Annotated in this window: 200 protein-coding genes, 1 tRNA gene, 2 pseudogenes and 1 riboswitch (2 of these 204 cut by a window edge); of the genes and pseudogenes, 109 read left to right on the forward strand and 94 right to left on the reverse strand. The window is 60.0% G+C overall.

Going from position 1 to position 230686, the window contains the following annotated elements; all coding sequences use genetic code 11:
• On the forward strand, positions 1–853 hold the 3' portion of the coding sequence (lpxI, locus tag PW792_16390) for a UDP-2,3-diacylglucosamine diphosphatase LpxI (GenBank protein MDE1163504.1). It extends 35 nt beyond the left edge of the window; the window shows 853 of its 888 coding nt (coding positions 36–888); its start codon lies beyond the left edge, outside the window; the stop codon is at positions 851–853.
• A 43-nt stretch (positions 854–896) separates the two neighbouring features.
• The gene (locus PW792_16395; GenBank protein MDE1163505.1) at positions 897–1421 is read left to right on the forward strand and encodes a peroxiredoxin; all 525 of its coding nucleotides are present in this window, start codon (positions 897–899) and stop codon (positions 1419–1421) included.
• Positions 1422–1505: 84 nt separating this feature from the next.
• On the opposite strand, the gene PW792_16400 is transcribed toward PW792_16395, so the two are convergent.
• Together PW792_16400 and PW792_16405 are read right to left on the reverse strand one after the other, a co-directional pair.
• Positions 1506–2429, reverse strand: coding sequence for a hypothetical protein (locus PW792_16400; protein MDE1163506.1), 924 nt, complete (start codon positions 2427–2429; stop codon positions 1506–1508).
• Positions 2430–2668: 239 nt separating this feature from the next.
• Positions 2669–4498 (reverse strand): LysM peptidoglycan-binding domain-containing protein, encoded by a 1830-nt coding sequence (locus tag PW792_16405; protein MDE1163507.1) that lies wholly within the window; start codon positions 4496–4498, stop codon positions 2669–2671.
• A 151-nt stretch (positions 4499–4649) separates the two neighbouring features.
• Here PW792_16405 and lepA point away from each other — a divergent pair, with 151 nt between their 5' ends.
• Positions 4650–6452, forward strand: coding sequence for a translation elongation factor 4 (lepA, locus tag PW792_16410; GenBank protein ID MDE1163508.1), 1803 nt, complete (start codon positions 4650–4652; stop codon positions 6450–6452).
• Between the two features lie 163 nt (positions 6453–6615).
• Here lepA and PW792_16415 read toward each other — a convergent pair whose 3' ends face one another.
• The 4 genes and pseudogenes from PW792_16415 to tyrS all read right to left on the reverse strand — a co-directional run bounded on the left by PW792_16415 (position 6616) and on the right by tyrS (position 9428).
• Positions 6616–6981: a cell division protein ZapA gene (locus PW792_16415; GenBank protein ID MDE1163509.1), complete on the reverse strand. Its 366-nt coding sequence runs from the start codon at positions 6979–6981 to the stop codon at positions 6616–6618.
• A 30-nt stretch (positions 6982–7011) separates the two neighbouring features.
• A complete protein-coding gene (locus PW792_16420; protein MDE1163510.1) occupies positions 7012–7425 on the reverse strand; it encodes a hypothetical protein in 414 nt (137 codons plus the stop codon).
• Positions 7426–7653: 228 nt separating this feature from the next.
• Positions 7654–7875, reverse strand: a pseudogene (locus PW792_16425) (serine hydrolase).
• 263 nt (positions 7876–8138) lie between these two features.
• On the reverse strand, positions 8139–9428 hold the full coding sequence (gene tyrS / locus PW792_16430) for a tyrosine--tRNA ligase (protein MDE1163511.1): 1290 nt from the start codon (positions 9426–9428) through the stop codon (positions 8139–8141).
• A gap of 107 nt (positions 9429–9535) precedes the next feature.
• Here tyrS and PW792_16435 point away from each other — a divergent pair, with 107 nt between their 5' ends.
• From PW792_16435 to PW792_16445, 3 genes are all read left to right on the forward strand, one after another.
• Positions 9536–9829 (forward strand): hypothetical protein, encoded by a 294-nt coding sequence (locus PW792_16435; GenBank protein MDE1163512.1) that lies wholly within the window; start codon positions 9536–9538, stop codon positions 9827–9829.
• A 323-nt stretch (positions 9830–10152) separates the two neighbouring features.
• Positions 10153–11868 (forward strand): RNA polymerase sigma factor RpoD, encoded by a 1716-nt coding sequence (gene rpoD / locus PW792_16440; GenBank protein ID MDE1163513.1) that lies wholly within the window; start codon positions 10153–10155, stop codon positions 11866–11868.
• Positions 11869–12054: 186 nt separating this feature from the next.
• Complete coding sequence (locus PW792_16445) at positions 12055–14184, forward strand: pyrroloquinoline quinone-dependent dehydrogenase (GenBank protein MDE1163514.1); 2130 nt, start codon at positions 12055–12057, stop codon at positions 14182–14184.
• 66 nt (positions 14185–14250) lie between these two features.
• On the opposite strand, the gene PW792_16450 is transcribed toward PW792_16445, so the two are convergent.
• Positions 14251–15270, reverse strand: coding sequence for a hypothetical protein (locus tag PW792_16450; protein ID MDE1163515.1), 1020 nt, complete (start codon positions 15268–15270; stop codon positions 14251–14253).
• A 317-nt stretch (positions 15271–15587) separates the two neighbouring features.
• Between PW792_16450 and PW792_16455 the strand changes: the two genes are divergently transcribed.
• The 4 genes from PW792_16455 to PW792_16470 all read left to right on the forward strand — a co-directional run bounded on the left by PW792_16455 (position 15588) and on the right by PW792_16470 (position 21179).
• On the forward strand, positions 15588–16085 hold the full coding sequence (locus PW792_16455) for a hypothetical protein (protein ID MDE1163516.1): 498 nt from the start codon (positions 15588–15590) through the stop codon (positions 16083–16085).
• Positions 16086–16563: 478 nt separating this feature from the next.
• Positions 16564–17529, forward strand: a complete 966-nt coding sequence (locus PW792_16460; protein ID MDE1163517.1) for a glycosyltransferase — start codon at positions 16564–16566, stop codon at positions 17527–17529.
• A 39-nt stretch (positions 17530–17568) separates the two neighbouring features.
• Positions 17569–19320 (forward strand): hypothetical protein, encoded by a 1752-nt coding sequence (locus PW792_16465; protein ID MDE1163518.1) that lies wholly within the window; start codon positions 17569–17571, stop codon positions 19318–19320.
• Between the two features lie 89 nt (positions 19321–19409).
• Positions 19410–21179 (forward strand): hypothetical protein, encoded by a 1770-nt coding sequence (locus tag PW792_16470; protein ID MDE1163519.1) that lies wholly within the window; start codon positions 19410–19412, stop codon positions 21177–21179.
• A 327-nt stretch (positions 21180–21506) separates the two neighbouring features.
• Here the strand turns inward: PW792_16470 and PW792_16475 are convergent, their stop codons facing one another.
• The 9 genes from PW792_16475 to PW792_16515 form a co-directional block, all read right to left on the reverse strand.
• Entirely contained in the window at positions 21507–21737 is a 231-nt protein-coding gene (locus PW792_16475) for a DUF3606 domain-containing protein (protein MDE1163520.1), read from the reverse strand.
• Between the two features lie 96 nt (positions 21738–21833).
• Positions 21834–24260: a hypothetical protein gene (locus PW792_16480; GenBank protein ID MDE1163521.1), complete on the reverse strand. Its 2427-nt coding sequence runs from the start codon at positions 24258–24260 to the stop codon at positions 21834–21836.
• Between the two features lie 147 nt (positions 24261–24407).
• Positions 24408–24632 (reverse strand): hypothetical protein, encoded by a 225-nt coding sequence (locus PW792_16485; GenBank protein MDE1163522.1) that lies wholly within the window; start codon positions 24630–24632, stop codon positions 24408–24410.
• The gene (locus tag PW792_16490) at positions 24614–25072 is read right to left on the reverse strand and encodes a PIN domain-containing protein (protein MDE1163523.1); all 459 of its coding nucleotides are present in this window, start codon (positions 25070–25072) and stop codon (positions 24614–24616) included. The genes PW792_16485 and PW792_16490 overlap by 19 nt, the downstream gene beginning before the upstream one ends.
• 30 nt (positions 25073–25102) lie before the next feature.
• Positions 25103–28063: a DNA gyrase subunit A gene (gyrA, locus tag PW792_16495; GenBank protein ID MDE1163524.1), complete on the reverse strand. Its 2961-nt coding sequence runs from the start codon at positions 28061–28063 to the stop codon at positions 25103–25105.
• An 83-nt stretch (positions 28064–28146) separates the two neighbouring features.
• Complete coding sequence (locus PW792_16500; protein ID MDE1163525.1) at positions 28147–29265, reverse strand: hypothetical protein; 1119 nt, start codon at positions 29263–29265, stop codon at positions 28147–28149.
• The gene (locus PW792_16505) at positions 29217–32669 is read right to left on the reverse strand and encodes a chitobiase/beta-hexosaminidase C-terminal domain-containing protein (protein ID MDE1163526.1); all 3453 of its coding nucleotides are present in this window, start codon (positions 32667–32669) and stop codon (positions 29217–29219) included. The genes PW792_16500 and PW792_16505 overlap by 49 nt, the downstream gene beginning before the upstream one ends.
• 13 nt (positions 32670–32682) lie before the next feature.
• Positions 32683–36003: a TonB-dependent receptor gene (locus PW792_16510; protein ID MDE1163527.1), complete on the reverse strand. Its 3321-nt coding sequence runs from the start codon at positions 36001–36003 to the stop codon at positions 32683–32685.
• A gap of 322 nt (positions 36004–36325) precedes the next feature.
• Complete coding sequence (locus PW792_16515; protein MDE1163528.1) at positions 36326–39703, reverse strand: Ig-like domain repeat protein; 3378 nt, start codon at positions 39701–39703, stop codon at positions 36326–36328.
• A gap of 293 nt (positions 39704–39996) precedes the next feature.
• On the opposite strand from PW792_16515, the gene PW792_16520 reads away from it, so the two are divergent.
• The 5 genes from PW792_16520 (at position 39997) to PW792_16540 (ending at position 42341) form a co-directional block, all read left to right on the forward strand.
• Positions 39997–40206: a hypothetical protein gene (locus PW792_16520; GenBank protein MDE1163529.1), complete on the forward strand. Its 210-nt coding sequence runs from the start codon at positions 39997–39999 to the stop codon at positions 40204–40206.
• 226 nt (positions 40207–40432) lie between these two features.
• Positions 40433–40615, forward strand: a complete 183-nt coding sequence (locus PW792_16525; GenBank protein MDE1163530.1) for a hypothetical protein — start codon at positions 40433–40435, stop codon at positions 40613–40615.
• Between the two features lie 79 nt (positions 40616–40694).
• Positions 40695–41324 carry a nicotinate (nicotinamide) nucleotide adenylyltransferase gene (nadD, locus tag PW792_16530; protein MDE1163531.1) on the forward strand — a complete coding sequence of 210 codons (630 nt, stop codon included), beginning with the start codon at positions 40695–40697 and terminating at the stop codon, positions 41322–41324.
• Between the two features lie 66 nt (positions 41325–41390).
• Positions 41391–41891, forward strand: a complete 501-nt coding sequence (gene rsfS, locus PW792_16535; GenBank protein MDE1163532.1) for a ribosome silencing factor — start codon at positions 41391–41393, stop codon at positions 41889–41891.
• Between the two features lie 3 nt (positions 41892–41894).
• A complete protein-coding gene (locus PW792_16540) occupies positions 41895–42341 on the forward strand; it encodes a 23S rRNA (pseudouridine(1915)-N(3))-methyltransferase RlmH (protein MDE1163533.1) in 447 nt (148 codons plus the stop codon).
• An 82-nt stretch (positions 42342–42423) separates the two neighbouring features.
• Here the strand turns inward: PW792_16540 and PW792_16545 are convergent, their stop codons facing one another.
• Positions 42424–45972 carry a TonB-dependent receptor gene (locus tag PW792_16545; protein ID MDE1163534.1) on the reverse strand — a complete coding sequence of 1183 codons (3549 nt, stop codon included), beginning with the start codon at positions 45970–45972 and terminating at the stop codon, positions 42424–42426.
• Positions 45973–46261: 289 nt separating this feature from the next.
• Between PW792_16545 and cobO the strand changes: the two genes are divergently transcribed.
• The 9 genes from cobO to PW792_16590 all read left to right on the forward strand — a co-directional run bounded on the left by cobO (position 46262) and on the right by PW792_16590 (position 54473).
• Positions 46262–46819, forward strand: coding sequence for a cob(I)yrinic acid a,c-diamide adenosyltransferase (cobO, locus tag PW792_16550; GenBank protein ID MDE1163535.1), 558 nt, complete (start codon positions 46262–46264; stop codon positions 46817–46819).
• A gap of 222 nt (positions 46820–47041) precedes the next feature.
• A complete protein-coding gene (mnmE, locus tag PW792_16555; GenBank protein ID MDE1163536.1) occupies positions 47042–48439 on the forward strand; it encodes a tRNA uridine-5-carboxymethylaminomethyl(34) synthesis GTPase MnmE in 1398 nt (465 codons plus the stop codon).
• Positions 48440–48526: 87 nt separating this feature from the next.
• Positions 48527–49291 (forward strand): gamma-glutamyl-gamma-aminobutyrate hydrolase family protein, encoded by a 765-nt coding sequence (locus PW792_16560; protein MDE1163537.1) that lies wholly within the window; start codon positions 48527–48529, stop codon positions 49289–49291.
• Between the two features lie 45 nt (positions 49292–49336).
• Positions 49337–49903: a 16S rRNA (guanine(527)-N(7))-methyltransferase RsmG gene (gene rsmG / locus PW792_16565; protein ID MDE1163538.1), complete on the forward strand. Its 567-nt coding sequence runs from the start codon at positions 49337–49339 to the stop codon at positions 49901–49903.
• Positions 49904–50582: 679 nt separating this feature from the next.
• Complete coding sequence (locus tag PW792_16570) at positions 50583–51536, forward strand: ParA family protein (protein ID MDE1163539.1); 954 nt, start codon at positions 50583–50585, stop codon at positions 51534–51536.
• 131 nt (positions 51537–51667) lie between these two features.
• Complete coding sequence (locus PW792_16575) at positions 51668–52618, forward strand: ParB/RepB/Spo0J family partition protein (protein ID MDE1163540.1); 951 nt, start codon at positions 51668–51670, stop codon at positions 52616–52618.
• Between the two features lie 9 nt (positions 52619–52627).
• Positions 52628–53362, forward strand: coding sequence for an isoprenylcysteine carboxylmethyltransferase family protein (locus PW792_16580; GenBank protein MDE1163541.1), 735 nt, complete (start codon positions 52628–52630; stop codon positions 53360–53362).
• A gap of 151 nt (positions 53363–53513) precedes the next feature.
• The gene (locus PW792_16585; protein ID MDE1163542.1) at positions 53514–53987 is read left to right on the forward strand and encodes a carboxymuconolactone decarboxylase family protein; all 474 of its coding nucleotides are present in this window, start codon (positions 53514–53516) and stop codon (positions 53985–53987) included.
• Positions 53988–54473, forward strand: a complete 486-nt coding sequence (locus PW792_16590) for an Rrf2 family transcriptional regulator (GenBank protein ID MDE1163543.1) — start codon at positions 53988–53990, stop codon at positions 54471–54473.
• A 364-nt stretch (positions 54474–54837) separates the two neighbouring features.
• Here PW792_16590 and PW792_16595 read toward each other — a convergent pair whose 3' ends face one another.
• The 3 genes from PW792_16595 to PW792_16605 all read right to left on the reverse strand — a co-directional run bounded on the left by PW792_16595 (position 54838) and on the right by PW792_16605 (position 56498).
• Positions 54838–55068, reverse strand: a complete 231-nt coding sequence (locus tag PW792_16595) for a DUF433 domain-containing protein (GenBank protein ID MDE1163544.1) — start codon at positions 55066–55068, stop codon at positions 54838–54840.
• 152 nt (positions 55069–55220) lie between these two features.
• Positions 55221–55517, reverse strand: coding sequence for an HU family DNA-binding protein (locus PW792_16600; protein ID MDE1163545.1), 297 nt, complete (start codon positions 55515–55517; stop codon positions 55221–55223).
• 255 nt (positions 55518–55772) lie between these two features.
• A complete protein-coding gene (locus PW792_16605) occupies positions 55773–56498 on the reverse strand; it encodes a DUF2461 domain-containing protein (protein ID MDE1163546.1) in 726 nt (241 codons plus the stop codon).
• Positions 56499–56656: 158 nt separating this feature from the next.
• Here PW792_16605 and PW792_16610 point away from each other — a divergent pair, with 158 nt between their 5' ends.
• Both PW792_16610 and PW792_16615 read left to right on the forward strand, forming a co-directional pair.
• A complete protein-coding gene (locus PW792_16610; protein MDE1163547.1) occupies positions 56657–57565 on the forward strand; it encodes an NADP-dependent oxidoreductase in 909 nt (302 codons plus the stop codon).
• 62 nt (positions 57566–57627) lie between these two features.
• Positions 57628–59403 (forward strand): M20/M25/M40 family metallo-hydrolase, encoded by a 1776-nt coding sequence (locus PW792_16615; GenBank protein MDE1163548.1) that lies wholly within the window; start codon positions 57628–57630, stop codon positions 59401–59403.
• 89 nt (positions 59404–59492) lie between these two features.
• On the opposite strand, the gene PW792_16620 is transcribed toward PW792_16615, so the two are convergent.
• The 3 genes from PW792_16620 to PW792_16630 form a co-directional block, all read right to left on the reverse strand.
• Positions 59493–60002 (reverse strand): hypothetical protein, encoded by a 510-nt coding sequence (locus PW792_16620; GenBank protein MDE1163549.1) that lies wholly within the window; start codon positions 60000–60002, stop codon positions 59493–59495.
• A gap of 182 nt (positions 60003–60184) precedes the next feature.
• Entirely contained in the window at positions 60185–60928 is a 744-nt protein-coding gene (locus PW792_16625; protein ID MDE1163550.1) for a lysophospholipid acyltransferase family protein, read from the reverse strand.
• Positions 60929–60947: 19 nt separating this feature from the next.
• Entirely contained in the window at positions 60948–62384 is a 1437-nt protein-coding gene (locus tag PW792_16630; protein MDE1163551.1) for a Mur ligase family protein, read from the reverse strand.
• Positions 62385–62520: 136 nt separating this feature from the next.
• Between PW792_16630 and PW792_16635 the strand changes: the two genes are divergently transcribed.
• Positions 62521–62871 (forward strand): hypothetical protein, encoded by a 351-nt coding sequence (locus tag PW792_16635; GenBank protein ID MDE1163552.1) that lies wholly within the window; start codon positions 62521–62523, stop codon positions 62869–62871.
• On the opposite strand, the gene PW792_16640 is transcribed toward PW792_16635, so the two are convergent.
• The 3 genes from PW792_16640 to PW792_16650 form a co-directional block, all read right to left on the reverse strand.
• Positions 62770–63657: an SAM-dependent methyltransferase gene (locus PW792_16640; protein MDE1163553.1), complete on the reverse strand. Its 888-nt coding sequence runs from the start codon at positions 63655–63657 to the stop codon at positions 62770–62772. The genes PW792_16635 and PW792_16640 overlap by 102 nt on opposite strands.
• A 7-nt stretch (positions 63658–63664) precedes the next feature.
• Positions 63665–64516 carry an acetyl-CoA carboxylase, carboxyltransferase subunit beta gene (gene accD, locus PW792_16645; protein ID MDE1163554.1) on the reverse strand — a complete coding sequence of 284 codons (852 nt, stop codon included), beginning with the start codon at positions 64514–64516 and terminating at the stop codon, positions 63665–63667.
• Between the two features lie 216 nt (positions 64517–64732).
• On the reverse strand, positions 64733–65002 hold the full coding sequence (locus PW792_16650) for a hypothetical protein (GenBank protein ID MDE1163555.1): 270 nt from the start codon (positions 65000–65002) through the stop codon (positions 64733–64735).
• A gap of 141 nt (positions 65003–65143) precedes the next feature.
• On the opposite strand from PW792_16650, the gene thrS reads away from it, so the two are divergent.
• The 4 genes from thrS to PW792_16670 all read left to right on the forward strand — a co-directional run bounded on the left by thrS (position 65144) and on the right by PW792_16670 (position 68633).
• Positions 65144–67180 carry a threonine--tRNA ligase gene (gene thrS / locus PW792_16655; protein ID MDE1163556.1) on the forward strand — a complete coding sequence of 679 codons (2037 nt, stop codon included), beginning with the start codon at positions 65144–65146 and terminating at the stop codon, positions 67178–67180.
• A gap of 67 nt (positions 67181–67247) precedes the next feature.
• Positions 67248–67865: a phytanoyl-CoA dioxygenase family protein gene (locus PW792_16660; GenBank protein MDE1163557.1), complete on the forward strand. Its 618-nt coding sequence runs from the start codon at positions 67248–67250 to the stop codon at positions 67863–67865.
• Between the two features lie 65 nt (positions 67866–67930).
• Positions 67931–68308 (forward strand): hypothetical protein, encoded by a 378-nt coding sequence (locus PW792_16665; protein MDE1163558.1) that lies wholly within the window; start codon positions 67931–67933, stop codon positions 68306–68308.
• Positions 68280–68633 carry a type II toxin-antitoxin system VapC family toxin gene (locus PW792_16670; protein ID MDE1163559.1) on the forward strand — a complete coding sequence of 118 codons (354 nt, stop codon included), beginning with the start codon at positions 68280–68282 and terminating at the stop codon, positions 68631–68633. The genes PW792_16665 and PW792_16670 overlap by 29 nt, the downstream gene beginning before the upstream one ends.
• A gap of 4 nt (positions 68634–68637) precedes the next feature.
• Here the strand turns inward: PW792_16670 and PW792_16675 are convergent, their stop codons facing one another.
• Positions 68638–69846: a polysaccharide lyase family 7 protein gene (locus PW792_16675; protein MDE1163560.1), complete on the reverse strand. Its 1209-nt coding sequence runs from the start codon at positions 69844–69846 to the stop codon at positions 68638–68640.
• 142 nt (positions 69847–69988) lie between these two features.
• On the opposite strand from PW792_16675, the gene ruvA reads away from it, so the two are divergent.
• Positions 69989–70585 carry a Holliday junction branch migration protein RuvA gene (ruvA, locus tag PW792_16680; protein ID MDE1163561.1) on the forward strand — a complete coding sequence of 199 codons (597 nt, stop codon included), beginning with the start codon at positions 69989–69991 and terminating at the stop codon, positions 70583–70585.
• A 32-nt stretch (positions 70586–70617) separates the two neighbouring features.
• Here ruvA and PW792_16685 read toward each other — a convergent pair whose 3' ends face one another.
• On the reverse strand, positions 70618–71514 hold the full coding sequence (locus PW792_16685; GenBank protein ID MDE1163562.1) for a hypothetical protein: 897 nt from the start codon (positions 71512–71514) through the stop codon (positions 70618–70620).
• A gap of 20 nt (positions 71515–71534) precedes the next feature.
• Between PW792_16685 and PW792_16690 the strand changes: the two genes are divergently transcribed.
• From PW792_16690 to PW792_16700, 3 genes are all read left to right on the forward strand, one after another.
• Positions 71535–71849 (forward strand): hypothetical protein, encoded by a 315-nt coding sequence (locus tag PW792_16690; protein ID MDE1163563.1) that lies wholly within the window; start codon positions 71535–71537, stop codon positions 71847–71849.
• A 123-nt stretch (positions 71850–71972) separates the two neighbouring features.
• Positions 71973–72530 carry an outer membrane beta-barrel protein gene (locus PW792_16695; protein MDE1163564.1) on the forward strand — a complete coding sequence of 186 codons (558 nt, stop codon included), beginning with the start codon at positions 71973–71975 and terminating at the stop codon, positions 72528–72530.
• 9 nt (positions 72531–72539) lie between these two features.
• Positions 72540–73079 carry a hypothetical protein gene (locus PW792_16700; protein MDE1163565.1) on the forward strand — a complete coding sequence of 180 codons (540 nt, stop codon included), beginning with the start codon at positions 72540–72542 and terminating at the stop codon, positions 73077–73079.
• Here PW792_16700 and PW792_16705 read toward each other — a convergent pair whose 3' ends face one another.
• The 3 genes from PW792_16705 to dnaN all read right to left on the reverse strand — a co-directional run bounded on the left by PW792_16705 (position 73080) and on the right by dnaN (position 75646).
• A complete protein-coding gene (locus PW792_16705) occupies positions 73080–73604 on the reverse strand; it encodes a hypothetical protein (GenBank protein MDE1163566.1) in 525 nt (174 codons plus the stop codon).
• A 67-nt stretch (positions 73605–73671) separates the two neighbouring features.
• Positions 73672–74352 (reverse strand): NYN domain-containing protein, encoded by a 681-nt coding sequence (locus PW792_16710; protein ID MDE1163567.1) that lies wholly within the window; start codon positions 74350–74352, stop codon positions 73672–73674.
• Positions 74353–74476: 124 nt separating this feature from the next.
• Positions 74477–75646 carry a DNA polymerase III subunit beta gene (gene dnaN, locus PW792_16715; GenBank protein ID MDE1163568.1) on the reverse strand — a complete coding sequence of 390 codons (1170 nt, stop codon included), beginning with the start codon at positions 75644–75646 and terminating at the stop codon, positions 74477–74479.
• Positions 75647–76398: 752 nt separating this feature from the next.
• Between dnaN and PW792_16720 the strand changes: the two genes are divergently transcribed.
• Positions 76399–77550 (forward strand): acyltransferase, encoded by a 1152-nt coding sequence (locus PW792_16720; protein ID MDE1163569.1) that lies wholly within the window; start codon positions 76399–76401, stop codon positions 77548–77550.
• A 73-nt stretch (positions 77551–77623) separates the two neighbouring features.
• On the opposite strand, the gene PW792_16725 is transcribed toward PW792_16720, so the two are convergent.
• The 5 genes from PW792_16725 to rpmH all read right to left on the reverse strand — a co-directional run bounded on the left by PW792_16725 (position 77624) and on the right by rpmH (position 81431).
• Entirely contained in the window at positions 77624–78226 is a 603-nt protein-coding gene (locus tag PW792_16725; protein ID MDE1163570.1) for a single-stranded DNA-binding protein, read from the reverse strand.
• Positions 78227–78373: 147 nt separating this feature from the next.
• A complete protein-coding gene (gene yidC / locus PW792_16730; protein ID MDE1163571.1) occupies positions 78374–80206 on the reverse strand; it encodes a membrane protein insertase YidC in 1833 nt (610 codons plus the stop codon).
• Positions 80207–80407: 201 nt separating this feature from the next.
• Positions 80408–80689: a membrane protein insertion efficiency factor YidD gene (gene yidD / locus PW792_16735; GenBank protein MDE1163572.1), complete on the reverse strand. Its 282-nt coding sequence runs from the start codon at positions 80687–80689 to the stop codon at positions 80408–80410.
• Between the two features lie 5 nt (positions 80690–80694).
• A complete protein-coding gene (rnpA, locus tag PW792_16740; GenBank protein MDE1163573.1) occupies positions 80695–81096 on the reverse strand; it encodes a ribonuclease P protein component in 402 nt (133 codons plus the stop codon).
• A gap of 179 nt (positions 81097–81275) precedes the next feature.
• Positions 81276–81431, reverse strand: coding sequence for a 50S ribosomal protein L34 (rpmH, locus tag PW792_16745; protein MDE1163574.1), 156 nt, complete (start codon positions 81429–81431; stop codon positions 81276–81278).
• Positions 81432–82002: 571 nt separating this feature from the next.
• Here rpmH and dnaA point away from each other — a divergent pair.
• Positions 82003–83418, forward strand: a complete 1416-nt coding sequence (gene dnaA, locus PW792_16750) for a chromosomal replication initiator protein DnaA (protein ID MDE1163575.1) — start codon at positions 82003–82005, stop codon at positions 83416–83418.
• A 181-nt stretch (positions 83419–83599) separates the two neighbouring features.
• Positions 83600–85165, forward strand: a complete 1566-nt coding sequence (locus PW792_16755) for a sialate O-acetylesterase (protein ID MDE1163576.1) — start codon at positions 83600–83602, stop codon at positions 85163–85165.
• A gap of 94 nt (positions 85166–85259) precedes the next feature.
• Here the strand turns inward: PW792_16755 and ilvA are convergent, their stop codons facing one another.
• Positions 85260–86501 (reverse strand): threonine ammonia-lyase, encoded by a 1242-nt coding sequence (gene ilvA / locus PW792_16760; GenBank protein ID MDE1163577.1) that lies wholly within the window; start codon positions 86499–86501, stop codon positions 85260–85262.
• Positions 86502–86587: 86 nt separating this feature from the next.
• Between ilvA and asnS the strand changes: the two genes are divergently transcribed.
• Positions 86588–87937 carry an asparagine--tRNA ligase gene (gene asnS / locus PW792_16765; GenBank protein ID MDE1163578.1) on the forward strand — a complete coding sequence of 450 codons (1350 nt, stop codon included), beginning with the start codon at positions 86588–86590 and terminating at the stop codon, positions 87935–87937.
• Between the two features lie 83 nt (positions 87938–88020).
• Positions 88021–89682: a mechanosensitive ion channel gene (locus tag PW792_16770; GenBank protein MDE1163579.1), complete on the forward strand. Its 1662-nt coding sequence runs from the start codon at positions 88021–88023 to the stop codon at positions 89680–89682.
• A gap of 89 nt (positions 89683–89771) precedes the next feature.
• Here the strand turns inward: PW792_16770 and PW792_16775 are convergent, their stop codons facing one another.
• Complete coding sequence (locus PW792_16775; GenBank protein ID MDE1163580.1) at positions 89772–90956, reverse strand: hypothetical protein; 1185 nt, start codon at positions 90954–90956, stop codon at positions 89772–89774.
• A gap of 206 nt (positions 90957–91162) precedes the next feature.
• Here PW792_16775 and PW792_16780 point away from each other — a divergent pair, with 206 nt between their 5' ends.
• Entirely contained in the window at positions 91163–91918 is a 756-nt protein-coding gene (locus PW792_16780; GenBank protein ID MDE1163581.1) for a glycosyltransferase family A protein, read from the forward strand.
• Positions 91919–91986: 68 nt separating this feature from the next.
• On the opposite strand, the gene PW792_16785 is transcribed toward PW792_16780, so the two are convergent.
• Positions 91987–93666 (reverse strand): peptidase S10, encoded by a 1680-nt coding sequence (locus PW792_16785; GenBank protein ID MDE1163582.1) that lies wholly within the window; start codon positions 93664–93666, stop codon positions 91987–91989.
• A gap of 206 nt (positions 93667–93872) precedes the next feature.
• Between PW792_16785 and PW792_16790 the strand changes: the two genes are divergently transcribed.
• Together PW792_16790 and PW792_16795 are read left to right on the forward strand one after the other, a co-directional pair.
• A complete protein-coding gene (locus PW792_16790; protein MDE1163583.1) occupies positions 93873–95246 on the forward strand; it encodes an OFA family MFS transporter in 1374 nt (457 codons plus the stop codon).
• A 9-nt stretch (positions 95247–95255) separates the two neighbouring features.
• On the forward strand, positions 95256–95417 hold the full coding sequence (locus tag PW792_16795) for a hypothetical protein (GenBank protein MDE1163584.1): 162 nt from the start codon (positions 95256–95258) through the stop codon (positions 95415–95417).
• Between the two features lie 127 nt (positions 95418–95544).
• Here PW792_16795 and PW792_16800 read toward each other — a convergent pair whose 3' ends face one another.
• Entirely contained in the window at positions 95545–96549 is a 1005-nt protein-coding gene (locus tag PW792_16800; protein ID MDE1163585.1) for an LLM class flavin-dependent oxidoreductase, read from the reverse strand.
• 79 nt (positions 96550–96628) lie between these two features.
• Between PW792_16800 and PW792_16805 the strand changes: the two genes are divergently transcribed.
• The 4 genes from PW792_16805 (at position 96629) to PW792_16820 (ending at position 100699) form a co-directional block, all read left to right on the forward strand.
• Entirely contained in the window at positions 96629–97102 is a 474-nt protein-coding gene (locus PW792_16805) for a MarR family transcriptional regulator (GenBank protein MDE1163586.1), read from the forward strand.
• A gap of 76 nt (positions 97103–97178) precedes the next feature.
• Positions 97179–98279: a redox-regulated ATPase YchF gene (gene ychF, locus PW792_16810; protein MDE1163587.1), complete on the forward strand. Its 1101-nt coding sequence runs from the start codon at positions 97179–97181 to the stop codon at positions 98277–98279.
• Between the two features lie 167 nt (positions 98280–98446).
• Positions 98447–99448, forward strand: a complete 1002-nt coding sequence (locus tag PW792_16815) for a hypothetical protein (GenBank protein ID MDE1163588.1) — start codon at positions 98447–98449, stop codon at positions 99446–99448.
• Positions 99449–99586: 138 nt separating this feature from the next.
• Positions 99587–100699 carry a D-alanine--D-alanine ligase gene (locus PW792_16820; GenBank protein ID MDE1163589.1) on the forward strand — a complete coding sequence of 371 codons (1113 nt, stop codon included), beginning with the start codon at positions 99587–99589 and terminating at the stop codon, positions 100697–100699.
• A gap of 67 nt (positions 100700–100766) precedes the next feature.
• Here the strand turns inward: PW792_16820 and PW792_16825 are convergent, their stop codons facing one another.
• Together PW792_16825 and PW792_16830 are read right to left on the reverse strand one after the other, a co-directional pair.
• The gene (locus tag PW792_16825) at positions 100767–102575 is read right to left on the reverse strand and encodes a phospholipase D-like domain-containing protein (protein MDE1163590.1); all 1809 of its coding nucleotides are present in this window, start codon (positions 102573–102575) and stop codon (positions 100767–100769) included.
• An 84-nt stretch (positions 102576–102659) separates the two neighbouring features.
• Positions 102660–103529, reverse strand: a complete 870-nt coding sequence (locus PW792_16830; GenBank protein ID MDE1163591.1) for a sugar phosphate isomerase/epimerase — start codon at positions 103527–103529, stop codon at positions 102660–102662.
• Positions 103530–103814: 285 nt separating this feature from the next.
• Here PW792_16830 and PW792_16835 point away from each other — a divergent pair, with 285 nt between their 5' ends.
• Entirely contained in the window at positions 103815–104018 is a 204-nt protein-coding gene (locus PW792_16835; GenBank protein MDE1163592.1) for a cold shock domain-containing protein, read from the forward strand.
• A 70-nt stretch (positions 104019–104088) separates the two neighbouring features.
• Here PW792_16835 and ggt read toward each other — a convergent pair whose 3' ends face one another.
• On the reverse strand, positions 104089–105909 hold the full coding sequence (gene ggt, locus PW792_16840; GenBank protein MDE1163593.1) for a gamma-glutamyltransferase: 1821 nt from the start codon (positions 105907–105909) through the stop codon (positions 104089–104091).
• A gap of 87 nt (positions 105910–105996) precedes the next feature.
• Between ggt and PW792_16845 the strand changes: the two genes are divergently transcribed.
• Positions 105997–107094: a hypothetical protein gene (locus PW792_16845; GenBank protein ID MDE1163594.1), complete on the forward strand. Its 1098-nt coding sequence runs from the start codon at positions 105997–105999 to the stop codon at positions 107092–107094.
• Between the two features lie 24 nt (positions 107095–107118).
• Here PW792_16845 and PW792_16850 read toward each other — a convergent pair whose 3' ends face one another.
• Both PW792_16850 and PW792_16855 read right to left on the reverse strand, forming a co-directional pair.
• A complete protein-coding gene (locus tag PW792_16850; GenBank protein MDE1163595.1) occupies positions 107119–108294 on the reverse strand; it encodes an MFS transporter in 1176 nt (391 codons plus the stop codon).
• 188 nt (positions 108295–108482) lie between these two features.
• On the reverse strand, positions 108483–110354 hold the full coding sequence (locus tag PW792_16855) for a hypothetical protein (protein ID MDE1163596.1): 1872 nt from the start codon (positions 110352–110354) through the stop codon (positions 108483–108485).
• Positions 110355–110526: 172 nt separating this feature from the next.
• Here PW792_16855 and clpB point away from each other — a divergent pair, with 172 nt between their 5' ends.
• Positions 110527–113163 (forward strand): ATP-dependent chaperone ClpB, encoded by a 2637-nt coding sequence (gene clpB / locus PW792_16860; protein MDE1163597.1) that lies wholly within the window; start codon positions 110527–110529, stop codon positions 113161–113163.
• A 66-nt stretch (positions 113164–113229) separates the two neighbouring features.
• On the opposite strand, the gene PW792_16865 is transcribed toward clpB, so the two are convergent.
• The 4 genes from PW792_16865 to PW792_16880 all read right to left on the reverse strand — a co-directional run bounded on the left by PW792_16865 (position 113230) and on the right by PW792_16880 (position 118963).
• Positions 113230–114930: a hypothetical protein gene (locus PW792_16865; GenBank protein ID MDE1163598.1), complete on the reverse strand. Its 1701-nt coding sequence runs from the start codon at positions 114928–114930 to the stop codon at positions 113230–113232.
• Entirely contained in the window at positions 114927–116552 is a 1626-nt protein-coding gene (locus PW792_16870) for a glycosyltransferase family 39 protein (GenBank protein ID MDE1163599.1), read from the reverse strand. Before PW792_16870 ends, PW792_16865 begins: the two co-directional genes overlap by 4 nt.
• Positions 116553–116675: 123 nt before the next feature.
• The gene (locus tag PW792_16875; protein ID MDE1163600.1) at positions 116676–117689 is read right to left on the reverse strand and encodes a UbiA family prenyltransferase; all 1014 of its coding nucleotides are present in this window, start codon (positions 117687–117689) and stop codon (positions 116676–116678) included.
• A 74-nt stretch (positions 117690–117763) separates the two neighbouring features.
• Entirely contained in the window at positions 117764–118963 is a 1200-nt protein-coding gene (locus tag PW792_16880) for an acyltransferase (GenBank protein MDE1163601.1), read from the reverse strand.
• 295 nt (positions 118964–119258) lie between these two features.
• Here PW792_16880 and PW792_16885 point away from each other — a divergent pair, with 295 nt between their 5' ends.
• From PW792_16885 to PW792_16895, 3 genes are read left to right on the forward strand one after another with little or no spacing between them, the layout of a single operon-like run.
• Entirely contained in the window at positions 119259–120716 is a 1458-nt protein-coding gene (locus PW792_16885) for a DUF2142 domain-containing protein (GenBank protein MDE1163602.1), read from the forward strand.
• Between the two features lie 48 nt (positions 120717–120764).
• Positions 120765–122525 carry an NAD(P)/FAD-dependent oxidoreductase gene (locus PW792_16890; GenBank protein MDE1163603.1) on the forward strand — a complete coding sequence of 587 codons (1761 nt, stop codon included), beginning with the start codon at positions 120765–120767 and terminating at the stop codon, positions 122523–122525.
• Positions 122522–122902, forward strand: a complete 381-nt coding sequence (locus PW792_16895) for a hypothetical protein (protein MDE1163604.1) — start codon at positions 122522–122524, stop codon at positions 122900–122902. The genes PW792_16890 and PW792_16895 overlap by 4 nt, the downstream gene beginning before the upstream one ends.
• A gap of 50 nt (positions 122903–122952) precedes the next feature.
• On the opposite strand, the gene folK is transcribed toward PW792_16895, so the two are convergent.
• Complete coding sequence (folK, locus tag PW792_16900) at positions 122953–123423, reverse strand: 2-amino-4-hydroxy-6-hydroxymethyldihydropteridine diphosphokinase (protein ID MDE1163605.1); 471 nt, start codon at positions 123421–123423, stop codon at positions 122953–122955.
• A gap of 220 nt (positions 123424–123643) precedes the next feature.
• Between folK and gatB the strand changes: the two genes are divergently transcribed.
• A complete protein-coding gene (gene gatB, locus PW792_16905; GenBank protein MDE1163606.1) occupies positions 123644–125143 on the forward strand; it encodes an Asp-tRNA(Asn)/Glu-tRNA(Gln) amidotransferase subunit GatB in 1500 nt (499 codons plus the stop codon).
• 65 nt (positions 125144–125208) lie between these two features.
• Here the strand turns inward: gatB and PW792_16910 are convergent, their stop codons facing one another.
• Positions 125209–125544 (reverse strand): RcnB family protein, encoded by a 336-nt coding sequence (locus PW792_16910; protein MDE1163607.1) that lies wholly within the window; start codon positions 125542–125544, stop codon positions 125209–125211.
• 258 nt (positions 125545–125802) lie between these two features.
• Between PW792_16910 and PW792_16915 the strand changes: the two genes are divergently transcribed.
• Positions 125803–127227, forward strand: a complete 1425-nt coding sequence (locus PW792_16915; protein MDE1163608.1) for an MFS transporter — start codon at positions 125803–125805, stop codon at positions 127225–127227.
• 5 nt (positions 127228–127232) lie between these two features.
• Here PW792_16915 and PW792_16920 read toward each other — a convergent pair whose 3' ends face one another.
• Complete coding sequence (locus PW792_16920; protein MDE1163609.1) at positions 127233–128225, reverse strand: VTT domain-containing protein; 993 nt, start codon at positions 128223–128225, stop codon at positions 127233–127235.
• Between the two features lie 244 nt (positions 128226–128469).
• On the opposite strand from PW792_16920, the gene PW792_16925 reads away from it, so the two are divergent.
• Entirely contained in the window at positions 128470–129903 is a 1434-nt protein-coding gene (locus PW792_16925; GenBank protein ID MDE1163610.1) for a hypothetical protein, read from the forward strand.
• Positions 129904–130152: 249 nt separating this feature from the next.
• Positions 130153–130485: a DUF6496 domain-containing protein gene (locus PW792_16930; GenBank protein ID MDE1163611.1), complete on the forward strand. Its 333-nt coding sequence runs from the start codon at positions 130153–130155 to the stop codon at positions 130483–130485.
• 62 nt (positions 130486–130547) lie between these two features.
• On the opposite strand, the gene PW792_16935 is transcribed toward PW792_16930, so the two are convergent.
• The 3 genes from PW792_16935 to ruvB all read right to left on the reverse strand — a co-directional run bounded on the left by PW792_16935 (position 130548) and on the right by ruvB (position 134152).
• Positions 130548–132236 carry a DUF5715 family protein gene (locus PW792_16935; GenBank protein MDE1163612.1) on the reverse strand — a complete coding sequence of 563 codons (1689 nt, stop codon included), beginning with the start codon at positions 132234–132236 and terminating at the stop codon, positions 130548–130550.
• Between the two features lie 265 nt (positions 132237–132501).
• Positions 132502–132909, reverse strand: coding sequence for a cytochrome C (locus tag PW792_16940; protein MDE1163613.1), 408 nt, complete (start codon positions 132907–132909; stop codon positions 132502–132504).
• Between the two features lie 142 nt (positions 132910–133051).
• The gene (gene ruvB / locus PW792_16945; protein ID MDE1163614.1) at positions 133052–134152 is read right to left on the reverse strand and encodes a Holliday junction branch migration DNA helicase RuvB; all 1101 of its coding nucleotides are present in this window, start codon (positions 134150–134152) and stop codon (positions 133052–133054) included.
• A 102-nt stretch (positions 134153–134254) separates the two neighbouring features.
• Between ruvB and PW792_16950 the strand changes: the two genes are divergently transcribed.
• A complete protein-coding gene (locus PW792_16950) occupies positions 134255–134920 on the forward strand; it encodes a hypothetical protein (protein ID MDE1163615.1) in 666 nt (221 codons plus the stop codon).
• A gap of 98 nt (positions 134921–135018) precedes the next feature.
• Here PW792_16950 and PW792_16955 read toward each other — a convergent pair whose 3' ends face one another.
• Complete coding sequence (locus tag PW792_16955; protein ID MDE1163616.1) at positions 135019–135186, reverse strand: hypothetical protein; 168 nt, start codon at positions 135184–135186, stop codon at positions 135019–135021.
• Positions 135187–135252: 66 nt separating this feature from the next.
• On the opposite strand from PW792_16955, the gene PW792_16960 reads away from it, so the two are divergent.
• On the forward strand, positions 135253–135543 hold the full coding sequence (locus PW792_16960; protein MDE1163617.1) for a zinc ribbon domain-containing protein: 291 nt from the start codon (positions 135253–135255) through the stop codon (positions 135541–135543).
• 103 nt (positions 135544–135646) lie between these two features.
• On the opposite strand, the gene PW792_16965 is transcribed toward PW792_16960, so the two are convergent.
• Both PW792_16965 and PW792_16970 read right to left on the reverse strand, forming a co-directional pair.
• Positions 135647–135892: a hypothetical protein gene (locus tag PW792_16965; GenBank protein MDE1163618.1), complete on the reverse strand. Its 246-nt coding sequence runs from the start codon at positions 135890–135892 to the stop codon at positions 135647–135649.
• A 90-nt stretch (positions 135893–135982) separates the two neighbouring features.
• Complete coding sequence (locus PW792_16970) at positions 135983–136438, reverse strand: hypothetical protein (protein MDE1163619.1); 456 nt, start codon at positions 136436–136438, stop codon at positions 135983–135985.
• A 219-nt stretch (positions 136439–136657) separates the two neighbouring features.
• On the opposite strand from PW792_16970, the gene moaA reads away from it, so the two are divergent.
• Both moaA and PW792_16980 read left to right on the forward strand, forming a co-directional pair.
• Positions 136658–137731, forward strand: a complete 1074-nt coding sequence (moaA, locus tag PW792_16975; protein ID MDE1163620.1) for a GTP 3',8-cyclase MoaA — start codon at positions 136658–136660, stop codon at positions 137729–137731.
• A gap of 146 nt (positions 137732–137877) precedes the next feature.
• Positions 137878–139038: a sensor domain-containing diguanylate cyclase gene (locus tag PW792_16980; GenBank protein MDE1163621.1), complete on the forward strand. Its 1161-nt coding sequence runs from the start codon at positions 137878–137880 to the stop codon at positions 139036–139038.
• 178 nt (positions 139039–139216) lie between these two features.
• Here the strand turns inward: PW792_16980 and PW792_16985 are convergent, their stop codons facing one another.
• The 9 genes from PW792_16985 to lptD all read right to left on the reverse strand — a co-directional run bounded on the left by PW792_16985 (position 139217) and on the right by lptD (position 153939).
• Entirely contained in the window at positions 139217–140200 is a 984-nt protein-coding gene (locus PW792_16985; GenBank protein MDE1163622.1) for a hypothetical protein, read from the reverse strand.
• A gap of 121 nt (positions 140201–140321) precedes the next feature.
• Positions 140322–141197 (reverse strand): UTP--glucose-1-phosphate uridylyltransferase GalU, encoded by an 876-nt coding sequence (galU, locus tag PW792_16990; GenBank protein ID MDE1163623.1) that lies wholly within the window; start codon positions 141195–141197, stop codon positions 140322–140324.
• 136 nt (positions 141198–141333) lie between these two features.
• Entirely contained in the window at positions 141334–143100 is a 1767-nt protein-coding gene (locus PW792_16995) for a DUF885 domain-containing protein (GenBank protein MDE1163624.1), read from the reverse strand.
• A gap of 53 nt (positions 143101–143153) precedes the next feature.
• Positions 143154–143492: an energy transducer TonB gene (locus PW792_17000; protein MDE1163625.1), complete on the reverse strand. Its 339-nt coding sequence runs from the start codon at positions 143490–143492 to the stop codon at positions 143154–143156.
• A gap of 248 nt (positions 143493–143740) precedes the next feature.
• Positions 143741–147634: a transcription-repair coupling factor gene (gene mfd, locus PW792_17005; GenBank protein MDE1163626.1), complete on the reverse strand. Its 3894-nt coding sequence runs from the start codon at positions 147632–147634 to the stop codon at positions 143741–143743.
• Between the two features lie 12 nt (positions 147635–147646).
• Positions 147647–148798, reverse strand: a complete 1152-nt coding sequence (locus tag PW792_17010) for a hypothetical protein (protein ID MDE1163627.1) — start codon at positions 148796–148798, stop codon at positions 147647–147649.
• Positions 148799–149294: 496 nt separating this feature from the next.
• Positions 149295–150209 (reverse strand): formate/nitrite transporter family protein, encoded by a 915-nt coding sequence (locus PW792_17015; GenBank protein ID MDE1163628.1) that lies wholly within the window; start codon positions 150207–150209, stop codon positions 149295–149297.
• Between the two features lie 68 nt (positions 150210–150277).
• Complete coding sequence (gene lpxC / locus PW792_17020) at positions 150278–151240, reverse strand: UDP-3-O-acyl-N-acetylglucosamine deacetylase (GenBank protein ID MDE1163629.1); 963 nt, start codon at positions 151238–151240, stop codon at positions 150278–150280.
• A gap of 125 nt (positions 151241–151365) precedes the next feature.
• The gene (gene lptD / locus PW792_17025; GenBank protein MDE1163630.1) at positions 151366–153939 is read right to left on the reverse strand and encodes an LPS assembly protein LptD; all 2574 of its coding nucleotides are present in this window, start codon (positions 153937–153939) and stop codon (positions 151366–151368) included.
• A 201-nt stretch (positions 153940–154140) separates the two neighbouring features.
• On the opposite strand from lptD, the gene PW792_17030 reads away from it, so the two are divergent.
• Both PW792_17030 and PW792_17035 read left to right on the forward strand, forming a co-directional pair.
• Entirely contained in the window at positions 154141–155604 is a 1464-nt protein-coding gene (locus tag PW792_17030) for an RDD family protein (GenBank protein ID MDE1163631.1), read from the forward strand.
• Positions 155605–155806: 202 nt separating this feature from the next.
• On the forward strand, positions 155807–157039 hold the full coding sequence (locus tag PW792_17035) for a GGDEF domain-containing protein (protein ID MDE1163632.1): 1233 nt from the start codon (positions 155807–155809) through the stop codon (positions 157037–157039).
• Between the two features lie 15 nt (positions 157040–157054).
• On the opposite strand, the gene murQ is transcribed toward PW792_17035, so the two are convergent.
• Positions 157055–157963 (reverse strand): N-acetylmuramic acid 6-phosphate etherase, encoded by a 909-nt coding sequence (gene murQ, locus PW792_17040; protein ID MDE1163633.1) that lies wholly within the window; start codon positions 157961–157963, stop codon positions 157055–157057.
• 114 nt (positions 157964–158077) lie between these two features.
• Here murQ and PW792_17045 point away from each other — a divergent pair, with 114 nt between their 5' ends.
• A complete protein-coding gene (locus PW792_17045) occupies positions 158078–159412 on the forward strand; it encodes an MFS transporter (GenBank protein MDE1163634.1) in 1335 nt (444 codons plus the stop codon).
• A 40-nt stretch (positions 159413–159452) separates the two neighbouring features.
• The gene (locus PW792_17050) at positions 159453–160214 is read left to right on the forward strand and encodes a hypothetical protein (protein MDE1163635.1); all 762 of its coding nucleotides are present in this window, start codon (positions 159453–159455) and stop codon (positions 160212–160214) included.
• Between the two features lie 138 nt (positions 160215–160352).
• Here the strand turns inward: PW792_17050 and PW792_17055 are convergent, their stop codons facing one another.
• The 3 genes from PW792_17055 to PW792_17065 all read right to left on the reverse strand — a co-directional run bounded on the left by PW792_17055 (position 160353) and on the right by PW792_17065 (position 165454).
• Positions 160353–161507 (reverse strand): alpha/beta hydrolase-fold protein, encoded by a 1155-nt coding sequence (locus PW792_17055; protein ID MDE1163636.1) that lies wholly within the window; start codon positions 161505–161507, stop codon positions 160353–160355.
• 131 nt (positions 161508–161638) lie between these two features.
• Positions 161639–164479 carry a phosphoenolpyruvate carboxylase gene (locus tag PW792_17060; protein MDE1163637.1) on the reverse strand — a complete coding sequence of 947 codons (2841 nt, stop codon included), beginning with the start codon at positions 164477–164479 and terminating at the stop codon, positions 161639–161641.
• 27 nt (positions 164480–164506) lie between these two features.
• Complete coding sequence (locus tag PW792_17065) at positions 164507–165454, reverse strand: ketopantoate reductase family protein (protein ID MDE1163638.1); 948 nt, start codon at positions 165452–165454, stop codon at positions 164507–164509.
• 62 nt (positions 165455–165516) lie between these two features.
• Between PW792_17065 and hscB the strand changes: the two genes are divergently transcribed.
• The 5 genes from hscB to PW792_17090 all read left to right on the forward strand — a co-directional run bounded on the left by hscB (position 165517) and on the right by PW792_17090 (position 170255).
• Positions 165517–166152: a Fe-S protein assembly co-chaperone HscB gene (gene hscB, locus PW792_17070; GenBank protein MDE1163639.1), complete on the forward strand. Its 636-nt coding sequence runs from the start codon at positions 165517–165519 to the stop codon at positions 166150–166152.
• 74 nt (positions 166153–166226) lie between these two features.
• Entirely contained in the window at positions 166227–167111 is an 885-nt protein-coding gene (gene bla / locus PW792_17075) for a subclass B3 metallo-beta-lactamase (GenBank protein MDE1163640.1), read from the forward strand.
• A gap of 149 nt (positions 167112–167260) precedes the next feature.
• Positions 167261–169294: a Fe-S protein assembly chaperone HscA gene (gene hscA / locus PW792_17080; GenBank protein ID MDE1163641.1), complete on the forward strand. Its 2034-nt coding sequence runs from the start codon at positions 167261–167263 to the stop codon at positions 169292–169294.
• A 57-nt stretch (positions 169295–169351) separates the two neighbouring features.
• Positions 169352–169789 carry a 2Fe-2S iron-sulfur cluster-binding protein gene (locus PW792_17085; protein ID MDE1163642.1) on the forward strand — a complete coding sequence of 146 codons (438 nt, stop codon included), beginning with the start codon at positions 169352–169354 and terminating at the stop codon, positions 169787–169789.
• 7 nt (positions 169790–169796) lie between these two features.
• Positions 169797–170255 carry a GNAT family N-acetyltransferase gene (locus PW792_17090; GenBank protein ID MDE1163643.1) on the forward strand — a complete coding sequence of 153 codons (459 nt, stop codon included), beginning with the start codon at positions 169797–169799 and terminating at the stop codon, positions 170253–170255.
• Between the two features lie 21 nt (positions 170256–170276).
• On the opposite strand, the gene PW792_17095 is transcribed toward PW792_17090, so the two are convergent.
• From PW792_17095 to PW792_17105, 3 genes are all read right to left on the reverse strand, one after another.
• Complete coding sequence (locus PW792_17095; protein MDE1163644.1) at positions 170277–171608, reverse strand: nucleotide sugar dehydrogenase; 1332 nt, start codon at positions 171606–171608, stop codon at positions 170277–170279.
• Positions 171605–172561 carry an NAD-dependent epimerase/dehydratase family protein gene (locus PW792_17100; protein ID MDE1163645.1) on the reverse strand — a complete coding sequence of 319 codons (957 nt, stop codon included), beginning with the start codon at positions 172559–172561 and terminating at the stop codon, positions 171605–171607. The genes PW792_17095 and PW792_17100 overlap by 4 nt, the downstream gene beginning before the upstream one ends.
• 90 nt (positions 172562–172651) lie before the next feature.
• Complete coding sequence (locus PW792_17105; protein ID MDE1163646.1) at positions 172652–173671, reverse strand: aldo/keto reductase; 1020 nt, start codon at positions 173669–173671, stop codon at positions 172652–172654.
• 192 nt (positions 173672–173863) lie between these two features.
• Here PW792_17105 and PW792_17110 point away from each other — a divergent pair, with 192 nt between their 5' ends.
• Positions 173864–174226 carry a hypothetical protein gene (locus PW792_17110; protein MDE1163647.1) on the forward strand — a complete coding sequence of 121 codons (363 nt, stop codon included), beginning with the start codon at positions 173864–173866 and terminating at the stop codon, positions 174224–174226.
• Between the two features lie 38 nt (positions 174227–174264).
• Complete coding sequence (locus tag PW792_17115; protein ID MDE1163648.1) at positions 174265–174654, forward strand: hypothetical protein; 390 nt, start codon at positions 174265–174267, stop codon at positions 174652–174654.
• 19 nt (positions 174655–174673) lie between these two features.
• Here PW792_17115 and PW792_17120 read toward each other — a convergent pair whose 3' ends face one another.
• Positions 174674–175129, reverse strand: a complete 456-nt coding sequence (locus tag PW792_17120) for a DUF3592 domain-containing protein (GenBank protein ID MDE1163649.1) — start codon at positions 175127–175129, stop codon at positions 174674–174676.
• Between the two features lie 89 nt (positions 175130–175218).
• Here PW792_17120 and hslV point away from each other — a divergent pair, with 89 nt between their 5' ends.
• From hslV to PW792_17150, 6 genes are all read left to right on the forward strand, one after another.
• The gene (hslV, locus tag PW792_17125) at positions 175219–175839 is read left to right on the forward strand and encodes an ATP-dependent protease subunit HslV (GenBank protein MDE1163650.1); all 621 of its coding nucleotides are present in this window, start codon (positions 175219–175221) and stop codon (positions 175837–175839) included.
• 21 nt (positions 175840–175860) lie between these two features.
• On the forward strand, positions 175861–176085 hold the full coding sequence (locus tag PW792_17130; protein MDE1163651.1) for a hypothetical protein: 225 nt from the start codon (positions 175861–175863) through the stop codon (positions 176083–176085).
• On the forward strand, positions 176057–176485 hold the full coding sequence (locus PW792_17135; protein MDE1163652.1) for a hypothetical protein: 429 nt from the start codon (positions 176057–176059) through the stop codon (positions 176483–176485). The genes PW792_17130 and PW792_17135 overlap by 29 nt, the downstream gene beginning before the upstream one ends.
• Positions 176486–176490: 5 nt before the next feature.
• Positions 176491–178008, forward strand: coding sequence for an ATP-dependent protease ATPase subunit HslU (gene hslU, locus PW792_17140; protein ID MDE1163653.1), 1518 nt, complete (start codon positions 176491–176493; stop codon positions 178006–178008).
• Between the two features lie 62 nt (positions 178009–178070).
• Positions 178071–179252, forward strand: a complete 1182-nt coding sequence (locus PW792_17145) for a glycosyltransferase family 2 protein (GenBank protein ID MDE1163654.1) — start codon at positions 178071–178073, stop codon at positions 179250–179252.
• A 48-nt stretch (positions 179253–179300) separates the two neighbouring features.
• Positions 179301–181139, forward strand: coding sequence for a hypothetical protein (locus PW792_17150; GenBank protein MDE1163655.1), 1839 nt, complete (start codon positions 179301–179303; stop codon positions 181137–181139).
• Between the two features lie 67 nt (positions 181140–181206).
• Here PW792_17150 and PW792_17155 read toward each other — a convergent pair whose 3' ends face one another.
• Both PW792_17155 and glgA read right to left on the reverse strand, forming a co-directional pair.
• The gene (locus tag PW792_17155) at positions 181207–182190 is read right to left on the reverse strand and encodes a transaldolase (protein MDE1163656.1); all 984 of its coding nucleotides are present in this window, start codon (positions 182188–182190) and stop codon (positions 181207–181209) included.
• Between the two features lie 183 nt (positions 182191–182373).
• Entirely contained in the window at positions 182374–183627 is a 1254-nt protein-coding gene (gene glgA, locus PW792_17160; protein MDE1163657.1) for a glycogen synthase, read from the reverse strand.
• Positions 183628–183834: 207 nt separating this feature from the next.
• Here glgA and PW792_17165 point away from each other — a divergent pair, with 207 nt between their 5' ends.
• The 8 genes from PW792_17165 (at position 183835) to PW792_17200 (ending at position 191504) form a co-directional block, all read left to right on the forward strand.
• Positions 183835–184395 carry a sigma-70 family RNA polymerase sigma factor gene (locus PW792_17165; GenBank protein ID MDE1163658.1) on the forward strand — a complete coding sequence of 187 codons (561 nt, stop codon included), beginning with the start codon at positions 183835–183837 and terminating at the stop codon, positions 184393–184395.
• Positions 184392–185318 carry a TonB family protein gene (locus PW792_17170; GenBank protein MDE1163659.1) on the forward strand — a complete coding sequence of 309 codons (927 nt, stop codon included), beginning with the start codon at positions 184392–184394 and terminating at the stop codon, positions 185316–185318. Before PW792_17165 ends, PW792_17170 begins: the two co-directional genes overlap by 4 nt.
• Before the next feature lie 24 nt (positions 185319–185342).
• Positions 185343–186392 carry a hypothetical protein gene (locus PW792_17175; GenBank protein ID MDE1163660.1) on the forward strand — a complete coding sequence of 350 codons (1050 nt, stop codon included), beginning with the start codon at positions 185343–185345 and terminating at the stop codon, positions 186390–186392.
• Positions 186393–186431: 39 nt separating this feature from the next.
• Complete coding sequence (locus tag PW792_17180) at positions 186432–188312, forward strand: HAD-IIIC family phosphatase (GenBank protein ID MDE1163661.1); 1881 nt, start codon at positions 186432–186434, stop codon at positions 188310–188312.
• A 115-nt stretch (positions 188313–188427) separates the two neighbouring features.
• Positions 188428–188964, forward strand: coding sequence for a sigma-70 family RNA polymerase sigma factor (locus PW792_17185; protein MDE1163662.1), 537 nt, complete (start codon positions 188428–188430; stop codon positions 188962–188964).
• Positions 188951–189352: a hypothetical protein gene (locus PW792_17190; GenBank protein ID MDE1163663.1), complete on the forward strand. Its 402-nt coding sequence runs from the start codon at positions 188951–188953 to the stop codon at positions 189350–189352. The genes PW792_17185 and PW792_17190 overlap by 14 nt, the downstream gene beginning before the upstream one ends.
• A 46-nt stretch (positions 189353–189398) precedes the next feature.
• Entirely contained in the window at positions 189399–190295 is an 897-nt protein-coding gene (locus tag PW792_17195) for a hypothetical protein (GenBank protein MDE1163664.1), read from the forward strand.
• A 6-nt stretch (positions 190296–190301) separates the two neighbouring features.
• Positions 190302–191504: a tRNA guanosine(34) transglycosylase Tgt gene (locus PW792_17200; GenBank protein ID MDE1163665.1), complete on the forward strand. Its 1203-nt coding sequence runs from the start codon at positions 190302–190304 to the stop codon at positions 191502–191504.
• 224 nt (positions 191505–191728) lie between these two features.
• Here PW792_17200 and PW792_17205 read toward each other — a convergent pair whose 3' ends face one another.
• Together PW792_17205 and PW792_17210 are read right to left on the reverse strand one after the other, a co-directional pair.
• On the reverse strand, positions 191729–193132 hold the full coding sequence (locus PW792_17205) for an MATE family efflux transporter (protein MDE1163666.1): 1404 nt from the start codon (positions 193130–193132) through the stop codon (positions 191729–191731).
• 64 nt (positions 193133–193196) lie between these two features.
• The gene (locus tag PW792_17210) at positions 193197–194681 is read right to left on the reverse strand and encodes an FAD-dependent monooxygenase (protein ID MDE1163667.1); all 1485 of its coding nucleotides are present in this window, start codon (positions 194679–194681) and stop codon (positions 193197–193199) included.
• A 333-nt stretch (positions 194682–195014) separates the two neighbouring features.
• On the opposite strand from PW792_17210, the gene yajC reads away from it, so the two are divergent.
• The 10 genes from yajC (at position 195015) to PW792_17260 (ending at position 203680) form a co-directional block, all read left to right on the forward strand.
• Complete coding sequence (yajC, locus tag PW792_17215; GenBank protein MDE1163668.1) at positions 195015–195353, forward strand: preprotein translocase subunit YajC; 339 nt, start codon at positions 195015–195017, stop codon at positions 195351–195353.
• 77 nt (positions 195354–195430) lie between these two features.
• The gene (gene secD / locus PW792_17220; GenBank protein ID MDE1163669.1) at positions 195431–197020 is read left to right on the forward strand and encodes a protein translocase subunit SecD; all 1590 of its coding nucleotides are present in this window, start codon (positions 195431–195433) and stop codon (positions 197018–197020) included.
• 104 nt (positions 197021–197124) lie between these two features.
• Entirely contained in the window at positions 197125–198102 is a 978-nt protein-coding gene (gene secF / locus PW792_17225) for a protein translocase subunit SecF (GenBank protein ID MDE1163670.1), read from the forward strand.
• A gap of 208 nt (positions 198103–198310) precedes the next feature.
• Positions 198311–199060: a TonB family protein gene (locus PW792_17230; GenBank protein MDE1163671.1), complete on the forward strand. Its 750-nt coding sequence runs from the start codon at positions 198311–198313 to the stop codon at positions 199058–199060.
• A 206-nt stretch (positions 199061–199266) separates the two neighbouring features.
• Complete coding sequence (locus tag PW792_17235) at positions 199267–200019, forward strand: MotA/TolQ/ExbB proton channel family protein (protein ID MDE1163672.1); 753 nt, start codon at positions 199267–199269, stop codon at positions 200017–200019.
• A gap of 176 nt (positions 200020–200195) precedes the next feature.
• On the forward strand, positions 200196–200630 hold the full coding sequence (locus tag PW792_17240) for a biopolymer transporter ExbD (GenBank protein MDE1163673.1): 435 nt from the start codon (positions 200196–200198) through the stop codon (positions 200628–200630).
• Positions 200631–200695: 65 nt separating this feature from the next.
• Positions 200696–201124, forward strand: coding sequence for a biopolymer transporter ExbD (locus tag PW792_17245; protein MDE1163674.1), 429 nt, complete (start codon positions 200696–200698; stop codon positions 201122–201124).
• Between the two features lie 251 nt (positions 201125–201375).
• Positions 201376–201801: a biopolymer transporter ExbD gene (locus tag PW792_17250; protein MDE1163675.1), complete on the forward strand. Its 426-nt coding sequence runs from the start codon at positions 201376–201378 to the stop codon at positions 201799–201801.
• 14 nt (positions 201802–201815) lie between these two features.
• Positions 201816–202349, forward strand: coding sequence for an RNA 2',3'-cyclic phosphodiesterase (gene thpR, locus PW792_17255; GenBank protein MDE1163676.1), 534 nt, complete (start codon positions 201816–201818; stop codon positions 202347–202349).
• A 320-nt stretch (positions 202350–202669) separates the two neighbouring features.
• A complete protein-coding gene (locus PW792_17260; GenBank protein ID MDE1163677.1) occupies positions 202670–203680 on the forward strand; it encodes a hypothetical protein in 1011 nt (336 codons plus the stop codon).
• A gap of 698 nt (positions 203681–204378) precedes the next feature.
• Here the strand turns inward: PW792_17260 and PW792_17265 are convergent.
• Entirely contained in the window at positions 204379–205197 is an 819-nt protein-coding gene (locus PW792_17265) for a hypothetical protein (GenBank protein MDE1163678.1), read from the reverse strand.
• A gap of 267 nt (positions 205198–205464) precedes the next feature.
• Here PW792_17265 and PW792_17270 point away from each other — a divergent pair, with 267 nt between their 5' ends.
• The 9 genes from PW792_17270 to rplI all read left to right on the forward strand — a co-directional run bounded on the left by PW792_17270 (position 205465) and on the right by rplI (position 212203).
• Positions 205465–206394 carry an oxidoreductase gene (locus tag PW792_17270; GenBank protein ID MDE1163679.1) on the forward strand — a complete coding sequence of 310 codons (930 nt, stop codon included), beginning with the start codon at positions 205465–205467 and terminating at the stop codon, positions 206392–206394.
• Positions 206395–206538: 144 nt separating this feature from the next.
• On the forward strand, positions 206539–207609 hold the full coding sequence (locus PW792_17275) for a 4-(cytidine 5'-diphospho)-2-C-methyl-D-erythritol kinase (protein ID MDE1163680.1): 1071 nt from the start codon (positions 206539–206541) through the stop codon (positions 207607–207609).
• Positions 207610–207644: 35 nt separating this feature from the next.
• Positions 207645–207718: transfer RNA gene (locus PW792_17280), tRNA-Gln, on the forward strand.
• A gap of 280 nt (positions 207719–207998) precedes the next feature.
• Positions 207999–209108 (forward strand): ribose-phosphate pyrophosphokinase, encoded by a 1110-nt coding sequence (locus PW792_17285; protein MDE1163681.1) that lies wholly within the window; start codon positions 207999–208001, stop codon positions 209106–209108.
• Positions 209109–209264: 156 nt separating this feature from the next.
• Positions 209265–209921, forward strand: coding sequence for a 50S ribosomal protein L25 (locus PW792_17290; GenBank protein MDE1163682.1), 657 nt, complete (start codon positions 209265–209267; stop codon positions 209919–209921).
• Between the two features lie 74 nt (positions 209922–209995).
• A complete protein-coding gene (gene pth, locus PW792_17295) occupies positions 209996–210604 on the forward strand; it encodes an aminoacyl-tRNA hydrolase (protein MDE1163683.1) in 609 nt (202 codons plus the stop codon).
• 124 nt (positions 210605–210728) lie between these two features.
• Positions 210729–211196 carry a 30S ribosomal protein S6 gene (rpsF, locus tag PW792_17300; GenBank protein ID MDE1163684.1) on the forward strand — a complete coding sequence of 156 codons (468 nt, stop codon included), beginning with the start codon at positions 210729–210731 and terminating at the stop codon, positions 211194–211196.
• Between the two features lie 66 nt (positions 211197–211262).
• Entirely contained in the window at positions 211263–211625 is a 363-nt protein-coding gene (gene rpsR, locus PW792_17305; protein MDE1163685.1) for a 30S ribosomal protein S18, read from the forward strand.
• A 44-nt stretch (positions 211626–211669) separates the two neighbouring features.
• The gene (gene rplI, locus PW792_17310; GenBank protein ID MDE1163686.1) at positions 211670–212203 is read left to right on the forward strand and encodes a 50S ribosomal protein L9; all 534 of its coding nucleotides are present in this window, start codon (positions 211670–211672) and stop codon (positions 212201–212203) included.
• Between the two features lie 72 nt (positions 212204–212275).
• Here the strand turns inward: rplI and PW792_17315 are convergent, their stop codons facing one another.
• The 4 genes from PW792_17315 to PW792_17330 all read right to left on the reverse strand — a co-directional run bounded on the left by PW792_17315 (position 212276) and on the right by PW792_17330 (position 216396).
• Positions 212276–212605: a hypothetical protein gene (locus tag PW792_17315; protein MDE1163687.1), complete on the reverse strand. Its 330-nt coding sequence runs from the start codon at positions 212603–212605 to the stop codon at positions 212276–212278.
• A 67-nt stretch (positions 212606–212672) separates the two neighbouring features.
• Entirely contained in the window at positions 212673–213116 is a 444-nt protein-coding gene (locus PW792_17320; protein ID MDE1163688.1) for a MarR family transcriptional regulator, read from the reverse strand.
• Positions 213117–213460: 344 nt separating this feature from the next.
• On the reverse strand, positions 213461–215722 hold the full coding sequence (gene metE, locus PW792_17325) for a 5-methyltetrahydropteroyltriglutamate--homocysteine S-methyltransferase (protein MDE1163689.1): 2262 nt from the start codon (positions 215720–215722) through the stop codon (positions 213461–213463).
• Between the two features lie 143 nt (positions 215723–215865).
• Positions 215866–216006, reverse strand: a riboswitch (cobalamin riboswitch).
• Between the two features lie 108 nt (positions 216007–216114).
• A complete protein-coding gene (locus PW792_17330) occupies positions 216115–216396 on the reverse strand; it encodes a hypothetical protein (GenBank protein MDE1163690.1) in 282 nt (93 codons plus the stop codon).
• Between the two features lie 284 nt (positions 216397–216680).
• Between PW792_17330 and PW792_17335 the strand changes: the two are divergent.
• Positions 216681–216920, forward strand: a pseudogene (locus tag PW792_17335) (AraC family transcriptional regulator).
• 3 nt (positions 216921–216923) lie between these two features.
• Here the strand turns inward: PW792_17335 and PW792_17340 are convergent.
• The 3 genes from PW792_17340 to PW792_17350 all read right to left on the reverse strand — a co-directional run bounded on the left by PW792_17340 (position 216924) and on the right by PW792_17350 (position 220018).
• Complete coding sequence (locus PW792_17340; GenBank protein ID MDE1163691.1) at positions 216924–217316, reverse strand: nuclear transport factor 2 family protein; 393 nt, start codon at positions 217314–217316, stop codon at positions 216924–216926.
• Positions 217317–217400: 84 nt separating this feature from the next.
• The gene (locus PW792_17345) at positions 217401–217961 is read right to left on the reverse strand and encodes a dihydrofolate reductase family protein (GenBank protein MDE1163692.1); all 561 of its coding nucleotides are present in this window, start codon (positions 217959–217961) and stop codon (positions 217401–217403) included.
• A gap of 170 nt (positions 217962–218131) precedes the next feature.
• Entirely contained in the window at positions 218132–220018 is a 1887-nt protein-coding gene (locus tag PW792_17350) for a hypothetical protein (protein ID MDE1163693.1), read from the reverse strand.
• 468 nt (positions 220019–220486) lie between these two features.
• On the opposite strand from PW792_17350, the gene PW792_17355 reads away from it, so the two are divergent.
• Together PW792_17355 and PW792_17360 are read left to right on the forward strand one after the other, a co-directional pair.
• Positions 220487–221008 carry a lipocalin family protein gene (locus PW792_17355; GenBank protein MDE1163694.1) on the forward strand — a complete coding sequence of 174 codons (522 nt, stop codon included), beginning with the start codon at positions 220487–220489 and terminating at the stop codon, positions 221006–221008.
• 276 nt (positions 221009–221284) lie between these two features.
• Complete coding sequence (locus PW792_17360) at positions 221285–223258, forward strand: NHL repeat-containing protein (protein ID MDE1163695.1); 1974 nt, start codon at positions 221285–221287, stop codon at positions 223256–223258.
• Between the two features lie 321 nt (positions 223259–223579).
• Here PW792_17360 and serA read toward each other — a convergent pair whose 3' ends face one another.
• A complete protein-coding gene (serA, locus tag PW792_17365; protein MDE1163696.1) occupies positions 223580–225256 on the reverse strand; it encodes a phosphoglycerate dehydrogenase in 1677 nt (558 codons plus the stop codon).
• A gap of 165 nt (positions 225257–225421) precedes the next feature.
• Positions 225422–226405 carry a thioredoxin domain-containing protein gene (locus tag PW792_17370; GenBank protein MDE1163697.1) on the reverse strand — a complete coding sequence of 328 codons (984 nt, stop codon included), beginning with the start codon at positions 226403–226405 and terminating at the stop codon, positions 225422–225424.
• Between the two features lie 63 nt (positions 226406–226468).
• Here PW792_17370 and PW792_17375 point away from each other — a divergent pair, with 63 nt between their 5' ends.
• A complete protein-coding gene (locus PW792_17375) occupies positions 226469–227614 on the forward strand; it encodes a M20 family metallopeptidase (protein MDE1163698.1) in 1146 nt (381 codons plus the stop codon).
• Positions 227615–227758: 144 nt separating this feature from the next.
• Here PW792_17375 and PW792_17380 read toward each other — a convergent pair whose 3' ends face one another.
• The 5 genes from PW792_17380 to PW792_17400 form a co-directional block, all read right to left on the reverse strand.
• The gene (locus tag PW792_17380; protein ID MDE1163699.1) at positions 227759–228316 is read right to left on the reverse strand and encodes a Maf family protein; all 558 of its coding nucleotides are present in this window, start codon (positions 228314–228316) and stop codon (positions 227759–227761) included.
• Between the two features lie 2 nt (positions 228317–228318).
• Complete coding sequence (locus PW792_17385) at positions 228319–229245, reverse strand: D-hexose-6-phosphate mutarotase (GenBank protein MDE1163700.1); 927 nt, start codon at positions 229243–229245, stop codon at positions 228319–228321.
• 53 nt (positions 229246–229298) lie between these two features.
• Positions 229299–230066, reverse strand: coding sequence for an iron-sulfur cluster loop (locus PW792_17390; protein MDE1163701.1), 768 nt, complete (start codon positions 230064–230066; stop codon positions 229299–229301).
• Between the two features lie 14 nt (positions 230067–230080).
• Positions 230081–230230: a hypothetical protein gene (locus tag PW792_17395; GenBank protein ID MDE1163702.1), complete on the reverse strand. Its 150-nt coding sequence runs from the start codon at positions 230228–230230 to the stop codon at positions 230081–230083.
• Between the two features lie 79 nt (positions 230231–230309).
• Positions 230310–230686 carry the 3' portion of a hypothetical protein gene (locus PW792_17400; GenBank protein ID MDE1163703.1) on the reverse strand. It continues 331 nt past the right edge of the window, so 377 of the gene's 708 nt are visible here — the last part of the coding sequence; its start codon lies beyond the right edge, outside the window; its stop codon occupies positions 230310–230312.

Consider the following 230686-nt stretch of genomic DNA (forward strand, 5'->3'; position numbering starts at 1 on the left):
CGGTCTCATCGCCGGTAACGGACGCTTCCCCTTCCTGCTGCTCGACGCAGCGCGTGCTTACGGCCTGCGCGTCGTGGTGGCTGCCATCAAGGAAGAGACCGATCTTGAGATCGACGCGCGTGCTACAGCTGATCCTGAAAACATCCGCGTTCACTGGCTCTCGCTTGGCGAACTCTCCAAACTCATCGAGACCTTCCAGCGCGAAGGCGTCGCGAACGCCGTGATGGCCGGGCAGGTGAAACACAAGCAGATCTTCTCCTCCATCCGCCCCGACTGGCGACTCGCCAAGCTGCTGCTGAACCTGCGCACGCGCTCCACGGACATGCTGCTCGGCGCGGTTGCCAAGGTGCTCGAAGACGAAGGCATCCATCTCGTCTCCTCCACCGCCTACCTCGAGCCCATGCTCGCGCCCGCAGGGGTGCTCACACGGCGCGCGCCCGACGAAACCGAACTCGGCGACATCGCCTACGGCCTGAACGTCGCGCGCGGAATCGCTGGCTTCGACCTCGGGCAGACCGTCGTCATCGCCGCGGGAGCCTGCGTCGCCGTCGAGGCCATGGAAGGCACAGACGCCACCATTCTGCGCGCAGGCGAGCTCTTCCGCACACTCGACGCCGAAGCCAGCACGCTCGAGCGCAAACTCACCGTCGTGAAGGTCGCCAAACCGAAGCAGGACATGCGATTCGACGTCCCCGTGTGCGGCGTGCCGACGATCGAGACCATGAAGGCCGCAAGAGCCACCTGCCTCTGCATCGAAGCTGGCCGCACCCTGCTCTTCGACCGCGAAGCCATGGTCGCAGCCGCCGACGCGGCCGGGATCAGCATCGTGGCAGAACCAGCGCCTGCCCTTTAGTCGCTCCAGCACAGTAGAATCTCCAGCAAGGAGATCTCCCACCATGCACCTCCGCAAAATTCTCGCTGCCACGCTGCTGTCGCTGACGCCGCTAGCCGCCGTTGCCGCCACGCTGCCCATTGGGGCCGTCGCACCGAACTTCACGCTGCCCAACCAGGAGAACAAGCCCGTCTCGCTCGCCGACTACAAGGGCAAGTGGGTCGTGCTCTACTTCTACCCCAAGGACCAGACCTCCGGCTGCTCGAAGGAAGCGCATAACTTCCAGGGCGATCTGCCCAAGTACGAAGCCGCCAACGCGGTCGTCCTCGGCGTCTCGCTCGACACCGTCGAGAGCCACAAGACCTGGTGCACCAAGGACGGCTTCTCCTTCAAGATGCTCGCCGACCCCGACCACAAGGTGGTGGACGCGTACGGCGTGCCGGTGAAGAGCTTCAACGGAGCAAGCTACGCGCAGCGTGACACCTTCCTCATCTCGCCCCAGGGTAAGGTCGTCAAGAGCTGGGAGGTTCACGACATCGCGAACCACTCCACCGAAGTGCTGGCAACGATCGCCGCAGAAAAGAAGTAGCTCAAAGCGCCTCACAGATAGCAGCAGACGCAAAAGCGCCCGGCCGAAGCCGGGCGCTTTTGCTTGCCTGTTGTGGTTGTAAGACTACTTCTTAGCAGCAGTCTTCTTGGCAGCCTTCTTCGGAGCGGCCTTCTTCGCGACAACCTTCTTCGCGACAGCCTTCTTGACGGCCTTCTTCGGAGCGACCTTCTTCGCGACAACCTTCTTCGCGACGGCCTTCTTCACTGCCTTCTTCGCGACAACCTTCTTCGCGACCGCCTTCTTCGGTGCAGCCTTCTTCACAGCCTTCTTCGTTGCCAAGGTCTTACCTCTCATAGTTGAGTTTTTGGTGCTGGTGCTCTTGTTGCCAACTGCCTTCTTAGGGGCAGCCTTACCGCCGCGCAGAGCACCGGACTTCTTCGCGGCAGAACTTGTAATCTTCTTCGCAGCCTTCTTCGGCGCAATCTTCTTGGCAGCTTTCTTAGGAGCTACCTTCTTTGCGACCTTCTTCGGAGCGGCTTTCTTCACAGCCTTTTTCGGAGCGACCTTCTTGGGTGCTACCTTCTTCGGGGCGATTTTCTTGGCAGCCTTCTTGGGTGCCGCTTTTTTAGCAGTCGCTTTCTTCGGAGCCGCCTTTTTCGGTGCTGCTTTCTTGGGCGCTACCTTCTTCGGGGTTGCCTTCTTGGCAGCCTTCTTCGCCACCGGCTTTACGGCAGCAGCCGAAGCCTTCAATGCTTCACCCACAGTGCTCTCTGTTTCGCTCGGCACCGGCTCAGCCGACATCGTCTCTGCAGGCTCGTAGCTGTCCACCGGATTCGAAGGCGCAGCACTCAGCTCCGCTTCTTCCGCGTGATTGCTTGAAGCCGCCGGCTCATCGTCTTCGACGATCGAGCTCACCGCACGCGTCGTGCTGAACTCTTCCTCTTCGTCCTCGTCATCGAGTTCCGGCTCAAGGTCGTCGTTGTCTTCTTCCGGTTCCTGATCGTCGTATGCGGCAGCGTACAGCTTGATGGTTTCGTCTTCGTGCATCGTTTCCCCGTCTCCGTGCGTTTGTTGCAATCGCTCTAGCGTTTCGACGCTTGCCGTCTCTATCCGACTTCGTTCGCCGTGTGTACTTCTTGCAAAGCAACACACACTGCACGGAAGCTTAGCAACAGGATTACGCGCGGTGCAATGAAATAGCAAGAGCCTTTTTTGATGCGCGCAGTTTTTCCTTCACACATCCACACGCTCTCATGAGATGAACCGCATCATCCACCTGTTGCTCGTTAGCGATGATGCTTCTTCGAGCTGCCTTTTGAGCTGCTCCGGGAAGACGCTTTCGAGGAACTCTTTCCTGCACGGTGCGAAGAAGACTTCGACGCATGACCATGCGACGAACGGCCATGCGAAGAGTGAGAGCTGCGCGTAGAAGAACGGCGGGCGCGGGCGCTGCGACCGCTCGGCCCCAGGCGAACAGGCTCGGCCACATAGATCGTATGGCCGCTCCGTACGCTGCTCGACGACAGATGGTTCCATCGACGCAGGTCCTCCACCGTCACATCGAAGCGATCGGCAATCGAGACCAGCGTGTCCGAACGGCGCACGGTGTACTTCTGCGTTCCGCGCGGCGCAGTCGCTACCGCCATCGGAATAATCAGCTCGTCGCCTTCCTGAATGGGCTTCGCGGCCGTCACGTCGTTCAACTCAGCGATCTCCGAGGAGTGAGCGTGCATCGCATCGGCAATGCCATCCAGCGTTTCGCCAGGGCGAACAACATGGAAGCGCCAGCTCGCGCGCTTGTCCTCGGGAATATCCTTCAGACGATCCAGGAAGACATCACGCGTTCCGACCGGGATGTGCAGGTCGTACGGCGTATCCGGCGGTGTAATCAGGCGCAGCATCGCAGGGTTCAGCGCGACGATGTCCTGCACGGTCGTGCCAGTAAGGTCAGCAACCAGGCGCAGGTCGATCGAGTAATCCGTCGACACCGTCTCGTAGATCACAGGAGGGCTCGGCGGCAGCTTGTTCAGGCCGTACTTCTCCGGATTCTTCGCCATGATGATCGCGGCGAGAATCTGCGGCACATACGCACGCGTCTCCGCAGGCATCGACGCATGACGGTAGAGGTCCCAGAAGTCCGAGTAGCCCGTGCGGCTGACGATGCGCTGCACGTTGCCTGGGCCCCAGTCATACGCAATCATCGCCAGGTACCAGTCGTTGAACAACGCATGGTAGTTCTTGATCAGCTTGGCGTAGGCCCGCGTGCTCTTTTCCGGGTCGAACCGGTAGTCGAAGTAGCCATTCCGGGTCAGGTTGTACTCCGACCCCGTGTACGTCATGAACTGCCACATGCCACCCGCGCCGGAGTGCGAATTCACGACCTGCGGCTGGAATCCGCTCTCCGCCACGGCGAGATAAATCAGATCCTGCGGCACGCCTTCTTCCTTCAGCGTGTTCTGGATCAGTGTGCGGTACTTGCCAAGGCGCTGCATGGACGCCGACATGTGCGCGCGGAACGAGTTCGACTGCGAGAACACGTTGATGTAACCGGCGACCTGATCGTTAATGATCAGCGGAAGATCCGAAGTCGTATTCAACTCGCTCTTCAACTGAGCGACCAACTGCGGGTTGGCGGGGAACGTCGTCTCCGTCTGCCCCTGCAGAGGAGCGTCGTCCAGCCGCTGGCTGAAGCCGTTGCCCTCGCGAAGCGCCACCATCTCCAGCGAGTTGATCGCGCTGAGCAGGTGCTCAAACTCATCGTTCAGCGTCGGGTCGCTCTTGATGTCGATGCCGCTCGACATCATCGTGTCGACGGCGTAATCAAAGTCCTGACGAGCTGCATCCAGCCGGTTTGCGTTGTAGTTCCGAACGCCCGAGGCGTAGCTCGTCTCCGCGCGCGAGATAATTGCGGCCACCTTAGCATCATGCTGGCTGTCCGCGCTCTGCGCCGTGGCCGCTGCACTCTGCTGCTGTTGCTGAGCCACCGTCGTCGGCGCTTTGCCGTACGCGGGAATGCTGTTTGGTGCGCCCGCCTGCGCGGTGTCGCTCGGACATCCTGTCAACACAGCAAGCAACGGAGCTACCGCCAACGCTGTCAGAAATTTTCGATTACCCATGATGGCGCGGCGGTTCCCCTGCATCCTGCCATTGTATGACGCAGCCCGGCTACTTCCGTGAGGTGGTTCACCATCTGGAAACAGGCACCGCCCTGACCGCCCTACACTGCTATCCTAGAGATTCGCAGGCTATTCGCCGCGCCTTCTATTCATGGACCCGAAATTCATACGTAACTTCGCGATCATCGCGCACATCGACCACGGCAAATCGACGCTCTCTGATCGCCTGCTGGAAATCACCGGCTCGCTCACACAGCGCGAAATGCAGGCCCAGGTGCTCGACGCCATGGACCTCGAGCGCGAGCGCGGCATCACCATCAAGGCGCACACCGTGCGCATGATGTACAAGGCATCCGACGGCCACAACTATCAGCTCAACCTGATCGACACCCCCGGCCACGTCGACTTCTCCTACGAAGTCTCGCGTTCGCTCGCTTCCTGCGAAGGCGCGCTGCTGGTCGTCGACGCCTCGCAGGGCGTAGAAGCGCAAACGCTCGCGAACGCCTACCTCGCCATCTCGAACGGCCTCGAAATCATTCCGGTCATCAACAAGATCGATCTGCCCAGCGCCGATATTCCGCGCACCAAAGAGATGATCGAGAAGTCCGTGGGTCTGCCCGCGGACGACGCCGTTGCCGTCTCCGCAAAAACAGGCCTCAATGTGGCTGACATTCTCGAAGCGGTCGTGCATCTCGTGCCGCAACCGAAGGGTGACCCCAGCGCGCCGTTGCAGGCGCTGATCTTCGATTCATGGTTCGACCCCTACAAGGGCGTCATCATTCTCGCGCGCATCATCAACGGCACGATGAAGAAAGGCGACAAGATCAAGCTGATGTCCAACGGCCGCGAGTTCCTGATCGACTCGATGGGCGTGATGACACCAAAGCCGTTGGAGCTCAGCGAGCTTTCCGCTGGAGAAGTCGGCTTCCTCGTCGCCACGATCAAGAACGTTGCAGACACCAAGGTCGGCGACACCATCACGCACAGCGACCGGCCCTGCGCCGATGCGCTGCCGGGCTTCGAAGACATCAAGTCGATGGTCTTCGCGGGCCTCTACACGGTGGACTCGCACGAGCACGGCATGTTGCGCGATGCGCTTGAGAAGCTGCGCCTCAACGACGCGTCCTTCAACTTCGAGCCCGAAGCCTCCGTGGCTCTCGGCTTCGGCTTCCGCTGCGGCTTCCTCGGCCTGCTGCACCTCGAAATCATCCAGGAGCGGTTGGAGCGCGAGTACAACCTCGACCTCATCACCACTGCGCCCGGCGTGCAGTACCAGATCAAGCTCACCGACGGCCGCGAACTGATCGTCGACAACCCCTCACGCTGGCCCGACCCCAGCGAAATTGCCGAGATCCAGGAACCGATCATCGAGGCCAAGATCCTCACCAACGAGGAGTACGTCGGCAACATCCTGAAGCTGGTGGAAGGCAAGCGCGGCCTGCAGAAGAACATCGAGTACGTCTCCGAGACGCGCGTGATGCTCACCTATGAACTTCCCCTGAACGAGATCGTGCTGGACTTCTACGACCGCCTGAAGTCTGTCTCGCGCGGCTACGCTTCCCTCGACTACCACCTCGCCGGCACGTGGATATCGCCGATGGTGAAGATGGACATCCTGATCGGCGGCGACCCCGTCGACGCACTCTCACTGATCGTCCATCGCGACTCCGCGTACGACCGCGGCAAGGTGCTGGTAGAGAAGATGCGCGAGCTGATCCCGCGCCAGATGTTTGAAGTCGCCATTCAGGCAGCGATCGGTTCAAAGATCATCGCGCGTTCGACGGTAACAGCGATCCGCAAGAACGTCATCGCCAAGTGCTACGGCGGCGACATCTCGCGTAAGCGCAAGCTGCTGGACAAGCAAAAAGAAGGCAAGAAGCGCATGAAGCGCATCGGCAAGGTCGACATCCCGCAGGAGGCCTTCCTCGCTGTGCTCAAGGTCGGCGAAGAGTAAGTCCTGCTCCGTTACAGTGAAAGACTCGCTTCCTTTGCGCGCAGATCGTCGTAACAAAGTACGTTCGTAGATTTTGGGGCGCTAGAGGCATAACCAAGCTTACAAAGCGCAAGGCCTTCCGACTCAACGGAAGGCCTTGCGCGTTTCAAACTTGTCAGAGAGACTAGCCGACCTTGCGCTCGTCGAAGATCGCGTCCAGCATCCCGTTCAACGAGCCGGTCTTCGTCCGCACCGTCGACTGCGACTGCTCAAAGCGCGAGGTCAGCGTCTCATAGCGTGTACGCAGCGTCACCAGCTCGTCCGCAATGTTCAGCGAAGCCAGCACCGCGACGCGCAGCGAGTCCACCGTAGCGCCGTGCGCTGAGACAGCGCGCATCTTCGCGTCCACCAACTGGGCCAGCTTTTCGATGTACTCAGGGTCCGTACCGCGCAACTGGTAGACCTGGTCGTAGATGTCCACGACGACAGCTCCGCTCTCGCGGGCTTCAAGCTCTGCCCGGCTCTTCTCTGCAGCGGTTTGTGGTGTCATCTCGTTCAACGTCAATCTCCCAACTTCCAGTTACAGCAGTTCATCCATTTGCGACAACATCTTTTCTACCCGCAGCCGAACCGTTTCACGCTCGCGGTGCAGGTTCTCGACCTCCGACTGCGAGGCAGAAGCTACGGCGAGCTTTTCGTGCAATCCAGCCGCTTCCGCATGGGCTCCGGCGAGCTGGTTCTGCGTTTCCGCCAGTTTGGCTTCCAGCGTTTCTACCTGCACACGAAGCGCTTCCGACTCATGCTGCGCGTGGCCCTTCGCCTCGGTGACGTCGGCCAGTTCCTTGCGGAGACCATCGACTTCGCCACGAGCCCAGTCACGAGCTTCTTCTGCCGTGGCGCGAGCTTCGCGTTCCTTGCGGATCAGCTCGACAGCTTGAAGCACACGCGCTTCAAGCGCCTGAAACTCGTCCACACTGATCGTCGCTGAACCCATTCGCCCGTTCCTTTACCGCAAAAACCACGGTTTTCTCTTTGAAGTATAGCGATATCGAATGAGAATTCCGATTCCCGATTTACGGGTGTTTTGAGCCAGTGCCGATGTGGGTACCCCTCCCCCAGAGACTGCCTGACTGTCTGCCTTGATCTTATTGATTCTGCTTTACTTAACTTAGAGACTGATTGCCCGGCAGGCAACACTTTTTCCAAGATTTGCATAAGCTTTTCAGAGAAAAAAGAGAGAGATACGCATTTCTAGGCAGTCAGCCGCGGCTTGAGAATTCCACCCGGATCTTTCTTGATAGCTGAAGACCATCTTGGTCAGCGAAGCTCCGTACATCACCGTGTCCGTGGTGAGCGGATCGCCCTGTTCATTGCGGAGACCATAGGCATGCACATAACGAACCCTGCCATGATCGATCAAAGCAATCGCCAGGCCCATCGCATGCTCTGAGCCATCACCTGCTTCACCTTTGCGTCAATGGCGCTTCCGGTAGGGAGAGTATGGGTGGTCGTTTGCGCCAATGATTGCGCGGAGAAAGAAAACACCAACGCTGCGAGCAGAGCAAGCTTCGAAAGTGGCTTTTTCATGGTGAACGGAATTTTAGCGCATGGCAATGAATCACACGCTGTGCGCTGAGTCTTACTATTTCCTGCCGTGACGCCACACGTTGCAGTTACCGGAGGAAGCCGGGTAACTGCAAAGGCCGCTTAGGCGGTGAAAACGACGCGGACAGCCTTCTTGCCCAGCCGCAGCACAGGCGCTTCGCCCAGCGCTTCGCGCGTGATCGAGCGCTCGGCAAACTTCTCGCCGTTCACGCTGACCGCGTTCTCGCCGAGCTTGCGCGTGGCTTCGCCGCCGGAGGCTGCGAGCTTTGCCAGGACCAACAACTTGGGCAGACGCACGGTGCCGTCTTCGCCGAGAAGACCCTCGCTCGCGAGCGAAATCTCCACCTCGGCTACATCCTCGCTCACCTTGCGCTGCTGGAACATCTCGGCCCAGCCGCGAGCCGCGTCTGCTGCGGCGTCCTTCGTGTGGAAGTCGGCGGTGATCATCTCCGCGAGGTTCTTCTTTGCCTGCATCGGGTGCAACGCGCCGCTGGCGACCTCGGCCTTCATCTGCTCAATATCGCTCGCGGGCATATCGGTAAGGAACGTCCAGTAGCGCCACATCAGTTCGTCGGAGACGCTCATCAACTTGCCGTACATCTCTGCCGGAGCCTCCGTTACGCCGATGAAGTTGCCCAGCGACTTCGACATCTTCTGTACGCCATCGAGGCCTTCGAGAATCGGCGTCATCAGCACAATCTGCGGCTTCTGCTCGGCGTCTCGCTGCAGATCGCGGCCACGCATCAGGTTGAACTTCTGGTCCGTGCCGCCCAGCTCGACATCGCAACGCAGCGCGACCGAGTCATAGCCCTGCACCATCGGGTAAAGCAGTTCGTGGACGCTTATAGGCTGCTCATCCGTAAAGCGCTTATGAAAGTCCTCGCGCTCGAGCATCTGCGAAACCGTAAACTTGGCCGCGAGCTTCACCATGCCCTCAAAGCCAAGCTCGCCGAGCCACTCCGAGTTGTAGCGCACCTCGGTCTTCTCGCGATCCAGGATCTTGAAGACCTGCTCCTGATACGTAGCGGCGTTCACCGCAATCTGCTCGCGCGTCAGCGGCTTGCGCGTAACGTTCTTGCCGGTCGGATCGCCGATCAGCGCAGTCGCATCGCCGATAAGAAAGATAACCGTGTGGCCGAGCTGCTGAAAGTGGCGCAGCTTGCGCATCAGCACCGTGTGGCCAAGGTGGAGGTCAGGCGCGGTGGGGTCAAACCCGGCCTTGATGCGCAGTGGCACACCGTTCTGGCGAGAGAGTTCGAGGCGCGCGCGTAGCGCTTCCTTGGAGTCGGACGTGGCGGCCGGAATCATCTCGGCGACGCCCTTCGTAATCAGATCGAGCTGCTCGTCGATGGGCGCAAAGGCGATAGACGGTGTGGTGTTGGCATCAGACATAGTGGCGTCTTCAAGTATAAGAGCCGCCGCGCTCCGGCAGGCGCACCAAGAGTCGCAACGGCCCGTGGCACATATCCACGCCCAGTGTCGTTAGCCTTGGGAGCAGGATGAGACTGACGTCAAAACCGCGAGCCGGTTCCGGAGTGCGCGAAGGCGCACGCGCCGTCACCACCGAGCCGGGCTTTCGCAACCCGAACGCCCAGGTCGTAGTCGCACGCACCGGCGCAGCCTCCACCCTGCGGGCCAACCAGGTGATCTACCGGATGAAGTGCCAGGGCTGCAGCCGGGAGTACGGCTGTAACGGCATGGACATCAAGGCACGGCTTTGCCCGTTCTGCCAGGGCGGAGCGGCCGCCGAACCGCTGCGCGACGACAGCGCACAGCCCACGCTCTTCGGCTAAGCGTCGAAAACCGCCTTCCGGACCACAAACGCTACCGCAACCCTGCATCTTTTTCCACAACTTCCCGTCTAATTTGTTAGACTGGTTCTCGCTGGAGACGTGCGCCTTGAGTGCCTGAAAGCCTTCCCTGCGCGGATTTTTGATCCGCCAAATGTGCTTAGGCCTGCGCCCGCGGCCCTGACCGCAACCCAATGTCCCGCGATCCGATCTAACCCAGGGAGAGCTGTCTGTGTACCAGCCGGTGCACACGCGTCCCGCAGATATTGATTTTCCGCCCGCGTTGGTCGCAGCTCACGCACCGGGCTAATCAGGAGTGCCGCCTCATGGCTGAAGAAATCGACAAGTACGAAGAAGACGTAGACCGGATCATCGAGACCGGCAAAGACAAGGGATTCCTCACGTTTGGCGACGTGAATGACATGATCTCGGGCGACGTGACGAACTCCGATCAGCTCGACGATCTGTTGATGACGATCAACACGCAGGGCATCGACGTGTTGAACTCCGAGTCACGCCGCTCGCGCCAGGAAATTGAACGCGATACCGAAGAAGTTGACGAAGACTCCGACGACGTCGAACTCGATCTGACGCCCGGCCAGCTGGAAAAGACCAACGACCCGGTCCGCATGTACCTGCGCGAAATGGGTACCGTGCCGCTGCTGACGCGTGAAGGCGAAGTCGAAATCGCCAAGCGTATCGAGCGCGGACAACTCCGCGTCATGAAGGCGATCTCCCGTTCGGCGATCGTGATTCGCGAGATCGTGGGCCTCGGCGAAGATCTGAAGCGCGGCGTCCGCAACATCAAGGAAGTCGTCACCTTCGACGAAGAAGAGCTGACCGAAGACATCCTTGCGGCACGCGTAAAGGCAACAGCCACGCGCATCGACGCGCTGGTGAAGCACCAGAAGAAGGCCGCCGACTACGAAGCCAAGGCTGCAGAGCCGACCGGCAAGGACGCCAAGGCCAAGGAAAAGGAACGCCGCAAGTATCGCTGGCTGATGGGCCGCGAGCTGGTGCAGATTTCACGCGTCGTTCGCGACCTGAAGTACACCAACGCAGAAAAGAAGCGTCTGCTCGACCGCGTGAACAAGACGGTCGACTCGATGCGTACGCTCGAGCGCCAGATCAAGACGCTGGACGCCAAGTTTGACGCGTCTAAGAGCGAAGAGCTGAAGAAGGAGTATCGCCGCCAGCAGAAGAACTGCCGCGTCGACCTCGAACGCCTGGAGCAGGACTCCGACATATCACTCGACGATCTGAAGCGCACACAGCGCGAGATGATCCAGGGTGACATGGACGCGGAGCGCGCCAAGCGCGAGCTCATCGAAGCGAACCTTCGTCTCGTCGTTTCGATCGCGAAGAAGTACACGAACCGTGGCCTGCAGTTCCTCGACCTGATCCAGGAAGGCAACATCGGCCTGATGAAGGCCGTCGACAAGTTCGAGTATCGCCGTGGCTACAAGTTCTCGACGTACGCCACATGGTGGATCCGTCAGGCCATCACCCGCGCGATCGCCGATCAGGCCCGCACCATTCGTATCCCGGTGCACATGATTGAAACGATTAACAAGCTCATCCGCACCTCCCGTCAGCTGGTGCAGGAGCTCGGCCGCGAGGCTTCGTCGGAAGAGATCGCCAAGCGCATGGATATCCCTGTTGCGAAGGTCCGCAAGGTCCTGAAGATCGCGCAGGAGCCCATCTCGCTCGAGACTCCGATCGGTGAAGAAGAAGATTCGCATCTTGGTGACTTCATCGAAGATCGCATGGCGGTTTCGCCGTCGGATGCGGTTATCTCGGTGAATCTCAAGGAGTACACCTCGCAGGTGCTGCGCACGTTGACTCCGCGTGAAGAGCGCGTGATCAAGATGCGCTTCGGCCTCGAAGACGGCTCAGAGCACACGCTGGAAGAAGTAGGCCAGAGCTTCCAGGTTACCCGCGAACGTATCCGCCAGATCGAAGCGAAGGCTCTCCGCAAGCTGCGTCACCCGAGCCGCTCGCGCAAGCTGAAGGCGTTCGTCGACGGTGTGAAGGAAATCTAAGCTATCCCATCTGCAACACAAAGGCCCCGCAAAAGCGGGGCCTTTGTATTGCCCCCCGAGAATCCGGCTTCACGCATGTACCGCACATTCGATCAAACTCGTCGGATGCATGTGACAGCCGCCACCAAACCTTTCCGCGCAGCCTCGATATACTTTCGGCAACTCGTGAGAGTTGAAGGAGCCTTCGTGCGCTTGCTTTCCCCGCGTCTTCTTGGTTGTCTGTTTTCGCTTTCCTGCTTTGCGATGAACGCAGCCGCACAAGCGCATCCCTCCCCCCACGCCGACTGGCCTACTTACGGCGGCGATGCAGGCGGACAGCGCTATACCGCCGCGACACAGATCACGCCAGCCAATCTTCAGAAGCTCAAACCCGCATGGACGTTCCACACCGGCGTGCTGACACAGAACCGGCCGGGCCTCGCAGGCTCTTCGTTTGAAGCCACGCCGATTCTCTTTCATGGCTCGCTTCTGCTCACTTCGCCGTTCGATGAAGTCTTCTCACTCGATCCTGCTACCGGCAAAGCACTATGGAACTTCGATCCGAAGCTGGGCGACGTCTCCAGCGCGGGCATTCTCACCTCGCGAGGCGTAGCGGCGTGGCCCCTCGCAACGGATGATGCCCCTCTGCCCGCTAACGCTGCGGCCTGCTCGGCACGCGTCTTCGTCGCCACCATGGACGCGCGGCTGATGGCGCTCGATGCCGCAACCGGCAAGCCTTGCCTCGACTTCGGCAAACAAGGCACCGTCAGTCTGCTGGGTGACGTTGGCTACAAGCCGCACGATCCGTACTTCATGACCTCCCCGCCGACCGTCGTTAGCGATGCCGTGATCGTTGGCTCCGGCATCGGCGACAATCGCCGCGTGGATATTGAGTCCGGGCTGGTTCGTGCCTTCGATGCCCGCACAGGCAAGCTGCTTTGGAAGTGGGAGCCGCTGCCGTGGGCCGATCGCCAGAAGCTGCGCACCGGTGCAGGCAACGCGTGGAGCGTGATCGCCGCAGACCCCGAGCACAACCTCGTCTTCGTCCCCACCGGCGCACCCAGTCCTGACTTCTACGGCGGTCTGCGGCCTGGCGACAACCGCGATGCCAACTCCGTCGTTGCGCTCGACGCGTCTACGGGGCGTCGCGTATGGGGCTTCCAGGTGACGCACCACGATCTGTGGGATTACGACGTGGCTGCCGAGCCGTTGCTCTTCACGTGGCATGGGCCCGACGGCAAGCAGAACGTGCCGGCCATTGCGATCAACACCAAGCAGGGTATGGTCTTTGAGTTGAACCGGCTAACGGGTGAGCCGCTCTTCCCTGTCGACGAAAAGCCAGTGCCGAAGACAGATGTCCCGGGCGAAACTTCGTCGCCGACGCAGCCGTTTCAGCGCGTGGACTCGCTGGCTCCGTTGACGATTCCCGGCGAGGACATGCTGGGAATGAATGCGGCTGACAACACAGAATGTCGGCAGATTCTCTCAGGGCTGCGGTATGAGGGGATATACACGCCGCCAACGCTCGGCGGGTCGCTGCAGTTTCCCGGCAACCTCGGCGGCGTGAACTGGGGATCAGCCTCGGTCGATCCCCAGACCGATGTGCTCTACGCCAACACCAATCGCTACGCCTTTATCGTGCAGCTTCAGCCACGGCAAACCGCGCTCGATGAGTATTTTTCGCATTGGGAAAACCCGCTCTACACCTTTGGCGGATTGGCCCTGGTGCTGATTCTCGGCGTGGGTATGGTCAGGCGGCGGTCGATCTACCCCGGGACGACTGCCATGGTGCTTTGCGTTGTCGTCTTCGGCGGAGCAGCTATCGCCTTTCTCGTCCTGAACCACCAGGACCAGGTCGCACTGCATCAGCGGTCGCACTCCAACACCGAGCACTTCGGCTACGAGCACAGCGCTCAGGATGAAACGCCGTACTCGATCATCCGCAAGCCGTTCCGCACAGCGGCCGGACACCCGTGCGCGGTGATGCCGTTCGGCACACTCTCCGCGCTGAACCTGAACACGGGCAAGCTGGTCTTCTCGTCCACCCTCGGAACGCTGAACCACATTCAGCCTAAGACCGGCACCATCACCCTTGGCGGATCGCTGATCACAGCCAGCGGGCTGGCCTTCGCCGCAGCGACGCGAGAGCCGTTGCTGCGTGCGTTCGACTCTCACACCGGAAGCGAACTGTGGAGCGCTCCCCTGCCTGTGCCCGCACAGGCAACGCCGATGTCGTACACCTGGCACGGCAAGCAGTACGTCGTGATCGCTGCCGGTGGACACGGCGGCTTCGGGACGCCGATCGGCGACAGCCTGATGGCTTTTGCCCTGGAGTAAACCGCAATAAGACAAAGAAAAAGGGGCTGCGTTCGCGAAGAACGCAGCCCCTTTGATGTATCAGCCTTAGCGATGACCGCCGCCACCACCGTGGAAGCCACCGCCACCACCGCCGTGGAAACCACCACCACCGCCGCCATGGAAACCACCACCACCGCCGCCATGGAAGCCGCCAAAACCGCCGCCTCCACGATAGCCACCATATCCGCCACGGTAACCACCGTATCCACCGCGATAGCCGTAACCACCGCCGTAGTAGCCACCATAGTAGCCAAGGCCTAGCCCCCAACCGTAGCCGGGATAACCAAAGCCCCAGCCCCAACCGGGATAGCCGTAGCCGTATCCATAACCGTAGTACGGATAACCGGCATAGAAGCCGTCACCGTAATAGCCGTAATCGCTCGCGCAGCCATCGCAACCGCTGTCGGTGTATCCCTGCGGATAGCCCTGCTGCTGCTGACCGTTCTTCATCGCGACATCCGACGGACCAGCACCACCGCTCCACGGCAGAATGTCGGCCTGCGCCTGCGAGTCATAGAGGTCGTCCGGATGCGGGTGGCCGTTGAGTACAACACCCTGCCCTTCCTTCACCGTCTTGCCCTCGGCGTTCGCAGGAGCATCCGGAGCGAAGACCTTCGCCTCGCCATGCAGTACGGAGACACGGTTGGTCTGCGCATTCAGCGTATAAAAGCCGTCGCGGATAAGGTCGACCTGGCCGCCGGGAAGATCGATGAGAATCAGAGCGCCGTCTGCCGGGTTGTCAACAATCACGTTCGCCTTACCACTGCTGAGGCGAAGCTCTGTGCGACCGTTGCCGGTGGCGATGGTTTCCAGTTGCGTGTTCGTCAGCACGCGAACGCCCTGCGCCGGGTTCAGAACATGCGTTGCAATCTGGCCGCGAAGGTGATGGGGACGATCCTGTTGCACCTGTGGCATGGGCTGATCGGCAGCATAGCTGGTCGAGGCAGAAGCGGACGGCGCCGGGCGCTCAATCGGGGCAGCGTCCTGTACGGGCGACATCTGGGCAAAAGCCACACTGCTCGAGAGAGCCAGCACCGCGAAAACAAGCTTGTAATTCGGGGTCATGGCAAAACTCCTCTAATTTGTTAGACGCTATTTTGCGCAAGGAGTCGCGGTGAGTAGCTCTTCCGTGTGCGTTTTCCGGCAAGCACATGAAGACAGGGGAGATTGAGGCGCACAAAGCGAAGAACAAGGCTCCGGAATTTCATTGCTATCAAGTCAACAGACAGATAGGCTTATCCGACCAATCATTTTTGTGTTTCTTTGAGGGCCTGATGAGAGCTTTATCCCTTTTCTGCGCCTGCGCACTTTGCGCAGGTAGTGCTTTTGCGCAACAGACAGCTGCTGCGACAAACGCGCCTGCAGCGACTCCTGTTGCAGCCGTGGCTTCCCCTGCAACTCCTACTCCTGTCGCCGCTGTTCCTGTCTCCCTGGGACCGGATGCAAGTGGCAAATACCTGCTCCGCGAAGGTGAGGATGTGAACCTGGCGTTCATGGACGCACTTAGCTCAAAGACCTCGTCCGAGGGTGACGCGGTGAATCTTCGCCTGGTGGACGACCTGAAAGTAAACGGTGTCGTTGTCGCAAAGGCTGGCTCGCCTGCTGTAGGTGAAGTAACCAAAGCCGAGAAGAACGGCATGATGGGCAAGGCCGGACAACTGAACATCCGTCTGGACTATGTGAAAACAGACTCGGGCAAGATCCGCCTGCGCGGCACGAAGGGTAAGGAAGGCGCGAACGGCACAACCGGTACCGTCGTTTTGACCGTGCTGTTTGGGCCGCTCGGTTTGATCCACCACGGGTCGAACGTGGAGATCAAAAAGGGACAGCCGATCCATGCGTTTGTCTCGGACGATATCGCTCTGCTGCCTGCCGCGTAAGAGCTTGCAAGCGTAAACAAGCCCTGCCAGATTGGCAGGGCTTGTTCGTTACATTTCTTGCATGCTTCGTAAGGGCCATAGCCGGCTCGTCAGTCATTCCGCCTATGGCAGTTTCCTATCTATCCGAAAAGCACGCATAAAGAGAGCACCCGAAGAGTAATAGCTTCCAGCAAACCTGCGGATTTCACCAGTCCGCGATGCAGAGTCTTCTCTTGCGAGGCCATGCCCTCTTGATCCCCCGCAGATCCATGCTGTCCGTCGAGAAGTTGGAGTTCTACGTCATAACGCTAAACCCAACAAGATCTATAGCTACCAGCTCCGGTTTGCAGCGCAGATGCGGAGCAGAAGTTTCACTGCCCCACAGAGACGAAACAGGTATCCTTGACCCTACGAACTCTTACCGAAGCTTCGCTTCTCTTTCCTGCATGCCCGACATGCCCGAGATGGAAACGTTGCTTATCCTACGCTGCGGTGGTTCATGAAGAGTCTTTGCGTCGTCACACCGGTCTTCAATGATTGGATTTCCTTTGCAATTCTGCTGAAGAATCTGGATAAACTTGCCAGCGAAACCGGGCTTTCGATCAAGGTGTGCGCGGTCGATGATGGCAGCAGTGAGCCTGTAGAGGTCCTGCTGGACCGGCTTCCCCGGTTCCAGTCCCTGAAAGCTGTCGATATCGTTCATCTCGGCGTGAATATTGGCCACCAACGCGCCATCGCAGTAGGGCTCTGCACGGTCGTGGAGCAAAACGCATGTGAAGCCGTTGTAGTGATGGATGCCGACGGCGAAGACATGCCAGAGGCTATTCCCCGGTTGCTGAATGCGGCTAAAGACTCTGAGAGTTTCTGCGTAGTGGCGCAGCGACGACGGCGCACAGAGGCGCTCGTCTTCCGCACCTCATACATCCTCTACAAGATGCTGTTTCTCGTTGTGACGGGAAGAAAGATTAGCTTCGGAAATTTTTCGGTGATGTCGATCAGTCAGGCACGCCGTCTCACGCTCGTTTCGGAACTCTGGAACCATCTACCTTCCGCGATCCTGCGCTCGCGCATCCCCATCACGCAGGTTCCTGTAGACCGGGGCTATCGCTATGATGGCAAATCAAAGATGAACTTTGTCTCACTGATCGTGCATGGACTAAGCGGTATCTCCGTCTATGCTGATGCGATCTTTGTTCGCTTGCTGCTGTTGTCGGTGATCTTCGCCGGTGGCACTGTGCTTGCCATCTTTGCAGTAACAGCACTTCGTTTCTTTATGCCGCAACATGCCACACCAGGCTGGGCAACAGAAGTGAGCTTTGGCATGATCATTCTGCTCTCCCAGATCGGTCTCACCGCACTGTCGTCCATCCTGATGCTGCTCAATAGTCGCGTGCAGCGGCAGGTATTGCCGCGCCTGGACTACAAACCTTACGTTTTGAGCATTCGAAACCTCTTCACGAACTAACACTCTCCACACCCGTTGAGAATTAGGAGGGATTCCCTTTTGAAGCACCGTGCGCAACAACTCTTGCCCTTGCTGCTATGCGTAGCATTTCTGCCGCTCTGCGCCCTCTTCCTCCATCCGTGGGTCGAAATAGGCATCGTCGACGATTTCTCTTATGTGCGCACCGCGCAGGTGCTGGCGAACACAGGGCATATCGTCTACAACGGCTGGGCTACCGCGATGCTCGGCTGGCAACTCTACGTTGGCGCGTTGATGATCAAGCTCTTCGGCTTTTCTTTCGCCGCTGCACGCGTGGGAACGCTGCTGATGTCGATGGTGACGGCGGCACTTATGCACCGCCTACTGGTACGTCTCCGTATCACTCCCTGGAACGCTGCAGCGATCACGCTCGCCTTCCTCGCCTCAGCCACATGGCTGGCCGTGACCTTCAGCTTCATGAGCGATGTCTATGGAATGGTCGCGATGCTGCCTTGCATTTACGGCTGCGTTCGCGCGCTTCAGACCACGGAAGAATCGCATGCAGCCTATTGGCTCTGCTTTGCCGCAGTGTTCAACACCGTCATGGGTACAGCAAGACAGATTTCCTGGCTAGGCGTACTCGTGATGGTGCCGTGCACGCTTTGGCTGCTGCGTCGAAATCGTAAAGCGATGCTCGCCGGGGTTCCCTGCACACTTCTCTGCATCGCCGGAGTATTCGCTTGCCTGCACTGGTTTAACCGTCAGCCCTACGCCATCGTTGAGCACCTCCTTCCGCCGCAACGGCCTGGCATCAAGCTGCTTGTGATGCGCCTGATCCAGTTCGGCGTACAAGCAGGTTTTGAGCTTTTGCTGCTGAGCCTGCCACTGTTGATCGCGCTGCTTCCGCTTGCCTTCCGCAACCGACGTGCCATGAAAGCCGCGGCACTCTGGCTGCTGTTTGTTATCGTTCGTCTGGCATATCTCCATCACGTGCACAAACTTTTCGTCTGGGAGATCCCTTACGGGTACAACAACTTCTGGAACGAAGGATTTGAATATACGCGTGCCTATCTCGGCCACGCCCCATTGATGATCACGCCGCTAATGCGACACAGCTTCCTGGGGCTGCTGATCGCTGCGGAGTTGGGGCTGATCGCTCTATTCTTTCTCCCGACACATACGCCTGTGCCGCAACACACAACATCAGACAGTTCGCGCAAACTCAGCAACTTTGAGCTCCTGGTTTTGTTCGGACCTTGCACCGTGGCCTATATCGCGCTGCTGATTCCCCGCTACATCCCTGTACCTCGAGTCCTCGATCGCTACATGCTCTTTCCCGAGTTCGTCCTGCTGTTCGTGGCCGTACGGCTCTATCAGGAGCGTGTGGCTGATCATCTACCCCGTACAGTCTGGCTCTCGATTGCGCTGCTAAGTATCTTTTACGTTATAGGCATGCGCGACGCCTTCTCGCTCTTCAATGCGGAGGCTGGACTGCTGCACCAGGTGGAAGCCAGCGGTGTTCCACGTCAGCAGATCGATGGTGGCATTCAGTTCAATGGATGGACTCAGATCATGACTGCCGGCTCCCTGAACGATCCACGTATCGTGAAGCCGATTGGAACCTACACCCCAATCGAGCCGATAGAGAACAACTCCTGCATCACCAATGGAAGCGACGAGACGCCGGTAGTCCACGGAAAATATGTCATCTCTTATGATCCGAACGCCTGCGGAGGAAGAGCTCCTGAATTCGCGCCGTATCGATTCCATACCTTCTTCAAACCACAAGAGCGCTCGCTCTACATGGTGAAGGGGCCGGAATACTTGCATTAGTCAGTTGCGCCTGAGAATGAGTTTGCTGACAACCTAATCGCTGCTCCAGCGCAACACCCGAACAACTCACGCTTTCTCCAGGAGTGCTCGTGTCCCAACGTATTCGCTCGTTGCTACCCACACTGCTATGCATGCTGTTTCTGCCGTTCTGCGCCATCTTCATCCATCCTTGGGCAGAGATGGCGCAGGTTGATGACTTCTCCTACACGCGGTCAGCACAGCTCCTCGCGCATACGGGGCATATCGTCTACAACGGGTGGGCAACTGCAATGCTGGGCTGGCAGCTCTATCTGGGTGCGTTGATGATCAAGCTCTTCGGCTTCTCGATGAGCACGCTCAGAGTCGGTACGCTACTGGTTGCAATCCTCGTCGCGGCGCTGCTGCAACGCCTGCTCGTACGCATGGGCACGACGCCATGGAACGCTGCAGCCATCACGCTGACAATGATGCTCTCTTCCACCTGGTTAGGTGTGACCTTCAGCTTTATGAGCGATATCTACGGCATGTTGGTGCTCTTCGGTTGCTGCTATGCCTGTGTGCGTGCGCTGCAGGCCTCCACTCCAGGACGCGCGGCCATGTGGGTATGCGCGGCAGCCCTTAGCAACGGAGTAGGTGGAACCGCACGCCAGATCGCATGGCTTGGAGTCCTGGTGATGGTTCCCTGCACCTTGTGGCTACTGCGAAAGAATCGTCTCGCTGCGGTCACGGGCCTGCTCTGCACCATGATAGGCATCACCACGATGATCGGCTTTCTGCATTGGTTTAACCAGCAACCGTATGCGCTGGCAGAACACCTGCTGCCACCCCGAATTCCTGGGATAAAGTCGCTGGTGATCATCACCATCAAGTTCGTTGTCATGACCCTGCTTGAAACGCTACTGCTAGCTATGCCGGTGCTGATCGTACTAAGCCCCACAGCGTTTCGGAGTCGCAAAACCAGAAGAGTCGCAACCTCATGGATACTGCTTGCCCTGCTCTTTGTAGCAGGTGCCGCGTTGGTTCACAAAGAACGCGCGTGGGAGATTCCTTATGGCTACTCCAACTTCACCTACTATGGTTTCGAGTACTACCAGACCTTCCTGGGAACACCTTCGCTCTTCCTGACACCTCTGCTGCGTCACACCTTCCTTGTGCTTTTGCTCGCTGCGCAGGTGGGCTTCATTGCAGTCCTCTTCACCTCTCGTGAGCCAAGTACCCCGCGTACAGATCGCCCGGTCACGGAACCAAGAACAACACTGACAACCTACGAACTGGTCGTATTACTGGGCCCTTGCACGCTGGCTTACCTGCTTCTGCTGCTACCTCGCTTTTCCGTTGTTCTGCTGAACATTGACCGCTACATTCTCATCCCACAATTCATCCTGCTGCTGGCTGCGGTACTGCTCTATCAGCGACATGTCAGCCTTCGCCTTCCTCGCACCGTCTGGCTTTCCATTGCGCTCTTTGCAGCGTTCTACGTTGCAGGCCTGCGCGATACGTTCACGCTCTATCAAGCTCAAGTTGATACGCTGCAGGAGGTCGAGCATACAGGCGTTCCCCGCGAAGCGATCGACGGCGGCTTCGCCTACAACGCGTGGACACAGATTATGACAGCGGGATATATGAATGACTCACGCCTGCTACACCCGGCAAACAAGTATCACTACGAGACGCCGGTGATAGATGATGCCTGCCGCACCTATGCAGGAGACCTTGTACCTGTCGTTCACGGCCGCTATGCGATCTCGATGAATCCGAACTCCTGCGGCGGCGCAACCTCCTTCGCCCCTCGACACTTCTCCATGCTTTTCGCACCGCATGACCGCGTGTTCTACATCGTGAAGGGGCCCGCGTGGACGAAGCAGACCCTGCTGCGGTAATGCTGAAGGCAAGGATTCCTCTACCAGTGACAGCCTCCGGCCGGGGGTAGCTCCAGCACCCCAAACCAGGAGAACCAGAGATCGAGACTGGGGTAATTTCTTGCGGCAAGAGGGGCAAGTAAGCAAACCTCCGCGAGAAGCATCAGTACGCAAAAGGGTTCTGCCGATGTTGGCAGAAACCTTTTGCATGGCTTGCTCAGCCGTAAAGCGGGTGTTTTTTGATTCAAACCGAGGGGACCTTCGGTAGGGTTTTGGCGAAACCGAGGGTTCCTCGGTTTCTGCGTGTTTTGCTTGCCCGGATGTGCCGCTGCGGACCCTTTGACGGGCTTACTTCTGGAGCGCGTGGCGGAGTTTGTCGACGTGCGTGCCGTGGACGCGAATCAACTCATGCAGCTTGTCACCCGAAACGCCGAGTTCGTGGGACCAGTAGGCGATATCGGAAGCGAGCTTGGGGTTGATCTCTTTGGGATCGTGCGGCCCCTTGTGCTGGTCTTCGTGGACGGCGTGCGGCTGGTGCGCCTTCGATTTCTGCTCGTGCTCGTGGTTGTCCTGGGACATCGTTCACCTCTGGAGGCTTTGATGCAATCTCTCAACGATTATGTAAGTCGGGGAGACCGAGCGTGTTCGGTACACGGAATGTGTCCTATCACTTCATCAGTCTTGAATCTCAAGATAGCAACGAAATGGTTTGTTAACTTCAAACCTCTCCTGCTGGCCAGACTTCTCGTAAAAGCGCTCACTTAGAACTTGATTCTTCCTCAACTCTCTCGATTCTTCAGCAAATGCGAAGGAGTCTTCGGACACCTCTAGTCCAAGGAAAGATAGTCTAACGAGTTGTTCTATGACATCTCGATGCTTTTCGGGGGCTATGTGCGCCCTCGTCAAGTTGCGTTCTACTTCTGCGATGGAAACGACGGCTGGCGATCCAACAAACTCAAAAAGCACCTGCTCGAGCTGAGGAATCGTAGAAACATTCTCGACAAGGATTGAATCCATCGCATACTGCGAGTATTCCTTCTCACCGTCGAGGACATCTTTCTCTTCGACACGATCTCGTTTTCGGTTTACCGCAAACGAGACTGCGGCCTTTACGAGGTAAATAATATCGCGCGGACGTTGGAGAATCCTCGTTGTTAAATATTCTCGAGTCGGAATGCCGCGAACCTCCGCACAGAAATACTTACGCCATAACGCAGTTGGATTACTCTGAGGCCCATGGGAGGCGATATACCGTTCCTCAATGACGCGAATCAACATTTCAGGATCATCCCATTTCATTCGCGTGTACGCCAGTTTATCTGGTTCAAGGGTCACATCTAGCACGCGGTCGAAAATGTCGGAACGAAGAAAAACGGCACTATTAAAGCTGACAAATTGCTTATCTTTGTCAGACCTGTTTATCTGTTCACCGAGGCGAGAAGTCGCAATCAACAATCCCGAAATAAATTCAGCCAACTCGCCTAAATCAGCTTTTTTAGTCCAAGGCTTGTCCAAGTTATCAATCAGCATCAAGACGGTCCGCTTTTTTGCGAGGACCTTGTTTAAGCTATTACGAAGCTTCGCGATGGCACCACTGTGAAGGGCTTCGGATATTCCTTTACGAAACGTCTCTTCTGAGCTGGAAGATATTACGGCCTCCATGCTATTCACAATTCTTTCTAGGCGAATCGTGAAGTCGCCCGAAAAAGATAGCTCTGACTCCATAATTGCTACGAATGCCGCGACGTCAGGATCGGCCATTTCCCACAAGGTTGTTTGGCTGACCTGCTTGTACGCGGCAGAGGCAATTTCTGTATAGAGCATAAATTTCCAAAGGCTTTCGATCACATATCCTTTGACATCATGTTCTTTGTAACGAGCAAACAACCTTACAAGCCCCTCTATCTCATAACCAACGGGCTTCATTAAGCAAACAAGGTTTCTGCTGTCTGCTCCAATCACTGATTCTGCATGTATGAGGTTGGCGCTCTTCCCTGTACCCTTCCGGCCAACAAAGACGTTTTGCGTGCCGTTTAGGATGTCCAGGCTCACGGTTGTTTCGACGAAGTAGCTATTGAGAGAAGCCTTTTCGTTCTCGGCAATCCAGTCTCCGAGTTTGACGTGAAAATCCTTAAGCTGCGTAGCCAGCTTAAGAGCACTCGCATGCTTGTTGACGCTCTGTTTCTCAACAGCAGTTCGTATAGCGATCGGATCAAGCCATGCGCTGGAGAGTTCAGCAGCTTCACTTGGAGTTGTGTAGCTCTGCATCATATCTCTGTAGTCTAGTGGAGCCAACATTTCGGAATGCTCACTAAGCATGAGCAACTTCAAATCAAGACCTACAGCAAGACCACTGATTAGAGCATACCTAGCGTTATGGCGTCGAAAACCATCTCGTGCGGGGCTTACGAAGTGTGTGATGCACCCCACACAATTCCAAAGGCTCTGCGCATACCAACTAAGCGGCTGGAGATTGCTATCTCTTGGATCGTTGAGAATTGTCGGAACACTTGAGTCCTCGATCGTCCGAGTGATATACACGCTAGCTTCTGTGTCATGCAAACTCTTCAAATAAAGAATTGAAGGGATTTCTGACTGCGGGCCGAGTATCGAAGCAATAGAGTTTTCATAGATTGTGTCCGTTAGGTTCTCATAAGGCTTGTCATTGAAAAACGCGTCAATGATGTTTGCCGAGTTTGTATAAGACGCATATCCAGTGGTGGTCAAGATCTTCAGCTGCTCAAATTCCTTTTTAGTGTCAATAAGGGAACCATCGCGTACGAGCCAAATTTTCTTGTTCCGAGCAATCGCATACCCGATTTCAAAAAGCACGTTCGGGTTGATGCCAGTTACATCCGCACATACGAAATCGCAGTCGTCGATTGCCTTCGTTATTTCACGGATGATGAAACGACCGTTAACGCAAAGGTCTTCCCATCCAACGATCAGAGCGTTGCCCGTCGCATTTATGCCTTCAATCGCGGCCCGGATCGTTGGGGGCAACATAGGTGGGGTCGATGGATATGCAAAAAAGCCGAACGGAGTTTTCCCGTTCGGCTCCTCAGCCCATTCTTGATCGGCAAGCTCTAGCTGATGGCTCATCGCTGCTTTCTCTGCATATGGTGGTTACTGGATGGGGAGTTCGCCTTCGGTGGTGCCGTTGGGGCCTTGGTAGGGGGGATGACCATGGCGGCGGCTACCTTGTCGGCGTCGATGGAGGTCGAGGAGCTTGAGGACCATCGAGATTACCTATTCTCGGGTAAGGTCTTTTGATTTGAGTTCTTGCCAAGCGCTCTCAATGGACACGTCTGCGAGGAGGGTGTCGCGGTCGACGGTGTAGTCACCCTTACCGGAGTAGTTGAGGCTGAGGAACCGGGCGAGCCCGCCCAAACCGTACTCGCGACGGATGAGTTCGAACGTGCTCTTTTGGAACTGTTCGTCCGTCATGTCCGGCATCATCGTGTGAGTCGCCATGGGCGTCTCCTTCGCAACCAGTCTATCGGATTCAATACGGGGACGGTTGGGTTTCCTTCACCGCGAGCAGCGCGGCTGAGGAAGCGGTCGTCAACCGTGAGCAATGCATCCACCTTGGCCTGCTCTGCAATCGCCAGGTGAAGCGAGTCCATGGCGCCATAACCGAGGCTTTCGAGATTCTGTGCTCGACGGAATGTGGCTTCTGTTGGGAGGACATATTCGCTGGCGAAGGTGAGGAAGTCGAGCGCGGCCTGCCGCTGGACTGGGTTGCGTTTGCGTTCGAGCTCGAACTTGATTGCAGAGCTGGCGATCCAACGAATGTGTCCCAGACTTACTGCATCCAAAACGCCGAAGATCGCTTCCAGCTCTTCGCGGATGCGAGGCTGAGAGCGATCATCGGTGAGTCTGTTGAGAGCGCAGGTGTCGAGGTAAATGTTCATACGTCGTGACCTGCGCCTCTGTAGTTGGAGCTACTGGATGGGAAGTTCGCCTTCGGGGGTGCCGTTGGGGCCTTGGTCGGGGGGGATGACCATGGCGGCGGCTACCTTGTCGGCGTCGTCGAGGTCGAGGAGCTTGACGCCCATCGTGGCGCGGCCGGCTGCTCGGACACTCTTCGTGTCGATGCGGATGATCTTGCCGAACTGGCTGATCACCATCATCTCCGTGGTGTCGTCGACGAGCTGGATCGTGGTGACCTTGCCGATCTTGGGCGTGGCCTTCATGTTGATGACGCCCTTGCCGCCGCGGGTTTGCAGGCGGTAGGCGTCGACGTCCGTACGCTTGCCGAAGCCGTTCTCAGAAACCGTGAGGATGAGGCAGGGGGTGAGGCCGAGTTTTTCGTCGAGTTCGGCGAGCTTGGCGGCGGACTCCTCGGAGACCTGAGGAGCGGCCGGGGTGTCGTCGCCTTCGGCGAGGGTGAGGGGCTGCGAGGCGGCCGAGTCCGAGGCTTCGTCGATGGCACTTTGTACCTGGTCGGCGAGGCCCTGGGCGATGGCGCGTTCGAGGCGCTGCTTGTTGCGGGCTTCAGGCGAAGGAGTGGCGACTGCGCCGATGACGTAGTCTCCCTTCTTGAGCGTGATGCCCTTGTTTCCGTAAGCGGGGCGACCCATGGGGCGGAGGTCCTGCTCGTTGAAGCGGATGGCCATGCCGTCGCGGGTGGCGAGGAAGATGATCTGCTCGCCGTCGGTCATGCGGGCGGTGACGAGCTCGTCGTTCTTGTCGATGCCGATGGAGATGATGCCGCGAGCCATGACGTTCGAGAAGTCCTTGAGTGCGGTCTTCTTGACGGTGCCGTTCTGCGTGGCGAAGAGGACATACTTGTTCTCTTCTTCGAGGTCGCGGACGGGGAGGATGGTGACGACCTTTTCGCCGGGCTGGAGGTCGATGAGCGAGGCCATCGCCTTGCCCTTGCCGGCGGCGCCGACGTCGGGGATCTCGTAGACCTTGAGCCAGTAGACGCGGCCGCTGTTGGTGAAGCAGAGCAGGTAGGCGTGCGTGGAGTCGATGATGAGCTGCGCGACGACGTCTTCTTCGCGGGTCTTCATGCCGAGGCGCCCGGTGCCGCCGCGCTTCTGCTGGCGGTAGGTGGAGATGGGCGTGCGCTTGAGGTAGCCGGTGTTGGAGACGGTGACGGCGACCTGCTCGTCGGCGATGAGGTCTTCGAGGGTGAGCTCGGTGGACTCGTCGACGATGGTGGTGCGGCGTGCGTCGCCGTACTTGTCGCGGGTGTCTTCGAGCTCCTTGATGATGACGCCGCGGAGCTTCTTTTCGCTGGCGAGGATGGACTCGTACTCGGCGATGTTGTCGCGGACGATCTTGAGCTCGTTGAAGAGCTCGTCCATGGAAAGTTGGGTGAGGCGATAAAGCTGCAGCTCAAGTATGGCGTCGATCTGGCGGTAGGAGAGGATGAGCGTGCCGCCAGCGTTGTTGCCGTTCGCCGCGGTGCCGAGCGCCTGCTGCGCGTTGATCGAGCCCCCGTTCATGTCGATGTTGTACTTGCCGGGGTCGAGCGAGACGCCCTGAATCTCCGTACCGCGGAGCGTGATGCGGCGGTTCGAGAAGTAGGCGAAGAGGTTCTCACGAGCGTCTGCACGCGAGGACGACTGGCGGATGATCTTGATGACCGTGTCGAGGTGGTCGAGCGCGATCTGGTAGCCGAGCAGGATGTGCTCGCGCTCGCGGGCCTTGCCGAGGAGGAAGGCGGTGCGGCGGCGGACGACGTCGATGCGGTGATCGAGGAAGGCCCAGAGCGCAGCGTCGAGCGAGAGCTCCTTGGGCTGGTTGTTGTGCACGGCCAGCAGGATCATCGAGAACGACTCCTGCATGGAGGTGTGCTTGTAGAGCTGGTTGAGGACGATCTCCATCTGCGCGCCGCGCTTGAGTTCGATGACGATGCGCATGCCGTCGCGGTCGGACTCGTCACGCACATCGGAGATGTCGTCGACGATCTTTTCGGTGACGAGCTGTGCGATGCGCTTAATGAGGGTCGACTTGTTGACCTGGTAAGGGATCTCGGTGACGATGATGGCTTCGCGGCCGCCAGTGATGTTTTCCTTGGCGCAGCGGGCACGCATCATGAAGCGTCCGCGGCCGGTGCTGTAGGTCTGGACGAGGTTGCCCTTGCCGTAGATGAAGCCGCCGGTTGGGAAGTCGGGGCCCTTGACGAACTCGAGAGCAATCTCGAGGTCGGAGCGCGTTTCGCCCTTCTGCTTGTTCAGCAGCGCGATCGCAGCGTTGAGGGTCTCGGTGAGATTGTGCGGCGGGATGTTGGTCGCCATGCCGACGGCGATACCGGCGCCGCCGTTGACCAGCAGGTTCGGAAAACGGGTGGGCATGACCGACGGCTCAGAGGTCGATTCGTCGTAGTTGGGGACGAAGTCGACGGTGTCGGAGTCGATGTCGGCGAGCAGCTCGCCGGAGAGTCGCGTCATGCGGGACTCGGTGTAACGCATGGCGGCGGGTGGGTCGCCGTCGACGGAGCCGAAGTTGCCCTGGCCGTCTACGAGCGGGTAACGCAGCGAGAAGGGCTGCGCGAGGCGGACCATGGTGTCGTAGATCGCGGAGTCGCCGTGGGGATGGTAGTTACCCATGACGTGGCCGACGACCTTGGCCGACTTGGTGTACTTCTTGTTGAACTGGAGACCCATCTCCTGCATGCCGTAGAGCACGCGGCGATGCACGGGCTTGAGGCCGTCGCGGGCATCGGGCAGAGCGCGGCCGATGATGACCGACATGGAGTAGTCGAGGTACGACCGTCGCATCTCCTCTTCGAGGTTGATCGAAGACATGTACAGCGCGCCGGGACCTGTGGGCGCGCCGGGGCCGTCTCCGCCAGAACCGCCGGGGGGCGGGTTGTTGGAGTTGGCGTCCTGCGCCGAGGGCGGATCGTTCGGATTAGCGCCGAGGGGGAGAGAGTTCTGATCGTCTGCCATGTTCAGTGTTGATTATACGAGTTTGGGGCGAAGAAAGAGCGTCCGCAGAGTGTGCGGACGCCCTTTGTTTGGTGCTGCTTGGGTTATTGGACGGTAAGGGTCGTGGAGTTCGACTCTGTGCCGCCGCAAGTGAGGGACAGGGTGTACGTTCCCGGTGTGGCGGGGGCTGTGAGCGGGATCGTAGAGGACGTCGGGCTGCCGACGACAGCATCGAGCAAGGTGTAGACGCCGGTGCTGCTAGTCACGCTGGCAAAGCAGCTTTCCATCGTAGCGCTGTAGGCGTTGCTAACGGTGAAGGTCAGCGGGAATAAGAAGCCCGCGACGATGCTGGCAGGGGGTGCGATGACGATGGGAGCAGCGAGGGCAGGAGTAGGCGTCAGATTGTAAATCGTGCCGCCGCCGGTGCTGCCTCCCGCGTATGTCGTGCCGTAGAAGTTACCGTCGCTGCCCTGGAGCAGGCCTCCGACAGCAGAGGCGCCGTCGGTCTGCGTGGTGCCCGAAAGAGCTCCGCCGGTGAACTGGTGAAGAACGGAAAATCCTGACCCGTCCTGCCCCAACCGCTCCACCAAGCCAAGGCCGTTGCTTCCGCCAGCAGACGAGGCACCATAGAGGTTTCCATCGCTGGCCAGCAGGAGCGAGCCAAACACTTCCACAGGGCCGGTAGAGCTTGTGTTGGCGTAAATCGTGGAGAGGGTTGTGGCATCGGGACTGAGACGGTAGTAGCTGTCAATATTCGTGGTGGTGGTGGACGCCGAGCCATAAAACCCGCCGTCGGAGCCTTCCACCAGACCGTTCGCATAGGAGTAGAGGACCGGTTGAGTTGAACCGCCGAAGGAATGTTGCACGGTATAGGTCGCGGTTGCGGGGCTGTAGTTATAGATAATGCCGTAACCGGAAGCTCCACCGGTCAAAGTGGTTCCCAGGATCGCTCCGTTGGAAGCCTGCACGATGTCCGTGGCGGTGGGCGAAAGACCGTCGACCAGAGTGGTACCGGGAAGAGTGGTGCCGTTAAAGGAATGGAGCTGGGTGTAACCGGTTCCGTCAGGGTTGATTTTGAAGAGGGTTCCGCCCTTGCTGAGGCCGCCGGCAGAGGTTGTGGAGTAGAGGGTTCCGTCGCTGGTCTGAAGCAGACGTGTGGTGGGGTTTGCCCCGTCTATGAGTTGCGTGCCAGAGATAGCCGCGCCGGTAAAGGAATAGAGCACGCTATAACCGGTGCCATCGAGAGCGATTTTGAAGACCGTGCCGACGGAGTGAGCTCCACCGGCATCGGTCGTGCCATAGAGATAGCCATCCTTGCCTTGAATGAGTCCGACAGCGGGAACGGCACCGTCAACCTGCGAGGTGCCGGAGATGGCGGCGCCTGTGAAAGCGTGAAGCTGCGTATAGCTCGTTGTCGTAGCAATGAGGAGCGTACTGGTAGCGGAGGCCGCTGCATAACCGCTGGCAGCGTTGAAACTTGCGGTGAGGTCTGCCGTGTAGGGCCGGCAGCCAGCGTGGCAGATGGAGTGTAGTTCACCGAACATATACCGGCGGCAATGGTGCAGGTGGTGGGCGAGAAGCTGCCACCGATGCTGCCCGCTGTGCCGAAAGTAACGACCGAGCCTTCGGCCGGGGAGCTGGCCGTAAGCGTCTGGGGCGTCGTGCTGCCGTAATCACTGGTGACGTTGCTGAGGAGCGCCGTGGTGGAGGTGATGATGTAGGCAGCACTGTTGACAGGGCTGTTGGTGTAGCCGGTGGCTACGGTGAGGGCCTTGATCGTCATAGATGAACTGACGGTCAGAGGGCTCGTGTAGACCAGAGAGCTGGTGGTCGGGGTAGAGCCGTCCACGGTGTAGTAGATGGTGGCTGGAGACGTGGCTGAAGTAATGCTCACGGTCTGAGGTCCCGTGTACGTTCCCGCAGCGAGAGAGAAGAGCGGGAGGGCGGCGGTTCCCTGAACCGTCAAGGGAGTGTTGGAGGATTCCTGACCGCCGCAGGTGAGCGAGAGGGTGTAGCTGCCCGAAGTGGAAGGTGCTGTCAGCGTGGTGTTGGTCGAGGTGGTGCTACCGGTGACAGCGCCGAGGTTGGTGAAGACGCCGGAGCTGCTCGTCACGCTGGCAAAGCAGGTTTTCAGCGTGGTGCTGTAAGCGTTCGACACGGTGGCGGTGAGGGAGAAGCTGGCTCCCGGGGTGACCACCGACGGTGCCGAGATGACCACGGGGGCAGAAAGCACCGGCACGGGCGCAATCTTGAAAATGTTTCCATCCTGAAGATGGGTTGTTCCGTAGAGGCTTCCATCCATGCCCTGAACGAGTCCCGCGTAAGGGAAATAGCCCTCGCCCGAGAAGGAGTGGATCGAGGTCATTGTGCCGGAGGGGGTCAACTGGAAGACGGTGCCCTCGGCGCCCGCGGCGCCCGCGCTGGTGGTTCCGTAAAAATTGCCATCCGAAGCGAGAAAGAGCGGAGCTACGGAACCAGCTCCTATGTTTGTCCCCTGAGTGGGAGGGATGGAAGTGAAGACGCCAGCAGTTGTGATCTTGTAGACCGTGCTGACAGAGGTCGTTCCTCCCGAACTGAGGGTTCCGTAGAGGCTTCCGTCCGCACCCTGAATGAGCGCCGACCAGATTTCGTTCCCGTCCGTGCCGATGAAGGAATGGAGGAGGGTGAAGGTGCCGGTGGGGGTGATTTTGAAGACGGTACCGTCGCCGTTCTCGCCGCCCTGATAGGTGGTTCCGCAGAAATTGCCTTCGGAGGCCTGGAGAAGTTCAGCCATGGGGATTGAACCGTCCGTGCCGGTGAAGGAGTGAAGGAGGGTGAAAGCTCCCGAGGAGGTGATCTTGAAGACGGTGCCGTCGCCGTTCGCGCCGCCCTTTTCGGCTGTTCCGTAGAAGCTGCCGTCCGAACCCTGTACGACACCGCCATAAAGCGTGACACCTTCCGAGCCATCGGAAGCGAAGTCATGGAGGACGGAGAAGACTCCTGCGGGAGTCATTTTGAAGACGGTGCCGTATAGGTATCCGTCTTCCGAAGTGGTTCCGTAGAAGTTTCCGTCCGCGGCCTGGATGAGTCCGTCATAGGGCTGGATGCCATCTGTTGTACCGAGGGAGTGGAGCAGCGTGTAGTTATAGGAAGGGGTGAGGGTCAGGGTGCTGTAGGCGAGCTCAGAGTTGGCGCTTCCGTCGAAGCGCGCGGCCAGGGCATTCGTGTAGGTTCCGACAGCGAGCGAGCCAGTGGGAATGTAGCTGACCGAGCAGGAGCCTGCCGTAATGGTGCACTTGGTGGGAGAGAAGGTTCCGTCAATCGAACCATCGTCGCCGAAGGTGACAACATAACCATCAATGCTTGAAGTCGCAGTAATCGTTACGGGAGTCGTCGTGCCGGCACCCACGGTGATGGAGCTAAGCGAAACGGCGGGCAGAGTGGGAGATGACGAGGTGATCGTAAAGATGCCAGAAGTTACGCCACTGACGAGACGCGACCTAACGATGGCGACAGCGTTGAGTGTCGTGCTGGCACTGAGGGTGATCGGCCCGGAGTAGATCGAAGAGCTTGCCGTGGGCGTGGTGCCATCGGTGGTGTAGTAGATGACCGCTGCGGGATTGCTGTCTGTGATGCCAACGGTCTGCGCGGCGGTGAAGGTGCCGCCCGCGGGAGAAAAGACCGGAGTGCTGGGCAGCTGCAGAATCGGCAGTGACCAGTCAATGGGCGCGGCGCTATCGTTGGGCAGGAAGGCCGGGGTTGCGGGCTGGCGAGCGAAGAGCGCCGCTACATTGTTGGTCGGCGTGTTGAAGATGTCGACTAGAGCCTGGATCGTGTCGGCAGGAGCGTTTTGCGCGGTGCCCTGGGCAAGGGTGAAGAAGGTGCCGCAGGGTTGGTCGGAAGCAATGCTGCCGGTGGAGTTCACGCATGTCTGCACGATGTTGGCGAGGGTGCGGAGATCGTTGGAGGAGGCGTCGTAGCCTGTGGGCAGCGCTGCACCGGGGGCGGTGCCGGTGTTGATGTTGGCGTACTCCGTGACGGTTGTGAAGGCGTTGGTCAGCGCGCTTAGATCGGTCGCGCCGATGTGGTCATAGTCGGCGATGTAGCCTTTGAGACCGCGGACCGTAGCTACGGTGGTGACCTCGTTCATGAGAACAAAGTAGTTGGTCGTAGCGAGCGAACTGCATGCGCCGACTGCGGCGAGGCTGGTCTGGACAGCGTTATTGGCGAGTGCGCCAGAGTCACCGCCGACGGCAGCGAGGTAGACGAGCGTATTCGGCGTCGGGCAGCTGTAGTCGCCGGAGTAGTTGAAGTTACCGTTGCTGTCGGTGGTGACGGTAGTGGTCAGCAGGTCGGTGGATGCGCCTGCGACGATGGATTCATTCACAGCATAAAGGTGGATGACTGAGCCGAAGATCGGCTGCTCGCCGCCGTAGAGCTTGCCTGCTAGCGCGATGCGTGAGGTGGTGGCCGGGGAAACATGAGAGGCCGTGCAGCCGCTGAGTAAGAACGCTATGGGAGAAAGGGAAAGCAGGATAGGGCAAGGCGGCGTGCGGTGCTCACGATGGATCTCCTGAGATCGGAAGTTTATGCGATGTACGAGAAAAAACGGGACAGGCCGGAGCCTGTCCCGTTCGGCAAATGCCAAAAGTTGAAGTTGGTTAGAAGAGGAACTTCGCCGAAAGCTGAAGAATTCGGGGGTTGTTGCTGAAGACCTTTTCAGGATGATTGAAGGCAGCGTTACCGACAGTGACGTACTCGAGCCCGGTGTAGCTGTAAGCGTTCACGTCATCGACCGAACCCGGCAGGTACTGGGCGTGGTTGAGAGCATTGAAAGCCTGAGCACCAAACTCGATGGTGTAGTGGTCATAAGCCGTGAAGCGCTTGAACGCTGACAGATCGAGGTTGTTGGTGGGACGTCCTGGCATGGTGTTACGGCCAGAATTCGGCATAGCACCGCCGCCCGCCTGGATGTAGTAGGCATTGGGGTTATCAGCCGTATAGCCGGTCGTGTTGCCGTTCACGTCAGTGATAGCGGTAACCGTAGAACCGGTTCCCTTTACACCGTTGGGGTTGATGATCGTACGTCCAACGTAGGCGCCATCACCAGTGAGCAGGCCGTTGCTGCCGCCGAGAACGGTGGCGTACTCAGGAGACTCATAGGTGTAGATGGGCGATACGACCCAGTTGCCGACGAGGTTCTTCAGCATCCAGTTGGCGTTGTCATGGAAAGGCTGGATCTTGTAGTTGGCTTCGAGGGTTAAGCGGTGGGTGTGGTCAAGCGCAGAACGGCTGTACTCAGAGCGCATGTCGCGGGGGTTCTGAGGACGGCGGGGTGTCAGCGTGGTGGAGAACACTTCAGCGGTTGAGTCGTCCATTGCCTTGGAGAAGGTGTACGACGCATTCAATTGAAGGCCATGGATGCGGCCCTTCACATTGGCAAGCAGGCCGTTATAGTTTGAGCTGCCCCATGGCTGGTAGGAAGTAATGACGCTGGTATATCCAGCTGCAAGGAAGTCAGGACGGATGTTCGACTGAGCATTGATAGCAGCAAGTGTTGTCGCCGCCGTGCCCTTGCCGTTAATGGCAGCGCCATTGACAAAGGTGGGAAGGTAGTTCGCCGTGGTCGTGCGAGGCTGAATGTTGAGCTGATCCTGCACGGGGAGATGGATGCCGCGGTTGCCCACGTATCCGATCATTGCCGTTACGCCCTTGCTGATCTCACGCTCGATGGTAAGCGTGTAGTTCTCCGAGTAAGGAACAACCTGGTTAGGAACAAAAGCCGAGGTTGCAGCAATGGCGTCTGCAGGCGAAAGGACAGTTACGCCTGAACCATTTCCGGGAGGAAGGCCGCCGTTCGCGAGGAAGTTCGGATCACCGTAGTTAACGCTCGAGGAGGCCTGACCTACATCCTGCGTCGAGGAATACTGCGGAGGGAAAGAAAGGGTTCCCAGGTTATCGAAGAGGGTGTCATACGCGATGCCGTAGCCAAAGCGGATGGAGGTCTTGTTGTCCGGTGCGTACTCGATGCCGAGACGAGGTGCCCAGCTCACATAAGACGGCTGAGGAGCGCCAATGGTGAGGACCGAGGTAGAAGCACCGGAATTGAGGGCCTGAGCACGCTCACCGACGGGGACCGAGGTGAACTCATAACGAACACCGAAGTTCAACGTGAGCTTGTCGGTGGCGCGCCATGTGTCGTTTGCATAGCCGTAGAGCTGCGTCTGGTCGCCGTAATAGGTCTGGTTACCTGTCGAGCGTTCGCCAACACCGTTTGCATCCGGAGCGTAATCGTGGAGGAAGTCGCTCAGGAGCGAGTATTCATAGTCACCGCGAGCGCGTTGCGTGAATCCCTGCGGCGAGATGTACTTACGACCATCGAAGCCAAAGGCCATCGTGTGACGGCCGTGTGTGTAATGGACGTTGTCCGTGATCTGGTAAAGGTTTTGAATGGTGAATTGAGGTGCGTTCGGGTCAGGACCATACTGAAGATAGCCCTGATCGAAGAACTGCAAGTTCGGGAACTGATCAAGACCCGGGTAAGAGTAGTTACCGGAGTTGATCGTGTTCTCAAAGCGGTTGAAACCAATACGCGCTTCGTTGATCAGGTTCGGCGTGAAGTTGTGGTATTCGGAGAGAGCCACGAGATGGTACTTGTACGGGGTGCTCTGCCAGAATGTCGGCAGATTTGCAGCGATATCTGTGGTGCCTTCCGTGTTGTACACGTAGCGGAGACGGAAGGAGTCCTTTGACGACATGGTGTAATCCGCGCTGGTGGTCAGCGTGTCCATGTTGGTGAAGTACGGTGAGTTGATGGGGAGCGATCCAACAGGGATGGTCGCCTGTGACGTACCGGTATTGTTGCCGGAAGCGTCGGCATGACCGCTGCTGATGTTCAACGCGGCGGCACCGCAAGCGTTCAGAGTTGCGTCGCTAGCAAGATTTGTTGCAGCTTGCGTGTACTTCAAATACTGCGTGATGTTGTTCTGAGAAAAACCAGCAACGGTCGAAAGTCCCTGAATCATTTGCAAACCAGCTGCGGTCGGAGTGCAAATGTTATAGGACTCGTTCTGACCAATGGTGTTGCGCTCGTAATTCACAAAGAAGAAGAGCTTGTCCTTGAGAACCGGACCGCCGATCTGTCCGCCGTAACGATTGAAGTCGTAACGAGGCACGGCCGACTGCTTCACACCTTCAGAGACTTCAGCCGCATCGAGGTTGCGGTTGCGGAAGTACTCATACAGCTTGCCGTGAAACTTGTTTGTGCCCGAGAGAACGTTGGTGTTGAACTGACCACCGGAAGAGTGACCGAATTCAGGCGAGAACTGCGTGGTGATGAGCGTGAACTCACCGACAGCGTCGTTCGGAACGTAGACGAGGGGACCGGTGACAGACTTGTTGTTGTTGTCGATGCCTTCGATCGTGAAATTGTTGTTACGCGGACGCTTACCACCGATAGACGGGCCAACACCGATGCCGATGCCACCGGTCGATCCAACACCGGGGGCGAGCAGCGAGGTATTCAAAACGCCCTCGCCAGTGGAGGCGACGGGGAGCGTTGCCAACTCTTCAGGCTCAAAGGTCGTCGTGAGGTTCTGCGTGGTGGTGTCAAGAGCAACGCCAGAGTCGGTATCGACTTCTACGCTAGCGGTGCTGGAGCCTACACCCATTGCAACATCACGGGTCGCGCTGGTGTTGATCGTAACCGTCACGCCTTTGACCGTCGTGGTGGCAAAGCCAGAAGCTGAACTGGTGACGTCATACAAACCAGGCAGCAAATTCTCAGCGCGGTACTGCCCCTGAGCATTGGCGACCACACGGACAGTGACGCCAGTGGCCTGACTGCGAACGCTCACGGCAGCGTTCGGAATAGCAGCCCCTGCGGGGTCCTTGACCGTACCGACCACGTTACCGCTGGTCATCTGGGCGTGAGCAGCAGCAGGGAGAAAGCCCTGAACAGCTCCGAAAATTGTTGGTACCACGAGAGTTGCAGCAAAGGTCCAGCGGACTAAGGAAAGAGACGATTCACTAAGGGTCTCCGATTAGGGCTCCTGGCTTCTTGCCAGAAGACTTCCTATCGGAGAACGAGGCAACTCAAGTGCCAAAATGGGTCAGCCTGCTATCTTTCGATAGCAGGCTGGGCTCCAAGAGCCCGCTTGACAATGCTTTTGTAACGGAAATTTCTTTAAAAATTGCCATAAGGCGGTTTACCCCATCACAATCACTTCGATTTTATAAATATCTATACATTTTTCGGTATCGATATTTCGGTCGAATATGTTTTTACATACTCAATACTTCACCTTAGGGCGTGACGATGAGGGTGAGGTGGGCGGATTGTGTGACGGCCTGGCCGCTGAGGTCGGTGGCGGTGCCGGTGATGACGACGTCGTAGGTTCCCGGCGGGGTGTGGTTCGGATAATGGCCGGAGCAGCCGCTCAGTGAGGCGATACCCACGAGGGCGACTGCGGAAAGAGCCAGGTGAGAGAAGATACGGCGACGACGGCGGAAGAAGATCGCCGCCGCGAGGAGTGAGCCTGCGGCGAGGAACGGTGCCGAGTCGCGGTCCGGGTGCGGGTTGTGGGCCGCGGTGTTCGATGCGTAGAAGTTCGCGATGGCGTCGGTTTCGAGGTTCAGCGAAGTGGTCGCGGTGCCGTTCTGCTGCACGCTGAGGGCGCTCTGCGCGAAGGTGCAGGTGAGCACGGCTGGCAACGGCGTGGCGCAGCCCAGGGTGATGGGGCCGGAGAACGCGCCAACCGAGGTGACGGTGACGTTGAGCGATTTATGGTGCTCGGTCTGGATGCTGATCGTCGTGGGGTCGGTTGTGACGGTGAAGCTGGAGGGAAGGATCGTTACCGTGACGGGGGTGATCGCGGTGGTGAGCGCGTTGGAGTTGAGATCCGGCAGGTAGCTCGCCGAGATAGTGTGCGAGCCTACGGCGAGGTTGTTGAGGGGGATGCTGAGGGTCGCCGTGTTGGAGGTAAGCGAGGCGGCCGGGAGGTTTGCCGCGGCGAGGGTCGTACTACCTTCGGTGAGGACGATGGAACCCGAGGGCGAAGGGGTTCCGGTGAGGTCTGCGAGGGTGACGACGAAGTTCACCGTCTGGCCCTGGTAGGCGGTCGTCGCGGAAGCGAGGAGCGTCGCGCTGACGTCGTTGGCAATGACCTGCACCGTGGCGCCAGCCTGCGAGGAGGTATAGCTGGCTGTGGCGACGGCGGTAGCCGCGAGGGTGTACGGACCGGCGTTGAGCTGCAGCGTGAAGGTGGCGTCGCCGGAAGCGTTGGTCGTGGCGCTGAGGGTGGAGGAGCCGGTGCTGAGGGTGACGGTTCCACCAGAGACAGGCTGGCTGTTCGAGGTGAGATGCGCGACGGCGGTGAACGCCGTAAGTGCGCGCGGGGTGGAGTTGCTGACCGCGAGCGTGAGCGAGGAGGCTGAGGCCGAGATGGTTCCGCTGACGGGGGCGCAGGTGGAGCTGTTATAGACGGAGTCGCCGAGGTACTGGCAGGTGTAGCTGTGCGTGCCCGCAGTGAGAGCGGTGCTGGCGTAGGTGGCCGACGCGGTGGTACCGGTGGCCGTGCTGGCAGAGGCCGCGACGACGTTGCCGTCGACGAGGAACTGAATGTTGCCCGTGGGGGCAACGGTGGCCGTGGTGGTGGGCGTGACGGTGGCGAGGAAGCTGACGCTCTGGCCGTAGACCGAGGTGGTGGGCGTGACGGAGAGCGAGGCGGTCGTGCTCTTGAGGGCTGCGGGGTTCACGATTTGCGTGAGCACGCCGGTGGAACCGTTGAACGCTCCTGTAGGAACGAATCCCGCGGTGAGCGAATGGCTGCCGGCAGTAAAGTCAGTGACCGAGACAGAGGCAGAACCGGTGGAGTCGACCGCAGCACTGCCAAGAGATGCTGCTCCGTCAGTGAAGTAGACCGTGCCGGTGGGCGTGCTGCTTCCGGTAAGAGCGGCAACGGCTGCTGTAAGTTTGACGGTATCGCCGACGTTGGAAGGGTTCAGAGAGGAAGAGAGTTTGGTGGAGGTGTTTGTGGCGTTGGCGGCAGAGGCGAGGAGATACAGGTAAATCGAGCTGGCGGGGCCATTGTTTGTGTCGCCCGAGTAAGCGGCATAGAAAGTGTGCGTGCCGGAGGCGAAGCCTGTGACCGTGTAGCTGGCCGAGAGGGTACTGGCGAGGAAGGTCACGGGTACAGTGGCAAGCGCTGTTCCATCTTCGTAGAAGGTGATGGTGCCGGTGGGGGTTCCGGGCAAGGAGCTAGAGGTAGCAGACAAAATGACAGAGCCACCGATGGTGGGATTCCAGGTCGACGGCGTAAGCGTAAGCGTCGTGTAGTTCTTGGAAGGAGTCGCCGTGGAGGCAAACTCATAGGCTCCCATATCGATATTGGCGTAGCCCTTCCCTGTGGCATCGACGTAACGGGGGTTACCGACAAAATCTGTGGTGAGAGCGTAGGTCTCCGAGTTGTTGCCGCTATCGATGATGGGCGAACCGGACTGCACGTTGAGCTTGGCGGTAGCCGCGCTTAGCAAAGTAGAGGAAGCGTCGACAAAGAGAGGATCAGCCGAGATGTTTCCGAATGTTCCGGTGGGGCTGGAGCATGCACCACCGATGGGCTTGTTGGTGCTGGAGGTGACGGAGTAAATATCGTTGTGATCGATCACCAGCGGCGTTACTGTCTGGCTCGAGTAAGAGGTGCCGCAGTTGACCGCATACTGTCCGTTCGAATTACCGACGACGACATTGTTCACCAGCTGGTACTGCGCCAGATTGCCGCCGATATAGATGTCCGAGCCTGCGTTACTGCTGGTCGCGGTGTTGTACGCAATGGTGTTGTTGGAGATGACGCCCTGTGGCGCTCCAACGGTCGAACCAGGAACGACGAGATCGAGTCCACCGGAAAGACCGGTGTTGCCGTAGATGACGTTGTTATTGATCGACATTTTCAAAATATTGGCGGTATAGATTGCGCCACCATATCCGCCGGAAACATTGTTTGCGACGAGATTGGTGTCAACGACAAAATAGGAGAGGTTGGTTGCATTGATGCCGGCGCCGCCACCTTTGTCTCCGCTGTACTGCAAAGATTTGGTGTTGGAGGTGAGGGTGTTGCCGAGGATGTCCGCCCCCGCAGTGCTGGTGTTGCCAACGAGCACGATGGCGCTGCCGGTGCCTTCCTCACTGGCACAGCCAGAGGAGAGTGTGCCGGTGATGCTGCTGTTGTAAAGCGAGACGAAGTTCGTCGACGCATATAACCCGGCGCAGTAGGCACCCGTAATTTTGAGGTTGCGAAGCGTAGCCTGCGGGGAGGAAAGATAGATGGCGCCATGGGGTCCACCGGTCGTCGCGGGAAGGCCTCCTCCCTGAATGCTGAAACCGTCCACGATCACGTTTGCGGAAGTGCCCGTAAGGCTGATAGCAGGACCGCTGCCAGATGGCTTGATGATGACCGCAGCCCCGTTCGGATCGGCCATCAAAGTAATCGCCTTGCTCGCCACGGAGACATGCTCTGCGTAGGTGCCCGCCGTAACGTATACGGTGTCGCCATCACTGGCAGCGTTGACCGCAGCCTGGATCGTTGGGTAGGAGGCCGGCACGTTGAGAAGGTTCTGGGCCGCAGCGGGGAGTGCGGAGAACAGAAAAGCTGCAGGAAGCAGTGTGCGGAGAAAAATATTTTTCATGGGCCTTCGCGACAAACAAGGGAGATACGTTCCAGCATACGCTGAACGAGCGAATATCAGACCAATTAGGTCGAGCCGCGTCGTTGTTGACGATGTGAAATGCCGACCGATCCAGTAGACATTTCCAGACAGATCTCGGACTGATTTTGTCGCCACATATCGGACTCAATTAGTCGCGCAACCCCAGTGTTTACGCCGGTATCAGATGTGTTTAGAGTGAACGCAATGAGGAATGAGGGCTCCTCAACTGCTTTAGAACACGACGTCATCTTGGTCTTAAAAGGAGAACGAACATGCAGGCAGTTCATGATGGACAGTGCGGATTGTGTACACACTTTGGCGAACCCCACGCCAAGAGCGATGTTCTGGTGAGCATCATGTCAAACAAGAGTGCTTCTGAGACTCTCGTAGATGAGTGCGGACACCCGAAGCATGCGTCGCTTCACCTGAAGGTGACGCCGATTTCGGGTTGTGACGGCTTTATGGCCGTGGCCGCAGCGTAGCGTTTTCCCCGACGCCAGGTTCTTTCTGGGCATGTCGGTGTGGATCCCACGGATCACTAACGGATTTCAAACAGACAAGAAAGGGTTCTTTCCAAAGCGCTTGGAAAGAGCCCTTTTGTGCTGCTTTTTAGACTATGTGCGCTGGAGCTGATTCGCATTGCGGCTGAAGCGAAACGCATCCAACGCTATACCCGTCCGAAATGTGTGAGCTGACGGAGGCTGTGGAATGACGCTTGTACGTATTTTGCTGGGCGTGATTCAGGCCATTGTTCGAGCGCTGGGCGGAGCGTTGCTAGCGTTGTTCTCCTCGGCAGCCACGATCGTGGCAGGACTGCTGGGTCTTGGCGTGCTAGTCTTTGCGCTGTTTAGCTTGCTGGGTGTGGGCTTTGCTCGCAGACGCGGAGGCTGATTCCCTGCTCTGTTTCTGCTTCCTGCAATAATTCGTGGGGCGTAAGCTGAAGGCGTAGAGGCGGAGGCTATTGGTTGCTATGCGCGTAGGATTTTTCGGGGGCACGTTCGACCCTCCGCATAAGGGCCACCTGGCCGTGGCACGAGCAGCCGCAGATCGTTTTGCGCTGGACAAGGTGTTGATGGCTCCCGTTGGACTGCAGCCGCTGAAGCAGGAGCATGGGCCATCGGCGAGCTTTGAGGATCGGCTACAGATGGTGAGGCTGACCGCTGCGCACGATGTGCGGCTGGAGGCTTCGGATGTGGATGCTCCGCTCACAGGCCAGAAGCCGAATTACACGCTGGATACGCTGACGCTCTTACACGCAATGCTTGGTGCCGAGACGCAATTGTTTGCGATCATCGGTGCGGATTCTTTCCGGCAGTTTGCACGTTGGCACAAGCCTTTACAGCTGCTTGAGAAAGCGGAGTGGATCGTGGCGGCACGGCCCGGGGAAGAATTCAGCAGCGGTTGGGGGGCTTTGGAAGCTGATTTCCCTGAAGCCGAGTTGGCTCCCGTGCGGCACAGAATCCACTTTCTGACTGAGCCTGACCAAGACATCAGCGCCACGCAGCTTCGTCATGAGTTGCAGAGAGGCGTCGTGAGCTCCGAGTGGTTGCTGCCGGAGGTGGCTGCGTATATCCGGGAACAGCAGCTTTACCGAGTCTAGATGGTTGTTATCGCAGGATTTTGCAGCCAAATGCGCTAGGATGGGAAGGTTTAGAGGAGATTATTGATGGCCAGCGAATTGACGAATCGAATGCTTGCCGCAGCGGCTGCGGCGTGTGAAGACAAGAAAGCAGAGGACATTCGTATCCTCGCGCTGGATCCGACGGAGAGCGGACTTACGGATTATTTTTTGATCTGCAACGGCACAAACGAACGCCAGAATATTGCGATCGCCGACGAGATTGAACTGCGCTTGAAGCGCGAGTTCGGAGAGTACGCCAAGTCTGTCGAAGGCCGCCGCCAGGCAGAGTGGGTCCTGTTGGATTATGTCGACTTCATCGTCCACATCTTCTCGGAAGAAAAACGCGCGTTCTATGGCCTGGAGCGTCTGCGAAAGACTGCGACGTCGTTGAGCGTGAATGAATTAAATGCGGAGCTAAAGGAACAGATTACGGCGACGCGTAAGAAGGCTACGCCTGCCAAGAAGACCGTAGCGAAGAAAGTTGCTGCGAAGAAGACCGCAAGTAAGAAGGCTCCAGCAAAGAAAATAGTCCCGAAGAAGAAATAACTTATGCGAATTCTTTTGTCTTATGTGGGAGATCGTCCAAAAGAAAAAGCAATTCGGGAATTATTTGATCTCTATTTAAAACGAGCTACACGATATCTTGATGTAACAGAAAAGAGCTTCTCGTCCACCGAGAAGCTGCTTTCTTTTGTGGAAACGCAGCGAGCCGCCAACTCATTGCGCTGCATCTTCTGTGATCCAAGAGGAAAGCTGGTTTCCTCGGAAGATATAGCAGAGGTGGTGGAGAAAGCCGCACTAAGCGGAGTAAAGCAATTGCTCGTTGCAATTGGTCCAGCTAATGGGTGGACGGAACAACAGAGAGTGCTTGCTGATCAGCTCATATCCCTGGGAAGGATTACATTACCCCATGAGCTTTGCTTGCTTATTTTAATGGAGCAGGTATACCGAGCTTTAACTATTCGAGCTGGCCACCCATACCACTCGGGACACTAGGTAGTATTTTTACTTTATTTGACCAACATAAAAGAGGACGGTGTTATAGCGACACCGTCCTCTTTAGTTATCCACTTGCAAGTTAGAAGGTAAAGCGAGCTCCAATGCGGATGTAGCGTGAGCTACCCGAGTTGTAGCGCGTGTCTTGGAAGCTGACGTCGTCAATTTCCGGATCTGGTGTTCCTAGATATTGACGATTGAGAACATTGCGACCTTCCATGGAGAGCTGGAAGCGATAGTTATCCCTAACTCGGAAATTCTTGTATATGGCTGCATCAAGGTTATTCCAAGTGTTGGCGCGTAGGGTATTACGCTTGACAGGCGAGAATGCTTGGCCTCGCGCATTTGCTTCGCGGGTGTTTGCATAAATCCAGTGGTAGCTATTGGAATTTACAGGAGTCCCGCCTGAAGCAGCCGAACCGTTATTAAGGTAATCCTGCATCTCATAGTAATTTCCATCAATATCTCGGATAGCAACAGATCCAATAGGAGCCTTCGGATTGCCCAGGAATGGGCGAGCCGAGCTAATGCCGCTGTTGAAGCCATAGTCAAACGACTGATCCGTGTACTGTTGGTAAGAATATCCCGTACCGTAGGCTGTATCGCTGTAGAGGTAACCATATGCGTAGTTAAAGGGAGTAACAGTATTACCACTGTCGTAGGTGTAGAGACCGGTAACCTGGAAGCCACCAAGCAATTGACCGATAAGAGTGTCTTGCTTCTTGTAGAACGGAAGATTATATACAAACGAAGCGGAAACTACACTAGGAACATCAATTCCGCTGCGAGCATATTCTCCATAACTGGAGTTCAGTGGATTCTGTGCGAATGCATTCGTACCACCACCACCAATCGAAGAGAAGACTTCGGAAGCCGTATCAAATGTAGCTGATAGGGAGTAAGAAAGTGTTGTTGTCAAACCATGCCACTCACGGCTGCTCATCTTGAACTGAGCTGCGTTATAGTTAGAACCCGCAGTGTTATTACGTGAGCGAACGAGATTGCGGCTGCAGTCCGGACGATTGGTAACAACAGTACCCGCCGTAGAGCAAGCAGTATAAGCAACCTGCGATGGAAAAGCAGAGGCGGCAGCAGAAAGATTGGGGTTTGCGTTTAGCGATTGGAAAAGCTTTACACCATGATTACCGACATAGCGTGCTTCGAACACAAGCCTTGAGGTCGGGCTATATTCAACAATAAGGTTCCAGCTCTCCGTGTACGGATTTTGAAAATTATTACCAACGGTAGTCTGGCTAAAAGTACCAGGATTAGGCTTTGTCGAACCCGTTACAACAGGAAGATTCTGTGCACGGAAGCCATTGGCAACAGCCCCAGAGTTCAAGCAGGTCGATCCGCAGGAATTGTTGGTGCTGAGCAGAACCACTGGCGAACCCGAAGCTGCGTTCAGGAACATATTGTAGAACTCAGGATCATAATTGATCGCGAATCCGCCCTTGATAACAGTTCGTCCACCCAGTGCATCAGGATGATAAGCAAAGCCGAGACGAGGCTGGAAATTCTTATAGTTCTGTGGAACTGAAGGGAAAGTACGTGCGGCAAGCGAGTAGGCACTGTTCCAGATGGCCGTAGAGGGATTCGATTCGCGAGCTACAGTCTGGTTATGGAGCAGGTTGATTGCTTGACCAAAGAACTCCCAACGGAGACCAAGGTTCAATGTCAAGTTAGGCGTTACCTTCCAGTCATCCTGAAAGTAGGCGGCAGCGTCCGGCTCAGTAAAGTGAATGTTTACATCACCGTTTGCCAAGCTATATGTACCAGTCTGGTTTAGGAAATTGCTTAGACCCGCCGAAGGTACAGAGCCGCTGGAGGTGCCTGTAAAGCTAGCAGAACCAATGTATGTAGGAAGGAAGACGTTGGGAGAGTTTTGATAATCAAACTCACCACCAAAGGTGATGTTATGACGCCCCTTGGTCCAAGTAGCATTGTCCTGAATCTGTGTGACCTTTACAACACGTCCCTGCGGAAAGCTGCTGCTGTAGGTGCCAAATCCACCGAAGGTATCCGAAGCTGCTGCCGTAAAGCTACCAAGTGAGCCGAGCGATGCATTGCCACCAATCGCAACAGGCGTAGGACAGGCACCTGGGTTCGTAATCGTGCAGTTAGGATTACCGCCGCCCTGGAAAGCTACCGTTGTTTGCTGGAAGCTGTAACGTAGCTGGTTCACCCAGTTTTGGTTAAAAGTATGCGTTATATCTGCGCCAATTGAGTGCGAGGTGCTAGGAACGTCATACCAGCGACCAAGCGCCGTAGTGCTACCCGTACCGAGCGCGTTTTCGTAGGGATCATCCTGATAGATGTACCGAAGAAATACGCGATCCTTCGACGTCGCCTGCCAGTCAAGTCGCCCCATAATCTCTTCATCGTTCGACTGGGAAGGTACGTTACGTTGAACTCCGGCAACTTCAACAGTGTGCTGAATGCCATCAGGTCCCGTAAATACAGCGTTTTGGGTATTAGAGGCAATCGGATGCGGATTACCCGCAGTAACTGAGTACGGACCGTTTGCGATTAATGCTTGAACGGCAGCATTAGTCGGATAATACGATTGGAGTTGCTGAAGTCCCGTAGGGGTCGGGGTGAGAACAGCGCCGGTGGCACTGTTGGTTGTGTAGCTGGGAGCTGCGCCCTCATGGTAGCGATCAAACAGTACTCCCGTTGAGAAGAAAAGCTTATCCTTCCAGAGCGGACCGCTCAGAGCACCACCAAAGCGGTTCTCAACATACCGAGGCAGACTAGGTGCGACGCAGGTGCTTGGGTCCTGACCTGCTGCGCAATACCCAAGAAAAGAGCTTTTCGAGCCCTGGTTGAAGGACTGAAAAAGGTTCGACTCATAGTACTCAAAAAGGGCACCGTGGAATTTATTGGTCCCCTGACGCGTCAGATAGTTGACGACTGAACCAGTGTTGCGGCCATACTGCGCAGAGAAGGTGTTTGTGATGATCTGAACGCCTTCTAGCGCATCTTGGTTGCCAAAAAACACTTGGGGGCCAGACACCGAATTATCGTTGTTTGACTGACCATCAATTTCAAAATTGTTTGAACGACCACGCTGTCCCTGCGAAGAGAAGCCAGCGCCGTTCGTGTTGGCAAAGTTACCGTCGTGCGTCTGCACGACACCAGGCTCCAACAAGGCCAGCTTATCGAAACCGCCGGCGAGCGGAAGGTTTGCAATCTGATTGATGGTAAACGTCTCTGAAACCTGAGACTGGGTTACGTCCAACAACGGAGTGGCATCACCAACCTCTACTTGCGTAGAACTGGAGCCAACGGCAAGACTCACTTTGCCGAGATCTGAACGGCTCACAGTAACAAAAATTGGGGAAATAATTTTCGTTGCAAAGCCCGCTTCCAATACCGTCACCGAGTAGCGACCAGTGGGAAGTGCGAGAAAGTCAAAGGCTCCATCAGACTTGCTTGAGTGAGTAAAGCTAATGCCCGTGTCAAGGTTATTCACGGTAACGGTCGCATTAGGAATCAGTGAGCCGGTAGAATCCACCAGCGTTCCCGAAATGCTACCAGTGGTAATACCCTGGGCTACGAGAGAGTTGCCGCCCATTAGGCCGCCGACCAGAAGAGCCGCCACAGCCAGTTTTGTTGTCAGTCGATTCAAGTTATTTGTCTCCAGACTGTTCAGTAATCAGTAAACACAAGTCAATGTGAAAGGGCGCAAGGGGAGTTTGCGGCTAGCACAAAAGAAAGAAAGCTTTGATGCATTCCATACATGCAATCCTCATGCCAAACTCATTTTGCATCATATTGTATTGCTTTATAAGGAAATCAAGCACACCTTACACACTCAGATAGCGGGATACATTTTCAATTTTTGATAAATCGTCGCTTGTCGATATGAAAATGTGTAACGCTATGGAAATAATGATGAAAACGGAGCGGATAGAGTCATGGGTACGGATGAGCAAGCTCGTAAGGGGTTAATCCTCATCAACACCGGTCCAGGCAAGGGCAAGACCACTGCGGCGCTGGGGACAGCGTTTCGGGCGGCCGGGTGCGGGATGAGGGTGTTGGTGCTGCAGTTTCTCAAAGGATCCTGGCATTATGGGGAGCTTGATTCGGCCGAAGCGTTGAGCGGAGTCGAGGGGTTTTCTTATGTCATGAGGCAGATGGGGCAAGGGTTTGTGAAGGTCGGTGGAGCGGATGCTGATCCGGCTGATCTGAAGATGGTGGCGGATGCCTGGGAAGAGTCGGCGAGAGAGATTCGGTCAGGGGAATGGGATCTGATCGTGCTGGATGAGATCAACTATGCGATTGGCTACGGGATGCTGGATCCGGAAACCGTAGCGGCAGTTCTGCGGGAGAAGCCCGAGATGCTGCACGTGATTCTGACCGGGAGAAACGCCCATCCGCTGCTGGTGGAGCTGGCCGATACTGTGACCGAGATGCGTGAAGTCAAACATGCCTATCAAAAAGGGATTTTGGCACAGCGCGGAATCGAGTTTTAGTCTGTTCGGGAAAGGAAGACCCCGTTCGCGGTTCGCGAGCGGGGCTTCTCTTTGCAGAGGAGGAGAGATTCTCCACGGGATAGAGCCCTGGGCCAAAGGGATCGACTTTTGGCCTATCTATATATATGTTCGGAGCGGCTGCCCATAGGGCAAGAACCATTTGGCCGGGTGGAGATGTTTGTGGTGCCCGCATTCACGCACTTTTGGCGTATCTATATATAGATGGGCTCTGGCGAGACAATTGTGGCGGTTTCGACCCCGCCGGGACGTGGCGGGATTGGGATAGTGCGGCTTTCGGGGCCGGCGGCGCTGGCCGTGGCGGCCGAAGTCGTCTCGCTGAAGGCCGAATTGGACCATGGGCGGGCCCGGCTGGGGAGGATTGTCGAGGGACCTGAGCAGCGGGTCATCGATGAGGCGGTGGTGACGGCGTTTCGGACTCCTCGTTCGTATACCGGCGAGGATGTCGTGGAGATTGCGACGCATGGGTCGCCGGTGGTGCTGGAGACGGTAATCCGCGGAGCGTTGGAAGCTGGGCGGAGACTGGGGCTGGAGGTTCGGCTGGCGGAGCCGGGCGAGTTTACTCAGCGGGCGTTCGCTTCCGGCCGCCTCGATCTGACGCAGGCTGAGGCCGTGCATGATTTGATTGCGGCGCGCACGCTGGACCAGGTTCGGCAAGCGGCTGGGCAGTTGGGCGGAGGGCTTTCGCGGCGGTTGGCTGGGCCGAAAGACCGCCTGTTGCATTTGCTCGCGCTATTGGAAGCGGGGATGGACTTTGCTTCAGGTGAGTTGGATGACGTGGATGTGGTTCCTCCTCCCTATATAGAGGCAGAGATTGCTGGAGTGCTGGCAGAGTTGCGGGCTCTGGAACGGAGCTTTGCGGGAGGACATTTGCTGCGGCAAGGCGTGGGAATGGCTTTGGTCGGCCGGCCAAACGCAGGTAAAAGCTCTATTTTCAACTACTTACTAGAGCGGGATCGGGCGATTGTGACGCCTATGGCGGGGACAACTCGCGATACCGTGGAGGAGAGCTGGTCGCTGGGGGGTATTCCTCTGCGACTGGTGGATACGGCAGGGTTACGCGGTATGGGCACGGAAGCTGATGAGAAGCCTGTCGATGAGGCCGAAGCGATGGGTATCGCCCGATCTCGGGAGGCGCTGGCCGATGCTGACCTGGTGCTGGTGGTGCATGATGCGACGCTTCCCCTGAGCGAGGGTGAGCGGGAGTTGCTGGAGGAGTTGGAGCATCGGCCCCATTTGCTGGTGGCGAATAAGGCTGACCTTCCCGGTGTCGATGCGGAGCTATGGGCGACGACGTTAGCCACCTCGACGGTGACCGGAGAGGGCATGGAAGCTCTGCGGGAGCGGATTCTATCCCTGCTAGGAGCGGATTCGGCTTTGGCCGAAACGGCTGCTCTCACAACACCGAGGCAGTTAGCCGCGATTCAAGCTGGGATTCAGGCTCTGGAGCAGGCGGCGGAGGCGAACCAGGCCGGTTTGCCGCACGAGGTACTGCTGGTCGATCTGCATCGTGCGCGGGAAGCGGTTGACGGGCTGACGGGACAGACAACCCCGGACGATATCCTGCAAAGGATCTTCTCCACCTTCTGCATTGGCAAATAAAGCGGTTTGTCTCTTTTAGAAAGCCAAGGTGAACCGGAGCAGGAAACGGTGCGCGAAGTGTGGTTGGCACGGTAGGCTAGTGGAGTGATGAATCTTCCTCGTATCGCTGTTCCGGTGCCGACGTCAACCAATCTGGAGTACAACCGAAAGTCCTGGCCGCAGTATGCTGCCGCCTTGCGTGAAGCTGGAGCAGAGCCGGTTGAAGTCCCCTTGAACCTGGGCGAAGCTGCCTGGCGAGAGATCGCAGACACCTGCGATGGTGTGCTCTTGCCGGGAAGTCCCGCGGATGTTGCTCCTGAGCGCTATGGGCAGGAGGCAGATCCGGCTACCGCAAAGGCTGATTCTGAGAGAGAGACGCTGGATTTCCTTTTGATGGAGGATGCCGTTGCCAAGGGAAAGCCCGTGCTTGGGATCTGCTTCGGGCTTCAGTCCATGAATACGTGGCGCGGCGGTTCGCTGGTGCAGGACCTGATGCCGGCCCCGGTGAATCATTCTGCTGGAGCTCAAGTGGCGGTGGCGCACACCGCGCTGATAGCGGCCGATTCCCTGCTTGGCTCGCTGGTAGACCGGGAGGAGGCCGTTGAAGCAGACCATTTCCTTCGCCTGCCGGTGAATACGAGCCACCATCAGGCGGTGGCGGTTCCGGGAGACGGCTTGCGCGTCGTAGCGCGCTGTCCCGAGGATGGGGTAATCGAGGCACTTGAGGCGGATGCGGGTCTGGATGGCTCGGCGGAACAGTTTTTAGTGGGCGTGCAGTGGCATCCGGAGCGATCGACAGCGATTAGCGCGAGCTCTCGGGCACTGTTTCAGCGACTGGTACAAGAAGCGGCGCGTGTGCGCGCAGAACGGTAGAGATCAATGAGCAGTACGGCTTCAACAGAACAGATGGAGCGGCTTTTGAAGCCGTTTCTCGGCGAATTCCCTGCTCCGGCAGACCTTTTTACGAAGCTTGCGCAGTACCTGGAGCTTCTGCTGGTATGGAACCGGCGTACCAACCTGACGGCTTTGCGGGAGCCGGAGCAGATCATTACCCGTCACTTCGGAGAAAGCCTGTTTGCGGCACAGTTGCTGGCTCCAAAGCTGGAATCGGGGGCGATGGTGTTGGATTTTGGTTCAGGCGCAGGATTTCCGGGCGTACCTTTGGGACTTCTGCTGCCCGAAGTTCGGGTAATACTGGGCGAGTCGCAGAACAAAAAGGCGACGTTTTTACGAGAAGTGGTGCGGACACTGGGGCTTTCGAACGTCCAGGTTCACGCAGGACGGGTTGAATCCTTGCCTGCGGCTACGCTTTTTGAGGCGGTAACGATGCGTGCCGTGGACGATCCGGAGCTAGCGGCAACCGAGGCCGCGAAGCGCGTCGCGCCGGGAGGATGGCTGGTTTCTCTGCAAGGCGGCGAGGAAGCAGAGGGAATGGTGGCGATTCCTGGGAGCGAGCGGCGTTTTGTGAGGTTGGAGCAGCGGTAAATGTTCCACGTGGAACATTGAGTGTGCCTGAGAGGATGTTCCACGTGGAACATCCTCTTTCGCTTGCCGATAGGTCTCGGCAAGAAGCTCTAAAAGCAAGGCCCAAAGTAGCCCGCTATATCCATGGACTAGTCTTCAGGAGTTCAGTTTTCATATGCATCGAATGATGCTTCAAGCCTATGGGGAAATTAGATCTGGCATAGGAGTGATTTCAAGACCCTGACGTGATGTTCCACGTGGAACATTACGTAGCAACGAACCGTGAAGAGTGTTCCACATGGAACACTTGCGGAGGGGTAAAGCTTAGGCTTATCCCTAATGAGCTGCCTCTTCAGGAGTAAGCCCAGAGAGCACCACCCGTTCGACTCGAACAGAACTACCACTCTCGCATTCCTCCCGCCTAACGCATGCGATGAGCGAGAGAACAAGACCGCCTTGTTTCGATTTCGGAGGCGAAAAACTCCGGGAGGCCCAAGGGAAAATTCGACATAGAGTAGCCCCACCGATTCTCTGTCGACCTCTCCAGCAAGCTCCCGCAGAATTCACCCTGTGGCGCCACGTCGTAAGTTCGGAATGCGGTAATCGCTACGTCGCGATATATCTGGGCGATGTTCCACGTGGAACATCGGGAATTACTCGTAATGCGCCCCCATGGCTGCTACTCTAAGCGGGCACTGTTATGTCTGAGACCCCTGTAAAAGAGCTACCAAAACTGCCGCGTGTGATTGCTGTCGTCAACCAAAAGGGTGGCGTGGGCAAGACGACGACTGCGATCAACCTTTCGACCGCGCTGGCGCTGGAAGGCCAACGCGTCCTGCTGATTGACGTCGACCCCCAGGCGAACACCACTGGCGGACTCGGCTTTGGTCGTGATGATGAGCGACTGAGTGTCTACGACATCCTGCTGGGCGAAGCGAGCGCTAAAGAGGCGATTCTGCCGACAGAGGTCGAAAATCTTTCGTTGATTCCCGGAACAAAGAACATGATCGGCGCCAATGTGGAGCTGGTGAGCGCGGAGCGACGGGAGTTCCGGTTGCGCGAGGCATTGGAGCCTCTGCGTGCGGAGTACCCGTTCATCCTGCTGGATTGCCCTCCTGCGCTCGACTTGCTGACGCTGAATGCGCTGGTAGCGAGCGACGGACTGCTGGTTCCGATGCAGGCCGAGTACTTTGCGCTGGAAGGCATCTCGGAGCTGGTTTCGACGCTGGATAAGGTTGCAGCGGCGTTCAACGGAGGACTTTCTCTCGAGGGCGTGCTGCTGACGATGTTTGACGACCGCACGAACCTTTCTCAGCAGGTGCGCGAGAACCTGAAGTCGTTCTTTGGCGATAAGCTGTTTGCGACGACGATTCCCCGGAATATTCGCCTTGCAGAAGCCCCATCGCATGGCAAGCCGGTGGCTTTGTATGACGCTCGCTCACGCGGCGCAGAAGCGTACAAAGACCTGGCTGTCGAGTTACTGAAGCGGTATGGAATTGGGCCGAAGACAGCGCCTGTGCAACCGAACGGCCGAAAACGGCTCATTCTCGATGACATTCCGGCACCCAGGCCGATTGAAGGTGGCATTCTGGATGCTTCGCAGCCCAAGAAGAAGAAATTCTGGAAGTTTGGGAAGCCCGAAGCCGAAGAGTAGCCCGCTAAAAAGGCCTGAGTGTGCTGCCGAAGAAGTTTTCGGCGAATCGCAGTACTGACTGATATCTCGATCCAGTTGTCGAAAGCGGATGCGAGAGAGAAACTTTAGGTAAGGATTTACAGGAACCAAGAATGTCAACAGCAGACAAGAAGCGAGCGTTGGGTCGGGGGCTGGAGTCACTACTCCCCTCTCGCCCGGCAGCAAAGCCGGCAGTAACGGAAGCGCCTGCGGTGGTGGCGAATGTGGCGGCAGTAGCGGTGCCGGTGGAAGCGCCTGCGGGCAAGCCATTGGAGATTGCGCTGGAGCTGATCGACCGCAACCCTTTCCAGACCCGTACGCAGTTTGACGAAGAGAAGCTGGACGAGCTGGCAAAGTCGATTAAGGCCACCGGTGTGGTGCAGCCGATCGTGGTGCGGTTGGGCGCGGATCATAAGAAGGACGGACGCTACACACTCATCACCGGCGAGCGCCGCCTGCTGGCTTCGAAGAAAGCTGGCAAGGCGACGATCCCTGCCATTGTGCGTGAAGTTTCGAACGTGCAGGCGATGGAGATGACCATCGTCGAAAACCTGCAGCGTGCGGACCTGAATCCGATGGAGCAATCACAAGCCTATGCACGGTTGAGCCGCGAGTTCCACATGACGCAGGAGCAGATGGCCGAGCGCACGGGACAAAGCCGCGCCTCGGTGGCAAACTTCCTGCGCCTGCTGAAGCTGCCGATGTCGACGCAGATGCATGTGGAGGCGGGTGATATTTCGTTCGGCCATGCGCGTGCTTTGCTGGCGCTGGAGAACCATGACCGCATTGAAGCGGCTGCGGCAAAGGTGTTGGCACTGCATCTGAGTGTTCGCTCGACGGAGTCGATGGTGCAGAACATGCTGCATCCCGAGGCCAAGGAGAAGAAGGAAGATAAGCCGAAGCAGGCTGTCGACCCGAACGTGCGTGAGGCCGAAGGCCAGATACGCCGCGCTCTGGGGCTCCGTGTTCAGATTGAAGATAAGAACGGCAAGGGCCGCGTGATTATTGAGTACGCGGGCGTGGACGACTTCGACGCGATCTTGAGCGCGCTCGGCAACAAGTAAGGAGTATCTATGCGCGCGTTTCGGTTGGAGTATCGTTTTCGCTTTGTTCTGCACGCCATCATCTTTGTGCTGGGCTTCTGGTCGCCCTGGGTGCAGCGAAATGCCATTACGGCGAAGTCGGCGTGGGTAACGCTGTCAGCCATGGCGGCTGAGCATCGCTGGCTGAACTTTATGGCCGCGGTGGACGTGCTGCTGGCTGTGGCGATCGTGTTTGCGGTGCTGGGAGCGTGGTTCCGCGTTTGGGGCTCGGCCTATGTGGGTTCCGACGTCGTCGCATCGCGTGCGATGCATGGTGAAGCGCTCCTGGCGGATGGGCCGTATCGCCGTACGCGAAACCCGCTGTACCTGGGAACGCTGCTGCACACTGTCGGCATTAGCCTGCTGATGCCGTGGAGCGGTGCTGTGATGACGATTGTGCTGATCTGGATTCTGCAGATTCGTCTGGCACTCGCCGAGGAGTCGTTCCTGGCAGCAAAGTTTGGTGCAGCGTATGAGTCGTACAAGAAGCGCGTGCCACGTTTTCTCCCTGCTCCGACACCGCAGGTTCCTGCTGCAGGACAACAGCCGCGCTGGCTTCAGGCAATTGTTGGCGAACTCTACTTTGTCGTTGCAGCGATCGTGCTGGCGACGTGGGGATGGCAGTTCAACGCACAGCCTCTGCTGCGTGGTCTGCTGATCGCGCTGGGTGTGTGGCTGGTCGCACGAGCGTTCCTGCCGAAGCCCGCGGAAGCCGCAACAGCGTAAGAACTGCAAACGAATACGACCACAGAAGCCCGCCCTGCTTAAGATGCAGAGGCGGGCTTTCTACTACGCGAAGAAACTTGCTGGCTGATTTTTCGAAAACTTCTATTACGGACACTCAATATCCGTAATAGATTTTAAGCAAGGAGACCTCATGCGTATCAACTACACAAAGCAATCGGAGACGCTCTACAAGAAGTTTCTGGAAGTGAGCCTGGCATTAACAAAAGGCTCTATTGAAGCGGGTTTGCTGCATCTTGTGGAGTTGCGTGCCTCGCAAATGAACGGTTGCGCGTTCTGCGTGGACATGCACTCGAAGCAGGCGAAGATTGGCGGCGAGCGTGAGTTGCGTTTGTACCATGTGACGGTGTGGCGTGAGTCTCCACTGTTCACAGAACGCGAGCGAGCAGCCCTGGAGTGGACCGAACTGCTGACAAAGCTGCCGCCGCACGGCGTGTCGCAGGAGAGCTTCGATGCAGCGCGGCATCAGTTTAGCGAGCAGGAGCTTTCCGACCTGACGTTTGCCATCATGACCATCAACGGTTGGAACCGTGTGAGCATCGCGTTCGCAGTCGAACCGGGCTCGCAGGATGCGGCGTACGGATTGAGCAAGGCAGGGTTGAGCTAAATGCAGCTACGCAACCAGGTAGAGTGGGCGTTGCACTGCGCTGCGATTCTCGCAGCCGTGCCCGAGGAGCGATTTCTTCCGGCGCGGGACCTTGCCGAGATGCATGGTGTGCCGAAGGAGTATCTTTCGAAGGCGCTGCAGGCGTTGGCGATGGCGGGACTTGTGAGCACGACGCTGGGGCCCAGCGGAGGCTATCGGCTGGCTCGCGCGCCGAAGCAGATCACGTTTCTCGACGTTGTCGATGCCATAGAAGGCAGCGGGCGAGCGTTCGTCTGCACTGAGATTCGGAAGAACAATCCCTGTCGCCCCAGCAAGCAGCGCGATGCGGCACCGTGTGCGATTGCGCGGGTGATGTGGGGAGCGGAAGAGGCCTGGCGCAAGAAGCTTAGGAAGGTCACGCTGGCGGATCTGCTGGAGACACTTGAGGAAGATGTCGATGCGAAGACGCTGGCGAAGACCGCGGAGTGGGTGCAGTTGCGTTGTTAGCGTCCAGGAAACGGAAGAGTACGCGCTCGCATTTTCTTACCATCCAAAGTGATCAGGTATCCGGACTCGATCTCATGGGCAAGCCGCTCAAGAGCATGTAACACCATCTCGCCAAGGTTCTCCGGCGCAAGCAATTCGGACCGCAATTGAATTACCGAAGGGTGAGAGTCTCCGCTTACACGAAGCCTCTCTCCAAAATCAAGATCACTCGTAAGGATCGCGTACTGGTGCTGCTGTGCGTACGACATGATCTATTCGTCTCTGTCAAAAGCCCTGCCAATACCAGACCAAGGACAAGCATCATGATTCGCCATCTTCAAATAAGTCACCCAACGAGATGTCAGGTTCATGTCGATGAGTATCTTCACGCTATGGCTAATTCAACATCAAAGCCTTGTACCAAGGCTGCAGCGTAAGCGAGCGCTTGATGAATGTCTTCCCGCTCAAGATACGGATAATCTGCGAGTAGTTGATCCACGGTGTAACCACCAGCGATCTGCCCAACGATCATTCCTACCGTAACGCGCATTCCCCGTATGCAAGGTTTGCCGCCCATGAGTCCTGGTGTTTGCGTGATTCGATCGAATTTTGCCAACGGTCACACCTCACAGTTACAACTCATCGTAGACGAAAGATGATCGCAGTCCCAAGAACTTCTCGAGCAGCCATAAAAACGCCGGAGGCCTTTGCAGGCTTCCGGCGTTTCGTTGTTGCTGTATCGCATGCGCTCGTGAGGAGCGCGATCAACTACTTCTTGACCGGAGCGATGGTGTCCTTGGCGACCTTAGCGACGCGGAACTTCACGACGGTCTTGGCCTTGATCTTGATGGCTTCGCCGGTCTGCGGGTTGCGGCCGATGCGCGCCTTGCGCTCTGCCTTCACGAGCTTGCCGATGCCGGGGATCGTGAACTCGCCGTTCTTCTTGGTTTCCTTCACAGCGGTCTCTGCGAGGTACTCGAGAGCGGCTGCAGCCTGCTTGTTGGTGAGTTCGAGCTTCTCGGCCAGATTGCGGACGAGCTGGGTCTTGGTCATTCCCTTTGCCATGTTGTGTCTCCTTATCGAAATCTGTTGGGCGCTTTGGGCCCATCTCCCGCATGTTGCTGGCGTGAGCACTTCCTCATAGAGGAAGCGATTCGCCAGTGTTTATGCGGGTGCGAAGTACCGCGCCGAGATTCACTCTCAAGCCCACGAAAAAGTTTGTCAACCGCAAATATCGGTTTTTTACGGTTTTCTTGTGGGTTTTTACCGTATTTCAGTATTTTTGCACCATTTCGGGTCAAAAACGGCTGATTCGCCCCCCTAAAGAAAGCGGTTCATCGCGCTTGTACTTGCTGGGGCAGACGCTGAAATGGCCGCGTTCAGAGCCTCCACAATGGGCGTTGTGCGCTTGAACGTGGACACGATTGTGCGGACGAAGGAGGGGTCCAGGGCGGTCTCGGCGGGGAGCTCCAGGATGACACCCCAGCTCTGGGCGCGAAGCAGGTCCCCGGCAGGATGGTCCGCAGGAAAGCCCTTGGGCATCCGCGTGAGCGAGTGCAGGTTGAACGAGGCCAGGGTGCCGAGGTCGCCTTTGCGGGGCTTGAGGCTGCTTTGCAGCGAGGTCCGGTACTCTTCGTGGTGCTCGGCCATCCAACGGCGTATGGCAGCAAGTTGCTCGCGCGCGGGCATGAAGACACCTGCGGCCAACTCGACCTTCTTCGGAGAGACCTGTAGGTAGAAGCCACCGCCGGAGGTCTTCTCCATGCCACGGCGAGCCCACCAGGCGGCCACGTGGGGCTTGTAGGGCCTCTTGTCGGCGCTGAAGCGTATGTCGCGATAGATCCGCATCATCGTCTTCGGCGCAGGGCGAATGTGCTCGGGAGCAAAGCTTGCGAGACCACTGTTTACTTCGTCGATGAGCGTGAGCATCGGGGTCTTCAGTTCACGCTCGTAGAGTTCGCGGCGAGCTTCAAACCACTCGCGGTCGTTGTTGCGGTTCAGGCCTTTGAGGAACTTGAGCGCGGCGGGGGTGAAGTGTGTGCCCATATCGTGATGGTAGTGGCTCCTGAGCTGAGTAAAAAGAACGTGCCGGAACGCAAAGCGCAGCGTTCGCCTCGAAACTTTACCGAGATTTGATGTGGAGCATGGCTTGAAGTCTTCTTTTGAAAATGCCACGAGGCCATCTGATTGCATCTGAAGAGAGCATGAAGGCTGTTCTGTTGCATGAGTACGGCAAGCCAGGCTTGCTGAAGTGGGAAGAGGCTGCCGACCCCAAGCCCGGGCAAGGCGAAGTGCTGGTGCGTGTACAAGCCGCAAGCGTGAACCCTGTCGATCTGAAGCGACGCTCCGGTGCTGCGGCAGAGCGCTTTCCTGTGCAGTTTCCGGGCATCCTTGGGCGAGACTTTGCCGGCGTAATTCGTGAGCTTGGCGAAGGTGTCCACGGCTTTGCGGTGGGTGATCGCGTCTTTGGTCTGGCGTGGGATACGTACGCCGAGCTGTGCGTCTGCAAAGCGGATGAGATGGCAAAGATTCCTGATGGCGTGGACGTCTCAACAGCAGCGGCGATTCCGTTGGTGAGTGCGACCGGCGATCAGCTTGTGCGTGAAGCGGCAAAGGCGCAGAAGGGCGATGCGCTGGTGATCTCAGGCCTGACCGGCAGCGTGGGCCGGTGTGCGTTGTTCACCGCGAAAGAGCTTGAGGTGAAGGTCATTGCTGCCGTGCGCAAACATGCGATGGAGGAAGCTCGATCCCTTGGTGCGGTGGACGCGATTGATCTTGAAGACGACAAGAGCATCGCACTGCTTGGCTTTGTGGATGCCGTTGCCGACACGGTTGGCCGCGAGGCAGGCACGAAGCTCATCGGCAAGGTGAAGGCTGGAGGCAACTACGGCAGTATCGTAGGCGTGCCGAAGAACGCGTCCCTTCATCCGACCGTGCAGGTGAACGCAATGATGACGCATCCTGATGCGAAGACGTACGTTCGCTTCGCAGAGGCGATCCGCGATGGCAAGCTGGTGCTGCCGATTGATCGTGTTGTGCCGATGGCGGAAGCAGCGGAAGCGCATGCTGCGGCGGAGAAGGGCGGCATTGGAAAGATTGTTCTCACGGCATAGATTCGCTTCGTCGTATCCTGTGGCAACTGTTTCATCCATTACCCACGCCGAGGGATACCTTGATGTCGTATTTGCCGATTGAGAAGCGCTGCCGCACGATGGCCGCTGTGATGCTGAGTGCCATGATGTGTGCGCCGTTTACGGCCGCTGTTGCGCAGAAGAAAGGCACAGAGGTCGATGGCTACTACGGCCCACAGCCTGCCACCGAATCGCTTGATCTGGCGATGTATCAGCGGATCCGCAACGAGGGCCTGCAGCATGGCAAGGTGATGCAGTTCGCCTATGCGTTGATGGATGGCATCGGGCCGCGTCTTACGGGTTCGCCGAACCTTGCGAAGGCCAATGCGTGGACGCGCGACACGATGACGTCGATCGGCTTGTCGAACGCGCACCTCGAAGACTGGGGCGAGTTCGGCATGGGCTGGCAACAGATCAATACCTGGGCACAGATGACGTCGCCTGATCCCGAACCGCTGTGGATGCAGGCGCTGCCGTGGTCGGTCTCGACGAACGGCACGGTGGATGGCGACATTGTGTATATGCCGCTGACAGCGGATACGGACCTCGAACAGTACAAGGGCAAGCTGAAAGGCAAGATCGTTCTGCTGGGTGCGATGCGCACAACGCCCGATCTTACCGAGCCTCTCTTCCATCGCTACACCGACGATGAGTTGCAGAAGATGACGGAGTTTCAGGCTACGGAAGGCGGTCCGCGTCTGATCAACGGCAAGACGTTTGCCGAGTTCATGGCAGAACGGCGCAAGATGTCTGAGGTGAAGACGAAGGCGTTGAAGATGATGGCCGACGAAGGTGTTCTCGCCATCATTACGCCGACACGCGATGGCAGCAAAGGCGGCGGCACAGGCGTAATCTTCGACGACAACGGCAACATGCTTTCGCGCGATGGTTACAAGGTTGAAGGCAAGGTCATGATCCCCTGCGCGGTGATGATGATTGAGCACTATAACCGGCTGGCGCGTATGTATGAGCATCATGTAGCCGTGCACGTCGCGGTGAACATCGAGACCAAGTTCACCGGCGACCATGAGCACGGTTTCAATACGGTGGCGGAGATTCCTGGAACCGATCCGAAGCTGAAGGACCAGGTGGTGATGGTCGGCGGACATCTCGATAGCTGGATCTCTGCGACGGGTGCGACGGACAACGGCGCAGGCACAGTGGTTGCGATGGAAGCGATGCGCATTCTGAAGTCACTGGGTGTTGAGCCAAAGCGTACGATTCGCATTGGCTTGTGGACCGGTGAAGAGCAAGGCATCTTCGGTTCGGAAGGCTATGTGAAGCAGCACTTCGGCGCGTTTGCCAAGCCCGCAACGCCGGATGCTCCAGGCACGCCGAGCTTTATGAGCAACAACCACGGGCCTTTGCAGACCACGAAGGAGTGGGAGAAGCTGGACGCCTACTACAACATGGACAACGGCACGGGTATGCTGCGCGGCATCTACACGCAGGGCAACTTCGCGATCGCTCCGATCTTTCAGCAGTGGATCGCGCCGCTGAAGGACCTCGGCGTAACGACAGTGACGACGCGCAACACGGGCGGCACCGATCACCTCTCGTTCGATGCCGTGGGACTGCCGGGCTTCCAGTTCATTCAGGACCCGATGGACTATGGCACACGCACGCATCACTCCGACATGGACACGGTCGATCGTCTGCATGAGAGCGACCTCGAGCAGGCTGCGATTGTGGAAGCGATCTTCCTTTGGAACACGAGCCAGCGTGAGGCGATGATGCCTCGCAAGCCGTTCCCGCATCCTGAGGACGACGACAAACTGAACGCTCCGCTGAAGGGGATTTATCCGAACGCGCAACAGTAAGCTTTCGCAAGAAGCATAGGCGGCGAAGAGTACTAACTCTTCGCCGCTTTTATTTTGGGGACGCAGTCAGGAAAGATGCGAGCGTGGCTTTAGGCTGGCATGTACTGCTGCCACTCATTGGTTGATTCAGCCAGTCGCTTGAGCAGCGCGAAGCGTTGGTTCGCTAACTTGAGGATATGGGGCTTGAGGAGAGCGAGAGAAGCTGCGCGGCCAAGGATGCCGAAGGGAAGATCGAAGTACACGTGGTCTTCCATGATGGTGGGTGAGCCCGGCGTGCTGCTCTGGCGGAAGAAGTGATCGTGATGGAAGTGCGCGAAGCGGCCCTGCTCCTGCGTGTCCTGAAAGAACGCGGTCAGCGTTGGCTCACCGTCGAGTGTATGCAGCGCCGGTGGCGTGAAGGCCGTGATCAAGGTGTGGTGCGTTGTGGGCAGACCAAACTTGATGCCGCGCCAGACGATGCGACTCTCTGCAATGACAAAGCTCGGGCCGCTGATCTGCTTCATGCCGAGTGTGCCCTGCACCAGCTCCACGTTCGTCGAGAGCGCGAAGCAGCGCTCGATGGGGGCGTGCACTTCGATGCTGAGGGAGAGAGGAGACATTAGATTAAAGCGTAGACATTAGACAGTAGAGGGTAGACGTGGCGCGGCGGCCGTATGTGTTCTGCGCGGCACTACTACTTAGGATGCGGCGCGAGTGCACTGCGTTGGCAATTGCTTCTCACAACACCAGCACTCTATCGCTAAGCGGCACGGCCGACTCTCTGCTGTCTAATATCTACGCTCTACTGTCTATCCTTCGTGTATGTCTCGAAGATGACGGAGCGGAGCTGTTGCGTAAGAGCGTCGGCGTCGCGCGTGGTGAGGCCGATCGTTGGGATGGGTTCGCCGACGATGAGCTTCAACGGACGCGGATGCATGGCGTAGACGTGGATCGGCAGAAGCTCGTAGGTACCGATGAGGGTCAGCGGTACGAGCGGAACCTGCGCCTTGATGGCCATCCATGCGGCTCCGGCGACCATGTCCTGTAACTCGCCGGTGGCAGCACGTCCACCTTCAGGAAAGATCACGAGAGGAAGCCCCGCACTGAGCGTCTTGACGCCGCGAGCCAGCGAGGTAACGCCTGCGCGCGCGGAGCTTTGGTCGATGGGCACCTGGCCCGAACGATTGAGATACCAGCCGATGAAGGGGATCTTCCAGAGCGGTGCCTTGGCGAGGATGCGGAACTGGAACGGCAGCCGCGCGAAGAGCACAGGCGTGTCGTAGTAGCTGAGGTGGTTGCTCGCACAGACGCATGCACCGAGGCCGCGAAGGCGCTCCGCGTGAACGATCTCCGTCGGAGAGAGAGCGATCTTCAGCAACACACGCGCCCATTGACGAGCGATCCAGTGCTGCTGACGGCCGCTCTTATCCCACAACCCAGCGATGAGCGAAATCGTGCCGAAGAAGGTAGTAGCCAGCGCGATGAGAGGCATCAGCAGCAGGTAGGTGGTCCACTTCCAGAACGGCGGCGGGGTCTTTGATGACATCTCTTCGGACACTGTGTGCCTATCGTACTTCTTCTGCAAGCAGAGCGCGGATTTCGGCGACAAGGAAGACGCTGCCGGTGGCGACGATGACACCGTGCGGCGGCGTGATGGCTTCAGCCTGCGCGAGCGCCGCGGGAATGTGCGGAGCGCCATGTGCGGGGACGTCCATGGCGTGCGCCACGGTGAGGAGCTCATCGAGCGTGGAGGCGCGGGCGTTCTGGATGGGCGCGAGAACAATGTGGTCGTGCGCTCGTTCGGGTTCGCTCGAAGCAGAGTCAAAGAGCGGGAAGAGTACCTGCGCCATCTCCTGCACGGGCTTGTCCGCGAGTGCAGAGAAGACGAGCGTGCGCGGCGTGGTGGCGGGCAGGGAGGCTAGTGCGGAGCGAAGTGTCCAGGCGCCTGCAGGGTTGTGTGCAACGTCAAGCAGCAGCGGAGCGTGCCCGCGCTGAGAGGGGATGAACTCCAGACGGCCGGGCCACTGCGTGTTGCGTACACCCGCTTCAATCGCAGAGTTCGTGATGTTCGCAAACCCGTGGTTGGCGCGGAGTTCGAGCGCGGTGGCCACGGCAAGCGCAAGGTTGCGCTGCTGGTGCACACCAGAGAGCGGCGAGTCGATGTGCAGCACCTCGCCATCGATGGAGAGCTCGTAGCGGTTGCGCGGAAGCAGCGAGTCGGCGGAAGGAACGCCGCCGGATGCCATCAGGTTGCGCGGCGGCAGGCAGCGCGCCGCGTCCACGCCACGCACGTTGTTGCTGACGGCGATTTCGCCGATGGCGGCGTTCGCTTCAGGGTGCTGCGAGAGCGTGACCAGCACGCCGTCCTGGCGCAGGATGCCGGCCTTCTCCCGCGCGATCTCGCCGATGGTGTTGCCAAGAAACTCGGTATGGTCGAGACCGATGTCGGTGATGACAGAGACGAGCGGTTCGACGGAGTTGGTCGCGTCGAGACGGCCCCCAAGGCCGACTTCCAGCACGGCGAGTTGCACACGCTGCTCCGCGAAGAAGGAGAAGGCTACGGCGGTGAAGAGCTCGAAGAAGCTGGGCGTATGCGGCAGCACACCTTCGATGACAAGACGCTCAGAGACGCTCCAGGCACGGCCAAAGAGCTCGCCAAAGGCTGCGTCGGGGATCTCGTTCAGAGCAGCGTCTGTTCCACCGGCAGAGGTGCGAATGCGCTCGTTGACGCGCAGAAGGTGTGGCGAGGTATACAGGCCCGTGCGCAGGCCGCTGGCGGCGGCGATGGAGGCCAGCGTGGCCGCGGTGGAGCCTTTGCCGTTGGTTCCGGCGATCAGCACACTCGGAAACGACCTCTGCGGCAAGCCAAGCGCGGTGAGCAGGGCTCGGATATGGTCGAGCGAAAACTTGCGCGGAGCGGCGGCCGCGGCGCCGGAAGCACGGCCGGTGCGAAGCTCGGGGCCGAGGGATGCGAGAGTTTCGAGTGCGTGTTCGTACGTCATTTTTGTTTGCTTTTCCCTGCCGGAGGAGTAACGTTACCTAAAGCGTTTCCCCCTCACATGAAAACTGTACCTTTTTTCATGGATAGAGGCTGGGAAGCGGCATACTGGGCACGGAAGTACAGGACATCTTCGCTCTATGAACCTTCACGACACGCTGATACTTATCGAGTTCTTTGTCATCCTGCTGAGCCCTTGCGTCTCGGCCACGATGGTGACGATGCGCTGGGACAAGGCCGAAGCGGCTTATCTGCTCTTTGAAGAGCAGGTAGCGCGTCTGATGGAGCCGAAGGCCAAGCCTGTTCCAGGCAACCTGATGATTCGCCCGTACGAAGCCTGGGCGTTCCACTGTGCAGCCGCACCGATGGAGTCCGCAACCGAGTTCCGTCTACGCGTGTTCAACCCGCGCAAGCCTCGCGCTGTCGCCGCGGAGCACGAGATCGTCACTGCGGTCGCTCAGATATCGAGCGTTCAGGTCGCTGCTGCCTAAGGCTTCGCAGAGCTTCCAACCGCAGGCTGCTACTTCGTTCGCTAGCTCCTGCTCCGAAAAGAAAAGCTGGAACGGTTCGCCGACCTGCGCGACACGCTCGCTGATGCTGTCACGCTGACGCTGCTCGTCTTCGTTCAGCAGATGGCGTGGCCAGGCGTAGTCGAAGACGAGCTCTGTGCCGGGGGCGCATTGTGCCAGCGCACGCATCGTCGTTCGAAAGGCTTCTGACGTGAGGTAAGGCACGACGCCAAGCCAGGCGATGACTGTGGGGGTATCCCAGCGAAAACCTGCGGCGGTCAGTTGATCCACAAGCGAGTCCCGTTCGAAGTCGACGGGGACGAAGTGCATCGAGGGCGGGATCGTGATGTCCGCGTTCGCAAGGCACTCCTGCTTCCAGGCTTGCGTAGCCGGGTGGTCGACTTCGAAGACCTGCACGTCGCTGTAGGGGTTGCGGTAGGCGAAGGTGTCGAGCCCAGCGCCGAGGACGAGGTACTGCGCGGCCAATCCCTGCGAGGCGGGACCCTGCAAGACGGAGCCCTGCTCGTGGCGCGCGGCCAGCGTGTCCTCCGCGAAGCGGGCGCGGGTGACCATCCAGGCGCGGAGGGCGGCGGAGAAAGGGCGCTTGCGGCTCTTCGGTGTGCGGGAGAGCTCTTCCCACTGCCCTGCAGGCAGGATTTTGACCGCGAGAGGATCGCGGAAGACGAGCGGTTCGGCGTCGAAGAGCTGGTGCGAGGCCCGACGCAGAGCCACTCGAAGCGCGGTGCGGGATGGCTGGGCGTGGATCAACGCGCGCTTAGGCGACCTTGGTGCCGAGCATCCAGCGGAAGGCGTTCGCGAGGTAATCCTTCAGGTCCTTGCGCTCGACAATGGCGTCGAGGAAGCCGTGCTCCAGCAGGAACTCTGAGCGCTGGAAGCCCTCAGGGAGCTTCTGGCGCGTGGTCTGCTCGATAACGCGCGGGCCCGCAAAGCCGATCAGAGCGCCAGGCTCCGCGATGTTCAGGTCGCCCTGCATCGCGAAAGACGCCGTAATGCCGCCGGTCGTGGGGTCCGTCATCAGGCTGATGTAGGGCACCTTGGCGTCATCCAGCTTCGCCAGTACGGCAGAGACCTTCGCAAGCTGCATCAGGCTCACAATGCCCTCCTGCATGCGTGCGCCGCCGGAGGCGGAGACGATGATAAGCGGAGTCTTTGTGGCGAGCGCGCGATCCCCTGCGCGGGCGATGGTTTCGCCAACAACCGCGCCCATGGAGCCGCCATTGAACTCAAACGCCATGGTGCTGAGCACGACGGGCTGGCCGTTGATGGTGCCCAGAGCGTTCAGGATCGCGTCGTCTAGGCCGGTCTTCTTCTGCGCCTGCCTGATGCGGTCCTTGTATGGCTTGAGATCCGTGAATTCGAGCGGATCGGTGGTGACGAGGCCGGTATCGACGATCTCGAAACCTGCGTCGAGGAGCAGTTCAATGCGCTGATGCGCGCTGATGCGGAAGTGCCTGCCGCAGTTGGGGCAGACCATCAGGTTCGCTTCCAGGTCAGCCTTCCAGAGCGTCTTGCGGCACTGGTCGCACTTGATCCAGAGGCCTTCGGTGCGGACTTCATGGTCCGGCGTCGGAACGATCTCGTGGTCTTGGCGTTTGAACCAGGTCATCGGCTGGGGGCTGCTCCTCTGGGGCCTCGAAGGCCCTGTTTATTGTAGCGGAGCGAGGAAACTCTGGCAGGAGAAGAGAAAAAGCCTCGGCGCAAAGGGCGCCAGGAGCGCAGAGGGAACGCGACGGCTTCGTAGCCTTACGAGAGTTCGTAGCGTTACGTTGCGTGCCTGGCGCCCACTGCGTCGAAGCTTGGCATCGAGGCTCGGAGAGGGAGCTTAGGCCGTGGCCCAGGCAGGTGCGTTGCCGAGAAGTGCGGCAGCGGAGAAGCGGGGGTCGCCGTTCCACTCCGGCAGATGGAAGCCGGTCTGCGGGTGGGCCTCAGCAGCGCCCGTGGCGTGCTGCTGACGGAGCGATTCGAGAATTTCAGCGCGGCGGCGGTCGCGTTCCGGCGCAGAGGTACGCGTCCAGTAAACGTGGAATCCCTGGCCGCAGACTTCGCAGCGGACATCAGAGGCGGTTTCAGAAGCTTTACAGAGAACTTGCATGGAGTCTTGGTGTCCTTTCTGAGGAATTGGTGACGCTCAGCAGGTGTGTGGCTAGAGTATCGCGTCCCGGCGATAGGAACATTGCATCTTTCCATGAGATCGATACAACTTCGGCAGCAACGAATCCGATATCCTTGCAGGGTGAGTGATTTGATCAAGGTCCAGCTTCCTGATGGCTCTGTGCGCGAGGTTGCGCGCGGAACATCGCCGTTTGAGATTGCTTCGAGCATCTCCCCCCGTCTTGCCGCCGCGGTTGTCGTGGCGCGTGTTCGTCCGCTGAACACCACGACGACTACGGACGCTGACACCGAAGCCAAAGCCGAGCAGACCGAAGAGGCAATGTACGGCGGCGAAGCCACGGGTGAGCGCATCGTCGACCTGAACGCTCCGCTGACCGAAGACGTCGCGCTGGAGTTGCTGAAGGAGACCGACCCCGCTGCGCTGCGCGTGGTGCGCCACTCGGCCGCGCACGTCATGGCAACGGCGATCCTCGAGCTCTTTCCGGAGACCAAGCTTGGCCACGGCCCGGCAACAGACAACGGCTTCTTCTACGACGTGTATCGCGAAGTGCCGTTCACGGAACTCGACCTCGCTGCCATCGAAGGCCGCATGGCTGAAGTCGTCAAGCGCGACGAACCGTTCGTGCGCGTGGAAGAGTCGCGCAACAAGGGCCTTACCGATTACTCCGCTCAGGGTGAGTTCATGAAGGTCCACTTCATCGAACGCTTCACCAAAGAGGGCGACGAGATCTCGCTGTACAAGAACGGCAACTTCACCGACTTCTGCCGTGGGCCGCATGTGCCTTCGACGGGCCGCGTGAAGGCGTTCAAGGTGATGTCCATCGCTGGCGCTTACTGGCTGGGCAATGAGAACAACCAGCAGTTGCAGCGCATCTACGGCACGGCATTCTTCAACGCCAAGGACCTCGACGCGCACTTCAAGCACCTGGAAGAAATCAAGGCGCGTGATCATCGCGTGCTCGGCAAGCAGCTCGACCTCTTCAGCATTCAGGAGATCGCTGGCGCAGGTCTGATCTTCTGGCACCCCAAGGGCGGCCTGATCCGCAAGACGATGGAAGACTGGATGCGCGACGAGTGCGTGCGCCGTGGTTACAACCTCGTCTACACGCCGCACATCATGCGTCGCGAGCTCTGGAAGGTCTCAGGCCACGAGGACGTCTACGCGGAGAACATGTATCCGCCGATGGAGCTGGACGATGCAGAGTACCGGCTCAAGCCGATGAACTGCCCCGGCCACATTCTCATCTACAAGTCGTCGCCGAAGTCTTATCGCGACCTGCCGCAGCGTTACGCCGAGCTTGGCAACGTGTATCGCTACGAACGCTCGGGCACCATGCATGGCTTGCTGCGTGTGCGTGGCTTTACGCAGGACGATGCGCACATCTTCTGCACGCGTGACCAGATTGTTTCGGAGATCGAAGGCTGCCTGGACTTCGCAGAAGCCGTGCTGAAGACCTTCGGGTTCAAGGAGTATCGCGTCGAGCTTTCGACACACGAGCCCGGCAACTCTGACTTCATCGGCACGCCGGAAGAGTGGGCGGAGAGCGAAGGAGCTTTGACGGACGTGCTCAAGAAGCGCGGCCTCACGTTCCAGAGCTTCCCTGGCGAAGCAGCCTTCTACGGCCCGAAGATCGACGTCAAGCTCGTCGATGTGCTCGGCCGTTTGTGGCAGCTTTCGACGGTGCAGTTCGACTTCAATCTGCCCAAGCGCTTTGAGCTGGAGTACGTTGGCGAAGATGGTGAACGTCATCAGCCGGTGATGGTGCATCGTGCGCTCTTCGGTTCGGTAGAACGCTTCTTCGGCGTACTGATCGAGCACTACGCGGGCTCGTTCCCGATGTGGCTTGCGCCTGTGCAGGTGGGCCTCGTGCCTATCTCGAACGAGAAGCACGTGGAGTATGCAGAGAGCTTGAAGAAGCGTCTCGAAGCTGCTGGCCTGCGCGTGGAACTCGATGCAACGAACGGCAAGATGCAGGGCAAGATTCGCGACTTCGGTGTCGCGAAGGTGCCGTTCATTCTGGTGGTCGGCGACAAGGAAGCGCAGACAGATTCGGTGAGCGTGCGTACACGTGGCAAGGGCGATCAGGGCTCGGTGACGGTGGAAGAGTTCATCGCACGCGCAACAGCGCTGACGAAAGAACACTCGATGGAGCTGTAGTGCAGGTCATTCAACTGGAGACGAAGATCGCAGCGCCTGTTGAGCGCTGCTTTCTTTTGTCTTTGAAGTGAATGATCTGCTCGCAATCATCGAAACGCAAGCTCATGCAAAACGAGGTCGCGGCGGTGTGCGGGATGTCTTGGACAATGTACCCGCGCTGCGCAACGTTGCTGATCATCCTGCGGTACGAGATGTTGTTGAAGGTGTGCTTGGCGAAGATGCCTTCCTTGTTCGCTCAATCCTTTTCGATAAGACTGACACGGCGAACTGGAAAGTGCCCTGGCACCAGGACGTCACGATTGCTGTACGTGAACGGCGCGATACAGAAAACTTCGGGCCCTGGTCGAGCAAGCAAGGCGTAACGCATGTACAGCCGCCAACTGCGGTACTTGAAAGCATGGTGACGGTTCGCATTCATCTCGATCCTTGTCCAAAGGAAAACGGCGCGTTGAGAGTGATGCCTGGGACTCATAAGCTTGGGCGCATTGATCAGAATGAGGCGCCACTTCACATCGAAGATCCCGGCATAGTCACCTGCACCGCAGCGTTAGGAGAAGCCCTCGTGATGAGACCTCTACTCTTACATGCGTCTTCTGCCTCTGAAAATCCGAAACACAGAAGAGTGCTGCATTTTGATTTTGCCAATATAAGACTCCCAAACAGTCTTTCCTGGCATTTGCAATAACACTAAGTCGCTTTTTTCAGCGTGTTTATGACTATGGTCATAGACTATGGTCACGAGGTGCGCTGATGGCTGCGAAACAGGAAGTTCTGACGATCCCTGCGGGAGAGTTCAAGGCGAAGTGTCTGGCGCTCCTGGACCAGGTAAATAATGGCTCGCTCAAGGTGATTGTGACAAAGCGTGGCAAGGTCGTTGCAGAGGTTTCGCAGCCGCCGCAGCCTGAAGAGAAACCTTTCGTTTCGATCTTCGGCCGGTCACCCAATGGAAAGGTGCTCGGCGATATCATCACTCCCCTAGACGAGTGGGCAGACCCATTAGAAAGTGGGAGCGCGTCGCCGGAAAGAAGAAGCGCGGGTGAACGGACTTCTACTCGACACGCACTGTTGGATCTGGGCTCAACTCAACTCGCAAAACGAATTGAAGAAGCAGACCATCGCCGAGATTGAAGAGGCTCAACGTCTCGGAAAGTTGTTTGTATCCGATGCTTCTGTTCTCGAAGCCGCACGGTTGTCACATGCTGGACGCATCTATCTCGGCGGGGAAATCGAAGACTTTGTTCGACTGGCTCAGATAGACGGTGGACTCGCGTTTCTGCCAATGACGCATAGAATTCTCATCGAATCCACCCGCCTGCCAGAGCTTCTTCACAAAGACCCTAGCGACCGCATCATTGCAGCAACCGCTCGTGAATACGGCCTCACACTGCTCACACGCGACAAGCCCCTGCTGCGATACGCACAACAGGGGCATCTGAACGCGCGCAAAATCTAGCCAGCTAATGCGAAATACCAAGCGCCGTGTATGTCACCTGCGTGGCGTCTGTTGCGCCGTTCCCTGTATTGGGTGCGGAGTGGTACGCACCGGCCTTGAAGTAAACGGGTGTGCCCGTCCATGAACTATCGACCGTGACACTCTTCGTTGAACCATTCACCACTGCGGTCACGGTGCTGCCTGAGTACGCCAGCGAGTAGGTGAGCGCGGTACCAAGCGTGACGCCCGACTTCACAACGTAGTTCGTCTTCGTTGCTCCGCTGGCGTTGCTGCTATACACCGCGAGTTCAACGTTGCCGGTAGAGACACGCCAGTCGAGCAGAACGAAGACGTACGTCTGTCCGTGGATCTGCGCGAAGGTCGCTTCGTCTGTATTCGGTGCGACGGAGTTGATCGTGCAGCTACCAGTAAGCGTGCCGCCGATAGAGCTGCTCCAGTCGGAGTTCGAGTCCGCTCCGCTGCCGGTGTAGAGCTCGCGAAGTTCGCTGCGCGTATGGTCTGAGCCGGAGCCAGGTGTCGTGGTCGCTCCGTTTGCAGGCGAGTAGAACACTACAGTGCTGCCACTCGCGTAGAAGTACGCGTCGGCAAACTTGTTGTTGATCACCGAAGGCGAGATGCTCCACGCGGTATAGGTCGCATCCGCGGTGCGGTACTCGTTGATCGGCAGCGTCAGCTTCCAGGGTGTGAAGTTGAAGCTGGTGATGGTCGATGGTGCGGTGAACGAGTTCTTGATGGAGACCACCGCTTCGGGATATGTGCCGAGGGTGGCATCTCCGGTGGGCGAAGTCAGGTCGATATGGAAGGTCTCTTTGTCAGACGACGGTGTCTTGTCGAGGATCGGTACAGAGATCGTCTTGGCGGCGCTATCGCCGTCCGCCCAGGAGATCACTCCACTGGCACTGGTGTAGTCGGTGCCTGCCGTAGCGGTGCCTCCGCCGGTAGCCCAGTTGACCGTGACAGCCCCGGTGCTGCCGCCCGTGCGATAGACGAGGAAGTAAGCGGTGCCACCACTCTGCGCAACGACCTGCGTGGTGGCGTCGAAGCCGAGGGCTCCCGCCGTGGTCGTAGTGGTTGTAGGTGCTGCTGGCGATGCGGGGCTTGCGGCTGCGGAAGCAGTGGCACATCCACCGAAGAGCAGCACGGAAGCGCCGGTGACGGCGCAGGCAAGCAGCCTGGTAAGGCGGGCGTTGGCGCGATAACGAAGAGGATGCATAGAGCTGAGTTCCTTTCCTGTTTCTGCGTTGGGTTTGAGTGCAGACCCGGGAGGGCTGGCAAAACGGTGTGAACGCTAACATAAACACGCCAGAGATGACCACAAAAAGGTTTGCAGGGCGGGCTCCGCTACAATTTCGCTTGTGATTGCCCATATTCGCGGAACGATTGTGATGAAGACGCCGGCGACGGTCGTCGTGGAGTGCGCCGGTGTGGGCTACGAGCTGGCTATTTCTGTGGCCACGTTTACGGACCTGGGCGCGGAAGGCAGCGAAGCACGGCTGCACGTGCATACGCATGTGCGTGAGGATGCGCTGGCGCTGTTCGGCTTCTCAGAACGGCAGGAGAAGCTTCTCTTTGAGAAGCTGCTGACGATCTCAGGCATCGGGCCGAAGCTGGCGATCACGGTACTAAGCGGCATCTCTGCAGAGAGGCTGGTGGGTGCGATTCGCGGTGGCGATCACGCTACGCTGACGAAGATTCCTGGCATTGGCAAGAAGACTGCCGAGCGCGTCGTGCTGGAGTTGAAGGACAAGCTGGATGACATGAAGGGCTTCACCGAAGCCGGTGTTGTGGCGCCCACGCTGGGCGGCGTGGCGGACGATGTCCTGTCGGCGTTGGTGAACCTTGGTTACCCTCGACCGACCGCGCAGAAGGCCGTCGAGAGCGCAGCCAAGGATGCCGCTGTCGCCGGAGAGTTCGAGAAGCTCTTCCGTGCGGCTATGTCGGCTGTGCGGTAGGGTTTGCGGTTCGGCTGGCTGAAAAGCTTCGGCTACGCGCGGCGGCGGTAGCGAATGCTGAACTCGTAGCCTTTGTTCGGCGGGAAGAGCTCGGCGCAGAGGCGCAGCCGCTCGGCGAGTGCTCCGGGCGCCAGCAGCGGGTACTCCCGTTCGCGGAGTTCGGAGTAGTCAAAGTCCAAACCAAGCGACAGCAGATAGACCGCCACAGCGTCAGAGAACGCTGTCTCAAGGAAGATGTTGCGTTCCTTCTCGTCGATCTTTGCCGGCTCAGGCGCTGCCGCAGCGACAAGGTTCACGCGTGCAGGTGAAGAGAAGGCGCGGCTGCGGTCACGGCGCGCGTTGGGAGCTTTCAAGGGCTCAGGCTCGAAGGCTACAGGACGTCCAAAGGCCAGTTGGCGGGCCTCCCAGGCATCGAAGCTGGTCTCACCCTTTACGTTGGCCATCGCCTGGCTCCAGGCCAGCGTGTTGAAGCGCTCGGGCACGCCGACTGCGTCCACGAAAGCGTGCGCCACGTTGATGAAGAACTCAAAGCTGAGCGCAAAGCGGTCGTTCATCAACTTGGTCGAGATGAAGACGCCGCGGTTGCCGCTGCCAAGCTCCACGTTGCGGTGGCAGATGGCGACGGCCGAGAGGTCGTCGCTGTAAGCAGGGGCGACCATCGCCGAATCAGCGCTCTTCTGCATGCGCGGCGAGCTGCCGAGAGTGTCCGGCTCGCGCATGGCCAGAGGTACGAAATAGTAGGTGTTCGCGCCGAGGGCGGCGGTAATCGCCGTGGGCACTGCTTCCAGCATCTGGTCGAGATCGACGGCTGGAATGCCCGTTTCTCCAAACGTTGCGAAGCGTACGCCATTTGTTGACTGCCGTACTTCGGCGTCGTGGGCCACCTGCTGCGCCCCTACAAGGCCCGTGCTCTGCTCAGTTTCAACCATCCGGGTTATTCTAGCTGAGTATGGCTACAGCAAACCATGTCGAACGTGCACGCGCCGAAGGAGTGATCTTCGGCATTCCTCTAGGCGACCTGGGATGGTTCCAGTCGCTGCTCATGGGGTTGGCGACAGGCTTTGCGGCCTTCTTCCTTACCACCTTCTGCGCGATCGTCTCGATGCTCTTCTATCAGGCGTTCTCCCACCATGTGCCGCGTTATGACCTCACGTACAAGTACTACGGTCTGCCCGTTGGTCTGTTGGTGGGCGTGCTGGCGTTGAGCTATCTCGCAGTGCAGTATGCGCGCCAGGTAGCGGCAAAACGCCGCTCCCGCAGCTAGCAAACAGCAAAAAGAAGATCTGCCGCTCCATTTGCGAGTGTGGTTCCGTCACTCATCCGAATGCTCCATCGTGCATCTGAATAAGGCATCCTCGAAGGTATGAGGATGCAAGAGGTGCGTGCGATGAAGGCTAAGCTTGGAACGCTGGTAGTGATGCTGCTGGCTGCAATGGTGGGCTCACTAGCCCACGCCCAGGTGGCTCCGTATGCCATGTTCAGCCTTGGGCATTACTCCGGGCTGGGGGTAGGGGCGGGCACACAATCGAACCAGTCCGGCGGCTATAACTCGCTGGGCGGAACGTTCGGTGTGTATGACGACTTCATCCATGCGGGTGCGGTTGGCGCGGGTCTGGACGTGCGCGGCATCATTCAGAACAGTTCGAACTCGACGCAGTACGGCAACAAGACAGCCGGCTTCCTCTTTGGCCCACGTGTCACGGTGAATACGTTGGCGCTTCCTTTCCGCCCGTACGCTCAGCTTGAGATTGGATCGATCGGAACGAACAACGGCACGCAGTCCAGCAAGGACGCGCACTTTGGTTATCAGTTCCAGTTTGGCGGCGACTTCACGCTGCTCCCACATCTGGCTGCACGGTTTGAGTATGGTATTGGGCAGGTGGATACACCCAACATCAAGCACACGCTGCAAACATTTGGTGCGGGGCTGGTGCTGCGGCTGTAAGCTGTTGGCGTGATTGCTGAATCTCTTGTTCCCGTGTTCTTTATTGCGCTTGTGATTGGCGTCCGACTCGTTTTGAGAAACTTCAACCGACCAAGTTCATGGGAACAGCTAGCAGAGCGCTACAACCTTGCGCTAATTGAGGGAGATTTACCACCTGATCTGACCAACACTGCCCTTATTTCTCCCTTTTGGAGAGTTCGTTATGCGCTGGTGGGACAGCGCTATGGCGAAACCGTAGTGGCGTTTGAATACACCACAGGCTCATACGTCGCACGCACAAAGTCGCGAAAACTCGCGATCGGCGTGAAGCAGCGACATCCTGGCCGCGATCACTGTACTACCTCTTTCTGGATACCTGTAGAACGAGAGCAAGAATGGGCGCTCCTGCGAGTCCGCTTTATCTTCCTGCGTCCGGAGCCTGAACTGATTGAATCAACCTGGAATAAGCTGAGAACCACCAGTGAGGCAGAAGCCATTGCGGCTGCACCCCCGCAAGATGGCGGCATTTTGATTCGACCGAGACACGAGCCATCGGAGCAAGCTAAATAGCTAAAGCACTTTGCGAACAGCTCTACGAACGATCTCCGTCGTCATACCGTAGACGAGGTGCGAAGCATACGGCGTTGCGAGCGTGTGCGTTGGGTACTCCGTCGGCCAGGGACCCAGATGGAACGCTGGTACCCCGAGCACGTCGCTACCGGCGAAGAGCGCTGTGCCGAAGCCTGTTCCTAAGCCAGTTTTGGTGAGCGAGCAGTATTCAGCGAGTCCGCCATAGAGGCCTCCCATGAGCGCTCCGAAGGCATAGTGGACGATGGGGCCACCCTCCTTCTGCTGCTCCCAGGTGAGGTGCCTGCCACCCGTGACGACCTCCGTAATGGTGTCGGCAGTTTTCATGGTGGCGTCCTGATACTCGTCCGGGTTTTGTTGGGCGGCGGCCGCATTTTCTTCGGGAGTATTCACGGCCTGCGTCAGAGCCTTTCCGGGGCCTGCCTGAAACTCGTTCATCACCCAGGAAGCGACGAGCCCGCCAACAATGCCTGCCAGAATGCCACGAACGAGATGCTTCTCTGCCATAACGAAAACTCCCTCGGGCGCAGGTTGCGCTCTCAAGGGAGTTGGATGCTGATTTGACACTAATTAGCTACCAGGATACTGGCTTGTGTATTGTTCTTCCAGCAGCATCCATCAACTGGACAGGAAATTGACACAAAGCCATATGGCAGTTCTGCCCGTTCGACGTGATGTCTTTTACACGGTGAGCACAGCGCGCTAATACCGAACTTGGATTTGCCTTGATCTTCTTGTGTTCGCGTGCGCCACGACGATCAGCTGAATCTTGAGAGTGCGGATTCAAAATCAACACACGCTTCTTTAGCTCTGAATTGATAATTCTTATCGGTTCAGCCAAATCCGAATCATTGGTAATAACTATGAACTGATCACAGTCGTCTCTAAAAGCATCGACTAACATCCGAGTTGCCAGATTGACGTCAGAGCCCTTCTCTTCCATTTTGAATACTCGTATGTAATCCGGAGGCGGATTTACTACTTTCATCATTACCTGACTTTGCAGGTAATGTCCGTAATGAACCTTTAGATTCGGTAGCGTTTCTAAGGCCCGCAAGTACGTCATCTGTCGTTGCCGTTGATCCGGATCGTTAGGGGTAGGCTTTACAAGAGCAGTGAAGTAGTGCGCTTGATGAATTTTGACTGTAGGGAAAATCAACTCAGCTAAATCAACAACATTCGCCCATTTATATGGTGTGTGTCGGGCAGCACCATAATAGAAATTGAAGCCATCAATGTAGAGATTCGTTCTCAAACAAAGCACCAAAAGGCAAAGCCGCCACAAGGGCGGCTAGCACCCGCTTTCCGAAGATTGCGGGGGGATATGAGATTAATGATATCCGCACTCCCGCATAAAAACCAGTACTACAGGTAGTACTTCAGATCCGCATCGGCATCAGGATGTAGCGGTACTGCACATCCTCGTTGCCATCTTCGGGGCGCATCTGGCCAGCGGACTGGGCGTCCTTGAACTCCAGGCGAACCTCGCCGGTGTTACCCGTGGCGCGAAGGAACTCGACCAGGTACGACGAGTTGAAGCCCACCACGAGCGGATCGTAGTTGTACGGCGTTTCGATGATGTCTTCCGACTCACCCGCGTCCGTGGACTGCGCCGAGAGCTTCAGCTCGTTCTGCTCCAGACGCATCTTGATCGCACCTGAGCGCTCGTCGGCAAACTGAGCCACGCGCTGGATCGAACTCATCAGATCTTCCGAGCGCACGATGACGAACTTGTTGTTGTCACGCGGCAGAACGGCTTCGTAGTTTGGGAACTGACCCGTCAGCTTGCGGCTGGTGAGCACGCGGCCACCGATGCGGAAGAAGAGCGTCTGATCGTCGTCAGAGAACTCAAGCGTCTCAGAGTCCGACGTGTTGAGCAGCACCATCATCTCGGCCAGCGCCTTGCGCGGAATGAGCGTCTTCTTTTCGCCGCTCACTTCCATGCTCTCGCCGGTCTTTTCAATGTGCGCCAGACGATGACCGTCGGTCGCTACCATCGCCATCGACTCGGCCTTGAGCACAAGCAGCGCGCCGTTCAACGTGTAGCGCGACTCTTCGTTCGAGATCGAAAAAATCGTCTTCGAGATCATGTTGCGCAGCGACGCCGAGTTGATCTTGAAGACACCAACGCCGGGGAACTCAGGCACCGCGGGGAAGTTCGCACGGGCCATGCCGACCATCTTGGTGTTCGAACGGCCGGCGCGGATCTGCACCCAGTGGTTGTCCTGCAGCTTGATGGAGATGTCGCCTTCGGGCAGCAGCTTGATGTAGTCGTAGAGCTTGCGTGCCGGGATCGTGCAGGCGCCGGCCTTCTTCACTCGTGCCGGGCAGCTGGTCTTCAGCGACTGGTCGAGGTCGGTGGCCGTAATGGTGAGCACACCTTCTTCGCTGGCTTCGAAGAGGAAGTTCGACAGGATCGGGATGGTCGTCTTGCGCTCGACGACCGACTGCGCCGCCGTGAGCTCGCGGAGGAGTTCAGCTCGGCTGACCGTGATTTCAAGGTTGCCGGTGGGGGCTTGGACGTCGGGCGTGATGCTGGCTGTAGACACTGGTTGGTTCTCCTGCGAAACAGAGCTTGATGAGCTTGATTCTAGGCTGAGGCGCGAGATTTCGCGAGCAAATGCGAGTTGTGGATTACCGAGGTCTTCTGTGGGGTTCGGGGACCTGTCCTGATGAGCCTGTTTCTGCCCTGCCTGGGGTGCGAGAGAGGCTTTTAAAAAACTAGAGAAAAGGAAGTTCACAGGAAGTAGTAGCCGTCGTTTGGTGGGGAAAAGCGGAAAAGTAGTCCGCAGCCTGAATTTACGCGGGTTTTCGGCGGTACACAGTTTCCAAAAAGCGGCTGTGGAGAAATGGATGATTCGGTTTTCTGGGACGCGAGCTTTGATTGAGACCTCGCATTTCCCAATTCTCCACAGGCCGGATTTCGCCACCCCGGAGAAAGCCAGGACGCTTAAGGGATTTAAGGCTTAAAACCCTATGGATGCTGGGGCGCGCGAGTCACCCGTTTTCCGCTTAAGAGCGGTGAGGTCAAGGAAATGTGGGGAAAGGCCGCAGAATGTGGAGAATTGGACGGCTGTTTGAGGGCTTCAGAGAGCCCAAAGGCGCTGTCTCGATTTCCTCTGTGGCGAGGTCTTTTGCACGAAAAGAAATTTCGGCCGCTTCGCGGCAAAAGCCAGCTCGAACGCATATCCCTACCCTGCCTGATCGTGGATAGAGGGTGGCCGGGAGTTATCTGGAAGTGGTGGAATAGGGACGCGAGATCTCTCTACCTCCTCGGCACGACCCAAAACAGGACGTTTTCATGAACTCATCTGCAGCCTCCGCGACGGCGAGCACCTCCGGCACGCCCGCAAAGAGCCACTACGTAGTCCTGGATGGATTGCGCGGAGTCGCATCGCTCGTGGTGATCCTGTTTCACCTCTTTGAGGCGAACAACGGCGACAACCGGTTTCGCCAGGTCATCAATCACGGTTACCTGGCCGTCGATTTCTTCTTCCTGCTGTCAGGGTTTGTCGTCGCTTACGCCTACGACGACCGTTGGGGCCGGATGACGGAGTGGGGCTTCTTCAAGCGGCGCCTGATTCGCCTGCAGCCGATGGTGGTGATGGGGAGCCTGATTGGTGCAGCGCTGTTTTATGTCGGCTCCGGTTCTGTCTTCCCTACGATCGCGACAACGCCGGTCTGGAAGCTCGTGCTGGTGATGGTGATTGGCTTCACGCTGCTTCCCGTACCGCTGTCGTTGGATATCCGCGGCTGGGGCGAGATGCATCCGCTGAATGGCCCGGCGTGGTCCCTGTTTTTTGAGTATGTGGCGAACATTCTGTATGCGTTGGGGTTGCGCCGCGCGTCGCGCAAGGTGCTGGCTTCCCTCGTCATTCTGGCAGGGGCATTCCTCTTCCAGTACGCAGTCTTTGGCGGCCATGGCGACCTGATCGGCGGTTGGTCCATCACTCCGACGCAGCTTCACATTGGCTTTGCCCGCCTCCTCTATCCTTTCTTTATGGGGATTCTGCTGATGCGTCTGGGCAAGCGCATTCCGATGCAGGGAGCCTTTGGTTTCTGTAGCTTTCTGCTGGTCGTCGCCTTGTCCCTCCCGCGATTCGGCGGGGCATCGCACTTGTGGGTGAACGGGCTTTATGACGCGCTTTGCGTCCTTCTGCTCTTCCCTCTTATCGTGGCGATCGGCGCAGGAGAGCAGCGGGTTGAGGGCAGCTCGATCCGTGTGGCGAAGTTTTTTGGTGATCTGTCGTATCCGCTGTACATCACGCACTACCCGCTGATTTATCTCTACACGGCGTGGGTGTTGCAGACGAAGCCTTCGGCTTTGGTCTCGGCCGAGGTCGGCGCTGCAACCTTGGCTACTGCGCTGGTGATCGCCTATGCCAGCCTGAAGCTTTATGACGAGCCCGTGCGCCGCTGGTTGAGCGCGAGGTTCCTGGCGAAGGCAGCCTGAGTCTGTTCGAGAGCGGCAGGAAAAGAGAAAGGGCCCGGCAATCGCCGGGCCCTTTCTTATGGAGCAGTTGTTGTTAGTAGCGTCCGCGTCCACCGCCGCCGCTGCGATTGCCACCACCGCGACGATCGCCGCCACGTCCACCGCTGGGACGTCCGCCACCGCTGCGGCCGCCACGACGGTCGCCGAAGCTGCTGCCACCGCTGCCGCGGCTATCTTCGCGGGGAATGCGTGCGCCTTCGGGGTAGAGCATTACGAAGCGTCGTGCGCCCTCGCCCGAGCTTGCCGTCTGCAGGCCGGAGTCTTTGAGGAACATGTGCAGCATTCGACGCTCGCGTGAGTTCATGGGCGGGAAGCTGTAGGGCTTCTCCGTGTCCTTGACCATTGCGATGGCGTCATCGGCCATGCGGCGAAGGCTGGCGGCACGCTCCGCCTTGAAGCTGTCGGCGTCAAAGCTGATGCGGTCGTGCTCTTCGGGTTCGAGGCGAAGGGCTTTAGCGGCGACGTGCTCCAGCGAGCGGAGGAGTTCTCCATCCCGTTCGAGCATCAGTTCGGCGTCGGGCCCTTTGCACTCGACGTAGATATCGCGGCGTTCGAATCCATCTGGATCCGCAGCGCCAGCGCCAGCGGTGATACGGTACTTCAGGCGAAATCCGCCTGGCCCAGTGAGGGTACGCATGAGTGCAGCTATCGTGCTTGCCGCCTGTTGCAGGTCTTCCATGTATGCCCCGTGGTCTTCGTCCCTGAGAGAAAAGTCGAAGCCGGTTTTGTTTGGGTTGAACTATAAAACAAATTTCACGCGACGAACAATATCGGATTCCGAGCGTTAGCGCCGACCTGGCGCTTTGCCCTGAATGACCTTACCCTTCTTCGCGTTCTTCAACTGGAAGCGTTTGGCCGCTATCTCTCGCATTTCTTTACCCATTTCGGTGCGATTCATGATCATCTGCTGCGCGATCATGATGAAGTTGCCGACGTTCCAGTAGAGTGCCAGACCCGATGCGTAATTCCACGTCATGTAGAGCGAGAAGAGCGGCATGGTGAAGGCCATCATGCGCGCCTGGGCCGGATCGACACCCGGGCTCGGCGTGTAGAACTGCACCAGGAACGAGCTGAGCGCGAGCACGATCGGAAGAACGTGCCAGGGGTCGCCCGCCGAAAGATCGTGGATCCAGAAGAAGCTGGCGTGGCGCAGTTCAACGACGCGCTGCATCATGGTGAGCATCGCGAAGAGGAGCGGCAGGGTGACGAGCGTCGGCACGCAGCCGCCGAACATCGAAACGCCTTCCTTCTTCTGGAACTCCATGACCTCGGCGTTCATCTTGCCGGCCTTGGGATCGGTCGGGCCGGGGTTGCCGTGCCGTGCCTTGATGGCGTCGATCTCCGGCTGAATGCGCTGCATCTTCAACATGCCCTTCATGCCCTTAATACGCAGCGGAAGCATGATGAGGTTGATCAGAACGGTGAAGATGACGATCGCCCATCCCCAGCCCCAGTTACCGGCGACTGCGGTGGCGGGCGTGATCCACGAATGGACCGCTCGCATACCCAGGAATAGGCCCTGCGAGAGGTAGCCCCAGAAGCCGAAGTCGATGACTGAGGTCAGCTTGTGGCCGTTGCTCGTCTTGATCGCCGAGAGAACGGCCCAGTCCTTCGGACCGACGAAGATGCGGGTCTCAACGTGGCCGCCCTTGGAGCCGATGGCGGCACCGATGACCGGGACCTGGATAGGCTTCTTGCTCTTGCTGGCGGCACCCGTACCGAGGCCGGTGTGGCGCTCGACCTTGTTGATGTCGATCGCGTGCGAGAGCGTGACGAGCGTGGCATCGTCGACCTGGTCAGGAAGGAAGACCGCGCCGAAGTACTGGTCGGCTACGCCGAGGTAATCCCACGGACCGGGCAGTGTGGAACCGCCGGAGACTTTCTTGAAGGCGATGTGGTCGCTCTTGCCGTTGGCAGAGGTGTCGATGGTGGCCTGGGCGTAGCCAAGCGCATCGGCCATGTCGCCAAAGCCTGCTGGCCATGCCAGCGGGGCGGCAATCGGCACACCGTTGCGCAGGACCTGCGTGTCGGCGTGGATCAGGTAGTCGGCGCCAAAGGTGAAGGTCTTGGTGACCTGCAGACCGCCCGCGGAGTACTTGAAGCTGAGCGAAGCCGGTGCCTGCAGCGTACCCGTCGCGGAGGCGACGTAGAGGCCGGAAGCGAGCTGCTGCGTGACCGCAGGCTCATAGGTGTAGAGCGAGAGGGGGTAGCCGTAGAGCTTGGCTGCGCCTTCGTGGACGAGATCGAGCGGCGAGCCGTCGTTGTCCTTATAGCGCTTCAGAATCCAGGAGCGAACCTCGCCGCCACGGTTGGAGAAGGTGATTTTGTAGAGCTCATTCTCAACAACGGTGGTGGTTTCAGCCGATGCCTGCACGTTCTCGGGCGATGCCGGAAGTGCGGCCATAACCGGCGCGGCTGCTGCCGAGGTTCCGTTGGAGACGGGGGATGCGGGCGCAACGGCAGCGCTATCGGCAGGAGTCGCCGTCTGCGGGTTGTGCTTGGCGCGCCAGAACTGCAGACCGGCGATCATGCCGATCATGACGATCATCATCACCAGGAAACCGCGGTTGTCCTGAGAACCGCCGCCGGCCTGGTTGGGATTGCGAAACTCGGGCAATGGAAATTCCTTCTTTGCGGACGCTCAAAAACTACTCTGGAGACGTAAAACCGCTATACCCCATTGTAGTGGAGTAGAGGAAAAGTTGGGCTAATTGCGGAAAGGGAGAATCAAAGTGGCGATGAGGAATGTGGAGACATTAGACAGATAGACATTAGACATTCAGGTTCTTCTGAACCGGTTGTCGTCTGATTTTCTGCCTTACGGCACGGGATCATGGCCGCCCTTGCAGAAAGGGTGGCAGCGTGAAAGGCGGCGCAGGGCCAGCCAGGAACCCTTCGGCCAGCCGTGTTTGACGATGGCGGCGTAGGCGTACTCGGAGCAGGTGGGCAGATAGAGGCAGTTGGATTGGCCGAAGGCAGCTAGAAATGGCGAAAGCGTGTGTTTGTAGGCCGAAAAAAGCAGACCTGCGTAACGCTCACGGCTCGTCTGCTTTGTTGCCGCGGGCGGAATGACTGCCGGGTTGAGGCTGTCGGGGGCCATCGCTGCTAGTTTGACGCAGATTCGGTGTTTTGTGAGGGCTTGCTGCCGTTCGTCCGAGCCGCGACGCCGCGAAAGATCATCGCAATCTCTCTGCTCAGCACGAGAAAATCTGCCTCAAGCACCGAACGCTTCGGATGCAGAATCACGTCGACGGGCAGGCCTTCGAGCAGGGCGATGTGGGTGCGGACGATCTCGCGCACGCGCCGCTTGATGCGGTTCCGATCCACGGCCCCGCCGAGTGCCTTGGGCACGGTGAGTCCCACGCGCGGGCCAGCGGTCTCAGAACGCGTCTCCGGTGCGCGCGCCGCAGCAAAGTAGGCAAACTGCTTTCCCCATTGCTTGCGGCCAGCCGCCGTATAGGCGCGCTGGTAGTCGGCGTGTTTGCGGAGTCGATGTGTGAGAGGCAAGGGTTTATGCGCTAGGGTTCAGGGTCGAGAACAAAGAGAGAGCGGCGGTTTGGGCGAATGGGTTCTACACCGTATACCCTAACCCCTACACGTTCGCATTTCAGGCACACAAAGGCGCTCACCTGTGGAAGATGAGCGCGCTTGGGGTGAAGCGTAAAACGTCTCTGACGGCGCGCGAACTAGTCGCGGAAGCCAGCGGAGACAGCAATCTTGTGACGGCCCTTCGCGCGGCGACGCGACAGGACGGCTGCGCCGGCCTTTGTCTTCATGCGGGTGAGGAAGCCATGGACCTTGCTACGACGGCGGCGGTTGGGCTGGAAAGTGCGCTTGGGCATTGTGTTTGTGTCCTTGCTCTAAATCTTGGGTGTGGGCGCTGGCGTCTCCAAAAAGGCTCCGCGCGCTCCGCTGCCGCATGCTCAGCCTGAGTATTTCGGCCGGCTTCGGACAGGGACAAACCACACGTCCGGCAGCAAGTTCTGAGTATAGACAAAGACGTGGAAAACAACAACTAAATTCGACGTGGTGCGGGTTTGAGCGGTCGCTGATCGAACGCGACGCGAAGTTTTCACCAAGGCTGGTGCAACCCGGAAAAATCTTTCGCTGCCCGTCGATTTCTATGGTCAGGAGCCTGTGGATTGCTGCTAGTATCGACTCCGTTCTGACAGTGAGATCGCGCGATGCGCGCAACCTAGACCGGGCTCTATTTTTGCCATTTCCCCTCCCTGCCAAGGCAGTGAGGACTTCACAACAAGCGAATAGCAACCTCCCGCTCCGCAGAGATTTCCTCACGGTGTGTCAGGGAACCGTTTTCGCTTTTTGCTTTGCTTCACCCGGAAAGCTGCAGTCTGAGCATTTCGTTTGCTGCAGTCCGCTTTGAACCATCACGGATAGTAAGGAAGACTAACGATGTCATTTGTTCCGGTTCCCGCAGCCGTTTTGAACCAGTGGGTTCGAATCCTTGGCGCGCTTGAGAAGAAGATCAACCGGCAGAGCTTCGAGACGTGGCTGAAGCCAACGCGCTTTTCGCATGTCACCGATCGTGTTCTGTATGTACGCATTCCCGCCGCAGAGTTTCAGGGCGTTCTGGACCGCTACACCGACCTAATCATGGAGGCGGTGGACAACCTTGGCCTCGAACTGGACAACGTGGCGTTCCAGGTTCCTCCGCAGGAGCCAGCCCGTGTGGTCCGCGAGGATGGCGGATTTGCGCCTCAGTCGTCGCACTCGGCAAACGCTCCGCGTTCGGGCCGTCCCGGCTCGGCGATGGGCCCCGGCCCCGAGCAGTCGCGTTTTGACTGGAACTCGGCCGCCCAGCTCAACCCGCGCTACCAGTTCGACACCTTCGTGATCGGCAGCGGCAACCAGTTTGCCCATGCAGCGGCGCAGGCCGTCGCAGAGCGCCCGTCGAAGGCTTACAACCCGCTCTTCCTCTACGGTGGCGTGGGTATGGGCAAGACGCATCTGATGCACGCGATCGGCCACCATGTGAAGCTGCGCATGCCGCACAGCTCGATCATGTACGTCAGCGGTGAGAAGTTCACCAACGAGATGATTAACTCGGTGCGCTATGACAAGATGACGGGCTTCCGCGATCGCTATCGCAACGTCGACGTCATGCTGATCGACGATATTCAGTTCCTCGCCGGCAAGGAGCGTACGCAGGAAGAGTTCTTCCATACGTTCAACGCGCTGCATGAGACGAACAAGCAGATCGTCATCGCCTCGGACCGCCCTCCGAAGGAGCTTGGCGACTTTGAAGATCGTCTGCGTTCGCGTTTCGAATGGGGTCTGGTTGCGGACATTCAACCACCTGATCTTGAGACGAAGGTTGCGATTCTGCAGCGCAAGGCAGAGCTGGAGCAGACGGTACTGCCGTCGGATGTGGCTTTGTTCATCGCAGGCAACGTGCGTACAAACGTGCGTGAGCTTGAAGGCGCTCTGGTTCGCCTCGTGGCCTGGTGCTCGCTGCACGGCGTAGAGATCACGCTGCCGACGGCACAGCAGTGCCTGAAGCAGTTCATCGACACGCAGGTTCGCAAGATCACGATTGAAGCGATTCAGCGTGCGGTGGCCGAGCAGTTCGGTATGCGCGTGGCGGAGTTGAAGCAGAAGAACAACTCGCGTCAGATCGTGGTGCCGCGCCAGATTGCGATGTACCTGGCCAAGCAGATGACGGAAGCGTCGCTGCCGGAAATCGGCCGCCAGTTCGGTGGCAAGCACCACACGACGGTGATGCACTCGATTGCGAAGATCGATGAACAGCGCCGGAACGACAAGGACCTGAACCGCACGGTAAACAAGCTGATGGAGACGCTTGGTTAGAGCGTAGAGGTTAGAGGGTAGATCGTAGGAAGGCCGCCAGCGATGGCGGCCTTTTTGCTTGGGACGGGTGCAGGGTTCCTGCCTTTTGCTAGAGCGACTTTACTGCTCGTGCCGGACATTTGTGTGGTCGCAGAGGTAGGATGGATGCGCCTTTGGAAACGTTTTTACTGGAGATTTCTTCATGAAGCTGACTCATGCGCTGGCTGCGCTCCTGCTGGGTTCCTCTGCGTTTGCCTCCGCACAGATGCACCTGCCGAATACCTTCTCTGACCACGCCGTGCTGCAGCGCGGCCAGCCTATTCGCGTGTATGGCTGGGCGCTGCCGGGGGAGCATGTGAGTGTGACGTTTCATCAGCAGAGCGTGAAGTCTACGGCGGATGTGTACGGCTACTGGGAGACGTCGCTGGCGGCTGAAGCTGCGGGTGGGCCGTACACGCTGACGGCGACGGGCGATGCTGCGGGTGACACGCCGGTTACACGTACCGACATCCTCGTGGGCGATGTCTGGATCGCGAGCGGTCAGTCGAACATGGAGATGCCGCTGCGTGGTTTCCCAAGTGGTAACGCTGTGGTGAAGGATGCGGAGAAGGAGATCACCAGCGCGACGCATCCGAAGATTCGTTTGCTCCTGCAGACGCGGCGTGGATCGACGTACCCTCTGGACGACACGGACAATACCTGGACGGAGTGCACGCCGGAGACGATCAAAACGTTTTCCGCGGTGGGATACTTCTTTGCGCGTGAGTTGGAAGCCGACCAGAAGGTACCGATCGGGGTGATCGACACCACGGCGGGCGGCACGCCGGTGGAGGCGTGGGTGTCGTTGGATGCTGCGGCAGAACAGGGCTTCCGCTATGACATGTTCGATCGGTTGGCTGGTGCTCGTCTGCATGCACAAGCTGCTGCTGCTGCAGGGCGGAAGGCCCGGCTGGATGCGGCGACAAAGGCTGCGCAGGACGCAGTGCCCGCGTTGCCACGCGGGATGAACGGCGTCGATCGCGACCAGTGGGCGGTGGGGATGCTCTACAACGGGATGATCGCGCCGTACACCAGGCTCGCCGTGCGGGGCGTGATCTGGTACCAGGGCGAGAGTGATGCCAGTGGTTTGATGGCGCCGGAGTATCGCTACAGCTTTCCGGCGATGATCGAGGACTGGCGCAACCAGTGGGGCGAGCCGACGCTGCCGTTCCTCTTCGTACAGCTTGCGGGGTATAAGGGCAACGACAGTTGGCCGGTGATACGCGATGCCCAGCGGCGTACCGAGGCGGAGCATCACGAGACGGGCATGGCCGTGGCGCTGGACGTCGGTCTGAACAACAACATTCATCCGCCGGACAAGCAGACCGTTGCTCATCGTCTGGCCTTGCTGGCGCGTGAGGATGTGTACGGCGAGAAGGAGGACGGTCATTCGCCGTCGTTGCGGCGCACGTCGATCGAAGGCGCGGGGATGCGTGTGTGGTTCGATCATGCGCGGCATCTGAAGTCGAGCACGCCGGAGCTGGGTGACTGGGAGCTGCAGGGTGAGGATGGGAAGTTTCATACAGCCACTGCGCGGATCGAGCGCAAGGGCGATGAGGACACGATCGTTGTGGAGTCGAAGGACGTGACGCAGCCGCGTGCCGTGCGCTATGCGTGGATGGCGTGGGCGACGAGCTTCGTCTACAACGACGCAGGGCTGCCGCTGGGGACGTTCACCTCGCTGGGGTATGTGGCGAGACCGACGGCGCAGTACGTCGTGCAACCGTAGCAAGGATGGCAGAGACCGCAGGGAGGGTGTGCGGAAGCTTCAAACGATACGGCCGCCTGCTTAGGCGGCCGTATCGTTTTAGCGCGAAGTACGACTACTGCACGCGGGAGTGCTTGTAGCCTGCTGCCGTAAGCGCGAGCAGAAGCTCGTCCACCTGCTGGCGGCCACGCGTCTCCATCGTGATGTCGATGACGGTGTCGCCGAGGTTCACGCCGTAGTAGGCGCGGTTGTAGAGCGTGTCGACGATGTTGACGCGGTGCGCGGCGATGATCTGCGTGAGTTCGGCGAGCGCACCGGGCTTGTCCAGCAGCGTGATGCGCAGGCGGATGTGGCGGCCGTCCTGTACCAGGCCGCGTTCGATAATGCGGGCCAGCAGTGTGACGTCGATGTTGCCTCCGGAGACGAGGACAGCGGTCTTCGTGCCGGGAGCAAGGCTGGTGCGCTTCTGCATCAGCGCGGCGAGCGCGGTAGCACCGGCGCCCTCGGCGAGCGTCTTCTCGCGTTCGAGCAGCGTCAGAATCGCGAGGGCGATTTCGTCTTCGTCGACGGTCACAATCTCGTCGACGTACTTCGACACGGTCGGGAAGGTGACGTCGCCTGCGCGGCGCACGGCGATACCATCGGCGATCGTTGTGCCGGGGTCCAGCGTGACGGGATGGCCGGCTTCGACAGCTGCCGCCATCGAGGGCAGCAAAGCGGTTTGTACGCCGATGACCTTGACCGCCGGGTTTGTTTCCTTCACCGCGCAGGCGATGCCGCCGATGATGCCTCCGCCGCCCACGGGGACGACGACGGCCTCGAGCCCCGGGATCTGCTCAAGCAGTTCGAGGCCCAGCGTCCCCTGCCCGGCCATGACGAGCGGGTCGTCGAACGGGTGGATGAAGGTCATGCTCTCGGCTTCGCAGAAGCGTCGCGCTTCGGCATAGGCCTCATCGTAGTTGGCACCGTGGAGGATGACTTCCGCGCCGAAGCCGCGGGTGTTCTGCACCTTCACCAGCGGTGTGGTGAGCGGCATGACGATGACGGAGCGAATGCCGCGGCGGGTGGCGTGGTAGGCCACGCCCTGCGCGTGGTTTCCTGCAGAGGCGGCGACGACGCCGCGAGCGGCCTCCTCCGCCGTGAGCATGGAGATGCGGTTGAGTGCGCCGCGCTCTTTGAAGCTGCCGGTCATCTGCAGGTTTTCGAGCTTGAGGTAAATGTCCAGACCGGTCATGCCGGAGAGCGTCTGCGAGTGCGTGCAGGGCGAGAGGAAAATCTCGTTGGTGAGACGTTCGCGGGCGGCGCGAACCATGTCGAGAGTGACGTCGAGACGAGTTACATTTCCTGCGGCGGACATGGTTTCTATCGTACGCGCCGGTGGAAGCCGCAATTGGCGGTCAAAGGGCTGGAAACGGGCCTCTACGGCATAAAATTAGTAACGATATGGATTCCGCAACGAACATCGCACCGATCACAACCATTGCCGAAGTGGGCCAGCACGTCGGCCAGCCCATTACCCTGCGCGGCTGGCTTTACAACCTGCGCGCCTCCGGCAAGCTGCTCTTCCCCATCTTCCGCGACGGAACCGGCACCATTCAGGGCATCGTGCCGAAGGCGCAGGTGAGCGAAGAGGTCTTCGCGACGCTCAAAGGGCTGACGCTTGAGAGCTCTGTCGTCGTGACCGGTACGCCCCGCGCGGATGAGCGCGCACCGGGCGGCTTTGAGCTCGATGTGACGGACGTGACCGTGACGCAGGCGATTGCGGAAGACACTCCTTACCCGATCACGCGCAAGGAGCACGGCGTTGACTTCCTGATGGAGCATCGTCACCTGTGGCTGCGTACACCGCGCCAGGCGGCCATCCTCCGCGTTCGCGCAACGATCATGCGCGCCGCCGCGGAGTACTTCGACACCAACGGCTTCATCCGCACCGACCCGCCTATCCTTACGCCGAACGCCTGCGAAGGCACCAGCGAGCTCTTCGAGATGGATTACTTCGAGAACGAGAAGGCGTACCTGACGCAGAGCGGCCAGCTTTACATCGAGGCCACGGCGCTGGCACTGGGCAAGGTCTACTCCTTCGGCCCGACGTTCCGTGCGGAGAAGTCGAAGACGCGCCGCCATCTGACGGAGTTCTGGATGATCGAGCCGGAGGTGACGTACCTCGACCTCGACGGTCTGATGGGGCTGGCGGAAGCCTTCCTGACGCACATCGTTACGCGCGTGCTGGAGACGCATCGCACGGACCTCGCCGTGATCGGCAAGGACATTGCGAAGCTCGAAGCGGTGGTCGCGCCCGGAGAGTTCCCCAAGCTGAGCTACGACGAAGCGCACCAGATGCTCGTCGACGCTCATGCGAAGGGGCTGATCGAAAACGCGCATGAGTACGGCGATGACTTCGGTTCGCCGGATGAAACGTACATCAGCAACCAGTTCGATAAGCCGGTGATGGTGCATCGTTATCCGGCCGCGGTGAAGGCGTTCTACATGCAGCCCGATCCGAAGGACCCGACAAAGGCGTTGTGCGTGGACGTGCTCGCGCCCGAAGGCTACGGCGAGATCATCGGCGGCTCGCAGCGTGTGGATGACTACGATCTGCTGAAGTCGCGCATTGAGGCGCACGAGCTTCCGATGGAGGCGTTCCAGTGGTATCTCGACCTGCGTAAGTACGGCTCGGTGCCGCACTCCGGCTTCGGCATGGGCATTGAACGCTGTGTGGCGTGGATCTGCGGGCTGGAGCATGTGCGCGAGACGATTCCGTTTGCGCGTACGCTGAATCGGATTTATCCGTAGTCGAACGTAGTACCAAATAAGTACGGAACGATGCGGAGAGCATTGCTTCGGCGTGAATGTGCATCTACTCTTGGGTGCACGCTATGTCGAATCAACTCTCCGCTCGTCGTTGGTGGTCACTGGTCCTCTCGCTGCTGCTCGTAGTGGGGGCGGCGCGCGCGTTTGCGGATACGGCCAAGGCGTCTCCCAAGCAGGAGGCATTGCCGGCGTCGGTCGTGCAGCCGGACCCGATGCTGCATTCGGTGACCGAAACGGCCCCGGTAATGCTCGATGGCAAAGAGCTCTTCAAGGTTCGTGGTGTCCTTTCGTTTTCGCCTGACGTGCGGGCTGCGGCGATCACCGAGCGGCTCACTCGCGTGGTGCATGATGTTCGCTTCGACCCCAAGAAGCTCGAAGTCCACGACTACACCAACACAACGGATGTCGCTGCTGGCAGGCTGGTGTTGACGAGCATCACGAACTTCGATGCCGCGCTCGCTGGGACGGACCGTCGTACGCTGGCGGCAAGCGAAGCGGCGAAGATGTCGGCAGCGATCGCCGCCATGAGAGGTGCGTACTCGACGCGCACGCTGCTGATCGGCGGAGCCTATGCGCTGATCGCCACGCTGGGCCTGGTGCTGCTGTTGCGCTTGATGAGCTGGCTGTTTCCGCGGCTCTACCGACGGCTGGAGAGCTGGCGTGGCCGCTTGATTCCTGCGCTGCGCATTCAGCAGTTCGAGTTGCTGCCTGCAGATCGCATTGCGAATGCACTGATCGCGTTGTCGCGCTTTCTACGCGTTGCGCTGACGATGCTGCTGCTCTACTTCTGGGCCTCGCTCTGCCTGCGCTTCTTCCCTTGGACCTCGGGCTACTCGCATGTGCTGGTCGCCTATGTCACGGAGCCGGTACACGCGGCCTGGCTGGCGTTCCTGGCCTACCTGCCGCGGTTGTTCACGATTGCGTTCATCATCTTCGTCGCGGTGTACGTGATGAAGTTCACGCGCGTGATCTTTACCGAGTTAGGCAAGGGATCGATTGAGATTAGCGGCTTTCACCCGGAGTGGGCGGAGCCGACGTACAAACTCGTCCGTGTTCTGCTGTTGGTGCTTACGCTGGTCGTGGTCTTTCCGTATCTTCCGGGCGCGAAGACGCCTGCGTTCCAGGGAATTTCGATCTTCCTCGGCGTGCTGATTTCCCTCGGCTCGTCGTCAGCTGTAGCGAACGTTGTGGCGGGCGTCATCCTGACGTACATGCGCGCGTTTCGCATGGGCGACCGTGTACAAATTGCCGATACCGTCGGCGATGTCATCGAGTCTTCGCTGCTGGTGACACGCATTCGTACGATCAAGAACGTCGAGATCACGATTGCGAACTCGCAGGTGCTGGGCGCGCACATTGTGAACTACTCTGCGCCGGTGACGAAGGGCGAGGGCCTGATTCTGCACACGCAGGTGACGCTGGGTTACGACAATTCCTGGCCGAAGATTCACGAGTTGCTGACGACGGCAGCACTGATGACAGAGAACATTCTGCACGAGCCGAAGCCGTTCATCCTGCAAACGATGCTGGATGATTTCTACGTTCACTACGAGCTGAACGCTTACACAGATCAGCCACAAAAGATGGCGATGACATACTCCGTGTTGCATCGCAACATCCACGACACGTTTGATAAGGCTGGTGTCGAGATTATGTCGCCGCATGTAACGGCGTTGCGGCGGAGCGAGATGACTGTGCCGCCGGAGCGAGTCGAGAAGAGCAGCTAATCCTGTTGCAGAAGCACTGAGGGACATGGATCAATCCATGTCCCTCTATTCGTTTTGATCACGCAACGCTGAATGATTCCAACGCTGACTTAGAGCGACTCAAACTCAAGCTGGTTGACGCCCGGGAAGGCGAGCCGGATCGGTGCACACATCGCACGCATCTTGCCGAGGCGAACGAAGCTGATCGCCGCACGTAGCCCGAGCGGTGCCTGACCCTGCGGCCAGAGTTCGCTCACCGGACGCATCACGCCGTTGCTGTCGGGGTGGAAGACGCGCTCATCCCAACGCTGCCAGCCGGGCATGAACTGCGGGAAGTCGGTGACGGCGTCGAGTGTGGAAGCAACGATGCGCTGCTCCCAGGGCTCGCGATACTGTGGCATGAAGTGAACGTGACTCACGCGATCAATGCGGATCTCTTCCACAAACTCGGTGAAGCTACTGGCCGAGGAGAGGTTGACGTTGGCGTTTGCTTCCAGGCCATGCCGGTCACCGCCGCTGATCACGAGGTAGCCGAGTTCGCGAGCGAGAAGGCCGATCTTGCGGTTCTCCTGCGCGTGACGCAGGCCGTTCAGTTCAAGCGCATGAATCGTGTTTTTGGCGAGCGAAAGAAAACGCACCGTCTCGCTCATGTGCAGCGTCTCGCCTACCTTGTGCAGGTCCCACGCCGGGTGGTTGAGCACGAGCAGCACCTGGTCGATCTCATGCAGTTCGCGCAGCATCGCGAGCAGTTCGCAGTCGAGATGTGCGTGTGGCGCGTTGTTGCGACGCGCTTCGTTCGCGGCTGCGGTGAACGAGGCCATGCGCTGCATCCAGGCTGAAGCCTTGCGGCTGGGCACGTTATGGATGCCAAGGTGGAAGACCGTCTTACCGAAGGGCACGCTCCACTCGGTGGACATGGGGATGTGGCGCGCGGAGGGCAGCGTGCGCAGCAGCAGCGGCGCGTCCATCGAGTCATGATCGGTGAGCGAGACGAGCGGCGTCAGCCAAAGGGAAGAGATCTGACGAGCCTCCAGCTCATAGGCCATGCGCGGCTGCAGCGGCGGACGCCAGTTGGCGCGCTCAAAGTTCAGCTGGATGCCGTGACGATCGCGGCTGATGCGTTCGTAGTGTGCGAGCACCGGGCGAAGGCCGGGGATCCAGGCACAGGCACTGTGGACGAAGTCCAGCGTCTCTTCGGAGAACGAGGTGTGACCGTGCAGCGAAACGCCTGTGGCGTAGTGGCTGACGGCGTCGGGGTCGTTCCAGCTTGTGGTGATCGTTACGCGAGGCTGCATGAGCACGTCCTTCCGTGGGGGAGGCGGAGTGATGCTTCACTGTGACGATGCCCTGCTTTTGCAACAACGGCGTGAGCGGAATAAGAATGCCGCATCAAAATGCACGGGTACCTGCGAAGGCACATTGCACTGCTGCTGCTGCGAAATAACCAACGCGAAACGTGGCTCTCTTCGTGCTGCAACAATCACTCGTTAGCGTGCGTGTCATGCGACTGAGCTTTGTGATCCCTGCGTATAACGAAGAGGCTTCGCTGGGCGGTTGCCTCGAGTCGATTCTGGAGCAGACACGGCAGCTTGAGACGCCGGTCGAGATCCTCGTGGTGAACAATGCGTCGACCGACGCGACGCGCGAAGTCGCGATGCGCTACCCCGGCGTGCAGGTCGTCGATGAGCCGCGCAAGGGACTGACGTATGCGCGCCAGGCAGGCTTCGCCGTCGCGACAGGAGAGCTCGTTGCCAACGTCGATTCGGACTCGCGGCTCACGCCCGGATGGTGCGATCGTGTGCTGCGTGCCTTTGCGAACGACGCAAAGCTTGTGTGTGTCTCCGGGCCGCTGATCTACTACGATCTTCCGACGCGTCAGCGTGCCATGGTGCGGGTCTTCTATCTGCTCGCGTTCACGACGTATGCGATCAACCGCTGGCTGCTGCGCGTGGGGTCAATGGTGCAGGGCGGAAATTTTGTCGTTACGCGGCAGGCGCTGCTGGAGATCGGCGGCTTCGATACAAGCATTGCCTTCTATGGCGAAGACACGGACATTGCACGCAGAATGTCGCGGGTTGGGCGAGTGAAGTTCACGTTGTCGCAGCCGATGTTTTCCTCGGGCCGCAGACTTCGCCACGAAGGCGTGATGACGATGGCTTCGCGCTACACCGCGAACTATCTGTCGACGATCTTCCTGAAGCGGCCGGTCACGGACGAGTACGTCGACATTCGTGAAGCCGTCCAGGTGGCCGAGTAAATTCCACTCACTGCAGTCATGAAGAAGGGCAGGGCTCGAAAGCCCTGCCCTTCATTTTTCGTTTTCGATTACTTTGACGCGTCTTCGTTTTCGCGGATGAACTCCGCGGTGCGATCATGCAGCCCCTTCAGTGCATCAGGGTTGACGTAGACCATGTGGCCCGACTGGAAGAACTTGTACTCGATGTTCTTCTGCAGCTCGGCAGGGATCGGCAGGTGCTTCATCTCATACTCTGCACCGAAGTACAGCGTGCCGAGATCGAAGTAGCCGCCCATCAGCAACACATGCATCTTGGGGTTGACCTTCATGGTGTAGGCAAGGTCGCCCATCACGTTGGCTCCGCCGCGTCCACCACCGCCAGGAGCACGATGCTGCATGTCCCAGTGGAAGCCGGGTTCCCGTGCGCTGGGCTTGTAGGTCATGTCCATGCCATAGTGCAGCGTGGTGTGGGCATAGTGGTTCTGCGCGGCCAGAATCGCGGACTCGATCGACTCGGTAAACGGATCGTAATCGGCATCGCGTTCCATCGGGTCCATCGCCGGGCCTTCAAAGCGCGAGTCAAGACGACCGGTGGTGATGCCGCTGGAGTCCTGCAGATACTTCGAGAACTCGCCGCCGGTCAGGCGAAGGTCTGCCTTGATCCAAAGCGATGCCGGGATGCCGGTGAAGCTTTCCAGCTTCGCTGCGACGGCGGCCTTGCGGGCCGGGTCGAGATCTGCGCCCTGCAGCAGCGCCTCGGCATACTCGCCTACGGCGTACTGCTCCACGGTGTGGAGGAACGGCTCAAGCTCTGCGGGCTGGTTCGGAACCTTGTGGTGATACCACGCCGTTGCGGCGAAGCTGGGCAGTGCGAGGAACTGGCCGTTCTCTGCGCCAGGGTTGCCGTCGGAGCCGTCGGCCGAGTCGCCAAAGCTCAGAATCTGGCTAAGGAAGACGACGCCGTTCAGATCGACACCGCTCTTCTGCAGCTTGGCCGCGAGCACGGCGTCGCGCGTCGTGCCGTAGCTTTCGCCGAAGAGGAAGCGCGGCGACATCCAGCGGTCTTCCTTGGTGAGGAAGCGGCGGATGAAGCGGTCAAAGGCTTCGGCGTCGCCATCGATGCCGTAGAACGCCTTCATCGCATCCTTGCCGTAGACGCGGCTGTAGCCTGTGCCCGGCGCGTCGATGAAGACGAGGTCGGCCACGTCGAGCAGAGAGTACTGGTTCGGCACGATCTTGTAGGGGCCGCCAAACGGATGCTGCAGGTCAGGCAGTTCGACGCGCACCGGACCGACGCTGGACATGCGCAGATACATCGTCGCGGAGCCCGGGCCACCGTTGTAGAAGAAGATGACGGGGCGCTTGGTCGTGTCCACGCCCTTCGCCAGATACGCCGTGTAGAACAGGCGAGCGGTCGCGGGCTGGTCCTGTGGCTTCGGCGGCAGTTCAGCCGCGGCTTCGGGCATAATGCGCCCGTCGAGCATGATGGTCGCGTCCTGCGAGTCGCTGGAGCCGACGGTGATCAGGCCTGTAACTGCGCGGTAGGCGATCGACTTTCCGCCAACCGTAACGGAGCCTTCGGTGACGGAGTCGGAGGTCTTCTCGGGCAGTGTGGGCTTTGCGGGCTCGGTTGTGACGGAGGTCGTGGTCGTCTGCTTCTCGCCTTGCGGATGCGAGTGCGACTGGGCCATAGCAACGGACGGCAGGCCCACAGCGACCGCTGCCAGCGGCAACAGGGCAGCGACGGAAAGGCGGAACGAACGATTCAAGAGCAACACCTCATAGGCAGAAACTCCTGCGCTGCAGGAGCGTTGGCCTTACTGTACGACATCGGTTTACGACGAATTTGCAATTTCGACGACGGTGGCTCCTAGCAAAGCCCTGTGAGCAGGCTGCTTGCGTTGTATTAATTTTCCGCCGCCGGGCAGAAAAAGCGTGACAGTCTGCATCCCTACAGGTCTAGAGTGAGTCAGCTATGTCCTTTCTTGATCGTGACAATTCGGTAGCAAAGCCCGGGTACAGCCGTTGGTTGGTTCCTCCCGCTGCGTTGGCGATTCATCTGTCGATTGGCCAGGTGTACGCCTTCTCCGTCTTCAAAAACCCGTTGCTCGCTCTGCATGGAGCTGATGGCCTTGCGTGGAGCCTGAAAGAAGTTGGCTACATCTTCTCGCTGGCGATTGCCGTGCTCGGCATCTCCGCGGCGCTCTTCGGGGCATGGCTGGAGAAAGCCGGCCCACGCAAGGCGATGGTCTACGCCGCGATCTGCTTCGGTCTCGGCTTTGAGATTGCGAGCATGGGAGCCGCGCATCATTCGCTGGCACTCATCTACCTCGGCTACGGTGTGGTGGGCGGCGTCGGTCTCGGGCTGGGATACATCTCTCCGGTCTCGACGCTTATCAAGTGGTTCCCGGACAGGCCGGGCCTCTCCACCGGCATGGCGATCATGGGCTTTGGCGGGGGCGCGCTCATCGGCGCTCCGCTGGGCAACAACCTGATGGCGCACTTCAAAGCAGCGGGCGACGCCAACCCGATTCCGCACACGTGGATGGTGATGGGCGCTCTCTACTTTCTGCTGATGCTCTACGGCGCGTTCACCATTCGCGTTCCTGCGAAGGACTGGAAGCCGGAAGGCTTTGTGCCGAAGCAGTCGACCAATGCGCTTATCTCCTCGCACAACGTGGCGGTGGAGCAGGCGTGGAAGACGCCGCAGTTCTGGCTGCTGTGGATCGTGCTCTGCACAAACGTCACGGCAGGCATCGGTATTCTCGAGCAGGCTGCTCCCATGATTCAGGACTTCTTCAAGGGCAGCATCGGGCCCGTGGCCGCGACGGGCTTCGTCGGGTTGCTGAGTCTGTTCAACATGGCCGGACGTTTCCTGTGGGCCACGGTCTCGGACTTCATCGGACGCAAGGCCACGTACTTCTGCTTCTTTGTGATCGGTCCGTTGATGTTCTTCTTCCTGCCTCTCTCGGAGTCGAACCACATGAACTCGGTGGTGCTCTTCGTCACACTCGCCTGCGTTGCGCTGTCGATGTACGGCGGCGGCTTTGCGACGATCCCGGCGTACCTGAAGGATCTCTTCGGCGGCTACAACGTCTCGGCGATCCACGGCCGTCTGCTGACAGCATGGTCAACGGCCGGCATCATCGGACCGCTCATCGTGAACGGTGTGCTGGACCACTACAAGGTAACAGGGCAAAACCGTCTCGATGGCTACCGGTTTGAGCTGCACATCATGGTCGGTCTGCTGCTCATCGGCTTCGTGGCCAACCTCATGGTGAAGCCGGTCTCTGAAAAGTATTGGATGAAGGACGTTCCTGCCGGAGCGCCAGAACCCGCAGGGCACTAAGGAGAGCTTATGTCGAACGAAAAAACGTCTTCGCCGCTGTTGATCGCGCTCGCCTGGATGCTGGTCGGTGTCCCGCTCTGCTGGGGAATCTACAAGTCCGGACTAAACGCCGCAAAGCTGTTTCAAGCAGCCCCACCGGCTGCTGCAGCTTCGAGTAGCCCAACGAAGTAAAAATCTTAAATGCAAAGTCCGCGAAGTTTAGCGCAACGTACGCAAAGTGAATCCTGACTCGCCTGGTTCAGATTCACTTTGCGAACTTCGCGTTGAAAACTTCGCGGACTTTGCGTTAGACCTTTCGTTACTTGAGCAACGGCTTCACGCGGTTGCCGAGCAGTTCAATAGCGTGCATCTGCTGCGCGTGCGTCACACCGCCACCGCTCATGTGCAGGCTTACCCGGCTTACGCCGCCGAGCGACTCGTCATAGTGCCGCAGCTTGGTCGCTACGGTCTCGGGATCGCCAACGAGGAACGCCGCAGTCGGCCCGCACTGGGCAACGAAGCTGTCTCTGGAGATCGGCCCCCAGCCGCGCTCGCGGCCGATGCGGGTAAAGACCTCCTGGTACATCGGCCAGTACTGGTCGATCGCCTGCTCCGTCGTATCGGCGAGAAAGCCGAGCGCGTGTACGGCAACGTCCGGTTGCCCGAGGTGGCCGCCGCGACGGTAGGACTCGCGGTAGAGGTCTACCAGCGGACGGAAGCGATGCGGTTCGCCGCCGATGATGGCCACGGTAAGCGGAAGGCCCAGCAGACCCGCACGCGCAAAGCTCGCAGGCGTGCCGCCCACACCAAGCCGCACCGGCAATGGCTGCTGTACCGGGCGCGGATAAACTGCCTGCCCGGTCAGCGAAGCACGATGCTTGCCCTGCCAGTGGATCTTCACGTCATCACGCAGAGCGAGTAACAGGTCGAGCTTTTCGGCAAAGAGCTCATCGTAGTTTTGCATATCGAAGCCGAAGAGCGGATACGATTCGATGAACGAGCCGCGGCCGACGACGATCTCAGCGCGTCCATTCGAGATCAGATCGATCGTTGCGAAGTCCTGGAAGACGCGCACCGGGTCGTCCGAACTCAGCACCGTGACTGCGCTCGATAGCCGGATGTTCTTCGTTCGCGCCGCGGCTGCAGCCAGAAAAATAGCGGGGGAGGAGGCGAGGTACTCCGAGCGATGATGCTCGCCGATACCGAAGGCGTCCACGCCAGCCTGGTCAGCCAGCTCTACCTCGGCGACCAGATTCTGCGCGCGCTGCGCTGCCGATTCGCCAAAACGGCTGATCTCTACAAAGCTGTCTATGCCAAGTTGCATGGAAATTGCCTGCTTTCCGTGTCGAGCATTGAAAACTTGCTCGAACTCGATTGTATTGATGATAATAGAATCGGAAACGATGCAAAAGCCCCGGACACAACTCGCAGACGCGGAAACCAGCGGGACGGCGCTGTGGCTGGTGCTGATTAAGGCGTATCACTCCTTGCTGGCGTACACGGCGGAGACGTTGCGCGGCAGCGGTCTGGGTGACTCGGACTTCCGTGTGCTCGAAGCCCTGCTGCACAAAGGCCCAATGCCCGTGAACACGATCGGCGGCAAGGTGTACCTGTCGCCGGGGTCGATTTCGGTGGCGGTCGACCGACTGTTGGAAAAGGGGCTGGTCTCGCGTACAGAGTCTGCCTCCGACCGCCGCGTAAAGCTGGTGGAGCTGACGGCGGTGGGCCGCAAGCTGATTGAGCGCGTCTTCCACGAGCACGAAGCGAAGATGAACGCTCTGTTGGAGGAGCTTCCGGCCAAGGAACGCCGTCGTCTTGCCGATGGTCTGAAGACGCTGGGCAAGCGCGCGGCGCGCACGCTGGACGAGCAGAAGTAGCTCGCGTCTTCTTCCCTGCTCGAACGCCGCCTCGGCATGTTCCAATAGAAGAGAAGGAAGACATTCAGGAACAGCTATGGCTTTGAATTGTGGCATTGTCGGTTTGCCAAACGTTGGCAAGAGCACCATCTTTAACGCGCTGACCTCAGCAGAGGCTCAGGCTGCGAACTATCCGTTCTGCACGATCGATCCGAACGTAGGCATTGTGCCTTTGCCGGACGTGCGCATGGACAAGATTGTGACGATGGTGAAGCCGCACTCCATTGTGCCCACGACGATGGAGTTTGTAGACATCGCGGGCATCGTCGAAGGCGCGTCGAAGGGTGAAGGCCTGGGGAACCAGTTCCTCTCGCACATCCGCCAGACGGACGCGATTCTGCACGTCGTGCGCTGCTTTGCCGACGATGAAGTGATCCACGTCGCAGGTGGCGTGAACCCGTTGCACGACATCGACGTCATCAACACAGAGCTTCTGCTCGCCGATCTGGAGAGCGTAGAAAAGCGCCTGGTGAAGGCAGAAAAGGCGGCAAAGCCTGCGAACGCCTCGTCCGCGATCAAGATGGAGTTTGAGGTCGTCAAGATGCTTCAGGCTGCGCTCGCAGAAGGCAAGCCTGCACGCACGGTGGAGTTGAACGACGACGAGAAGTTGATTGCTCGCGATCTCTTTCTCATCACCATGAAGCCGATGCTCTACGTCGCCAACGTGGACGAAGGCAGCGTGAATGAAGGCAATGAGTTCACCGCATTGGTGGACCAGCGAGCGAAGGAAGATGGCTCGCAGGTCGTGCGTATCTGCGGTGCGATGGAAGCCGAGATTTCGCAGCTCGACGTAGCGGACCGCAATGAATTCCTGGAGGCCGCTGGCCTCGCGGAGCCCGGCCTGAACCGCTTGATTCACGCGGCGTACAAGCTGCTCGGCCTGATTACGTACTTCACCTCGGGCGTTCAGGAAGTGCGTGCGTGGACGATTCGCCGGGGCACGAAGGCTCCTGGCGCTGCGGGCGTGATTCACTCGGACTTCGAGCGCGGCTTCATCAAGGCCGACACGTACAACTGCGAAGACCTCTTCCGTCTCGGTTCAGAAGGTGCCGTGAAGGACGCTGGTCTGCTGAAGAGCGAAGGCAAAGAGTACGTGGTGAAGGACGGCGACATCATGTTCTTCAAATTCAACGTGTAACTGAGTGCATACGAATGAGAACGGCGTCCCCAGTCTGGGGACGCCGTTTTTGTTGCGGCTCATTGTTGCAGGGACGACAATTTTTGAGAGAGACGCACAACTTCGAAAAAGAAGATGTGTCGTATACGGACAAGCCTTAGACTGATTGATCTCGGGAGGATCATCCAATGTTGCGTTCCCTGTTTGTTCGTGTCGGTTGCGTTGTGGCAGCAAGTGCCGTTGTGCTGATGACCGGATGCTCGAGCGACCAGCCGGTCTCACCTGCCAGCGTTACAACCGCCACACTGGCCGCTGGCGGCGCGGCAAATATCTTCTCAATCAACTACACCAGCAGCACGGCGAACACGGTGATGGTCACTTCGCTGACGAATGGCACAACGACCAGTCTCGCTGTTCCGGCAGGGTTCGAGGCGACATCTGTTGCCTTCGACTCCACCAACGCGGTGATGTATCTCGGCGGCGTCACGACGGCTTCCGCCTACGAGGTGCTGGCCTACCCGGCGGCCTCCAGCAGCCTGCTGACGCCAACACGAACGATTGTGAGCTCGGGTGTGTTCTCTGAACCGGATTCGATGGCAGTTGATGCCACTGGCCAGCTCTACGTCATGTCGAGCCTCGGAGTCTCCGTCTTCCCGCTGACCGCCAACGGCACACCGACACCGACGCAGAGCCTCACCACGACTGGCACCGCGTTGGTGTCACCTGTGATGCTTGCCGTTGATTCGGCAAAGAACATCTACGTTGTCGATGCGACGACACAGACCTCAACCGTCATCGAAGTCTTCGCCGCCGGTTCCACGGGCGCTGTCGCCCCGACGCGTACCATCACCTACGCTGCGGGCTACATTTACGGCATTGCCGTCGACTCCAGCCTGAATCTCTACGCTGCAGAGGAAACGCAAACCAGCGCGCAGATCGTGGAGTTTGCGGCCGGTGCCAACGGAGCCGCGACACCAACGAAGACGATCAGCGGATATGCAACGGGGCTTTACTACCTCGGAGGGCTTGCTCTGGATAAGGTGAACAACGTGTACGCCATCAACCAGAACAGCTCCGGCACATTTTCGCTGCTGGGCTATGGACCTACGGCAACGGGCAATATGGCTCCGGGTTTCACGACCACGCCTTCTTCGATCGTCAGCCCGCAAGCGGCGATTGCGGTGTACTAACCTCATTCCTGAAACAGAATCAACAGCGCCGGAGTCTGACTCCGGCGCTGTTTTCTTTTGCGGCAAGGTGGCTCGGCGGGTACGCCGTTGAGGATTTGCGCGGCGTGTTGTTTTCGCCCAGAGCGATACTGGAAGGCGATGGCAACGAAGAAGAAACTGCGTGTAGGCGTGTTGTTTGGTGGTCGTAGCGGCGAGCATGAAGTCTCGCTCCGTTCGGCTCGTTCGATCCTGGCTGCGATGGATCGCAAGAAGTACGACGTGGTCGAGATGGGGATCACCAAAGAGGGTCGTTGGTTGCAGGGCGGCCAGGCGCAACGCCTGCTTGGAGAACCCGTAACCGTGAAGTCTGCGAGCGCCTCGACGTCGCTGGTCACAGCTGCCGCAAAGCCCGGCGTAGAGACCGGCCTCGACGTGGTCTTCCCTGTGTTGCACGGCACCTTCGGCGAAGACGGCACCATCCAGGGCTTGTTTGAACTGGCGGATGTGGCTTACGTCGGTTCCGGCGTGCTCGGCTCCTCGGTGGGCATGGACAAGGACGCGATGAAGCGCATGTTCGTCGCCTCGGGGCTGCCGATCACTCCTCATGTCACGCTGCTGCGTTCGGAGTGGAAGGCCGATCCGAAGAAGTGCACGCGCGCTATCGAAAAGACATTGCAGTACCCGGTCTTTGTGAAGCCTGCAAACCTTGGTTCGTCGGTCGGTATCAGCAAGGTGAAGTCGCGCGCCGATCTGGCGAAGGCGATGGACGAAGCCGCAAACTTCGATCGCAAGATTGTGATCGAGCAGGGCGTCGGCGGCCCGGGTGTAAAGCCGCGCGAGCTTGAGGTGGCGGTGCTTGGCAATGATGCTCCGGAAGCGAGCGTCGTCGGCGAGATCGTGCCTGCGAAGGAGTTCTACGACTACGAGGCGAAGTACGAACTCAGCGGCCCGGATGAAAGCGTCAGCCACATCCCTGCGAAGCTTTCGAAGGCCGATGAGAAGAAGATCCGCAAGATGGCGATTGAAGCGTTTCGCGCCTGCGACTGCGCAGGCCTCGCTCGTGTGGACTTCCTGATGGCTCCGCGCGCTGACGGTAAGGGCAATGAGATTGTCTTGAACGAAGTGAACACCTTGCCGGGCTTCACTTCGATCAGCATGTACCCCAAGCTGTGGGAGGCAAGCGGCCTCAAGTACGCGAAGCTGATCGACCGGTTGATTGAGCTGGCGATGGAACGCGCGAAGGAAAAGCGCGCCACAAAGTTCGAGAAGTAAGCTCTTCTCTACCGCAAACAGAAAGGCCGCCACGAGAGTGTGGCGGCCTTCTGTTTGCGAAGCAGCGTTAGAACGCTGTGCCGCCGTTGTAGTCGCTCGTGAGCACGGTGTTCAGCTTGGTGATGATCGCCGGGTCGGTGAGGACAGTGCCGAGCTCCCGGTTGTTGAGCATCGAGTTGGTTGTGGCATTGATGCTGCCGAGGTAAACCTGCTGGCCGCTCGTACCGTAGTCTGCAAGGATGATCTTGGCGTGAATGTAGAGCACGCCGGTCTGGTCTGCGTAGAGACGCACGTTGCAGCCTGCGGCCTTCAGCGTGGTCAGGTAGCTCGTCCAGCTACTGCTCTGCGTCATCACGATCTGGCAGTTGACGCCGCGTGTCGCAGCGTTCGCCAGCGCCGTGACAATGCTCGATGCGCTCATCTCTTCGGCCTCCACCTGTACCGAAGTGGTGGCGTTGTTGATGATCTGCACGAGGCTCGGCTGCGCGGAGGACGGGCTCCAGATAAGGTCATTGCCCTGCTGGCTGTCGTAGTCCTCTGCCGTATCGTTGCTGGTGTTGCCCACGGAGTAGTCGAGGTTGAAGGTGTCGAGCACGGCAGCTACGTCGACGGCGTCGTCGGTAACGAGCGCGAAGTCGCGACCGTTGCTGTAGTACTGGCTGGTCAGGTTGCCGGTCATGATGACCAGCGTCTTATCGTCGATCACCATCGACTTCTCATGCGTGTATGAGAAGCTGGCGTTGGACTTCACGGCCGAGCAGTTCGTCTGCGCGTTCAGTTGGTTGAGCGCGGTGGTGTTGCCCGAGATCGTCTCGTCGAGGATCACACGCACCTTCACTCCACGCTGGCACGCGCTGACGAGTGCGGCTTGCGCGCTGGTGTCGATCAGCTCGTACATCGTCATGTCGATGGAGGTGGTGGCGTTGTTGATATAGGTGTAGAGCGAGCTCCAGCCATCATCGGGGAAGGTATACAGCGAGCGCGTGACGGTCTGTGCGGTTGTGGGCTGCATCGCCACGCTGAAGTTCGTGGGCGCGGCGCTCAGCGCCGGCTGAAACGGCGAAGACGCCGCGCTCAGGTTGAAGAGTGCCGAGGTGTTCAGCGTGGGGTGGTTCAGGATGTTGAGCATCGCCGTCGAGGTATCGGTGGGAACCGTGCCGTCTGAGGCGGTGGCCAGCGAGAAGAGCTGGTTGCAGTTGTCAGAGCCTGTGGCCGAGTTCACGCACGCGGCCATGATGTTGCCCAGCGTGTTGAGGAGCGACGCGGGAACAGTCTTGCCACTGGGCACGTTATCGCCCGGCGCAACGCCGGACGCCAGGCCAACGAACTGGTTCGCGAGCGTGAAGCGGTCGACAAGGTTCGCCGTCTCGGCGTCGCCGGAGCTGCTGCCGATATAGGTGGGCGAAGCCATGTAGGGTGAGAGCGCTGCGATGGCGGCAACGGTCGAGATCTCGTTCAGGTTGACGAAGGTCGAAGAGCTCAACGAGGTGCACAGGCCAAGCGCTGCCATCTCCGTGATCGAGGTGTTCGATGTGCCGGTGATCGGCTGTCCACCGCTGGCGATCAGGTAGACGTCATACGGCGTCGTGGTGGAGCAGGTGTACTTGCCGGTGATGTTGAAGCTGCCGTCGCTGGCGGTCGTCGTCGTGCCGGAGAGCATGGAGGCGGCGTTGCCTCGCTCGGTGCTCACGTTTACGTGATAAAGCTTGATCGTCGCGCCGGAGATGGGCTGCTGGCCGCCAAGCATGTGGCCCTGCAACGTGATCGTCTGCGTCTCCGTCGGCGTAACGGGGTTGAGCTGGTTCGCGGTGCCAAGGGCACAGCCGAGAGAAGACAGAACGAGGGCAGAGGCAAGAGAGAACGGAACAAGACGCATGACAGAAAGCTCGTTTCCAGAGAAGCGATGGTGGCTCTAGGGGAGAACTCTCAGTATATCGGCAACACTGGCGCGGGGTTCAGCTTAGCTTGCGTTCAACTTGTCCAGCGCAGTGCGCACGTTGTCCGTCGCTGCGTCGAGGTTGTGGCCGAAGTCGTGCGAGATCTCAAGCACGCCCACAAGTGGCTGCTTTGCGGCGGCGCTCAGCTTCGCGACTTCACTCCAGTCGATTTCTCCTTCGCCTGGCCAGAGATGTTCGTCACGCATCCCGTGGTTGTCGTGGATGTGTAGCTCGCGGAGGCGGTCGCCGAAGAGGCTGAAGGCCTGCGCGATGCCGCTTTGCCCCGGAGAATGAGAGGTTTCCGGGATGGGCTCCATCAGGTGTGCGTGGCCCAGGTCGAGGCAGAAGCCGATCGAATCCAAGTGGCCGACCTTCACGATCTCGAGCAGATGAGCGGGTGTCGCGACGGCGTTGTTCAGATTCTCAAGCAGCAACTGCGTCCCGAGCGGTCCGGCAAAAGCCTTCAGGTGCTCGAGCGCAGTGAGCGAGTCGTCGATCGCGCGGGTGTTCCACGTCTCATCGCCCAGGCCGAGATGAAGTACGGCGTAGCGGAACGGAATCTGCTCTGCAGCTTCGAGCGCACGCTTCACTTCGTCCATCGCGTCGATGCGGTCGTTCTTGCTGGTGGAGATGAGGTTGAGCGAAGGCGCGGCGTGGCGGCTCCACTCCTGCGACTCGTCGGGCGGATAGAGCGGCGTGTGCAGCGACGCGGCCATCTCGTTCGAACGAAACCAGTTGGCAATCTCCCTCACGGCGAGGCGGTCGGTGTAATCGAAGTGGTGTCGCGCGGCGAAGACCTCAATCTGCTGCACGCCGGTGGAGGCCAGCGAGTTCAGCAGTGCGGGCGAAAGGCGTTGCGGCAGGACGAGATGGGTAGAAAGACCGTACAACATAGCGAGATTCAGGCTAGCGCATCGTCCGGTGGATGCGGAGAGCGGAGATATATCGGCGGGCGACACAGATTTTCCACAGGAGTACAAAACCACGTCCCAAAACAGGCCGTACACGGTAAGCCAATGAGAATTTCGAAAAGAAGGGTTTGCGTTGCAGGCAGACGCTGTTAGGCTAAAGGAGATCGTAGGATTCGATCTGGTTACATGTGCGCGTTCCTGTAGTACCGTTACACGCATCATCCAAATTGTGTTCGTCGGTACATCTAGTTTTACAGGAATAAAGTCATGGAACAGGGAACAGTTAAGTGGTTCAACGATGCTAAGGGTTTTGGTTTTATCAGCCGCGCAAACGGCGGCGGTGACGTATTCGTTCACCACACTGCCGTTCAGTCGCAGGGCTTCCGCACGCTGGCCGAAGGCCAGAACGTGGAGTTCACGGTAACCAAGGGACCGAAGGGTCTGCAGGCTGAGAACGTTCGCGGTATCTAAGCGCGTTCAAGCACTGCGAGAAAGGGCGGCCTTCGGGCCGCCCTTCTGCGTTTGCGGCGAAGACCGCGGGCTAGTAGCCCGCGGCCTTGCCGTAGTTGTGGCGCTTGTCCTGTCCACCGCTTAGCTTGCCGGTCTTCGGGTCTTTGGCGATCAGTTCGGAGTCGCCCCACACGCCAGCGGACTTCTCATCGAACTCGGCGCGGCGCTTGGTCACGTAGCCGCGCTCCTTCATCGCATCGACCACGGGTACGGGGAATGACTTCTCAAACTGCAGCACGTCGGGCAGGTACTGGTGGTGGAAGCGCGGAGCGTCCGCCGCCTGCTGAATGTTCAGGCCGTTGTCGACGACCGAGATCAGGTCGTTGGCGACGGTGGTGATGATCGTGGAGCCGCCTGGCGAGCCGAGCACGAGACGCAGCTTGCCGGGGGCGCAGGCTTTTCCCTTCACGCAATGGGCTGGTTCGCTGACGATCGTCGGGGTCATGGAGCTGAGCGGACGCTTGCCGGGGGCGATCGCGTTCGCCGGGCCCTGGATCAGGCCAAAGCCGTTCGGCACGCCCATCTTGCTGGCAAAGTCGTCCATCTCGTCGTTCAGCACGAAGCCGAGATCGCCGACCGTGACGCCGGAGCCATACGGAAAGTTGAGCGTGTAGGTGGAGCTGACGGCGTTGCCGTCGGCGTCGACCACGGAGAAGTGCGTGGTTTCGTGCGACTCATGCGCGGGTAGGTCGGTTTCCTTGGGTGGCTCGGGCATGTAGCCAGCCGGGCGCACGAGGTCCTTGGACGGCGTCGCCTTCACCGGGTCGATGGTCTTGCGCCAGGCGTCGGCGTACTTCGGGTTCGACATCTGGGCCAGCGGCATCTTCATGAAGTCCGGGTCGCCCAGGTAATCGCCGCGGTCCATGTACGCACGACGAAACGCTTCCACGATCAGGTGGATCTGTGCGGGCGAGCGGTCCGGGCCAACCTTCGCAAGGTCGTAGCCGGAGAGGATGTTCAGCAGTTCGATGAGCACGATGCCGCCCGAGGAGGGCGGCGGCGAGGTGAGCACCTCAAGCCCATGATAGTGGCCAAGCAGCGGCTCTCGCTCTTTGCACTCATAGGCTGCAAGGTCGGCGGAGGTAATCATGCCGTTATGCGCCGCTTCAAAGGCAGCGATCTCGGCGGCCATCTTGCCCTTGTAGAAGGTGTCGGGATCGGCAGCAATGCGCTCGAGCGTGTGTGCCAGCAGCGGTTGCTTGAAGGTTTCGCCAGCCTTGTAGAAGTCGCCGTCGCGCTGGAAGATGAGCTTGGACTCCGGCGTCAGAGCGAGGATCGGCGCCTTCAGATTCGCAGCTTCGCTCTCGGAGAGCACAAAGCCCTGGGTCGCCAGCCGGATAGCAGGCTGCATGACGCGGGCCAGCCCCAGCTTGCCGAAGTGGCGCTCGGCGTACGTCAGGCCGGCGACTGTTCCGGGAACCCCCGAAGCCTTCGGACCGACGGTCGACATCTTCGGCACGATGTTGCCGTCCTTGTCGAGGTACATATCCCGGCTCGCGGCTGCGGGTGCCTTCTCGCGATAGTCGAGAAAGTGCGCCTTTCCGCCAGCGAAGTGATCGTTGGCCGGACGGATGAGCATAAAGCCGCCGCCGCCGATGTTGCCAGCCTGGGGGTAGGTGACGGCGAGCGCGAAGCCCACGGCCACGGCTGCGTCCACGGCGTTGCCGCCAGCTTTCAGAATCTCCAGCCCCGCGTCAGAGGCGTTGTGCTGGATCGAAACAACCATGGCGTGGTCTGCGACGACGGGTTTTACGTCCGTCGGCGGCTGGACGGTCCGTTGGGCGGAAGCTTGGGTCGCAACAACGGCAACCGACAGGGCAAGGGCGGCGGACAGGGCCTTCTTCAAATGCATTTCCTCGGAGACGGGATTTCCTCAGAAGGATAAACCCGCTAGGGAGATGTTGATGCCGATGTTCGAACGCCAATTACTATGGAGCCGATGTGGCCCCTGCTTAGATTGTTGTTTTCCAGTAACTACTGGCGATTGATGAGGCGTGGCCAGTTCTGGCGCGATACCCGCAGGGCATTTCGTCGTGCTCACAAAGATCCGCGGGCATGGAGGCAGTTTGCCAAAGCACTTTATCTACTGCTGTTGCCGTTCTCAGTTGTTATTTTTGCTGCTGGGATAGCAGCGGTGGCGGCTGGGAGTGCCGGTTTTGTCTTTATCTGGTTCTTTATCGGATTGATGGCTTTGCTCAGCAGACTGGGCTTTGGAAAGCAGGAAACGAAACAGCCAGATACCGTGACTTCCCTATCGATTACTTCGACAGAGTCAGAACCATCGCCGCCTAACGATGAGTTGCGGCGAGAGCTTGGCGAACTCTGCCTTCTGCACGCGGTATTTGCCGATCGTGCTGCCAGCGAGCGCTTTGTGCAGACAAAGGAGCTTCCTGAAGGGTATGAAGTCGTTTCTCGTCGTCGCCACATCGACTTGTTGCGCGAGCACGGCCTTTACGATCGACTGCGCGGCACAGAGCGTACTTTGTTGCTAATGCCGCAGGGACATTGGCCGCAGGATGTAATCGATGGCTGTTCTATGGCGCTTGAAACACTTCGGCTGCTGCAATGGGTGGTGCGAATGGACGGCTATCTTGCCCTGGTGGGAGAGCATCTCGAAGCCGATTTTTCGTTGAGTCGCTCGGTGCTGGATGCTCCTGATGTCGTCTTTGCTCATCATGGGTTTGTGAAGGTCAAGGATCTGGAGACTGCAATTCATGCCGCTGCTGTGCTTGCTTATCGGTGTTGGGCTGAGGGCGTCTACCGTGGCTACTACAAGCCAGACGATGCAGAGAAAGAACAGGAATTGCGCGATCATGCTCTACGGTTTGCAGGCAAAGAAGGGGAAGATTTCTTACTTGGAAACCAGATTGTGAGTCAGGCGGCGGAACCCGATGTACGACTGGCTACAACATTGGCCTATCGACGGCAATGGGTCTTGAATTGGGTTCAGCGGCGCTGGAAAGGTGTCGAGGAACCGCTCGAGAATATGCAGCTTTTCTACTGTCCTAACTTGCCGAATGCGCCCGAAGATGAGTAGTTCGAAAGTTCCGTGCGAGTCCGCCTAGGTTCTGTGAATACCCGTCGGCTGGCGCGGGGTGGCGAGGCGCTCGCGGAGCAGCAGCCACGCAAGGCCGCAGGCGAGTGAGACGAAGCCGGTGAGCCGCAGCGTCGTGAAACTGTCGGCGCTGAAGAGACCGGCGAAGGTGGAGAGGAATTGTCCGAGGAAGATGGCCATGGAGAGCAGCCCGAGGTTGCGGCCGCGTTGTGCGGCAGAGCTGCGCTCGATCATCTCGTGGTTTACGACGGGGATGGCGAAGGCGAAGCCTATGCCGAGCAAGGTGAGGCCGATGAGGATCGTCGCGAGCGTGTGAGCGCGTGCGAGTGTGAGGTGTCCTGCGGCGAAGAGCAGCAGCGCGAGTGGAACGAGTTTGCCGAGTGCGATGCTCTTGCTGAGGCGTGGGAGCATGGCGGCTGAGGCGACGGCAACGACGGAAATCCACGCCATCAGGTAGCCGGTGCGGGCCTCGGTGTAGCCGAAGCGAGAAGCGAGCGCGAGGGGCAGCGTAGTGTAGGCGACGAAGAAGATGGTCATGCACAGCGTGGCTTCGACGAGGATGTGATGCGTGCGCTTGCGGGTGGTCTCTGTGAGATCTTCGTGCTGCGCGGCGGTGTGTGCAGGGAGCGTGAGCAACGTGCAGAGCGCGCAGATCCAGGCGAGGGCGTAGAGCGCGAAAGGCAGACGCCAGCCGTGTTCGCCGAGCCACCCGCCGAGCGCGAGGAAGACGACTCCACCGAGCTCAATGGCCATGCCCTGCAGGGCGATCATGCGGAGCCTCGCCGCGCCCACAAAAAGCGCAGCGATGAGCGTGGTGCCTGCGGCCATCACCAGGGCGGTGGCTCCGCCGAGCAGCAGACGGTCCGCGGCGATGATCGTTGCAGAGAGCGGGACTACCGCAGCAAGTACACCGAGGATGCCGTAGAGCACGAGGCCGAGCAGCAGCACGAGGCGCGCGCCGAGGCGTTCGATGAGCGGGCCAACCGCAGGCCCGAAAAGCACGACGCCGAGCGAGGGCAGCGTCACCAGCCATCCCGGCGACCACGGCCAATGCAGTTGCTCGGCGATTGCTGGCAGCGCGGGCGAAATGACGCTGCCGACCATCACGGTGAAGCAGGCGACGAAGAGCAGCGTAAATGTGGCCGCGTGGCTCGCGCGTTGCTTGGATGTCGTCGTTTCCATGAAATTCTCCATCTACCAGCATAGCTGGACGCCCTATCGCGAATATCGCGCGCCTGCAGCAACGGGCAACCGGCGCTGATCTTGCAGGAGTGGAAGCGCAGCACAGCTAACAAAACAGCTAAGTGATTGGATGCAATGACAAAGGGCACGGCCGAAGCCGTGCCCTTTTGCGTGATGCGTTGTAGACGTTAGGGACGGACGCCCAGCTTGGTGGGGATCAGCGGCACATACACCGGCGTGGCTGCACCGATGTATTCAATCGCGTCGCCGGGACCACTGAGGAAGACCCAGACATTGCCTGCGCCGTCGACCACGTTCGAAATCTCATCCCCCTTGGAATCTTCGAGAGGATAGCCGCCGACCGGCGTGATGGCTATGCCGCTGTTCGTGATCGCTGAAAGAGCCGCCGTGCTGGTGGGATTTCCGAGTCCGGTGATCCAGACATTGCCTGCGCCGTCGACGGAGACGTACTGCGGAGCTCCAATGCCCGCCCCTGTGTAACCAGTGCTGCCGGAAAGCGGGGCGCCAGTCTTGCTGTACTTCAGAACCGCATCGCCGCCGTTATAGGGGATGAAGATGTTATCGGCGCTATCCACGGCGGGCTCGGCTGCGGCAGCGGCGGGTATGTTGTAGCTCGCGGCTTGCGCCTTGGTCGAGGAGTTAAAGAGCGTCAGGTAGCCATAGTTATCCTGTGCCACAATCTGGTTGGTGGAGTTGGTGGCGAGATTGGGCCCCTGGTTACTGACCGGTGCCGTTGAGCCGTCGGTGATGGATGCGCCGCTCGCCGAGTAGACGCCGATCTGGTCTTGGTAGTGGCCCACTTCCCAGATATCACCGGTCGACGTAATGGCGAGGCTGGAAGTCCCCGTTACGGGGCCGGGTTGGGCTGCGTTGGAGTATTGGCCGATGCTGGTACCTGTCGAGGAGAGAATGTCGATGCCATTTCCATCCGAGAAGACGACGTTTCCATTGACGGGGCTGATCCGGCATTGCGAGGCCTTGTTCATGCCGAGCACCGTGAAGCCGGCCCCGCCCGACAGAGTTGCGCCGGTCGGTGTGTAGGCATCCACCGTGGTCGCCATGCCGTACCAGACGTTGTCGTTGGCATCGACGCATACCTGGTAGCTGTAGAAAGCCGGCGCCGTGTAGGTGATGGTCAGAGCGAGATTCGTGCGCGGCGTGTTCGTGGCGAGAAACGGCACGAAGGGCGGCGTCGAAGTCTGCGAGTCCACGATCGCTGCGAACGACGCGGCCGGGTGGTTGGCAATGTTCCATGCGGCCGTCGTGGTGTCCGGCGCGTTGGTGCCGCCAGTCGCTCCGGTGGAGGTGGCGTAATTCGTGAGCAGGTTGCTGCACGTCGTGCTGGTGGGACCGGTCGTGTTCACGCACACAGCCAGTGCGTTTCCAACCGTATTGAGCGTCTTCTGCGAGAACGAGCCGCCGTGGCCGCTGGACGATACCGCCGCACCGTTGTTCACGATTGCGTTATAAACAGCGAGACCGGTCTTGAGATGTGCCGCCGCGGAAACCGGAGCGGAGACCTGAAGCGGGCCGCTCATAAAGCCATGCAGGGTGTAGGCCATGGCTGCGGTCGAGACCTCCGTGACCGAGACGAAGGTGGAAGAGCTGATGTTTTCGCAGAGGCCAAGAGGAGCGACCTCCGCGATCGCCGCGTTGTTCACGGTCCCGGGAAGACCAGGATTGCCGCCGGTGGCGAGCACGTAGAGGAAGTCGCCGGTCGAGCACTGATAGTGGCCGGTGAGGGAGAACGCGCCATAGGTGGACGTGTTGACGTAGGTCCCGTCCGCAGGTTCGGCAGCGTCGCGCGTAGAGTTGGAGCCGTCCCCCGAGGTGAGGATGGACGTGGCCGCTGCCCCGTAGCCGCTGGTCGCGACCTTCATCAGGTAAACGTGAGCCCCCGCGATGGGTTGCTGGCCGCCGTGGACGAGGCCGTGGATTTCAGCGGTAGTTACTGCGGTGGGATCGGACTGGACTACGCCGCATCCAGTAAGAGTCAGAGTGGAAGCGAGAAAACAGACGGCAGCGACCAAACGATGCAAGGGGGCCCTCCTGAGGACGCAAAACAGGTGTTTCTTAAGAGTACGCATCGCAGGGCGAGAAAGATTCGCAGGAACCTTAAGAGTGATATGAGTCTTTCTCGCTCACATTATGTAACTTTATCTTGCGCTATGCGTCCAATCAGACATAGAGTTCTGATTACGAGGTGTGGGTATGGCGATCAAGTGGGACAAGTTGACAGTAAAGAGCCAGGAAGCGATTCAGGGCGCTGCGGGATTGGCCGGAGAACACGGCAATCCTGAGGTGACGCCCGTTCACCTGCTGGCGGCGCTGCTCGAAGACAAGGAAGGCGTTGTTCTTCCTGTGCTGGAAAAGATCGGCGTCGGCGTGCAGAAGCTGCTCAGCGAGGTGAACGCTGCGGTCGGCAAACTGCCGAAGGTGCAGGGCGCGAGCGCGCAGCCCGGTCTGGGCCAGGTGCTGACGAAGGTGCTCGATCAGGCGTTCAAGGAAGCCGATAACTTCAAGGACGAGTACGTCTCGACCGAGCATCTGCTGCTGGCTCTGGCCGGGGCAAAGGGTGATGCGGTTCAGAGCGCACTGGCAGCCCAGGGAGCCACGCACGACGCTATATTGAAGGCGCTGCAAGCGGTTCGCGGCTCACAGCGAGTGACGGACCAGAACCCCGAGGGCAAGTTCCAGGCGCTGGCGAAGTACGCCAAGGACCTCACTGAGCTCGCACGTCGTGGCAAGCTCGACCCCGTGATCGGGCGCGATGAAGAGATTCGGCGCGCCATCCAGGTGCTCGCGCGCCGTAGCAAGAACAACCCGGTGCTGATCGGCGAACCCGGCGTTGGCAAAACAGCCATCGTCGAAGGCCTCGCCCGTCGCATCGTGCAGGGCGATGTCCCGGAGATTCTGCGTGACAAGCGTGTGATCTCGCTGGACCTCGGCTCGATGCTCGCGGGGGCGAAGTTCCGCGGTGAGTTCGAAGACCGCCTCAAGGCTGTGCTGAAGGAGATCGACGAGGCCAACGGCCAGATCATCCTCTTCATCGACGAGTTGCATACGCTCGTGGGTGCTGGCGCGGCGGAAGGCGCCATCGACGCAAGCAACATGTTGAAGCCTGCGCTCGCTCGCGGCGAACTGCGTGCCATCGGCGCGACGACGCTGAACGAGTACCGCAAGTACATCGAGAAGGACGCAGCCCTCGAACGCCGCTTCCAGATCGTCTATGTTGGCGAGCCAAACGTTGAAGACACGATTGCGATTCTTCGCGGTCTGCGCGAGCGTTATGAGACGCACCACAAGGTGCGCATCAAGGACTCAGCGATTGTTGCCGCTGCGGAGCTCTCGCATCGCTATATCAGCGACCGCTTCCTGCCGGACAAGGCGATTGATCTCGTCGACGAAGCTGCCGCTGCACTGGCGATCCAGATCGGCTCCGTGCCGGTCGAGATCGACGACCTCGAACGTCGTGCCGTTTCGCTGGAGATCGAAAAGAACGCCCTCAAGCGCGAGGACGATCCGAACTCGCGCGAGCGTTTGATCGAAGTCGAGAAGGAGCTCGCCGAGATTCAGGAGCGGGCAGCTGGACTGCGTGCGCGCTGGCAGAAAGAGCGTGGCGCGATTGGCGAAATTGCTTCGCTGAAGGAGAAGCTCGAAGGCCTGCGTTTTGAGGCCGATAACGCCACGCGCAAGGGTGACCTGCAGCGTGCGGCAGAGCTGCAGTACGGCGAAATTCCGAAGGCTGAGCGCGAGCTTGCCGAACTTACCAACGAGCAGGACGGCCTTGCGGCTGCGGAGAAGTCCGCTGCACCGAACCGCCTGCTGAAGGAAGAGGTCGACGAGGAAGACATCGCAAAGATCGTCTCCAAGTGGACCGGCATTCCGGTAAACAAGATGCTCGAAGGCGAGGTCGAGAAGCTGACGCAGATGGAGAACCGTCTCCGCGAGCGTGTGGTGGGGCAGGACGAAGCGTTGACGGTGGTCGCGAATGCGATTCGTCGTTCGCGTGCAGGCCTCAGCGACCCCAAAAAGCCCATCGGCTCATTTATCTTCCTCGGCCCGACGGGCGTGGGTAAGACGGAGACCGCGCGTGCTCTCGCCGAGTTCATGTTCGATGACGAGAACGCGATGGTGCGCATCGACATGAGCGAGTACATGGAGAAGCACGCCGTGGCTCGTTTGATCGGCGCGCCTCCCGGCTACGTTGGCTTCGACGAAGGCGGGCAGCTTACCGAGGCGGTACGTCGCAGGCCGTACGCGGTGATCCTCTTCGACGAGATCGAGAAGGCGCACCCGGATGTCTTCAACGTGCTGCTGCAGGTGCTCGACGATGGCCGCCTGACGGACTCGAAGGGCCGCACGGTGGACTTCAAGAACACGGTGCTCATCATGACCTCGAACATCGGCGCACAGGCGTTAACCACGGCGTGGGCTGACGGCGACGAGGGCTTTGACGAAGCGAAAACGCGCGTGATGGACTCGCTGAAGCAGCACTTCCGCCCGGAGTTTCTCAACCGCGTGGACGACATCGTGGTCTTCCATCCGCTGGGCGAATCGCAGCTGACGCACATCGTCGATCTGCGGCTGAACGACCTGCGCAAGCTGCTGGCCGACCGCCGCATCACGCTGGATCTCACCGAAGCAGCACGCGAGGCGATCTTCAAAGCGGGCTACGACCGTGCCTACGGTGCACGTCCGCTGAAGCGCGCGATCCAGCGGCTGGTGCAGGACCCGCTGGCGATGAAGATCCTCGACGGCAGCGTGCTGCACGGCGATACCGTGCGGCTGGGAGCAGACGAGAATGGCAAGCTGACGTTCGACGTTGGCGACCGCTTGAACGCATAACAGAAGCACAAACAGAAAGGCCTTCTCTTTAGGGAGAAGGCCTTTCTGTTTGCGGAAGAGACGCCGTTACTCGTTGTAGATCATGTGATGCTGGCCGCTCCAACTCGCATGAGTCACAAGGAAATCCTCTGGCCTGGTTCCTGGATAGGTCACGGCCCAGTATCGTGCCAAAGCTGCTTCAATCTGTGCGTGGAAGGGGGAGTCTTTACGGATGGCAAGGCCATAGTTGGCTGCATCTGCGTAGAGATCGTACTGCGCAAGAAACGCCGGATCGGCAAACATGACACCGCGCTGCTGCGTGTAGTCGGAGTTCGGCATCCAGATAAGATCGATCTTGCGCTTCATGAAGCGTTGCATGTCGAAGCCATGGAGAGCAATCTCTGTATCGTTGAGCCCGGCTATATCGACAACGTTGGCGTTTGGTGCGGCTGCCCCCAGGTAGCCGACTTCAGTGGCTGCGACAGAAACACCTTTGGGGAGCGGAGCGACGAGCAGATCTGTGACCTGCTGCATGGCCGTGTCCCAGCCGACATAAGGCAGTGGATGGGCTGCAGCCATGGCGAGGTCGGCGTCGTCATACTCTTCGCGATGGTGGTGTTCGAGGTGGCGAAGCTTGTTTTGCGCTGCCTCTGTGCTCAGGCCAAGCAAAGCAACGACCAGCACGACAAAGGTAAGCGACCGTACGGAGAGCAATGAGGGCAGGTTCTCTGTTCCCTGCTGTTCCCTGGCGACGAGCCTCGCATCAAGCAGCAGCAGTGCTGGAACGATCAGCAGCGCTGCATAAGGCATGTAGTAGCGTGCTTCAAAGCCCATGATCTGCGTAACGGTGCCGAGGTAGGCAAAAACAGCGAGTGCTGGTAGAAGAAACACGACCAGCAGCTTGCGGTCCGCACGTGTGGAGAGCAAGACGAGCAGGCCCAGGTAGACGGCCATTGCCGCAAGAAAAACAGCGAGCAGAAACTCCGGGTGCCAGACTCCGCGGTATCCGAGGTAAGCGTGCTTGCCTTTCATGTAAACACTTAGCGGAACCACGGTGCCGAAGTACGCGCGGCACACGGCAAGTTCTGCAAGGATCAGTGCAAAGAGCGTACCAAGAGCAACGATCAGGCGCGAAAGACTCTGCTTCTTCTCGGGGAGCAGGAAGAAGGCTAACGCTGGCAGAAGCATCGCAACGAGCGCTGCTTCGGGACGCGCGAGATAGGTTAAAAATCCCAGCAGTCCAACCGTCCACGAGGGCACTTGTTCTGTGCGGCACCATCGCAGTGTCAGCCCGCAGAGGCCTCCGAGCAGCGCCGTGGCAAGCATTGTCTCCATGCCGGTGGTGGCATGTTTGGCGAGAATCGCCGTTCCCCCGAGCGTAAGCGACAGCGGCACAACAACCCACGGCAGTACACGGAATGTGCTTCCGCGGAAGAGCGGACTCTGCGCGTTGCGCGCCACAGCCCATGCAATCGCAGTCACCGCGGCGAAGGCACAGAGCCACGAGGCCAGGACGAGCTGCGTCCACATGCCAAACGGAAGATAGCTGATGACAAGAATGCAGAACGCCCAAAGCAATGACGTGGGGCCGTAGGTGTGATGTCCGTCCAGGTTCCAGGACATGCCAAGCCCGGCACGAATGTTGTGCGCATAGCGTTCGAACATGTATGCATCGTCAAAGCTGAGCGGAGTGCGCCGCGCAGCAAGGAACCACTGTACCCAGACCGTGGCCACGCAAAGCAGGATGACAAAGGTGAGGGTGCTGTAAAGCTTCCGCGACGGTGTCATGGGCGTTGTCCTTGACCGGCTGAGACTGCCTGGGTGTTCGAGTTCACCATCGCCGGGAAGTGAACGGAGAGAACTGTGCCTTCGAAGAACGGCGCTAGCGGAGAGGACTGGGCATGGTCCTCGGCAAAAGCATCTGCTGTAAAGTCCCAGCCACTGTCATAGGCGACCCAGTCCTGCGCGGCCGTGCTTTGTCGAAGCTTGTCATAGCTCACGATCGGGAGTGCGGTGAAGTGCAGCATGTGCTCGGCGGTGAGAGCTTCTGTGTCGTGTCCACTGAAGCGGATCTCGCGAGCCGCGTCGTAGACGAGCACGGTATGAGCGCGGAGGAAAGCATCGGGCTGATAGTACTGCGCGATCTCATAGTGGCCCATCTGCTGGATGTAGAGGTTATGCGTGGGGTCTGCAGCGAGCGCGGCGCGCACCGCGGCGGGTACTTCGAGCGATTGCATCATGGCGCGGCTCTTCATGCGTTCCAGCGAGGTCTCATGCAGCACGGCGACGAGGATGACGAAGCCGAGGATGGAGATCGCGGCCTGATGCGCCGTTTCGCTCTTCAGCAAAGGTGCCAGCCAAAGCGAGAACAGCAGACTAATGCTGATGATGGCGCCGAGTACGTAGCGAACCTCATAGCTATGTGTGACGAAATGCGCCAGCAGGAAACCGAGGATTGGCAGAGCGAAGAGCGCGATCAGCAAGGCGCTTTCTGCGCGTGGCAACTTGAGGCTGGCCCAGCCTCGATAGAGGCTGAAGAGGAACGCGAGCATCACGACAACGAAAACGAGAGCGAGGATGCGCTGCGTCTGGGTGCTCGTCCAGGTGTAGTCAAACAGAAGCGAACGATATGCCTCCGAGACCGCACGCACGCTGATGGTGCCGGCGTTGTAGTAGTGCAGGCGGAAGACCTTCGCAGCTTTCTGGAAAGGTAGCGTGAGGCCGAAGCAGGCGGTACCGAGGACGAGTGCGGCAACGAGTGCCGTGTCCAGCTTGCGACGGTCAAGTGTGCGCACGAGTTCTGCGAGATAGAGCACCGGCAATAGAAGGACGGCGAAGTAATGCGTGTTCAGCGCGAGACCCACGGCAAGGGCGAGCAGTGGCAGCGACCAGCGACGCGTCTGCTCGCTGCGCGTGGCTGCTTGCCAGGCAACTAGAGCCAGGGCGTAGAGCCCAAGCAGCAAACCGTAGGGGCGGGCCTCCACCGCATAGTAGAGCGTTGCGGTGGCGAGCGGAAAGATCGCTGCCACGGTGGCCGCTACGCCTGACTGCTGCTCTCCCAGGTGGTCGCGAGTGGCGCGGCGCACGAAAAAATACAGGCACACCTGCATGAGCATGTAGCCGAGCAGCGAAGGCAGTCGCAGGGCGAAGGCCGTAGCACCGAAGAGGCTTGTGCTCAGATGCGCTAGCGCGTGGTAGACCATCGGATCGAGCGAAATGGGGTAATGCAATTGAATATGCAGGACTTCGGCAAGCGTGGGCACGCTATCGGTCTGCATGACGAACATTTCATCCTGATTCAGCATCTTCAGCGCACCCCAGTGCACGGCGATCCAGGCTGTGAGCAACAGCGCGAGCACCAGCATGGCAAGGTGTTTCGTCGAGCGCGTAGTGGGTTGCGATGAAGTCAAGCGTGCCTCGTTACGGAAGATGGAGAGTGGATTTCTTGCTAAGGATACGTTATGAATTTGGCCGTAAAAGACAAACCCGCTCGCGGATAAGGGAGCGGGTTCGTCTGTTGGGGTGCCTTGCGCTTAGAGTTGCGGGGTTGCCGGTACGACAGGCGCAGAGGCTGCGACTGTCGCTTGCGGAATCGTCGGCGAAAAGAACTCTTCGAGCTTCGGCATACGCGTGAAGAGAAGCACGACCATCACCAGCACCGTTGCAGCAAACGAGCCCATCAGCAGCGGCTCTTTGTAAAGCTTCTCGGGGTTCTGCACGGCGGACTCGGCCTTGAACGCCAGCTTCAGATAGATGGCCATGGTGAATGCGATGAATGGGAAGCCAAGGACGAGTTCGATGCGGTAGCGCATGATGAACGCGCCGAGGAAGAGCATCGCAGTCGACGCATAGAAGCAGACGGAGACGAGCAGCGACTCCGGCGTGTAGTGCTTGAACGAAGCACGGTAGTTGCCGGCGAGGGTGCGATCACCAATTTCGTTGAGCTCGCTAAACCGCTTGAGCCCCATGAAGTAGCAGCCGATCATCCAGTAGGCCACGAGCAGAGAAACGGGCGGCACGAGCACGGTAACGGCATACCAGCCGAGCAGCATGCGCAGCGGGTTGTTGACGCTCTCAGTCAGCACGTCGAGGTACGGGACGTCCTTGGTACGTACTGGCGGGAAGTTATAGAGGCAACCCATCATCCAGAGGACGATAGCAACCAGCGCGAACATGTGGCCGATGAAGAACCATCCAATGCCAACGCCGACCAGCATCATGGCAAGCCACTGAACGTAAGCCAGCGGAACGTTCACCAGACCGCGTGCTGCAGGACGGTTCTTCTTGATCGGGTGGAGTCGGTCAAACGGAGCGTCGAGCACTTCGTTGATCACGTAATTGGAGCAGGCAACGAGAGTAATTGCGACGAACGCGATCACCAGTTGCCACAGCATGTGGCTGCTAAAGACAACAGCTCCTGTACTGAGCGGGACGATGACCCCCGGCAGCACGAAGAGGTTCTTAATGGAGTGATCCAGGCGTGCAATCGCCAGATGTGCCCGAAGGCGCTCTGAAAACGAGACACTGGGGATTGCTGATTCAGCCATTAACTCTCACCTGATTATTCTCTTGTAGAAGATGGATAGATTGTACCGAAAGAATAAAGTCTTTCTTTTGCACATCAGTGGTCAGACGGCAGAGGGAGTGTGGACAATGACAGAGCCGATTGTCGTCCTCCTCGCACAAATCGCTTACCGAAGGCGATCATAGGGGTTTCGATGAAATAAAAGCTGGCCAATGCGCAGAGCACAGCGCAACCTATTTCAGTGATCGGGCTTTGCAGTGTATGGATACGCCCTGGATAGGTGATCGAGCGCGTAAGGAAGAGTATTTGCCAGAGATAGAGGCTATAAGAAATACGTCCGATGAAACGAAATGGAGCGGTCTCCAGCATCCTCGTTAGCCAGTTTTCTGGATGTAGGCTGGTGCTGAGTAGCAAAAGAGGGAAAATTATAGCTTCGGCGAGCGACGGGATACCGTTGTGGTTAAAGCGGTCTTGCAGGAAAAGAACGATGGCCGAGAGCAGCAAGAGCGGAACCACATGTAGGTACTTTGTCGCATATTTCCTGGTCTCTCCTCGGTCTAGGATGAGGGCGCAAAGCGCAGGGACGAGAAGACCAAACAAGCAAAACTCTGTGCGTTGGTTCCAGAAGATATTACGCGTAGCTGGTGGGTGAGTCGCCATGTAGAAGACGCTCCAGCCGAGGAAAAAAGCCGCGAGAGTTGCAATAACGGCGTGTCGTGCGCGAGGGAAAAGCACCAGCAACGTTGGAAAAAAAAGATAAAAGTGTTCTTCGACCGCGAGAGACCAGAAGTGGCTTGTGAACCATGTCCCAGAATCCCCTGATTGCATGAAGTAAGACCAGTAGTTGCGGCAAAAGAGCAGTGCCGAAAGCCAGGCCGAGTGGTTGAGCGGGATAATCTTCAGAGCTTCCAGCCCCAGCAATATGGCCAGAAAAGTGAAGGAGGCTGGAAAAATACGGAAGCTTCGGCGTATGTAGAAATTTGGCAGCGAAATCTTCCCGTTGCGCTTCTCTTCGTTCAGCAGTCTAGAGCAGATCAATAGTCCGCTGATGGCGAAGAAGAGCCACACGCCGTCGGCGCCTTTATTCTGCAAATGATGACGTGCAAAGCGCCACGGCAGCACTGCCGAGTGGTCAAGCAACACGGCGCTAATCGCAATGGCGCGCCAGCCATCCAGACTGGGAAGATAGCCGACGCGATCCCGGTCGCTGCGGCTGGAGTCTTTCGATCTGGGTTCGGTCTCGGGGCGCGCGTTGTCAGGCTCTGCTGGAAGGAACGTCGCGGAGAGACTGCTCATAGGGTGGAACTCCAGGGGCAAATGGGAAACAGGAGCTGTAGAAGCAGAGCCTCGGAAGTGGGCGAACCCCAGTGAGCCGGGAAGCAGTGGTTATGTTTCCTATGATATCCATTTGCCATGATTTTTGAGATACGGCGAATGGGGTAGTGTTCTGCCGCAGGGCATTGTGATTCAACAGCAACATCGTGGCGCAGTTTGCCTATTGCGATAGTCAAAGCGAAAGATACAATCCCGCTATATTCAGCAACAATGTGATGCTGAGCTGGCTCAGCAACCTCATGGAATCGAGAAAGTTTTGACGCGCGAGACCCCATCTACCTCTGTGCTGCGAGGCGGCCGTCATCTGCCGGAACTCTATCTGGCGATCGCTCTGGTCGTGACGCTACTACTTAGCCTGCTGACCCCGGCGTTTTATGTTCCCGACGAAGAGCATCATGCTGAGCGCGCGCTCGTTATAGCCCAGGGACAATGGGAGATTCAGCCCTCGTCCCAGGGGGTTGGTGGTCGGGTGAATGACGGTGTACTCGCTCTGGCAGCACCGACGAACGCGGTGTTGAGCCATCTGATGAGCACGTATAGCAAAGCGAGCCAGTATCCTGATGGACGTTTCTCGGAGGAAACGGTTCGGCAGCAGGCTGCAGCGCGCTGGTCTTCCACGTCGACCTTCACGAACTTCCAGAACGTAGCGATTTACCCGCCAACGCTTTATTTGCCGCAGCTTGCGGGCTGGATGCTTGGGCAGCACGCCCAGCTTTCGGTGCTCAATTCCTTGCGGCTGGCTCGGCTGATCGTAGCCCTCTGTGCAATCGCGCTGGGGTGGTTTGCACTGCGGCTTGCCTCGGCGGGGTGGCGCCCTGCCCTGTTTTGCCTGTTGCTCCTGCCCACAGTACTGAGCCTGAACGCGTCCTGCGCACAGGACGCCATGCTTTTTTCGCTTGCTTCGCTGGCGATGGCATTGCTTTCCAGAGCGTTGGCGGAAAGAAGAACGCAGACGCTTTTGGAGTTGCTTGTGACCACTTTGGCGCTGCTGCTTTGCATTGGTGACCGTACGCCCTACGTTCTTCTGCTGTTTGCGCTGTTTCTTCCCGTGCTGGAGTCTCAATCAGCACGCGCAAAGCGTTTCCTCGCACCGTCTATCGCTATCGGGTTGGCGTTGCTGGTCACCCTTCTTTGGCATCACGCAATTCTTGCTGTCGAGGTCTTCAAGCAGCAGGGCTCTGACCCTGCCGTGCAGCTTGCGTTCCTCAAGTCCCATCCTCTGCAGGGGCTGTCGTGGATCGTCATTGGAACGTTGAAGGCTGCGCCGGGGTTGGCCGCAAAAGGCGTCTTTGTCATTGGAATGAATGATGCGTTTCCGCCTCGTGCGGTCTATATGTTGCTGTTTTTAGGTGCGCTGGGCGTGCTCTTTTTGCATCGTGGGCAAGCTCTGCGAACGCTGGCAGGACGCCTGCTGGTGGCGACAGTATTGTTTGCGATCATGTTTGGCGTAAGTCTGGCGGCTTACCTTATGTGGAACCCGGTGGCTTCTCATGCTGTCAACGGTCTTCAATCCCGCTACTATCTGCCTCTGATTCCGTTCGCTCTCCTCCTCCTCGGGAAGGACTCCAAGGCGCAAATAGAGGAACGTTGGGCGCGGTTGTATGTACCATCGATAGTGCTGTTCCTTGTCGGCGTGTTTTCTACGCCGTTCATCGCGGCGCATCGGTTCTATGGCACAGGCTTGGCTTCTGCCATGGGGCATCTGCTCCGCTAAAGCATCGCAAAGACTTAGCACGCGCATCGCGCAGAGGATGAGAACTTCATCGTGAAGAAGGTTGTAATTATTGGCGCTGGTCCCGCAGGGCTGACCGCAGCGTTGGAGTTTCTGCGCAAGACGGACGTCGTGCCCGTGATCCTTGAGGCATCGCAGGAGATCGGCGGCATTTCGCGCACGATCCGCTACAAGGGCAACCGCATGGACATTGGCGGCCACCGCTTCTTCTCGAAGTCGGACCGCGTGATGCAATGGTGGATGGACCTCATGCCCCCGGACGTCGACTCTGCGGACGCCCCGACCGGCCTCTCGCAGGCCGTCGAGATCAGCTACCAGGGCAAGCAGCGCAAGATCGAGGTGCCCTCCTCCTCTCCGGAGCACCCGCCGCTGCGCGGCATGGGCCCGCTCTCCGTCACCACGGAGACCGACGCCAACGATATTCCGCTTGACGCGACCGGCGAAGCCCTGCCCGCGACCGAGACCCTCGTGATCGAAACGCATGAGCCCGAGTCCAACGACCTGGTCATGCTGGTGCGCCCGCGCAAGAGCCGCATCTACTACCTGCGCCGCTTCTTCGATTACCCAATCAACCTCAGCAGAAATACGATCGAAAACCTTGGCCCGGTGCGCATGGCGAAGATCGGTGTCAGCTATATCTCCTCGCGCGTTGCGCCTATCAAGCAGGAGAAGAGCCTCGAAGACTTTCTTATCAACCGCTTCGGTCGCGAGCTCTACCAGACGTTCTTCAAGAGCTATACGGAGAAGGTGTGGGGTGTTCCCTGCCACGAGATTTCGGCGGAGTGGGGCGCACAGCGCATCAAGGGCCTTTCGCTCACCACGGCGCTGAAGCACTTCGTCAAGAAAGCCTTCAGCGGCAAGCCGAAGGAAGGTTCCACCGACGTTGCCCAGAAGAAGACGGACACATCGCTGATCGAACGCTTCCTCTATCCCAAGTTCGGCCCCGGCCAGCTCTGGGAGCACGTTGCCGACAAGATCGTCGCAGCAGGCGGAACGATCGAGATGGGCTGGAAGGTTGATCGTCTGCTGAGTCGTAACGGACAGGTCACAGGCGTGGAAGCCGTGAACGAAGCGGGCGAACGCCGCATCTTTGCTGGCGATTACTACATCTCCACGATGCCGATGAAAGAGCTTACTTGGGCACTCGAAGCAGGTGGCGCACAGGTGCCGGAGAACGTGAAAGAGGTCAGCGATGGCCTGCAGTATCGCGACTTCGTCACGGTCGGCATCCTCGCCAACAAGCTCAGCGTGCAGGAGCCGGACGGCGGCCTGATCAAAGACACCTGGATCTACATCCAGGAACCGGACGTACTGCTGGGTCGCCTTCAGGTCTTCAACAACTGGAGTCCCTACATGGTCAGCGAGCCGGGCAAGGTCTGGATCGGGCTCGAGTACTTTTGCTACGAGACGGACCCCCTGTGGGCGATGCCTGACGAAGAGCTGAAGAAGTTTGCTGCCGGAGAGCTGGAGAAGATCGGCATCCTGAAGACAGCAGACGTGCTCGACGGCCACGTCGTGCGCGTGCCGAAGACCTACCCTGCGTACTTCGGAACCTACTCGCGCTTTGATGAGCTGCGTAACTGGACGGACGGCTTTGAGAACCTCTTCCTCGTCGGTCGCAATGGTATGCACAAGTACAACAATCAGGACCACTCCATGCTGACGGCGATGGCTGTGGTCGACGGCATCGCTGCCGGCCAGGTGGACAAGCGCTCGTTGTGGGATATCAACACCGAGCAGGAATATCACGAAGAGAAGGACAAGAAGCAGGCAACAGGAGAGTCACGATGAAGTGGATTTTTGCCTTAGTTGTTTTGGTGCTTGTTGTTTTCATCGTGGTCAAGCGCGACCAGCTTTATGTGCGCGACCCGCTGGCGAAGGTGACGCATAACGGTATCGAAGAAGAAGGCGCGCAGGTCTTCATCAACTTCAACAACGAGGTCTACCTCGAGAACGACAATCCGCCGATGCACATCGCGCTGATTCAGCAGAACAACCACGTCGGCGTTCCTAAGCAGATTCAGTGCCTGCACTGGGTCGCCTGCATGGTCGACGCTCCGGTGGCGACGCTTCTGAAGAAGCTGCCGATCACGGTGGAGTCGATGGATGCGAAGAAGATCGTGTATCACGACGCGGCGGGAACACAGAGCGCCATCACGCTGCGCTAGACGTCCTGCACGAAGCGAAGAAGAGGCTGCCTGCGGGCAGCCTCTTCTTGTTATGTCTGTAACTCCAAAAGCTCGCGGATCGTCTTGCCCAGCGTTGGATGGACGAAATCCGGAGCGATCTCTGCAAGTGGCTCCAGCACGAAACGGCGTTCGTGCATCGCCGGATGCGGCAGCGTGAGTTCAGGATCTGCGAGCACCTCCTGCCCATAGAGCAGCAGGTCGAGGTCGAGCGTGCGTGGGCCTTTGCTGATGGCGTTTGCTGAGCGATCGCGCCCAAAGCTGTGCTCGAGAGCCAGCAGCTCCCGCAACAGCACGAGCGGGGAGAGCTCCGTATCGAGCAGCGCGGCCGCGTTGAAGAACTCGGGCTGGTCGAGGTAGCCGACGGGCTCTGTGCGGTAGAGCGACGACGTCGCCACGACGGTTCCCAGAGCGCGCAGGCGGCTGAACGCTTCTCGGACATTGTCTTCCGGCGGGCCAAACGGACTGCTAAGGTTGGAGCCGAGGGCGATTGCGGCAAGCATCCTGTGCAGTGTAGAGCATCGCTTCCCCCGGACGTATCCAGCCCCCCGGCAGCCGCACCATGAGGCACAAACGGTAGGTCATGGCTTTAGCCATGACATTTGCAGCCCAGGACCAGGGGCCTCAGCCCCTGAGGCGCCCTCTCTCCAACGGACCTTCCTTGGAGGCGCGGCTAATCCAGATGCGTCCCGCAGACGCAATCTGATTGATAAAATCAGGCTTATGTCCGCTGTCGCAGGTCTTTCTCCTGAGGTTCTCGCCAAGTACCAGGCCGTTATCGGTCTCGAAGTCCACTGTCAGTTGCTGACGAAGACGAAAGCCTTCTGCGGCTGCAAGAACGAGTACGGTGGTGATCCCAACACGCACACCTGCCCCACGTGCCTGGGTCTGCCCGGCGCGCTGCCTGTGTTGAACCGCCAGGCGGTGGAGTTTGCCGTGCTCGCTTCGAAGGCTCTGGGCTGCACCATCAACGAGCGTTCGGTCTTCGCCCGCAAGAACTACTTCTATCCGGACTCGCCCAAGGGCTACCAGATCTCGCAGTTCGACAAGCCGCTCTCCGAGTTCGGCTCGATGATCGTCTCCGACGCTGACGGCCAACCGAAGACCATCGGCATCACGCGCATCCACATGGAAGAGGACGCGGGCAAGAGCATCCACGACGGCTTTGCCGACTCCGCGCGCCGCACCTACATCGACCTCAACCGCTGCGGCACACCGCTGATTGAAATCGTCAGCGAGCCCGATCTCCGCTCGGCCGATGAGGTCTTCGAGTACCTCACCAAGCTCAAGGAAATCCTGCTCTACACCGGCGTCAGCGACTGCAACATGGAAGAAGGTTCGCTGCGCTGCGACGCCAACGTCAGCGTCATGCTGAAGTCGGATTGGGAAGCCCGCGGCGCTGCCGCGTACGGCACCAAGGCCGAAGTGAAGAACGTGAACTCCTTCCGCTACATCCGTTCGGCGGTAGAGTTTGAGATCGAGCGCCAGATCGGTGTGATCGAAGACGGTGGTCGCGTCGTCCAGGAGTCGCGCCTCTGGAACAACGCCGAGGGTCGCACCTACTCGATGCGTTCGAAGGAAGAAGCCCACGATTACCGCTACTTCCCGGAGCCTGATCTTCCCGCGCTGGTCGTTGGCGAGGCATGGCTGAAGGCCATTCTGGCAGACCTGCCGGAGCTTCCCGAAGCTCGTCGCGAGCGCCTGCAGACTGAGTACGCCCTGAACCCGCAGGACGCCGCCACGCTGACGACCGACCGCGAACTTGGCGACTTCTTCCAGGCCGCAGCCCGTCTCTCGAAGAACCCGAAGCGCGTCGCCTCCATCCTGCTCAGCGAGATCACCATGCGTCTGCGTGCGGCAGAGATCGAGCTTGGCCAGTCGCCCGTTTCGCTCGAAGGCCTCGTGCTGGCCGCAGACCTTACCGAAGGCGGAGCGATCAGCTCGAAGCAGCTCAAGCAGTTGCTCGACACCTGCTTCACCGAAGGCCGTGACTTCGCCTACATCTACGACCGCGACAAGCCCCAGCAGATCACGGACACCTCGGCTATCGAGAAGATGATCGACGACGTGATTGCCGCCAACCCCGCGCAGGTCGCTCAGTTCAAGGGTGGCAAGCGTACGGTCAGCGCGTTCTTCGTCGGCCAGGTGATGAAAGCCTCCAAGGGGCAGGCCAACCCCGCGCTGCTGAACGAACTCGTAATCAAGAAGCTTGACGCGGCATAGAGCAACATCCAGACAAACTAAAAGCGGCAGAGTCAGAAGGCTCTGCCGCTTTTTACTGCCTGCGCTTAGCGCGAGGTTGCGATGATCGTGCTGGCGATGATGCCTGTTGCGACTGCGGCCATCACGTAGTTGCCGTCCACTTCGCGCCACTCATAGCCGCGACGCGGCGGAGCAAGATGGTAGGCGCGGTAGTCGATACGGCGACCACGACCCCAGTCATTCGGTGCCATACGATAGCCACGGTGCCAGTTGTCATGGTGCACATAGCCATGCGGCGGGCCGCCATGGCCGTGAAAATCATCGTGGCCGTGATCGTCATGGTGCTGCGCCAACGAGGGGGCAGCGCTCAATGCCAGGGAGAATGCGACCGCGCCTGCGGTCAAAATCTTGCTGAGTTTCATTTCCTGCTCTCCTGAATTCTGGGCGAACTTAATCTTGTACGCGCCGGAAGTACTGCTCCCGACCCGGAACTACTCTTGTTTAGATGTATATGGAGCCCGTGGAGTTTTCATGGGAAGAAAATTTTTACAACGTCAATATACCCCAGCAACGTATGCAAGAAGGTTGGCGATCACGGTGCGCCATCGCTCTGCCGGAATCTTCTCTTCCTCCTGCAGCGTCTAGCCAGAAGTAGCCGTTTCGCAGGAGACCCACTCCCTTTGTCCGCAGTCAGCACGAAATCCCCTTCTGGCGTTCATCCCAACGCCGTCCTTGCCATCTGCTGCATGAGCCTTCTGCTCACGGGCATGGACGTCACCATCGTGAACGTGGCTCTGCCGGTGATCCAGCACGAGCTTCATGCGACGGTCGCGCAGTTGCAGTGGATTATCGACAGCTACACGCTGGTGGTGGCGAGCCTCCTGATGCTGTGCGGCTCTCTGAGCGATCGCTACGGACGGCGCAGGGTCTTCCTCATTGGCATGTCGACCTTCGCCGTGGGTTCGTTGCTCTGCAGTTTTGCGCCTAACATTCATGCGCTCATCGCCTTCCGCGCCTTGCAGGGAGTTGGCGCGTCCATGATGAACCCAGTCGCGCTCTCGATCATCGCCAACGTCTTCACAGAGCCAAAAGCCCGTGCCCGCGCGGTCGGTGTCTGGGGAGCGGTCGCTGGTGTGTCACTCGGCGTAGGACCGTTGCTGGGCGGCATTCTTACGGAGATCGTCGGCTGGCGTGCCATCTTCTGGGTCAACCTGCCGATCGCCATCCTGGCCATTCTGCTTGCGGTGAAGTACGTGCCGGAGTCGCGTTCTCCCAAGCCGCGCCGTCCGGATCCCTTGGGCCAGTTGCTGGTGCTGGCGTTTCTCACCCTGCTCACCTACGCCGTCATCGATAGCCCGCGTACAGGCTGGGGTTCAGCCTCGACCATCACGATGCTGGTTGTTTCGGCTCTGCTGTTTGTGGCCTTTCTCTGGCATGAAGCGCACCGGCGGGAACCGATGCTCGACCTCCGCTTCTTCCGCAGCGTGCCCTTCTCTTCGGCCACAGTCATTGCGTTGACCGCGTTCGCTTCGTTCGCGGGCTTCCTCTTCCTCAACGCGCTCTACCTGCAGCAGGCTCGCGGGCTTTCGGCGCTGCACACCGGCCTCTGTACTCTTCCGCTTGCCGTGGCGATGCTCGTAGCGGCACCGCTCTCCGGCAGGCTCGTCGCGGCGCGTGGACCGCTTCCTCCGCTGGTGATCTCGGGGCTATCGTTCATCGGTTCCATGCTCATCCTCGTCCGTCTTTCGGACGCCATGCCGCTGCCCGTGCTGCTGGTGTCGTACGTGCTGTTTGGCATCGGTCTCGGCATGGTGAACCCGGCAATCTCCAACACCGCCGTGGCGGGGATGCCACTCTCGCAGGCAGGTGTGGCTGCGGCGATCGCTTCCACCGGCAGACAGGTCGGCGCCGCGCTTGGAGTCGCCGTGGCAGGCACTGTCATCGTAATGGCGAAGCAGCACCACGCAGACTTCGCGCGCAGCACGCATCCCGTCTGGTGGGCGATGTTAGCGAGTGGTGTGCTGGTTCTGGCAGCGGGTGCGGTGTCGAACACCGCGTGGTCACGCGCCAGTGTCACCGGCGTCAAGGCACTGCTGGAGTCCTAACGCGTCTAGTGCATCTCCGGTGACAGCTCCACACCGAAGCGATGCGCCATCTCTTCGCGCGTCGCCAGGTCTAGCGTCGTCGGCAGCCCCAGCTCGCTCCACGCATCGAGTCCGCCCTCCAGCACCCACACGTTGGTGGTGTGCAGGCGTTTCTCCAGCACGCGAGCCACGCGGGCGCTCGCCAGATCATTGCGCGATGAGCAGTAGAGCACGATGCTGATCTCTCCCGGCACCACCAGCGTCGGCGCGTTGCGCAGGCGTTCGGGGTCCACGCGCAGTGCGCCGGGAATCCCTGGCAGCGCGCCCTCGCGGGCCTCGAAGTTCAGCAGATCGAAGACGGCGATCGCTTCGCCGCGTCCCAGCCGCGCGCTCAGCGCCTCCGCCGAGATGCGATGCAGCCGCAGATGGCGCAGCACGCGCAGCAACTGCACCACACGCCACAGCGCATAGACGGCAATCGGAACGCCCGCCAGCACAAGAATCAGCGTGCCGAGCTGCCCGAGAAAGCGCAGGGCAAACTCAATCTGAGTGGCGAAGAGAAAGCCAAGGAGAATGTAAGCGCCCGCCCACAGCGCGGCTCCTAGCCCATCGTAGAGCGCGAAGCTGGAGACTGTAATGCCTTCAACCCCGGCCAGCGGCGGCGAGACCCCATTGATGCCCGGCAGAAACTTGGCAACCACCAGCAGCCGTGTTCCCCACTGGTCGAAGGTGGCGCGTGCGCGTTGTCGCGTCCGTCGCGGGTCTGCGGTGAAGGAGCACAGGACACGGATAATCCGGCTGCCCCACCGCCGCCCCATCCAGAACCAGATGCCGTCCGCGCACAGTGAAGCAAGAATGCTGCCCGCAAGCACCAGGGCAATGTTCAGATGGTGGTCACCCTGTGCGGCCAGCGCCCCGGCAGACATCAGCGCCAGCGCCGCTGGCACGGGCAGGCAGAGCTGTTCGCAGAATACGGCGAGATAGATGCCGGTGTAGGTGAGGCCTGCTGCGGCGTTCACTAAGGAGCCCTTCTTATACCTGGAGCCTGCGTTTATAGAACCTAGATGCGTGGAGCTGGCAATGCAACAAGCGGGTCGTGCGTGGAATCAAAGTCGGTAGCTATAAGATGCTCGTACAGCAGCAACCGGAGCAAACAGTATTTTGTCCAAAGAGGGTATGCGCTCAAGTCGACTCGCCGCCTCTGCCACTTTGCTTCTGTTGGCAGGATGCCACACAATGCGATACACGCCCCCGGAAACTCCAATGCCTGCGAACACGGTGCTCCTGAGCTCGATGATGCGGCAGTTGACCACCGAGCATCCGCAGCTCGTCGAACAGCTCGTCGCGCAGATCAATGAGGGCGGCAAGAAGGGCCCGGCTTATCTGACTCCAAAGCTCGCCGACGAGCTTCGCAAACGCATTCTGGGCCGCGACTGGAGCGGGCTTGACCGCTTCCCCGGCTGGACGATGCGGGAGGTCAACCCCACCGTAGTCGTCGTCAGCCACTTTGCCGGCAAGAGCGAAAAGCTCGAAGGCCTGAGCGCCGTCCACCCGGGCTCGGCTCCGCCCCAGCTCTCGCAGGACCAGGAGCGCCAGTTCATTGATCTCGGCCCCTACATGCTCGGTCGCGGGCATCAGGTTTCGCTCGACGCCTCCTCTACTCTCTCCGGCTTCACCATCGACGGCCTCGTCAGCGACCTCGGCGCAGGCGTCGTGCGTGGCGACGGCCCCAACCATCTGGCCCCGGAGCACGCCGAGTCGCAGAGGCTCGCCGATGTGCTCAACCGCCTTGCGCTCAACGGCTTTGAAGGAGCGCGTTCGTTCTCCGCCGCGCTCAACGACGGCAAGTTGGCCGCTACCTCACCCGAGCAGTTGATGGAAGCGTTGCAGCAGAGTGGCCACACGGTCACCGTCATCGACGCACGCTACTTCGCCAACTTCGGTCACTTCCACTTCCGCGGCAACGACGTGATGATGCCCTTCTGGGTGAACACGCAGATCGCCGTGCCGGGCACCGGTGGACTGCTGCAAAAGCCCCGCCCTCTGCTCATCCCTGTTTCGCACGCAGAGTATGAGTGGCAGGTGCGCGGCCCAAAGATCAACGCCGACATCAGCTACTACTTCGGTATCGACGGCAAGAGCGAGTGGCGCACCATGGACACGCTGGACCAGCAGTGGGTGCTCAAACGCGCCGCGCACACATACACCGGCGCGCAGGCTGTTGAGGTCACGCGCCTCGCGGGCCTTCTCACCGTGGCCTACATGCGCCAGCACGCGCAGCGCCCCACGCTGCCCTTCGGTGGCTACTACGCTCTCGGCGTCTGCCAGGATGGCGTCTCCGCGATCGAGCAGAAGATGACCGGGTCCGTCACGCTCTTCCCCAACACCGCTGACGCTTCGCTCTTCGACGACCCGCAGGACGCCGAAGTCAACGCCATGATGGCAGCCATCCCCAAGGACCGGGCCGGTGCTCTGCCCCAACCAGAGCGCATCTTCGGCTCTCTGCCAACCGCAGACTTCAGCAAGATCACGATCCCCGGTCTGGCCGACGATCTCCGCCTCACGCATGACGCCTGGCAGCGCGGCGAGCTTCGCCGCACCCACGGCTGGCTCTACTACACGGCCATCTATGCAGGCATCGCAGCCGCGGCGGGTGTTGGTTTGGCCTTGCTCGCTCGCTCGCGCCGCAAACGCTAAAGGCTGTGGCCACTTCCCGCCACAGCCTCCTTCCGTGTGCGCTTGACAGCTTCGCCCAGCCACAACGATCACTAACCGACAACCGACAACCGACAACCGACAACCGACAACCGACAACCGACAACCGACAACCGACAACCGACAACCGACAACCGACAACCGACAACACCTCCAAAACACAACAAGCCTCACAAAGATGCAACGCGACCTCCCTCGTCGCACTCCTACGTTGTCGGGAGGGTTCATCCAATGGCAACCAAGAAGGCGGCAACGAAGAGGGCCGCAAAGAAATCCGTGACGAAAAAAGCCGCGAAGAAGTCGACGGCAAAGAAAGCGACTGCGAAAAAAACCACCACGGCCCGCAAGGCCGCGCCAAAGAAAGCTGCGAAAAAAACCACCGCGCGCAAATACAGCACGGCCGCCAGCAAGAACGTCGAGACGGAGATGCGCGAGTTCAACCGCGGAACATTGAAGAGCGGCTCCGGCAAGAAGGTAACGAGCCGCAAGCAGGCAATCGCAATCGGCCTGAGCGAAGCCCGCAAAGCGGGGAAGAAAGTACCACCCGCGCCAAGAAAGAAGTAGCCACCAATGCGAACGACGCGACCAGATGGCCGCGTCGTTCGTTGTAGAGAGCAGAGGAAAGCTTACTGGTCGTCGGCCGAATCGTCGGCCTGCGCACGCGCCGCACGACGAACCGCTGCCGTCTCCATCTGCGGTGCCCGGTGCTTGGGGGCGCTGTAGTACGAGCGATAGACGCTGACGTGGAAGCACGCCTGCTGGAACTCTTCCTCGACATCGATCTTGCCGGCCTGCATCAACGGCAGCAGATACGCACGCATCCAGGCCAGTTGCGCTTTGCTCATGCCGCGCTTGCCAAAGTCGATCGCCTGCCCCGTCAGATGTGGCGAAGCCGTATCGCCTTCCACGGAAGCTGCGTTGCCGTTGGTATGTTGCAGGCGAAGCTGGTAGCTGATCGTGCGGACAGCCGAGTTCACCTGCAGGCCTACGCCGAAGCGCGACTCATAGGCCTTCGCGGTCTCCACCGCAAAGCGGACCGTCCAGGGCCGCGCATACCGGCGGTGTACGGGCAGATCGTCGTTGACGTGCAGCGACTCTGTTTCGGGCAGACGAACGAGTTTGTGCGTAGCGATTGCGTCATCCAAATCGTCATCATTGCGCAGACGCTCCAAACCAGCGGCGTCGGCCATCTCGTTCTGGTGCACCAGAATCTCATGCGAGCCCTTCAACGGAGCCGGCATGATCAGTCGTCCACCCCGCGTGTAAAGCGCAGGCATCACCTGCGGCTTCACCACCTCGTCGGTGATCACGGCCGTCTCTTCTGCCGTGGGAACCGGGGCAGGTTCCGGCGCAGGAGAATCCTTCACCAGCGGATCATTATGGTGCTTCGCCATGGTGCGCGCCAGCGTGCGGTGCTTCGGAGCGGCCGCACCCTCTGCGCCAAACCCATCGACGCGTGAAGCTTCTGAAAGCACTGCAGGCTCTGGCTTCGCCGCAGCCGGAGACGCCGAAACCTGCGCGTTCGCCGCAACGGTCCGCCTTGCAGGCGCGGGCTTCACCACCACAACGCTCTGCGCGGCTGTGTCGGTCGGCTGTGTCTCATCCATCTCATCCGGATGCGACTCGCCCTGCGCGTAGGCGGTTGTCGTGGAACCCTTCGTGGTGGGGGAGCCTTTGATAGCGCGAATGAAATCGTCTGTCGTGAGCTTGCGTGTCGGGGCCTTCTCTGCAGTCGCAGCTTCAGCGACTTCGGTCTTCGCTGCCGCGTGATGCGTCTCCGGTCTGCCGCTTTCCTTGCTGTGCGAAGTCGAAGCGACCTCTTCGTGGCGCTCGGAGCTGTGGCGTCCACGCGTCGGAACTTCATGGCGGCTCTTGGAAGGCTTTGCGTCGGCCACTTCGCGCTGCGCGCTGGCCTTGCTTTTGCGTCCACCGTGAGCCCGCTTCATCTCGACCGGATCATCGACTTGCTCTTCGTGCGAGTGATGTTTGGACTTTGACTTGGCGCGGGCCTGCTCGGCAGGTTTGTGTGCTGTCTTCTTTTCGGTCCTGGAGGAGGAGACGCGGCCCTTGGTCGTGCTCTTGCTGGCATGTTTCCGGCCATGCGCACGCGACGGCGAAGGCTCCTGCTCCTGTGCAACGGAGCGGGTATGTGGGCGGCTGGAGCGCGACATCGCCAGAACGGCAGGGGGCCCGAGCAGCCACACCAGCAGCAGCGCAACGGAAACGGCGGCGGAAGCTCGCAGCGCAACAGGGCGCGTCGTCTTCCCGGCGTTCTGAACAGCTCGCTTGGGCAGATGCATTGTCTTAATTTTCAAGGCGGCCGCGAAGGCTCACCAGAGCTTTTTCAGGCTATCGCCGCTTATCTCCCCGCGATAGTACCGATTCGGGTTCGTCGCCCCATTTGGGGAGCAGAGGTCGCTTAGGTTTTCACCGCATCGAACAGTTGTTCGCGCGCGCATCCTCTTCGTCCCAAATTGTCGCTCGAAGAAGCAAACCTTCTTCCCCAGAGAAGGCTTCCGAAAAACAAAGGCCGCTCTCGAAAGAAGAGCGGCCTTCATGCAATCTGTTGCGCCGTTGCCGTTACTCGCTCGGCATCATCGCGCCAGCCTTCACCCACGCGGTCACGGTGGCGATATCGGCGTCTGAGATCTTGCTCTTGGGAGGCATCGGCATGGGGTCATCGGCCGGGCCTTCGTGGCGAATCAGTTTGATGATCATGGAGTTCACGTCCCCTGGAATCAGCACGGCACCGTCCTTGCCACCCTTCATCAGGCCAGCTTTGGTGTCCACGGAAAGCCCGCCGCGATGGTTCATCCCCGAGTGGCACTTGTAGCAGTTCGCCACAAGGATTGGCTTAACCTGTTGCGTGTAGAACTCCGGCGTGGCGGGATTCACCTGCGCAGCGACGGGTGTGGGCTGCGAGGCCGCAAGAACGGCAGCAGCAGTGGTGGCGGCGACAGCAACGATGGCGAAGAGCGAGCGATGCATTTTGCGGCAAGTCTCCCTGGTGGATGAAACGTTCTGTGAGCCCAAAAGTTTTGCGGTGTTCTTCGGAGAATAGCCTGAGACGCGCCGCTTGTCATGTATCTTGCCGCGATGAACACCGTTTGTCGCTACTGCGGCAGCAACGTTACGAGAAAAGCGTGTTCTTCCGCGGCATCTCAAGCCCCAGATGCTCATACGCCAGCCGCGTCGCCACGCGTCCGCGCGGCGTGCGGTCCAGAAACCCGATCTGGATCAGGAACGGCTCGTAAACCTCTTCCAGCGCGTCCTGCTCTTCGGCCAGCGCGGCGGCAAGCGTGTTCAGACCCACCGGGCCACCGTCGTACTTTTCGATGATCGTGCGCAGCAGCCGGCGATCCAACTCATCAAAGCCATGCGAATCGACCTCAAGCATGTTCAGCGCGGCCACAGCCGTCGCGCGGTCAATGTGCCCGCTCGCCTTCACCTCGGCGTAATCGCGCACGCGCCGCAGCAAGCGGTTGGCGATACGCGGTGTCCCGCGCGAACGCATCGCAATCTCCGCCGCACCGTCCGTATCGATCGGCACGCCGAGCACCTCGGCCGAACGCTCCACGATGAACCGCAACTCGTCGTCGGTGTAGAACTCCAGCCGCAGCAGAATGCCGAAGCGCGAGCGCAGCGGCGAACTCAGCAGGCCGGGCCGCGTCGTCGCCGCCACAAACGTAAACGGACGAATCTCCAGCGTATGCGTACGCGCCGACGGCCCCTGCCCGATGATGATGTCCATCTGGTAGTCCTCGAGCGCCGTGTAGAGCTTCTCCTCCAGCACCGGTTGCAGGCGGTGGATCTCGTCCAGAAACAACACCTGCCGTTCGCGCAGGTTCGTCAGAATCGCCGTCAGGTCACCCTGAATCTGTAGCGCCGGACCGGAGGTCTGCTGGTACGCCACATCCAGTTCGTTCGCGATAATCGTCGCCAGCGTCGTCTTGCCCAGCCCCGGAGGCCCGAAGAGCAGCACATGGTCCAGCGCCTCGCCACGCGCTCTCGCCGCCGCCAGCGCAATCGCCAGTTGCTCCTTGGCCTTCGACTGCCCGATAAACTCCGCCAACCGTTTCGGCCGCAGCTTCAGCTCGACAGCGTCTTCGTCATCGCTCTGCCGCCCTGCGGAAACAAGGCGTTCCGCCGCCGCCTGCGCGCCGCCACCGTTCAGGTCGAGCGCCTTCTTTTTGCCTGCGAAGGGAGAGTTCGGATTGAAGCCGGATGCCATGGTCTTAAGGCGAGCATACGGCGAAGAGAGGTCGAATACAAATGTTCGCGATCTTTCCGCCTCATCTGCCGAATCCAGAGGTGCGACACTGGTCTGGCTGCGATGCGGACCTACCTCTACAAGCTGACGTCAGACCGCGGCGGAGCGCCCTGTGCGCCGCCGCCTCAGGATGGCGAAGAGCCTCTCCTCTCGCTCTCCATCTGCAAACCGGCTATTCGCCGCACGGCCGAACCCGGCGACCGCATCCTCGGCATCACCAGCCAGGCGCTCCACGCGAATGAAGGCTATCCGTTGCTGGCGGTCCTCTACGCCGCCGTCGTCGACCGCGCCCTCGAACCCCGCGAGTACTACGCCACTGGCTCGCAGTTCACCACGCGGCCGGACTGCATCTACGAGTTCCACCAGCAGAACGCCCGGCTCGCCCACTCAGGCAGAACACCGTTGCACAACGACCCGGCGTACCTCGCGCGCGACATCGGCAGTTACCCGTACTACAAGAACGCCCGCACGCTGCTGAGTTACGACTTCCGCTACTTCGGCTCGGCAGCCATCGTCATCCCGGCGCGCCTGCCGCTGCTGCGCCACGCCGCCGACTCTCTTGGGCAAGGCCATCGCGTCTACGACCAAAGCTCTCCTGAGGCGAAAGAACTCGACGCTCTCTTTCGTCTGCTCTGGAAGCAGCCCACCCGCCACACCCCGGCGACCGTGGAGCACGAAGCCCCGGGCCACACCCCCAGGCCCGGCAAGCGCAAAACCGTCGCGCTCTGAGCCGCCAAAGCAACACCGTAGGAGCTCAACCCAGCCCGTTCCGAAAGAACTATCTCTCAGCCGTCGCGTCGAGCACCAACCTCTCAGAGCTTCTCCCCTCAGATTCCCTCAAAGAGATCGGCCTCCACCAGGCTCAAACTCCGCCACCGGCCCACCGAATGAGCCTCTGCCGTCGTTCCTCCGGGGGTAGAGGTGGCCTTCAGGCCACCATCCGCGCAGGCCTCCTGAAGCGGGGCTTCAGCCCCGGCATCGGCCACAAATCCCAAAACCCCACCACTCCCTGCCAGACCAGATATCCTAGAAAGCGAACGAAGTAGTCGAAGGAACCAATCATGCCGCTTTATGAATACGAGTGCGAGAGCTGCCATCAGCGTCTGGAGAAGATCCAGAAGTTTTCTGACGAACCGCTAACCGAGTGCCCCAAGTGTGGCGGCCATCTGGAGAAGGTGCTGAACGCGCCTGCTGTGCAGTTTGCCGGAGGCGGCTGGTACAAGGACCTCTACTCGTCCACCAAGAAGCCTTCTTCCGGCGGTTCCTCCTCCAGCACTTCGAGCGAGTCTTCTTCCTCCAGCGCCAGTCCCAGCGCTCCGGCGGCACCCGCTTCCACCCCCGAAAAATCGTAGGAAGCACGAGCCAAGCAGATAACTCAAATCAAACAACGGAAGGGACCAGAGGATCACCTCTGGTCCCTTCCGTTTATCTAAACCCTGTTCCCTAAACCCTCAGCTAAATGCCGACGCCGAACTCTACATCCTGCATCTGGTCGCCCGAGTGGGCGTAGAAGTCATACGGTGTGCGGCGGTTGAACTTGTAGCGGTCGCGCAGTTCGCGGCCTACGACCAGGCCCAGGGCCACAACTGTGACGCCTGCAGTGGCATACCCAATGTTGCGCAGCACATGGCTCTCACGCTTATGGCCGAGCGCTTCTTCCATTGTGTCGCCGATCTCGCGGAACTTCTTCTTCAACTTCATGACGTGCATCATAGCTCAACCTGTTGAGAGTTGCTTGAATCCGAAGAGGTTGTGCGGGCCCAAAAGGAACCGGACTCGCCAACAATGATCTCAGGCCGCAGACGCCTTGCCTTTTACCGCGCGCGGCGAAGCCTGCAGCAGGCGGATCAGGTCCTCCACGGTCGTCAGCGGAGTCTGCAAAAGGCCGGGGTGACGCTCGCGTCCCAGCGCCTCTGTTAAATCACGCACCGTCTGCTCCACGTCATCGTGGCCCAGGCCCAGGTCTTCATCAAGCATATCGGTGGGCAGAATCGGAAAACCGACGTTCTGCACCTGTTGCAGGTAGCGAAACGTGGACGCCGAAAGCGTCTGGTCAAAGCCATACTGTGCCAGGAATTCGGCAAACGTGTGGTCGGTGACGCCCTCGCGCTGTTTGGCGAGCGTCTGGATTCGCTTTCGAGAGGAAAGCTTAAGCGCAACGTAGGTGAAGAGCACGATGGCCGCAATAATCGCGATGGGCCAAGCCTGCTGATTCAACCAGATCGAAAGATCGGTTGGAGTAACCATAGGAAAACCACCTCAAAGGGGCAAACTACAACTGTGGGCCCGGATGGGGGATAATCCATCGCGAATAACTCAGTAGGGACCGTTCCCGTGCTTCTCGCGTACTTTTGTATGGGATGCGTCTTTTGGGACAGACGCGGTACTCTGAGAAGGACGTAGAAGAAGTATGGACAATCTCAGGCAACGAGTCCACATTTTTCTCATCTAAATTCAGATACTTACATGGTTACTTCCGTTACAGTGCCGGGGTATTACGAGACACCAGTCTCTCTGGAACGCCCTCTGCGAGATGGGTTGGGCCGTGCGATCACCGATCTGCGCCTCTCCGTCACGGACCGTTGTAACTATCGTTGCGTCTACTGCCGTACCGGCGAGACGGGTGCTCTCTACAGCGAGCTCAGTCTTGAAACGTACCTGCACATGGTGCGTCTGTTCGTTGATCTCGGCATCGAAAAGGTGCGTTTCACCGGTGGCGAACCATTGATGCGCCGAGGGTTAACCGATCTCATCGCCCAGGTCGCCAAGCTGCGGCCCACTTTCCGTCCCGACCAGCCACTCGACCTCGCCCTCACCACCAACGGACACATGCTCGCCCCTATGGCGAAGGAACTCAAGGCTGCCGGCCTCACCCGCGTCACCGTCTCCATGGACGCCGTGGAGCCCGATGCCTTCGCCCGCATCACCCGAGTCTCCGACGGCTTTGACAAGGTCCGCGCTGGCATTCGCGCCGCGCAGGACGCAGGCTTCACCGACGTCAAGGTCAACTGCGTGCTCCTCCGCGGCTTCAACGACGACCAGATCGAAGGCTTCGCCGAGTTCTCTCGCCGCGAAGGCGTCATCGTTCGCTTCATCGAGTTCATGCCTCTCGAAGAAGCCGACGACCAGTTGAACAGTGGCCGCCGCTGGTCCCCCGACGTCGTCGTCACCCACGACGAGATCGTCGCTCGACTTGAGAAGGTGCAGCCTCTGCGCGCCTTGCCTGCAAACCACCTCGCCGAAACCGCTCGTCGTTACACCTTTGCCGACGGCGTCGGCGAAATCGGCATCATCGCTCCGGTTTCGCGGCCCTTCTGCGGGCACTGCTCGCGCGTACGACTTACGTCGGATGGCAAGTTGAGAACCTGCCTCTTCTCTCAAAGTGAGCACGACCTCGCCGGGCGGATCGTTCGTGGAACTACGGACGAGGATTTGCGTATATGGATACGTCAGATCGTCGATAAGAAAGAGGCTCGGCACCACATCGGGGAACCTGGTTTTCTTAAACCTGGCCGTGCCATGGTTCATATAGGCGGCTGATTGCCTGTTTTTTGCATCACACTACAAAGCAAAGCGAACAGTTGCACAAGAAAACATGATGCAACGCAAACTTTTGCTTCTTTTATCGATATCCTGAAAATACTGCTGCGCACCATTGAAAACGTCCGTCTGGCGTATTGCACGTAATGAAACTCAGCTCTATTCGCGGACCGCGGCTCTTCGGGGGTCGAAAGCAGAACAAACCTGCGTTTGCCCCACCGCGTTTTGACGATCTTCAGATTTTTCACGACGTCGCCCGCGCCCTGACCTCCAACCTGGAGTTGGAACCCCTTCTCCGCGAAATCCTCGGTCTTATGGAGCGTTTCTTCGGCCCTGAGCAGTGGTCCCTGCTCATGGTGGACGAGGAAAAGAACAACGAGCTCTACTACGCGCTCTCCTCGGGCCTCGACACCGACGTCCTCGCCGACCTCCGCATCCAGCAGGGCGAAGGTATTGCAGGCTGGGTCGCCCAGACCGGCAACCCGCTCGTCATCCCCAACATCGAGGACGACCCCGATTGGCGCGACTTCTCGCGCGAGCATCCTGAACTGAACCTGCACTCCATCGCCGCCCTGCCCATCCGGCATAGCAAGCGCACGCTCGGCGTGCTCATGCTGCACAACTCCAAGCTGGACCTCCTGCCAGACAACGCCGTCAGCTTCCTGCGCGTGCTCTGTGACTACACCGCGATCGCGCTCGAAAACGCTCGCCAGGTCAAACTCGTCCAGCACCTCTCCATCACCGACGACTGCACCGGCCTCTTCAACTCGCGCTACCTCTACACCATGCTTGAGGGCGAGATCGCCACGCTGAACGACCCGCAGGTCTTCTCCATCCGCCCGAACTTCTCGCTGGTCTTCTTCGATCTCGACCACTTCAAGAGCGTGAACGACTCCAACGGCCATCTGGTCGGCTCACGTCTGCTGGCGGAGATTGGCAGTCTCGTGAAGCGCACCATCGGCCCCGACCACGCTGCCTTCCGCTACGGCGGCGACGAGTTCGTCGTTCTGCTGCGCGGGCTCAACAAGGTCGACGCCACCGACCTGGTGAAGCATCTTCGCGAGACGCTGATCGCGGCAGAGTTCCTCACTGGCGAGGGCATGGCCCTGCAGATCAAGGCGAGCTTCGGCCTCGCCACCTTCCCCGAAGACGGCAAGGACCTCTACAACATCATCCGCGCTTCAGACACCATGATGTACAAGGCCAAGGCTGACGGCCGGGACTGCATCGCTGTAGCCGACCCCGACGCTCCTCAGAAGTTCGTAGCTCCAAGAACCTCCCGCCACGAATCCAGCGGCCACCGCTAAGCCCCCACTTCGCCGAAGCACCGCACTTCTCCGCCCCTACGACTTCTCCGCAGGCACTACCTTCAGAATCCCCGCCGAACCAAGCGCCAACGGCGCGACCTACAACAGCCTGGGGCGTAGCCCTGGGAACAGATCCCCCAAAGAACAGAGGGCTGAAGGCCCGGCATAACCGCACCACCTACCGCCGTTCGAGCGTAGGAGCCTTCTTCGGCTGCGGCAGAATCGCCTCGCTGTTCTCCGCCGCCTCCGGGTGTACCCCAAAATCCCAGACATCGGCGTTGACGTATCGCCCATCGAGCACTTCGACCAACGTGTACTCGCCCGGCAACAACGGCCCGGCAAGCGTCAGCTTCAGCCAGTACCCGCCGTCCAGCGTCTCATGCTTCAGCTCGATCACGTCCCGCTGTGGCTTCCCCGTCCCAAGCTCCGCAATGCGAAACGAACTGATCCGCCGCTGCCCTTTGCGCACGTCTACACGCTCCAGCACATAGCTGCTGCTCGTCGGTGAGCCCGAAGGCGTTACGCGCCCCGTCTGCCCACTCGTATCGACCACCATCCCCGAACCCGACCCCTCATCGCCTACAGGCTTGTCCAGACGCACAAAAAACGTCGGCTGCGTGGCATGAAGCTGCACATCGGCCTTCTCACCTGCGATGTCCGTCAACCGGTGCGGGCTCGACGCCGGATTGACCTCCGTCTTCAGCGTGTCGTGCCCGGTCTCTGCGTTCAGGTCGCCACCCTGCTGCGGCATCGGCACGAGCTCTGGCCTGCCCTGAAAGCTGTCCAGCGCCACCACGCTGATGTCGTCCGGCAGATGCAGGTCCGGGGCCACCTCCGCGACCTGCGCCGCGCGGTCCGCCTCCATCCGCGCCAGATCTGCGCTGATCACCGGCTTTTGCGAGCCGTTGGCGTGCTCCTGCTTCCACCGCCGCGTCGCTGCCAGGTCCACCAGCTTCAGGGGAATCTCCTCCGCCTCGCCATTGCGCTCGGCAGAGTGAAACCGCACGACGCTGCCAAACACCTCATAATCCAGCACCGTCTGGTAGCTTCCATCGCGCAGAATCAGCCGCTCGCGTTGCTGCTGCGCCCACAGCGGAGCACCCACGGCCAGCGCGACAACAAGCGCGGCAACGCATCCCGACCTGGCAAACCGTAGAAACATAGCTGGAGTTTAGACGCGGGCAACCGCCCTCAGGATGGAGCTTCACGCAAAAGAAGAACGCAGAGCCTGCAGGGAGCGTTGCTCTCTGCGGACTCTGCGTTGCGGGTCTCTGTTGTGGTGTTTAGAACGTCTGTTCCCTGAGCCACTCGCGCAGCTTCGGGCCAAGGTCCTCACGCTTCAGCGCAAACTCTACCGTCGCCTTCAGGAAGCCGAGTTTATCGCCCGCGTCATGCCGCTTGCCTTCGTAGCTGAAGCCGTAGACCTTTTCATGCTGCAGCAGCGCCTTGATGCCGTCCGTGAGTTGCAGCTCGCCACCCGCTCCGGGCGTAATTGTCTCGAGCATCTCGAAGATGCGCGGCGTCAGCACATAGCGGCCGATGATCGCGTTCTGCGAGGGCTGCGTACCGGGCTTCGGCTTCTCCACCATGTCCTTCACGGCCAGCAGGCGCGGATCGCGCGCATCGGGGGTGCAGTCCAGGCAGCCATACGCCGAAATCGCATCGCCTTCGACAACTTCCGAACCCAGGATCGAAGCCTGCGTCTGTTCAAACGCTTCGACCATCTGCTTCATGCAGCCAGCCTTGGAGTCCACAATATCGTCCGGCAGAATCACCGCGAACGGCTCATTGCCAACGATCTCTTTCGCCTGCAGCACCGCATGGCCCAGACCCAGCGGATCGATCTGACGAACCGTGATGATCTTTGCCAGCTTGCTCACCGAGCGCGCGATCTCCAGCAGCGCCGTCTTTTGCTTGGCTTCCAGCGACGCTTCCAGCTCCGCGTTCTTATCGAAGTGGTCTTCCATGATCGACTTGCCACGGCTCGTGACAAAGATGATCTCCGTGCAGCCAGCGGCGACAGCTTCTTCCACGCCGTACTGGATCAGAGGTTTATCGACGAGCGGGAGCATCTCCTTCGGCATCGCCTTGGTGGCGGGAAGGAAGCGCGTGCCCATACCTGCGGCTGGGAAGACGGCTTTGCGAACCTTGATCGACATCTTGGTGTCAGAACTCCATGACAGTGTAGTGTTAGCCAATCGTAACCTAAGGTAATGTGACCTGGTGATCACGCGAAGGTGGGATGAAGTTTCCATCAACACCTTCGCGCACCTTGTAAGGCTTTGACGCTAAGAGTTATAGCACCGGCGAGCCATCATGCAACATGGCCTGCCGTGCAATCTTAATCGGCACCATTCCCTGCAGCATGAGCTGGTCATGGAACTTCTCCAGTGAGAACGCCGCACCCTGCTTCTTGCGAACATCCTCGCGTAGCTTCATGATCTCCAGCTTGCCCAGCGTGTAATAGAGATACAGCGCATCTGACGTGCCACGCTTCGTCTCCACCTCGGCGATCGGCCGCGACTGGTAGCCCTCCTTCACGAAGAACTCCACCGCCTGCCCTGTCGTCATGGGTCCGCCCACGCCTGTGTGCAGGCGGATCGCAACGACAAAGCGAGCATCGCGCAGCAACGCATCCTGCAACTGGCCCAGGCGAATCAGCTTCGCATCGCGCGGCGTCTTCGCCACGGACTCGCCATAACCTTCGTCCAGCATCATCTGCTCGCAGTAGTGCGCCCAGCCCTCTACATTCGTATTCGCCATCACAATCTTGCGGATGCGCGAAGGAAACTGCTTCTGCCACAGGAACTGCACGTAGTGGCCGGGGAACGCCTCGTGCACACTGGTGGATACGATGGTGCCTTCGTTGAAGGCGGCCATGTACTCATCCTGCTTGGCCTTCGGCCAGCGCGGGTCCGGCAGCGTTACGTTGAAGTACGCCTTGTCCGTCCCGGTCTCAAACGCACCTGGAGGGTCCATGGAAGCCTGCGTCGTCGCGCGCATAAACGGCGGCGTCTCTTCCAGCACCGGCTGCGTGTTGGCGGGCAGCGTAATGATGTGGTGGCTGCGAATAAAGCTCTGCAACGAGTCGAACGTCAGCCCGAAGCTCGCGATCAGGTCCTTCGGTGCCGGATGGATCGTCGCCAGCTCAGCCAGCTCCTGCTCCGGAGTCTTCGTCGGGTCAATCTGCTTGGCCACACGCGCAAACTCGGCCTGGTTCTTATGCAGATCAGCCAGCCCGATCTCCAGCAGCTTGCCGAGCGGCGTGTCCACCATCTCCTGCGACGCCAGCATCCTGGAGTACGTCTCCGCACCCCACTTATAGTCGCCGTTGGAGCGTGCCAGCAGATCGTCCTTCATCCACACGCCATAGCTCTTCAGCGCTTCGACCACGGCAGCGTTGCTCTTGGCAAACTCCGCCTGCGCGGCCTTGTCCGTCGCGTCCTTGAACGCTGCAGGCACATCGTTTTCAAAGAAGCTCACATCGCCGTCAATCTGCTGAAGCGCGATCTCCGTGTAGATGTGCGGCGGGTTCTTCAGGTTCTTTCGCGCCTCGGCCAGCGCCTCTGGAATCTGCTTCTCACGAGCCACCGCTGAGCGCAGCCGCGTATTCGCCGGTGCAAACGGCCGCTCCATCAGCATGAAGATGCTGTTGGTCACACCGCTGGAGTAGTTGTCCGGGTTCTTCTCCCACCCGCGAACCGCATCCATCTGCAGGATCTGTGTGCGAATGTAATTCAGCAGCAACTCGCGGTCAGCCCGTGGCCCGGCGTCGAGACCATCGGCCGGGATGGCCGCAATCTTCTTCTCCCACTCCTGCAGGGCGACAACGTTGCTCTTCTCCTCGGCTGCAGAGAAGTTTTCCAGCTTCTCGTCATACTGATGCAGGCCAAGCGCCGTTCCCATGCTGGGGTTATGCGGAAACCAGAACTCATCAAAGAACTGGTCGGAGAGCCGCTGAAGTGTCTGCCCTGCGCCATCGGCAGAGAGGCTTTGCGCATGTGCGATGGGGGCGAAAAGTGCGGAGGAGAGCAGCAGGGCTGCGGCAAGCTGACGCTTCATGCCGCCATTCTACGAGCAGAGATGGCTGTGGAGCGGAACTTCTCACCCTGAACCTAGCGATGATCGACGTGCACCCGCATCTCCATGCGGAACTGCACGGGCTTGCCCTCGCGCATCGCCGGATGAAACTGTGAGCTGCCGATGATCTCTTTGGCACACGGCTTCAGCGAGTCGCTGTCCGCGCTGGTGGTATGAATCTCCGCAGCCTTCCCGGAGGCATCCACCAGGAACGCAAGGTTCACATCGCCGGACGCATCCGAGAGCTTGCTGCTCGAACAGCTTCCCATCGAAATGAGCGAAGGTGCCTGCGTAGCGCTTTGCGCCTGCGCGACTCCACCGGGAAGCGTTGTGAAGGCTGCTGCTGCGACGATAAGGAGGCCCAAGCGTGTCATGCGGCAAGTCTACGCCGTTAGCCGCTCCCTGTCTGGCGGCTGATGATCGGCAACACCGATGGAAGCCGTCTGCGCAACGCTGCCACTCAGCGATCCGACACCACCCAGGCACGGCCCTAAGCGCCAACGGCGCGACCCATAACAGCCTGGGGCGTAGCCCTGGGAACCGGTGCGTCCAAATCCCAAGGGCTGAAGGCCCGACATAGAGATGTCGCCCCACGCCACCTATTGCGTCACAAACGCTAACCCTAAGCCGAAGGCGTCTCGCTCATCATCTGCAACAACTCCCGTGTCTCGCGCAAAACATCCTCTGCCTTGCCTGACGTCAGCGGCCACCGCAAAACACCTTGTGGCGTCAACTGCGCCCCTTGCTTGGCGTACTTCGCGACCAGCTTCATCAACAAGCCGACATGAATGCCCTTACCCGGCTCTAGCGGCGCGTTATGCAGTTTCTCGCTGAACGTCAGAAAGAGCATGTCGCGCATCGGCTTCATCACCGCCACGCCCAGCGGAGAGTTTGTCGCTCGTGTCGCCGTTGCATCGCGCACAGCCTTGGTCGCGTTTGACTCCGTACGGTTCAACGCAGCGCGTGAAGAGAAGTTCAGTGACGCCGTCTGCGGGGCCTGCCCATAGCGTCCTGCAAGCGGACGTGCTGGCGGCGGTGTGCGCCACGAAGACCCAAACGCTGGCTTTGCCTGCACCGCGGGCTTCGCAGGAGCAGCCTTCTTCGGCTCTTCCAGCGCCACGCGCTTGCGCTCGACCTGCGCGATGTGAAGCCGTTCGCAGACCAGTCGAATCTCCGCCGCAGCCAGCAGGTTGAGCACGCTGTCGGCAGGTTTGCCGTAGCGGTCTTCCAGCTCTGCGCGAACGTCCGTCAGCGCCGCCTCATTCTCTGCCCCGGCGATGCGCTTGTACATGCGCAACCGCTGGTTCTCTTCCTCGATATAGCTCTCGTCGATCTTCACCGAGATGCCCAGGTTGATCGTGACCTGCGCACGCTCCTCGCGGCCATCGCCCTTCAGCTTCGATACCGCTTCTTCGAGCATCGTCGTGTACATCTCAAAGCCGATCGCTTCAATATGCCCGCTCTGCTCGCCGCCAAGCATGTTGCCCGCGCCGCGCAACTCAAGATCCAGCGCCGCAATCTTGAAGCCCGCACCAAGGTCGGAGAACTCCTTCAGCGCCGCGAGTCGACGACGTGCCACCTCCGTAAGCTGCTGCTCCGGCGGGATCAGCAGATACGAGTACGCTCGACGGTTCGACCGGCCGACACGTCCGCGAAGCTGGTACAGCTCACTCAGCCCGTGGCGATCAGCTCGGTTGATGATGATCGTGTTGGCCTTCGCAATGTCGAGACCGTTTTCGATGATGCTCGTCGCGCACAGAACGTCGTACTCGCCGTTCATGAAGGCGAGCATCACGCGTTCGAGTTCGGCTTCCGGCATCTGTCCGTGGCCGACGACGACCCGGGCCTGGGGCACCATTTCGCGAATCAGGGACGCCATCTCGTAAATCGTTTCAACTCGGTTGGAAACGAAGTAAGACTGCCCTCCGCGCTCCAGTTCCACTTCGATCGCCGTACGCACCAGTTTCTCGTCGAACTTCGCGACAATCGTCTGGATCGCCATGCGGTCTTTGGGCGGCGTTTCGATCACGCTCATGTCGCGCAGGCCGACCAGCGACATGTGCAGCGTGCGCGGGATCGGCGTGGCCGACATCGCCAAAGCATCGATGGATGCTGACATTTTCTTCAATCGCTCTTTGTGGCGAACACCGAAACGCTGCTCTTCGTCGACCACCAGCAGGCCCAGATCCTGGAAGCGAACCTCTTGTCCGAGCACCGCGTGAGTGCCGATCAGGATGTCCACCTTGCCCTCTGAAACGCGCTCGAGGATCTCTTTTTTCTCCTTCGCGGTACGGAAACGAGAGATCATTTCGACCACAATCGGGAAGTTCGCCATGCGCTTTTTGAAGCTTTCAAAGTGCTGGAAACAGAGCACGGTCGTCGGCGTAAGGACGGCGACCTGCTTGCCATCCTGCACGGCCTTGAACGCCGCCCGCATCGCAACTTCCGTCTTGCCATACCCCACATCGCCGCACAGCAACCGGTCCATCGGCTGCGTGGACTCCATATCCCGCTTGATGTCGGCGATCGCGTTGAGCTGGTCTTCGGTCTCGTTGTACGGGAACGCGTCTTCAAACTCGCGCACCATGTTGTTGTCCGGCGAGTACTGAAAGCCAACAGCGGCGCGGCGTTGCGCGTAAAGCTTCAGCAACTCTTCGGCCATATCTTCCATGGCCTTCTTGACGCGGGCCTTGGTCTTGGACCAGGCCGGGTTGCCAAGCCGATTGAGCTGCGGCGCGGGGCCTGACTCTGTCGACCGATACTTCTGAATGAGGTCGAGGCGCGTGAGCGGCACGTAGAGCTTCGCGTCGTCTGCGAAGTTCAGGATCATCAGCTCAAGCTGCGATCCATCCGGGTTCTCAAGCGCGCGCAGGCCCTCGTACTGAGCGATACCGTGCTCCACATGGACGACGTAGTCGCCGACGGCGAGGTCGCGGAAGTCGGAGACGAAGGCCGCGGTCTTGGAGCGGCGTGCAGGGCGTGCGTGGACGTCGGTGTCGTCGTTGAGATCGTTGGCGCCGACGATCACGAACTGGCGCGCGGTGGTGCGCTCCATGTCGAGCACCTGCACACCGTTGGAGAGCGCAGCGCGCACGATGATGGGCGTGCGCAGGTCCCCGGCGAGGTAGCTGGCCTCGGAGAAGACGTTGGTGTCCGCGCCCATGCCTTCGGAGCGCCAGCCGATGCGATAGCTGACGCCGTACTCCTGCAGCAGACCGGCCACGCGTTCGACTTCGCCCTGGTTGGGCGCGGCGATGAGGACGTGGGCCTGGTTGTCGTGCAGCTTCTTCAACTCGTCGATGAAGGCTGGGATGGAGCCGTGGAAGCGCATCGTCGGACGTGTGGCGAACTCGATCTCGCCGGCGTCGGAGCGGTCGGCTTCGAGCACATCGACAGCGCCAAGCTGATCGAGTTCGAGACCGCCGAAGCTGCGGATGCGATCGAAGAGATCCCATGGTGAAAGGTAGAGGTCTTCGGCTCGCACAAGAGAGCCGATGCCTGCACGTTCGTGACGCTGCTCGACTTTGTTCCACCAGCGCTCGCCCTGGTTTTCGACCATGGCGGGCTCTTCGACGAAGATGGCGGTCTTCGGCCCCATCAGCTCGAGCAGGGTGGAGTTGGCTCCGGCGACGGGTGCGTAGAACTCCCAGCCGGGGAAGATGGTGGCTTCGCGCACGTCGCCGCGCACGTGCTCCTGCAACTCCGCAGGCAGCTCGCCGCCTTCGATTTGCGCGGCTGCTGCTGTGCCGGACTTTGTCAGCCGCGCGTTGATGGCGCGGAGGAGGTCTTCGGTCGCCGGGGTTTCGGTGAGCGGCAACAGCGTAACGTGGTTGAGCTTGTCGGAGGAGCGCTGCGACTCGGGGTCGAAGCGGCGGATGGACTCGATCTCGTCCCCGAAGAAGTCGATGCGGACGGGTCGGTCCTGTTCGGGGCCGTAGACGTCGATGATGCCGCCACGCTGGGTGACCTGACCGGCCATCTCGACGACGTCGACGCGGGTGTAGCCGACGGAGACCAGGTGGTCGACGAGCATCTCGGGCACATGCTCTTCGCCGACGCGGAGTTCAAGCGCGAGCGCAGCGTAGTGGTCGCGGCCAAAAAGCCGCATGCAGACGGCTTCGAGCGGAGCGATGACGAGCTTTGCCGAACCGGTGGCGAGCTTCCAGAGAGCGGCTGCGCGCTGCTCCTGAATTTCGGTGTGTGGCGAGAGATTTTCGAAGGGCAGGACGTCGTGCGCGGGCAGTCGCAGAATCTCGTCGCGGTCGAGCACGCCGGTCAGCTCGCAGGCTGCGTTCACGGTGGCGTGGAGCACCTCGGCGGCTTTGTTGTCGGCGACGAGGAGAAGAACCGGGCGTTGTGCCGCACGGACGAAGTAGGGCAGGTAAAGCGCACGGGCTGTAGCGGTGAGCCCGGACACACGTCTGCGCCCCGTGCCGCCGAGATGTCGGCGTACACGCTCAAAGGGGTCGGTGCTTTCCAGCTCCGCCATGAGATCGCGGACGAAGGGGAGAATCATGCAGGATTCAGTTTACGGGCTCTTGCCGCGGAGTACGCGACTCCACACCAGATCGTTGCTTCGCGACAGCTTGCCCAGGAAGTTGGTGCCGCCAAAACCAATGCGGTCCTTCAGGTTTGCGGGGGAGAGGCGCAGCAATAGCCAGCGGAGGCTATGGCGACGGATGACTACATCCTGCACGGGCCCCTGCTCGAAGAAATATTGCATGCTGTGCGGCGTTCCACCGTAGATGATCAAATCTTTGATTTTGATGTTGATCTCATTTTCGATGAAGTGGGAGCGCATGACAGTAACGAGCGAATCCTTCTCATAACCGGCTGTGTTCATCTGCCAGTGCATCACGGTGGTTTGTTCGCTGCGCCAGCCTCCGAGCAGGCTCAGCCAGCGGCCTTCGCTCGTCCGCACGCCCATTACGAAGCCACCCCGGAGAGTGTTGGAGCTCTCCCACCGACGCCGAAACTCGGCATCTTCAATGGGATTGAGGGAGCCTGCGTTCAGTTGACTCAACTCTTCGTTGCTAATGATATTGCGCACGTCTGGAATGAACTCATAGTCCAACTTCTTCGCGAGACGTCGACGGTAATACATCAGGTTGAATCGCGTTGACTTACCCAGCTTTGCGAGGGTCTTCTCAAAGGTGTCTTCGAGTGGCAGGTGGGTTTCAATCATGCGGGTGCGGGTAGCCCACAAGTAGTTGCCGTTCGAGCGCATATCGCCTTCAACTAGCTCCGTCCCCCCCACTTTGAAACTCATCATGGCCACGGATGCCTTGCGCTCCATCAGCAGACGCAGAGACTCGGAAACGGCTTGAGCACGATGTTCTTCCAGCGAGATGACAGAGCGTAAACCGCTGGTGTCCGGCGTTGTGTAGATACCGGTTCGGAAGCCTTTTACTTTGTACTCCGCGAAGGTGACTACATAAGCGAGGTCTTCGGCTTTCAAGTTTGTGAGGCTGCCGTTGTACCCACAGATCCCAAGCACCATCACAAAACGTTTGTGCCTTGCGTCATTTCCCTTCAGGAAGTGCCCCAGCCAATGCATCCCACCGGGCTGATTGCAGTTGACCGCAAACTGCTCCAGCACAGGAGAAAGTTCGAGGATGTTGGAGACATCTTCGACAAAAACACCGCTGACCTGCAGACCTGATATGTGCATGCGCGACAAGAAAACGTCCATAACCGGAGTTGCCGGAAACCGCTGATTTGTCCATCAACGATGAAAGGGGGTATGAGTGCTTTCCTGAGAAGCAACTCTAGCCGGATTGCATGCTCAACCCTTTTAAACTGTCTCAAACATAAGGCGCGCCACGACATTTTTGCAATGACGAAAATGACGCACGATGTTTGTTGCAAGCAACTGCCAGTTTTGCAAGGCACTACAAGCGATTTGTTCCCATGGTAAAAAGTGCGCCAAACTATCGTCAAGCGATGTTTTGGTGAGGTGCTTGGCTTGACTCTACTTTGTTGATGGCGGCGATAAGGGTTGGCGCAATCTTACTCTTGGTTCGCTATGGCTTGAATTTGGGAAATAAATATTGGCTGCTTTGTAACAAAAGCTTGATTTGCCATGCCGAAAGTATCTGCAAGGGAGATAGCTACCAGTGGTGAAACCACTGGTAGCTATGGCTTACTTACGGATGTCCTGCTTGAAGCAACTCCTCTTACAGTCCTTTGCCTGCGTCCTGGGTTTCCTGTTCAAGCGACAGGCCTGCCATCGATTGACCGTACTCCAGCAGTGTGACCATGAAGACGCCGCCGCAGATGTTGCCGAGCACGGCGTATAGCAGCCAGTGCGGATAGGCTGTCCAAATGATCTCGTGGCGAAGGACGGCGGTGATGATTTCGCCAGAGGTCGCGATGCAATGGGCGAAGCTGCCCAGGCCGACGACAAAGGTCAGGACCCAGATGATCATGACGGAGCCGGTGATGGAGTGGGACCCGCTGACCAGCCAGGCGGTGGTGGCGATGATCCATCCGCCCATAACGCCGGACCAGAAGATCGCTGCGGGGTGCACGGCGGCGGAGTCCATACCCATCTGCGCGATCGCGTGGACGATGGGTTGCGGCAGCGCTGGCGTTAGCGCGATGAGCGAAGCGAAGAGGAACGCTCCCAGAACGTTCGAAGGCAGGACGATGCTCCAGAGGCGCATCGTGTTCCAGAACTGCTTCTTTTCGGCGAGCACCAGAGCGACCGGGTAGAGCGTGTTTTCGGTGAAGAGTTGCGAGCGCCCGAGGATGACCACGATGAAGCCGAGCGGGTAGAACATACGCGAGAGGATGAAGGCGTGTGCGCTGTTGCCCAGCGTGGCCATGATGATGCCGACGCCGAGCGCGGAGAGCCCCATGAACATGCCGCCGGTGACGCCGGAGATGGCGAGCGAGAGCGAGGTGCGCTTCAGCTCGGATTCGGCGTTGCGGGCGACCTGCTTGTAGATCTCTTCGGCGCTGGGGCGCTCAAGGTTCTTCTGCGAAGCTTCCTGGGGTGGCTGGGGTTCCGGCTGCTGCTCGCTTTCAGGCGAGGTCGCGTCCGTGGGCCGGGTGAGGCTGTCGACGGGAGAAGTCTTTTCGTCTGGCAAAGGGGCGGCCTCGAGTGTGGGATGCTTCGAGACCATGAGATGCGTGTGGAGCTGCAGGCGGCTATGCGCTAGGCGGCAGAGGCCTGTAGTTCGCCTTCGGCGAGGCTGAGGGCCTCGGCGTCATCCTGTTCCTGCGGTTGCGTGGCGCGCGTGGCGAGCTCCCAGGCGGAGCGGTCGCGGAGCAGACGCTGGACGAGCGCGGTGTGCATGGCGTGGCCGGCGCGTTCTGCAACGACACGTCCCCAGATGCGTTTGCCTGCGAGAGCGAGGTCGCCGATGAGGTCGAGCACCTTGTGGCGAACGAACTCGTCGGAGAAGCGCAGCGGGCCATTTTTGACGCCTGTTTCGCGGTCGGTGGCGAGCTTCGAGAGGATGATGGCGGACTGGTCGCTGACGCCGCGGATGAGGCCCATGTTGCGCAGCATCGGCTCGTCTTCGATGAAGCCGAAGGTGCGGGCGGGGGCGATCAGGCTGGCGTAGTCGCCTGCTTCGAGGTCGCCGGCGAAGGTCTCGTGGCCGATCGGCGAGGGGAAGTCGATCATGTAGTCGATCTCGTAGCCTTCACCGGGGTAGACACCGATGAACTTGGCGTTGGGGCCTTCGCCTTCTCGGACTTCGACGGGCTTCAGGATGCGGATGTACTCGCGCTTGCGGCGCTGACGCTTGAAGCCAGAGGCCAGCATCGCTTCGACGTAGGGACGGGCCGAGCCGTCGAGGATGGGCACTTCGAGGTTGTCGATTTCGACGATGACGTTGTCGACGCCGAGGCCGACGAGCGCGCTGAGCAGATGTTCGGTGGTGGAAATGAGCACGCCCTGGCGCATCAGCGAGGTCGCGTAGCTGACCTTGGCGACGTTGCGGCCGTTGGCGGGAATTTCGTAGCCGTCGAGGTCAGAACGGCGAAAGACGATGCCGGAACCGGCGGGAGCAGGGATCAGGCGCATCGAGACTTCGGCACCGGAGTGGAGTCCCACGCCGGTGAAGGCCAGCGGCCCGGCGATGGTCTGCTCGAATTGGGTTTCTATCGCCAGCGTTCTCTTCCTGCCCGACGGAGGGGGCAACGCAACGTTACATCTCCGTCGTAGAGGCAAGAGTAGCGCGGTCAAGGATGACCGGTGTGTGGCATTTTTGCCACAGGTGGCGGATCGGATTCCGGCTAGAAGAGGCGTTCGGAGCGGCGCAGATTGCCTGCCGAGCCTATGTTGATGAGCGTAAACGAGAAGCGGTAGACGCCTTCGTTTCGGGTGGAACCGAGTTCGTACTTGCGGTACTCGACGGAGAGGCCGCAGCAGTTCCAGTTGTAGCTGGTCTGGAGCGAGCCGTACTGCAGGCTGGCGTTGTCGAGGTCGATTCCGGCGTTGGCGGCGGCCGCGAAGCCCGGCTTGGTGGGGGCGCCGTAGCCGAGCAGGAAGCGCATCTGCTGGAAGGTCGAGTTGGCCGAGGATTGCAGGGTCGAGGTGTTCTTGGTCGTGTTGATGATCTCTGTGTACGAGCGGCCGGGGGCGTTCAGGTTGGCGTAGGAGACGCCGCCGAACCACTGGTTCTCATGCACGTCGAGGAAGACGTTATTGCTGGTGAAACGCTTCGCGCCGGGGTCAAGGTCGAAGTCCCACTCAATGTCCGTGTGGCCCGAGGTGCGGAAGCGCATCCGCGAGACGACCGGCGAGATATCGCGCGGCTCGGTGAGGTAGGCGATGCCGCTGAGGTCCAGCGTGGCGTCGAAGATATTCCGTCGGCTGTTGATGACCGCGCCGCCGAAGCCGGGGTCAAAGAAGCGCTTTTCGGCGACCTTCCACGAGAACCACTCCTTCTGCTGCGGCGTTTGCGGTTTGCAGGTGGTTTTGGGATGGTGACCGCTGGCGCGTGTGGGCAGGTCGGCGGCGGTCGCGTCGGCAGAGGTGATGCCGTTGGCGTCTGTATCGCTGGTGGAGGTGGGCAGGAAGCTGTCATGCGCGCCTGTGCTGTCGCTGGTGGCGGTCTTTGCGTCGGACTGGACGGGGCAATCGTTCGCAGAGGCCTTCTTTGGCCTGGCGCGGAAGTAGAGGTGCTGGGTGACGCCGTACTCGAGTTCGTTGGTGTCGGAGGCGAGATCGACATCGTCAAAGCGCAGGAGGCTGAGGAAGTTGTCGATGCCGCGCACGTTGCGATAGGTGAGCTCTGGCTCGATAGTGTGGCGGACCTCGGTGCCGAAGTACTTCTGCCAGCGGGTCGGCACTTCGAAGGTGCGTTCCAGCACGGGCGCGCGCAGGTCGAGCTTCATATCGAGCGAGGTGCGATCGACCGGGACGTTCACCTCCACGGGAGTCGCTGCGGCACCGTAGGGGGTCGTGCGGCTCTTGGAGTAATGGGTTTCGCGAAGCGCGATGGAGCCGACGCCATTCCAGCCTTCGGCGTGGAACGGGAGAGCGAGTTCGCCACGGATGTCGGCGCGAGGAACGACACCCTGCGTGCTGAAGTTGGGCTGCACGCGCTTCAGGCCGCCGACGGAGGCGTTCACCGTCCAGAGGAACGGAGTGCGGCCGAGGTGGTGGTCCATGGAGTTCGCTTCGAAGGTGGGCGCGTGGAAGATGCGGACTTCCTGCCCGGCGATCGCCTGCCCTGCCGAGTTGGTGTACGGCACGCGCTTCAGGCCCTGGTAGCGTTCGAAGCGCCCGTCGAAGATGAAGCCGTTGGTGGTGTGCGAGATGTAGGCCAGGGAGGTGATGTCGGAGCTGACGGCCTGGTTGAAGTTGTTGTTGAAGGCCTCGCGGTAGACGTAGGAGCTGAGGTACTCAGCGTCGCCGACGGCGCGGGTTTTCTGCGTGAAGTCGCGCCGGAAGCTGCCTGTGACGTCCTGCCCGCCCTGGTTGATGTAGAAGCCATTGGTGTCGTAGTAGCCGCGGTCCTGGAGCGCGGAGAAGTGGGCGCTGGCGAAGTCGAGGCCACGGCCGCGGTAGCGGAAGGTGCCGGACTCGGAGAAGCCGCGGGAGGAGAAGTACTCGAAGCCTGCGGTGAGGTCGGCGGAGCGACCGAGCACGAGGTAGACCTGTTCGCCGAAGATGAAGCCTTTGGTCGAGGACTGGCTGATGACGGGGATCAGCAGGCCGCTCTGGCGGGCGGTGGCGTCGACCGGGTGCGTGACGTACGGGAGGAAGAGGATGGGGACGTTCAGCAGGCGGAAGGTAGAGCCGGAGGCGTGCGCCTTCTGGTCATCGACCCAGATGTGGCTGGACGAGAGAAGCCAGTCGGGCTTGGGGAGCTGGCAGCTCGTGACCCAGCCGCTGTAGACGTCGTAGCGTGTCGCGCCGGTCTTGACGACCATCTTGCCGCCGAAGAGAAACGCCTGCGGCTGGTGGTTGAGGATGGCTGCGCCGTTGTGCATCCCGACGGAGCCCTGCACGTCGTAGAAGCGGCCGGTGCCGGAGCGGATGTTGTACGAGCCCCGGCTGGCGGTGATGGACTCGTCGTTGTCGTCGGTGGTCAGGTGCAGATGGCCTTCGGCGGTGGCTTCTCCGGTGGCTTCGTTGTAGGTGACGGTGTCAGCGCGAAGGGTGCGTCCACGGTAGTGAACCTCGACGGAGCCGTCGAGCAGAAGGGTGTCGCCGTGGCGGGATTGGGTGTCGCTTTCGAAGACTGCGCGGTCGTCAGCGGGCAGCGCGGGCGCGTAGGGAATGGCTCGCGGGACGGTGCTGAGGTCGGGAAGACCAGCGCTGGAGGTATCTACCACGGCAGGAGGTGCCGATTTCGTCACCTCCTGTGCTGCGAGATGTTGATGAAAGGCAGCCGGTGCGATGGTACTTATGAGGAACAGGGCCCCGTTCCAGCGAAGACTGCAGCGCCGCGAGAGCTTCACGAGCGATGCGCAGATTGAAGTCGGTCGAGCCACTGAGATTGAGATTAGACCATTGCGCGGGCATCGCGTAGTGGACAAAAGCCAGCAGGGGTGACGGACGTGAGCATTGGTGGAGGAGCGCAGCGGGAAACAGTGGCCGACGAGAGCCAACTCCTGCTCACGGGTACGGACGGAGCTGCAGGCAGCGGGCTGAAACAGGCTGTGGCAGAACGGCTTGCGGCGCACCGCAATCGCCGCGCCACCGAACAGGCCCACGCCGAAGAGAGCCAGGCGATGGCGATGGCCCGGGCAGAGCGCGTTCGCAAAGAAAGCCGCCGTGGAGCCAGTCTGGTACGCGATGCCGTGGCCGCACGCTACGAACAGAGCCAGAGCTACCGAGAGTTTCTTGCTGCCGAAGCCGAACGGGCGATTCAACAGGCACAGGCAGAGGCCGAAGTGGCCGCGCTGACCATGCGCGCCGTGGCCGAAGCCCAGCAGAAGCTGCTGGATGAGCTTGCCGAGTACGACCGGCCCAAGCTGGTGGTTTCCGAGTTTGTCCCGGAGCCGATGAAGGCTGAGATTCGTTCAGAGCTGGCGCATGAGCTGGCAGACATTGTGCTTGGCGCGCAGGAGTTAATCGCCGAGCCGATAGGGTTGTCGATTGTTGAGCAGCCGATGATTTCGGAAGCTGCTCCGGCGATTTCCATGCCCGTGGGCAAGGTCTCCGTGCGCATGCCGGAAGAGTTTGCGGCGAAGTCGCGGACCGATAGCGTTCGTCAGAGCCGGATCGTGGAGCAAAGCCCGGAAGAGCTGGCCGAGCTTGAGGACGAGATCGCATTCCGTCTGGCCCCGGAGTTTGCTCCGATGGCGATGGAGCTGACGCCGATCCCGGCCAACATCATTGAGTTTCCGCGGCAGTTGATTGCGCCACGCAAGGCGCGTCCCCGACTGGCAGAAGGCCCGTTGATGGACGAACCGCAGGCAGAGACCTCGGCAGCCTCTCCGCAGCTCCGCATCTTTGAGGTGGAAGCCGATCAGGTTGCGATCGAGCCGGAGCCGGTCGAGAGCTTTCAAGGCGCGCCGGAGTGGCAGAGCCTTCTGCTTGAGTCCTACGTTTCGGTAGAACATCCGACGCCGAACGAGGCACAGGCGCAGTTCACCTTTACGCCGCAGCCTGCACCGATGCAGCGCCGCGTGATCGCGGTGGCGGTGGACGGCATGTGTGTGGCGACGGCGTACCTGCTGTTCGCTACCGCTGTGGCTTATATCTGTGGCCCGAACCTTGCGGCTTCAAAAGCGAGCACGCTGGCGGGCGCTTCGGCAGCGGTAATTGCGCTCTTTTACCTCGCCTATCAAATGCTGTTTTTCACGTTCTCGGATGCGACGCCGGGTATGCGCTACGCGCACATCGCTCTGTGCACGTTTGGCGATGACTATCCGACTCGCAAGGAGATGCGCCGCCGCACACTGGCGAACCTGCTGGCGGCTTGCCCGCTGGGGCTGGGGTTTGCGTGGGTGCTGCTGGATAACGATCGGTTGGGATGGCATGACCGAATCTCGAGAATGTATCAGCGTGCTTACTAAAGCGCCGAAAAAATTCACCTAATCAAAAATATTGCTGACGTCCGGTTTTCAAAACCGGACGTCGCTGCGTGCGCCGGGTCTATTTGGGAATAGATTGCAGTTTTTGATATCGCATGGGGGGCAGTCGTCGTACGATGAAGACACGATTACTCCAGCAATAGCAATAATTTCCGTCGTCCGTTGACAGAGATTTCTTAGGTGCATGATGCCGCATTGGCAATTTGACCCCGCATCTGTGTTCTTAGCGGGTACGGCCGTAGAACTGATGTTTGCGTGCACGATGCTTGTGATTGCTCTGAGCGATCGGCGCACGCAGGGAACACGCTGGTTCAGCGCGATGGCGGCATTGAATCTGGTCGGCACGTCGTTTCGTCTGTGGCACGGTCGTGACGACCGCCTGATTTGGGATATCCGCTTCGCTGCGTGGGCTCTGCTGACGGGCTTTCTGATGCATGGGGGTGTTCAGTGGTTCGCTGCGCGCCGCAAGCCAAAGTACCAGCCGTGGATACTTCTTGTAACCGTGGTTTTGTTCCTTTGCGGGATCAATCCGGGCTCCAGACAGCTTGAGATCCTGTTCCTGCTGCGAGTTGCCGCCCTCGCGCTGTATGGGCACATGATGTGGATGCTGTGGCGGCCAAAGCTTGTGGCCCTGCAAACGGCGACCCGCTGGAGCGCGTTCTCCCTTGTTCTGATGGCACTGCTGCGGATCGTGCGGATGCTCATGCATCTTGGACTGCTCCCTGCTGCCTCGTCGGCTGGGCTGGACCATCTCCGGGAGCTTGGCCTGGCCGCCACGATGTTTACGGAACTGTCGTTTGTGGCCCTGTACGTTGCGGAAGTGAAGATGCGTCTGCATGAGGAGACGCGTATCGACGTGCTGACGGGGTTGAAGAACCGCCGGGCGTTTGAAGAGTTGGCGCAGCGTGCGGTAGAAACCGCGGTGGCGCGAGGCTACGCGCTTTCCATGCTGATGCTGGACCTTGACCACTTCAAGACGCTGAACGATACCTGGGGCCATGTGGTGGGGGACCGCGCGTTGAGCCTGGTTGGCTCCGTGCTGGTGAACACGATGGGTGACGGGATGCTCGTCATGCGGCTGGGTGGCGAAGAGTTTGCGGTCCTGCTGCCTGAGATGGAGATGGACGAAGCGCAGGCTGTTGCGGAGACGCTGCGCGCTGCGGTCGCAAAGTTGAAGCTGAGCCAGGATGGCGAAGAAGTTTCGGTGACCGCGTCGCTGGGAGTGAGCTCTCTGCAGCGGGGCGAAGTGACGTGGCAACTCATGTTGCAGCGCGCGGACGTAGCTCTGTACAGAGCGAAGGCTGCGGGCCGCAATCGTGTGGAGCGCTGCGTTGCAGGAACGCATCCTCCGATGCCGCACTCGGGTGAGATGTCGGCGTGGCAGAGGATGTTTCGCGGGCAAGGGCCGTTGCTGTAGCTGCTTGCTGCGGGGCTATTCGCCGAGAGCTTTGCGAAGGACGCCATGGGCCTGCGCGAGCTTTGCTTCGGCGCTGGTGCGGTCCGTCGATTGCTTCAACATGACGATGGCGATTTTGACGCTCATGCCTGCGCTCCGCAAGGTTTCTGCAGCAAGCGAAAGGTCTGCGCCGGTGGCGTCCGCGACGATGCGCTCGGCACGTTTGACGAGTTTTTCATTGGTCGCGCGGACGTTGACCATCAGGTTGCCGTAGGTGGCTCCGGTACGCACCATCACGCCGGTCGAAAGCATATTGAGCACCAGTTTGGTGGCCGTGCCGGCCTTCATGCGTGTGGAGCCCGTGACCACTTCTGGGCCGGTGACGGGCGTGATGGCGATCTCGGCGGCCTGCGCGAGCGCGGAGTTGGCGACGCAGCTAAGACCGATGGTGAGAGCGTTGAGGTTGCGCGCGTATTCGATGGCACCGAGCACGTAGGGCGTGCGTCCGCTGGCGGCGATGCCGACGAGTGTGTCGTTTGAGGTGAAGCCTGCGCTGTGCAGGTCGTTGGCTCCGGCGACGTGTGAGTCTTCGCTGTGTTCGCTGGATTTGCGCAGTGCGCTGTCGCCACCGGCGATGAGCCCCTGGACGAGGGAGGGGTCTACGGAGAAGGTGGGAGGGCACTCGCTGGCGTCCAGTACGCCGAGGCGGCCGCTGGTTCCTGCGCCGATGTAGAAGAGTCGGCCACCGTGCTGGAAGCGGTCGGCGATGCGGTCGACGGAGGCGGCGATCTGCGGCAACTCTGCGCGAACGGCAGCGGCGATCTTTGCGTCTTCGTCGTTGATCGTGGTGAGCATTTCGAGCGTCGACATGCTGTCGAGCTGCTCGCTGGCGCGGTTGCGCTGCTCGGTGGAGAGTGCGGCGAGGTCTTCCGCGGAAATGGCCATGCTGGGATCATCGCGCAGTGGAGAGGTGGGATGCAATGAAGTTACGGCTAATAGCGGCATGGAAAAAGGCGATGAGGCTGGTGGGGCTGCGAAACTCTGTGGGACGATAGAACGATGGCGGACGGAGAAAGTTCAACCGAATTGCAGGCTGCGCATTCTTCTACAGTGGCGTGGCAGTCAACGGAGTTTCGAGCCTTTGCCGCATCGCGGCTGTTGGGCACCATCGGCGCGGAAGCGCAGGCCGTTGCGGTGGCGTGGCAGGTGTATCAGCTGACGCACTCTGCGCTGGCGCTGGGATACACGGGCCTCGCGCTGTTCCTGCCGGGCATGTTCTTCGTGCTGCCTGCGGGGCACCTGGCAGATTTGGCTGATCGTCGCTCGGTGATTCTTGGCTGCTACACGATGCAGCTGCTGGCGACGGCTTCCCTTCTGCTGCTCACGCTGCACGGCATCCACAACATCTGGGCGGTGTATGGCCTTCTGTTTCTCATCGGCACAGGGCGTGCGTTTGCGGGGCCGGCGCAGTCGTCGATTCTGCCATCGCTGGTGCCGAAGGAACACTTTCTGAACGCGGTGACGTGGGGCGCAAGCATCTTCCAGACGGCGAACGCGTTGGGGCCGATGGTGGGCGGCTTGCTGTTCACGCTGCCGCTGGCGAAGTGGTTTCCGAAGATCGGGCATCTACAGGGCGCGCCCATTGTGTACTGTTTCACGCTCTGTGCGTTTGCGTTGTTCCTGGTGAGCATGCTGCGGATTCATCCGCGTGAGGCTGCGGAGAAGAAGGGTTTCACGATGGGCGCGGCGCTGGACGGGCTGCGTTATGTGGTGAAGACGCGCCTGCTGCTGGGTTCGATCTCGCTGGATCTATTTGCGGTGTTGTTTGGCGGCGCGGTGTCGTTGCTGCCAATCTTTGCGCAGGATGTTCTGCACGGCGGCGCGCAGGCGTTGGGTCTGCTGCGTGCGATGCCGAGTGTGGGTGCGTTGCTGGTCTCGCTGTTGCTCTCGTTGCGACCGCTGAAGCGTCGCGCGGGGCGCACGATGCTGATGTGCGTGGGCGGCTTTGCGACAGCGACGATCGTCTTTGGCCTGAGTCGCAGTGTGTGGCTGAGTTGCGCGGCTCTGTTCGTTACAGGCGCGTGCGACATGGTGAGCGTCGTGGTGCGGCAGAGCATTCTGCAGTTGGCGACTCCACCGGAGATGCGTGGCCGCGTTTCGGCGGTCAACTGGCTGTTCCTCGGCGCATCGAACGAACTGGGTGAGTACGAGAGCGGCGTGACCGCGTACTGGCTGGGCGCTGTGCGTGCGGTGGTTGTGGGCGGTGTGGCAAGCCTTACGGTGACCGGGCTGTGGAGTGTTTTCTTCCCGGCGCTGCGCCATGCTGATGAACTGACGCCGGAGAGTTTGCGTGCGGTCGAAGCGCAGTTCGCCACGACCGAGCCCATGCAGTAGGCTGGTCTGGATCGACCAGAGTTTAGAAGGAGTTTTGCCGATGACCAAGGGAGCAAAGGTTGCGCTGGCCTCTGTCGCCGCGCTGATACTGGCGGTGGGGATTGAGGTCACCTACATCAAGCATAAGCGTGCGGTAGAAGCGAACGAGCCAACGGCTTCGACGCAGCCGCAGTATGGGGCTTCGCGCAAGCTGACGGCGGATGATGATGTTTATCTTCGCAAGCTGCGTCCGGACTCGCTGAAGGATGCGCGTTCGCTGATCGGCAAGACGGTGTGGGTGTCGGCGGGCGACCAGCTGGATTACTACGTGGACACGGGCAACCATGTTGATTACTCGAAGCCTGCAGGCGTGCTGAAAGGCGCGGAGCCGCTCGAGATCAAGGCTGTGTTTGAAGAAAAGGCACCGGACTCAGGCCGCGCGGTGCAGCGTATTTCCGCGGGCGAACGCCATGTGCTGTTTGCGTTCACCATGCCGAAGGGCGAGAACCCGAAGCAGCTTTATGCGGTGGCGACCGGTCATTACGAAGGCGGCATTTACGAGTTCATCAACGATGAAGTTTTCTTTTACGACGATCCGCACACGCTGTACAAACACTGGAGTGCCGATGCCTGGGCGCATGTCGATAAGCATGAGTGCGCGGTGGGCATGAGCGAGAACCAGTGCATGCTGGCGCTCGGCCAGACGATTGACCCGCACGGCGACACGATGGGCGATCGCAGCGTGACGTACCAGAACGGTGGGCATCCTGTGACGGCAGACTTTGTGAATGGTAAGGCTGTGAAAGTGTCGAAGGACAGCTAGCTATACGGTAAGCGTAGAGAGACATGAGACAAAGGCAGACAGTAGACAGTAGAGAAAAGCGATGGCCGCCTCATGAGGCGGCCATCGCTTGTTTGCTGCTCTTTACTGTCTACGCTCTACTGTCTTTCTGCTCGCCCTCTACCGAAAGAGCAGGGGCAGAATGGTGACGAGGTTCTCGCGCCAGACGGGCCATTGGTGGGCTCCGGGTGTTTCGTTGGCCTGGAGGTTGTAGCCCTTGGCCTTGGCCCACACGGCGAAGTCGCGGTTGGCTTGCAGCAGATGGTCGTCGGTTCCGACAGAGGTCCAGAAGAGCTTGTAGTTAGCGGTCTTCGGATTGACGTTGGGAGCGAGTTTGTCGAAGTCATGCAAGTGCAGCGCGGCGCTCATGCCCGCGACGTAGGCGAACTGCTCCGGATGGCGCAGGCCGAGGGTGAGAGTTTCAAGGCCGCCCATCGAAAGCCCGGCAACGGCGCGGTTCTCGCGGCCTTTGGCGGTGTTGTAGTCGTGCTCTACGGCGGGCATCACTTCGGTTTCAAGCGAGTCGATGAAGCGGTCGGAGTTGAGGCTGACGCGGTCAGGTTGCTCCCACTGCCCGAAGCCGCCGGTGAGGAAGGTCCAGTCCCCGTAGCCGAGCGGCATGACGACGATCATGGGCTTGGCCTTGCCGCTGGCGATCATGCTGTCGAGCACGAAGTGCGCTCGGCCAACCGAGGTCCAGGCCTTGTTGTCGTCGAGGTAGCCGTGCAGAAGATAGAGCACGGGATAGCCCCCTTTTTTCTTTGCGTCGTAGCCTGCGGGCGTGTAGACGAGGTACTCGCTCTGGTTGCCCGGAAGGTTCAGGGCGACGTGCGTGGTGAAGCGGTGCAGCGTGAGCGTGCCGTGTGCGACGTCGGCGAACTGCCATGGCTCGGCGGGTGTGCCGGGCACGGTGACGAGGCTCTCAAGGCCCATGAAGCTGTTGTGTACGTCCCGCTGCACGGGGTCGGGCTGGTGGACGCCATCGACGAGGAAGGCGTAGTCGTAGATCTCTGGCCGCAGCGCTGCGGTGGTCACGCTCCAGATGCCGTCGTCGCCGCGCGTCATGGGCAGCGGTTTCAAGAGAGTGTCGATCGTGAGCTTTACGTCCTGCGCGTTGGGTGCTGCGACGCGGAAGGTCACGGTGTGATCGGCATGCACTTCGGCGGAGCGACCGAGCAGGGATGGCGGCGGCAGTGGCGCCTTGGCTGGAGCTGCGCTCTGCGCGATGGCGAGCGGGGACACAAGGGCAAGTGTGGCGATCAACAGGCTCTTCATACCCGGAGTGTACGCCTGTCGTTGCCGTGGAGGTGGCCGCCGGAAGCCGCTGAGAAAGGGAACGCGGTAAAGCACAAAGGGACACGGTAGCTTGCAGCCGTGTCCCTCTTGCGATGCTTTGTTGTGCAGGATCAGCCTGTGTTGCGAAGGCCTGCGCTGATGCCGTTGATCGTCGCGGTGATGGCGCGGTCGAGCTCTTCGCTTCCCTCGCCTGCGCGCTTGCGGCGCAGCAGCTCCACTTGCAGCAGGCTCATCGGATCGACGTACGGATTGCGCAGCCGGATGGAGTTGGAGAGAACTTCGTTGCGCTCGAGCAGCTCGGTCTGGCCGGTGACGGCGAGGACCATGCGGCGCGTGCGATCGAACTCATCGGAGAGCATGGTGAAGACGCTCTCACGCAGCGCTTCGTCTTCGACGAGCGTGGCGTAGTGGCGAGCGATGCCGAAGTCGGCCTTGGCCAGCGCCATCTCGACGTTGCGGATCATGTCGAGGAAGAGCGGGAAGCTTGCAGCCATCTCCTGCAGCAGCGTGAGGCCGCCACCGTAGCGGTTGGCAAAGGTTTCGAGCGCGTGACCGACACCAAAGTACGCGGGCACGACGTGGCGAGACTGCATCCAGCCGAAGACCCACGGAATGGCGCGGAGGTCGGCCATGGAGCGCTTTTTGGTGGCGCTGGCGTCGGCTCGTTTGGCCGGGCGCGAGCCGATGCGGGCGTGCTCAAGTTCGGCGACCGGAGAGCCCTGCTCGAAGTAGGTGAAGACGTCGGCGTTGTCGACGATGTGCTTCTGGTAGAAGGCGAAGCTGTCGGCGGAGAGCTCGTCGAGCGCGGCCTCCCAGGAGCTTTCAATCGCGCCGGTGAGATGCGTGGTGTTCTCGACGGTCCGGTCGGGGCGTGCGATGGCGTCGAGCGAGGCGGCGATCATCAGTTCGAGATTGCGTTCGGCAAGGACGACGTCGGAGTACTTCCAGTGCAGCACCTCGCCCTGCTCGGTGAGGCGGGCTTCGCCGGTAAAGCTTTCGAGCGGCTGCGCGTAGATGGCGCGGTGCGTGGGGCCGCCGCCGCGGCCGACTGTGCCGCCGCGACCGTGGAAGAGCCGCAGCTTCACACTGCACTCACGGGCGACCTCGTGCAGCGCACGGTGGGCCTTCCAGATCTGCCAGGTGGAGGCGATCATGCCGCCGTCCTTGTTGGAGTCGGAGTAGCCGAGCATCATCTCCTGGCGGCCGTTCCAGGAGGCCAGCAGCGGCTTATAGGCTTCGCTGGTCCAGAGCTCGCGGCAGATGGCGGGAGCGCGTTCGAGGTCTTCAATCGACTCAAACAGCAGCACAGGTTGCAGGCCGGGATCGTCCTGCGTTCCTTCGACGTGAACGCCGCTGGTGCGCGAGAGCCAAAGCACGCGCAGCGCATCCTCAGCGTTCGATGCGCCGGAGACAACGTACTGCGTGATGCTGTTTGGTGACGCGCGTTTGAAGTCGGCGACGGCGCGAAGCGTGTTGACGACTTCGGCGGTCTGCTCAGAGATAGCGGGTGGCAGCTTGCCGTCTTCGCTCCAGGAGTTCAGCTCGCTGACCGCGACTTCGTGCACGCGGGCGTGCTGGCGAATGTCGAGCGTCTGCAGGTGCAGACCGAAGGTGCGGACCGCGATGATCAGCGGCGAGATGTACTTCTCTGCAAGGCGTGCGCCGTGGTTCCGGGTGAGCGAGCTCCACAGCAGCGTGAGGTCGGCGAGAAACTCCGTGGCGTGCAGGTACGGCGGCAGCGCGGCGTACTTGCTGAGCGCGAGGTTGCGGAACATGCTGGACGCGGGCGCGCCGCCGAGGCGGAGCGTCATGGCGGCGAGGTGGAAGCGGACAGCTTCGTTCGGCACCTTGTGCAGCGCGTGTCCGTGTCCGGCCAGCTTCAGCTCGTGCAGGGTCTCGTCGAGGCGGGCGCGCAGCTCGTCGGAGACAGGCGCCTGGTGCTGCGAGGAAGCCAGCTCGTCGAAGATGCTGTTCAGTTCGCCGAGGTAGTAGCGGAAGAGCAGGTCGCGTCCCATGCCGAGTGCTTCGGCGGTGGTGTCTGCGGTGACGAAGGGGTTGCCGTCGCGGTCGCCGCCGATCCAGGAGCCGAAGCGGACGAGCACGGGAAGGTCGAGCAGGCTGAAGTGCGTGTCCGGGTCTTCGTGCGGGAACTCGGCGTCGAAGGCCGCGGCGAGCTCGCGGTAGAGCGTGGGCACGGTGGCGAAGATGGACGCCTCGTAGTAGTCGAGGCCCATGCGGATTTCGTCGCGCACGGTGGGGCGAGCATTGCGGACATCGTCGGTCTGCCAGAGTGCGGTGATCTCGGCGAGCACCTCTTCGGCCAGCTCGTCGAGTTCGCTGGCGGGGACGGCGATGCCGTCGAGTTGCTGTAGCAGATCCGAGATGGAGCGGCGCTTGAACATCACGCTGCGACGCGCCACTTCCGTGGGGTGCGCGGTGAAAACGGGCGTGATAACGATGTCGGCGAGCAGCTCGAGTACCGCTTCGCGCTGGTAGCCTGCTTCGCGCAGACGGCGCAACGTGCCGCGGAAGCTGCCACGCTGCAGGTTGGCGGTGCCGTTCAGCAGACCGGCTCTGCGACGGCGCTTGCGGTGGTTCGTCTCGGCCAGGTTGGTGAGTTCGAAGTAGAACGCGAAGGCGCGTGCCACCTGGTAGGCGCGGTGAGGATCGGCGGCGATGGCGTGGGTCAGCTCCAACGCCTCGGCCAGCGCGCGGGTGGCGGCCTCATGGTCGCCAGCGGAGTCGGCCTCGCGCCGGGCGATGGTGGTGCGACGCAGGTTCTCTACCGCGTCGAAGAGTTCGTCGCCGCCCTGCTCACGCAGTACCTGGCCCAGCAAAGAGCCGAGCGAACGAACGTCGCGGCGCAGAGGCGCCTGCTTGCTTTCAAAGTCCCGGGCTTCGAAGTCGCGAAGCCGATCGGCCCACGAGGCCGGAGTCCACAGCGATGACATAGTTTGATTCTCCCATGCGATTACCGGTTAGTCGCGCTGCTGTCTCGCTTCATGCACCTTCAACTGCACGTAGGCGGCCTCGATGAGCGGCGTGTCAACGCCTTTCTCGCGGCCTGCGAGCAGAATGTCGCCGATGATCTGGTCGGCTTCGACCGGGAAACCGCGCGTCAGGTCGCGATACAGCGAAGCGGTGAAGTTCGCGCCCTTTTCGGTGAGGCGTTTGCGGATCATCGTTTCGGAAGCCGCGTCCGGCGCATAGCCGTTGGCCGTGGCGATGCTGGCGGCTTCATCGATCACGCGGTTTTGAAAGCGGAAGCCGATGCGGTCGAGCGTGTCGAGGGCTTCGATCTCGCCGATGGTGCCGCGGCCGAGCACGTTGATGGAGACGGTGGAGGCGAGCAGCATCCACTTCACCCACATGGAAGCGTTGATGTCCGGTGCGAGGATCGCGTGAAAGCCTGCGCCCTGCATGGTTTCGTCGACACGGCGGATGCGATCGGTGGCGGCAAGATCGCGCTCGCCGTAGGCGATGTCGCTGAGCGGCGTCATCTGAACGATGGCTCCGGTGTCGGGGTCGATGTCGCCGACGATGCGGCAGAGGCCGCCGAGAACGTGCTCGCGGCCAAAGCGTGCGTCGAGCTTGGCGAGGTGGCTCATGCCGTTCAGCAGTGGCAGGATCAGCGTGTCAGGGCCGACGGCTGCGGCGAAGTCATCGAGCGAGGCTGCAAACCCATAGGCCTTCACGGCCAGCAGGATGAGGTCAAAGGCCGGGGTGTTGGCGAGCTCTGCGGCGGTGATCAGCTTTGGTTCTGCGATGTGCTGCTCGCCGGTTGGCGTGCGCAGCGTCATTCCGTTCTGGCGAAGTTGCTCGGCACGCTTGCCGCGGACGAGAAAGGTGACGTCCCGGCCCGCGAGTGCGAGTTTGCCGCCGTAAAAGCCGCCGGTCGCGCCGGCCCCGATAACCAGAATCCGCAATGCTTACTCCTGAGCCGGGAGGTTATGCAACGAACGGGCGGGACGGATACTCTGTTTCTTGTATGAGCACTCACACCGCCGAACTCGCGCCCGACTACTTCAGCTTATTCTCTCTGCCACGCCACCTGAACGTCGACCTGGCGGCGCTGGAGAAGACTTTTTACGCGCAGTCGCGGCGTCTGCACCCGGACCGCTTCGCGGCGAAGCCTGCGGACGAGCAGGAAGCCGCGCTTGCTGCGAGTTCGCGGCTGAACGATGCCTACCGAACGCTGAAGGAGCCGGTTTCGCGCACGGAGTATCTGCTCTCGCTCGAAGGCGTGCAGATGGAGGAGCAGTCGCGCGCTGCGACCGACGCCGCCAAGGCTGCAGGCACGGCCAAGAAGCAGGTCGCGCCGCCCGACCTGCTGGAAGAGGCGTTCGAGTTGAACATGCAGCTCGAAGAGATGCGCATGGCGAAGAAGATGGGCGAGGACGATCCCGCAACGCGCTCTGATCTGGAAGCCGCCCGTGCGCGCTTTACCTCGATGCTCGATGAGCTTGGCGAGCAGTTGCAGGGCTTGTGGAAGGACTGGGACGCGGCGGAAGACGCGGGCGATGACGCGGCGAAGTTGAAGGCACGCGATGCGATGGTCGCGCTGCTCAACCGCCGCTCGTATGCGCGGAATCTGGTGCGTGATGTGAACGAGGCACTGGAGTAACCTGCGTAGCGATCTGGATTCACACAGAAAATCCTCAGCTTCTTCAGATTCACGCGCGTGCTACACCGGTACGGATGCTGCGCCGCTGCCTTTTCCTGCTGACTCTTTGTGTCTTTGTTTCGCTGACTGCTTCCGCGCAGGTCCGGCCCGAGTGGACGCGCCCGCTTGCGCCGTTTCAGATCGCTGACAACCTCTACTACGTCGGCAGCGAGGACCTGGCGGCGTATCTGATCGTCACGCCGAAGGGCAACATCCTCATCAACGCGAACCTTGTTTCGTCGCCGCCGCAGATCCGCGCGAGCGTGGAGAAGCTGGGGTTTCGATGGGCGGACACGAAGGTTCTGCTCAACGGGCAGGCTCACTTCGACCACATGGCTGGGGCTGCGGAGGTTCTGCGCGAGACCCACGCGAAGAACATGGTGATGGACTCTGATGTGCCGGTGGTCGAGAGCGGCGGCAAGGCTGATTTTCTTGCCAGCACAGGTTCGATTCAAACGTATCCGCCAGCGCATGTGGACCGTGTGTTGCACGATGGCGATACGGTGACGCTGGGCGGCTTCACGCTGACCGCGCATAAGACCGCGGGCCATACTCGCGGATGCACGACGTGGACCTTCCGGGTACACCTTCGCGGTGAGCCTGCGGGTAAGCTACGCAACGTCGTGATCGTGGGCGGAACAGGCTTCTGGTCGGATTTTCACTTTGTAGCGAAGCCCGGTACGCCGGAGTCCTACCCCGGGATTGCGCAGGACTTTGAGCACACGTTTGCGACGCTTCATGCGCTGCCGTGCGACATCTTCCTTGGCGAGCACGGGAAGTACTTTGACCTGAGCGCGAAGCTGCCGAGGCTCAAGAGCGAAGGCCCGCGCGTCTTTCTGGACCATAAGGGCTATGAACGATTTGTGAGTGACTCTGAAGCCGCGTTCCGCGAGGAGTTGGCCCGCGAGCAGGCGAAGTAGTGGAGGCAGCTTCGCCTCCGTTTTGGTGGCAGGTGACAGGCAAACACTTTTGACGGCAGAAAAGTGGTTCGCGCACTTCGAGGGCGGCATCCATACAATAGAGCGTGGTGCGCGTGATCGATTTCCGCGCCTGCTTTTGGAGAAACAGTTTGGAAGAGACAACACATCGCGTCGTCGGCATTGACCTGGGAACCACGAACTCGCTCGTAGCGATCATGCAGGGCGGTGCGCCGATCGTGATCCCCGGCGAAGATGGCTTGGCGATTGTGCCGAGCGTGGTGGCGTTCGATCAGGAGACGACGGCGGGTTTCGCGGTGGGCAACGCAGCGCGCGATCTTCTGCTGACCAAGCCGGGCAACGCTGTTTACTCGGCCAAGCGACTGATGGGGCGCGACCTTGCGGACGTTGAGCCGGAGCTGAAGCTGTTTCCGTTCAAGCTGGCCGAAGGGCTGAAGGCTGGCGAGGTGTTGAAGCTGAACGTTGGTGGACTGACGCTCACTCCGCCGGAGATTTCAGCGTACGTTCTGCTGCAGTTGAAGAAGAACGCGGAGCGTTTTCTGGGCGGCGAAGTGACGAAGGCGGTCATTACGGTTCCGGCGTACTTCAACGACGCGCAGAGACAGGCGACGAAGGACGCTGGCCGCATCGCGGGGCTGGATGTACTGCGCCTGGTGAATGAACCGACGGCAGCGGCGCTGGCGTATGGCCTGGACAAGAACGCTGACGGCACGGCGCGCGCAGGCATCATTGCGGTCTATGACTTCGGTGGTGGCACGTTTGATATTTCCATCCTGAAGCTGCACGAAGGCATCTTCGAGGTGATCTCGACGGGTGGCGATACGCATCTCGGCGGCGACGATATCGACAACCTTCTGCTGGCGGTGGCGATGGATGACATCCGCGGCGATCTCGGCGTGGATGTTGCGGCCGACCCGGCTGCGATGCAGGCGTTGCGCAAGGCTGTCATCGATGCAAAGATCGCGCTGAGTGCGAATGATTCAGCGCGGCTTGCGGTGGAGTTGGGCGAAGGCAAGCTCTATGCGCGTGAGATTTCGCGCGAGCAGTTTGAAGGCTTGATCGCTTCGGTGATCGAGCGCACGGCTGGGCCCGTGAAGCAGGCGTTGAAGGACGCCGGGCTTGCGCCGGAGCAGATTGACGAAGTGGTGATGGTCGGCGGTTCGACGCGCATCCCTGCGGTGCGCACGCTGGTGAGCGGTCTCTTCCACCTCGAAGTGCGAGGCAAGAAGCTGCACACCGAGCTGAACCCGGATGAGGTCGTCGCGCTGGGCGCAGCGGTACAGGCGCAGATTCTTTCCGGCACCGAGCACGCCGCGACGAACGACCTGCTGCTGCTGGACGTGACTCCCCTGTCGCTCGGTATCGAAGCGCTGGGTGGCGTGGTGGCAAAGATCATTCAGCGCAACTCGACGATTCCGGCGAGTGCGACGGAGCACTTTACGACGGGCGTGGACGGGCAGACGAACGTAGCGATCCATGTGTTGCAGGGCGAGCGTGAGTTGGCGAAGGATTGTCGCTCGCTGGCGCGCTTTGACCTCAAGGGCATTCCGCCGATGGTCGCCGGCCTGCCGCGCATCGAGGTAAAGTTCCTGATCGACGCGAACGGCATTCTGCACGTAAGCGCGAAGGAGCAGCGCAGCGGTCAGCAGGCCCAGGTTGAGGTGAAGCCGACCTACGGTCTTACCGACGAGCAGGTGGAGACGATGATTCTCGACTCGTTCGACAACGCTGAGTCCGACATCACGGCGCGTCAGGTGATCGAAGCGCGCAACGAAGCCAATACGATTCTGGAAGCCACGAAGAAGGCGCAGCAGCAGCCGGTCTGGCAGCAGCTCACGTCCGTGGAGCATGAAGGCATCAAGGGCGCGATCAGCGAAGTGGAAGCTTCTCTGAGCGATGAAGATTACAAGGTAATTCGCAACGCCATCGCGCAGTTGGACAAGCACACGCGGCGGTTGGCCGAGTTGATGATGGACTCGGCTGTCACCGGTGCGCTGGGTGGCAAGAAGATGGCGACGGCCGATGAAGGGCTGGGCGGAGATATCGGTGCGCCGACCACGGCCCCTCATGCGTTTGCCGCTGCGCAGATTGAAGACGCGCCCCAAAACGAGCTTGAAAGGGCGGAAGCAGATCCCGGAACGGCTGGGGCTTCCACCGAAGACTAGGCGCAACTTTTCAAAGCAATCCACTGAGATTTCAGTGCAATACACTAGGAACTGACTATGTCCGATCACGAATCCAAGCCGCTCCCCGAAGTTGACCTCTCAAAGCCTCCCGCGCCCGATATGGTGCGCGTAACCTTTCAGCCGGAAGGCAAGACCGTCGAGTTCAAGTTCGACACGCTGCCCTATGACGGGCATGGCCTGCCGATGAGCTTTCTCGACGTGGCTGAGAACTACGACGTCTTCATGGACCACGCGTGCGGTGGCGTTTCGGCCTGCACGACGTGCCACATTCATGTGCTGAAGGGCAACGAAGGTCTGTCGGAAGCGGAAGACCTCGAGCTTGACCGTCTCGACATGGCGCCAGGTCTGCAGCTCAACTCGCGCCTGGGATGCCAGTGCGTGATTGAGAAGCCGGGCGAATACCTCGTCGAGATTCCCAGCTGGAATAAGAACTATGTGCAGGAAGGCAAGCCTGTCGCTGGTGTGAAGAGCTAAGCGCAGCATGAAGAAGGATCTTCGCCTCGAACGCCTCGTCGATGTAACCGACGAGGCGTTTGCGCTTTTGAACGAGTACTACGAAGCCATCGACGTGGTCGTGCGCGATACGCGCGCCTCGCTGGAGGCTTTGGTTGCAGACAAGCGCAGCGGTGTGTGGCTGGCTTTTGCAGGGCAGCAGGCGATTGGCTGCGTAGTGTTGCGTCCGTTGTCTTCGGTTGCAGGTGCTTGCGAGTGCAAGCGTTTGTACGTGCGCGATGCGGCCCGCGGGCTGGGCGTGGCGACTCTGCTGATGGAGGCGCTTGAAGAGTTCGCGCGTACTGCGGGGTACAGCGCGGTCTATCTCGATAGCAAGGATGATTTAAAGGCAGCGATTGCGTTGTATGCTGCGCGTGGCTATGAGCCCTGCGCGCGGTATAACGACAATCCGCAGGCCACGGTGTTCCTGCGCAAGCTGCTCGTCTGAAGCGGTGTCACCTTTGGCAGGCTAGCAGCGGATGATCTTGTCGCTCACGATGCCGCGCGTGGCGTTGCGTGTGTCGATGAAGAGCTTGCTGGCTTCGACGAGTGCGGCGTAGTCATAGCTGGAGTGGTCGGTAGTGAGCACGACGGCATCGAAGTTGCTGACCTGATCGAGTGGCGTTGAGGTGCGTTCGAGCGCGTACTTGCGGCCGGTGCCGACCTTGTCGAAGAACGGGTCGTTGTAGCTGACGTCTGCGCCTGCCTGCTCGAAGAGTTGGATGACGGTGAGCGCGGGTGACTCGCGCAGATCGTCGAGGTCGCGTTTGTACGCCACACCGAGTACGAGCACCTTCGCCTGGGCAAGTGCGATGTGATTGCGTTCAAGTGCGCGGCGCGTGGTCTCAACAACGAACGCGGGCATGGCTTCGTTCACTTCGCCAGCGAGTTCGATAAAGCGTGTCTGCTGGCCAAACTGTTTCGCGCGCCACGTCAGATAGAAGGGGTCGACCGGGATGCAGTGGCCGCCGATGCCGGGGCCGGGGTAGAACGCCTGGAAGCCGAAGGGCTTCGTCGCAGCCGCATCGATAATCTCCCAGATGTCGAGGTTCATCGCAAGGCAAAGCTGTTTGAGTTCGTTGACGAGCGCGATGTTGACGCCGCGATAGATGTTCTCAAGCAGCTTGGTCATCTCGGCGGCTGCAGGGGAGCTCATCGAGACTGTGCGCTCAAAGACCGCGCTGTATAGGGCTGCGGCGCACTCGGTGGCGCGCTGGTCAAAGCCGCCGAGCACCTTCGGAATTGCGCGTCGCGGAGTGGTTGTGTTGCCAGGATCTTCGCGCTCAGGCGAGAACGCCACCATCACGCCACGGTCGTCCGCATCGTCGGTGCGAAGCACGCGCGCGGGGCCAAGACGTTCGAGCGTTGGCACAACGAGTTCGGCTGTGGTGCCGGGCCAGGTGGTGCTTTCGAGCACGACGAGTTGGCCGTTACAGACGTGTGGCGCAAGAGCTTCGACGGTGCTCGTGACGTAGCTCATGTCCGGCTCATGGTTTGCGAGCAGAGGCGTGGGCACGCAGAGCAGCAAGGCGTCGCACTCGCTTAGCTCTGCAATGTCGCTGGTGGCGCGGAAGCCGTGCGCACGAGCCTGAACGATGCTCAAGGCTTCGATGCGGTGGATGTAGGAGCGGCCAGCGCTGAGCGCTTCTACTTTGCTGCTATCGATGTCGAAGCCAAGCACGCGAAAGCCGCTGGTGACGAACTCCAGCGCGAGCGGTAGGCCAACGTAGCCAAGGCCGATGATGCCGATGAGCGCCTGGCGCGACTCGATGCGAGTTCGAAACTCTTCGACGAGGCTCATGCGCGTTTGGCGACTCCGAACTGCTCGCGATACCAGGCCACCGTTTGCTCCAGGCCTTCGGTGAAGCTCACAGCAGGTGTGTAGCCGAAGGCTTGTTGCGCGGCGGTGATGTCGGCGAGCGAGTTGCGAATATCCCCGGCACGCGCTTCTGTGTGCTGCGGCTTGCCTTTGTAGCTGGTCAGCTTCGCCATAGAGGTGTAGAGCGTGTTCAACGAGAAACGTTCTCCGCAAGCTACGTTGAACACGCGGCCAGCTACGTTCTCTGCAGGCGCATCCAGCGCAAGCAGATTGGCGTGTACGGCGTTCGCAACATAGGTGAAGTCGCGCCCCTGCTCGCCATCGCCTTGAATGACGGGCGTTTCCGCGCCTGGCTTCAGCATCGCCATGGCGAATTTTGCGATCACGCCGGAGTACGGTGAGTCTGGTGTTTGGCGTGGGCCGAAGATGTTGAAGTAGCGCAGGCAGACGGTTTCCATGCCGTAGACACGCGCGTAGCTCTGCATATAAATCTCACCGGCAAGCTTCTGCGCGGGATAGGGCGCGACAGGCGCAGGGTACATCGTCTCCACGCGCGGAAATCCGGGCTGATTGCCGTAGGCTGAGCTGGACGCGGCGTAGAGCACACGCTTTACGCCCGCAGCGCGCGCGCCTTCGAGAAGGTTGAACGTGCCGTCGACGTTCGAGACATGCGATGGTCGCGGGTTCTTCACGCTACGTGGAACGCTGGGCAGAGCGCCTTGATGAAAGATGCCATCGACACCTTTGCAAACGCGCTCGACAGTGTCGGGGTCAGCAAGATCGCCGACGATAAAGTCCACGCCCTTCGGTACGTTCTCGCGTCGTCCCGTGGAGAGATTATCGAAGCCAAGCACGCGGTCGCCACGAGCGATCAATGCTTCTGCAATATGCGAACCTACAAAGCCCGCGACACCAGTGATGAGAAACGTTCGCATAGCCTCTAGTTTATCGTGGCGCAGTGGATGCGACGTTTCTCGCCTGGTGAACTCGTCAATTGTGGAGAAGCTGAAGATATCGCCTATGGCTTAGTAAGAGTGTCCGAGAATCGGATGCGGCTCGTACGGCTCTTCGAGGCGCTTCCTCTCGTCTTCGGTCAGCTTCAGGTTCACGGCACCGAGTGCGTCTTCAAGTTGATACATCTTGCTGGCTCCGATGATCGGTGCGCTCACGCCCGGCTTTGCCATCACCCATGCCAGTGCGACCTGTGCGGGCTTTACGCCGCGGGCGGTGGCGATTTCTACGACGCGATCGACGACAGTGAAGTCGGAGTCGCGGTAGTACAGGTTGTGCGCAAAATCATCGGTGCGGGCTCGCGTGGTTTCGCTCTTACCGTCACCGCGTTTGCGCGTGCCGGTGAGGAAGCCGCGAGCGAGCGGGCTCCAGGGAAGGCAGCCGACGCCCGAGTCCTGACAGAGCGGAATCATCTCGCGCTCTTCCTCGCGGTAGGCGAGGTTGTAGTGGTTCTGCATGGTGACGAACTGCGCGAGGTGGTTTGTGCGCTGGAAGTGCAGCATCTTCTGGAACTGCCACGCGTACATGCTGGACGCACCGATATACAGGGCCTTGCCTGCACGCACGACATCGTTCAGCGCTTCGCAGGTCTCTTCGATGGGCGTCTCGCTGTCGAAGCGGTGGATCTGGTAGAGGTCGAGGTACTCAAGGCCGAGACGCTTGAGACTGGCGTCGATGGAAGCCATAATGTGCTTGCGTGAAAGCCCGCGGTCGTTCGGCGTATCGCTCATCGGGTTGAAGACTTTGGAGGCGATGACGAGGTCTTCGCGGCGCGCGCCGGCGTCGCGCAACAGCTTGCCGGTGACGCGTTCACTTTCGCCCAGCGAGTACATATCCGCGGTGTCGAAGAAGTTGATGCCTGCTTCCAGCGCACGTTGCACAAAGGGCCGCGACTCCTCTTCTTCCAGCACCCACTCGCGCCACTGTTTGGAGCCGTAGGTCATCATCCCCAGGCATAGCGCCGAGACGTTGACACCGGTGGTGCCGAGGCGGCGATAGGGCATGGTGGTTTGCGCGGAGTTCGTTTCACTCATGCAGGATTGGACGCAAAAGATGCCCGTGCGGACGAAAATTCTTGCAGACCTCTTGCCGCGAGGAAAGCGCATCAGAATGAGCCGGAGCGTTTTCCGTGCGCGCCGCGTTCGCAGCTTCCAGCCGCGAACGTTAGGCCCAGTAGTACGTAGGCGCGCACGGCATCCTCCTCCCGATCCTCAGGAGCAATGCAAATGAAAAATGGATGGAGCAGGAAGCTTGTGCGAAGCCTGATGCTGGCCGCGTCGATGCTGCCGATGGCAGCTGGCGTTGCAGAGGCGCAGCATGGTCGCGGCGGCTTCTCGGACGGCGCTCGTCGCGGAGGCCGAGGTGGTTCGTATAACCGTGGCAATGACAGGGGCTACTACGACCATCGTCATGACGGCGGCATTGGCCCGGGCAAAGGCGCTCTGATCGGCGGTGCGGGTGGCGCGGCGTTGGGTGCCATCTTTGGCGGCGGCGTGAAGGGAGCCCTGATCGGGGGAGCAGCCGGTGCAGGCATTGGCGCTATCGCAGGCCAGGCGAACCAAAACAGCAGGCGTCGGCATTACCGCTAGCTCAAAACGAGAACGAGATCAGGAGATCGAAGATGACGATGCGTACGATTTGTTTTGAAGCAGTGGCCGTGTTGGCGATGGGTGTTCTGGTAGCTATTCCGGCTCATGCGCAGAAGCCTGCGCCTATCGCTCCGGCATCTGCGGCGAGCCAGACCGCAGCCACACCGAACTGGACGACCGAGCAGCTGATTGAATCAACGGTTCATCAAGCGTGGCTGTTGAGTGGAAAGAACGAAGCTACGTTCTTTGAGATGGTGATGCAGCTGGCGGACATTTCGGCCCAGAACCGTGGGTTGAAGCTGCCGGAGAGCGAAGCCGCAGGTCAGCGTATGGGCGTGATGATCAAGGCGGCTGCAAAGGCTGACACGAACCAGCTGCTTTACTCCGTGGTGGACTCTGCGGTGCGTAAGGTCGGCAAGCCTGCCTAAGCTGTAGTTGGAATGAACTCTAGGAAGCGCGGCTGTAGCGGTTGTTCCACAGGCCGCTCCAGCTTTCGCTGACGAGAATACTGTTGCCCGGGTTGCGCGGCTCATAGCGCACCTGCACGGGCTGATCGAGCTGGTAGCCACGAACGCTCTCTGGCAGCAGCGATACATCCTGCGCGCAGTTGTAGGTGACGCCTGCGAGTTGATAGCTGTAGACCAGAACTTCGGGCGTGCTGGAGACGCTCTCTTCGCCGCTTAACGTGCGTGCATCGACGATCACGCCATCGGTGATTCGGCCAGCCGTGGCGAGTTGCTCTCGTCGGCGTCGCTCCATCTCTTCAGGAGGCACCCGTCGCAGACGGCGAAAGAGCCAGACGCCTCCGGCAAGCAGCACAATGGCTCCGGCGCTTACGCCGCCGATCAGGCGCGTATCGTGTTGCTGCAGGAGCGGAGCGAGGCTGTGGAGCGAATGCTTCATCGTGTGCGGAGCAATTAGCGTGTCTTCAGGATAGCGCGTGGTGCGGGACTATACTGCCTGTTGTGCCTACCCCTGTTTCTATCATTCGTATGAAAAAGAACGCCACCACGCCGCCGCAACTGCACCCTCTTGACCTTGGCCCAGATGAACACGGCAAGCGCCGTCGCGTGCGCTCCACCACGGTGCTGTGCGTGCGCCGGGGCGGCTCCGTGGTGATGGCTGCCGACGGCCAGGTGACGCTGGGTTCGACGGTGATGAAGAGCAACGCGCGCAAGCTGCGCCGGCTCTACAACGACAAGATCCTGGCGGGCTTTGCCGGTTCGACGGCAGATGCGTTCTCGCTGTTTACGCGTTTTGAGGGCAAGCTGGAGCAGTTCAACGGCCAGCTCGACCGCGCCGCCGTGGAGTTGGCCAAGGATTGGCGTACGGACAAAATGCTGCGCCAGTTGCAGGCGTTGCTGGTGGTTGCGGACGGCACGCGCATGTTCGTGCTCTCCGGCGATGGCGATGTGATCGAGCCGGACCCTGTGGCGGATGGAGCGATTGCGACGATCGGCTCAGGCGGAAACTACGCGCTGGCGGCAGCGACGGCGCTGCTGGAAAACACGCAATTTACGGCGCGCGAGGTGGTGGAGCGGAGCATGAAGATTGCCGCAGAGATCTGTATCTACTCGAATTCAAACGTCGTGATCGAAGAGTTGCAGGGATAGACTGTAGGCGAGGAGGAAGCGATGATTGAAGTTCTTGCCGAAAAGCCGAGCCGAGCAATCCGGATCTTCTCAAGTCATCATGAGCAGGAACGCGAGACGATCCGTTTTTGGAATTCAAAATCGATGGAAGAGAAGCTTCAGGGAACCCTCGACGCGATTGAGCTGGCATACGCTTTGAAAGGGATCGATGTACATTCCAAAGGATCAAATCGATCTGTTGTCCGCGTTCAACCAGTTCGAGGTTGAGTATGTCGTCGTTGGCGCTCATGCGGTGAATGCCTACACACAGCCCCGCTCGACCAAAGACCTCGACATTCTCATTTCAAACTCTCCGGAAAATGCGGTGAGAGTCTTTCATGCGCTTGCTCATTTTGGTGCTCCCCTCGCTGGTTACACCCCAGACCTCTTCTCGGGCAAGCCTGACACATGTTTCCAAATTGGGGTGGAACCTGACCGCATAGATATTCTGCAAAGCATCGAGGGCGTAGATTTCCTAACAGCCTGGAACGGTGCACAGCTCTCTACGTTGGCAGGCGTTCCTGTCCGTGTTCTTTCGCGAGAACATCTGATTCAAAATAAGCTGACTGTTGGACGTCCTCGTGATCTGGGTGATGTCGACGAGCTCCGAAAGTTTTCTGAAAAGTAAGAATCATGGCCATCTACCTTCCCGGCACAGCCGAAGACCAACCCGTTCCGCTTGACCAGATGACTCCGCGCGAGATTGTGGTGGAGCTTGATAAGTACGTTGTGGGGCAAGCCGCAGCGAAGCGCGCTGTGGCAATTGCGTTGCGCAACCGCCAGCGCAGGCAGAAGCTCGCACCGGAGATGGCCGACGAGGTCATGCCGAAGAACATCCTGATGATCGGCTCGACCGGCGTGGGCAAGACGGAGATTGCGCGGCGTCTGGCGAAGCTGACGGGCTCACCGTTTCTCAAGGTGGAAGCCTCGAAGTTTACCGAGGTTGGCTATGTGGGCCGCGACGTGGAGTCGATGGTTCGCGATCTGGTGGAGAACGCCATCGACATGGTGCGCGAAGAGCGACTGGACGAGGTAGAGGACCGCGCCGAACTCGCCGCCGAAGACCGCATCCTCGATCTGCTCATCGAGCAGAAGCAGCGTGTAGCGGCTGCGCCGGAACCCGAAGCTCTGACCGATGTCGTGGAAGAGTTGGTCGCAGAGGAGAAGGCTGCGGCTCCCAGCTTGTTTGAGGCACGCAAGGACCGCGACATGCTGCGCCAGCAACTGCGCGAAGGCAAGCTGGACGATCGTCCCGTGGAGTTGGAGACGCGCGAGCGTCAGGCGCCGCAGGTCGAGGTTTTTTCGAACCAGCAGGCCGAAGAGTCCGACGCAAACAGCTTGAAGGACATGCTGCAGCAGGTGCTTTCCAACCGCACGCGGCGACGTTCGATGAAGGTGGCCGAGGCGTTCGAGTATCTGCAGGGTGAAGAAGAGCAGCGATTGCTGGACATGGATCAGGTCGTTCGCTTCGCGCTGGAGCGCGTGGAGGACTCGGGCATCATCTTCCTCGACGAGATCGACAAGATCGCCGGCCGCGAAGGCGGGAACGGCCCGGACATCTCGCGCGAAGGTGTGCAGCGGGACATTCTGCCCATCGTGGAAGGCACGACGGTCACGACGAAGTACGGTCCTGTGACGACCGACCACATTCTGTTCATCGCGGCGGGCGCGTTCCATGTATCCAAGCCGAGCGATCTGATCCCTGAGCTTCAGGGCCGCTTCCCTATCCGCGTGGAGTTGCAGTCGCTGGCGGTGGAAGACTTCCTGCGCATCCTTACCGAGCCGCGCGCGTCGCTGGTGCGGCAGTCGATCGCGTTGCTGGAGACCGAAGGTCTGGTGCTGGAGTTCGAGCCGGAATCTCTGCAGGAGATGGCCCGCTTTGCGTTCTCGGTGAACGAGACGACGGAAAACATCGGCGCGCGCCGTTTGCACACCATCATGGAGCGCGTTCTGGACGAGATCAGCTTCGAGGCCCCGGACATGATCAAAGCCGCGACCCCGGAAGCACCATCGACGAACGAGGCCTTGCCGCTTACGCTGCGCAGCGTGGACGCCCGCCAGTTGTACGTCTTCACGGTGACGAAGGCATACGTGGAGCAGCGGGTTGCAGGCATCGTAAAGAACCAGGACCTGAGCCGCTACATCCTGTAAATGGAAAAGGTAAGCGCAGTTGTTCGAAGAGTTAGAGCTCCGATGGTAGCCTGAGTGTAACGATGGATACCCTTGTAAATAGCCCAGTCGAACTGACCATAGTTATGCCTTGCCTCAATGAGGCGGAAACACTGGCTGTTTGCGTAGACAAAGCCGTCGCGGCTCTGCGTGACAACGGTATCGCCGGCGAAGTGATTGTGGCTGACAACGGCTCGACGGATGGCTCACAGCAGATTGCGCGCGACCACGGCGCGCGCGTGGTGGATGTGCCGATCCGCGGCTATGGCGCTGCGCTGAACGCCGGCATCGTCGCTGCCCGCGGCCAGTACGTGCTGATGGGCGACGCGGATGACAGCTATGAGTTCGCTCACGCCCCGCGCTTCCTCGCCGAGCTCCGCAACGGTGCTGACCTGGTGATGGGAAACCGTTTCCGCGGCGGCATTGGGCCCAAGGCCATGCCGCCGCTGCATAAATATCTGGGGAATCCTGTACTCAGCTTCCTGGGCCGCGTACTTTTCCAGGCGCCCATCGGGGACTTCCACTGCGGCATGCGTGCTTTCTCCAAGGCGTCGTACCAGCGGCTGGATATTCGCACCACGGGCATGGAGTTCGCCAGCGAAATGGTGGTGAAGTCGTCCCTGCTGGGGCAGCGTATGGTCGAGGTTCCGACGACGCTGAAGAAGGACGGCCGCAGCCGCCCACCGCATCTCAAGACCTGGCGCGATGGCTGGCGTCATCTGCGTTTTTTGCTGATGTATTCGCCGCGCTGGCTCTTCCTCTTCCCGGGACTTTTGTTGATGATCGCCGGTCTCGTGCTGGCGGTCTGGCCGCTGCTGGTCTCCAAGCCTCTTGGCCATGTCAATCTTGGTGTCGACACGCAGGCTTACGCTGTGGCGATGGTGCTTCTCGGCTTCCAGATGATCTTCTTCGGCGTGGCAGCCAAGGTATTTGCCACGACGGAAGGCCTGCTGCCGGAAGACCCGAAGTTTACCCGCTGGTTCCGTTTCGTCACCTTGGAAACCGGGTTGATTGTGGGGGCTCTGCTGCTACTGGCGGGGTTGTCGATTGCGGTATCGTCGGTGGTTGCGTGGGCGCATACGGGGTACGGCACCATGCCGCCTGATTTGATGCTGCACCGCACCGTTCCTGCGATCCTCTGCCTAATGCTCGGTGCTGAAATCTGCCTCGGAAGCTTCTTCCTCAGCATCCTGGGACTGCGCCGTAGTGTGACCACCGTGGCGTAGCTTCAAGGCTTGAAACAAGTGAAATAGCGTTCAGGAGAACCCTGCGAGATGTCGGAACGGCTAACCGGGCGGCTGCTCGCCGCGTTGCTACTGCTGATGTTGCCGATCGTATGGCTGGCTGCAAAGTTTGATCCCTATCAGGTAGACGGCGATGCGGTGAACTATATGGACATCGCCAGCTATCTGCATGCGCACAACTGGCATGCCGTGGTGAACAGCTACTGGCACCCTGGCTATCCAGCTCTGCTGGCATTGGGGCAGATTGTCTTTCACCCTACGCGGGCCAATGAACTAGGCGCGTATTACGCGGTCAACTACGGCGTATTCCTGCTGGAAGCTGCCGCGATGTGGTGGTTCATTACAGCTCTTGTCCGGTTGCGGGAGCGCATGGCATCCGGTTCAGCGGACATACTCGGCGGCCTGCCGCTGTTGTCGCTGAACTCGCTGCGAATGCTCGGTATCGCGTCGCTGCTGATCGCCACGCAGCGTGAACTGTCGCTCGGGAAAATTCGGCCGGATGCTCTGTTGCAGGCCTTGTTGCTGGCTGCCCTGGCGGCAGTGATGTCGACGCTGGCTTCGGACTCCATCCTGCTGACCCCTCTGATCGGCGTGTTCTTTGGGCTGGCGTACCTTACGAAGTCGTTCGCGTTCGCTGTCTGCCTGCTGTCCGTGATCGTGATGCTTGTGGCCGGGCTTTGGCTGCAGCGCCGGACGCTGCGCTGGGCGGCTGTGGCCGCAGTGCTGGCAGTGCTGCCGTTCGTCCTGATCGCAGGCCCCTACGTGTCCGCGCTTTCGCATAAGTTCCACCGCCTGGACTTCGGCGACTCCGGCGCTCTGAACTTCGCGTGGTACTCGTCCAACACGGAGAAGATGCACCTGGAGCCGTGGATGACCGACGAGTTCGGCTCTGCGAAGGTGACGCTGCAGCATCCGGAACAGCAGTTGTTGAAAGCACCCGGCGTTTACAGCTACAAGGCCGTTCCGTACGGAACGTACCCTGACTGGTATGACACGGCGTGGTTCAACGAGCGCGTGGTGCCGAAGACGAACATTCCTCTGCTGGTGAAGCGCGATGCGCGTAACGTGGCTCTGATCGTCCGCTACGTTTTCAACCACCCTGAAGCATGGGTACTGTTCGCGCTGCTGCTTTTGACCGGCGCACGCGTACGCTTGCGGGGCTGGCAGCGTAACGGGTTCTGGCTGCCGATGGTATTTCTTGGGCTTGCAATGTGGGGAATCTATGGCCTGGTAAACATCGAGGAGCGTTATGTAACGCTCGCGTATCTGGTCGTCCTGCTGCCGATCTTCGCCATGCTGCGCGCGCCGGGAGAAAGCGCGGAAGCCGTGACCTGGAAGCGCAATACCGCAGCCGCGATGGTCGCGATGCTGGCGTTTCTTTCGTTGGGAGAAAGCCTGCGTCTGGCGCTGGAAGCCCGCCGTGGAGAAGCTTCCGGTGCTCCTGCCTGGCATGATGCTGCCATCTATGGCGTTGCCGACCAGCTTGCGGCATTGGGCGTGGTCCCTGGCGATGAGATCGCCTGCATGGGCGGCAAGGCCTGTCTGAACGACTACTACTGGGCGCGGCTTGCTGGCGTTCGCATTACGTCAGAGATCTATGCTCCAGAGGGCGGTCACCTGCTGGAGAGTTGGGAAGATCTTCCCGTCGATCAGCGTACCGCTGCCGTCACCGCTTTGAAGGCCAGTGGAGCCAGGGCTTTGGTGACGTACTTCGCACCTTCCGATCAGGCGCGCTTATCCGCCGAGTCGCAGGGCTGGACGCCGCTCGGCGAAACCGGCTATTGGGCGATGATCTTCCGTGAAGGTTGGAAGCCGTCGATGGCTGTCGCAAGTCGTCCCTGGATCGCGCACGCTGACGGAAACCAGTAGAGCCTTTGAACACAACAGAAAGGCCGCCAGTGATGGCGGCCTTTCTCTTTGTGCGTTGAAGCGAAAGTTACTTGCTCTTGAGCTCGGCTACGCGCTTGGCGAGCATCTGCTCGAGCTCTTCGAGGGCCTTCGAGAAGCCTTCGATGCCTTCCGAAAGCTTGTCGGAAGCCATCTTGTTCTCGGCGTGCATCTTCTCGAAGGTTGCCTTGTCCATCGTGATCTTCTCGATCGACGAAGCCTTGGCCTTCTCCACGTCGAGCTTCTTCTCAAGCGTGCCTTCGGTCGTCTGCAGCTCTTCGAGCAGCTTCGGGGCGATGGTCAGCAGGTCGGAGCCAGCCAGTTCGGTGATTTCGCCGATGTTACGGAAGCTTGCACCCATGATCTGCACCGGGTAGCCGAACTTCTTGTAGTAATCGAAAATCTCGGTGACCGACTTTACACCGGGGTCGTTCGCGCCTTCGTAGTCGCCCGGCTCGTTCTTCTTGTACCAGTCGAGGATGCGGCCGACGAACGGCGAGATCAGCGTCACACCGGCTTCAGCGCAGGCCACAGCCTGGTGCAGGCCGAAGAGCAGCGTCAGGTTGCAGTGGATGCCTTCCTTCTCGAGCTCGCCAGCAGCCTGAATACCTTCCCAGGTCGAAGCGATCTTGATCAGAACGCGGTCGCGGCCGATGCCAGCCTTGTCGTACTGCGCGATGATGTCGTGCGCCTGTTCCTTGGTCTTCTCGCCATCGAAGCTCAGGCGGGCGTCCACTTCGGTCGACACGCGGCCCGGAACGATCTCGAGGATCTTCTTGCCGAACGCGACAGCCAGCGACTTGAAGGCGTGTGCTGCGATCGCCTTGTCATCGGCGGACTCGCCGAGTTCCTTCTTCGCTTCGTTCAGCGTGTCGTCAACGATCTGCTGATACTCCGGCATCTGCGCCGCAGCTGCGATGAGCGACGGGTTGGTCGTCGCGTCAGTCGGCTTGTACTTCTTAATCGAGTTGATGTCGCCCGTGTCCGAAACTACGGTCGTGAACGACTTGAGCTGGTCCAAAAGGTTCGCCATGATGTGCTCGTTTGCTCCTAGGAAAAGATGCGGGGGACGCTGCGTGGTGGCCTGAACCCTGTCAGACCGGCTAGCGTTCATGCCTTGAATTATAGGATGCGCTGACAACGCCGTGCGCTGCAGCGCATCACAGATGCAACAAAAACTGCCCGAAATGTGAAGCCGTCGTGCCCCACAGGTCTGCTACGACTGCTTTTTGTGCTTCTCTACAAGCTCCTGGTAGAGTTCCACGGTCTGTTCGGCGATCGCGGTCCAGGAGAAGAGGTCTTCGACGCGCTTCCGTCCTGCCCTCCCCATGCGTTTGGCCAGGGCCGTGTCGTCCAGCAGCGCGGTGATGCGTGTGGCGAGGTCACGGGCGAACTGCTCCGGCTCGGTCGGAAAGCTGGTGGCGGGGTCCTGCACAAACGGCACAAGATAGCCGGTAGCCTCGTGTGGGTTACTGCCCGTGCCGTCGACGACGACTTCAAGGATGCCGCCGGTAGCCGACGCCACCACCGGCGCGCCGCAGGCCATCGCCTCCAGGTTGATGATGCCGAACGGCTCATACACCGACGGGCAGCAGAAGAGCTGGCAGTGCGAGTAAAGCTGGATCGCCTCCGGCTTGGTGACCATTTTTTCGATCCAGACGATATTCGCGCCCTTGGCACGCGCGGCTTCCACCTTCTCGCGCATCTCGGCAGCGATCTCTGGCGTGTCGGGAGCTCCGGCGCAGAGCACGACCTGCGTGTCGGCGGGCAGGTACTGGACCGCGTCGACGAGGTGCGTCACACCCTTCTGCCGCGTGATGCGGCCAACGAAGAGCACGTAGGGCTTCGTGGTGTCGACGCCATACTTCGTAAGCGCGTCCGTGGCCGGGTCGAACTGGTACTGCTGCAGGTCAATGCCGTTGTAGATGACGTGGATCTTGGACGCATCGACGTCCGGGTAAGCGCGCAGGATGTCAGCCTTGGTGCCGTTGGAGACGGCGATGATCGCATCCGCGTCGAGCACGGCGGTGCGCTCCATCCACGAACTGAGCTGGTAGCCCGAGCCGAGTTGCTCGGCCTTCCACGCGCGCAGCGGCTCCAGCGAATGCGTCGTCAGAACGAAGGGGATGCCGTAGAGCTTTTTCGCAAGAAAGCCCGCCATCGAGACGTACCAGGTGTGCGTGTGGACGACGTCGAGCTTGTCGAGCTGGAGCTGTTGCAGCAGGTTCAGAGACAGCGCCTCGAGCGCGCCTTTGAACTTGGCGTCCGTGCCGTTCGAGATCGCGTCCCACGGTTGCTCGAAGTGGACGTCGAGATTGGCTCGCTCCTCGGTTTCTGCCGGGGGAGTGCCCCAGGCATGCACTTCCACCTCGATCAGCTTCGCGAGCTCGCGCGAAAGGTACTCCACGTGTACGCCTGCGCCGCCGTAAACGTACGGCGGATACTCCCGGGTCATTAGGCCAACTCGCATCTCTTGTTCTCGTCTCCTGTCCTTTGTCGAGATGAGGATACGCCCTGCGGGGTTGCTGCGCGCTGAATCGGAGCCTCTCTCACACGCAGCCTTGCCCCCCCTGCTCCCTTATTCCTCGCCTTTCCTTCTCTCTGCAAATTTTTCTGCGAACACTTTTCCTCTTTGGCTGGTCTACACAACAGCAGGCCTATGCGATCGCAACCTGAAATGAACGAAGGATTTAGCTCTCTGCTGGCAAGGCTGGCGGTGGAGCACGCGGCTTTCCTCTACCGCGTGGCCTACGCCGTCGTGCGTCGTGCGGAAGACGCCGAGGACGCCGTGCAGGACGTCTTCCTGAAGCTGCAGCGCACCGGGCATCTGCCCGAGATGGTGAATGAGCGGGCGTTTCTTGCCAAAGCTGTCTGGCGGATAGCGCTCGATCGCAAGACAGCGCGAAAGCCTGCAACGGAGGACGGCGAGGCCGTGCTGCAGCGCGTTGCGGATACCCGCGCCACTCCCGAACACCTGGCGGCGCAGGGCGACGAGCGTGCCCTGCTGGCGGCTTGGATCGAGGATCTGCCGCCGGAGCTGCGCGAAACGCTGCTGCTTTCAGCGGTAGAGGGCATGAACAGTCGCGAGGCGGCTGAGGTTCTGGGCGTACCGGAGGCGACGGTGCGTACCCGGCTGCATCGGGCGCGAGGCATCCTGCGCGACCGCTGGCAGCAAATGCAAACCCGCCGTGGCCGCGCTGAGGTCGCGGCCGCACCCGAGGGAAGGAGTCTGCTATGAGCTTCGAATTAGACGAGATGCTGGACGATGTTGTGCGCAACGAGGCAAACCCCACGCTGCCCGCCGGGCTGGAGCAGCGGTTGCTCGCCCGGTTGGCTCAGGCGGCGGATCTTCGACCACTGGCTGCACCGCAGTTTGCGACAGCGGCGCGGTTGGCTCCGCAGCGCAGCACGCTTTCGACGTGGTTCGCGATGGGTGTGCATGTGGTGGCAATTCTGCTGATTGCGATGCTGGTGGCGCGGCACGTTCAGCTCGCGGCGCCGCGTCCGAAGGAATTTGCGACATTACTGGCACCGCCCCCTCCGCCGATAGAGCTGCCGAAGCGAACAGAAGCGATGGGTGGCGGTGGTGGGCAGCATGGGCCAACGCCGGTGACGCAGGGCCATCCGCCAAAGTTTGCCGCGGAGCAGCTCATGCCTCCGAAAGCTCCGCCAACCGTTGCGCCGAAGCTGGCTTTGGAGCCCACGGTGGTTGTGCAGCCCGATTTGAAGCTTGCCGACAACAGGCTGCCGGACCTTGGCGTGCCAAACTCTACGCTCAAGGGCTTCTCGCTGGGCCGTGGCCGTGGAACCGGGATTGGCTCCGGCAACGGCGCTGGAATCGGCCCGGGAAGTGGGGGAAACCTCGGTGGCGGTGTCTATCGCGTTGGCGGTGCGGTGCACGCTCCTGTGCTGACGTACTCGATCGAGCCAGAGTTCAGCGAAGAGGCTCGCAAAGCGAAGTTCTCCGGAGATGTGATCGTGGGGCTGATCGTGGACGAACAGGGACATTCACAGAACGTGCATGTGCTTCGTGATGTGGGGCTTGGGTTGGGGGCGAAAGCCGTCGAGGCTGTCCGGCAGTATCGTTTTCGCCCTGCTATCAAAGACGGCAAGCCCGTGAAGGTCGAAATGTCGATCGACGTAATTTTTCAGATTTTTTAGCTGTTTCCGCTTATCCTTGCTGGCATGTATCTCGCGCCACTTTTTTCGAGCCACGGCCGACGATCGATCTTTCTGGCGCTGCAGCGTGCACCGCGCGACCGGAAGGCTCGGCGTTCGCTGCTGTTGCTTTTGGGCAGCGCGGTGTACTTCGCCGCGGTCGCCGGCTGGTTCCTGCACGAGATCAGAAACTTCCACGACCAGTCGATTGTGTGGCTCGTGGTGGGTGTGGTGGTGAGCATGATTGCCCTGGCTGTCGCCGGACAGTGGCAGTGGCAGCGGCTGGAAGATAATCGCCGGGCGAAAGACGTGGCCGCTGCTCCCCGTGTCATTGTCGACAAGCTGGAGAGGCTGACGCAGGCGCTGGCCGCGATGATCGAGCGTTCTCTGGGAGAAGAGTGGCTGCTGCGCAATACGCTCCCCGAAGACCACGAGGTGGTCATGCGCCGCATCAGCCTGGAACGGCTTCGCGCGCACAGCGTGTGGGACGAGATGCCGAGTGAGGCGCGTACCTGGCTGATGCATCCGAACGGTTCGTGGCCCCGGTCGAAGACCGTGATGTGCCTGCAGCGCGCGGAGTTGCTGCACACCCTGCTGTGGGCGATGGCTTATAGCTCGAACCTCCGTGAAGTGGAGCGTCTGCATGAGCCGTTGAGCTTCAAGCAGATCTCCCGCAAGCTGGAGAAGCCTGCCCTGGGGATACGTCCTCTGTGGGCTCTGCGTGAAGCGTGTGACGCTGCGGAGGTGTACTTCTGGCGTTGCAACTCGGAGCAGATTTACCGCAGGCATGTGTTGCCGGATAACCACGAGATTCAGGCTGACGCCATTCTGTGGGCAGAGGCCGTACGCGAAGAGCCGAAGAAGGACATGTGGGCTGGCAAGCACCGGATCGCGGAAGTGGACCGGGCGAAGCTCGCGATGATTACCCTGGCGGCCGGGCTGCGCTACCAGGGGCTCTCGCTGGTGATGTCCTTGCAGGAGAAGGGCACGGAGAAGGCGTGGAGAGAGCTCAGCACGCTGATCTACGATCCCCTGATGCCGGACAGCGCTGCGGAAAGCGTCGTCGATACAATATAGAGCGTCGCCGCAAGTTGCCAGCGAAAGGAGCGCGCTCGAATGGAGATGACCTGGTTGCCGTCCGTGGACGGTTTTGATGCCCGTCTTCGTGCGCTCAAGACGCTTGATTCTTCTCCGGAAATTGTTGCGGAGTTGCGCTCGCTGGCTGCTGTACGGCTGGACTTCCTGCAAACCACGCAGCTTGATCGCGCGCTGCTGCGTGCGATCAAGGCTCATGGCACGCTGCCGGGGCTGGAGCCTGTGCGGCTGGCTGTGCTGGCGTCTTCCACCACCACGCACCTGCTGCCGGGCATCCGGGTCGCCGCGTTGCGCCGTGGTTTGCTGGCGGAGATCTTCGAAGCAGAGTACGGCCAGTATCAGCAGGAGCTTCTCGCCGGGGAGCGCCTCGCGGCGTTCCATCCCGATGCCGTGCTGCTGGCCTTCGATGCGCACCATGTCGCTGCGCTCGCCGTGGGCGACCCCGCTGTGGCACTGGCGACGATGGAGCGCTGCTGGCAGCAGGTCCGCGAGCGCTTCGGCGCTCAGGTGATCCAGCAGACGGTGCTTCCGGTGTTGCCAAAGCTGCTTGGAAACAACGAGTCCCGGCTGGCGTCCTCCTCCGCTGCGGTTGTGGCCCGGGTCAACGCCGAGCTACGCTCGCTGGCCTCTGCAGCAGGCGTAGACCTGCTGGCCGTGGATGAGTTTGCGGCGGAAGAGGGTCTGGCGGCGTGGCATGACCGCGCGCTGTGGCACAAGACCAAGCAGGAGATTCACCCCACGGCCGCGGCGATGTACGGCGAGCAGGTGGTGCGTGTGCTGGCCGCGTCGCGTGGCCGTTCGGCGAAGTGCCTGGTGCTGGACCTCGACAACACGTTGTGGGGCGGCGTGATCGGCGATGACGGGCTTGAGGGCATCGTGCTGGGACAGGGCTCCGCTGCGGGCGAAGCGTTTGTGGCGTTCCAGCGTTACGCGCTGGCGCTGAGCGAGCGCGGCGTGGTGCTCGCGGTGTGCTCGAAGAACGACGAGGCCAACGCGCTGCAGCCGTTTGCAGAGCATCCGGAGATGGTGCTGAAGCGCCAACATATCGCCTGCTTCGTCGCAAACTGGACAGACAAGGCGACGAATCTGCGCACCATTGCGAAGACGCTGAACCTGGGGCTCGACGCTCTGGTCTTCGCCGACGACAACCCGGTAGAACGCGCTCTGGTGCGTCGTGAACTGCCGATGGTCGCCGTGCCGGAGATGCCGGAAGACCCGGCCGAGTATCTTCACGTTCTCAGTGGGGCGGGCTACTTCGAAGCGACGGCGCTATCCGCCGAAGACGCGGCACGGACGGCGCAGTACCAGGCCAACGCCGAGCGCGCCCAGATGCTGGAGCAGTCGACCGACATCGAGTCCTACCTCGCGTCGCTGCAGATGGTGCTGACCGCTGGCCCGATCGATCCGATGAGCCTGACGCGGGCAACGCAACTGGTGAACAAAACCAACCAGTTCAACCTCGCAACCGAGCGGCTGACCGAAGAGGAAGTGGCCCGGCGCATGAACTCGCCGGAGTGGATCACGCTGCAGCTTCGACTCGCCGACCGCTTTGGCGACAACGGCCTGATCGGCGTGTTGATGGCGCAGGTGCGCGGCAAGGATGCGGTGATCGCAAGCTGGCTGATGAGCTGCCGCGTGCTGGGTCGGCGCGTGGAGCAGGCTGCGCTGGCGCTGCTGGCCGAAGCCGCTGCGCCGCATGGCGTCGAGCGTCTGGTGGGCGTCTACAAACCGACGGCGAAGAACGGCATGGTGCGCGAGTTGTTGCCCACCCTGGGCTTCACGCCGCTTGAGTCCACCGAGGATGAATCGCGCTATGTGTTGGCTTTGCAGGCGTTTGAGCCCGCAGAGGTACTGATGCAGATCATCGCGCCGAGCCATGAGCCGGAACCGGCACACGCCTGATTCGCTACAGTTTTCAAAAAATCACGTAGTCCATTAGTTTTGCGTCTAGTTTTTGCATCCCGGGCTCGCCGCGCCGCCGTATAGGTGAGTGACGGCAACTGACTGCAGGAAGCGGATGGCGATCGAAGCAAAAGAATTTCAGAAGCTTATCGAGCAGCACCAGCGCATGGTCTTCTCTATCGCTCTGCGCGTTGCAGGCGAGTACGGCGCTGCGGAAGAGGTCGCGCAGGACGTTTTCCTCGAGCTGTATCGCTCAGGCGAACGGTTGGAGAGCGCAGACCATACGAAGTTCTGGCTGCGCCGCGTCACGGTGCACCGTGCGACCGACGTGCTGCGCAGGCAGTCGCGCCAGCCAGAGGTCGATGCGGACGAGTGGATGGACGACGTCCACACACCGTCGTCGCAGGACGGTGAAGCCCTGCCGGGCTACGCCGTAGCCGCGCGGCTGGACGAGCTGCTGCGGGCGTTGCCGGAGGCGATGCGTGTGCCGGTGGTCTTGCGTTACCAGGAAGACATGTTGCCGGAGGAAATTGCGCGGTTGTTGAACCAGCCGCTGGCAACGGTGAAGAGCAACCTGCAGCGCGGGTTGAAGCTGATGCGCCGCAAGGCGGAAGTGACGATGAAGGAGTATGTACGCGATGGACGAGCGTAACGACATTCAGGAAGAAGCCATCTCCGCACAGGACGCGGCGTTTGAGCGCGCGCTGAAGGCCGCGATGGTGCGCCTCGACGCACCTGAGGCAATGTTGCAGCGAGTGATGAAGGCGTCTGGAGCAACGGCCTCGCAGGAGAACCGCGTCCTCGCGTTCGATGCGCAGCGCGTCAGGCCGATGCTCTCGCGCACACGCTGGAACGCCTGGATCGGCGGCGCGGTGGCCGCGGTGCTGGCGATCGGTGTCTTCACCGCAGAAGGCGTGCATCGCCACCGCGAGCACGTGCAGGCCGAGCAGCAGTTTGCCGAAGCGCAGGCTATCACCGAGCGCACGCTGCAGCACACACGCGAGCAGTTGCAGCGCGCAGGAATTTCGATCGAGCAGTAACGGACGTATCGAGCAGTAAAAACTTTGAGAGACGGAGGGCAGTGCGATGAAAAAGGCAATGGTGGCAGCAGCGATGTTGGTGGGCGCAGGAGCAATGTTTGCGCAGAGCACGGCGACGATTCGTGCCGTGAATCATGGGACCGAATCGCGGACGTTCACGCTGACGTCCAGCGGCGAAGGCATGATGCGGGTAAGTGCGCAGGGGGCTGGCGAAGAGCCGCAGGGCAAGGACGAGCTCTTTGCTGGCACAGAGGTCTTCGAGAAGAACGCGACCGAGGTCACGGACATCAGCATGGACCCCAGCACGCTGAGCATGGTCGGCGGCAAGAACGCTTCCAGCGCCCGCCGCATGGTGTTGAACACCGTGCGTACGTATGAGTACGACCAGCCGGGCATGTACAACATGGCGGAGGTCGACAAGATTCGCCAGCGCCTGAACACGGGTGATTGGCACTGCTCCGTACACACGCGCAACCTGAAGACCGGCGAGTCGACCGACGTGTGCTCGAAGACACGCACGGACGGCTACAGCGAGCAGGCGATCATCTCGGTGGAGAAGAAGGAGCTTACGTTTATCCACCGCGTATCGCGCGTAGGTGCGGGCGGCGGTGGCGAGAGCTCGCTGCTCGGCGGCACGGACGGCGTCTTCTACGGCAGCCCCTCGTTCCTCCTGCTGAACACGCTCCCCGGCGAGATGGCAGCGTTACGCGCTGAGATTCAGGCGACGGTCGCAGGAGCGAACGTTGCTCAGCTTCGCGGCCTCGGCGACCTCAATCGCGACGTCCTCAGGATGAGAATGAATGAGATTCACCCGATGCCGCAGAAGCAGTTCGAGAAACTGCGGATCTTCATCAAGCCTGCTCCTGCAGCGGCTCCCGCACCTGCGCCGCAAGTTGTTCCCGACCCAGTCGCGCCGCCTGCTCCGGCAAAGCCCCTAGAATAAGGAGCGATGTCGCTAGAGTTCGAAGTTCAGAAAACAAGTGAAGCCGGAGGTCGCCGCGCAGAGCTGCGGCTTCCGCACGGAGCCGTGCAGACCCCGGTATTCATGCCGGTGGGCACGGCTGCCACTGTAAAGACGGTGGCCCAGGATGTGATCGAAACCCTTGGCCCGGCGAAGGAAGACGGCACGCCGCGCGGCGCGGAGATCATCCTCGCCAATACCTATCACCTGTACCTGCGGCCCGGCCATGAGCTGATCCGCCGCGCTGGCGGCGTACATCGCTTCATGAGCTGGCAGCGCCCCATGCTGACGGACTCCGGCGGCTTCCAGGTCTTTTCGCTCTCTGCGCTGCGCAAGATCACCGACGACGGCGTCGAGTTCCGCTCGCATCTCGACGGCTCCAAGCACTTCTTCTCGCCCGAGCACTCCATGGCCGTGCAGATCGCCCTCGGCGCCGACATCATGATGGCCTTTGACGAGTGCGTCGAAACGCCCGCCACGTGGGAACGTACCAGGCAGTCGATGGGCCTGACCCACGCATGGGCGCAGCGTTCGCTCGACTACTGGAAGCAGCACCGCCACGAAGTCCCGTGGGCGCAGCCGCTTGCCCATGCCGCCACCGAGTTCACAAAGGCCTACGATCACCAACACTTCGAAGGCAGGCATCAGGCGCTCTTCGGCATCGTCCAGGGCGGCATGTACAAAGACCTCCGCAAGGAGTCTGCCGAGCGGCTCGTCGAGATGGACTTCCCCGCGTACGCCATCGGTGGTCTCGCCGTCGGTGAGCCCCGCGAAGTCACCCGCGAGATGATCGCCCACACGCTGGAGTTCCTGCCGAAAGACAAGCCTCGCTACGTCATGGGCGTCGGCTACCCCGACGAGATCGAAGAGTACGCCCGCATGGGGGTAGACATGATGGACTGCGTTCTGCCCACACGCGCAGGCCGCCACGGCCTCGTCTTCACACGCGAAAACCCTGCCGACCGCGCCAGCACGCCTATCCGCATGAACGTGAAGAAGCTGGAGTTTGCCGAAGACCAGCGCCCGATCGACGAAGGCTGCGGTTGCCGCGTTTGCCAGCGGTATACGCGGGCGTATCTGCGCCACCTGTTCCACAGCGGCGAACCTCTCGGCGCCATGCTGAACTCGATCCACAACCTCCACTTTTACCTGGAGACGATGGACAGAGTAAGGAAAGATCTTTCCTCGTAACAACAGTTGGAGTTTTCTGAATCTATCCTCCTGAGCCACAGGCGAAGGGCCTGCCAGTCGCCGCAGGATCACTTCCACACGCCCAAACACCGTGGATCTCCGCATCCCGGCTTTCCGGCACTCCTCGCGCTCGTGGCGCTGCCTTCTTCCCTCGCTCACCACGGCTTCCAACGAAGGGGCACGGTTTCAGCCGTGCCATCAGGCTCCTATGCAGGAACGGGGCTTTAGCCCCTGAGGCCTACTTCTTCACCAAGCCGCCCGGTCAGCCGGTGCCACGCCCACAGCAGCCCCACAGCGGCGACGGAAAGCGAGATCGCCAAACCCATCCAAAGCCCTCGCGGGCCGAGGTGGGCATGGAAACCAAGCATGTACCCAAGCGGCATTCCCACCAGCCAGTAGGCGACGATCTGCGTCCAGAGCGGCGTCGTCGTGTGGCCTGCGCCGCGCATCGCGCCGGTCGCGGTGATCTGGATGCCGTCAAAGAACTGGAAGCATGCGGCGATGCTCAGCAGCGGTGCGGCGGCGGCCACGACCGCGGCGTCGGGTGTAAAGAGATGGGCGATGGCTCGCGGCATCGAGAGAAAGCACACTGCGGAGATGAGCATCAGGCCTGCACCCGCGATAATGCCTGCCCACCCAGCGGCGGCTGCTTCCAGCACCGTGCCTGCGCCAATGCGCACGCGGCCCAGCGCATGGCCTACGCGCACGCTCGTCGCGGAGGAGATCGCAAGCGGCACCATGAAGCTCGTACTCGCGCACTGCAGCGCAATCTCATGCCCCGCAAGCGGCAGCGGGCCGAAGCTTGCGATCAGCGAGGTCACCAGCGCGAAGATCGCGATCTCGACGAAGATCTGCGCGCCGATCGGCACGCCCATGCGGAAGATCTGTGCAAGCTGGTCGAACTCTGCCTGCAGCGAGACCTCGCCCAGCCCATAGCGATGTTTGCGGTTCGCGCGCCACAGCGCCACGGCGAGGAAGAGCACAAGATAGAGCCGCGCCGAGCTGGTCGCCCACGACGAGCCCACCACGCCAAAGGACGGAATCCGCAGCAAGTGTGTGCCGATCTGCCAGGAGTGTCCGTAGAGCAGCAACCAGTCGATGGCAATGTTCACCGCGTTGGCCGTGATCAGCGCAATGGCGATGGGGCGGGCCTGATGCGCGGCCTGCAGGTAGCGGCGTAGCGCGAAGTAGACCAGCAGCGGCAACACGCCCGGAATCAACCCACGCAGCGCGGGGATCGCTCCTGCCAGCACCGTGGGGTCCACCGGCATGTGCCGCAGCGCGAGGGGCGCGGCGAGGAAGATGCCCGTCAGCAGCACGGCCAGACCAACGGCCGTGACCAGCCCATGCCACAGCCAGCGATTGGCCGCAGGAACGTCCTCTGCGCCGAACGCCTGCGCGATCAGCGCATCCAGCCCCAGCAGAATGCCGCCGACGCCGATGGCTACGGTGTTGAAGAGCACCGCCGCCAGCGCGGCTGCGGCCATCGCGGAAGCAGGGTTAGGCAGGCGGCCCACCATCACGGTGTCCACCAGCGACATCGCCGTCCAGCCAAGCTCACCGAGCACCAACGGTGCTGCAAGCCGCAGAAGCGGCGGAAGTTCACGGCGAATGTCGGCAGAGCGCATCAGTTCAGGCTATCAAGAGCGGAGGAACACCGTGTGCCTGGCCCTGCTGGCTACTCCTGGTGCCCTACCCCTGGTGATAGACGAGCTTGGCGAGGTACGCATCGGCCGCCGCCCACGAATCGGAGTCTCCCGCAAACGCCACGTAGCCATCCGGCCGCACAATCCATATGCCTCCTTCGACGAACGGAGGACGCGGCTCCGGCGCGAAAAACTGCGGGTAGCAGTCAATAAGCTGGCTGCTGTCCGGTCCTTTCGTCGCAAAGAGCGTGAACAGCGGCGCGGGCCCGGTGCTGACAGGCGCATCGCCGGCATGGACGGGTGCTCGCTGGCCTACGCGTGGGCCGCCCTTCAGCTTGTCGTCGCGCCCGTTCAGCCGCGAGTGCGGATAGCTCACGGCAAGTTCGGTAGCGGCTTCGGCAAAGGAGTGGCGCGTCAGGTCCAGCCCGAACGCGGTGCGGATGGCAGCATTGCGAACGTGGCTGAGCAGCGAGTTGTCCACCATGGCCGCACGCGTTAGCAGACCGGCTCCCGTGAGAACGTCCTGGGCCACAGGGTGACGCTCCTCGTTGTAGGAGGCGAGCAGCGTTTCCTCCCCGGCTTTCGACAGGTGTCCACCGGATATCAACGCGATTTTCCACGCCAGATTCACAGCGTCCTGCATGCCTGTGTTCATGCCCTGTCCGCCAGCAGGCGAGTGGATATGCGCTGCATCTCCGGCGAGGAAGACGTTGCCGCGGCGGAAGTTTTCCACGATTCGCTCGCTGATGTGGAACTGCGAGAGCCAGACAGGATCGTGTGCGCGAACGCCAGGCCCGCGCCGCTGGTCGAGAATGCGCTGCATCTCCTCCAGCGTCGGCTCGTGCTCGCCGTGCAGATACGCCGCAATCACGCGGAAGCGGTTCGGCGGCAGGGGGAAGATCGCCAGCACGCCCTCCGGGTGCAGATGCAGCTCCACCGCGTCAGGAAGAACGTCGCCGTCGAGGTGAACGTCGGCCAGCACCCAATCCGAGGGCAACTGCTCCCCGGTGAAGCCCACGCCGAGCGCGTGGCGGACCGCCGAGTGTGCTCCGTCGGCGCCGACCAGCCAGCGAGTGGTCAACTCTTCGGCCGCACCATCGGCGTGTTGCAGGGTGGAGGTCACCGAACTGCCGTTTTCCCGGAAGCTCGTGAAGCTGGTGCGCCGTTCCACCTGCACGCCCAGCTCGGCCAGCCGCTCCGTGAGCAGGCGCTCGGTTTCGCTCTGCGGCACCATCAGCGCGAACGGGTAGGGCGTGTCCACGGTGTCCAGCTTTGTGCTGGCGAGCGGTTTGCCGCCGTGGAAGAAATGGGCCTCGGTAACGCGTAACCCGTTGGAAAGAAAGCGTTCATCGAGCCCCGGGTGACGCGCCAGATGCTCAAGAGTACGCGGCCAGACGACGAGCGCGCGGCTCTGCTCGGTCGGCGCATCGTCCGGGTCAATCAGGCGAACGTGGAGTCCGTAACGGGCCAATTCCAGGGCCAGCATCAGGCCTACGGGACCGGCACCAGCGATAAGTACGTCCGTTTCCATGGAGCCACCTCTTCTTCTTCCCACGCTTAGACGCCTCCCGGCAGGCGAAAGCAACAGTATTTTCCGGGGTTCCACGGCGTCATGCAGCGTGCGATTTCCTTGACACAGGGACAGCGTACAGCGATGCTTAATGCTCAGGTGTGATTTCAGGCAAGGGCGGACGTGTGTATCGCGATCAGCCGACGTCTTTGGGCGCAGCGTTTGTTGCGTCGGTCGTGTGATTCTTGTGCGACGGGTCTCCCGGCATTTTCTACGAAGAGGAACGTCTGTGTGCGCTCCCGAGGCCGGTAAAACGGTCGTTCGGACGCCTCCGGCGCTCAGGTCCTGATCATCGTGTCGTTTGTTCCATCGCTTAGCATTCTCGCCGCATTGGCCGCTCCTGGCGGCATCCTTGGCGCCATGGGTGGTTTCCCCATCCTGATCCTGATGTTCGTCGCCATGTACTTCCTCATGGTGGTTCCGAACCAGCGCAAGCAGAAGCAGTGGGCTGCCATGCTCGCGGCCGTCAAGGCGGGCGACAAGGTCACGACCAACGGCGGCATCCGCGGCCGCGTTCTCTCCGTCAGTGACGACGCTGTGATCGTAAAGACGCAGCCGGACGGCGCAAAGCTCGAGTTCGTAAAGAGCTCGATCGCTGCCGTCACCACGGACGAAGAAACGGCCAAGAGCTAGCCTTCCCTGCCGGAGCAGCGCTCCCGGCCAACCCAGTTTCAGCAGTACGCAGTTCTTTCGGAAAGTACTTACTCACGATGGGCAAGAATCTCACAACAAAAACCTGGGCGATCCTCGCCATTCTGCTTGTGTTCCTCTACGGAATCTTCGGCATTCCGCACGGCGGCTGGAAGAAGTCGATCACGGACCGCATCCACCTCGGCCTTGACCTGCGCGGCGGCACGCACCTTGTGCTGCAGGTGCAGGTGCAGGAAGCTATCGGCTCCTCGACCGACCGCGACATGACCGCGCTGAACACCGCGCTGGCTGCGACCGGCGCGACCGCGACCAAGCTTGACCCGAAGGTGCATCCCGAGGTCATCACGATCAACGAGCCCGACAGCTCCAAGCTTTCGGCCGTCAGCACCATCGTGAACGACAACGCGTACGCCAGCTATGAGAAGCAGTCGAACGCGTCCGGCTACACGATGACGCTCACGCAGGCCGCCCAGCGCGACCTCGCCGACCGCACCGTCGAGACCTCCATCGAGACGATCCGCCAGCGTATTGACTCGCTCGGCGTCTCCGAGCCGGTCATCGAAAAGTACGGCCTTGGCGACAACCAGATCCTCGTCCAGCTTCCGGGCGTCGATGATCCGGCTCGCGTCGAAAACATCATCCAGTCCACCGCGAAGCTCGAGATCCACGAAGTGGTCTCCGGCTCTCCGTACCCCGACGCTGCGCAGGCTCTGACGGCTGTTGGTGGTTCGCTGCCGCCGGACGAAGAGATCATCATGGGCTCGGGTTCGGGTGCAGGTCCTGACCAGGCATGGGTGCTCAAGCGCGCCTCGATCGTCGAAGGTACGGACTTCCGCGGCGCGACCGCGCAGCAGGACGAAAACGGCCGCCCCGACATCGGCTTCACGCTGACCACCGAGGCCGGCGACCGCTTCTACAAGTACACCGACGCCAACAAGGGCACCGGTTCGATGGCCATCGTGCTGGAGAACAAGGTCCGCGAAGTGGCGACGATCCAGTCGGCAATTCGCGACCAGGGCCGCATCACCGGCGGCTTCTCGCAGCAGCAGGCAGACGACCTTAGCCTCATGCTCCGCACCGGCTCGCTGCCTGCTTCGATCAAGTACCTCGAAACCCGCACGGTTGGCCCGTCGCTGGGTGCTGCCTCGATCCACCAGGGCGTGATGGCGGCCGTTGCCGGCCTCGTCGCCGTGCTGGTCTTCATGCTCATCTACTACAAGGGCGCAGGCATCAACGCGGATCTCGCGCTGCTGCTCAACCTCGTGATTTTGCTCGGCTTCATGGGCTTCACCGGCGCGACGCTGACGTTGCCCGGCATCGCGGGCGTCATCCTGACGATCGGTATGGGCGTCGACTCCAACGTGCTGATCTTCGAGCGTATTCGTGAAGAGCTGCGCTTGGGCAAGACCTCTGCACAGGCCATCCAGGACGGCTTCGACCATGCGTGGAAGACGATCTTCGATACGCACGTCACCACGATCGTTTCGGCGGGCATTCTGTTCATCTTCGGTACCGGCCCCATCAAGGGCTTTGCCGTAACGCTCGTCTTCGGTCTTGCCGCCAACCTGTTTACCGCGGTCTTCGTGTCGCGCGTGATCTTTGACTATCTGCTCGAGAAGCGCGGACGCACTGCGCCGCTGTCGATCTAAAAGGGCAGACATTAGAGGGAAGATATTAGGCATGAGAGAAAAGCGCTTTGCACTCTCTGCCTAATGGCTCAAGGTCTAATGTCTGCTTCCATGAGGAAGCTACTGTGGAATTCTTTCGTTCAACCAATATCGACTGGCTTAGCAAGAAGTGGTACCTGCTCGCTTTCTCGCTGATCTTCTCCATCGGCGGCGTGCTCAGCATGCTGTTCTGGCACGGCATCCCCAAGGGTGTTGACTTCACCGGCGGCACGCAGGTGACAGTGCACTTCGACACCACCCCGAACGAAGATCACATCCGTTCGGCGATGGACACGGCCAAGGTCCGCGATGCGCGCATCCAGCGCATCTCCGGCGCCGCCGGTGCGAGCTCGAGCAACGTCATCATCTCGCTGCCGATGTCTTCGGCACAGGACACGCAGCACGACCAGGGTCGCGCTGAGGTGGAATCCGCTCTGACGGCGAACTACCATGACTCCCACTTCGAAGTGGAGCAGGTGGACATCGTCGGCCCGACGGCCGGCAAGCAGCTCGTCTCGCAGGCGCAGCTCGCGGTGCTCTACTCGCTGCTCGGCATGCTCGCGTACCTGTGGTTCCGCTTTGAGCTGATCTACGGCGTCGCGGCTGTGGCTGCCGTCTTCCATGACACGCTGATTACCATCGGTGCCTTCTCGCTCACCAACCAGGAAATCTCCCTGACCGTCGTCGCCGCGCTGCTGACGCTCATCGGTTACTCGATGAACGACACCATCGTGGTCTTCGACCGTATTCGAGAGAATCTTGCGGATAACCGTCGCGAGCCTCTGGCGGATGTCGTGAACCGCGCCATCAACCAGACGCTGAGCCGTACTGTGCTCACCTCGGGCCTGACGTTCCTCACAGTACTCTGCCTCTACCTTTTCGGCGGCGAAGTCCTCCACGGCTTCTCCTTCGCTCTGGTGATCGGCATCCTGATCGGAACGTACTCGTCGATCGCGGTTGCGGCTCCGATGCTGGTGGCATACCAGAACTGGCGTGCCTCCAAGGGCAAGTCGGCCTCGCTGCCCGCAGCGAAGCCCACAGCACCGCGTCCCACCACCCGCTAAGCTGGAAACAAGTAGTGGAAAACGGCCTGCCAATCTCTGGCAGGCCGTTATCTTTTAGGCAACTTTTGAAACGAAATTGCACCGTAAATGCGCCATTTTGCAGAAAGTTTTGTCCTCGACTTGCGCGTTTCATTTTTGTCGGGAACAATCACATTCATCACGGTGTCTAAGCGTAGTAGCTTTTCCCTTCGGGGATCCGAGGTTGCACATGTTTGAAGATTCGATGATGGAATCCGGCGGGCGAATCAAGTCCAAGTCCAGGTACTGGATGATCGCCACGTTCTCAATCAACGGCGCGATCCTTGCGACGATGATCCTGATTCCTCTGCTGTACCCGGAAGCTCTTCCGAAGAGCTCCTTGTCGGCTTCGTTGACGGCGCCTCCACCGCCGCCACCGCCTCCGCCTCCTCCCCCGCCTCCGGCGGCTGCAGTGCCGAAGTCGGTGCCGCACGTTTCGGAGATCGACGCGGGCCTCCATGCCCCGACCAAGATTCCTAAGGACATCAAGATGCTGAAGGAGGACGCTGCTCCTCCTCCCCCGTCTTCTGGTGGCGTAGCTGGCATGAGCGGTATGGCTGGCGGCGTCCCGGGTGGCGTGATGGGTGGCATCGCCGGTGGTACGGGCGCAGGCCCGGCTATCGTGGTGGCCAAGCCCAAGCCGACGGGCCCGGCGCGTATTTCGTCCGGTGTCATGGCTGGTCAGCTCCTCAACAAGACTCAGCCTGTGTACCCGCCGATCGCTCGTGCGGCTCACCAGTCGGGTGCTGTGGTGCTGCACGCCATCATCTCCAAGTCCGGCGCAATTCAGGATCTCAAGGTTGTCTCCGGCCCTGCCATGCTGCAGGGTGCTGCTCTCGAAGCAGTGAAGACGTGGCGCTACAAGCCGTATGTTTTGAACGGCGAGCCCACCGAAGTGGAAACGACCATTGTGGTCAACTTCAATCTCAACGGCGGTTGATCTCGGTTTTGGAGAGCGCGGCGTGAACCTGTTCCGCCGCCTCATCCGTCCAACCATTTGCCTTTGAACACTTTTGACTCAGGGCGCGGCCTAGCTGTTCTCGCGTCCTCAACAAGGTTCACGCTGCAACCCACCGCAGCCAAGCCTCAGAACAGATGCTCTGAGCCATAAAAGACTTTTGCAACACATCCCTAGGAGGGAAATCCGTGATTCTCGCTCACACTGCAAACTTCGCTCACACCTCGGTCAACTCGCTGGCCATGTTCCTTCAGGACGCAGGCGGCGGCCAGGTAGGCTTCTCCGTTCCCGAACTCTGGGGCCACATGGGTGGTCTGGCGAAAGCCGTCGTTATCGTTCTCTTCATCATGTCGATCTGGTCCCTGGCTGTGATCATCGATCGCGCTCTGTACTACTCGGCAGCACGCAAGCAGTCGCGTGAGTTCGCTCCCAAGGTTGCTGGCGCTCTCAAGGAAGGCCGTCTGGACGAAGCGATCAAGGTTGCTGACCGTTCGAAGAAGTCGCACCTTGCTGAAGTCGTGACCGCTGGCCTCACCGAGTTCCGTTCGTTCGGTTCGGGTGGCGCGATCACCGAAGAGCAGATCGAGTCCTCGCAGCGCGCTCTCGAGCGTTCGGAAGCAATCGTTCACGCGAAGCTGAAGAAGGGCCTCGGCGGCCTGGCAACGATCGGTTCGACCGCTCCGTTCATCGGCCTCTTCGGTACCGTCGTCGGCATTCTGAACGCCTTCCAGACGATCGCTGCGATGAAGACCTCGTCGCTGGCTGCAATCGCTGGTGGTATCTCGGAAGCTCTCGTTACGACCGCTTTCGGTCTGCTCGTCGCGATCCCGGCCGTTATGTGCTTCAACTACTTCACCAACAAGCTGGAGTCGTTCGACGTCGAAATGGACAACAGCTCGTCGGAGCTGGTGGACTACTTCATCAAGCAGGGTCACCGCTAAACCACCCTCTGCGAGAGTCTTCGGGCACCCGGAGCCAGCCGCGAAGCTGGCTCCGGGGTCTCCCGGGAAGACTCCGAGGAGCTTTCAAGACTCAGGGCGCGAAAACGCTCGGAGCAAATATCCTGAGCAACTCCACTTGGTGCGCAAAAGCCGCCGGTGGCAGGGAGTGAATTGATATGGCAATGGCGAAGCGGGATGAAGGGAAGAAGGTCAATTCAGATATCAACGTGACTCCCATGGTGGACATCATGTTGGTACTGCTGATCATCTTCATGGTCATCACTCCCATGGTGAACAACAAGGTGGCCGTTGAACTGCCCAAGGTTCCGGAAGCTATCGTGATGGAAAATGCTAACAAGGATGACGCCATCAATGTGGCTGTTACCCGTGATGGCAAGACCTTCGTCGGCGGCGACGTAGTTCCCTTGGATCAGCTCGGCGAAAAGGTTGGCGCGCTTATGGCGAAGAAGACCGATGCATCGGCTGATAAGACCATCTACTTCCGCGCGGATATGCGCGCGAACTACGGCAAGGTGATGGACACGGTGGATGCCCTTCGTGGCGCCGGTGTCAGCCAGCTTGCCTTGATGACAGACAACTCGGCAGAGTAAGCGCCGAAAAGGTTTAGACCGGGTGGAGAGTTCTCTCCCCCGGCAAGGACTAAGGAGAACTCGTTATGGGAATGAGTGGTGGATCGTCCGGCGGCGCAGTCGCCAGCATCAACGTCACCCCGATGATCGACGTGCTGCTCGTGCTCCTGATCATCTTCATGGTGATCCAGCCGACTACGCCGAAGGGTCTGGACGCGCTGGTTCCCCAGCCGCCCAAGAACCCGACGCACGACGTGCCGAATGATCGCACGATCGTGGTTCAGGTCATGGCTGGCGCAACCCCAACGTACAAGATCAACGACCAGCAGTTTGTGAAGAGCGACATCGAGCCTGAGCTCGTGAAGATCTTCTCGACCCGCCAGGAAAAGGTCATGTTCGTGAAGGGTGACAAGGACCTCGACTTCGAACCGGTGGCTGAAGTCATCAGCATGGGCCATCAGGCAGACGTTACCAACATCGGTCTGATGACGCCGCAGGTTGAAGCCGGTCACTAAACGGTGGCGCTTCACGAAGTGGTTCTAAGCTGAAACTCTAAAAACAACGCCCGCGCGCATAAGGAGACTTATGTGCGTGGGCGTTGTCTTGCGTCTAAAACGTTTCATCGTGCCTGCCGCGGCGCTTTTGAGAGCCAGGTGGGCACAAAGCGCAATCCCTTGGTGTCTATGTTGGTGCAAGGCTGCACTCGCCCAGGCAGCTTTGCGTAGCCTGAGTCTCGCTCCTCACTACTTCCTGCGGAGGCATAGTGATGGCATTTTCTACTGGAGTTTCGGGTACCCGTTCTGAGATCAATGTGACGCCGCTGATCGATGTTCTGCTGGTGTTGCTGATCATCTTCATGGTCATCGTCCCAGCCACCCCACACGGGCTGGACAGCCAGATACCGCAAGCACCAAAAGACAGTAACAACGCACTGCGGCAGGCAAATCTGCCGCCGCTGCAGCTTCAGATAAGCGAGCAGGGAGGCGTGGTGGCTTACACGCTGAACGGTGAGGCTGTGCCTGCTGCGGGGCTTACGGCTCGCTTGACGGCGGCGCTGGCGCGGCGGGAGGAGCGAACCGTTTTCGTGCAGGCAAGGGCTTCCATGACCTTTCAGCCGGTCGCGCAGGCGGTTGCGCTTTCGAGGTTGGCGGGGGCGGAACACATTGCGCTGCTTGGGTTTCCGAAGTCCTGACGTAGGCTAGGGCTATGCGAATCTTCGTTGGTATTCCGTTGCCGCAGGTGGCTTGTGAGTCCCTGAAGAGTGTTTTGCATACGTTTCAATCGTCGCAGGCTGGCTCGGCTGTGAGGTGGAGCGAGCCGGAGGGCTGGCATGTGACGCTGGCGTTCCCTGGGCAGGTCCACGAAGAACAGCTTGTGGTCCTGCGGGAATCTCTGCAACGAATAGCTTGTGGCCCGATTCCGTTAACTGTTGAAGGTGTTGAGGTTTACGCGCGGGCCGGGGTGCTGGCGGCGAAGATTGTCCCGACGGAGCCGCTGTTCCTGCTGCAGCAAAGGGTAGCGGCGGCGGCAGAGATGTGCGGGTTCCCGATCGAGAACCGTCCGTTCCGGCCCCACGTTACGCTCGCCCGGTCTCGTTTCGAGGGTCGACTCAGAGCGCTTGCAGAGGATTTTGAAACGATCCAAGCGAGGTTCGTTGCAGGCCGTTTTTGTCTGTATGAGAGCGTTCGAGATTCGACGGGAAGTCGCTATGTGGTGAAGTCTGAATTTCTCTTGCAGTAAGTTTTGGCGACCGAAAACTGATGCAGGAAAGATGGGTTGCGCGTTCCTGAGGCGACATCGATCAGGACCAACATCAATGGCAAAGCTTACCCGCTTCGGTGGAAAGGTAACTCCAGGCGCTTCGGGACCCTGCTATAGGATTATGGATTCCGGAGGCAAGTTCTATTACGTGGTCTGCTTGGAAGGGAAAATCCTGATCTTTGGAATCAATTCTGACGGGATGCTTAGTACAGCGTGAAGTGACAACTCTCGCAAATTCTTCCCAAATAGTGCTTATCTAGCGGTAAAAAACGCATTACCAGTTCGTGGTTTATCAGACTATGCAGAAGACAATGAGAAGGAAAGCTTGCTACAGAGTTCAGATCGTGTTCCTGTTCGTTTGGCTTTCGATAATCGTGAGCCCATCGAGCCACGCGTTCTTCAAACCGAAGAAACAGGTTCCTGCAAGCGTACCGCCGAGTGCGCAAGTCGTTCTGCGCTTCGCCGAGGCGAAAAAAATCCTAGTTGTTTCGAGCGGAGAAGAGTCCACATATTATGCAATGTCACGTCCGCCTGGGCTGGCGTACAGCTTCCTTTATCAGGCCATTCAGAAATGGGGCTTTCAGCTTGCAGACTCGCCAAGAGATGCGGATCTTGTTCTCGATATTTCAGGAACCGCGCAAAGCGGTAGCGGTATCGTTGGATCGGCGGCAGGCGACTCGCAGCTTCGCCTGAAGGTTATTGACCCTAATTCCAGCTCTATTCTGTGGGACGCCCAAGTGCCGCTTTACTGCAACAGCTGCTACCACATCCACGGTGAGAAAGCGATGTTCGAGGGGTACAACAAGGCCTTGGCCAGTTTGTTGTTGCCTCTGGCTCCTGGTCGCCAGGTGACTGGTTTCTTGAACGTTCCCTCGCCGGCTCCGCAAGAGATCCGATCCGCGAAGAAGGTCTTTATTGCAACCGGGCAGGCTATCGTAAGAAACGCTTATGGCGATTTTCCACCTGATTTAGTCGAAGCGTGTCGGAATGCTTTAAACAATAGCGTCATAGCTGCGAATCGATTTGCGGTAAGCAATGTGGAAGCCGACGCCGATATCACCCTGGAGCTGATCTATGAAACGCAATGGTATACCGTGGCAGTCGGCGAGCAGTTTCCTGGTGACAATCTGCGTTTAACGGCTCGTGATTCAAAGACTCAAATCGAGCTCTGGGCTGTTCGGATTCCAATCCCTAGCACAAGACAAAAGAATGAGGTGGGATTTCATGCCGCTAACGCAACTCGTCTATTGCAAGAGCTACTGAAGCCATTATCACAGCCCTCCATCCCGTCTATACCTGTCCCTCGGTAGGGACGGGCCGAGGACGACCGCCAGTGGGCTGGAGAGAGCCTCATGGCGATCAATCTTGAAGGCCCTCTCGGATCGCGAAGACGATTCTTTGCAGCGCGGTTGGTTCAAGCGACAGAGGTTACTTTGAAGGATTTCTTGAGCGTCTTAGGGTGATGGCAACCGATTCGCTTGCTCGGCGTTACCAAGATCCGATGGATCGTTACTATGCGACTGGTTTTCATTCACGGGATAAGTTGGTTAATGTTCTACAAAACCTCTTAATTCAGTGAACTTCTGCAGACTTTATTTTCTCATTTCTAGTGATTTCAATCTCGCTTCTGAGTTTGTTCACCGAAATTCAATCTCTCTTCGGGGAACAATCTGCTCTATCGCGGTGTTGTAGCTCTCAAGTAGTAGTGGCCTGACCGATGATTTGTACCAGTTGGCTTGTTCGTGTAGGGCACGATTTCTGAGTTCAGATCGCGATGCAAAACAGGGCGGCTTCTCTTGCCGCCGAGCAGTAGAAAACAGCGATGTCTCCGGCGCCGGTGACCTGTAGCCCAGCGAGGAGCGTGGCCGGATGGTGTTGTCGTGCTTGCGCCAGCGTTCAGCGAATACACGCAGCTCTTTGATCGAGTAGGAGTTATTGCAGTTACTAAGAAACCATAGGGCCTCCCTTGCGGGAGGCCCTATGGTTGTTGGCGTTTGTAAGTTGTCGCTTAGTTGGCAGTAACTCCGCCCTTGAGCTTGGCTTCCTTCGCGGCTTCGTTGGCACGGCGAGCGCCGGTTGCCTTCTGAACCCACTCGTCGGCGGTGGAGAGATCAGCCTTGCGGGCTGCGTCGTCACCACATTCGAGGTCAGCCTTACGGCGATAGGTGAGGTTGAGGTACTGCATGGCGTCGTCGTACGTCGGGTTGATGTCGACAGCCTTCTGCAGGTGCTCCAGAGCTTCGGTCACGAGCGTGGAGTTCGCGGTGACGAGCTGCTGGCAGACGTCCTTGGACTTCTTCACGTTGCCCTGTCCGTCGTCGGTGAGGCCAGCCTTGCCGAGGATGGTGACAGCGTTCTTGTAGGCCAGGTTCCAGTCAATCCACGCGATCGTGTAGTGCGCTTCGGCATCCTTGGGATCGAGCGAGATGATCTTCTCTTCGATGGCCTTGGCCTTGTCGTACTGCTTGATGTTGCGATAGATCGAAGCTTCCTGCTTGAGCGCGCCGAGATCGTTGGGATCGGTGGCGAGAACGTCGTTGAAGCCAGCAAGCGCCATGTTGGCAACCTTGACGTTATCGGGAGTATCGAGGCCCGGTACGACGCGGTAGCTATAGGCGGTCGCGAGATAGAGGTGCGCGGCCTGGTAGTTCGGATCGAGTTGGATCGATTCCTGGAAGTAGTTTGTGGCCACTTCGTACTGCCCGGCCTTAAAGGCCTGGACACCCTTGACGAGGCGATCGCGGGCCTTGAGCTTCGCGCACCCAGTCGTGCCTACGAGAAGCATCAGCAACGCGGCACCTGCCGCAAATCGAGCATTCAGTTTCATCGGAACCTTTCCTTGTTCAGACAATCGCCCCACTGCCTCGCTCGGAAGCGCCACTCAGGACATTGGCGGCTACCTGCGAATTGTACCGGCTGTCCTACAGCTTTACCAAGGGTGACACGCTTCTGACAAGCTGGGGAGGTCAGTCTTGCATTTTTTGGGCTTTTTCAGCAGGTCAATCGTTTCAACACAAAGGCCGGTTGGGTGCCGGTGTAGGCTACACGGGACGACTGGCAGAAGTGTCACGAGAGCGTGAAAGCGAGGCTTTGGATGAAGTGGACAGCAGCAAATATTCCGCCGCAGGCAGGCAAAACGGCGTTGATTACGGGCGCAAACAGCGGTATTGGCTACCAGGCGGCGCTGGAACTGGCCCGGGCAGGCGCGCATGTGCTGGTGGGGGTTCGTGACGCAACCAAGGGCGCGGCTGCGGTGGCGCAGATTCGCGCGGCTGTGCCGCAGGCGAGTGTGGAGGTCGCGGTGGTGGATGTGGCCTCGCTGGCGAGCATTCGCGCGTTTGCCGAGGGGTTTGCGCAGCACGGCGTGGCGCTGGACATCCTGATCAACAACGCTGGAGTGATGGCGATCAAGGATCGCGAGCTGACAGTGGATGGGTTTGAAAAGCAGATGGGGACGAACCATCTGGGGCACTTTGCGCTGACGGGGCTGTTGCTGCCGCAGTTGCTGGCGTCGCGAGATGAAGCGTCGCCGCGTGTGGTCACGGTGGCGTCGCTGGCGCATCGTGGCGGGGCGATCGAGATCGACAACCTCAACGCCGAGACGGGGTACACGGCGTGGGGAGCGTACAACAACTCGAAGCTGGCGAATATTTTGTTCGCTCGTGAGCTGCATCGCCGTTTGCAGGGCCGCGCACTGTCGCTGAAGAGCCTGGCGGTGCATCCCGGGATCTCGAAGACGAATATTTTTCAGAACGGGGTGAAGGGCAAGGACTTCAAGAGCGTGTTCATGTCGATCTTTGGCGGTCCGCTGATGCAGAACGACGCGATGGGGGCGTTGCCTACGCTGTTTGCGGCGGTGGCTCCGGAGGCGCGTGGCGGGCAGTACATTGGGCCGGACGGCTTCATGGAGTTCAAGGGCTCCCCGGCGGTCGTGGAGCCGCGTGCTCAGGCGCTGGACGCGGAGATGGGGCGCAAGCTTTGGGAGAAGAGCGAAGAGCTGACCGGCGTGACGTACGGGCTCTAGCGAGGAGCTTGCCGGCGAAAAGAAAACGCCAAGGCGCGAAGGCCGCTAAGTTTCGCCAAGGGATTTCTGGCGAAGGTTGGCGGTCGCGGCGCCTTGGCGTTCTCTCTTTGTGGGGGCGAGGCTGGCCGTTAGACTAGCGAACGTATGCCTACGCGTGTTCGTTCGTTTTCGAAGATCAATCTCGGCCTGCGGGTCGGGCCTCCGCAGCCGGGGACGGGCTTTCATGCGCTGATGACCTGCTACCAGACGCTGGCGGCGCATGACGTGATCACGATGAGCGCGCAGCGGGCGGCGAAGACGACGATAACGCTGGGGGCGAACCATCCCGGCGTGCCGCGCACCGAGACGGGTGATGCGGCGAAGAATACGGCGTACAGGCTGGTGGCGCTGGCGTTGGAGAAGCTTGGCGTGGGGGCTGAGGTTCATATCGAGCTGAATAAGCGGATGCCGGTGCAGGGTGGGCTCGGAGCGGGCTCTGCGAACGCTGCTGCGGCGCTGCTGGGGTTGGAGCGCGAGCTTGGCGTGGCGTTAAGCTGGGACGACCGGCTGACGCTGGCGGCGGAGGTCGGCTCCGATGTGCCGATGTTCCTGCTGGGCGGGACGATGCTGGGGTTGAATCGTGGCGAAGAGGTGTATCCGCTGCCGGACCTGCCGACGACGCCTTGTGTGCTGGCGATTCCTTCGGTGGGGGTGTCGACGGCGAAGGCGTTTGCGGCGCTGGACGCGAAGTACGCGAGGGCCCAGGGACCGGGGCCAGGGGATCAGAGTGCAGGTTTGCCGGGGGCCGGGGCCTCCCCATTGACTTTTCAGCCGCCTGTGGATAAACTTAAAAAGTTGAGCCACGCTCTGGCCGGTGCGTTTACGTATCCCGGCACAGCGGAGTCTGGCTTTACCGGTATCGCTGGCAGCGCTGGCGATCTGGCGGAGAACCCCCTTCTCACGCTTGTCCGCACCGGGATCGAGAACGACTTTGAAGAAGTAGCGTTCTCTGAGCATCCCACCCTGCGTTCTATCAAGCATGAATTGGCGGGCAACGGCCCGGAAGCAGCGATATTCGCTGGTCTCTCGGGATCCGGTTCGGCTTTGTTTGGCTTGTATGCCAGCGAGCAGGACGCGCTCAAGGCTCAACAACGTGTGCAGCAAGCTGGCACGCGGGCGATTGTCACAACGACCCTGCCCCGCACCGGCTATTGGCATACGATGTTCGCAGAGTAGGTTTTCGGTACGCGCAACAGTTTGGCCGAAAATACTGGGCGATCGACTAACGGTAGGTCAAGTGCCTTTGACGCACTCAGTCCAGGTTCGAATCCTGGTCGCCCAACCACAAGGTCGTTCGCTGCGCCCCCTCCCCGGCGCCCTGTGATCGAAGGAAACTTGGAGCTTTTGCAGTTTCGCACCGGCGGCAACGCGGTCCGGTGCAGGATCATCCGTAAAGAAGTTCGGGTTGCGTTTTATGGTGCGGAGCAAATTTTCCGCCACGCGATCTTGAAGAAACCGGGTCCTGAAACATTTGGAAGAGGGCGATAAACAGCGCCCCGGACATGTGACAGACAAGCAGCACTGAACCAATCAAGCAGGTCAACCAGCCTGGAGAATGTTCAACCATGAGTAAGCAAGACTCAACTGCGGTTTCTTCCCCAAGTTCCACACAAGGCGACGCTGTCCCGGCCCAGGCCGAGAGCGTCGCCACGAAGACGGCGGCGGCTGATCAGTCAGCCGCCGCAACTTCGAGCAGCAAGACCGCACCGGCCAAAAAGCCGTCGCGGTTGAGCGAAGACAAGCGCTTCAAGATCTTCTCCGGTGCTGCGAATATTCCGCTGGCCGAAGAAGTTTGCGAGTTTCTTGGCGTTCCGCTCGGGCAAGTACGTTTGCAGCAGTTCTCGGACGGCGAAACGCACTTCCAGCTCCTTGAAAACGTGCGCGGCGTGGACGTGTTTCTCGTCCAGCCCACCAGCTACCCGGTCGATAAGCACCTCGTTGAGTTGCTGATCATGATCGACGCGCTTCGGCGCGCTTCGGCCGGTCGCATTACCGTTGTTGTGCCGTACTACGGCTACGCCCGTCAGGACCGCAAGGACCGCCCCCGTGTGGCGATTACGTCCAAGCTAGTCGCTGACCTGCTGGTTACAGCAGGAGCTAATCGCGCTTTGTTCGTGGACCTTCACGCAGCGCAGATTCAGGGCTACTTCAATATTCCGGTTGATCATCTGTTCGCTTCGCCGGTTCTGGTCGGATACTTCCGTGACCTGAACCTGCCGAACCTGACCGTGGTCAGCCCAGACGCCGGTGGCGTAGAGCGTGCGCGATTCTTCGCGCAGAAGCTCGGAGCTCCGCTGGCGATCGTCGACAAGCGTCGTACGGACATCAACGTCACCGAAGTGATGAACGTGATTGGTGATGTGAAGGGCAGGACGTGCCTGATCCTCGACGATATCGTCGACACGGCAGGCACGCTGGTAAAGACAGCGGAAGCGCTGAAGGACCAGGGCGCGACCGAAGTTTACGCCTGCGCATCGCATGCGGTTCTTTCCGGACCGGCTGTGGACCGCATCAAGGGTTCGAGTCTGAAAGAGCTGGTGGTGTCCAACACCATTCCGTTGACGGAAGCCGCGCGCGCAGTACCCAAGATCAAGGTGCTTTCGATTGCCGGTCTACTCGGCCGCGCTATCGAGAGCATTCACATGGAGACGTCGGTTTCGTCGCTCTTCAACTAAAGAACAGGGTTCAGGGGGGTAGGGTGCAGGGTGTAGAACTCCTGCTCGAACCTCCGAGGCCCATAACAGCGGCGAGAGCCGCAAACGGAGTCGGTACGAAGCTTTGGGACGCTGAGTCCCCTGCATGCTTCGTACTTGCGCCCGAAAGGAAAAACAATGTCGAACCAGACTGCACCCACGTCCGTCGTAGCAACGCCCCGCACCGGTACCTTCAACAAGAACCACGCACGCCGCGTGCGCGTTTCGGGTCTCATCCCGGCTGTTGTTTACGGTGCAGGTAAGCCTTCGATCGCCGTTACGGTTGATCCGAAGCTCATCACCCGCATCCTGCACTCGGATGCCGGCCACAACTCGATCTTCGATCTCCAGATCGAAGGCGGCGAGACGGGCAAGGCGATGATCGTTGACTGGCAGAACGAGCCCATCAAAGGCACGCTGCTGCACATCGATCTCAAGCGCATTGCGCTGGACGCGAAGATGAAGCTTTCGGTTCCGGTCCACCTCGTGGGCACCGCAACCGGCGTGAAGAACCAGGGCGGCATGCTGAGCCAGATTCTGCACGAAGTAGAGATCGAAGCCCTGCCGGGTCAGATTCCTGCGCACATCGACGTGGACATCACGAGCCTGGAGCTGAACGGTTCGATCCACATCTCGGACCTGCCCCACTCGGACAACTACAAGTTCCTTGCCAACGATGAGAACCAGGTTGTTGCTCACATCACGGCTCCCAAGGCTGATGCGGAAGCAGACGCTGCGGCTGGCTCGGCTGAGCCGGAAGTTGCCAAGAAGGGCAAGAAGGAAGAAGCCAAGTAACGAGGGTTTAGGGGGTAGGGTTCAGGGTGTAGAAAACGTCCTGAACCCTCCACCTGGCACCTTGTGCGCTGCTTATGAAGCTGATCGTCGGACTCGGAAATCCCGGAATGGAGTACCTTCTGACGCCGCACAACGCGGGCTTTCTGGCAGTGGACCGCATCGCAGAAGTTTGCGGTGTACAGATTTTGAACCGGCGCGGCAAGGCCACAACGGCCAAAGCCATACTGGCAGGACAGGAAGTTCTTCTGGCGAAGCCGGAAACCTTCATGAACCTCAGCGGCATGTCTGCTGCGGCGCTCTTGAAGGAGTTGAACCTCGAAGTGAGCGAGATGATCGTGCTCTACGACGAGTTAGCGTTTCCGCTGGGCACGCTGCGATTGGCGCAGCGCGGTTCGGCAAACGGGCACAACGGTGTGAAGTCAATCACCAGCGTGCTTGGCACGGAAGAGTGGATGCGTGTGCGCATCGGAGTAGGCAAGACGACTCCCGATGGACAGCCCATCAAGGCCGGTGGATCAAACTACCTGCTGGCCCCGATGAAGAACGCGGCGCTCGACGTGATGGATAAGGTTCTTGACGATGTCGTAAAGGCCGTCGAGGCGTGGATGCGGGCAGGTGCTGCTGCAGCCATGAATGAGTTCAACCGGAGAGAAGACGTTAGACCGCAAGACATTCAACAGTAGAGAAAGCGCTGTATTGGCGACTCTGATGTCTGATGTTTTCTGGTTCAATACTTCGCTCCACAAATAGCCAAACTCACCTCAAGGCACCGAGGGAGTGCGGGTAGAACCCGCAGAAGGAACAACAATGAACCGCAGCTACGAAATCATGTTCATTGTCCGCCCGGATCTCGATGAGACCGAAGTGGACAAGATCGTCGAAACGTTCTCGGGCCACGTCACCACTGGTGGTGGCGAAGTCAAGCAGGCAGAGAAGATGGGCCGTCGCCGCCTGGCGTACACGGTAGACAAGTTCAACGACGGCATCTACATCCTGCTGATCGTCGAAGCACCTGCCGCGTCGATCTCGGAGCTCGAGCGCCGTCTGCGCGTCTCGGAGCAGATCATCAAGTTCATCACGGTGCGCATGGACGAAGAGAACAAGCGCGTCGCGAAGATCCAGAAGCACCGCGCTTCGCGCGTGAAGCGTTCGGCGCTTCCGACGGAAGTTCCCGATGCTCCTGCTGCGCCTGCAGTTGCTGCCGCTCCTGTAGAAGCCGCTCCTGCTGAAGTGGCTGCTCCTGCCGCTGCTGAGACGGAAACCGTCACCGCGTAAGCGAACGCTTTCCCCGACCGATCCCAAACACCTGTGGCGCTTTGAAGCGCCAAGAAGGAAATGAACATGGCTGACGAAATCACGACTCCGCAAGCTTCGACTCCTGCCGCTCCGGCGGCTGCTGCTGCCCCGTCGTCTGCTCCCTCGAGCGGACCGCGCACTGGCTCACGTCCTCCCCGTCCTGCAGGCCCTGGCGGCCCTGGCGGCCGCAAGTTCTTCCGCCGCAAGAAGGTTTGCAAGTTCACGGTTGAGAAGATCGACACGATCTCCTACCGCGATGTGCGCCTGCTTCAGCAGTTCGTTTCGGACCGCGGCAAGATCATTCCTCGCCGCCTCACCGGCACCTCTGCTCCGTTCCAGCGCAAGCTGACGCGCGCCATCAAGCAGGCCCGCGCTATCGCTCTGCTGCCTTACGCGGCGAAGTACTAAGACTGCGCCGCTGAAGCGGCCAAGACGAGATCTGGAGAATCACAATGGAAGTCATTCTGAAGGAAGACGTACAAAAGCTGGGTCACCGCGGCGACGTGGTGAAGGTAGCCGACGGCTACGCCCGCAACTACCTGCTGCCCACCAAACTCGCGATCGCTGCGACCGCGAACAATAAGGCTGTCATCGAGCAGATGAAGGCCTCGGCGCTGCGCAAGTCGGTGTCGGAGAAGTCGGGTTCGGAAGAGCTCGGCAACAAGCTGAACGAAGCGGTTGTTCTGTTCGAGCGCAAGACCGGTTCGACCGGCCAGCTCTTCGGTTCGGTCACCTCGGCCGATATCGCGAAGGCTCTCGAAGAGCAGGGCTTCACCATCGACCGTCGTAAGATTCACCTCGACGAGCCGTTGAAGACCGTGGGCGAGTACCACGTTCCCGTGAAGCTGCACCGCGAAGTGACCGCACACCTGCAGGTCACGATCAAGTCCGATGCTCCTGAGCAGGTTGGTCCTGTGGAAGAAGTGGAAGACGAGACCGCGTTCAAGTCGCTCTATGAGGGCGAAGTGGACTTCCAGCGCGAGTAGTTTTTCGCCAGCGGTACACATAAGAAAGCGCCATCCTTGCGGGTGGCGCTTTTTTTCCTGAGGTTGGAGTTCTCATGCAGCGGTCGGCGTGTTGCCTCCGTAGAACTTGCCGAACTGCTTTGCCGAGCCAATGCCCTTGAGCAGAAGGCCAAGTCCGAACGCCACAACATCGGGCGTCGCATGAAGATCGAACGATCCCACCCGAACCGTGAGGAAGTAGACCACGACGATGTTGACGAAGCCCCAAATGACGTTGACTGTAGACGAGGAAAGGCCCTTGCCGGGAGGCTTGGCGAAGGGGCTTTGAAAGGGGCGGCCCATGACGCCAGAGACAAAATGCGGGACAGCGTTCTCTGCGAACACGCCACCGAAGAAGTAAGAAACCAGCCAAAGTGGATGCATGATGTGGAACTCCTTTCGAAATCGGGGATGGAGGAAACGGTGGATCCGGGAATCTGGGGGTCTGGGCTTACTCGACCAATCGGCGGAGAAGTCCGAGTGCGTCGAGTAGCTTCTTTTGCTCGTCGATAGAAAGCTTCTGCGAGATCGTCGAGGTCAGCCAATCGTGACTCGCGGCTCTTCTTTCCTGGATCCACTTCACGCACTTCGGTGTGAGGGACATCAGTCGCTGGCGGCCATCGTTGGGGTCGGGTGCGCTACTGATCAAGCCCGCTTCCTGCAAGGGGGCAACGACCTCGCGCATCGACTGAGGCTTCATGCCTTCTGCTCGTGCCAGACTGGCAACGGTTGCCCCGCCGTGTTGCTCGAGGCGAACAAGCACTGCGACTTGAGGCGGCGTCAGATCTTTGCCACCTCCATGCTCGCGGACCCGGAGTCTGAGACTTCGATGCACGGCACGGATTTCTACGGCGAGAGTCCCGGCGAGACCGGTCTTGGGAGATGGTTTCTTCATACTCACAAACCACTGTGAGTGATTGACAGGTAACCTGTCAAGTTTGCCTGCTAATTAAACGATGGGCGCGGCGCCAGGAATACTTTGCTGCGAAGCTGTAAGGCCGTTTCGTAACGGGAAACGCTTCTACAAGCTGAGTGCGGGATAAGCCTCGACGTACTTTTCGCGGTGGGCTCTTTGTTTGCGGCCCGGGGAGGAAGACTTTAACGCGAAGGGTAGGCGCGACGTACGCGAAGGAAAGGCTTCGAAGGCAGAGGAGAGGCGCAGAGCCGTGCAACGAGTTGTGTAAACGATAAGCGCCACCCTTGGGTGGGTGGCGCTTATCGTTTACGGGCGGCTTCAGGTTATGCAGAGAGTCCCGCACGAGCGGCTGCTGCGGCCTGGCACATGTGTTCGAGCGCGGCGATGGTCTCGGGCCACGCCCTTGTCTTGAGGCCGCAGTCGGGGTTGACCCAGATCTGCTCGCTCTTCAGGACGTCCAGGGCGAGGCCGAGGAGTTCGCGCATCTCTTCGGACGACGGGACGCGAGGGGTGTGGATGTCGAAGACGCCGGGGCCGATCTCGTTGGGATAACCGTGGGCGCGAAAGGCTTCGAGCAGTTCCATGCGCGAGCGCGCGGACTCCATGCTGATGACGTCGGCGTCGAGCTCTGCGATGGAGGGGAGGATGTCTTCGAACTCGCAGTAGCACATGTGGGTATGGATCTGCGTGGCGTCGTCGATGCTGCTGGTGGCGAGCTTGAAGGCCTTGACCGCCCATTCGAGGTAGGGAGCCCAGTCGGAGTGGCGAAGCGGGAGGCCTTCGCGGAGGGCGGGTTCGTCGACCTGGATGATGGGGAGGCCGGCGGCTTCAAGGTCTTCGACTTCGTCGCGGAGCGCGAGCGCGATCTGCCATGCGGTATCTTTGCGGGCGATATCGTCGCGTACGAAGGACCATTGCAGAACGGTGATGGGGCCGGTGAGCATGCCCTTCATGGGGTTCTTTGTGAGCGACTGGGCGTAGCTGGACCACTTGACCGTCATGGGCTGCGGGCGCGAGACGTCGCCGTAGATGACGGGTGGCTTTACGCAGCGCGAGCCGTAGCTTTGCACCCAGCCGTTCTCGGTGAAGGCGAAGCCTTCGAGGAACTCGGCGAAGTACTCGACCATGTCGTTGCGTTCGAACTCGCCGTGGACGAGGACGTCGAGGCCGATGCGCTCCTGTTCGCGGATGCACGCCTCGGTGGAGCGGCGGAGGAAGTCGTCGTACTGCTCGAGGTTGAGGTGGCCGTTCTTGAAGGCGGCGCGGTGCTTGCGGACCTCTGCTGTCTGGGGGAAGGAGCCGATGGTGGTGGTGGGGAGTGGTGGTAGCTGGAGCTTCGCACGCTGCGTTTCTGCACGTTTGGTGTATGGGCTGGTGCGGGCAAAGTCTGACTCGGTGAGTTGAGCGAGACGCAGGCGCACGGTGCTGTTGTGGCTGCTCTCTGCGGTGGCGCGATCGGCCACGGCGAGTGCGTTGGCTGCTGCTGCGGTGCTGTCGTTTGCCGCAAGCGCTGTGAGTTCAGAGAGTTTTTCTGAGGCGAAGCGAAGCCAACTTTTGATGCGCGGGTCGAGCTTCTTCTCGGAGGCGAGATCGTGCGGTGTGTGCAGCAGCGAGCAGGAGGTGGAGACGACGACGCGGTCTGCGCCGAGCGCGGCGATGGCTTGCTGGAGGAGCGGCTGGGCGATGGCGAAGTTGGTGAGCCAGATGTTGCGGCCGTTGACGACGCCGAGTTCGAGTGTCTGTTCGGCGGCGAGAGCGTTGAGGACTTCGTGCAGTTGCTCAGGGCTGCGGACGGCGTCAATGTGCAGCGAGGCGGTGTGGAGGTCGAGCGCGAGGGAGAGGTTATCGCCGAGGCCGCCGAAGTAGGTGTTCAGCGAGAGCTTTACAGGGATTTCTGCGAGCTGTTTGTACGCGCTGCGGAAGGCCTGCTTCTCCCAGGGTCCGAGGTCGGTGACGAGCATGGGCTCGTCGATCTGAACGTCGGTGACGCCTTCTGCCTGCAGCGCAGAGAGAACCTGCTTGTAGACGGTGATGAGCTTTGGCAGGAGCAGCGTGATGTCGCAGCCGGGGGCAGGTTTGCCGAGCAGCAGAAGGGTGACGGGGCCGAGGAGGACGGGGCGGGTTTCGATGCCGAGTTCGCGGGCTTCGCGAAGCTCGCTGAGGAGTTTGGTGGTGTTGGGTTGAAAGGTGAGTCCGGTGCTCCACTCGGGGACGAGGTAGTGGTAGTTGGTGTCGAACCACTTGGTCATCTCCATGGCGGTTTGCTCGTTGCTGTTGCGGGCCATGGCGAAGTACTGGGTGAGCGTGTCGGCGTGGTTGCCGAAGCGTTCGGGCGTGGCGCCGATGAGCACGAGGGTGTCGAGCACCTGGTCGTAGAGCGAAAAGTCGTTGGACGGAATGATGCTGATGCCGGCTTGCTGCTGCAGCAGCCAATGGTGGCGGCGAAGCTTTGCGGCGGTGGCAAGTAACTCGGCTTCGGAGCTGTTGCCTTTCCAGAAAGACTCCAGGGCGAACTTGAGTTCGCGGCCTTTGCCCATGCGGGGAAAGCCCAGAGTGGATGTTTTGAGAGGGGTGGTACTGGCCATGATTCGGTTCTCCTTTGTTGCTGGAAAACCACCCATGCGCAGGCTGCATCGCGTGCTCGGACGCACGGATGTGGCATTGTCTACCTCTCTGGTCCACGAGATCGGCAGGCTCAAACGCACCCACGGTCAGCGACAGAGGCGCTTCCGTGGTGGTGGCGGCGGGCCGGTACTCGGACTTTGAAGCGGGGAGGCTTCATCACCGTTGCGGGACAGCGCTGGATTCGCACCAGCTTCCCCGTTTAACAGCTTGCAAAAACAAGCTGACCTGCTCAGGAACAGCTTACCGGATTTTGGTGGGGTGGTGCTGAGGTGTGGTGATGACGACTGGTGTGGATGGCGGTAAGCCGACTAATGAGGACTAATCAGCGTTTCCGAAACGGCGTTCTCGCAACCTAACCCTTCAGCTTGCGCAGATGCATTTCCGCCGAACCGTCGCTTTGAATCGTGAACTGGTTTTCTTTGGGAAGATAGATACCTGCACACCGAGCATCCATCAGGTCGACTGCGAGCTTCGCCAGCACTGCATATGCCTGTTTCTTCGGAACGCCCCTATTCATCAGATCGAAGGCTACCCAAGTACGGTGCTCAATCCAAGCCTCTTCAAGCCGTTTGTTCTTGAAGCCCTGAGCCACTTCGGCAGGATCGCCGAGGTAGGGTTCCTCTGCCTCCAGCACGCTGATTAGGTGCGGGCCCCGCCTTCACTGTCTTCAACCGTGGATGCCACCCCACGAAATACATCTCGTTCGAGCCGTCGTACGGCACGCCAAACGCCTTGCTTGCCGCTGCCTTCAGAATCTCTTCCGACATCGCAAAGGGCTACGCAACAACATGACAATCGAAAATGGCATGTCATCGTTCGTGTCTTTTTTGCGAAAGAAGCCTCGCGCCGCATCAAGTAAGCCCATTCAGAGAACATAGCTGATTTTGCAGGCTTCTTTCTGGTGGAACTCTAAAAGCCACCTTCGCGGCTCTTGGCGTTAGTCCTGAGAAACGCGCTTCTCGGAAGTTGAAGACCACCAGCGTTAACGATTTGTTGGTACTGATCGGATCTCAGAAGCGGGACAAGAAGCTGGTAGACGTAGCTCGGTCGGTCGGTTACGAGTCCGATGCTGCGTTTAGTAAAGCGTTCAAGCGAGTTGTCGGGGCGAGCCCCGGCGAATATGGCAAACGAGGTTTGAAGGCCGAGGGCCATCTGTAGGCGTTAGCCCTGAAGGGTGACGAAGGTCTCTGATCGGATCTTCCAGCCGGAGGGGGTTTGTCGCCACATCGCTGCATAGGTGCCGGTGTACGCGACCGAGCCATTGGAGAGCGTTGCGACCCAGTGGCCACGTTCGGCGGCCAGAGTTTGATCGTCTGCGACGTTGATGGCTTCGGGGGTACGCACGTAGGTCATGCTTTGCTTTGGGTGGTCGAAGCCCTCTTTGAAGAGCCTCAGATACTCGGCGCGTGAGGGGACGAAGGTGCCATCGCCGATGATTCCGACGTAGTCCTCGCCGAGGGAGTCTTTGACGCCGAGCAGGTTGCGTCGCGCAATCGCGCGGTTGGAGTTGTCCCGGGCGCGGAGGATCTCTGCTTCATTCGACTCTTCGTTCAAGCCTGTCTCATTCCTGTCGGTCTGATGTGTGCGACGCGTGGAGCACGTTATCGCAAGCACTAGAGTAGAGCCTTTGCGGCTTTGCTAGTCGGCGAGTGTGTAAGTGTTGAGCAGGACGCCGGTGGGGGTTGTCTGGGTGTCGGCGAGTTTGAAGGTGCTCATGGGGGCGGAGCCTTCGGCGAAGAGGCGTTTGCCGGTGCCGAGCAGTACGGGGTAAACGACGAGCATGAGTTCGTCGGCGAGTTTGTGCTCTAGCACGGGTGTGGTCAGGGTGGAGCTGCCCCAGAGCATGAGGTCCGGGCCCTCGGTGGATTTGAGGCGCTGGATGTCGGCGATGAGGTCGGTTCCGAGGGCTTCGTGCGGGCCCCAGGCGAGCGACTCAGGGTGGTGGGTGGCGATGTATTTGGTGGCGTTGTTGATGCCGTCGGCGATGGGGGTTCCGCTGATCTTTGGCCAGTGCTGCGACCAGAGGTCGTAGGTGTGGCGGCCGAGTATGAGATCGAAGGGTTGGCTGTGAATGGCCGTGATCCTCGCGAGGCCTGCAGGGCTGCGGAAGGGGGCTGTCCAGTCGCCGTAGAGGTAGCCGTCGTTGGTTTCGATGATGCCGTCGAGCGAGATGTGTACGCCGATTCTTAGCTTGCGCATAGGCGGGCTCCTGGGAACGAGTTCACTATAGCCGATGCGTTCTTGTTTTTGGAGAGGGGTACCGCAGGGCCTGAACGCCCTATATTTTGAACGGCAAGGATGGCAGGGCTGAAGCCCTGCCCTACCGTCCTTGCTGCTGCGTTAGCTGTAGTTACGTTTGGTCGGCATGCTTAGGGGCGTTGGCCGATCTTGATGTTTTGTGCTGCTACCGAGAGTGGCGTTACGACGGGGGCCGCGATGCCGAGCACCTCTTCCAGCTTGCCGGTGTTGTAGTTCAGCAACCAGGCGTTTCCGCTGCCATCGATGGCTGGGCCGATGAGCGTGCCGGTGACGCCGAGGTTATAGCCGTCTGCCGGGGAGATGGCGGTGCCTGAGGTGGTGGTGGCCCCAAGCCTGCCGTTCGCGTTTACGGTGAACATCGTGTTGTTGCCGTCGATCGCCAGCCCGAGGGGTGCGGAGATGGTGGGCAGGTTCTGAACGTAGCTGCAGTTATTGCTGAACTCGACGAGGCTGTTGGTGTAATGGTCGGAGACCCAGGCGTTCTGGCCGCTGTCGATGGCTACGCCGTAGCCCTGCACGTAATTTGTGCCCTGGCAGGTGGTGTAGGTGATGCCAGCGCCGGTGCTCGCGTGCTTGAACTTCGCCAGTAGTGCCGGTGCGGTATTGTTGCTGTCGTAGCTGGTGACCCAGAAGTAGTCGCTTCCATCCACGGCGACGGCGAGCGGAGAAGGGACAGGCGACGTTGCCCAGACCGTGTTGCCCGAGTAGTTGTAGAGCAGCGACCACTGCGTTCCATCCGTCGGAGTGGTGGTCTGGGCGGTTGTCGCGAAGAAACCAAACCGATCCACCGCCATGTAGGACTGGAAGACGGGATTCTCGGCGGCATAGGAGACCTGGCTGATGTATGTACTTGTAGAAGGGTCGTAGACGGAGACGTTGTCGAACCTCGTATCGCTTACGGTGAGATCGCCCCCCGGCATAAAAGCAAAGGCGTTGAAGGCTGCTCCGCCTAAGTAGCTGAGAGGTGCGCCGAGAGGGCTGTTCTTGACCAGAGCCTGTTGATACGAACCCGCCACCCAGATGTTGCCTTCAAGGTCCACGGCGATGGAGCGACCGTTGAGAAGGTATTCGCTGGGGTAGGTCAGCGTGATGGAGAAGTCCGATGGCTGCGCGGTGAGCGAGGGCTGGAAGGGACTGTTCGGGACCGTCAGGTCATACAGCGCTTTTACGTTCGCGCCGGGCAGATGAGCGATGTTAATGGCCGCTGTTGCGGTGTCGGTGGGCTGGGTGGAGCCGTTGAGGGCGCTGCTCTGAATCGTGGTGCAGGCGGCTGACGATGCACCACTGGAGTTGATGCAGGCGGCGAGGATGTCGGCCAGCGTGTTGACGAGTGCCTGCGGAACGGTGCCGTTGCCGACAGGGGTGGTGGCCAGTGCCCCGGAGATGCTGGTGATGGAGTCCAACTGCGCTGCGTTCGCGGCAGCGTTGGCGACTCCCAACACGGCGGCGGTGCTTCCTGAGCTTGCCATGTGCGTGGCGTCGGTGGCGTAGCCAGCGAGGGCGTAGGCGGCGGCCACGGTAGAGACTTCGTTGATGACGACCAAGGGAACCTGGCTGGCGAGTGAACCGGAGGAGGGGCAGTTGCCGAGAACGGCCATCATGCCGATCATGGAGTTGTCTCCGGCGCCTGAGTCGCCGCCAAGGGCGTAGGCGTAGACCTGTGTGCCTGCGGTGCAGGTGTACTGCCCGGTCAGCGAGAAGTTACCGTTTGCGTCCGAGAGCACGTAGCTTCCGATGTCGTCGGAGGTGCCGGTCTGGAGCAGCGAGGTGGAGGCGGTGCCGTAGCCGGAGGTTCCTACTGCGAAGAGGTAGACGTGGGAGCCTGCGACGGGCTGCTGGCCGCCCATGAGCTTTCCTGCAATCGCACCGACGGCGGAGGATGAAGGGGGAAGCTTGGAGGTGAGGCCGTTGTCTACACCGCAACCGACAAGGGTTGAAAGAGAAAACGCCACGAACGCAGCCGCAGCTAAGCGGATGCCTTTTGAAATTCCACGCATAGGGGAGTCATTCAAGGGGAAAGTCCTTCCTGGAGGAAATGCGAATTCCGTTTGTCGCACATGTCTCTGCTGAACAGATGGAATGTGCCGGGAAGCTTATACTTCTCTAACTAACAGAACGCAGTTGTAAGTGGATGAGACCGTTGCATTTTGCGACGACATTGATATCAAACGGCGCGTCCAAAAAGGCGGCGCGAATGGAATCGTTTTTTAGATAGGTTTCAACTAGGAAGAGGTTCAGGCAGAAAACTACCTTCGGCGGTATGGAGAACCGGGGGCGTTCTGAATGGCCAAGATTTCGCGCACGCAAAAAACCTGTATTTCTTCTTGGCATCCAAAATAAAGAACGCTGACTCGCGAGTCAATGAAATTTCCTCGAGTAGCGACAAGAGTCGCTCTCCCACCGTTGGTCGGGCGAATTCATCGTCGCTTGCAACGCCGTGGCCGCCTTACCGACTCCAATTCACCATGGTCCGCTTTCTGGTTCTTGCTACGTTTCTTTTTCCGTTTGTCTCACGTGCTGGCGCTGCGGAGAAGCCGCCGTTGAAGACGGTGGATCATGTCGATCTAAGTCGCTACCTTGGCAAGTGGTATGAGCTGGCGCGGTTGCCAAACCGCTTTGAGAAGAAGTGCGATCGCGATGTGATGGCGGAGTACACGCTCGATGGCGAGACGGTGCGCGTAGTCAATACGTGTATCAAGGCGGACGGCAAGGCTACGCAGTCGAAGGGCAAGGCGAAGGTTGTGGATGCGGCCACGAAGGCGAAGCTGAAGGTGACGTTCTTCTGGCCGTTCTATGGTGACTACTGGATCGTTGGTCTGGACAGTGAGTATCGCTGGGCTGTAGTGGGTGAGCCGAGCCGGAAGTATCTCTGGGTGCTTTCCCGCACGAAGACCCTATCGGATGCAGAGTGGAAGGTTGTGGATGGGGTGATTCGCGAGGCGGGATATGAAAAGTCTGCGGTGAGGATGACCAAGCAGGTGCCGTAGTTCCGGCCCTGGAGGAAAGGCTATGTAGATGCATTCGCTCGCCAGAATTAGCCTGCGTCAAACACGCTCTTGATCGCCGCTGCGTGTTCAACCTAAGTTGCAGAAGCGGGTAGCTTCGTATATCGGTCAAGCAGACGTTGGGGTTATTCATTACCTGCTGTATTTGTGGCACTATCGGAAGAAAGCTCAGCAAAATCGAACCAGATACAAACAGGCATCGAGTGCTGTATTACTTAACTTCTTTCTTCCGGGTCTCTTATTTCAAGGGGCCACCTCATGCGTTCTACGGCACTGCTAGCCGTCTCTTTTCTTGCTCTAACTGGTTGCGTGGCGGATTACTCCGTTCCCGAAGCGACTACTCAAACTGATGGCGGCGCGATCCGCGGTGTGATCCATGGCGGCCAGCAGGCTGTGCAGGGCTCGCATGTTTACGTATTCGCTGTGGGAACAGGCGGTTATGGCGGCCAGTCGACCTCGCTGCTGACCAACGTTCCCGGCGTCACGACGGCTGACACGACGACGTTCTCCGGCCAGACGATCTACTACGTCACCAGCGGCCCTTCGGCCGGTGGCGGACAGTTCAATATCACGGGCGATTACACCTGCACGGCAGGCACACAGGTTTATCTGTACGCGACCAGCGGCAGTTCCGACGGCGGAACGGACACGAATAACGGCATCGGCATGATGGCTCCGTTGGGCAACTGCCCGGCTTCGGGGTCGCTGGCCGACCAGGTTCCCTACGTGACGATCAACGAAGTCTCGACGATCGCGACGGCGTACGCCCTTGCAGGGTTTGCCATCGACAGCACGCATATCTCTTCCTCGGGAACGGCGCTGGCGCAGACCGGCGTGGCGAACGCGATGGCGAATGCTTTGAATGTGCTTAATGTCAGCGCGGGAACGGCACGCACGAGCACCGCAGCGACAGGTTCCGTTGGTACGGTGCCGTCGGCGGCGATGTACACCCTGGCGAACATTCTCGCGGCGTGCATCAACACGGCAACCTCAGCGTCTACGAACTGCACCACGTTGCTGGGTGCGGCGACCAGTACGGGTGTTACCAGTGGAACCAAGCCGACAGAAACGGCGACGGCGGCGATTAACATCGCGCATTACCCAGGAGCTAATATTTCGACGCTCTATTCCCTGACCTCTTCGTCGGCCCCGTTTGCCAGCGCGCTTTCTAGTCAGCCAAATGACTTTGTGCTCGGAGTGACTTACCTGGGCGGCGGGCTCAATGAGGCGGGCAGTATGGCGATGGATGCCGCTGGCAACGTGTGGCTCGGCAATCAGGGTGGCAAGAGCCTGTCGAAGTTCTCTCCGCTCGGCGTGGTGCTCTCTGGCTCAACCGGACTTACGGGCGGTGGAATTGGTACGCCCTGGTCTGTCGGGATTGATCAGTCGGGCAATGTCTGGGGTGTGAACATCGCCGCGACAGCAGCACCTACAAGCAACTTCTTCAAGTTTTCGAACGCTGGTGTAGCGATCAGCGACACTGCGGGCTATACGGGCGGTGGTCTGAACAACCCGAACAATATGGCCGTGGACGCTTCCGGGAATGTGTGGGCTGCCAACTACCTAAAAGCAGGCGGTGGACTGGCGGAGTTCTCGAACGCTGGTGTTGCCATTTCAACCAGCGCGGGTTACACCGGCGGCGGGATGAAGGGTTCCCTGGGACTCGGAATCGATGGCGCGGGCGCAGTGTGGACCCCGAATTACGATGGCTCTTCGTTGAGTAAGTTCACCAACGCAGGTGTAGCGGTTTCGAGCACCAGTGGCTATACCGGCGGCGGCATCAGCGGTCCTGACACGCTTGCCATTGATTCGTCCGGAAACGTTTGGCTCGGCAACACGGGGAACAACTCGTTGAGCAAGTTTTCGAACAAGGGTGTCGCTATCTCGAGTAGCGCAGGATTTACTGGTGGCGGCTTGAACGATCCATCGGTTGTCGGCGTTGACGGCGATGGGAACGTCCTTGTAGCGAACTACGTGAGCAACGGAAATATCAGCAAGTTCACCAATGCAGGAGTGGCCATCTCCGGCTCGACTGGTTACAAGGGCAGCGGCGTCCTTAGCCCGTGGACGATGGCGATCGACGGCTCGGGGAATGTCTGGGTGTCGAACTACGACAGCAACACGCTGACGCAGATGCTAGGTCTGGCTGCGCCTGTGATCACGCCCGTGGTGGCGGGCCTGTCTACAACGCTGACCAGCGATGGCAGCAGCAAGCTGGGAACGCGCCCGTAGACGAACGCGTGGACAAAGAGAAGAGGAGCGGCGAATCATCGCCGCTCCTCTTCGTTTGCGTTGTGGATGTCTTCGCCCTGCTTTACCAGTGTTTCTTCACCGACTACGTTGAGCGGAGCTGTAGTTCTTCCTGCATCACTTGATACGAACAGCGATTCCCTGATCGACGATATGCGATGTCTCCTCGGATACGAACGTGAAGCAATGTGAGTCTGCTGGGGATTGTATGCGTGGGGATCATCAGGGTTTTTGAATCGTCTACAGACAGAATGGCCTCGCTCGATGGTTCAAGCGAGGCCGTTCTGCTTCGTTGTTTGTGACTTACAGCTTGCCGAGTTCCACGACGCGGACGCTTTCGATGGCGTCGACGGCGCGCAGCGTTTCGACGGCCTTGCTGAGGGTTTCCTGCGTTGTGTCGGTGGTGTCTACCTGCACAACGGCGAGTGCCTTGCCTTCGGGCACGCGGGCCGAGCGAGCGGCCTTGGCGCCGGAGCGACCCAGAGCGAAGTTGGCGATGTTCAGACCCGCTTCGCCGACGATGGTGCCGACGCGGCCGATGACGCCCGGGACGTCGTTGTTGCGGATGATGACGAGAGTGCCGGCGAGTTCCGCTTCGACGTCGATGCCGTCGTAGCTGAGCAGGCGCGGCGAGGAGCCGTGAAGCACGGTGCCGAGGCCGCTCCAGTCGCCTTCGCTGGATGCGCCGTTGCTGTCCTTGCGCGCCCAGTGGAGCGAGAGGCGAAGCGTTGCGCCGGTGCCGCCGGAGACATGCTCGCGCTTGTCTTCGAAGATGCGGATGCCGCGTTCGACTGCAACCGAAGCTGCGTTGATGCGGTTGACGCTGTCGGCACCGCGCAGAACGCCGGCGACCGCTGCGTTCTTCAGCATCTCAGTCTTCTGCGTGGCGAGGCGGCCGTTGTAGGTGAGCGAGATGCTTTCCACGGAGCCGAGCGAGGAGTCGCTGTTCACGCCGGCATCATGGCCGAGCATCTGGCCGAGACGGTACGCCATCTCCATGTAGGGCGAGAGCTCTGCGTACTCGTCTTCGTTCAGCGAGGGGACGTTGACGGCGTTCTGCACGACGCCGAGCTTGAGGTAGTCTCGCACCTGGTTGGCGAGCTGGATGCCGATGGCTTCCTGCGCTTCGTCGGTCGAGCCGCCGATGTGCGGGCTGAGCATGACGTTGGAGAGGCCGAAGTACGGGGAGTCCTTGAGCGGCTCCTTGCGGAAGACGTCAAGAGCTGCACCGGCGACCTTGCCTTCCTTCAACGCTTCAGCGAGCGCTTCATCGACGATCAGCTCGCCGCGCGCGCAGTTCACGATACGGATGCCCGGCTTCATGATGGCGATGGAGTGCTTGTTGATGAGGCCTTCGGTCTGCGGGGTGAGACCGACGTGCAGGGAGAGGAAGTCTGAGGAGGAGAAGATCTCGTCGATGGGAACGAGGGTGATGGAGTTCTCTCGAGCGATGGCGGGAGCGATGAAGGGATCGTAACCGATCAGGTTCATGCCGAAGGCCTTGGCGCGGCGAGCGACTTCGAGGCCGATGCGGCCGCAGCCCACGATGCCGAGCGTTTTGCCGCGGAGCTCAGTTCCCTGCAGCGACTTCTTGTCCCACTTACCTTCGTGCATGGTGGCGTTGGCGCGCGGGATGTGGCGCGTCATGGAGATCATGAGGCCGAGCGTGAGTTCTGCAACGGCTACCGCATTGGCGCCGGGTGTGTTCATGACGACGATGCCGCGGCGGGTGGCTTCTGCAGCGTCGATGTTGTCGACACCAACACCGGCGCGGCCAATGATGCGCAGCTTGGGTGCGTGCGACAGCAGCTCAACGTCGGCTTGTACGGCAGAGCGAACGATGAGAGCGTCTGCGTCTAAAAGCTCAGCCGGAAGGCCACCAGGCGCGATTTGATCGGCGGTGACAACATTCCAGCCAGCTTCTTCTTTGAAGATGGCGAGAGTTGCGGGCGAAACTTTTTCTGCGAGAACGATTTTCACTGTTGCTCCAATTTGGGCGCAAATGCGCCGCTCCCAGTGTATCGGTTTGGAGATGACAGGCAGGTTGCGGAGAAGGCTCAACAGTCCGAAGATCAGCGCGTAAAAGAAAAACGTATGACCGCAAAAGCGGCCATACGTTTTTTGTCGTGCTTGCTGCGGCTTCGGTTAGGCCTTGGGCTTTTCTGCCGGGGGCGTGAGCGGGACGTACGGCGCGGGTGGGGTTACGCCCTGCGCGCGGAGTGCTTTGTCGATCTGGGCAAAGATGAACTCGACCGGGATGGCGCCGTCCAGCTTGCTGCCGTTGATGAAGAGCGTTGGGGTGGAGGCCAGGTTGAGGGACTGGGCGAGGTGAACCTCGGTCTCAATCTGCTTGTTGTCCTGCTTCTGGATGCAGGCGTTCAGCTTGGTCTCGTCCAAATGCTGCCTGGTGGCTTCGTCGCGCGTCATCTGGTCGATCTGCTGGCCGGCGCGTTCCATGGTGCGTTCGGCTTTGGGGTCCTTGGGATCGTTGCCCACGGTGGAGGCGTGTGCGTGGATCTCGTCGACGGCGCTCCAGTACGCGGTAGGCGACTGGTCGGCGAGGCAGTTGACGTCGATCGCGGCACGCATCGCCCAGGGGTGCATGTCCAGCGGGTAATCGCGGTAGACGATGTGGACCTTGTCCCCGTAGCGCTGGGTGATCGCCGGGAAGATGCTGGCGTGGAGTTTTGCGCAGTATGGGCACTCGAGGTCGTCGAAGCCGACGATGATGACGGGAGCGTTTTCCCCGCCGCCGCGCGAGGGGCGACCAGTGTACGGGATGAAGGTGCGCGCATCGCCGCTGATGTCGTAGCTTGTTACCTGCTCCAGCTTCTTGCCGTCGCTGGAGATGAGGAACGAGATGGGGTGCGAGGCGTTGCCGTCGTTGGTCAGCGTGATGCTGAATTCAAAGAAGCCGGGGATGTTTGAGGGCGCGAGCATGCTCAGGTTCACGTCCGACATCGGGGGCAGGTCGGAGGCCTTGCGGCGAATGAGGCCTTCGACGCGGTAGGCGATCTCAGCCGGGATGGGCTTGCCGACTTCGAGCGGAGCGTTGGGCGCGGGAGTCTGGGCGTGGCAGCCGAAGCGAACCATGGAGAGAGCAAGCAAGAGGAGCGGAAGACGCGTCACGTTGAGCACACCCTGATTATCTCAGGTCGGGCCGCGCGGTAGAGTGGAGCTGAGGTGCTTGGAATGGCAGTGGACGTAAGCGCAATGAACGCGGCCGTGGGGGCGATGGAAGGCAGGCTGCGCGAGCGGCTGCAGGAGCTGGTGGAAGTCGAGTCACCGAGCGAAGACAAGGCTGCGGTCGACCGCGCTGGCGCGCTGGTGCTGGAGTGGGCGGCGGAGCTGGGTGCGACGGTAAAGCGCCACAAGCAGAAGGGTTACGGCGATGTACTGGAGCTGCGCTTTGGCCGCGTACAGCGGGGACGCGGACGCGTTCTGCTGCTGGGACATCTGGACACGGTGTGGTCGATGGGAACGCTAAAGACGATGCCTTACATCGACTGCGGCGATGGCAAGCTCTGCGGGCCGGGCGTGGTGGATATGAAGGCCGGTGTGGTGATGGCCCTGGAGGCGGTTGCTGCGCTGCAGCAACTGGGCGCGGAGCGCGCTGTGACGCTGCTGCTGAACAGCGAGGAAGAGATCGGCAGCCCGATCTCGCGGGCGATTACGGAGAAGCTCGCACTGGGGTGCTCGGCGGTATTTGTGCTGGAGCCCGCGCAGGGGCTGGCGTACAAGACGGCACGCAAAGGTGTGGCGCACTTTGCGTTGCGTGTCGAAGGTGTGGCGTCGCACGCGGGTGTGGATTTTGGCACAGGACACTCGGCGGTGCTGGAGATGGCGCGGCTGATCGAGGTTGTGTCTGGCTTTACGGATTTGAAGAAGGGCCGCACGGTGAACGTGGGCGTGGTGCACGGCGGAACGCGTTCGAACGTGGTTGCGGCGGAGTGCACGGCCGAGGTGGATGTGCGGGTGGTGACGGCGCGCGATGCGGCTGCGGTAGAGAAGCTGTTTGCGAAGCTGAAGACGGCGGACAAGGCCTGCAGGCTGACGGTCTCAGGTGGTTTCAACCGTCCGCCGATGGAGCGCAAGCCGGGTACGGTGAAGCTTTACCGACAGGCTCGGGCGCTGGCGGCGCAGATGGGTTTTGTGCTCGATGAGGCCAGCACGGGTGGCGGTTCAGATGGGAACTTTACGGCGGCGCTGGGCGTTCCAACGCTCGATGGCATGGGTGCTGTTGGCGGCGGGGCCCATGCGGCGCATGAGCATGTGGTGGCGGCGCACCTGGTGCAGCGCACGGCGTTGCTGGCTGCGATGATTGCGAGCGCGGAGTAGCGGTGCGTTTCCCTTGCGAACTCCGCGGCCCTAGCGTCGAGGTTTTCTGCTGATAGAGCTGTGAGCTAGGTGGGTAGAGAGCTTTGACGCTAGGGCCGCGAGGAGCGCGAAGGGAACGCAAAGAGCCTTCGTGGAAATGTAAGGTTACAGGTCGCGCAGCAATCGCACGGTGGCCGCGATTGGCAGGCCGACTACGTTGAAGTAGTCGCCTTCAATGCGTGGGATCCAACGCGACGCGTAACCCTGAATGCCGTAAGCGCCGGCCTTGTCGAGAGGGTCGCCGCTGTCGAGGTAGGTTGCGAGTTCGTCGGTTTCGATTGCGGAGAAGAAGACGCGCGTGGTTTCCAGATGCACCTGCGAGGTGCTGCGGCTGACGACCGCAAGGGCGGTGTGGACTTCGTGGGCGCGGCCTGCGAGTGCGAGCAACATGCGTCGCGCATCCTCAACGTCGAGAGGCTTGTTGAGCGCCTCTCCGTCGAGGACGACGGTGGTGTCTGCGCCTAGAACAATGGCTTCGGGAAAGCGATCGGCGATGGCTGTGGCCTTCTCCAGCGCGAGCCGCTGGACGTAGGCGTCGGGCGCTTCACCTGCATGGCGCATCTCGTTGATGTTCGCGGGTTCGACGACGAAGTCGAAGCCCGCGAGCGTCAGCAGTTCGCGGCGGCGCGGCGATTGCGAGGCGAGAACCAGCGCCGAGTGCAGTCTCACGCGAGTTCCTCGGCGATGATGTGCGCGTCCATCGCGTGCGCAGAGCCGGGGGCGAGCGTGATGCGGTCTTCGCTGGCGTTGGCGGTCTCGACGCAGACGAAGTGCTTCCAGGCCTCTTCGCCGAGGTCGGCGAGCTTTTCCGCCAGCTCGTTCCAGGGGTTCCAGACGACGGTGGTGCGCGAACCGGTCTTGCTGACGATGATCTTCCGCTTCAGCAGTGGGTCTTCAACGGTGACGGTGGCGGCGGTGTTCAGGTAGGGGCGATCGGTTTCGCTGGTCAGCGTCAGCACGTCGTCGTCCTGCGTCTTGCGCTTGTAGCCGTCGGTCTTGTCGAGGAACTCGGTCTGGCCGAGGCCGAGGATCTTGACCTGCTTCGGGTCGCCAACGGTGAGGTACGTGTGCAGGGCCTGCTCGAAGACCAGCGGCTCGGCGCCTTCGTTGGCGACGATCATGCGCATGTGCAGCTCACGGCCCAGGCGGAACTCCATGGCGACGCGGAAGCCGTCGAAGCCGAGCGCGCGGGTGCTGTCGCTGGCGCCAAGCGTCATCACAAGGTGAACGTCGTCGCCGACAGCGGCGGCAAAGCTCAGCTCCCACTCGGCGGTGCGGACAAAGCCGTGCTGGCTGCCTTCGGTGGAGTTTCCGGTGACGGCGGTGGTACGTGCGCCGAACCACGGAAAGATGACGGGGACGCCGCCGCGGATCGCCTTGCCGGGTTCGAAGAAGGAGTTAGGCGAGAGGAAGAGCACCGGCTCGGCGGTGTGCCTGGGATGCCACTGCGCGAGGTGCGCGCCGTGGAGGTACAGCTCAGCCGTGCAGACGGGCGAGGTAATCTCAGCGCGAACAAGAGAGTTTGCACCAACAGTGAAAGCGAGGACGCCGGGGATCGAGTAAAGCTCGTTGAGTTCGAATGCGGAAGCCATGCCTGCTTAGTGTAGTCGCAGGCCTTGCCACATAGTGTGAACGGCGAAGATCTCTAGCTTAGCTTCAGCTCATTCATGTTGCGCTGGCCGGTGGGACAGAGCTTCAGAAGCGGGCAGACATCGCACTTTGGCTTGTCAAAGGTGCAGAGCGTTTGTGCGTGCAGCTTGATGAGCGAGTGGTCTTTGTCGAGTGTCTCGGCGTCCCAGGTTTCGGGAACCAGACGCATCAGCCGCTCTTCGGTGGTGGCGGCATCGGCACGAGGCACGACGCAGAGCCGCTGGATCACGCGGAGGTGGTTGGCGTCGATGCAGATGGCACGGCGGCGCAACGTGGAGAAGTTCACCACGGCTGCCGAGACCTGTGGGCCGATGCCTTCGAACTGCTCCAGCCAGGAGCGGATTTTGTCCGTGCGGTAGCGGTGCAGAAAGTCCAGCGATAACGCGCCTGTGCGTGCGGAGATATCCATCAGCAGAGCCTTCAGCCGCGGCGCTTTGGTCTCAGGGAAGGTGACGATCTGGATGGCACGCTCGATCTCGCCGACAGAGGCGTCGCGCACGGCTTCCCAGTGGCCGGGGCCTGTGCCGGGGAAGCTGCGCTCCAGCTCGCGCATCACCTGGTGCGAGGTCGGTGTCTTGGTTCGCGCGCTGAGCAGCGAGTAGATAAGCTGCGTGAGCGGGTCCCACGGGGTTCGCTCGGGCGGCTCGCCGTAGTAGCCGAGCAGCAGCCGATGGATGTGCGGGAGCTTGTCGGCCTGCTCGGGTGTGAGCGGGCGGCGAAAGCTTTCGACGTCTTCGGGACTGGTAAAGAGCTCGGCGGTCATGCGGTTTGAGGAGGCTAAACGGCGCGCAACTCCTGCACGAGCGAGCGAACGGGGTGCGTGACGGCCTTCTTGGCTATGGTACCCAGCTTTTCGCCACGTTTGTACATCAGTACGGCGGCGACTGTGCCCGAAAGGAATGCTCCCCAGAAAAATGCCTTGCGCATTGCGAACCTCCTCGCAGGCGCTGAGTGCGCCGCTGCGAGGTAGGATGCGTGTTCCGGGGAAGTGACTGCCTGCTGCGCCTTACTGGACGTGGCTGAGCCAGCCGCGCGCTTTGCTGCGCAGCGACTGCCCTGCCGCGTTGGTGGCAGGTTGTGCCGGGCTGTCGCCAACAGGGCCAGCGGCGGCGGCCGATTGCAGGATCGGTGGCTGCGGTGGGTTGGCGATGCGGATGATGAGCGCGCCGGCGTGCTCGCCGGGGCTGAGCGAGGCCAGCAGCAGGAAGTAGACGCCCTCTTTTTGGAAGACGCCGTAGCGCGAGTCGTCGTTGGTCGCGTTCAGGCTATTGATCATGTAATGGCCCCAGTTGCCGGTGTGGATGGAGGCGATCACTGGCTGGCCGAGCAGTTCGTCGAGCGTGAACGCTGAGCCGCAGGTGGTGCGGGCGCAGCTGTAAATTT

Source organism: Acidobacteriaceae bacterium (genome assembly GCA_028283655.1).
In the GTDB taxonomy this organism is placed as follows: domain Bacteria; phylum Acidobacteriota; class Terriglobia; order Terriglobales; family Acidobacteriaceae; genus Granulicella.

Bases quoted from the DNA above. Each gene is read 5' to 3' on its own strand.
- PW792_16395 (MDE1163505.1), top strand. From the start codon at position 897: ATGCACCTCCGCAAAATTCTCGCTGCCACGCTGCTGTCGCTGACGCCG.
- PW792_16400 (MDE1163506.1), bottom strand. From the start codon at position 2,429: ATGCACGAAGACGAAACCATCAAGCTGTACGCTGCCGCATACGACGAT.
- PW792_16405 (MDE1163507.1), bottom strand. From the start codon at position 4,498: ATGGGTAATCGAAAATTTCTGACAGCGTTGGCGGTAGCTCCGTTGCTT.
- lepA (MDE1163508.1), top strand. From the start codon at position 4,650: ATGGACCCGAAATTCATACGTAACTTCGCGATCATCGCGCACATCGAC.
- PW792_16415 (MDE1163509.1), bottom strand. From the start codon at position 6,981: ATGACACCACAAACCGCTGCAGAGAAGAGCCGGGCAGAGCTTGAAGCC.
- PW792_16420 (MDE1163510.1), bottom strand. From the start codon at position 7,425: ATGGGTTCAGCGACGATCAGTGTGGACGAGTTTCAGGCGCTTGAAGCG.
- tyrS (MDE1163511.1), bottom strand. From the start codon at position 9,428: ATGTCTGATGCCAACACCACACCGTCTATCGCCTTTGCGCCCATCGAC.
- PW792_16435 (MDE1163512.1), top strand. From the start codon at position 9,536: ATGAGACTGACGTCAAAACCGCGAGCCGGTTCCGGAGTGCGCGAAGGC.
- rpoD (MDE1163513.1), top strand. From the start codon at position 10,153: ATGGCTGAAGAAATCGACAAGTACGAAGAAGACGTAGACCGGATCATC.
- PW792_16450 (MDE1163515.1), bottom strand. From the start codon at position 15,270: ATGACCCCGAATTACAAGCTTGTTTTCGCGGTGCTGGCTCTCTCGAGC.
- PW792_16460 (MDE1163517.1), top strand. From the start codon at position 16,564: ATGAAGAGTCTTTGCGTCGTCACACCGGTCTTCAATGATTGGATTTCC.
- PW792_16475 (MDE1163520.1), bottom strand. From the start codon at position 21,737: ATGTCCCAGGACAACCACGAGCACGAGCAGAAATCGAAGGCGCACCAG.
- PW792_16480 (MDE1163521.1), bottom strand. From the start codon at position 24,260: ATGAGCCATCAGCTAGAGCTTGCCGATCAAGAATGGGCTGAGGAGCCG.
- PW792_16485 (MDE1163522.1), bottom strand. From the start codon at position 24,632: ATGGCGACTCACACGATGATGCCGGACATGACGGACGAACAGTTCCAA.
- PW792_16490 (MDE1163523.1), bottom strand. From the start codon at position 25,072: ATGAACATTTACCTCGACACCTGCGCTCTCAACAGACTCACCGATGAT.
- gyrA (MDE1163524.1), bottom strand. From the start codon at position 28,063: ATGGCAGACGATCAGAACTCTCTCCCCCTCGGCGCTAATCCGAACGAT.
- PW792_16515 (MDE1163528.1), bottom strand. From the start codon at position 39,703: ATGAAAAATATTTTTCTCCGCACACTGCTTCCTGCAGCTTTTCTGTTC.
- PW792_16520 (MDE1163529.1), top strand. From the start codon at position 39,997: ATGCAGGCAGTTCATGATGGACAGTGCGGATTGTGTACACACTTTGGC.
- PW792_16525 (MDE1163530.1), top strand. From the start codon at position 40,433: ATGACGCTTGTACGTATTTTGCTGGGCGTGATTCAGGCCATTGTTCGA.
- nadD (MDE1163531.1), top strand. From the start codon at position 40,695: ATGCGCGTAGGATTTTTCGGGGGCACGTTCGACCCTCCGCATAAGGGC.
- rsfS (MDE1163532.1), top strand. From the start codon at position 41,391: ATGGCCAGCGAATTGACGAATCGAATGCTTGCCGCAGCGGCTGCGGCG.
- PW792_16540 (MDE1163533.1), top strand. From the start codon at position 41,895: ATGCGAATTCTTTTGTCTTATGTGGGAGATCGTCCAAAAGAAAAAGCA.
- cobO (MDE1163535.1), top strand. From the start codon at position 46,262: ATGGGTACGGATGAGCAAGCTCGTAAGGGGTTAATCCTCATCAACACC.
- mnmE (MDE1163536.1), top strand. From the start codon at position 47,042: ATGGGCTCTGGCGAGACAATTGTGGCGGTTTCGACCCCGCCGGGACGT.
- PW792_16560 (MDE1163537.1), top strand. From the start codon at position 48,527: ATGAATCTTCCTCGTATCGCTGTTCCGGTGCCGACGTCAACCAATCTG.
- PW792_16570 (MDE1163539.1), top strand. From the start codon at position 50,583: ATGTCTGAGACCCCTGTAAAAGAGCTACCAAAACTGCCGCGTGTGATT.
- PW792_16575 (MDE1163540.1), top strand. From the start codon at position 51,668: ATGTCAACAGCAGACAAGAAGCGAGCGTTGGGTCGGGGGCTGGAGTCA.
- PW792_16580 (MDE1163541.1), top strand. From the start codon at position 52,628: ATGCGCGCGTTTCGGTTGGAGTATCGTTTTCGCTTTGTTCTGCACGCC.
- PW792_16585 (MDE1163542.1), top strand. From the start codon at position 53,514: ATGCGTATCAACTACACAAAGCAATCGGAGACGCTCTACAAGAAGTTT.
- PW792_16590 (MDE1163543.1), top strand. From the start codon at position 53,988: ATGCAGCTACGCAACCAGGTAGAGTGGGCGTTGCACTGCGCTGCGATT.
- PW792_16600 (MDE1163545.1), bottom strand. From the start codon at position 55,517: ATGGCAAAGGGAATGACCAAGACCCAGCTCGTCCGCAATCTGGCCGAG.
- PW792_16605 (MDE1163546.1), bottom strand. From the start codon at position 56,498: ATGGGCACACACTTCACCCCCGCCGCGCTCAAGTTCCTCAAAGGCCTG.
- PW792_16610 (MDE1163547.1), top strand. From the start codon at position 56,657: ATGAAGGCTGTTCTGTTGCATGAGTACGGCAAGCCAGGCTTGCTGAAG.
- PW792_16615 (MDE1163548.1), top strand. From the start codon at position 57,628: ATGTCGTATTTGCCGATTGAGAAGCGCTGCCGCACGATGGCCGCTGTG.
- PW792_16620 (MDE1163549.1), bottom strand. From the start codon at position 60,002: ATGTCTCCTCTCTCCCTCAGCATCGAAGTGCACGCCCCCATCGAGCGC.
- PW792_16625 (MDE1163550.1), bottom strand. From the start codon at position 60,928: ATGTCATCAAAGACCCCGCCGCCGTTCTGGAAGTGGACCACCTACCTG.
- PW792_16630 (MDE1163551.1), bottom strand. From the start codon at position 62,384: ATGACGTACGAACACGCACTCGAAACTCTCGCATCCCTCGGCCCCGAG.
- PW792_16635 (MDE1163552.1), top strand. From the start codon at position 62,521: ATGAACCTTCACGACACGCTGATACTTATCGAGTTCTTTGTCATCCTG.
- accD (MDE1163554.1), bottom strand. From the start codon at position 64,516: ATGACCTGGTTCAAACGCCAAGACCACGAGATCGTTCCGACGCCGGAC.
- PW792_16650 (MDE1163555.1), bottom strand. From the start codon at position 65,002: ATGCAAGTTCTCTGTAAAGCTTCTGAAACCGCCTCTGATGTCCGCTGC.
- PW792_16665 (MDE1163558.1), top strand. From the start codon at position 67,931: ATGGCTGCGAAACAGGAAGTTCTGACGATCCCTGCGGGAGAGTTCAAG.
- PW792_16675 (MDE1163560.1), bottom strand. From the start codon at position 69,846: ATGCATCCTCTTCGTTATCGCGCCAACGCCCGCCTTACCAGGCTGCTT.
- PW792_16685 (MDE1163562.1), bottom strand. From the start codon at position 71,514: ATGGTTGAAACTGAGCAGAGCACGGGCCTTGTAGGGGCGCAGCAGGTG.
- PW792_16690 (MDE1163563.1), top strand. From the start codon at position 71,535: ATGGCTACAGCAAACCATGTCGAACGTGCACGCGCCGAAGGAGTGATC.
- PW792_16695 (MDE1163564.1), top strand. From the start codon at position 71,973: ATGAAGGCTAAGCTTGGAACGCTGGTAGTGATGCTGCTGGCTGCAATG.
- PW792_16705 (MDE1163566.1), bottom strand. From the start codon at position 73,604: ATGGCAGAGAAGCATCTCGTTCGTGGCATTCTGGCAGGCATTGTTGGC.
- PW792_16720 (MDE1163569.1), top strand. From the start codon at position 76,399: ATGAACTCATCTGCAGCCTCCGCGACGGCGAGCACCTCCGGCACGCCC.
- PW792_16725 (MDE1163570.1), bottom strand. From the start codon at position 78,226: ATGCGTACCCTCACTGGGCCAGGCGGATTTCGCCTGAAGTACCGTATC.
- yidD (MDE1163572.1), bottom strand. From the start codon at position 80,689: ATGGCCCCCGACAGCCTCAACCCGGCAGTCATTCCGCCCGCGGCAACA.
- rpmH (MDE1163574.1), bottom strand. From the start codon at position 81,431: ATGCCCAAGCGCACTTTCCAGCCCAACCGCCGCCGTCGTAGCAAGGTC.
- dnaA (MDE1163575.1), top strand. From the start codon at position 82,003: ATGTCATTTGTTCCGGTTCCCGCAGCCGTTTTGAACCAGTGGGTTCGA.
- PW792_16755 (MDE1163576.1), top strand. From the start codon at position 83,600: ATGAAGCTGACTCATGCGCTGGCTGCGCTCCTGCTGGGTTCCTCTGCG.
- ilvA (MDE1163577.1), bottom strand. From the start codon at position 86,501: ATGTCCGCCGCAGGAAATGTAACTCGTCTCGACGTCACTCTCGACATG.
- asnS (MDE1163578.1), top strand. From the start codon at position 86,588: ATGGATTCCGCAACGAACATCGCACCGATCACAACCATTGCCGAAGTG.
- PW792_16770 (MDE1163579.1), top strand. From the start codon at position 88,021: ATGTCGAATCAACTCTCCGCTCGTCGTTGGTGGTCACTGGTCCTCTCG.
- PW792_16775 (MDE1163580.1), bottom strand. From the start codon at position 90,956: ATGCAGCCTCGCGTAACGATCACCACAAGCTGGAACGACCCCGACGCC.
- PW792_16780 (MDE1163581.1), top strand. From the start codon at position 91,163: ATGCGACTGAGCTTTGTGATCCCTGCGTATAACGAAGAGGCTTCGCTG.
- PW792_16790 (MDE1163583.1), top strand. From the start codon at position 93,873: ATGTCCTTTCTTGATCGTGACAATTCGGTAGCAAAGCCCGGGTACAGC.
- PW792_16795 (MDE1163584.1), top strand. From the start codon at position 95,256: ATGTCGAACGAAAAAACGTCTTCGCCGCTGTTGATCGCGCTCGCCTGG.
- PW792_16800 (MDE1163585.1), bottom strand. From the start codon at position 96,549: ATGCAACTTGGCATAGACAGCTTTGTAGAGATCAGCCGTTTTGGCGAA.
- PW792_16805 (MDE1163586.1), top strand. From the start codon at position 96,629: ATGCAAAAGCCCCGGACACAACTCGCAGACGCGGAAACCAGCGGGACG.
- ychF (MDE1163587.1), top strand. From the start codon at position 97,179: ATGGCTTTGAATTGTGGCATTGTCGGTTTGCCAAACGTTGGCAAGAGC.
- PW792_16815 (MDE1163588.1), top strand. From the start codon at position 98,447: ATGTTGCGTTCCCTGTTTGTTCGTGTCGGTTGCGTTGTGGCAGCAAGT.
- PW792_16820 (MDE1163589.1), top strand. From the start codon at position 99,587: ATGGCAACGAAGAAGAAACTGCGTGTAGGCGTGTTGTTTGGTGGTCGT.
- PW792_16825 (MDE1163590.1), bottom strand. From the start codon at position 102,575: ATGCGTCTTGTTCCGTTCTCTCTTGCCTCTGCCCTCGTTCTGTCTTCT.
- PW792_16830 (MDE1163591.1), bottom strand. From the start codon at position 103,529: ATGTTGTACGGTCTTTCTACCCATCTCGTCCTGCCGCAACGCCTTTCG.
- PW792_16835 (MDE1163592.1), top strand. From the start codon at position 103,815: ATGGAACAGGGAACAGTTAAGTGGTTCAACGATGCTAAGGGTTTTGGT.
- ggt (MDE1163593.1), bottom strand. From the start codon at position 105,909: ATGCATTTGAAGAAGGCCCTGTCCGCCGCCCTTGCCCTGTCGGTTGCC.
- PW792_16845 (MDE1163594.1), top strand. From the start codon at position 105,997: ATGTGGCCCCTGCTTAGATTGTTGTTTTCCAGTAACTACTGGCGATTG.
- PW792_16850 (MDE1163595.1), bottom strand. From the start codon at position 108,294: ATGGAAACGACGACATCCAAGCAACGCGCGAGCCACGCGGCCACATTT.
- clpB (MDE1163597.1), top strand. From the start codon at position 110,527: ATGGCGATCAAGTGGGACAAGTTGACAGTAAAGAGCCAGGAAGCGATT.
- PW792_16865 (MDE1163598.1), bottom strand. From the start codon at position 114,930: ATGACACCGTCGCGGAAGCTTTACAGCACCCTCACCTTTGTCATCCTG.
- PW792_16875 (MDE1163600.1), bottom strand. From the start codon at position 117,689: ATGGCTGAATCAGCAATCCCCAGTGTCTCGTTTTCAGAGCGCCTTCGG.
- PW792_16880 (MDE1163601.1), bottom strand. From the start codon at position 118,963: ATGAGCAGTCTCTCCGCGACGTTCCTTCCAGCAGAGCCTGACAACGCG.
- PW792_16895 (MDE1163604.1), top strand. From the start codon at position 122,522: ATGAAGTGGATTTTTGCCTTAGTTGTTTTGGTGCTTGTTGTTTTCATC.
- folK (MDE1163605.1), bottom strand. From the start codon at position 123,423: ATGCTTGCCGCAATCGCCCTCGGCTCCAACCTTAGCAGTCCGTTTGGC.
- gatB (MDE1163606.1), top strand. From the start codon at position 123,644: ATGTCCGCTGTCGCAGGTCTTTCTCCTGAGGTTCTCGCCAAGTACCAG.
- PW792_16910 (MDE1163607.1), bottom strand. From the start codon at position 125,544: ATGAAACTCAGCAAGATTTTGACCGCAGGCGCGGTCGCATTCTCCCTG.
- PW792_16925 (MDE1163610.1), top strand. From the start codon at position 128,470: ATGCCTGCGAACACGGTGCTCCTGAGCTCGATGATGCGGCAGTTGACC.
- PW792_16930 (MDE1163611.1), top strand. From the start codon at position 130,153: ATGGCAACCAAGAAGGCGGCAACGAAGAGGGCCGCAAAGAAATCCGTG.
- PW792_16940 (MDE1163613.1), bottom strand. From the start codon at position 132,909: ATGCATCGCTCGCTCTTCGCCATCGTTGCTGTCGCCGCCACCACTGCT.
- ruvB (MDE1163614.1), bottom strand. From the start codon at position 134,152: ATGGCATCCGGCTTCAATCCGAACTCTCCCTTCGCAGGCAAAAAGAAG.
- PW792_16950 (MDE1163615.1), top strand. From the start codon at position 134,255: ATGCGGACCTACCTCTACAAGCTGACGTCAGACCGCGGCGGAGCGCCC.
- PW792_16960 (MDE1163617.1), top strand. From the start codon at position 135,253: ATGCCGCTTTATGAATACGAGTGCGAGAGCTGCCATCAGCGTCTGGAG.
- PW792_16965 (MDE1163618.1), bottom strand. From the start codon at position 135,892: ATGAAGTTGAAGAAGAAGTTCCGCGAGATCGGCGACACAATGGAAGAA.
- PW792_16970 (MDE1163619.1), bottom strand. From the start codon at position 136,438: ATGGTTACTCCAACCGATCTTTCGATCTGGTTGAATCAGCAGGCTTGG.
- moaA (MDE1163620.1), top strand. From the start codon at position 136,658: ATGGTTACTTCCGTTACAGTGCCGGGGTATTACGAGACACCAGTCTCT.
- PW792_16980 (MDE1163621.1), top strand. From the start codon at position 137,878: ATGAAACTCAGCTCTATTCGCGGACCGCGGCTCTTCGGGGGTCGAAAG.
- PW792_16985 (MDE1163622.1), bottom strand. From the start codon at position 140,200: ATGTTTCTACGGTTTGCCAGGTCGGGATGCGTTGCCGCGCTTGTTGTC.
- galU (MDE1163623.1), bottom strand. From the start codon at position 141,197: ATGTCGATCAAGGTTCGCAAAGCCGTCTTCCCAGCCGCAGGTATGGGC.
- PW792_16995 (MDE1163624.1), bottom strand. From the start codon at position 143,100: ATGAAGCGTCAGCTTGCCGCAGCCCTGCTGCTCTCCTCCGCACTTTTC.
- PW792_17000 (MDE1163625.1), bottom strand. From the start codon at position 143,492: ATGACACGCTTGGGCCTCCTTATCGTCGCAGCAGCAGCCTTCACAACG.
- mfd (MDE1163626.1), bottom strand. From the start codon at position 147,634: ATGATTCTCCCCTTCGTCCGCGATCTCATGGCGGAGCTGGAAAGCACC.
- PW792_17035 (MDE1163632.1), top strand. From the start codon at position 155,807: ATGATGCCGCATTGGCAATTTGACCCCGCATCTGTGTTCTTAGCGGGT.
- murQ (MDE1163633.1), bottom strand. From the start codon at position 157,963: ATGGCCATTTCCGCGGAAGACCTCGCCGCACTCTCCACCGAGCAGCGC.
- PW792_17045 (MDE1163634.1), top strand. From the start codon at position 158,078: ATGGCGGACGGAGAAAGTTCAACCGAATTGCAGGCTGCGCATTCTTCT.
- PW792_17050 (MDE1163635.1), top strand. From the start codon at position 159,453: ATGACCAAGGGAGCAAAGGTTGCGCTGGCCTCTGTCGCCGCGCTGATA.
- PW792_17055 (MDE1163636.1), bottom strand. From the start codon at position 161,507: ATGAAGAGCCTGTTGATCGCCACACTTGCCCTTGTGTCCCCGCTCGCC.
- PW792_17060 (MDE1163637.1), bottom strand. From the start codon at position 164,479: ATGTCATCGCTGTGGACTCCGGCCTCGTGGGCCGATCGGCTTCGCGAC.
- hscB (MDE1163639.1), top strand. From the start codon at position 165,517: ATGAGCACTCACACCGCCGAACTCGCGCCCGACTACTTCAGCTTATTC.
- bla (MDE1163640.1), top strand. From the start codon at position 166,227: ATGCTGCGCCGCTGCCTTTTCCTGCTGACTCTTTGTGTCTTTGTTTCG.
- PW792_17085 (MDE1163642.1), top strand. From the start codon at position 169,352: ATGTCCGATCACGAATCCAAGCCGCTCCCCGAAGTTGACCTCTCAAAG.
- PW792_17090 (MDE1163643.1), top strand. From the start codon at position 169,797: ATGAAGAAGGATCTTCGCCTCGAACGCCTCGTCGATGTAACCGACGAG.
- PW792_17095 (MDE1163644.1), bottom strand. From the start codon at position 171,608: ATGAGCCTCGTCGAAGAGTTTCGAACTCGCATCGAGTCGCGCCAGGCG.
- PW792_17100 (MDE1163645.1), bottom strand. From the start codon at position 172,561: ATGCGAACGTTTCTCATCACTGGTGTCGCGGGCTTTGTAGGTTCGCAT.
- PW792_17105 (MDE1163646.1), bottom strand. From the start codon at position 173,671: ATGAGTGAAACGAACTCCGCGCAAACCACCATGCCCTATCGCCGCCTC.
- PW792_17110 (MDE1163647.1), top strand. From the start codon at position 173,864: ATGAAAAATGGATGGAGCAGGAAGCTTGTGCGAAGCCTGATGCTGGCC.
- PW792_17115 (MDE1163648.1), top strand. From the start codon at position 174,265: ATGCGTACGATTTGTTTTGAAGCAGTGGCCGTGTTGGCGATGGGTGTT.
- PW792_17120 (MDE1163649.1), bottom strand. From the start codon at position 175,129: ATGAAGCATTCGCTCCACAGCCTCGCTCCGCTCCTGCAGCAACACGAT.
- hslV (MDE1163650.1), top strand. From the start codon at position 175,219: ATGAAAAAGAACGCCACCACGCCGCCGCAACTGCACCCTCTTGACCTT.
- PW792_17130 (MDE1163651.1), top strand. From the start codon at position 175,861: ATGATTGAAGTTCTTGCCGAAAAGCCGAGCCGAGCAATCCGGATCTTC.
- hslU (MDE1163653.1), top strand. From the start codon at position 176,491: ATGGCCATCTACCTTCCCGGCACAGCCGAAGACCAACCCGTTCCGCTT.
- PW792_17145 (MDE1163654.1), top strand. From the start codon at position 178,071: ATGGATACCCTTGTAAATAGCCCAGTCGAACTGACCATAGTTATGCCT.
- PW792_17150 (MDE1163655.1), top strand. From the start codon at position 179,301: ATGTCGGAACGGCTAACCGGGCGGCTGCTCGCCGCGTTGCTACTGCTG.
- PW792_17155 (MDE1163656.1), bottom strand. From the start codon at position 182,190: ATGGCGAACCTTTTGGACCAGCTCAAGTCGTTCACGACCGTAGTTTCG.
- glgA (MDE1163657.1), bottom strand. From the start codon at position 183,627: ATGCGAGTTGGCCTAATGACCCGGGAGTATCCGCCGTACGTTTACGGC.
- PW792_17165 (MDE1163658.1), top strand. From the start codon at position 183,835: ATGAACGAAGGATTTAGCTCTCTGCTGGCAAGGCTGGCGGTGGAGCAC.
- PW792_17170 (MDE1163659.1), top strand. From the start codon at position 184,392: ATGAGCTTCGAATTAGACGAGATGCTGGACGATGTTGTGCGCAACGAG.
- PW792_17175 (MDE1163660.1), top strand. From the start codon at position 185,343: ATGTATCTCGCGCCACTTTTTTCGAGCCACGGCCGACGATCGATCTTT.
- PW792_17180 (MDE1163661.1), top strand. From the start codon at position 186,432: ATGGAGATGACCTGGTTGCCGTCCGTGGACGGTTTTGATGCCCGTCTT.
- PW792_17185 (MDE1163662.1), top strand. From the start codon at position 188,428: ATGGCGATCGAAGCAAAAGAATTTCAGAAGCTTATCGAGCAGCACCAG.
- PW792_17190 (MDE1163663.1), top strand. From the start codon at position 188,951: ATGGACGAGCGTAACGACATTCAGGAAGAAGCCATCTCCGCACAGGAC.
- PW792_17195 (MDE1163664.1), top strand. From the start codon at position 189,399: ATGAAAAAGGCAATGGTGGCAGCAGCGATGTTGGTGGGCGCAGGAGCA.
- PW792_17200 (MDE1163665.1), top strand. From the start codon at position 190,302: ATGTCGCTAGAGTTCGAAGTTCAGAAAACAAGTGAAGCCGGAGGTCGC.
- PW792_17205 (MDE1163666.1), bottom strand. From the start codon at position 193,132: ATGCGCTCTGCCGACATTCGCCGTGAACTTCCGCCGCTTCTGCGGCTT.
- PW792_17210 (MDE1163667.1), bottom strand. From the start codon at position 194,681: ATGGAAACGGACGTACTTATCGCTGGTGCCGGTCCCGTAGGCCTGATG.
- secD (MDE1163669.1), top strand. From the start codon at position 195,431: ATGGGCAAGAATCTCACAACAAAAACCTGGGCGATCCTCGCCATTCTG.
- PW792_17230 (MDE1163671.1), top strand. From the start codon at position 198,311: ATGTTTGAAGATTCGATGATGGAATCCGGCGGGCGAATCAAGTCCAAG.
- PW792_17240 (MDE1163673.1), top strand. From the start codon at position 200,196: ATGGCAATGGCGAAGCGGGATGAAGGGAAGAAGGTCAATTCAGATATC.
- PW792_17245 (MDE1163674.1), top strand. From the start codon at position 200,696: ATGGGAATGAGTGGTGGATCGTCCGGCGGCGCAGTCGCCAGCATCAAC.
- PW792_17250 (MDE1163675.1), top strand. From the start codon at position 201,376: ATGGCATTTTCTACTGGAGTTTCGGGTACCCGTTCTGAGATCAATGTG.
- thpR (MDE1163676.1), top strand. From the start codon at position 201,816: ATGCGAATCTTCGTTGGTATTCCGTTGCCGCAGGTGGCTTGTGAGTCC.
- PW792_17260 (MDE1163677.1), top strand. From the start codon at position 202,670: ATGCAGAAGACAATGAGAAGGAAAGCTTGCTACAGAGTTCAGATCGTG.
- PW792_17265 (MDE1163678.1), bottom strand. From the start codon at position 205,197: ATGAAACTGAATGCTCGATTTGCGGCAGGTGCCGCGTTGCTGATGCTT.
- PW792_17270 (MDE1163679.1), top strand. From the start codon at position 205,465: ATGAAGTGGACAGCAGCAAATATTCCGCCGCAGGCAGGCAAAACGGCG.
- PW792_17275 (MDE1163680.1), top strand. From the start codon at position 206,539: ATGCCTACGCGTGTTCGTTCGTTTTCGAAGATCAATCTCGGCCTGCGG.
- PW792_17285 (MDE1163681.1), top strand. From the start codon at position 207,999: ATGAGTAAGCAAGACTCAACTGCGGTTTCTTCCCCAAGTTCCACACAA.
- PW792_17290 (MDE1163682.1), top strand. From the start codon at position 209,265: ATGTCGAACCAGACTGCACCCACGTCCGTCGTAGCAACGCCCCGCACC.
- pth (MDE1163683.1), top strand. From the start codon at position 209,996: ATGAAGCTGATCGTCGGACTCGGAAATCCCGGAATGGAGTACCTTCTG.
- rpsF (MDE1163684.1), top strand. From the start codon at position 210,729: ATGAACCGCAGCTACGAAATCATGTTCATTGTCCGCCCGGATCTCGAT.
- rpsR (MDE1163685.1), top strand. From the start codon at position 211,263: ATGGCTGACGAAATCACGACTCCGCAAGCTTCGACTCCTGCCGCTCCG.
- rplI (MDE1163686.1), top strand. From the start codon at position 211,670: ATGGAAGTCATTCTGAAGGAAGACGTACAAAAGCTGGGTCACCGCGGC.
- PW792_17315 (MDE1163687.1), bottom strand. From the start codon at position 212,605: ATGCATCCACTTTGGCTGGTTTCTTACTTCTTCGGTGGCGTGTTCGCA.
- PW792_17320 (MDE1163688.1), bottom strand. From the start codon at position 213,116: ATGAAGAAACCATCTCCCAAGACCGGTCTCGCCGGGACTCTCGCCGTA.
- metE (MDE1163689.1), bottom strand. From the start codon at position 215,722: ATGGCCAGTACCACCCCTCTCAAAACATCCACTCTGGGCTTTCCCCGC.
- PW792_17345 (MDE1163692.1), bottom strand. From the start codon at position 217,961: ATGCGCAAGCTAAGAATCGGCGTACACATCTCGCTCGACGGCATCATC.
- PW792_17350 (MDE1163693.1), bottom strand. From the start codon at position 220,018: ATGCGTGGAATTTCAAAAGGCATCCGCTTAGCTGCGGCTGCGTTCGTG.
- PW792_17355 (MDE1163694.1), top strand. From the start codon at position 220,487: ATGGTCCGCTTTCTGGTTCTTGCTACGTTTCTTTTTCCGTTTGTCTCA.
- PW792_17360 (MDE1163695.1), top strand. From the start codon at position 221,285: ATGCGTTCTACGGCACTGCTAGCCGTCTCTTTTCTTGCTCTAACTGGT.
- PW792_17375 (MDE1163698.1), top strand. From the start codon at position 226,469: ATGGCAGTGGACGTAAGCGCAATGAACGCGGCCGTGGGGGCGATGGAA.
- PW792_17385 (MDE1163700.1), bottom strand. From the start codon at position 229,245: ATGGCTTCCGCATTCGAACTCAACGAGCTTTACTCGATCCCCGGCGTC.
- PW792_17390 (MDE1163701.1), bottom strand. From the start codon at position 230,066: ATGACCGCCGAGCTCTTTACCAGTCCCGAAGACGTCGAAAGCTTTCGC.
- PW792_17395 (MDE1163702.1), bottom strand. From the start codon at position 230,230: ATGCGCAAGGCATTTTTCTGGGGAGCATTCCTTTCGGGCACAGTCGCC.